The 230,686-nt window shown below is 68.7% G+C and carries 205 protein-coding genes and 2 pseudogenes (1 of these 207 cut by a window edge); 83 read left to right on the top strand and 124 right to left on the bottom strand.

The window, feature by feature from the left end; translation table 11 throughout:
• A protein-coding gene (locus tag RIE08_08485) for an alpha-amylase family protein (GenBank protein ID MEQ8717638.1) crosses the window boundary here: on the top strand, window positions 1-1,526 show its 3' portion. Its footprint begins 550 nt before the window's first position; only the last 1,526 of its 2,076 coding nucleotides appear in the window; the start codon falls outside the window, past its left edge; it ends in the stop codon at window positions 1,524-1,526.
• 1 nt (window position 1,527) lies between these two features.
• On the opposite strand, the gene RIE08_08480 is transcribed toward RIE08_08485, so the two are convergent.
• Window positions 1,528-3,261, bottom strand: a complete 1,734-nt coding sequence (locus RIE08_08480) for an amidohydrolase family protein (GenBank protein MEQ8717637.1) — start codon at window positions 3,259-3,261, stop codon at window positions 1,528-1,530.
• A gap of 19 nt (window positions 3,262-3,280) precedes the next feature.
• Here RIE08_08480 and RIE08_08475 point away from each other — a divergent pair, with 19 nt between their 5' ends.
• On the top strand, window positions 3,281-3,649 hold the full coding sequence (locus RIE08_08475; protein MEQ8717636.1) for a Rieske 2Fe-2S domain-containing protein: 369 nt from the start codon (window positions 3,281-3,283) through the stop codon (window positions 3,647-3,649).
• 8 nt (window positions 3,650-3,657) lie between these two features.
• Here RIE08_08475 and RIE08_08470 read toward each other — a convergent pair whose 3' ends face one another.
• The 9 genes from RIE08_08470 to RIE08_08430 all read right to left on the bottom strand — a co-directional run bounded on the left by RIE08_08470 (window position 3,658) and on the right by RIE08_08430 (window position 12,721).
• Complete coding sequence (locus RIE08_08470; protein ID MEQ8717635.1) at window positions 3,658-4,275, bottom strand: MBL fold metallo-hydrolase; 618 nt, start codon at window positions 4,273-4,275, stop codon at window positions 3,658-3,660.
• On the bottom strand, window positions 4,272-5,357 hold the full coding sequence (locus tag RIE08_08465) for an S-(hydroxymethyl)mycothiol dehydrogenase (GenBank protein ID MEQ8717634.1): 1,086 nt from the start codon (window positions 5,355-5,357) through the stop codon (window positions 4,272-4,274). Before RIE08_08465 ends, RIE08_08470 begins: the two co-directional genes overlap by 4 nt.
• A 62-nt stretch (window positions 5,358-5,419) precedes the next feature.
• On the bottom strand, window positions 5,420-5,815 hold the full coding sequence (locus tag RIE08_08460) for a hypothetical protein (protein ID MEQ8717633.1): 396 nt from the start codon (window positions 5,813-5,815) through the stop codon (window positions 5,420-5,422).
• Between the two features lie 3 nt (window positions 5,816-5,818).
• Window positions 5,819-6,706, bottom strand: a complete 888-nt coding sequence (locus RIE08_08455; protein MEQ8717632.1) for a permease-like cell division protein FtsX — start codon at window positions 6,704-6,706, stop codon at window positions 5,819-5,821.
• A 2-nt stretch (window positions 6,707-6,708) separates the two neighbouring features.
• Window positions 6,709-7,386 carry a cell division ATP-binding protein FtsE gene (gene ftsE / locus RIE08_08450; GenBank protein MEQ8717631.1) on the bottom strand — a complete coding sequence of 226 codons (678 nt, stop codon included), beginning with the start codon at window positions 7,384-7,386 and terminating at the stop codon, window positions 6,709-6,711.
• Window positions 7,387-7,513: 127 nt separating this feature from the next.
• The gene (gene prfB, locus RIE08_08445; GenBank protein ID MEQ8717630.1) at window positions 7,514-8,614 is read right to left on the bottom strand and encodes a peptide chain release factor 2; all 1,101 of its coding nucleotides are present in this window, start codon (window positions 8,612-8,614) and stop codon (window positions 7,514-7,516) included.
• A gap of 2 nt (window positions 8,615-8,616) precedes the next feature.
• Window positions 8,617-11,376 (bottom strand): preprotein translocase subunit SecA, encoded by a 2,760-nt coding sequence (secA, locus tag RIE08_08440; protein MEQ8717629.1) that lies wholly within the window; start codon window positions 11,374-11,376, stop codon window positions 8,617-8,619.
• A gap of 71 nt (window positions 11,377-11,447) precedes the next feature.
• Window positions 11,448-12,083 (bottom strand): ribosome-associated translation inhibitor RaiA, encoded by a 636-nt coding sequence (gene raiA / locus RIE08_08435; GenBank protein ID MEQ8717628.1) that lies wholly within the window; start codon window positions 12,081-12,083, stop codon window positions 11,448-11,450.
• Window positions 12,080-12,721 (bottom strand): phosphoribosyltransferase family protein, encoded by a 642-nt coding sequence (locus tag RIE08_08430; protein MEQ8717627.1) that lies wholly within the window; start codon window positions 12,719-12,721, stop codon window positions 12,080-12,082. Before RIE08_08430 ends, raiA begins: the two co-directional genes overlap by 4 nt.
• Before the next feature lie 72 nt (window positions 12,722-12,793).
• Between RIE08_08430 and RIE08_08425 the strand changes: the two genes are divergently transcribed.
• Entirely contained in the window at window positions 12,794-13,921 is a 1,128-nt protein-coding gene (locus RIE08_08425; GenBank protein MEQ8717626.1) for a UDP-galactopyranose mutase, read from the top strand.
• A gap of 296 nt (window positions 13,922-14,217) precedes the next feature.
• On the top strand, window positions 14,218-15,198 hold the full coding sequence (locus RIE08_08420; GenBank protein ID MEQ8717625.1) for a hypothetical protein: 981 nt from the start codon (window positions 14,218-14,220) through the stop codon (window positions 15,196-15,198).
• A gap of 51 nt (window positions 15,199-15,249) precedes the next feature.
• Here the strand turns inward: RIE08_08420 and ahcY are convergent, their stop codons facing one another.
• The 8 genes from ahcY to RIE08_08380 form a co-directional block, all read right to left on the bottom strand.
• A complete protein-coding gene (ahcY, locus tag RIE08_08415) occupies window positions 15,250-16,695 on the bottom strand; it encodes an adenosylhomocysteinase (GenBank protein MEQ8717624.1) in 1,446 nt (481 codons plus the stop codon).
• 54 nt (window positions 16,696-16,749) lie between these two features.
• The gene (locus RIE08_08410; protein ID MEQ8717623.1) at window positions 16,750-17,790 is read right to left on the bottom strand and encodes a bifunctional phosphoglucose/phosphomannose isomerase; all 1,041 of its coding nucleotides are present in this window, start codon (window positions 17,788-17,790) and stop codon (window positions 16,750-16,752) included.
• Window positions 17,787-18,023, bottom strand: a complete 237-nt coding sequence (locus RIE08_08405) for a Trm112 family protein (GenBank protein MEQ8717622.1) — start codon at window positions 18,021-18,023, stop codon at window positions 17,787-17,789. Before RIE08_08405 ends, RIE08_08410 begins: the two co-directional genes overlap by 4 nt.
• Before the next feature lie 25 nt (window positions 18,024-18,048).
• On the bottom strand, window positions 18,049-19,401 hold the full coding sequence (gene manB, locus RIE08_08400; GenBank protein ID MEQ8717621.1) for a phosphomannomutase/phosphoglucomutase: 1,353 nt from the start codon (window positions 19,399-19,401) through the stop codon (window positions 18,049-18,051).
• Window positions 19,398-20,153 carry a glycosyltransferase gene (locus tag RIE08_08395; GenBank protein ID MEQ8717620.1) on the bottom strand — a complete coding sequence of 252 codons (756 nt, stop codon included), beginning with the start codon at window positions 20,151-20,153 and terminating at the stop codon, window positions 19,398-19,400. Before RIE08_08395 ends, manB begins: the two co-directional genes overlap by 4 nt.
• Complete coding sequence (locus RIE08_08390; protein ID MEQ8717619.1) at window positions 20,150-22,864, bottom strand: hypothetical protein; 2,715 nt, start codon at window positions 22,862-22,864, stop codon at window positions 20,150-20,152. Before RIE08_08390 ends, RIE08_08395 begins: the two co-directional genes overlap by 4 nt.
• Before the next feature lie 66 nt (window positions 22,865-22,930).
• The gene (locus RIE08_08385) at window positions 22,931-23,116 is read right to left on the bottom strand and encodes a hypothetical protein (GenBank protein MEQ8717618.1); all 186 of its coding nucleotides are present in this window, start codon (window positions 23,114-23,116) and stop codon (window positions 22,931-22,933) included.
• A gap of 111 nt (window positions 23,117-23,227) precedes the next feature.
• The gene (locus RIE08_08380) at window positions 23,228-24,007 is read right to left on the bottom strand and encodes a type II CAAX endopeptidase family protein (GenBank protein ID MEQ8717617.1); all 780 of its coding nucleotides are present in this window, start codon (window positions 24,005-24,007) and stop codon (window positions 23,228-23,230) included.
• A 97-nt stretch (window positions 24,008-24,104) separates the two neighbouring features.
• Between RIE08_08380 and ftsH the strand changes: the two genes are divergently transcribed.
• The 3 genes from ftsH (at window position 24,105) to RIE08_08365 (ending at window position 27,297) form a co-directional block, all read left to right on the top strand.
• Window positions 24,105-26,141: an ATP-dependent zinc metalloprotease FtsH gene (ftsH, locus tag RIE08_08375; GenBank protein ID MEQ8717616.1), complete on the top strand. Its 2,037-nt coding sequence runs from the start codon at window positions 24,105-24,107 to the stop codon at window positions 26,139-26,141.
• Between the two features lie 47 nt (window positions 26,142-26,188).
• Window positions 26,189-26,560 (top strand): thioredoxin family protein, encoded by a 372-nt coding sequence (locus RIE08_08370; protein MEQ8717615.1) that lies wholly within the window; start codon window positions 26,189-26,191, stop codon window positions 26,558-26,560.
• 80 nt (window positions 26,561-26,640) lie between these two features.
• Entirely contained in the window at window positions 26,641-27,297 is a 657-nt protein-coding gene (locus RIE08_08365) for a hypothetical protein (protein MEQ8717614.1), read from the top strand.
• 21 nt (window positions 27,298-27,318) lie between these two features.
• Here the strand turns inward: RIE08_08365 and RIE08_08360 are convergent, their stop codons facing one another.
• Together RIE08_08360 and RIE08_08355 are read right to left on the bottom strand one after the other, a co-directional pair.
• The gene (locus tag RIE08_08360) at window positions 27,319-28,863 is read right to left on the bottom strand and encodes a DUF5719 family protein (protein MEQ8717613.1); all 1,545 of its coding nucleotides are present in this window, start codon (window positions 28,861-28,863) and stop codon (window positions 27,319-27,321) included.
• The gene (locus RIE08_08355; protein MEQ8717612.1) at window positions 28,860-31,988 is read right to left on the bottom strand and encodes a glycosyltransferase family 2 protein; all 3,129 of its coding nucleotides are present in this window, start codon (window positions 31,986-31,988) and stop codon (window positions 28,860-28,862) included. Before RIE08_08355 ends, RIE08_08360 begins: the two co-directional genes overlap by 4 nt.
• A gap of 57 nt (window positions 31,989-32,045) precedes the next feature.
• Here RIE08_08355 and RIE08_08350 point away from each other — a divergent pair, with 57 nt between their 5' ends.
• Genes RIE08_08350 through cofE form a run of 4 tightly spaced genes read left to right on the top strand, consistent with a single transcriptional unit; the run spans window position 32,046 to window position 34,950 of the window.
• On the top strand, window positions 32,046-32,309 hold the full coding sequence (locus RIE08_08350) for a hypothetical protein (GenBank protein ID MEQ8717611.1): 264 nt from the start codon (window positions 32,046-32,048) through the stop codon (window positions 32,307-32,309).
• Between the two features lies 1 nt (window position 32,310).
• Complete coding sequence (locus RIE08_08345) at window positions 32,311-33,285, top strand: GDP-mannose 4,6-dehydratase (protein MEQ8717610.1); 975 nt, start codon at window positions 32,311-32,313, stop codon at window positions 33,283-33,285.
• A gap of 19 nt (window positions 33,286-33,304) precedes the next feature.
• Complete coding sequence (gene cofD, locus RIE08_08340) at window positions 33,305-34,237, top strand: 2-phospho-L-lactate transferase (GenBank protein ID MEQ8717609.1); 933 nt, start codon at window positions 33,305-33,307, stop codon at window positions 34,235-34,237.
• Entirely contained in the window at window positions 34,234-34,950 is a 717-nt protein-coding gene (gene cofE, locus RIE08_08335) for a coenzyme F420-0:L-glutamate ligase (protein MEQ8717608.1), read from the top strand. The genes cofD and cofE overlap by 4 nt, the downstream gene beginning before the upstream one ends.
• 18 nt (window positions 34,951-34,968) lie before the next feature.
• Here the strand turns inward: cofE and RIE08_08330 are convergent, their stop codons facing one another.
• The 4 genes from RIE08_08330 to RIE08_08315 are packed head-to-tail and all read right to left on the bottom strand — an operon-like array spanning window position 34,969 to window position 39,237.
• Complete coding sequence (locus tag RIE08_08330) at window positions 34,969-35,979, bottom strand: NDP-sugar synthase (protein ID MEQ8717607.1); 1,011 nt, start codon at window positions 35,977-35,979, stop codon at window positions 34,969-34,971.
• A 3-nt stretch (window positions 35,980-35,982) separates the two neighbouring features.
• Window positions 35,983-36,813 (bottom strand): hypothetical protein, encoded by an 831-nt coding sequence (locus tag RIE08_08325; GenBank protein MEQ8717606.1) that lies wholly within the window; start codon window positions 36,811-36,813, stop codon window positions 35,983-35,985.
• Window positions 36,814-36,822: 9 nt separating this feature from the next.
• Window positions 36,823-38,106, bottom strand: coding sequence for a glycosyltransferase family 4 protein (locus tag RIE08_08320; GenBank protein ID MEQ8717605.1), 1,284 nt, complete (start codon window positions 38,104-38,106; stop codon window positions 36,823-36,825).
• A gap of 12 nt (window positions 38,107-38,118) precedes the next feature.
• Window positions 38,119-39,237: a glycosyltransferase family 1 protein gene (locus RIE08_08315; protein ID MEQ8717604.1), complete on the bottom strand. Its 1,119-nt coding sequence runs from the start codon at window positions 39,235-39,237 to the stop codon at window positions 38,119-38,121.
• An 86-nt stretch (window positions 39,238-39,323) separates the two neighbouring features.
• On the opposite strand from RIE08_08315, the gene RIE08_08310 reads away from it, so the two are divergent.
• Window positions 39,324-40,289 carry a GDP-L-fucose synthase gene (locus RIE08_08310; protein MEQ8717603.1) on the top strand — a complete coding sequence of 322 codons (966 nt, stop codon included), beginning with the start codon at window positions 39,324-39,326 and terminating at the stop codon, window positions 40,287-40,289.
• A gap of 5 nt (window positions 40,290-40,294) precedes the next feature.
• Here the strand turns inward: RIE08_08310 and RIE08_08305 are convergent, their stop codons facing one another.
• On the bottom strand, window positions 40,295-41,806 hold the full coding sequence (locus RIE08_08305) for an LCP family protein (GenBank protein MEQ8717602.1): 1,512 nt from the start codon (window positions 41,804-41,806) through the stop codon (window positions 40,295-40,297).
• A gap of 67 nt (window positions 41,807-41,873) precedes the next feature.
• Between RIE08_08305 and RIE08_08300 the strand changes: the two genes are divergently transcribed.
• Entirely contained in the window at window positions 41,874-42,698 is an 825-nt protein-coding gene (locus RIE08_08300) for an aminotransferase class IV (GenBank protein MEQ8717601.1), read from the top strand.
• 26 nt (window positions 42,699-42,724) lie between these two features.
• On the opposite strand, the gene RIE08_08295 is transcribed toward RIE08_08300, so the two are convergent.
• Complete coding sequence (locus tag RIE08_08295; GenBank protein MEQ8717600.1) at window positions 42,725-43,501, bottom strand: biotin--[acetyl-CoA-carboxylase] ligase; 777 nt, start codon at window positions 43,499-43,501, stop codon at window positions 42,725-42,727.
• 30 nt (window positions 43,502-43,531) lie between these two features.
• Here RIE08_08295 and RIE08_08290 point away from each other — a divergent pair, with 30 nt between their 5' ends.
• Entirely contained in the window at window positions 43,532-45,298 is a 1,767-nt protein-coding gene (locus tag RIE08_08290; protein MEQ8717599.1) for an acetyl-CoA carboxylase biotin carboxylase subunit, read from the top strand.
• 27 nt (window positions 45,299-45,325) lie between these two features.
• On the opposite strand, the gene RIE08_08285 is transcribed toward RIE08_08290, so the two are convergent.
• Both RIE08_08285 and RIE08_08280 read right to left on the bottom strand, forming a co-directional pair.
• A complete protein-coding gene (locus RIE08_08285) occupies window positions 45,326-45,811 on the bottom strand; it encodes an RDD family protein (protein ID MEQ8717598.1) in 486 nt (161 codons plus the stop codon).
• A gap of 17 nt (window positions 45,812-45,828) precedes the next feature.
• Window positions 45,829-47,196: an FAD-dependent oxidoreductase gene (locus tag RIE08_08280; GenBank protein MEQ8717597.1), complete on the bottom strand. Its 1,368-nt coding sequence runs from the start codon at window positions 47,194-47,196 to the stop codon at window positions 45,829-45,831.
• A gap of 99 nt (window positions 47,197-47,295) precedes the next feature.
• Between RIE08_08280 and RIE08_08275 the strand changes: the two genes are divergently transcribed.
• The gene (locus RIE08_08275; GenBank protein MEQ8717596.1) at window positions 47,296-48,681 is read left to right on the top strand and encodes an exopolysaccharide biosynthesis polyprenyl glycosylphosphotransferase; all 1,386 of its coding nucleotides are present in this window, start codon (window positions 47,296-47,298) and stop codon (window positions 48,679-48,681) included.
• Window positions 48,682-48,687: 6 nt separating this feature from the next.
• The gene (locus RIE08_08270) at window positions 48,688-49,692 is read left to right on the top strand and encodes a glycosyltransferase family 2 protein (protein ID MEQ8717595.1); all 1,005 of its coding nucleotides are present in this window, start codon (window positions 48,688-48,690) and stop codon (window positions 49,690-49,692) included.
• A 69-nt stretch (window positions 49,693-49,761) separates the two neighbouring features.
• Here the strand turns inward: RIE08_08270 and gmd are convergent, their stop codons facing one another.
• Window positions 49,762-50,733, bottom strand: a complete 972-nt coding sequence (gene gmd / locus RIE08_08265) for a GDP-mannose 4,6-dehydratase (GenBank protein MEQ8717594.1) — start codon at window positions 50,731-50,733, stop codon at window positions 49,762-49,764.
• Window positions 50,734-50,873: 140 nt separating this feature from the next.
• Here gmd and RIE08_08260 point away from each other — a divergent pair, with 140 nt between their 5' ends.
• Window positions 50,874-53,024, top strand: a complete 2,151-nt coding sequence (locus RIE08_08260) for a DUF6077 domain-containing protein (GenBank protein ID MEQ8717593.1) — start codon at window positions 50,874-50,876, stop codon at window positions 53,022-53,024.
• A gap of 14 nt (window positions 53,025-53,038) precedes the next feature.
• On the opposite strand, the gene RIE08_08255 is transcribed toward RIE08_08260, so the two are convergent.
• Genes RIE08_08255 through RIE08_08245 form a run of 3 tightly spaced genes read right to left on the bottom strand, consistent with a single transcriptional unit; the run spans window position 53,039 to window position 58,064 of the window.
• On the bottom strand, window positions 53,039-54,262 hold the full coding sequence (locus RIE08_08255) for an ABC transporter ATP-binding protein (protein ID MEQ8717592.1): 1,224 nt from the start codon (window positions 54,260-54,262) through the stop codon (window positions 53,039-53,041).
• Window positions 54,259-55,152, bottom strand: a complete 894-nt coding sequence (locus RIE08_08250) for an ABC transporter permease (protein MEQ8717591.1) — start codon at window positions 55,150-55,152, stop codon at window positions 54,259-54,261. Before RIE08_08250 ends, RIE08_08255 begins: the two co-directional genes overlap by 4 nt.
• Window positions 55,149-58,064, bottom strand: a complete 2,916-nt coding sequence (locus tag RIE08_08245; protein MEQ8717590.1) for a glycosyltransferase — start codon at window positions 58,062-58,064, stop codon at window positions 55,149-55,151. The genes RIE08_08250 and RIE08_08245 overlap by 4 nt, the downstream gene beginning before the upstream one ends.
• A 136-nt stretch (window positions 58,065-58,200) precedes the next feature.
• Here RIE08_08245 and RIE08_08240 point away from each other — a divergent pair, with 136 nt between their 5' ends.
• Window positions 58,201-59,853, top strand: a complete 1,653-nt coding sequence (locus RIE08_08240; GenBank protein MEQ8717589.1) for a glycosyltransferase — start codon at window positions 58,201-58,203, stop codon at window positions 59,851-59,853.
• Between the two features lie 97 nt (window positions 59,854-59,950).
• Window positions 59,951-62,230 (top strand): SpoIID/LytB domain-containing protein, encoded by a 2,280-nt coding sequence (locus tag RIE08_08235; protein MEQ8717588.1) that lies wholly within the window; start codon window positions 59,951-59,953, stop codon window positions 62,228-62,230.
• A gap of 33 nt (window positions 62,231-62,263) precedes the next feature.
• Here the strand turns inward: RIE08_08235 and rfbD are convergent, their stop codons facing one another.
• The 6 genes from rfbD to RIE08_08205 all read right to left on the bottom strand — a co-directional run bounded on the left by rfbD (window position 62,264) and on the right by RIE08_08205 (window position 67,945).
• Complete coding sequence (gene rfbD / locus RIE08_08230) at window positions 62,264-63,115, bottom strand: dTDP-4-dehydrorhamnose reductase (protein ID MEQ8717587.1); 852 nt, start codon at window positions 63,113-63,115, stop codon at window positions 62,264-62,266.
• Complete coding sequence (gene rfbB, locus RIE08_08225) at window positions 63,112-64,071, bottom strand: dTDP-glucose 4,6-dehydratase (GenBank protein MEQ8717586.1); 960 nt, start codon at window positions 64,069-64,071, stop codon at window positions 63,112-63,114. Before rfbB ends, rfbD begins: the two co-directional genes overlap by 4 nt.
• Window positions 64,068-64,640: a dTDP-4-dehydrorhamnose 3,5-epimerase gene (gene rfbC / locus RIE08_08220; GenBank protein MEQ8717585.1), complete on the bottom strand. Its 573-nt coding sequence runs from the start codon at window positions 64,638-64,640 to the stop codon at window positions 64,068-64,070. The genes rfbB and rfbC (RIE08_08220) overlap by 4 nt, the downstream gene beginning before the upstream one ends.
• Before the next feature lie 61 nt (window positions 64,641-64,701).
• Entirely contained in the window at window positions 64,702-65,811 is a 1,110-nt protein-coding gene (locus tag RIE08_08215; protein MEQ8717584.1) for a glucose-1-phosphate thymidylyltransferase, read from the bottom strand.
• A 47-nt stretch (window positions 65,812-65,858) separates the two neighbouring features.
• Window positions 65,859-67,034 carry a molybdopterin-synthase adenylyltransferase MoeB gene (gene moeB / locus RIE08_08210; GenBank protein MEQ8717583.1) on the bottom strand — a complete coding sequence of 392 codons (1,176 nt, stop codon included), beginning with the start codon at window positions 67,032-67,034 and terminating at the stop codon, window positions 65,859-65,861.
• Window positions 67,035-67,150: 116 nt separating this feature from the next.
• Complete coding sequence (locus RIE08_08205) at window positions 67,151-67,945, bottom strand: Sir2 family NAD-dependent protein deacetylase (protein MEQ8717582.1); 795 nt, start codon at window positions 67,943-67,945, stop codon at window positions 67,151-67,153.
• 112 nt (window positions 67,946-68,057) lie between these two features.
• Between RIE08_08205 and RIE08_08200 the strand changes: the two genes are divergently transcribed.
• Window positions 68,058-68,756 carry a hypothetical protein gene (locus RIE08_08200; GenBank protein MEQ8717581.1) on the top strand — a complete coding sequence of 233 codons (699 nt, stop codon included), beginning with the start codon at window positions 68,058-68,060 and terminating at the stop codon, window positions 68,754-68,756.
• Window positions 68,757-68,786: 30 nt separating this feature from the next.
• Here the strand turns inward: RIE08_08200 and RIE08_08195 are convergent, their stop codons facing one another.
• A complete protein-coding gene (locus tag RIE08_08195; protein ID MEQ8717580.1) occupies window positions 68,787-70,247 on the bottom strand; it encodes a leucyl aminopeptidase in 1,461 nt (486 codons plus the stop codon).
• On the bottom strand, window positions 70,244-70,840 hold the full coding sequence (locus RIE08_08190; GenBank protein ID MEQ8717579.1) for a cob(I)yrinic acid a,c-diamide adenosyltransferase: 597 nt from the start codon (window positions 70,838-70,840) through the stop codon (window positions 70,244-70,246). Before RIE08_08190 ends, RIE08_08195 begins: the two co-directional genes overlap by 4 nt.
• A 107-nt stretch (window positions 70,841-70,947) precedes the next feature.
• Here RIE08_08190 and metH point away from each other — a divergent pair, with 107 nt between their 5' ends.
• Entirely contained in the window at window positions 70,948-74,460 is a 3,513-nt protein-coding gene (metH, locus tag RIE08_08185) for a methionine synthase (protein MEQ8717578.1), read from the top strand.
• 11 nt (window positions 74,461-74,471) lie between these two features.
• Here the strand turns inward: metH and RIE08_08180 are convergent, their stop codons facing one another.
• The 16 genes from RIE08_08180 to RIE08_08105 all read right to left on the bottom strand — a co-directional run bounded on the left by RIE08_08180 (window position 74,472) and on the right by RIE08_08105 (window position 93,409).
• Window positions 74,472-74,885 (bottom strand): VOC family protein, encoded by a 414-nt coding sequence (locus RIE08_08180; protein MEQ8717577.1) that lies wholly within the window; start codon window positions 74,883-74,885, stop codon window positions 74,472-74,474.
• A gap of 99 nt (window positions 74,886-74,984) precedes the next feature.
• Complete coding sequence (locus RIE08_08175) at window positions 74,985-75,692, bottom strand: WYL domain-containing protein (protein ID MEQ8717576.1); 708 nt, start codon at window positions 75,690-75,692, stop codon at window positions 74,985-74,987.
• The gene (gene ligD, locus RIE08_08170) at window positions 75,689-76,621 is read right to left on the bottom strand and encodes a non-homologous end-joining DNA ligase (protein MEQ8717575.1); all 933 of its coding nucleotides are present in this window, start codon (window positions 76,619-76,621) and stop codon (window positions 75,689-75,691) included. The genes RIE08_08175 and ligD overlap by 4 nt, the downstream gene beginning before the upstream one ends.
• 31 nt (window positions 76,622-76,652) lie before the next feature.
• Window positions 76,653-77,453, bottom strand: a complete 801-nt coding sequence (locus tag RIE08_08165) for a Ku protein (protein MEQ8717574.1) — start codon at window positions 77,451-77,453, stop codon at window positions 76,653-76,655.
• A gap of 199 nt (window positions 77,454-77,652) precedes the next feature.
• A complete protein-coding gene (locus RIE08_08160; GenBank protein MEQ8717573.1) occupies window positions 77,653-78,507 on the bottom strand; it encodes a hypothetical protein in 855 nt (284 codons plus the stop codon).
• Between the two features lie 12 nt (window positions 78,508-78,519).
• Window positions 78,520-79,635 (bottom strand): Xaa-Pro peptidase family protein, encoded by a 1,116-nt coding sequence (locus RIE08_08155; GenBank protein MEQ8717572.1) that lies wholly within the window; start codon window positions 79,633-79,635, stop codon window positions 78,520-78,522.
• Complete coding sequence (locus RIE08_08150) at window positions 79,632-80,192, bottom strand: pyridoxamine 5'-phosphate oxidase family protein (GenBank protein MEQ8717571.1); 561 nt, start codon at window positions 80,190-80,192, stop codon at window positions 79,632-79,634. Before RIE08_08150 ends, RIE08_08155 begins: the two co-directional genes overlap by 4 nt.
• A gap of 9 nt (window positions 80,193-80,201) precedes the next feature.
• The gene (lipA, locus tag RIE08_08145) at window positions 80,202-81,923 is read right to left on the bottom strand and encodes a lipoyl synthase (GenBank protein ID MEQ8717570.1); all 1,722 of its coding nucleotides are present in this window, start codon (window positions 81,921-81,923) and stop codon (window positions 80,202-80,204) included.
• Window positions 81,923-83,302, bottom strand: a complete 1,380-nt coding sequence (gene sucB, locus RIE08_08140; protein MEQ8717569.1) for a 2-oxoglutarate dehydrogenase, E2 component, dihydrolipoamide succinyltransferase — start codon at window positions 83,300-83,302, stop codon at window positions 81,923-81,925. The genes lipA and sucB overlap by 1 nt, the downstream gene beginning before the upstream one ends.
• Before the next feature lie 13 nt (window positions 83,303-83,315).
• Entirely contained in the window at window positions 83,316-84,710 is a 1,395-nt protein-coding gene (lpdA, locus tag RIE08_08135) for a dihydrolipoyl dehydrogenase (protein ID MEQ8717568.1), read from the bottom strand.
• Between the two features lie 52 nt (window positions 84,711-84,762).
• A complete protein-coding gene (locus RIE08_08130) occupies window positions 84,763-86,004 on the bottom strand; it encodes a peptidoglycan DD-metalloendopeptidase family protein (protein ID MEQ8717567.1) in 1,242 nt (413 codons plus the stop codon).
• 143 nt (window positions 86,005-86,147) lie between these two features.
• Window positions 86,148-87,983, bottom strand: coding sequence for a right-handed parallel beta-helix repeat-containing protein (locus tag RIE08_08125; GenBank protein MEQ8717566.1), 1,836 nt, complete (start codon window positions 87,981-87,983; stop codon window positions 86,148-86,150).
• Window positions 87,984-88,123: 140 nt separating this feature from the next.
• Window positions 88,124-90,040, bottom strand: coding sequence for a right-handed parallel beta-helix repeat-containing protein (locus RIE08_08120; GenBank protein ID MEQ8717565.1), 1,917 nt, complete (start codon window positions 90,038-90,040; stop codon window positions 88,124-88,126).
• 147 nt (window positions 90,041-90,187) lie between these two features.
• On the bottom strand, window positions 90,188-92,023 hold the full coding sequence (locus RIE08_08115; protein ID MEQ8717564.1) for a right-handed parallel beta-helix repeat-containing protein: 1,836 nt from the start codon (window positions 92,021-92,023) through the stop codon (window positions 90,188-90,190).
• Window positions 92,024-92,251: 228 nt separating this feature from the next.
• Window positions 92,252-92,950, bottom strand: coding sequence for a hypothetical protein (locus tag RIE08_08110; protein ID MEQ8717563.1), 699 nt, complete (start codon window positions 92,948-92,950; stop codon window positions 92,252-92,254).
• 69 nt (window positions 92,951-93,019) lie between these two features.
• Complete coding sequence (locus RIE08_08105; protein MEQ8717562.1) at window positions 93,020-93,409, bottom strand: HPr-rel-A system PqqD family peptide chaperone; 390 nt, start codon at window positions 93,407-93,409, stop codon at window positions 93,020-93,022.
• Window positions 93,410-93,483: 74 nt separating this feature from the next.
• Here RIE08_08105 and RIE08_08100 point away from each other — a divergent pair, with 74 nt between their 5' ends.
• Window positions 93,484-94,641 (top strand): hypothetical protein, encoded by a 1,158-nt coding sequence (locus RIE08_08100; GenBank protein MEQ8717561.1) that lies wholly within the window; start codon window positions 93,484-93,486, stop codon window positions 94,639-94,641.
• Between the two features lie 150 nt (window positions 94,642-94,791).
• Complete coding sequence (locus RIE08_08095) at window positions 94,792-95,307, top strand: hypothetical protein (protein ID MEQ8717560.1); 516 nt, start codon at window positions 94,792-94,794, stop codon at window positions 95,305-95,307.
• A gap of 3 nt (window positions 95,308-95,310) precedes the next feature.
• Here the strand turns inward: RIE08_08095 and RIE08_08090 are convergent, their stop codons facing one another.
• From RIE08_08090 to rfbF, 4 genes are all read right to left on the bottom strand, one after another.
• Complete coding sequence (locus RIE08_08090) at window positions 95,311-96,792, bottom strand: hypothetical protein (protein MEQ8717559.1); 1,482 nt, start codon at window positions 96,790-96,792, stop codon at window positions 95,311-95,313.
• On the bottom strand, window positions 96,774-98,816 hold the full coding sequence (locus RIE08_08085) for a division plane positioning ATPase MipZ (GenBank protein MEQ8717558.1): 2,043 nt from the start codon (window positions 98,814-98,816) through the stop codon (window positions 96,774-96,776). Before RIE08_08085 ends, RIE08_08090 begins: the two co-directional genes overlap by 19 nt.
• A 407-nt stretch (window positions 98,817-99,223) precedes the next feature.
• Window positions 99,224-99,775, bottom strand: a complete 552-nt coding sequence (rfbC, locus tag RIE08_08080; protein MEQ8717557.1) for a dTDP-4-dehydrorhamnose 3,5-epimerase — start codon at window positions 99,773-99,775, stop codon at window positions 99,224-99,226.
• A gap of 10 nt (window positions 99,776-99,785) precedes the next feature.
• Window positions 99,786-100,562, bottom strand: coding sequence for a glucose-1-phosphate cytidylyltransferase (rfbF, locus tag RIE08_08075; protein ID MEQ8717556.1), 777 nt, complete (start codon window positions 100,560-100,562; stop codon window positions 99,786-99,788).
• 89 nt (window positions 100,563-100,651) lie between these two features.
• On the opposite strand from rfbF, the gene RIE08_08070 reads away from it, so the two are divergent.
• A complete protein-coding gene (locus RIE08_08070; protein MEQ8717555.1) occupies window positions 100,652-101,722 on the top strand; it encodes an NAD-dependent epimerase/dehydratase family protein in 1,071 nt (356 codons plus the stop codon).
• Window positions 101,719-103,053, top strand: a complete 1,335-nt coding sequence (locus tag RIE08_08065; protein ID MEQ8717554.1) for a nucleotide sugar dehydrogenase — start codon at window positions 101,719-101,721, stop codon at window positions 103,051-103,053. The genes RIE08_08070 and RIE08_08065 overlap by 4 nt, the downstream gene beginning before the upstream one ends.
• On the opposite strand, the gene RIE08_08060 is transcribed toward RIE08_08065, so the two are convergent.
• Window positions 102,999-103,808, bottom strand: coding sequence for a hypothetical protein (locus RIE08_08060; GenBank protein ID MEQ8717553.1), 810 nt, complete (start codon window positions 103,806-103,808; stop codon window positions 102,999-103,001). The two genes, RIE08_08065 and RIE08_08060, sit on opposite strands and share 55 nt — an antisense overlap.
• An 11-nt stretch (window positions 103,809-103,819) precedes the next feature.
• Window positions 103,820-105,106: a hypothetical protein gene (locus RIE08_08055; GenBank protein ID MEQ8717552.1), complete on the bottom strand. Its 1,287-nt coding sequence runs from the start codon at window positions 105,104-105,106 to the stop codon at window positions 103,820-103,822.
• A gap of 57 nt (window positions 105,107-105,163) precedes the next feature.
• Between RIE08_08055 and RIE08_08050 the strand changes: the two genes are divergently transcribed.
• The 3 genes from RIE08_08050 to RIE08_08040 are packed head-to-tail and all read left to right on the top strand — an operon-like array spanning window position 105,164 to window position 107,915.
• The gene (locus tag RIE08_08050) at window positions 105,164-105,751 is read left to right on the top strand and encodes a serine acetyltransferase (GenBank protein MEQ8717551.1); all 588 of its coding nucleotides are present in this window, start codon (window positions 105,164-105,166) and stop codon (window positions 105,749-105,751) included.
• Between the two features lie 6 nt (window positions 105,752-105,757).
• Window positions 105,758-107,674 carry an HAD-IIIC family phosphatase gene (locus RIE08_08045; GenBank protein MEQ8717550.1) on the top strand — a complete coding sequence of 639 codons (1,917 nt, stop codon included), beginning with the start codon at window positions 105,758-105,760 and terminating at the stop codon, window positions 107,672-107,674.
• A complete protein-coding gene (locus RIE08_08040; GenBank protein MEQ8717549.1) occupies window positions 107,667-107,915 on the top strand; it encodes an acyl carrier protein in 249 nt (82 codons plus the stop codon). The genes RIE08_08045 and RIE08_08040 overlap by 8 nt, the downstream gene beginning before the upstream one ends.
• 157 nt (window positions 107,916-108,072) lie before the next feature.
• Here the strand turns inward: RIE08_08040 and RIE08_08035 are convergent, their stop codons facing one another.
• Window positions 108,073-109,776, bottom strand: a complete 1,704-nt coding sequence (locus RIE08_08035) for a GMC family oxidoreductase (GenBank protein ID MEQ8717548.1) — start codon at window positions 109,774-109,776, stop codon at window positions 108,073-108,075.
• A gap of 152 nt (window positions 109,777-109,928) precedes the next feature.
• Here RIE08_08035 and RIE08_08030 point away from each other — a divergent pair, with 152 nt between their 5' ends.
• The gene (locus tag RIE08_08030; GenBank protein ID MEQ8717547.1) at window positions 109,929-110,876 is read left to right on the top strand and encodes a glycosyltransferase family 2 protein; all 948 of its coding nucleotides are present in this window, start codon (window positions 109,929-109,931) and stop codon (window positions 110,874-110,876) included.
• 12 nt (window positions 110,877-110,888) lie between these two features.
• On the opposite strand, the gene RIE08_08025 is transcribed toward RIE08_08030, so the two are convergent.
• Window positions 110,889-112,469 (bottom strand): alkaline phosphatase family protein, encoded by a 1,581-nt coding sequence (locus RIE08_08025; GenBank protein ID MEQ8717546.1) that lies wholly within the window; start codon window positions 112,467-112,469, stop codon window positions 110,889-110,891.
• An 82-nt stretch (window positions 112,470-112,551) separates the two neighbouring features.
• Between RIE08_08025 and RIE08_08020 the strand changes: the two genes are divergently transcribed.
• The 6 genes from RIE08_08020 to RIE08_07995 all read left to right on the top strand — a co-directional run bounded on the left by RIE08_08020 (window position 112,552) and on the right by RIE08_07995 (window position 117,859).
• Window positions 112,552-113,376: a sulfotransferase gene (locus RIE08_08020; protein ID MEQ8717545.1), complete on the top strand. Its 825-nt coding sequence runs from the start codon at window positions 112,552-112,554 to the stop codon at window positions 113,374-113,376.
• 524 nt (window positions 113,377-113,900) lie between these two features.
• Entirely contained in the window at window positions 113,901-114,620 is a 720-nt protein-coding gene (locus tag RIE08_08015; GenBank protein MEQ8717544.1) for a glycosyltransferase family 2 protein, read from the top strand.
• Entirely contained in the window at window positions 114,617-115,531 is a 915-nt protein-coding gene (locus RIE08_08010; protein ID MEQ8717543.1) for a sulfotransferase, read from the top strand. The genes RIE08_08015 and RIE08_08010 overlap by 4 nt, the downstream gene beginning before the upstream one ends.
• Window positions 115,495-116,301, top strand: coding sequence for a hypothetical protein (locus RIE08_08005; protein MEQ8717542.1), 807 nt, complete (start codon window positions 115,495-115,497; stop codon window positions 116,299-116,301). Before RIE08_08010 ends, RIE08_08005 begins: the two co-directional genes overlap by 37 nt.
• Before the next feature lie 54 nt (window positions 116,302-116,355).
• Complete coding sequence (locus RIE08_08000) at window positions 116,356-117,201, top strand: putative capsular polysaccharide synthesis family protein (GenBank protein ID MEQ8717541.1); 846 nt, start codon at window positions 116,356-116,358, stop codon at window positions 117,199-117,201.
• Window positions 117,182-117,859 carry a sulfotransferase family 2 domain-containing protein gene (locus RIE08_07995; GenBank protein MEQ8717540.1) on the top strand — a complete coding sequence of 226 codons (678 nt, stop codon included), beginning with the start codon at window positions 117,182-117,184 and terminating at the stop codon, window positions 117,857-117,859. The genes RIE08_08000 and RIE08_07995 overlap by 20 nt, the downstream gene beginning before the upstream one ends.
• Window positions 117,860-117,878: 19 nt before the next feature.
• On the opposite strand, the gene RIE08_07990 is transcribed toward RIE08_07995, so the two are convergent.
• From RIE08_07990 to RIE08_07965, 6 genes are read right to left on the bottom strand one after another with little or no spacing between them, the layout of a single operon-like run.
• A complete protein-coding gene (locus RIE08_07990) occupies window positions 117,879-118,619 on the bottom strand; it encodes a sulfotransferase family 2 domain-containing protein (GenBank protein MEQ8717539.1) in 741 nt (246 codons plus the stop codon).
• The gene (locus tag RIE08_07985; GenBank protein ID MEQ8717538.1) at window positions 118,616-119,593 is read right to left on the bottom strand and encodes a glycosyltransferase family 8 protein; all 978 of its coding nucleotides are present in this window, start codon (window positions 119,591-119,593) and stop codon (window positions 118,616-118,618) included. The genes RIE08_07990 and RIE08_07985 overlap by 4 nt, the downstream gene beginning before the upstream one ends.
• Window positions 119,594-119,610: 17 nt before the next feature.
• On the bottom strand, window positions 119,611-120,516 hold the full coding sequence (locus RIE08_07980; protein MEQ8717537.1) for a glycosyltransferase: 906 nt from the start codon (window positions 120,514-120,516) through the stop codon (window positions 119,611-119,613).
• Window positions 120,513-121,436 carry a glycosyltransferase gene (locus RIE08_07975; protein MEQ8717536.1) on the bottom strand — a complete coding sequence of 308 codons (924 nt, stop codon included), beginning with the start codon at window positions 121,434-121,436 and terminating at the stop codon, window positions 120,513-120,515. The genes RIE08_07980 and RIE08_07975 overlap by 4 nt, the downstream gene beginning before the upstream one ends.
• A complete protein-coding gene (locus RIE08_07970; GenBank protein ID MEQ8717535.1) occupies window positions 121,364-122,218 on the bottom strand; it encodes a glycosyltransferase in 855 nt (284 codons plus the stop codon). The genes RIE08_07975 and RIE08_07970 overlap by 73 nt, the downstream gene beginning before the upstream one ends.
• Window positions 122,215-123,324, bottom strand: a complete 1,110-nt coding sequence (locus RIE08_07965) for a glycosyltransferase (GenBank protein ID MEQ8717534.1) — start codon at window positions 123,322-123,324, stop codon at window positions 122,215-122,217. The genes RIE08_07970 and RIE08_07965 overlap by 4 nt, the downstream gene beginning before the upstream one ends.
• A 119-nt stretch (window positions 123,325-123,443) precedes the next feature.
• Between RIE08_07965 and RIE08_07960 the strand changes: the two genes are divergently transcribed.
• Genes RIE08_07960 through RIE08_07950 form a run of 3 tightly spaced genes read left to right on the top strand, consistent with a single transcriptional unit; the run spans window position 123,444 to window position 126,707 of the window.
• Entirely contained in the window at window positions 123,444-125,153 is a 1,710-nt protein-coding gene (locus RIE08_07960; protein ID MEQ8717533.1) for an ABC transporter ATP-binding protein, read from the top strand.
• A 28-nt stretch (window positions 125,154-125,181) separates the two neighbouring features.
• Window positions 125,182-126,114 (top strand): NAD-dependent epimerase/dehydratase family protein, encoded by a 933-nt coding sequence (locus RIE08_07955; GenBank protein ID MEQ8717532.1) that lies wholly within the window; start codon window positions 125,182-125,184, stop codon window positions 126,112-126,114.
• Window positions 126,111-126,707, top strand: a complete 597-nt coding sequence (locus RIE08_07950) for a sugar transferase (GenBank protein ID MEQ8717531.1) — start codon at window positions 126,111-126,113, stop codon at window positions 126,705-126,707. The genes RIE08_07955 and RIE08_07950 overlap by 4 nt, the downstream gene beginning before the upstream one ends.
• On the opposite strand, the gene RIE08_07945 is transcribed toward RIE08_07950, so the two are convergent.
• Window positions 126,697-127,263 carry a hypothetical protein gene (locus RIE08_07945; GenBank protein MEQ8717530.1) on the bottom strand — a complete coding sequence of 189 codons (567 nt, stop codon included), beginning with the start codon at window positions 127,261-127,263 and terminating at the stop codon, window positions 126,697-126,699. The genes RIE08_07950 and RIE08_07945 overlap by 11 nt on opposite strands.
• A 107-nt stretch (window positions 127,264-127,370) precedes the next feature.
• Here RIE08_07945 and RIE08_07940 point away from each other — a divergent pair, with 107 nt between their 5' ends.
• The 3 genes from RIE08_07940 (at window position 127,371) to RIE08_07930 (ending at window position 131,263) form a co-directional block, all read left to right on the top strand.
• Complete coding sequence (locus tag RIE08_07940) at window positions 127,371-127,994, top strand: acetyltransferase (GenBank protein ID MEQ8717529.1); 624 nt, start codon at window positions 127,371-127,373, stop codon at window positions 127,992-127,994.
• Window positions 127,995-128,076: 82 nt separating this feature from the next.
• Window positions 128,077-128,970 (top strand): glycosyltransferase family 2 protein, encoded by an 894-nt coding sequence (locus RIE08_07935; GenBank protein ID MEQ8717528.1) that lies wholly within the window; start codon window positions 128,077-128,079, stop codon window positions 128,968-128,970.
• 583 nt (window positions 128,971-129,553) lie between these two features.
• Window positions 129,554-131,263, top strand: a complete 1,710-nt coding sequence (locus RIE08_07930) for an ABC transporter ATP-binding protein (GenBank protein MEQ8717527.1) — start codon at window positions 129,554-129,556, stop codon at window positions 131,261-131,263.
• A gap of 237 nt (window positions 131,264-131,500) precedes the next feature.
• On the opposite strand, the gene RIE08_07925 is transcribed toward RIE08_07930, so the two are convergent.
• A complete protein-coding gene (locus RIE08_07925) occupies window positions 131,501-132,436 on the bottom strand; it encodes an alpha-1,2-fucosyltransferase (GenBank protein MEQ8717526.1) in 936 nt (311 codons plus the stop codon).
• Complete coding sequence (locus tag RIE08_07920; GenBank protein ID MEQ8717525.1) at window positions 132,429-134,285, bottom strand: nucleoside-diphosphate sugar epimerase/dehydratase; 1,857 nt, start codon at window positions 134,283-134,285, stop codon at window positions 132,429-132,431. Before RIE08_07920 ends, RIE08_07925 begins: the two co-directional genes overlap by 8 nt.
• A 246-nt stretch (window positions 134,286-134,531) precedes the next feature.
• Here RIE08_07920 and RIE08_07915 point away from each other — a divergent pair, with 246 nt between their 5' ends.
• From RIE08_07915 to RIE08_07900, 4 genes are all read left to right on the top strand, one after another.
• Entirely contained in the window at window positions 134,532-136,865 is a 2,334-nt protein-coding gene (locus RIE08_07915; protein MEQ8717524.1) for a DUF4012 domain-containing protein, read from the top strand.
• A gap of 177 nt (window positions 136,866-137,042) precedes the next feature.
• A complete protein-coding gene (locus RIE08_07910; protein MEQ8717523.1) occupies window positions 137,043-137,639 on the top strand; it encodes a hypothetical protein in 597 nt (198 codons plus the stop codon).
• Window positions 137,640-137,732: 93 nt separating this feature from the next.
• Entirely contained in the window at window positions 137,733-138,992 is a 1,260-nt protein-coding gene (locus RIE08_07905) for a nucleotide sugar dehydrogenase (protein ID MEQ8717522.1), read from the top strand.
• Window positions 138,993-139,005: 13 nt separating this feature from the next.
• Entirely contained in the window at window positions 139,006-139,566 is a 561-nt protein-coding gene (locus RIE08_07900) for a hypothetical protein (protein ID MEQ8717521.1), read from the top strand.
• Here RIE08_07900 and RIE08_07895 read toward each other — a convergent pair.
• The 3 genes from RIE08_07895 to RIE08_07885 are packed head-to-tail and all read right to left on the bottom strand — an operon-like array spanning window position 139,552 to window position 142,621.
• On the bottom strand, window positions 139,552-140,532 hold the full coding sequence (locus RIE08_07895; protein ID MEQ8717520.1) for a hypothetical protein: 981 nt from the start codon (window positions 140,530-140,532) through the stop codon (window positions 139,552-139,554). The genes RIE08_07900 and RIE08_07895 overlap by 15 nt on opposite strands.
• Window positions 140,529-141,650: a glycosyltransferase gene (locus RIE08_07890; GenBank protein MEQ8717519.1), complete on the bottom strand. Its 1,122-nt coding sequence runs from the start codon at window positions 141,648-141,650 to the stop codon at window positions 140,529-140,531. The genes RIE08_07895 and RIE08_07890 overlap by 4 nt, the downstream gene beginning before the upstream one ends.
• Window positions 141,650-142,621 carry a GNAT family N-acetyltransferase gene (locus RIE08_07885; GenBank protein MEQ8717518.1) on the bottom strand — a complete coding sequence of 324 codons (972 nt, stop codon included), beginning with the start codon at window positions 142,619-142,621 and terminating at the stop codon, window positions 141,650-141,652. The genes RIE08_07890 and RIE08_07885 overlap by 1 nt, the downstream gene beginning before the upstream one ends.
• Before the next feature lie 112 nt (window positions 142,622-142,733).
• Here RIE08_07885 and RIE08_07880 point away from each other — a divergent pair, with 112 nt between their 5' ends.
• A complete protein-coding gene (locus tag RIE08_07880; protein ID MEQ8717517.1) occupies window positions 142,734-143,552 on the top strand; it encodes a polysaccharide deacetylase family protein in 819 nt (272 codons plus the stop codon).
• A gap of 32 nt (window positions 143,553-143,584) precedes the next feature.
• Complete coding sequence (locus RIE08_07875; protein ID MEQ8717516.1) at window positions 143,585-144,712, top strand: glycosyltransferase family 4 protein; 1,128 nt, start codon at window positions 143,585-143,587, stop codon at window positions 144,710-144,712.
• Here RIE08_07875 and RIE08_07870 read toward each other — a convergent pair.
• A complete protein-coding gene (locus RIE08_07870) occupies window positions 144,685-145,458 on the bottom strand; it encodes a hypothetical protein (GenBank protein MEQ8717515.1) in 774 nt (257 codons plus the stop codon). The two genes, RIE08_07875 and RIE08_07870, sit on opposite strands and share 28 nt — an antisense overlap.
• 143 nt (window positions 145,459-145,601) lie before the next feature.
• Here RIE08_07870 and RIE08_07865 point away from each other — a divergent pair, with 143 nt between their 5' ends.
• Window positions 145,602-147,074: a hypothetical protein gene (locus RIE08_07865; GenBank protein MEQ8717514.1), complete on the top strand. Its 1,473-nt coding sequence runs from the start codon at window positions 145,602-145,604 to the stop codon at window positions 147,072-147,074.
• On the top strand, window positions 147,071-148,900 hold the full coding sequence (locus RIE08_07860) for a CRTAC1 family protein (protein ID MEQ8717513.1): 1,830 nt from the start codon (window positions 147,071-147,073) through the stop codon (window positions 148,898-148,900). Before RIE08_07865 ends, RIE08_07860 begins: the two co-directional genes overlap by 4 nt.
• Window positions 148,901-148,946: 46 nt before the next feature.
• Here the strand turns inward: RIE08_07860 and RIE08_07855 are convergent, their stop codons facing one another.
• Window positions 148,947-149,195, bottom strand: a complete 249-nt coding sequence (locus tag RIE08_07855) for a hypothetical protein (GenBank protein MEQ8717512.1) — start codon at window positions 149,193-149,195, stop codon at window positions 148,947-148,949.
• Window positions 149,196-149,311: 116 nt separating this feature from the next.
• On the opposite strand from RIE08_07855, the gene RIE08_07850 reads away from it, so the two are divergent.
• The 3 genes from RIE08_07850 to RIE08_07840 are packed head-to-tail and all read left to right on the top strand — an operon-like array spanning window position 149,312 to window position 151,553.
• Window positions 149,312-150,211, top strand: coding sequence for a TIGR01777 family oxidoreductase (locus tag RIE08_07850; GenBank protein ID MEQ8717511.1), 900 nt, complete (start codon window positions 149,312-149,314; stop codon window positions 150,209-150,211).
• A gap of 2 nt (window positions 150,212-150,213) precedes the next feature.
• Window positions 150,214-150,681, top strand: coding sequence for an SRPBCC family protein (locus tag RIE08_07845; protein ID MEQ8717510.1), 468 nt, complete (start codon window positions 150,214-150,216; stop codon window positions 150,679-150,681).
• Window positions 150,682-150,719: 38 nt separating this feature from the next.
• On the top strand, window positions 150,720-151,553 hold the full coding sequence (locus RIE08_07840; GenBank protein MEQ8717509.1) for a sulfotransferase domain-containing protein: 834 nt from the start codon (window positions 150,720-150,722) through the stop codon (window positions 151,551-151,553).
• Between the two features lie 6 nt (window positions 151,554-151,559).
• Here RIE08_07840 and RIE08_07835 read toward each other — a convergent pair whose 3' ends face one another.
• The 4 genes and pseudogenes from RIE08_07835 to RIE08_07820 form a co-directional block, all read right to left on the bottom strand.
• Entirely contained in the window at window positions 151,560-151,805 is a 246-nt protein-coding gene (locus RIE08_07835) for a hypothetical protein (protein ID MEQ8717508.1), read from the bottom strand.
• Window positions 151,805-151,993: pseudogene (locus tag RIE08_07830) on the bottom strand (cold shock domain-containing protein). Before RIE08_07830 ends, RIE08_07835 begins: the two are co-directional and overlap by 1 nt.
• Before the next feature lie 285 nt (window positions 151,994-152,278).
• Window positions 152,279-153,268, bottom strand: a pseudogene (locus tag RIE08_07825) (DEAD/DEAH box helicase).
• Between the two features lie 223 nt (window positions 153,269-153,491).
• The gene (locus RIE08_07820; protein ID MEQ8717507.1) at window positions 153,492-154,238 is read right to left on the bottom strand and encodes a putative nucleotide-diphospho-sugar transferase; all 747 of its coding nucleotides are present in this window, start codon (window positions 154,236-154,238) and stop codon (window positions 153,492-153,494) included.
• 113 nt (window positions 154,239-154,351) lie between these two features.
• On the opposite strand from RIE08_07820, the gene RIE08_07815 reads away from it, so the two are divergent.
• Window positions 154,352-155,506 (top strand): glycosyltransferase family 4 protein, encoded by a 1,155-nt coding sequence (locus tag RIE08_07815; protein MEQ8717506.1) that lies wholly within the window; start codon window positions 154,352-154,354, stop codon window positions 155,504-155,506.
• A gap of 1 nt (window position 155,507) precedes the next feature.
• Here the strand turns inward: RIE08_07815 and RIE08_07810 are convergent, their stop codons facing one another.
• A complete protein-coding gene (locus RIE08_07810; protein MEQ8717505.1) occupies window positions 155,508-157,019 on the bottom strand; it encodes an alkaline phosphatase family protein in 1,512 nt (503 codons plus the stop codon).
• A gap of 140 nt (window positions 157,020-157,159) precedes the next feature.
• On the opposite strand from RIE08_07810, the gene RIE08_07805 reads away from it, so the two are divergent.
• Window positions 157,160-157,444 carry a DUF427 domain-containing protein gene (locus RIE08_07805; GenBank protein ID MEQ8717504.1) on the top strand — a complete coding sequence of 95 codons (285 nt, stop codon included), beginning with the start codon at window positions 157,160-157,162 and terminating at the stop codon, window positions 157,442-157,444.
• A 17-nt stretch (window positions 157,445-157,461) separates the two neighbouring features.
• Here RIE08_07805 and RIE08_07800 read toward each other — a convergent pair whose 3' ends face one another.
• Genes RIE08_07800 through RIE08_07775 form a run of 6 tightly spaced genes read right to left on the bottom strand, consistent with a single transcriptional unit; the run spans window position 157,462 to window position 164,942 of the window.
• The gene (locus RIE08_07800; GenBank protein ID MEQ8717503.1) at window positions 157,462-159,009 is read right to left on the bottom strand and encodes a hydantoinase B/oxoprolinase family protein; all 1,548 of its coding nucleotides are present in this window, start codon (window positions 159,007-159,009) and stop codon (window positions 157,462-157,464) included.
• Window positions 159,010-159,047: 38 nt separating this feature from the next.
• Window positions 159,048-160,265, bottom strand: coding sequence for a cation:proton antiporter (locus RIE08_07795; protein MEQ8717502.1), 1,218 nt, complete (start codon window positions 160,263-160,265; stop codon window positions 159,048-159,050).
• A 10-nt stretch (window positions 160,266-160,275) separates the two neighbouring features.
• Entirely contained in the window at window positions 160,276-160,758 is a 483-nt protein-coding gene (locus RIE08_07790; GenBank protein ID MEQ8717501.1) for a cation:proton antiporter regulatory subunit, read from the bottom strand.
• Between the two features lie 58 nt (window positions 160,759-160,816).
• A complete protein-coding gene (locus RIE08_07785) occupies window positions 160,817-162,631 on the bottom strand; it encodes a hydantoinase/oxoprolinase family protein (GenBank protein ID MEQ8717500.1) in 1,815 nt (604 codons plus the stop codon).
• Complete coding sequence (locus RIE08_07780; GenBank protein ID MEQ8717499.1) at window positions 162,628-163,854, bottom strand: cytochrome P450; 1,227 nt, start codon at window positions 163,852-163,854, stop codon at window positions 162,628-162,630. The genes RIE08_07785 and RIE08_07780 overlap by 4 nt, the downstream gene beginning before the upstream one ends.
• Window positions 163,854-164,942 carry a ribonuclease H gene (locus tag RIE08_07775; protein ID MEQ8717498.1) on the bottom strand — a complete coding sequence of 363 codons (1,089 nt, stop codon included), beginning with the start codon at window positions 164,940-164,942 and terminating at the stop codon, window positions 163,854-163,856. The genes RIE08_07780 and RIE08_07775 overlap by 1 nt, the downstream gene beginning before the upstream one ends.
• Window positions 164,943-165,022: 80 nt before the next feature.
• Here RIE08_07775 and aceE point away from each other — a divergent pair, with 80 nt between their 5' ends.
• A complete protein-coding gene (aceE, locus tag RIE08_07770) occupies window positions 165,023-167,752 on the top strand; it encodes a pyruvate dehydrogenase (acetyl-transferring), homodimeric type (GenBank protein MEQ8717497.1) in 2,730 nt (909 codons plus the stop codon).
• 101 nt (window positions 167,753-167,853) lie between these two features.
• Here the strand turns inward: aceE and RIE08_07765 are convergent, their stop codons facing one another.
• From RIE08_07765 to RIE08_07745, 5 genes are all read right to left on the bottom strand, one after another.
• Entirely contained in the window at window positions 167,854-168,636 is a 783-nt protein-coding gene (locus tag RIE08_07765; GenBank protein MEQ8717496.1) for a hypothetical protein, read from the bottom strand.
• A 145-nt stretch (window positions 168,637-168,781) separates the two neighbouring features.
• Entirely contained in the window at window positions 168,782-169,546 is a 765-nt protein-coding gene (locus RIE08_07760; GenBank protein ID MEQ8717495.1) for an alpha/beta fold hydrolase, read from the bottom strand.
• Window positions 169,547-169,593: 47 nt separating this feature from the next.
• Complete coding sequence (locus RIE08_07755; GenBank protein ID MEQ8717494.1) at window positions 169,594-169,785, bottom strand: hypothetical protein; 192 nt, start codon at window positions 169,783-169,785, stop codon at window positions 169,594-169,596.
• Between the two features lie 350 nt (window positions 169,786-170,135).
• Window positions 170,136-170,642 (bottom strand): hypothetical protein, encoded by a 507-nt coding sequence (locus RIE08_07750; protein MEQ8717493.1) that lies wholly within the window; start codon window positions 170,640-170,642, stop codon window positions 170,136-170,138.
• Between the two features lie 8 nt (window positions 170,643-170,650).
• The gene (locus tag RIE08_07745) at window positions 170,651-171,787 is read right to left on the bottom strand and encodes an acyl-CoA dehydrogenase family protein (GenBank protein MEQ8717492.1); all 1,137 of its coding nucleotides are present in this window, start codon (window positions 171,785-171,787) and stop codon (window positions 170,651-170,653) included.
• A gap of 109 nt (window positions 171,788-171,896) precedes the next feature.
• Here RIE08_07745 and RIE08_07740 point away from each other — a divergent pair, with 109 nt between their 5' ends.
• The 6 genes from RIE08_07740 to RIE08_07715 all read left to right on the top strand — a co-directional run bounded on the left by RIE08_07740 (window position 171,897) and on the right by RIE08_07715 (window position 176,813).
• A complete protein-coding gene (locus RIE08_07740) occupies window positions 171,897-172,586 on the top strand; it encodes an MBL fold metallo-hydrolase (GenBank protein ID MEQ8717491.1) in 690 nt (229 codons plus the stop codon).
• Window positions 172,587-172,632: 46 nt separating this feature from the next.
• The gene (locus tag RIE08_07735; GenBank protein ID MEQ8717490.1) at window positions 172,633-173,013 is read left to right on the top strand and encodes a hypothetical protein; all 381 of its coding nucleotides are present in this window, start codon (window positions 172,633-172,635) and stop codon (window positions 173,011-173,013) included.
• The gene (locus tag RIE08_07730) at window positions 173,001-174,191 is read left to right on the top strand and encodes a DegT/DnrJ/EryC1/StrS aminotransferase family protein (protein ID MEQ8717489.1); all 1,191 of its coding nucleotides are present in this window, start codon (window positions 173,001-173,003) and stop codon (window positions 174,189-174,191) included. Before RIE08_07735 ends, RIE08_07730 begins: the two co-directional genes overlap by 13 nt.
• Window positions 174,192-174,268: 77 nt before the next feature.
• Window positions 174,269-175,036, top strand: coding sequence for a Fe-S cluster assembly ATPase SufC (gene sufC / locus RIE08_07725; GenBank protein ID MEQ8717488.1), 768 nt, complete (start codon window positions 174,269-174,271; stop codon window positions 175,034-175,036).
• Window positions 175,033-176,298: a SufS family cysteine desulfurase gene (locus RIE08_07720; GenBank protein ID MEQ8717487.1), complete on the top strand. Its 1,266-nt coding sequence runs from the start codon at window positions 175,033-175,035 to the stop codon at window positions 176,296-176,298. Before sufC (RIE08_07725) ends, RIE08_07720 begins: the two co-directional genes overlap by 4 nt.
• An 11-nt stretch (window positions 176,299-176,309) precedes the next feature.
• Complete coding sequence (locus tag RIE08_07715; protein MEQ8717486.1) at window positions 176,310-176,813, top strand: SUF system NifU family Fe-S cluster assembly protein; 504 nt, start codon at window positions 176,310-176,312, stop codon at window positions 176,811-176,813.
• On the opposite strand, the gene RIE08_07710 is transcribed toward RIE08_07715, so the two are convergent.
• The 3 genes from RIE08_07710 to RIE08_07700 are packed head-to-tail and all read right to left on the bottom strand — an operon-like array spanning window position 176,800 to window position 180,320.
• Entirely contained in the window at window positions 176,800-177,636 is an 837-nt protein-coding gene (locus RIE08_07710) for a sulfotransferase domain-containing protein (protein MEQ8717485.1), read from the bottom strand. The two genes, RIE08_07715 and RIE08_07710, sit on opposite strands and share 14 nt — an antisense overlap.
• Complete coding sequence (locus RIE08_07705) at window positions 177,629-178,390, bottom strand: hypothetical protein (protein MEQ8717484.1); 762 nt, start codon at window positions 178,388-178,390, stop codon at window positions 177,629-177,631. The genes RIE08_07710 and RIE08_07705 overlap by 8 nt, the downstream gene beginning before the upstream one ends.
• A gap of 1 nt (window position 178,391) precedes the next feature.
• Window positions 178,392-180,320 (bottom strand): asparagine synthase-related protein, encoded by a 1,929-nt coding sequence (locus tag RIE08_07700; GenBank protein ID MEQ8717483.1) that lies wholly within the window; start codon window positions 180,318-180,320, stop codon window positions 178,392-178,394.
• 125 nt (window positions 180,321-180,445) lie between these two features.
• Between RIE08_07700 and RIE08_07695 the strand changes: the two genes are divergently transcribed.
• Complete coding sequence (locus RIE08_07695) at window positions 180,446-180,607, top strand: hypothetical protein (GenBank protein ID MEQ8717482.1); 162 nt, start codon at window positions 180,446-180,448, stop codon at window positions 180,605-180,607.
• A 33-nt stretch (window positions 180,608-180,640) separates the two neighbouring features.
• Here RIE08_07695 and RIE08_07690 read toward each other — a convergent pair whose 3' ends face one another.
• The 3 genes from RIE08_07690 to RIE08_07680 all read right to left on the bottom strand — a co-directional run bounded on the left by RIE08_07690 (window position 180,641) and on the right by RIE08_07680 (window position 183,050).
• Window positions 180,641-181,546: a hypothetical protein gene (locus RIE08_07690; GenBank protein ID MEQ8717481.1), complete on the bottom strand. Its 906-nt coding sequence runs from the start codon at window positions 181,544-181,546 to the stop codon at window positions 180,641-180,643.
• Complete coding sequence (locus RIE08_07685) at window positions 181,543-182,430, bottom strand: hypothetical protein (protein MEQ8717480.1); 888 nt, start codon at window positions 182,428-182,430, stop codon at window positions 181,543-181,545. The genes RIE08_07690 and RIE08_07685 overlap by 4 nt, the downstream gene beginning before the upstream one ends.
• 170 nt (window positions 182,431-182,600) lie before the next feature.
• Window positions 182,601-183,050 (bottom strand): lasso peptide biosynthesis B2 protein, encoded by a 450-nt coding sequence (locus RIE08_07680; GenBank protein MEQ8717479.1) that lies wholly within the window; start codon window positions 183,048-183,050, stop codon window positions 182,601-182,603.
• Window positions 183,051-183,133: 83 nt separating this feature from the next.
• On the opposite strand from RIE08_07680, the gene RIE08_07675 reads away from it, so the two are divergent.
• The 3 genes from RIE08_07675 (at window position 183,134) to RIE08_07665 (ending at window position 184,670) form a co-directional block, all read left to right on the top strand.
• Entirely contained in the window at window positions 183,134-183,418 is a 285-nt protein-coding gene (locus RIE08_07675; GenBank protein ID MEQ8717478.1) for a PqqD family peptide modification chaperone, read from the top strand.
• 74 nt (window positions 183,419-183,492) lie between these two features.
• On the top strand, window positions 183,493-183,627 hold the full coding sequence (locus RIE08_07670) for a hypothetical protein (protein MEQ8717477.1): 135 nt from the start codon (window positions 183,493-183,495) through the stop codon (window positions 183,625-183,627).
• Window positions 183,628-183,695: 68 nt separating this feature from the next.
• Complete coding sequence (locus RIE08_07665) at window positions 183,696-184,670, top strand: nucleotidyltransferase family protein (protein MEQ8717476.1); 975 nt, start codon at window positions 183,696-183,698, stop codon at window positions 184,668-184,670.
• 6 nt (window positions 184,671-184,676) lie between these two features.
• On the opposite strand, the gene RIE08_07660 is transcribed toward RIE08_07665, so the two are convergent.
• From RIE08_07660 to RIE08_07650, 3 genes are read right to left on the bottom strand one after another with little or no spacing between them, the layout of a single operon-like run.
• Window positions 184,677-185,480, bottom strand: a complete 804-nt coding sequence (locus tag RIE08_07660) for a sulfotransferase domain-containing protein (protein MEQ8717475.1) — start codon at window positions 185,478-185,480, stop codon at window positions 184,677-184,679.
• A gap of 59 nt (window positions 185,481-185,539) precedes the next feature.
• Complete coding sequence (locus RIE08_07655; GenBank protein ID MEQ8717474.1) at window positions 185,540-187,285, bottom strand: polysaccharide biosynthesis tyrosine autokinase; 1,746 nt, start codon at window positions 187,283-187,285, stop codon at window positions 185,540-185,542.
• Between the two features lie 21 nt (window positions 187,286-187,306).
• The gene (locus RIE08_07650; GenBank protein ID MEQ8717473.1) at window positions 187,307-189,607 is read right to left on the bottom strand and encodes a DUF4012 domain-containing protein; all 2,301 of its coding nucleotides are present in this window, start codon (window positions 189,605-189,607) and stop codon (window positions 187,307-187,309) included.
• Between the two features lie 115 nt (window positions 189,608-189,722).
• Between RIE08_07650 and RIE08_07645 the strand changes: the two genes are divergently transcribed.
• A complete protein-coding gene (locus tag RIE08_07645) occupies window positions 189,723-190,919 on the top strand; it encodes a putative nucleotide-diphospho-sugar transferase (protein ID MEQ8717472.1) in 1,197 nt (398 codons plus the stop codon).
• Between the two features lie 23 nt (window positions 190,920-190,942).
• Here RIE08_07645 and RIE08_07640 read toward each other — a convergent pair whose 3' ends face one another.
• Entirely contained in the window at window positions 190,943-191,791 is an 849-nt protein-coding gene (locus RIE08_07640; protein ID MEQ8717471.1) for a hypothetical protein, read from the bottom strand.
• Window positions 191,792-192,085: 294 nt separating this feature from the next.
• On the opposite strand from RIE08_07640, the gene RIE08_07635 reads away from it, so the two are divergent.
• Complete coding sequence (locus tag RIE08_07635; GenBank protein ID MEQ8717470.1) at window positions 192,086-192,931, top strand: FkbM family methyltransferase; 846 nt, start codon at window positions 192,086-192,088, stop codon at window positions 192,929-192,931.
• 67 nt (window positions 192,932-192,998) lie between these two features.
• Here the strand turns inward: RIE08_07635 and RIE08_07630 are convergent, their stop codons facing one another.
• Entirely contained in the window at window positions 192,999-194,279 is a 1,281-nt protein-coding gene (locus RIE08_07630) for an asparagine synthase-related protein (GenBank protein MEQ8717469.1), read from the bottom strand.
• A complete protein-coding gene (locus RIE08_07625) occupies window positions 194,276-195,193 on the bottom strand; it encodes a hypothetical protein (GenBank protein ID MEQ8717468.1) in 918 nt (305 codons plus the stop codon). The genes RIE08_07630 and RIE08_07625 overlap by 4 nt, the downstream gene beginning before the upstream one ends.
• A 193-nt stretch (window positions 195,194-195,386) precedes the next feature.
• On the opposite strand from RIE08_07625, the gene RIE08_07620 reads away from it, so the two are divergent.
• Window positions 195,387-197,120: an ABC transporter ATP-binding protein gene (locus tag RIE08_07620; protein MEQ8717467.1), complete on the top strand. Its 1,734-nt coding sequence runs from the start codon at window positions 195,387-195,389 to the stop codon at window positions 197,118-197,120.
• A 19-nt stretch (window positions 197,121-197,139) separates the two neighbouring features.
• Here RIE08_07620 and RIE08_07615 read toward each other — a convergent pair whose 3' ends face one another.
• Window positions 197,140-197,910: a sulfotransferase family 2 domain-containing protein gene (locus tag RIE08_07615; protein ID MEQ8717466.1), complete on the bottom strand. Its 771-nt coding sequence runs from the start codon at window positions 197,908-197,910 to the stop codon at window positions 197,140-197,142.
• A gap of 175 nt (window positions 197,911-198,085) precedes the next feature.
• A complete protein-coding gene (locus tag RIE08_07610) occupies window positions 198,086-199,402 on the bottom strand; it encodes an O-antigen ligase family protein (protein ID MEQ8717465.1) in 1,317 nt (438 codons plus the stop codon).
• Between the two features lie 164 nt (window positions 199,403-199,566).
• Here RIE08_07610 and RIE08_07605 point away from each other — a divergent pair, with 164 nt between their 5' ends.
• The gene (locus tag RIE08_07605; GenBank protein ID MEQ8717464.1) at window positions 199,567-200,496 is read left to right on the top strand and encodes a glycosyltransferase family 2 protein; all 930 of its coding nucleotides are present in this window, start codon (window positions 199,567-199,569) and stop codon (window positions 200,494-200,496) included.
• A 48-nt stretch (window positions 200,497-200,544) separates the two neighbouring features.
• On the opposite strand, the gene RIE08_07600 is transcribed toward RIE08_07605, so the two are convergent.
• Genes RIE08_07600 through RIE08_07585 form a run of 4 tightly spaced genes read right to left on the bottom strand, consistent with a single transcriptional unit; the run spans window position 200,545 to window position 205,833 of the window.
• Window positions 200,545-201,729 carry a glycosyltransferase family 4 protein gene (locus RIE08_07600; GenBank protein MEQ8717463.1) on the bottom strand — a complete coding sequence of 395 codons (1,185 nt, stop codon included), beginning with the start codon at window positions 201,727-201,729 and terminating at the stop codon, window positions 200,545-200,547.
• Window positions 201,726-203,780 (bottom strand): glycosyltransferase, encoded by a 2,055-nt coding sequence (locus tag RIE08_07595; GenBank protein MEQ8717462.1) that lies wholly within the window; start codon window positions 203,778-203,780, stop codon window positions 201,726-201,728. Before RIE08_07595 ends, RIE08_07600 begins: the two co-directional genes overlap by 4 nt.
• Window positions 203,777-204,862 (bottom strand): glycosyltransferase, encoded by a 1,086-nt coding sequence (locus RIE08_07590; protein MEQ8717461.1) that lies wholly within the window; start codon window positions 204,860-204,862, stop codon window positions 203,777-203,779. The genes RIE08_07595 and RIE08_07590 overlap by 4 nt, the downstream gene beginning before the upstream one ends.
• Window positions 204,859-205,833, bottom strand: a complete 975-nt coding sequence (locus RIE08_07585) for a sulfotransferase (protein MEQ8717460.1) — start codon at window positions 205,831-205,833, stop codon at window positions 204,859-204,861. Before RIE08_07585 ends, RIE08_07590 begins: the two co-directional genes overlap by 4 nt.
• Before the next feature lie 197 nt (window positions 205,834-206,030).
• On the opposite strand from RIE08_07585, the gene RIE08_07580 reads away from it, so the two are divergent.
• From RIE08_07580 to RIE08_07540, 9 genes are all read left to right on the top strand, one after another.
• Window positions 206,031-206,810, top strand: a complete 780-nt coding sequence (locus RIE08_07580; protein MEQ8717459.1) for a sugar transferase — start codon at window positions 206,031-206,033, stop codon at window positions 206,808-206,810.
• Between the two features lie 93 nt (window positions 206,811-206,903).
• A complete protein-coding gene (locus RIE08_07575) occupies window positions 206,904-207,341 on the top strand; it encodes a PqqD family protein (GenBank protein MEQ8717458.1) in 438 nt (145 codons plus the stop codon).
• Window positions 207,338-208,381 (top strand): hypothetical protein, encoded by a 1,044-nt coding sequence (locus tag RIE08_07570; GenBank protein MEQ8717457.1) that lies wholly within the window; start codon window positions 207,338-207,340, stop codon window positions 208,379-208,381. The genes RIE08_07575 and RIE08_07570 overlap by 4 nt, the downstream gene beginning before the upstream one ends.
• Window positions 208,378-209,076: a glycosyltransferase family A protein gene (locus RIE08_07565; GenBank protein ID MEQ8717456.1), complete on the top strand. Its 699-nt coding sequence runs from the start codon at window positions 208,378-208,380 to the stop codon at window positions 209,074-209,076. Before RIE08_07570 ends, RIE08_07565 begins: the two co-directional genes overlap by 4 nt.
• Entirely contained in the window at window positions 209,073-209,495 is a 423-nt protein-coding gene (locus tag RIE08_07560) for a hypothetical protein (protein ID MEQ8717455.1), read from the top strand. Before RIE08_07565 ends, RIE08_07560 begins: the two co-directional genes overlap by 4 nt.
• Entirely contained in the window at window positions 209,492-210,619 is a 1,128-nt protein-coding gene (locus tag RIE08_07555; protein ID MEQ8717454.1) for a nucleotidyltransferase family protein, read from the top strand. The genes RIE08_07560 and RIE08_07555 overlap by 4 nt, the downstream gene beginning before the upstream one ends.
• Entirely contained in the window at window positions 210,616-211,317 is a 702-nt protein-coding gene (locus RIE08_07550; GenBank protein MEQ8717453.1) for a glycosyltransferase family A protein, read from the top strand. Before RIE08_07555 ends, RIE08_07550 begins: the two co-directional genes overlap by 4 nt.
• Entirely contained in the window at window positions 211,314-212,051 is a 738-nt protein-coding gene (locus RIE08_07545; GenBank protein MEQ8717452.1) for a glycosyltransferase family A protein, read from the top strand. Before RIE08_07550 ends, RIE08_07545 begins: the two co-directional genes overlap by 4 nt.
• The gene (locus RIE08_07540; protein MEQ8717451.1) at window positions 212,048-212,746 is read left to right on the top strand and encodes a glycosyltransferase family A protein; all 699 of its coding nucleotides are present in this window, start codon (window positions 212,048-212,050) and stop codon (window positions 212,744-212,746) included. Before RIE08_07545 ends, RIE08_07540 begins: the two co-directional genes overlap by 4 nt.
• A gap of 11 nt (window positions 212,747-212,757) precedes the next feature.
• On the opposite strand, the gene RIE08_07535 is transcribed toward RIE08_07540, so the two are convergent.
• From RIE08_07535 to sufB, 8 genes are all read right to left on the bottom strand, one after another.
• On the bottom strand, window positions 212,758-214,089 hold the full coding sequence (locus tag RIE08_07535) for a hypothetical protein (GenBank protein MEQ8717450.1): 1,332 nt from the start codon (window positions 214,087-214,089) through the stop codon (window positions 212,758-212,760).
• Window positions 214,090-214,140: 51 nt separating this feature from the next.
• Window positions 214,141-216,339, bottom strand: coding sequence for an EAL domain-containing protein (locus tag RIE08_07530; GenBank protein ID MEQ8717449.1), 2,199 nt, complete (start codon window positions 216,337-216,339; stop codon window positions 214,141-214,143).
• 147 nt (window positions 216,340-216,486) lie between these two features.
• The gene (locus RIE08_07525) at window positions 216,487-216,777 is read right to left on the bottom strand and encodes a 4a-hydroxytetrahydrobiopterin dehydratase (GenBank protein ID MEQ8717448.1); all 291 of its coding nucleotides are present in this window, start codon (window positions 216,775-216,777) and stop codon (window positions 216,487-216,489) included.
• Window positions 216,778-216,825: 48 nt separating this feature from the next.
• Window positions 216,826-217,644, bottom strand: coding sequence for a Fe-S cluster assembly ATPase SufC (sufC, locus tag RIE08_07520; GenBank protein MEQ8717447.1), 819 nt, complete (start codon window positions 217,642-217,644; stop codon window positions 216,826-216,828).
• Entirely contained in the window at window positions 217,641-217,979 is a 339-nt protein-coding gene (locus RIE08_07515) for a non-heme iron oxygenase ferredoxin subunit (GenBank protein ID MEQ8717446.1), read from the bottom strand. The genes sufC (RIE08_07520) and RIE08_07515 overlap by 4 nt, the downstream gene beginning before the upstream one ends.
• Window positions 217,976-219,238 carry a SufD family Fe-S cluster assembly protein gene (locus RIE08_07510; protein MEQ8717445.1) on the bottom strand — a complete coding sequence of 421 codons (1,263 nt, stop codon included), beginning with the start codon at window positions 219,236-219,238 and terminating at the stop codon, window positions 217,976-217,978. Before RIE08_07510 ends, RIE08_07515 begins: the two co-directional genes overlap by 4 nt.
• Before the next feature lie 38 nt (window positions 219,239-219,276).
• Window positions 219,277-219,639: a hypothetical protein gene (locus tag RIE08_07505; GenBank protein MEQ8717444.1), complete on the bottom strand. Its 363-nt coding sequence runs from the start codon at window positions 219,637-219,639 to the stop codon at window positions 219,277-219,279.
• A gap of 180 nt (window positions 219,640-219,819) precedes the next feature.
• Window positions 219,820-221,079, bottom strand: coding sequence for a Fe-S cluster assembly protein SufB (gene sufB / locus RIE08_07500; GenBank protein MEQ8717443.1), 1,260 nt, complete (start codon window positions 221,077-221,079; stop codon window positions 219,820-219,822).
• Between the two features lie 292 nt (window positions 221,080-221,371).
• Between sufB and RIE08_07495 the strand changes: the two genes are divergently transcribed.
• A complete protein-coding gene (locus RIE08_07495; GenBank protein ID MEQ8717442.1) occupies window positions 221,372-223,897 on the top strand; it encodes an EAL domain-containing protein in 2,526 nt (841 codons plus the stop codon).
• 9 nt (window positions 223,898-223,906) lie between these two features.
• Here RIE08_07495 and RIE08_07490 read toward each other — a convergent pair whose 3' ends face one another.
• From RIE08_07490 to RIE08_07475, 4 genes are all read right to left on the bottom strand, one after another.
• Window positions 223,907-224,425 (bottom strand): gamma carbonic anhydrase family protein, encoded by a 519-nt coding sequence (locus tag RIE08_07490; protein ID MEQ8717441.1) that lies wholly within the window; start codon window positions 224,423-224,425, stop codon window positions 223,907-223,909.
• A 2-nt stretch (window positions 224,426-224,427) separates the two neighbouring features.
• Window positions 224,428-224,931, bottom strand: a complete 504-nt coding sequence (locus tag RIE08_07485) for a flavin reductase family protein (GenBank protein ID MEQ8717440.1) — start codon at window positions 224,929-224,931, stop codon at window positions 224,428-224,430.
• Window positions 224,932-225,023: 92 nt separating this feature from the next.
• On the bottom strand, window positions 225,024-225,917 hold the full coding sequence (locus RIE08_07480) for an A/G-specific adenine glycosylase (GenBank protein MEQ8717439.1): 894 nt from the start codon (window positions 225,915-225,917) through the stop codon (window positions 225,024-225,026).
• The gene (locus RIE08_07475) at window positions 225,917-226,696 is read right to left on the bottom strand and encodes a hypothetical protein (GenBank protein ID MEQ8717438.1); all 780 of its coding nucleotides are present in this window, start codon (window positions 226,694-226,696) and stop codon (window positions 225,917-225,919) included. The genes RIE08_07480 and RIE08_07475 overlap by 1 nt, the downstream gene beginning before the upstream one ends.
• 92 nt (window positions 226,697-226,788) lie before the next feature.
• On the opposite strand from RIE08_07475, the gene RIE08_07470 reads away from it, so the two are divergent.
• The 4 genes from RIE08_07470 to RIE08_07455 all read left to right on the top strand — a co-directional run.
• Complete coding sequence (locus tag RIE08_07470; GenBank protein MEQ8717437.1) at window positions 226,789-227,277, top strand: hypothetical protein; 489 nt, start codon at window positions 226,789-226,791, stop codon at window positions 227,275-227,277.
• Between the two features lie 70 nt (window positions 227,278-227,347).
• A complete protein-coding gene (locus tag RIE08_07465) occupies window positions 227,348-228,985 on the top strand; it encodes a fumarate hydratase (GenBank protein MEQ8717436.1) in 1,638 nt (545 codons plus the stop codon).
• A 295-nt stretch (window positions 228,986-229,280) separates the two neighbouring features.
• Window positions 229,281-229,865 (top strand): hypothetical protein, encoded by a 585-nt coding sequence (locus tag RIE08_07460; GenBank protein MEQ8717435.1) that lies wholly within the window; start codon window positions 229,281-229,283, stop codon window positions 229,863-229,865.
• Between the two features lie 149 nt (window positions 229,866-230,014).
• Window positions 230,015-230,686, top strand: a 672-nt coding sequence (locus RIE08_07455) for a hypothetical protein (GenBank protein MEQ8717434.1), incomplete at its 3' end; no start/stop codon positions are given.

The following is a 230,686-nucleotide window of genomic DNA, read 5'->3' as shown; positions in this document are numbered from 1 at the left end:
GGGCGATGCGTGACCGCCACATGAGCCTGTGTATCGACCTCGTCGTCAACCACACGGCCCGGGAACATCCGTGGGCACGGGCGGCCGCCGCAGGCGATCCCCACTACCGGGACTTCTACCTCTTCTTCGAGGACCGCACCCTTCCCGACCTCTACTCCGAGACCCTGGTCGACGTCTTCCCTGACAACGCTCCGGGGAACTTCACATGGTCCGACGAGGCCGGCGCCTGGGTCTGGACCACTTTCCACGACTTCCAGTGGGACCTCGACCACTCGAACCCCGACGTGTTCGTCGAACTCGCCACGGTCATGACGATGCTCGCCAACCGCGGTGTCGAGGTGCTCCGCCTCGATGCGGTCCCCTTCATGTGGAAGGAGATCGGCACCGGCTGTCAGAACCTCCCCCCGGTCCACGACCTCCTCCAGGCATACCGCGCGGTGCTCGCCATCGCCGCGCCGGCCGTCATCACCAAGGCGGAGGCCATCGTGCCCCCCGACGAACTCGTCCGGTACCTCGGGGCCCACGAGGGACATCGGCGACCCGAATGCGACATGGCCTACAACAACCAGCTGATGGTGATGTTGTGGTCCTCGGTCGCGACCCGTGATGCGCGCCTGGCACACGCGGCGCTCTCCCGGATGTCGCCTCCGCCCCCCACCACGACCTGGGCCACCTACGTGCGGTGCCACGACGACATCGGCTGGGCCGTGAGCGATGCCGACGCAGCATCGGTCGGCGTCGACGCTGCCGCCCACCGTGACTTCCTCAACGAGTTCTACGCCGGCGAGTTCCGGGGCAGCTTCGGGCTCGGTGCGCGCTTCCAGCACAACCCGGTCACCGGCGACTCCCGCACCTCGGGAAGCGCGGCGGCGCTGTGCGGCATCGAACAGGCCCTGGACCTGTTGGCATCGGCCACGACGACACGCGAGACGACGACGGCACAGCGGTTCCTCGACCACGGCGTCCGCCGCCTCATCCTGCTCCACGCCGTCACCTATGGCTGGGGCGGCGTCCCGCTGCTGTGGTCGGGCGATGAGATCGCGTCGCTCAACATGCACGACTGGGAGAAGTCCCCCGGACGCAGTGACGACAACCGCTGGATGCACCGACCGCGCCTCGACTGGACCGCGGCGGCCGCCGCCGAGTCGGATCCCGAGAGCATCCCGGGACGGGTCCTGGGCTCGCTACGGGCGCTCGCCGCCGCACGACGTGAGACACCCGGCCTCTCCGGCGGAGGGACGACGACCGCGCGCCTCGTCCATGCCCCCGGCGGCGACGTGGAGACCCGGGTTCTCGCATGGGTGCGAGACCACCCCCGCCACGGTTGCCTCGTCGGGCTGGCGAACCTCTCGGAGTTCGACCTCCGGTTGGACGGAGCGGTCCTCCACGAGGCCGTCTCCCGTGACCCCGGCGCCGACCACGCCGAGCGGATCGTGGACATCCTCTCCGGCCACCGCTGGTCGCTCGGACGACCGACGGTCGAGATGCCACACCTGACCGTTCGTTGGCTCACAGACGACATCTGACTCAGGGCGACTGCGGTCCCCGCACGAGCCGACCGGGAGTGGCACCGGTCGCCTGATCCGCTTCGGCGACGACCTCGCCCCGACACACCGTGGCCCCGTATCCCTGAGCGCCCTGGAGGTAGCGCGGCGCGCCGGTCGGCAGGTCGTAGACCAACTCGGCCGGTCCGATCGCGATCCGGTCGGCGTCGATCACGTTGAGATCGGCTCTCATGCCGGCGGCGAGGAGGCCCCGGTCGGCAAGGCCGTAGTGCAGCGCCGTGGCACGCGTCTGGCGGTGCACGACCCTCTCCAATGGGAGCGTGGGACCTCGCCGTCGGTCGCGTGCCCAGAAGGACATCATGAAGGTCGGCATGGAACCGTCGCAGATCGTCGCGCAGTGAGCCCCGGCGTCGGCGAGTCCCATGATCGTGAGGTCGTGGCGGTGCAGATCGTGGAGGACGTCGAGATTCTCCTGGCTGTAGTTGAACAACGGGAACCACAGCTGGCCCCGGCCGTCGTCGGCACACAGCGCGTCGTAGGCCACCTCCGCCGGTGGCCGTCGCTGCTCTTCGGCGATCGCCGCCACGGTGCCCGACGGGTCGGGCTCGTAGTCGAAGCCATCGGTGACGATCCACATCTTCGACCAGCTCGACGTGATGAAGGCCAGGAACTCGCCGAGGTCCACCGGGGTCTCGTCGATCAGCCGCCGACGGTAGGTCGGGTCGGCGAGCTTTGCCCGCCGGTCGACGGGGGCGAGCGAGGCGACCTCCCCCCACGAAGGTCGCAGGGCGAACGGATTGGCCGTCGCGTCCCATGCCATCAGGATCCCGACGGGCCGACCGGCGACCTGCGCGCGCACGTCGGCACCCGAGGCGACCGCCCGCTCGATGAGATCGAGGTCGGTTCGCCACAGGTCCGGGGCGTCATCGGGCTGGTTCAGGTTGAACGTGACGCGTGCCCCCGACCGGCGCGCCAGCTCGGTCATCCACTCGAAGGCGCCGGGCGCGTCGGGGTGGTGCAGTGCGGCCTGGAACACGCCGTGGCCCGCCGCACTGATCGCGCCGCCGATCGCCAGCAGCTCCTCAGGCGCGGCGAACGTCCCGGGCACGAACTCGCCGTCAGCGGCCTTGTGCAACGGAGTCCGTGAGGTCGAGAACCCGAGGGCGCCGGCCCGCAGAGCCCGCTGCGTCAGCTCGGCCATCGTCGCGATGTCCCCCGGCGTGGCCGCCTCGTTCGCCGCCCCCCGCTCCCCCATCACGTAGGCGCGCAGCGCGCCATGGGGGACCTGAGTGCCGACGTCGGCGACCCAGCGACGCGCGTCGAGAGCGTCGAGGTACTCCTCGAACGTCTCCCACTCCCAGCGGATCCCATCGTGCATCGCCGCGCCGGGGATGTCCTCGACGCCCTCCATGAGCCCGATCAGCCAGTCCCGACGGTGCGGCTCGACCGGTGCGAAACCGACGCCGCAGTTGCCCATCACGACGGTCGTCACACCGTGCCAGCCTGACGGGGTGAGCTCGGGATCCCAGGTGGCCTGTGCGTCGTAGTGGGTGTGGATGTCCACGAACCCCGGTGTGACCAGGCGTCCGTCCGCGTCGATCTCGCGGTGCCCGCGGCCGGGATCGTCGCCTCCGCCATGGGCGGCGACGGTCGTGATCATCTCGCCGTCGACGGCGATGTGCCCCTGGAAGGCCGGCGCGCCCGACCCGTCGACGATCGTCGCGTTGCGGATCACCAGGTCGTGGGATGCGGCCACGTCCCTAGACTCCCACGTCGTGGACACCCCCGACACCCCTCCCACACGCGAGCTCGCCGTCGCCGACGCCACCCGCCTCGAGCCGGGTCAGATAGTCGAAGCCTCCGCGGACGGCCTCGACCTCGTCGTGTGGAGAAGCGCGTCGGGGCGACCCTGCGTGATGGAGGCCCGCTGCCCGCACCAGTGGAGTCACCTCGGTGGCGAAGGTGTCGTCGACGGCGAGGAACTGGTCTGTCTCACCCACCTGTGGCGCTTCGGACCCGACGGGGACGGGTGGAAGGTCGCGATGAACGGAAGGCGGGACCGCAAGGGCGACGTCGACGTGTTCCCATGCAGAGAAGTCGACGGCGAGATCGTCGTCGACCTCCCGCTGTCGGGTGGGGCCTGAGTCGACCCTCAGCCCTCGGCTTTCCATTCGTCGAGGTGGGCGGCCTCGTCGCCGATCCTCGTCGAGTCGCCGTGCCCGGTGTGCACGAGGGTGTCCGGGGGAAGCGTCAGCAGTCTCGCCTCGATCGACTCGATGATCTGACCACGGTCGGAGAACGAGCGCCCGGTGGCTCCCGGACCCCCGTTGAAGAGCGTGTCCCCGGAGAAGACGACGCTCTCGGAGGGCATGTGGAGACACACACCGCCCGGTGAGTGGCCGGGCGTGTGGATCACCCGCAGGTTCGCAGTGCCCACAGTGAGTGTCTGCCCGTCGGCGAGCGACGCGTCCACCCTGCGGTCGGGATACACGGCCTCCCACAGCATCGTGTCGTCCGGATGCAACCAGATGGGCGCGTCCGCGGCCTCGGCGAGCTCTGCGGCCGCGTTGATGTGGTCGTTGTGGGCATGGGTGCAGACGATCGCGACGAGGTTGCGCCCCCCGATCGCTTCGAGAATCGGACGGTGGTCGTGGGCGGCATCGACGACGATGACATCGCGGTCGTCGCCGACGACCCAGATGTTGTTGGTGACGTCGAAGTCCTGCCCGTCCAGTGAGAAGACCCCGGATGTGACGACGTGGCCGATCACAGGACCACGACCGACCGCAGGACCTCGCCCCGTTCCATCTTGTGGAAGGCCTCCTCGACGTCCTCGAGGGAGATGGTCTCGGACACGAACCCGTCGAGGTTCAACCGCCCCTGCAGGTAGAGGTCGATGAGCATGGGGAAGTCACGGGCCGGCAGACAGTCGCCGTACCACGACGACTTGAGTGCGCCTCCCCGGCCGAACACGTCGAGGAACGGCAACTCGAGCGTCATGTCCGGTCGGGGTACACCCACCAGCACGACGGTGCCGGCCAGATCACGGGCCTCGAAGGCCTGCTTGTAGGTCTCCGGGAGTCCGATGGCCTCGATCGCGACGTCCACACCGTTGCCCCCGGTGAGAGCCCGGATCGCCTCGACCGGGTCGGTCGCCGAGGAGTTGACGGTGTGGGTCGCGCCGAAGTTCCTCGCCCACTCGAGCTTTCCGTCGTCGATGTCGACGGCGATGATGGTCGACGCACCCGCGAGGCGCGCACCTTCGATCGCTGCGTCGCCCACTCCTCCGCAGCCGAAGACGGCGACGGAATCACCCCGGCCGACTTCGCCGGTGTTCATCGCCGCGCCGAGCCCGGCCATCACTCCACAGCCCAGCAGTCCGGCGGCCTCGGGCTTCGCTGCGGGGTCCACCTTGGTGGCCTGGCCCGCGGCGACGAGGGTCTTCTCTGCGAAGGCCCCGATCCCCAGCGCCGGGGACAACGGCGTGCCGTCGGTCAGGGTCATCGCCTGAGCGGCGTTGTGAGTGGCGAAGCACAGCCACGGGCGGCCACGGCGACACGACCGGCACTCACCGCACACCGCCCGCCAGTTGAGGATCACGAAGTCCCCGACGGCGACCTCGCTCACGCCCTCACCGACCTCGGCGACGAGCCCGGCGGCCTCGTGCCCCAACAGGAACGGGAACTCGTCGTTGATGCCGCCCTCGCGGTAGTGGAGGTCCGTGTGGCAGACACCGCATGCCTGGATATCGACGACCACTTCGCCCGGGCCGGGGTCGGGCACGACGATCGTCTCGATCCCGACCGGGGCGCCCTTGGCCCTCGCGATCACCCCGCGTACCTCGTGTGGCATCGTCCGTCCCTTCGCCGTCGTGTCCGTCTCTGGTGCGAGGCTAGCGCGCGCCTCTCGAACGCTCAGTTGCGTCCCGGAACCGGCACCGTGAGGGTCCCGCCGCCCCAGCCACTTTCGATGTCGCGGCCCTGGAACGTGACCTCGGTGATGTCGTCGGGGATCACGAATCCGCCCGATGAGCGGGTGAAGGGCTGTTCGTCCGCGTGGTCGTGGGCCAACTCCGTCTCGATGATGACCTCGTCGTCGGGTCCGAGGATCCGCCATCCGTCCGCATAGCGCGAGTCCGAGTCGTAGGGCGAGGAGATCGTCACGGTCGCCGTGAACGAGTCACCGCCCCCGGGCACGAGGGTCGCCGACACGACGTCGGGGAACAGGTCGTCGTCGCCACCACCGCCGAAACAGCCCGTGGCCACAAGAGCGAGGAGAGCGAGGAGAAGGGCGGCGCTGAACGTCCGCACGACTCAGACGTCCAGGAAGCGGCCGACGGCGAACGCAGACCCGACCGCGCCGATCAGACCTCCGAGCAACAAGACGATGTACGCCTTCTCCCAGACGACGGAACTCTCGAGCGCGAAGTCCCGCAGCAGCGCCAGTTCGTCGTTGCGGACGAAACCCTCGAAGAGATTGTTGACGACGAACAGGACCGGGATGGCCGCGGCCGCGCCCACGAGCCCCTGGACGGTCCCCTCCACCATGAACGGGACGCGGATGTACCAGTTGGACGCGCCGACGAGCTTCATGACCTCGATGTCACGGCGGCGGGCGAAGATGGCCGTCCGGATCGTGTTGAAGATCAACAGCACCGACGCGACGAGCACGATGATCGACGCCACGAGCATCAACAGGGAGAAGTCCCGTGACGTGTCCTCGAGGGACCTGATGATCTCCGTGGACGCCACCACTTCCCGCACGCCCGGCTTGAGGTCGAACTGGGAGACGAGCGATTCGACCACGTCGGCGTCGGTCGACGTCGGCCGCACGCGGTACGAGGGCGGCAGGTCACCCGGCTGTATCGATTCGAGCAGTTCGGGACTGTCGGCGAACTCGTCCTGGAACTCGATGAACGTCGCGTCCTGATCGACGAAGAACCAGCTCTGCACCTCGGGGTTCTCGTCGAGGGACTGGACCATCGCCTCGTGCTGGGTGGGATCGGCCTCGACGTTCATGAAGACGATGAACTCGACGCCGTCACGCCAACGACCCGTCGCCTGGTCCACCCCGTCGCGCACCAGCAGCGACGAACCGAACAAGGCGAGGGAGATCCACACCGCGACGACGGTGGCGAGGAAGAGGGTGAAGTTCCGGCGGAGGTTCCCGCCGGTCTCACGGAAGACGTAGGTGAGTCGCATGGCTACTCGTAGACCCCGCGTGCCTGATCGCGCACGAGCGCACCGCGGTCCAACTCGATGACCCTGCGCCGCATGGTGTCGACGATGCCACGGTCGTGGGTCGCCATCACGACGGTGGTCCCCGTCTTGTTGATGCGGTCCAGCAGGCGCATGATCCCCACCGACGTCGCCGGGTCGAGGTTCCCCGTCGGCTCGTCCGCGAGCAGGATCAGGGGCCGGTTCACGAAGGCACGGGCGATCGAGACCCGCTGCTGTTCACCGCCGGAGAGCTCGTCGGGGTAGTTGTTCGTCTTCTTCGTCAGGCCGACCAGCTCGAGGATCGCCGGCACCTGACTGCGGATCACGTGCTTGGGCCGACCGATGACCTCGAGCGCGAAGGCGACGTTCTGCGCGACCGTCTTGTTGGGGAGCAACTTGAAGTCCTGGAAGATGCACCCGATGTTGCGGCGCAGATAGGGCACCTTCATCCGCGACAGCGCACCGATGTCCTTGCCGGCGACGAAGATCGCACCCGCGTCGGGCGTCTCCTCCTTGTTCAGGAGGCGGATGAACGTCGACTTCCCCGAACCCGAGGGACCGACGAGGAACACGAACTCGCCCTTGCCGATCTCACAACTGATCTGGTGGAGGGCGAGGACCTCGCCCTTGTACACCTTCGTGACGTTGTCGAGCTTGATCATGGCGCGTCGATGAGGCCTCTGAGAGATGCGGTTTCCCTCCGGCGGAACCAGGTGGCCGACGGTGGGAGCGGGCTCACAGTATCAGGGGCATCCCGGCGTTCTGTGTCATCCCCACGGCCCACCGCGCTCAGCCCCGCCAGCGCAACCAGGCTTCCAGGAAGTCCTCGATGTCACCGTCGAGAACGGCGTCGACGTTGCCGGTCTCGTACTCGGTCCGCAGGTCCTTGACCATCTGGTACGGCTGCAGGACATAGGACCGGATCTGGCTTCCGAATCCGACGCGCTTGGACTCGCCGGCGATCTCGGCGATCTCGTCGTCACGCTTCTTGCGCTCCAGGTCGAGGAGCTTGGATGCCAGCATCTGCATCGCCCGGTCCTTGTTCTGATGCTGGCTGCGCTCGTTCTGGCACGACACGACGATCCCCGTCGGGAGATGGGTGATGCGCACCGCCGAGTCCGTCACGTTGACGTGCTGGCCCCCGGCGCCCGATGACCTGTAGGTGTCGATCCGAAGCTCGGTCTCGTCGATGTCGATCTCGTTGGAAAGGTCCTCGAAGAACGGCACGACCTGCATCGACGCGAACGCTGTCTGGCGTTTGGCGTCCTTGTTGAACGGCGACATGCGCACGAGCCGGTGGACCCCGTGCTCGGACTGCAGGAGGCCGTAGGCGTGGCGGCCCCTGACGATGAACTCCGCGGAGGAGATACCCGCCTCGGTACCGGCCTGAACGGCGTCGAGTTCCACGGTGAAGCCCCGGCGTTCGGCCCAACGCAGGTACATGCGCAACAGCATCTCGGCCCAGTCCTGGGCGTCGGTGCCGCCCTCACCGGACTGGATGTGGCACACGGCGTCGTGCTCGTCGTGCTCGCCGGAGAACAGCGCCCGCAGCTCGAGGGCGTCGAGGACCTCCGACAGCGCGCGGACCGCCTGGGAGATCTCAGCCTCGACCGATTCGTCGCCCTCCTCGAGCCCGAGCTCGAGCAGCATGGCGACGTCGTCGATGCGTGCTTCCAGGTCGTCGTGGAGTTCGACGTCCTCGGTGATCACCGACAGCTCGGTGGTGACCCGTCGGGCCTCGTCCGCGTCGTCCCAGAGATCGGGGCGGGCGGCCTCCTCGGCCAACTCGGGCTGGCGTTCGCGCAACTCGTCGATCCGCAGGTACCGGTTGGCGTCGCTGAGGCGTCGCCGCAGGTCGGTGACGGTGGCGCTGTGCTCAGCGAGCGTCACCCTCAGCCGCCACCGTGGCAGTGCTTGAACTTCTTGCCCGAGCCGCACGGACACGGCGCGTTGCGCGGCGTCTTGTCCCAGTCGGACTTGACCACCGGCGTGTGCGACGCCTGCTGGTTCTCCTCGATGAGCTTGGGACCGGTCTCCTCGGCCACCTGGGCGGCCGCCTGTTCGGTCGCCCTGGCGGCCGTGCTGGGGGCCCGGCTGGGCTCCACCGGACCCGACTCGGTGACGCCCGTGGCGTCGCCTGTGCCGTCGGCGTCGCCGCTGTCGGACTCGGCGGTGGCCTTCTCTTCGATCTTGACCTGGACGCGCATCACGTAGGTGACGAAGTCCCGCGCGATGTTGTCCATCATCGCTCCGAACATCTCGAAGCCTTCGCGCTGCCACTCCGTGAGTGGATCCTTCTGGCCCATCGCCCGCAGATGGATGCCGTCCTTGAGGTAATCCATCTCGTAGAGGTGCTCGCGCCAACGCTGGTCGATGATGCGCAACATCACCTGACGCTCGATGGCCCGCATGGCCTCTTCGCCGATGTCGCCCTCGCGTGCTTCGTAGACAGCCGTCGCCTCACCCATCAGGACGTCGTAGATCTCGTCCGTGGAGTCGGCTGCGACGAGATCGTCCACGTCGAGTTCGCTCGGCCAGAGGTTGGCGACCTCAGCGAGGAGCGTGTCCAGATCCCAGTCCTCGGCGTTCTCGGAGATGCACGAGGCCCGGATGGTGGAATCGATGGCGTCGGCGAGGTACTCGAGCGCCTCGTCGCGCAGGTTGGCGCCGTCGAGGATCTGGTCGCGGCGCTTGTAGATGACCTTGCGCTGCTCGTTCATCACCTCGTCGTACTCGAGGACGCGCTTGCGACTCTCCGCGTTCTTCTGCTCGACGGTGTTCTGGGCCCGCTCCACGGCCTTGGTGACCATCTTCGACTCGATCGGCGTGTCGTCGGGCAGGGACTTACCCATCACCCAGTTCATGGCACCGGTCGCGAAGATCCGCATCAGCTCGTCCTCGAGCGAGATGTAGAAGCGGCTCGCTCCCGGATCGCCCTGGCGGCCGGACCGGCCACGCAGCTGGTTGTCGATCCGGCGGCTGTCGTGCCGCTCGGTGGCGAGCACGTAGAGGCCGCCGAGCTCGCGGACGACCTTGCCCTCCTCTTCGCATTCGGGCTCGTACTTCGCGAGCAGGTCCGCGAGTCGGGCCTGGCCCTCCTCGCTGTCCGGGGCCAGGCCCTCGGCGGTGAGATCGCGACCGGCGAGCGCCTCGGGGTTGCCGCCGAGGATGATGTCGACGCCGCGTCCGGCCATGTTCGTGGCGACCGTCACCGAGTGGAGCCGACCTGCCTGCGCGACGATGTCGGCCTCACGGGCGTGCTGTTTCGCGTTGAGGACCTCATGGGGGATGCCGCGCTGGTCGAGCAGGCGGCCGAGCTTCTCGCTCTTCTCCACCGAGATCGTTCCGACCAGCACGGGCTGGCCGACCTCGTAGCGCTCGGCGAGGTCGTCGGCGACCGCGTCGAACTTGGAGTCCTCGCTGCGGTAGATGACGTCGTCGCGGTCATCTCGCGCCAGCGGCCTGTTGGTCGGGATGGGCACGACGTGCAGGCCGTAGGTGCCGTGGAACTCGGCCGCTTCGGTCTCGGCCGTACCGGTCATGCCGGCGAGCTTGTCGTAGAGACGGAAGTAGTTCTGCAGGGTGATCGTGGCGAGCGTCTGGTTCTCGTCTTTGATCTTGACGCCCTCTTTGGCCTCCACCGCCTGGTGCAGCCCGTCGGACCAGCGTCGACCCTCGAGCACGCGACCCGTGAACTCGTCGACGATCTTCACCTCGCCGTTGGTGACGATGTAGTCCTTGTCGCGCTTGTACAACTCCTTGGCCTTGAGGGCGACCCCGAGTTGGTGCACGTAGTTGGACTGGACCGAGTCGTAGAGGTTCTCGATGCCGAGCGCCCGCTCGACGGCGTGGATGCCCTCCTCCACCGGCGCGACGATGCGCTTCTCCTCGTCGACGTCGTAGTGGACGTCACGCTGGAGGCTACGCACGATGGAGGCGAACGTGTAGTAGGTCTGCGCGGCGTCAGCCAGGCGCCCCGAGATGATCAGGGGGGTCCGGGCCTCGTCGATGAGGATCGAGTCGATCTCGTCGACGATGCAGAAGTTGTGGCCTCGCTGCACCTGTCGGGAACGGGCGAGCGCCATGTTGTCGCGCAGATAGTCGAAGCCGAGTTCGTTGTTGGTGCCGTAGGTGATGTCGGAGGTGTACTGCTCCCGCTTGAACTGGGGGTCACGGTTGCCGGGCACGATGATCCCGACGCTCAGCCCGAGGAACTGGTGGACCTCGCCCATCCACTGGGCGTCACGCGCGGCCAGGTAGTCGTTGACCGTGACGACGTGGACGCCCTTGCCGGACAGACCGTTGAGATACACGGGCAGCGTGGACACGAGGGTCTTGCCCTCACCCGTCTTCATCTCGGCGACCCACCCGAAGTGCAGGGCCGCACCGCCCATCAGCTGGACGTCGTAGTGGCGCTGACCGAGGACACGCGTCGCGGCCTCGCGCACGACGGCGAAGGCCTCGACGAGAATGTCGTCGAGCTCCTCGCCGTCGGCGAGCCTGTTGCGGAACTCGTCGGTCTTGGCGCGCAGTTCGGCGTCGGTGAGGGGTGTGACTTCGGGCTCGAGGTCGTTGATGAGCGGCACGAGGCCCTCGAGGGCCCTGAGCTTCTTACCTTCGCCCGTGCGGAGAATCTTCTTGAAGACTGACATCTGGACGCGCAGTCTACCGGCGCGCTCGAAAGTGTCCGGGCAGGGGTCCGCCCGGACACCACCGCCCGGTCTCAGCCGGAGACGCCGCTACCCACCCGATCGCCGTCGAGGCTCTCGTCCGCTTCGTCCTCGGCGTGGTCGATGAGGCCGTAGTCGCCGTCGTGGCGCCGATAGACGACAGCCCCACGGCCGGTCTGGGCATTGGTGAAGAAGTAGAAGTCGTGCGAGACGAGCTCCAGCATCTGGACGGCCTCGATGGGCGTCATCGGGTCCAGAGTGAACGACTTGGTACGCACGATCTGGGGCTCGGCGGTCTCCAGCGGCTCCATCTCGACCTCGATGGGCGGCTGGGTCGGCTGAACCGGGGCACCTCGGTGCCAGCGGTTGACGAGCTTCGTCTTGAGCTTGCGGAGCTGGCGCTCGAGCTTCTCGACGGCGATGTCCACGGCGCTGAAGGCATCCGGAGCGGCGACCTTGCACCGCACATGGTGACCGTGGCCCGACAAGGTGACCTCGCACACCTCCTTGTCGGAGATGCGCGGGTTGCGCTCCTCGGAGAAATGCACCTCCGCGAGGTCCAGACCGTCGACGAACCGGTCGAGGCGACCGATCTTGTCGCGGGTGTACTCGTCGAGACGACTGCTCACATGGGTGTGGCGGCTGCTGATGGAAACGTCCACGTCATCCTCCGTAAGGACTGCGGTCATGAGATGTTACGGCCACAGGCACCCTCTTTTGAAATGCCGAAGGTCCGCTCTGGTCGCGCGGCCACGACAACCGCGTCGACACGCCGGGCACCTGCGGTCCGGAGACCTGCTGCGGCTGCAGCGAGCGAGGTGCCGGTGGTGGCCACGTCGTCGACGACGAGCACCGAGCCGTGCACCGCTCGCCGGACGGCCAGGATCGGCCCCGTGAGACGCTCCTCGCGCGTGGCCGTCGTCTGAGCACCACCGCGCCGCGCGAGCAGACGCCTGGCGGGTACCCCCAGACGACGAGCGAGGCGACGGGCGAGGACCTCACTCTGGTCGTAGCCACGCCGTCGACGGTTCACCGGTGCAGCGGGAACCCAGGTGACGACATCGGGACGGCGGGTGACGACGCCGGCGAGTTCGGCCGCCAGCCGCGGCACCACCCGGCGGGCGTTGCGGTACTTCAGTGCGGCGACCAGGCGGCGCGTGGCCCCCTCGTAGGCGAAGCGGACCCCGAGCGAGTCCAGGCCCGGAACCCGGGGCGGATCGTGCGCCGACGGCAACCCCGCGAGGCAGGCGTCGCAGGGGGCCGGTCCCGGCGTGGCACACAGCGGGCAGGTGGAGGTGATGAGCACCGCGGCGACGTTACGGGTCAACGGTGACAGCCTCCCGGGCGCACCGCTCTCGACGATCCCGACGCTCCGTCGAACAGATGCCAGACTGCGCCCATGGCGAGAATCGCAGTGATCGGCGCCGGGTGGACCGGAGCGGTCGTGGCCCGCGAGCTGACCGACGCCGGCCACCGCGTCGAGGTCCTCGAACGCGCGGCCGTCGTGGGCGGCCACAGCCGCGTCGAGACGCTCAACGGCGTGGTCTACGAGCCCAACGGCGCCCACATCTTCCACACGTCGGATCCGACCGTGAAGGACTACGTGAGTCGCTTCGGGATGGGTCGGCCCTACGAACACGTCGTGGTCACCGAGGTGTACCTCTCCCCCGACGATGACGAGCCCCGCTTGTTGTCGTGGCCGCCCCAGGTGGCCGAACTGCGTGAGCTGCCGATCTGGCCGGTCGTGGAACGCGAACTGGCCGAGCTTCCGCCCGAACCCATCGGCGAGAGCTTCGAGGAACACGTCATCTCGCTCATGGGGCCCACCCTGTACGGCCTGTTCATCCGCGACTACACGGTCAAGCAGTGGGACCGCGACCCCCGTGAGCTGTCCGCCCGCTTCGCGCCCAAGCGGGTCGAACTGCGCGACGACGGGTACCGACGCCTGTTCCGCGATACCTGGGAGTTCTTCGAGGCGGAAGGGGTCAACTCGATCATCGAGGCGATCCTGGCTCCGGTCTCGGTGACCGCCGGTGCGACGATCTCGATGGACCACGCCGACGACCTGGCCGCGGAGTTCGACATGGCGGTCATCACGGCGCCGCTCGACGACTTCGCCGGATGTCCCGGTGAACTCGAGTGGCGCGGGATCGAGATGCGGTCCCGCTACGTGCCGACGGACACTCCCGACGGGACGGTCACCCCTGCCTACGTCGTCAACCGACCGTCGCTGCGGGTCCCGTACACACGCACGGTCGAGACCAAGCACGCGACCGGGCAGTCGATCCTCGGGACCGTCGTCAGCGAGGAGATCCCCGGCTCACCGGCTCGCCACTACCCGGTTCCCCGCGTCGACGGGCGCAACACGACCCGCAACGGGGAGTTGATGGCCGAGATCGCGGACGCGTTCGACATCCCCGTCCTGTTCGCCGGCCGACTCGCGACGTACCGCTACATCAACCAGGACGAGGCGATCACCGACGCTCTGCGCTGCGCAACCGAGGCGCTGGACCACTTCGCCCCCTGACCGGCGGTGCTCGACGCGACGGCCGGCGCGGTCTTCAGGCTCCTCGTGCGGGTGTTCCTGCAGACTGCAAATCGGTGGGACACACGCCGATATCCGCAATTGCGGATATCCGGGGTCTGAACCGGAGATCGAAACTCCGACGTCGCGCCGCCGCTCAAGGGCCCCGTCTGCGAAACTGGCCGAGATGTACGCGATCGCGTACATCGGCCGGCGGAAACGGAATCGAAGTGGCGGCACACGGATCGATTCCTCAGGCAGGAACTCAAGAACCACTCTTTGTGTGCCGATGACGGGCTGTGGACTTCGCAACCCTGCTCGTGGTCACGATCGTCGTCGGGTTGGCAGTCGGCCGACTGATCAACACGATGTTGCATCACATCGGACTGGGCGCCGGTCGACCCGGTGTCGAGTGGCTCTGTCTCGCCACCTGGCTGCTCGTGGGCTCGATCTCCGCAACGCTCGTTCCGGACTTCGATTCGAACCCCTGGGGCTCGGGAACGCGTCTAGGGATCATGGCCGCATTGGCCATTGTCCCCGTCCTGCGACTCTCGATGTACCGCTATTGCATGCGCGTGACAGAAGCACCACCCGCGTCCACTCCGGTACCAGCAGCGACCATCCCGTCCTGGGCGGAGACCCTCGTGGCCGAGGCCGTATCCGGTGGATGGCGGGTCATTGAGATCACCGAGACCCCGCGCGTGGGCCGGGCCGTCGAGCTGACGCGCGAAGGCAGCGCCTGCCAACTCTCGATCGCCCGGGTACCGCGAAGTGCGTTCACCTTCTTCCTGAAGGCTCCGGTGGCGATCACCACGTCCGTCACGACCGACGGACGAGGTCTGGTCGCGTCGGGCAACGTGGGGATCCACCTCGTCGACCACGACCGCTGCCTCGCACAGTGGGCCCGCGACGCCTCGTTGACCGAACTCGTGACAGCCCACGAACGACTGCTGCAGCGCCTTCGTTCAGCGGGCGTCGGCTTCGCGACCTTCACGTCGACTGAGGCCCACGAGCACGCCGCGGACGCCTCGTGTCGGTCGTTGACAGAAGACCGGGACTGGCGCACGAGAGCGGCAACCGGCGTCGACCGCATGCTGACGACCCGACACCACGAACCGAGCGCAGCCGACATCGCCGAGTTCGTCCGCGAGACGAAGGGACTCGCCCACCTGCCGCCACCACCCCTCGGCCCCGTGACGGAGCCACCTGCCGGGCCCGAACCAACCCGACCGGCGCCCCTGTCAGGCACCGACACGGCCCGATGGCGCCAGCCGGGCTGACGGACACCGCGGGCACCCACGCGCCGCGGCAGCTCGTCGCCGTGGAGTGCCCTAGTACCGGTAGTGATCCGGCTTGTAGGGGCCGTCGACGGCGATGCCGAGGTACGACGCCTGCTCGGGTGACAGCTCCGTGAGGCGCACGCCCAGAGCGTCGAGATGCAACCGGGCGACCTCCTCGTCGAGGTGTTTGGGCAGGGTCACGACGTCGAGTCCGTAGCTCTCGGCCTCACGCTGGAGCTCGAGTTGAGCGATCACCTGGTTCGTGAACGAACACGACATGACGAAGCTCGGGTGGCCCGTCGCGTTGCCGAGGTTCAACAGCCGCCCCTCGGACAAGACGATGATCGAGTGACCGTCGGGGAAGACGAACTCGTCGACCTGGGGCTTGATGGTGATCCGCTGCACATCCGAGAGCTTCAGGAGGCCGGCCATGTCGATCTCGTTGTCGAAGTGGCCGATGTTGCCGACGATGGCCTGGTTCTTCATCCGGGCCATGTGCTCGACCGAGATGACGTCCTTGTTGCCGGTCGACGAGATGAAGATGTCGCCGATCTCCATGACGTCCTCGAGGGTGCGCACCTCGAAACCCTCCATGGCGGCCTGCAGGGCGCAGATCGGATCGATCTCGGTGACGATCACCCGGGCGCCCTGACCGCGCAGGCTCTGGGCGCAACCCTTGCCGACGTCGCCGTAGCCGCAGACCACGGCGATCTTTCCGCCGATCATCACGTCGGTGGCACGGTTGATGCCGTCGATGAGCGAGTGCCGGATCCCGTAGAGGTTGTCGAACTTGGACTTGGTGACCGAGTCGTTCACGTTGATGGCCGGGAACAGCAGGGTCCCCGCGTCACGCATCTGGTAGAGCCGGTTCACCCCGGTGGTCGTCTCCTCGGACACACCGCGGATGTCGGCGGCCACCCGACCCCACACCTCGTCGTCTTCGGTCTGGATACGCCGCAGCGTGTCGAGGATGATCTTCCACTCGTCGGGGTCGTCGTCGGCCGCGTCGGGAACGGCGCCCGCCTTCTCGTACTCCACGCCCTTGTGGACCAGGAGCGTGGCGTCACCTCCGTCGTCGACGATCAGCGTCGGCCCGGCGCCGCCCGGCCAGCGCAGCACCTGTTCGGTGCACCACCAGTACTCCTCGAGGCTCTCGCCCTTCCATGCGTACACCGGGACACCCTCGAGACCGTCGGGGGTTCCGGTCGGACCCACGACGACCGCTGCCGCGGCGTGGTCCTGGGTCGAGAAGATGTTGCACGACGCCCACCGGACCTCCGCGCCGAGAGCCGTCAGGGTCTCGATCAGCACCGCCGTCTGCACGGTCATGTGCAGCGAGCCGGTGATGCGCGCGCCGGCCAGCGGCTGGTCGTCGTGGTACCGCGCCCTCAGGGCCATCAGCCCGGGCATCTCGTTCTCGGCGAGGCGGATCTCGTTGCGTCCGTACTCGGCGAGCGAGAGGTCGGCAACCTTGTAGTCGTTCCCTGTGATCTTCACGGCGGCCACCCTACCGACGCGCCGGTCGCGCCCCGCCGGCGAGCGGAAGCGGGCCTAGACCAGCCCCTCCAGGCGGGACTTGAGCTCGGCGATGGCCGGAATCGGACCCGGGTCGATTCCCTCGAGGCCGGCCATCTCGAGGGAGACGGCGTCTCCGAACATCATCATGTCGAGAACCTGGGCGATGACGCCGTCACCGCCGGCCTCCACCTCGTGGATGTCGGAGACGACCTCGCCGATCATCTCGGACAGGACGGCGAACGTCTCACCGACGGCGGGGTGCTCGTCGTCGTGACGCAGGAACACGAGCGAGAAGACCTGCCGCGTCACGTCACCGTGCTGGCCCCAACCGACGACCTCGTTGTGACACAGCTCGGGCACGGTGTTGGAGAAGGCCGGGACTTTGGCGTTCTCGTTGATCTGGGTCTTCCAGCGCCGCGCGGCGACGTCACCGGTGCCACCGCCGCCGTAGATGATCGGCAGCGTCCGGCCGATCCGCCGGGCGAGATCGAGAGCGGGACTCGCGGGCCCGGTCAGCTCCGCGCCACGTCGCCTGAGCTGCTCGACCGCCAGGCCGATCCACTCCCCCGCCCCGGGGAAGAACCCCATTCGCTCCAACACGACCAGCGGCGGGATCGCAACGGCCCCCAGACCCGCACGTGGCATCGGGATCGAGGCGTCGACGGGAACGACGGGCGCCCCCCAGCCCCGGGCGAGTTCACCGAGCCGTCCGCCGCCGGTGACGGCGACGACCTGGCCCCCGAGTGAGGCCGCGGTGATCGTCGCCTCGACCGTCTCGGCCGTGTTCCCCGACGCCGACACGGCCATGACCAGGGTCGATTCCGAGACGTAGGACGGCGTCGTGTAGTTCTTCACCACGACGACGGGTAGCGACATGAACGGTCCCGCGGTGACGGTCAGGAAGTCCCCCGCGATCCCGCTACCGCCCATTCCGAGGACGAGTACGTTCGTGATGCCCTTGGGGTCCGGTAGCCCGTCGACGGCCTGTGCCGCCGCGACGGCGGCCTCCACCTGGTCGGGGAGCCCGGCGAAGGCGTCCCACATTCCGAGCGTGTCGATCCGTTGCGCGCTCACGGTGTGAACGTCGGTTCGATCGCCAGTTCGGCCGCACGCGCCATGATCGAGTCGTGCTCGGCCTCGTCGACGTTGTCGGCCTCGTCGATGAGCATGACAGGGATGCCGTCATCGATCCGGTACCTGCGGTGCAGGCGCGGGTTGTACAGGAAATCGTCGGCCTCGAAATAGAGCAGCGGACCCTTGTCCTCGGGGCAGGCGAGGATGTCGAGCAGGCGGCGGTCCAGTGTCATTGTCGTCCTCGGTTCGTCGTTTTCGTCAGCCGCCGTCGATGATCGCCCGCACCTCGGCGACGTGCGCGTCGACCGAGTCCGCGTCGGGCGCCTCGAGGTTCAGTCGCAACAGCGGTTCGGTGTTGGAGGCTCGAAGGTTGAACCACCAGTCTCCGAGGTCCACCGTCAGCCCGTCCAACTCGTCGAGATCGGCATCGGAGTATGCGGCGCGGACCCGGTCGATCACGGCACCCTGATCGCCGACGCGGAGGTTGATCTCCCCCGATGCGGCGTAGCGCTCGAAGGGCTTGCGGAGCTCTGAGAGCGGCTGGCCCGACTCGGCCATCAGGCGCAGGATCGTGAGCGCGGCGATGACCCCTGAATCGGCCCGGTAGTTGTCGCGGAAGTAGTAGTGGCCCGAGTGCTCACCGGCGAAGATCGCTCCCGTCTCGGCCATCGTCGACTTGATGTAGGAGTGCCCCACCCGCGTCCGAACAGCGGTTCCGCCGCGTTCGGTGACGATCTCGGGGACGGACTTGGAACAGATCAGGTTGTAGAGGACCGTGCCACCGGGCTCACGGCCCAGCAGCGCCGCCCCGACCATCGCCGTGGTCGTGGAGCCCGACAGCGGCTCGGCGTGCTCGTCGACGATGAAGACACGGTCCGCGTCGCCGTCGAATGCCAGGCCGATCGAGGCGCCGACCTCGAGGACGCGGTCCCGCAGGTCACGCTGGTTCTCGACCTGGATCGGGTCGGCCGGGTGGTTGGGGAACGTCCCGTCGAGCTCCGGGTACATGACCTCCAGGTCCACCGGCAGCCCGGCGAACATCGCCGGAACCACGAGGCCCCCCATCCCGTTGGCGACGTCCGCCACCACCTTCACGGCGCCGATCCCTGCGACGCCGACCAGCGCGTGGACATGGGCGACGAAGTCCTCGAGGAGGTCCTCGGACCGCCTCTCGCCGCGGGTGTCGGCCGGCTCCACGCCCTCAGCGGCGAGTCGGCGGATTTCCGCGAGACCCGACTCCGCCCCGATCGGGGCCGCCCCGGCCCGGCACGACTTGATGCCGTTGTACTCGGCGGGGTTGTGCGAGGCGGTGAACACCACGCCCGGGGCGCCGCGTGAGCCGGATGCGTAGTAGAGGAGGTCCGTGGAGATGAGCCCGAGATCCACGATGTCGAGGCCCTGGGACATCACGCCCTCGGCGAACGCCTCACTCAGAGCGACCCCCGACTCCCTCATGTCGCGTCCGAGCAGGACCTCGGTCACCCCGGGGTCGTCGTCGCGGATGAAACGCCCGAACGCGGCACCCAGGCGTCCCGCCAGATCGGCGTCGAGTTGGTCGGGCACCACACCACGGATGTCGTAGGCCTTGACGATGGCATCGAGGTCCGTCACGAGGCGACACTACCGCGTGCCGGGGAACTCCCCGGAACGACGCGCGGCCCGTAGTCGCCCCGCCGGGAACGGGTGCGGATGCGGGCGATGTCGCGCAGCAGGGAGACACCGTCACGTAACGGGCGGACCGACGACGACACGCGGTTGTCGACGGACACCGGCACCTGCACGAAGGAGTGACCGCGCCTGTCGAGGAGATGGATCACCTCGACGTCGAACGCGAAGCCGTCCACCCGGCACCGCCCGAAGACGTCGCGGGCCGTGGTCGCGGTGAACGCCTTGAGACCGCACTGCGTGTCGAGGCGCCGCCCGACGAGAAAGCGTCCGGCGACCACCGAGATCGCCCACCCGCCGATGCGCCGCAGGCGACTCGGGGCCGCGGCGCCCGGAGCGAGTCGGCGGTCCCCCAACGCGGCATCGGCGCCGTCGAGGACCGGCGCGAGCACGGCGGCGATGACGGAGGGCGGGTAGGCGAGGTCTGCGTCGCAGAAGGCGACCACGTCGCCGGTGGCGACGGCCATGCCGGTGCGCACCGCATGACCCTTCCCCCGGTTGCGCGGCGACTCGACGACGACATCGGCCCACTTTCGAGCGACGGCCGCCGTCTCGTCACGTGAGCCGTCGTCGACGACGACCAGCTCGACGCCGGACGAGCCGAGTGCGCCGGGCAGTTCGGCGCGCAGACGCTGAAGGCTCGTGGCGATCACATCGGCCTCCTCGTAGGCGGGGACGACGACCGAGACGGTCCTCACGGCAGCACCGGATCGGGATCTGGGTTCGGATCCGCGTCTGGGTCCGGATCGGGATCCGGGTTCGGATCCGCGTCTGGGTCCGGATCGGGATCCGGGACCGGATCTGCGTCCGGAGTGTCCCGAAGGCCCCATGCGAGAACGTCGGGACGCCGAGCGAGACCCAGGGCCGTCACGATGCCCAGTCCTGTCACCAGATAGGCGGCCGCGTCGATGCCCGTCCAGCCGTAGCGCAGCGTGACGTTCGTGTCGGTGGGGACGACCACCATCAGGTTGGGGGCGATCCGCCAAGGCCCCTCGGCCCCGTCGACCTCCCAGTTCGGGAAATAGGAGACCCTGACGACGACCGGCACGCCGACCTCGTCGACCACGAAGGACACCCGGTCGGTGTCGGTCTCGATGTCGCTCACCGAGACGTCGCGGTAGGCGGGCGGCGGCGGAGCTGCGTCGAGCACAGCTCCGAGCTGCGAGACCTCGACGCGGCGCCACTCGTCGGGACCGTCGGCCGCGATCACGACGTCCGTGGAGGCAACGAAAGCCTCCACCCCCACGTCGAGCCACGAGTCGGCCGAGCCGTCGATGCCCTCGACCACCACCGGATCGGCGTCGAGAGCGGACACCAGCTCCGAGCCGCTGACCTCGAAGACGACCCATGCCCCCGCTCTGTCGATCTCGACGAGGTCGCTGTCGGCGCGGGCCTCGCTGATAGCGCGGTCGCTCACTGCGAGGTGGTAACGCACGCCGAGCTCACGCAGGTGGGCCACACCGCGGTCGATGTCGAAGGGTCCGTAGGGGATGTCACGCATCGCCCGGCTCGGCGAGGCGGAAAGCTCCGACTGGACCAGGAAGTGGTAGGGCACCGTGGCGGATGACTCGAAGTACAGGCCCTCCATCGAACCGATGCAGCCGTCGGTCCAGTGCGGCAGCAACATCAACGACATCGGCGTCCCGTAACTGTCGAGCACGTCCTTGTCGTACTCCCACATCGCCCGGCCGCACCCCCGGGTCTCACCGATACGTTCCATCGTCGTCACCACCGCGTGGTACTCGAGGTACCCCCCGCCCGCGGCGTTGGCGGCCTTGCCCTCGTAGCCCGAGAAGTTCCAGCGGGCCCACGAGGGCACGAAACTCGACGACGCCGTTCCGAAGGCCACGGCGTCGGTTCCGGGGAGTGCGACCCCGTACCGGCCGTCGGCGTCGGTATCCCCGAACCCGCCGAGGCTGTGCAGCGGGATCGCGACGGCGCCGACCACGACCAGCGCCGTCACGGCGAGGGCGCCGAGCGCCGCCGACCGTGACCGCCGAACGAGTCGACCCGACACCGGAATCACCCGGACGAGCTCCACCACCGCACCGGCGACGGCACCCTGGGCCACCCATGACGCGGGGTCCGTCATCTGACCCTGTAGGCGCCGGGCCTCGACGCCGTCGGCACCCATCAGAACCTCGAGGACCACCCTGGCGATCACGCCGTTGAAGGCGACGTCGTCGATCAGCACCGCGACCGCAGCCGCCGGAACGGACAGGGCCGCGGCGAGCCGCCGACGCGACGGCCCGGTCCCGTCCCGGCCGGCCAGCAGCGACGGTCCACCTGTGAGCGCCCGCACGACCAGACCGATCGCGATCGCGGCCAACAGGACCAGACACAGGTAGTAGAAGGGCAACAGCCGGGCGTTCCAGAGTCGGCCCTGCGGAGCGAACCGGAATGCGAGTCCGTACACGGCGGCCACGACGGCCAGCAGCCGCGCCAGGCGGGACCCGCCGAGGATCGCCACCACCACACCCACCGACGCGAGCGCGTACACCCACCACAGGTCGTCCCGGAACAGGTTGGGCCAGTAGGCGGTGACCTTGCGCCAGCCCATGTCGTTGAAATAGGCGCGCCGCCACCAGAACGGGAGGATCCAGAACGCGCTCAGACACGCCGACAGGACCGCGACGACGACGAACCACTCGATGCGTCGTCGCCGGGTGTCGGTCAACGCGAGCACCAGCGCGCACACGGCCATGAAGATGGCGGGGATGAGGTGCGTGAGGACCGTCAGAGCGGCGAGCACGGCGGCGAGGACCCGGTACCGCCCTTCGGCGCAGCCGCGGTACATCACGCCGATCGTGACGAGGGCCAGGCTGAGCGAGATCGAGAACGCGAACTCCCCTGCGAGGGTGGACGCCACGTTCCCACCCCAGATCCAGTAGAAGCGGTCGAAGAGGAAGAAGAGGCTGAAGAGAGCGAGCAGCGGCGGGACCGGGAACGGAGCCCTGGTCAGTCTGCCGAGTGCCCAGGCCGACAGCGGTAGCGACACGACACCCGCCACGGCCACCAGCTTGAACGCCACGCCGTAGGGAACGACGAACGACAACACGGCGATCACCAGCGCGGGTATCACCATGTAGAAGTGGAACGCGGGGAAACCCGCGTACCAGTCCGGGCTCCACCCGCTGAGGCGGAACCGGGGCAGCAGCTCGTCCCGTAGGAAGGCCGGGCCCCAGACGTGTGCCCCCATGTCGCCGCCGGCGGGGGTCGTGTCCCGCAGCAGCAGCTGCGGCTCCAGCTGCCAGAAGACGAAGAGACAGCATCCAGCGACGACCACCGCGGAGATCCATGATTCGGCCGATGCCTCTCGGACGCGCTCGAGGCGGAGCGCGACCCGACGGGACCGTGGGATCAGCGGGATCCGGGAAGAACCCGTTCGGTCGAGGGTGACGCCGGCCATCGCGGCGCCATGGTCCCACGAGCGGGACGGGTGGGGCAGGTCGCCGTCCGCGGCGATCCCCGCCTGTCAGCGGCTGGCGGCTTCGAACTCGCTGATCTCGGCGAGGACGCCGTTCAGGGGTACGTGGTCACCGTCGAGATTCCACTCGCGACGGTCACACGACGAACACGACCGCAACGTGAAGGTGCGCGTGCCGCGTTCCATGCGGATCTCGACGAGTTCGCGTTCGCACTCGGGACAGCGCTGCGCCATTTCGTTCCTCCGACTCCGTATCGCTCAGAGTGCGGATCGGCGCCCCGCGCGGCGATGTGAGCGACCGGGCCCTCTTTGGGACTCATGGCCCATCGGGGCCCCCACACGCAGCTACGTGAGCAGCACTACCACGGTCGTCGCGTTGAACGCGACGTGGGCCCACACCGCCCGCCCCAGACGTCCGTCGCGTCGGACGAGCCATGCGGCGACGAGACCGAACGCCATGAGAGCCGGGAACTGGAGGGGCTGGAGGTGGACGATGCCGAACACGAACGAGGAGCCGACGACGGCGACCGCCGCACCCCACCGCCTACCGAGCGCGCCCATGAGCAGCCCACGGAAGAAAAGTTCCTCGACGATCGGGGCGCCGACGACCACGACGAGAACGAGCAGGACGACGCCCACACCGTCTGTCGCCTTCACCGTGAGTTCGCGAGCCGCATCGGCGACCTCGTCCGTGTCGATGAACGGGGTCAGCGGCAGGTAGATCAACGGCACCATCACCAACTGGGCGACGACGCCGATCACGAGTCCGGTCGGCACGTCGCCTGGGCGCATCGACGCCCCGAGGTCCGAGACGACGCTCCCACCGCGGGCCCGCACGGCCCACAGCGGTGCACCCAGCAGACCGATCCACAGCGGGATCTGGAGCAACGCGATCAACGAGAGAGGCGGGCCCGGTGCCGACGCCTCGACGCCCGACACGACCTGGGCCACGACGCGTCCCACGTAGGCGCCGAGGCCGGTCGGGGCGTCCACGTCGAAATCGTCCACTGCGAAGACCGCGCCACCCACGAGCACCGAAGCGAAGGTTCCGACAAGGAGGCCGACGACGGCTTCACGCAGTCCCCAGGTCGGCCCGGTCGCCGCCTCGGGCGCATCAGCACTCACCTACCCAAGCCTAGGAGTGACCCACCGGGCAGCCGACCCGATCCCGCGACCGGTCCACGACCACCGCAGGACCATCGGTTGGCCGTACCATGGATCCATGCCGTCGGAGCCCCCTCCTCCGCCACCGCCTCCGCCTCCGGAGCGCCGAAACTCCCATCGCGAGCCCACGCCGGAAGGTCAACAGACCGGTTGGCCCCGATGGATCGCATGGGTCGCGCTCGCGGCGATCGTGGCCATCTTCGTCCTTCCGGCCGTTCTCAGCGGTGACAGCGGCGACCCGATCGCCTACGACGAGTTCCTCGTCCAGGTCGGTGAGGGCCAGGTCACCGAGGTCAAGGTCGACAACAACAACGGCGAGATCGACGGCACTCTCGCCGACGGTTCCGAGTTCACCACGACGGGTCCGCTGCAGATTCCCGACGCCGACCTCGAGTTCATGCGGGAGAACATCCCGACCGTCGAGTTCGACACGCCCCAGTCGAGTTTCTGGATCAGCCTGCTGCCGCTGCTGTTGCCCGTAGGCCTGCTGATCCTCTTCTTCTGGTGGCTGAACCGTCGCGCCCAGGGCCAGATGAGCGGGATCATGTCCATCGGTCGCTCCAAGGCCAAGACCTATTCGACCGAGCGTCCCGGCACCACCTTCGAAGACGTCGCGGGGTACGAGGGCGTCAAGACCGAGATCACCGAGGTCGTCGACTTCCTCAAGCACCCCGAGAAGTTCGCCCAGATCGGCGCCCGGATCCCCAAGGGCGTGCTGCTGGTCGGCCCGCCGGGTACGGGTAAGACCCTCATCGCCCGTGCGGTCGCAGGCGAAGCCGGTGTTCCGTTCCTGTCCGTGACCGGTTCGGACTTCATGGAGATGTTCGTCGGCGTGGGAGCGTCGCGGGTCAGGGACCTGTTCCAGTCGGCCCGCAAGTTGGGCCGGGCGATCATCTTCGTCGACGAGATCGACTCCATAGGCCGCAAGCGCGGGGCCGGCCTCGGCGGCGGCCACGACGAGCGCGAGCAGACACTCAACCAGATGCTCTCGGAAATGGACGGCTTCGAAGCCACCGAGGGCATCGTCATGATGGCCGCCACCGACCGCCCCGACATCTTGGACCCTGCGTTGTTGCGCCCGGGCCGCTTCGACCGTCAGGTCATCGTGCCGCTGCCCGAACTCGAGGACCGCCGCCAGATCCTCGAGGTCCACGTGAAGTCGAAGAAGCTCGGCGACGACGTCGACCTCGGCGTCGTCGCCCGGGGCACCCCGGGCATGTCCGGCGCAGACCTCGCGAACCTCGTCAACGAGGCGGCACTGTTCGCCGTGCGCGGCGGGGACGACAAGATCGAGGCCCGTCACTTCGAGTACGCCCGCGACCGGGTGATCATGGGGCAGTCCCGTGACTCGATGGCTCTCTCCGACGACGAGAAGGAGGCAATCGCCTACCACGAGGCGGGCCATGCGCTCTGCGCGGCGCTCCTACCGACGTCGGATCCGCTCCACAAGGTCACCATCATCCCCTCCGGCATGGCACTCGGTGTCACGATGCAGCTGCCCGCCGAGGAACGTCACATCTACCGCCAGGACTACATCGAGGACTCGCTCGTGTTGCGCATGGGCGGGCGGATCGCGGAGGACGTGGTCTTCGACGTGATCTCCACCGGCGCCAACAACGATCTCGTCGGCGCCACCGAACTCGCCCGCAAGATGGTCCGCGAATGGGGCATGAGTGACCGTGTCGGCCCCATGGCGTGGGGTAGCCAGGGCGAGGTCTTCCTCGGCGAGGACATGATGCACACCCGCGAGTACTCCGACGAGACCGCGCGGGTGATCGACGAGGAGGTCGAAGGCATCCTGCGCACGGCGGAGAACCGATGTCGGGAGCTCATCACCGAGAACCGCAACAGCCTGGACCTCGTGGCCAAGGCTCTGCTCGACCACGAGACCATCTCCGGCGATGAAGTCGTGCGACTGATCGCGATCAGCGGTGACGGCGACGGCAAGGTGTCCGACGTGATCACCCGGCCGCCGGTGGGGTCGTTCGGAAACGGCTCCGGCGACCACGAAGCTGAGACCCCAGTCGACGACGCTCCCGCATCGACCGGTTCGACCCCCTACACCGCGCCGGCCGCGCCACCGCCGCCGGGCTGATCACCCCGTTCCTCGTCGTTCTCGCGGTCGCCGTCGTCGCAACGGCCGTGGCCCTCGCCGCACGACGCCGTGCCGCATCGAACACCTCCCCGGCTCCGACGGGAACGGTCCCGACCCACATCCGCCGTCGGGACCTCGGCGTCGGTCCGCAGGGCTGGCTGCTGGTGACCTTCACCTCGGCGGACTGCTCGTCGTGCGAAAGGGTCCGTGAGCGCGTCGAGGCGCTGGCCTCCGCCGATGTGATCGTCCACGACGTCGAGTACGGCGCCGAGCCCGACCTGCACCGCCGCTACGGCATCGACGCCGTCCCACTCACGGTCCTCGTCGACCGGGAGGGCCGCGTCGGCGTTGCCGTTCTCGGACCGCTCAGCGACGAACACGAGGCCGAACTCCGCTCTCACGTCGCCCAGGATCACTGATCGGACCCCTCCGACCGGTGAAGCGACCGGTACCGACCCGCGCGCGATGATCGAACCACCCCCCACCCGAGGAGACCCTCATGCCCACGTCACTTCTGCGACTCCTGTTCGCCCTCCTGTGCGTTTCTCTCGCTGCCGCCGCGTGCGGAGGCGACGATGACGACACCAGTGCGGGCGACATCGCAGATGACGTCGCCGAAGGTGCCGGCGAGGTCGCCGAGGACGCAGGCGACGCCATCGAGGACGCAGGCGACGCCGCCGAGGACGCAGGCGACGCCATCGAGGACGCGACCGACGGGTCCTCCGAAGGCCCCACCGGCGACGACGAGGTCGACGACTTCATCGAGGACCAGCGCCAGACCGTCGAGGACGCCATCGAGTCACAGGGTGGCGGCGGAGCGACCCTGACCGTCGGCGGCGAGACCTACACCTTCGACGCCGTCGTCTGTGCGTTCGGTCCCGACGAGATCGGCCAGGAAGGCGCGGAACTCGTCGTCACGGGAATCACCGACGGACTCCAGTTGTACGTGTCGATCGACTCCTTCGGGCACTCCGTCGACCTCCAGGACATCGAGGACTTCGAGAATCAGCGTGTGTCGCTTTCCGCACTGCCCTTCCTCAACAGCGAGGAGTTCATCCAGGTCGACGGCAAGAACGTCACCGCCGAGGCGTCGTTCATCGACGACACGAACAACGGTGCTGAGGTCGACGGCACCCTCGAGGCGACCTGCCCCTGACCGCGACGCCGTGGGCCCGACTCAGAAGGAGAAAAGGTCGGGCTCCACGGCGGTGTCGCTGCGGGGTATCCCCGGACGTGTCACGAAGCCGTCCCGTACCGTCTCGACGATCACCGGCGTCGTCGCCTCCACGATGAAGGCTTCGGCCTGACCGACCGAGTGGTCGGCGAGGTCGATGACCGCCCGCCTTCGCGGCCCGACCTCGACATCGGACAGTGACGGGACCTCGAGGATCTCGCCGTCGAGGATCACCGAGACGGAGACACGACTGATGGTCGCCGCCGAGGGGTTCACCACGTCGATGACAGGGACCGGGCCCGCCACGGACGCGTCGTTGCCGACGACGATCATCGTCGCTCCCAGCGATGTACCCAGCGATGTGGACACGCCGACCCCGGTGGTTTCCGTCGCCGTGGTGACGACGCGTTCGACCACCACCGGTTGCGCATTGAACGACCGCACCACAGCCCAGTGCGCAACGGCCTCGGGCAGCCGTTCGGCCGTCGACACGACCTGGCTGTCCGGCAACGGGTGCGGTTCGCCCTCGTTGACCACCACGACCACGCGCTGACCCGCGGGCACGGTCAGCGGGAACGGCGTGACCGGGAGAGCGGCCGCCTCGTCCACCTGGAACTCCAACTCGACCTCGGCGACGCGCTCACCCGGGTTGTAGATGACATAGCTCGTGGTGGTCCCCTCCGGACCTGAGCCCGCCGCGAAGAACCACTGCAGGGCCGGCCGCGCTGCGAGACCCAACTCGATCCCGTTGAGGCCCTCGGAGCCGTCCCATGTCTCGATCCTGCCGGCGACGACACGCCCGCTGACGACATCCACGGTCGTCGACACCTGTTCGCGCCGGGCCACGACCATGCCGATGTCGAGAGTGAGCACCGAGCGGGCCCCAACGACGACGTTGGAGAACTCGTCGGGCCGACGGGCTCCGTCGTCGGTGGCGAAGGCGACGTCGACGACAGCGGCGTCAGGGAACGGGTTGAACAGTGTGAGCAGGTGCCGGGCCCCGCGCTGGGTGGTTCCCGCGGCCAGCATCCACCTGTCGGCCGGCGAGGGGGTACACGCCACCGACGAGTAACGCTGCGGACCGCTGTAGACCATCTCCGCGACGACTTCGGGCTCGGCCGTCTCGACGAGCACGGCGATGGCGAACTCCGCGAGACCGTCGAGTTCGGGCAGACGATCGGTTGCGAGCGGTCCGAGCTCGACGTCGATCGAGTCGGCCGCACCGACGGTGAGTGTCTCGACGACCGGGTCCTGGGCGTTGGACGTGCCTGCGATGTTGGGGACCGCCGTGTGCACGGTGAGCACGACCTCCGACGGCGATGTGGTCGGGTTCGTGAGCACCAGCCTCGTCGTCCCGTCGGGGTCCACGAAACCGGAGGGGCAGTACCAGGACCAGCCGTCGTCACCGGGTGCACCGGAGACGGGGACGGTCACCACCTCGACCGCCGCGGCGTCGTCGGGCTCGTCGCGATCACGGGTGTCGAGCACACCGACGAGGATCAACAGCGCCGGCAGGATGATCAGCGCCGGCCAACGGAGGGCGTTCACGCAGCCGCCCTCACCGGTCGGGCGAGCTCACGCAGGCCGTAGGCCGCGACCACGAGCCACAGGAGGATCTGAGCCACGAGGATCAGGCGGTGCGACGTCGGCGTGGACCGCTCGACGTCGACGATGCCTCCCGTCGCGGAGGTGTCGAACACCTCGGCCCATCCGTATGCGGAGGCGCCGTCCACGGACGCCCCGTCGATGCTGACCTGCCAGTCCCCTGCCGCACTGGAGACGAAGACGTCCCGGTCGGAACCGACCGTCGCGCTGACCCGGCCGTCGGCGCCGGGTCCGAACACGAGGGCCTCGGGGTCGATCCGGATCGTGTTCGCGTCGAAGGGGTCGGTGGTGCCGTCGAGTCGCCCGCTCTCCACGGCCAGCGTGAGGGCCGCCGGCTCGGCATTGCGGAACACCACGAGGCCCTCGCGGGTGTCCAGGCGCTCGAGGTCGAGTTGCTCGGCGAGTCGCTCCACCAGGAGAGGGTCCACCGGTCGTTCGATGGCGCCGAATGGCGCTGGCGCCAGACGCTCGACGACCACCACGTAGCGGATGCCCATCGGAGCCAACAGCCGTCCGAGACGATCGGTCCCCCGGGCGACTGACGCGTCCAGAACGTCGGCGACCGCTGCGGTCGCGTCGTCGAGTTGTCCCGGCCAGCGCGCGGTGACCGCGGGCTGGGCACCGGGTGCCACGGCGAAGGCGGTCTCGTCGTCCAGCGGCCACGCACCGAGCCCGAGCACGTCGGCGTCGCCGATCCACAGGGTGCGGAACGAGTCGTCGGCGGCATCGTCGGCCAGCCCGGCGAGCGAGGTCGTGAAATCCCCGCGGGGCATGTCCCAGCGTCCGTCGAAGCTGGCGCCGAGCACGGGCACCGCCGCCACCACGAGCGCAGCCGCGGCCGCTGCGGGGATGAGTTGGCGCCAACCGAACCCGTACTGGTGCAGATCGAACTGGAAGCTCGCCATTCCCATTCCCACGGCGAGTGCGAGCCCGACGGCACCGGGCACCAGGAGGACCTCGGCACGGGGGATCGACTGGGTGAACCAACCCTGTTGACCCACCCACGTCAGAGACACGGCGCCGACGTAGAGCGTCCAACCACGCACGGCCCACACGAGACGCCAGTCACGGGCCAATACGACCGACAGGGAAGCCGCTCCGAGCAGGGCCCATCCGGCCACACCGGGGTCGAGGGGACCGATCGCGAACCGCATCAGCTCGCCTGCGCCGAGTTCCCCCGCGGCGGTGGACCGCGCCCCGAGCAGCGGCGTCCAGGACCGGTCGCCACCGATGAGGTCGAGGACCCACGGCAGCTCCAGGACGAGCGCCAACACGACCCCACCGACTCCGGCGGCGAGGAGACGGCCGGCATGCGGCGTCGTGCCGGCGACCAGAGACCCCAGTGCCATGGCCACCATCATGAAGCCGACGAGGAGTACGAGCTCGGGCGCCAACGCCCCGACCGCGCCGACGACGAGGCCGAGAACGACGACATGGCCCCGGGCGGTCCCCCGCTCGACGAGTCCGAACGGTGGCAGAGCCTCAGCCGATGCGAGGCGGGCGAGGACCCACGGCGCTGCGCCGTACAGGATCAGTGCCGTCCAGGATCCGTTGGCGAGGGCGTTGTACGGCAGCGGGATGACGAGGTAGGTGATGACGCCCACCAGTGCCACGGCCCGACTCGAGAACGGCCTCAGCAGCTGTGACACGCCGAGCCCACCAACGGGGATGGCCCCCAGAACGAGGACGGTCCGCAACAGGCCGAGTTGACCGAAGGCGAATGTCCCCGCCAGTGAGAGCACGGCGAACCCGGGTGGCGCCCAGCCGTCGGAGCCCAGGCCCGTCGTCCTCAGCGAGTCGAACCAGCCGCTGTAGAGGTCGCCGAGCCCGTCACCGAACGGGGCCAGGTCCCCCACCACCGGGATGCCCCTCGTGACGAGGTGACGAGACCCGAAGAAGAACACGACGAGGACGAGGGCCCAGGTGAGCAGCGACACCCGCATCGGTCCCGAACGCGCCTGGCGAGCCAGCTCGCGTCCACGTTCGACGACGCCACCGCGGTCGATGTCGTCGAGGCTGCGTTCCCGGAAGAAGGCGCTGAGCCGTGCGAAACCGCGCACCTGCAGGTGCCTGACCTCACCGTCGGGGAGGAGTCGCAACGGGGCGAGCGAACGACGACGACCGACGATCCCGGCGAAGTGTCCGAAGTTCCACACCCATGCCGACGCGATCTCGCGTGCCCGCCCGAATCGCAGCGAGCCACAGGCGACGACGATCTCCGCGAGGGCGAACAGGATCGCCTGGGGGATGACCATCAGGGAGTGCACGAAGCCGTAGTTCGACAGGACCATCCGGACTTCGTGACGCCGTCGCAGGCGTTGCGCGTCGGCGGTGTCGCGACGCGTGGCGAGCGCTTCGCGGTGGCGTACGACGGCATCGGGCACGAGCATCACCCGGGCACCCGCGACATGGGCCCGCCAGCACAGGTCGAGGTCCTCGCCGTGGAACGACATCACCTCGTCGAAGCCACCGAGAGCCTCGAAGAGGTCCCGGCGCACGAGCATGCACGCGCTCGGCACGGCGAACACGTCACGCACGGCGTCATGTTGTTCCTGGTCCAGTTCGCCACGTTCGGCGTGAGGTGACTCCGCACCCGTCTTGTCGGCACCGAGCCCGACCTGGAGGATCCTGCGCGGATCGTCCCAGTCCACGAGCTTCGGGCCGACGACGGCGGCGTTCGAACGGACCGCCTCCTCCACCAGGAGGCGCACGGCGTCGGGAGCCAGCGCCACGTCGTCGTGACAGATCAGCAGGAACGCGCCGCTCGCGCCACCGATCGCAGCATTCGCCGCAGGCGAGAAGCCCCGGTCGGCGAGAAGCGGCACGATCTCGGCATCGGCCACCACCCGGTGGACGCGCGCGCCGAATGCGTCGTCGGCGCCGGCAGCGCCGGACGCGACGACCGACACGGACAGACGTGGGTAGTCCTGCGCGGCGATCGACGCCAGGCTGTCCTCGAACCACTCACCGGGGTCATGGGCCACGACGACGACGCGCACCGAAGGGGCCGCCGGACGATCCACCGGGGTCTGCCCGGTCGTCGGGAGGAGACGACCTGGAGATTCCACTGGTGGCGCAGGGTACCCTGGCGCCTCACCGAAGTCCGGTACCCCCCAGGACCTTCCATGAGCCTCCCGACTCCTCTCCGATGGGCCCGCGACGCCGCATACGTCGGCGCGGGTTTCGGCCTGTTGGCCGTTCAGCGCGTCAACGTCCGCCGCGTCGAGATCCAACGGCTTCTCGTCGACGCCGGCGTCGTCGACAGGGAGGTGACCCGTCTCGTGGACGACATCGTCGCCCGCACCCCGGAGATGCTGACGATGCCGCTGACGATCGTCGCTCGCGAGGTCGGTCGCCGCACGTCGGCGGTGCGACAAGCCCAACGCTGACGTGCCCCACGCTCTCATCACGGGTGTCTGTGGCCAGGACGGCTCCTACCTCGCCGAGTTCCTCCTCGAACGGGACTACCAGGTCACCGGCCTGACCCGCCGTGTGCCCGACCGGTCGGAGGCGGGCGTCCTCGACGACCGGGTCGAGGTCCTGATCGGCGACGTCGCTGTCGAAGGCGTCGTCGCGGACCTCGTCACCGCCATCCGTCCCGACGAGCTCTACAACCTGGCCGCCCCGAGCTTCGTGCCCAGCGACGATCCGATCGGCGTCGCCGAGGCGACGGCACTCGGCGCGGCCAGGATCCTCGACGCCGTCGCGCGTCACCACCCGCGGTGTCGCCTGTACCAGGCGTCGTCGAGCGAGCTGTTCGGCCATCCCGCCGAGGTTCCCCAGACCGAGACGACCCCTTTCCGGCCACGCTCGCCCTACGGCGCGGCCAAGCTCCACGCACACTGGTTGACGGTGATCGCCCGTGACGTCCACGGGCTCCACGCCTCGTCGGGGATCCTCTACAACCACGAGAGCCCGCGCCGGGGCCTCTCGTTCGTGACGCGCCGGATAACGAACACCGCTGCCCGCATCGCCTCCGGGGAGCGCATCACGCTCACCCTCGGCGACCTCGACGCGCGTCGCGACTGGGGGTTCGCGGGCGACTACGTCGAGGCGATGTGGGCCATGGTCTCCCAGTCGGTGCCCGACGACTACGTGATCTGCACCGGAACGACGCACAGCGTCTCCGACGTCTGCGAGGTCGCCTTCTCCCGACTCGGCCTCGACTGGCGCGACCACGTCGCCCGGGACCCCGATCTCGCCCGGGGCGACCAGCACGACGTGCTCGTCGGCGACCCGACGAAGGCCCGTGAGCGGCTCGGCTGGAGCGCGCGGATGGGATTCGAGGAGCTGATCGAGACGATGGTCGACGCCGACGTCGAACGGGTCGCAGCGTCGCGCCCCGCCAACCCGTCGGCGCCGTGAGGGGCACGGGACGACGCCGGTGACACGCGTGTGCGTCATCTGTGGCGGAGTGGGAGCCGCGCGGATGCTGAACGCTCTGCGCGCCGTGGTGGATCCCGCCTCGATCACCGCCATCGTCAACACCGGCGACGACGTCATCCTCCACGGGCTGCACATCTCCCCCGACCTCGACACGATCACCTACACGTTGGCGGGCGAGATCGACCCCGGACGCGGCTGGGGCCTGCGCGACGAGTCGTGGCAGGCGATGGCAACGCTCGGTCGCCTCGGCGGCATCGACTGGTTCAACCTCGGTGACCGGGACCTCGGCACCCACCTGTACCGCACGCAGCGCCTCGCCGAAGGGGCGACCCTGTCGCAGGTGTCGCGGGAGATCGCCACCGGGTACAGCGTGGACGTCGACATCCGACCCGTCACCGACGACCCCGTCCGCACACGTGTGACGCTGGCGTCCGGCGGCGAGGTCGGCTTCCAGGAGTACTTCGTCCGCCTCGCCCACGACGTCGCCGTCGCCGGCGTGCACTTCGCCGGTGCGGCCGATGCGACACCCGCCCCCGGAGTGCTCGAGGCGATCGCCACGGCCGACGTGGTCGTACTGGCACCCTCGAACCCGGTGGTCTCGGTCGCCCCCGTCCTTGCGGTCCCCGGCATCGCCGCGGCTCTCGCGGCGCGGCGCGACACCGTGGTCGGCGTGTCGCCGATCATCGGGGGACGGGCGCTGAAGGGCCCCGCCGACCGACTCCTGAGAGAACTCGGCCACGAGGCCACGGCAGTCGGCGTTGCCCGCTTCCACCGCGACGTGGCCGGGACCATGGTCATCGACACCGTCGACGCCGACCTCGCACCCCGCATCGAGGAACTGGGCGTCCGGGTCGTCGTGACCGAAAGCGTCATGTCCACCCCCGAGCGGGCCGCCACACTCGCCCACTCCGTCCTCGGAGCCGCCCGATGAGCATCCCCGAACTCCGTGTTCTCGCGATCGAGGGAATCGGAGAGGTGACCCCCGGCGCCGACATAGCGGCGCTGATCGTCGACGCCCTCGACGTGAACGGGTCACGGCTGGAACCCGGTGACGTCGTCGTCGTCACCCAGAAGATCGTGTCGAAGGCCGAGGGTCGTCTCGTCGACGTCGATCCGGCGGACCCGCTGTCACACAAGCCCGTGGTGGAACGTGAGTCCCGGCGGATACTGCGGCGCCGCGGTGAGTTGATCATCTCGGAGACCGAGCAGGGTTTCGTGTGCGCCAACGCCGGGGTGGACCTCTCCAACGTCGCGCTCGGACAGGCGGCGCTGCTGCCACGTGACTCGGACCGTTCCGCCGGACGGATCCGGGCCGGACTCGTCGAGCACTACGGGCTCGAGGTGGGGGTGGTCGTCTCCGACACCTTCGGGCGGCCGTGGCGCCGGGGAGTCACCGACGTCGCGATCGGTTGCGCCGGCGTCCTCGCGATTCTGGACCTGCGCGGCACCAGCGACTCGCTCGGCCGCGAACTCATGGTCACCGAGGTGGCAGTCGTCGACGAGATCGCCGCTGCAGCGGACCTGGTCATGGGCAAGGCCCGGGGAGTGCCCGTGGCGATCGTCAGAGGCGTCAGCGACGCACTGGGCGACGGCAACGTCGTAAGGGACCTCGTCCGCCATCCCGACGAGGACCTGTTCCGCTAGCGCCGCCGAGCCACCGGCTCAGCGCGGTTCGGGGATCCGTTCACCGTTCACATCGCCGCGTACGACCTGACCGTCGCCGACGACACTGAGGTCGCTCACCGTGGCGCCGTCGAGTACGTCGGTTCCGACCCCGATCAGCGAACGGGTCACGCCCGCACCGCCGCCGATGGTCGAGTCACGCCCGACAACCGAATCCACGATGCGCGCACCCGCTGCGACGGTGACGCCGGGACCGATGACCGAGCACCGCACCGTGGCGTCGGGGTGGACGACCGCCGAGGGGGCCACGGCCAGATCCCCGAAGGGCTGCGAAGCCCGCCTCCTGCCCGAAACGAGATCCAGATTGGCGTCGAGATAGGCCTCCGGTGTCCCGGCATCGATCCAGTAGTCGTCGAACCCCATCGCGTAGAGAGAACCGTCGGCGACGAGCGCCGGGAACGTGTCGCGTTCCACCGAGACCCTGCGGCCGGGCGCGATCCGGTCGACGAAGCCGGGTTCGAGGACGTAGGTGCCGGCATTGATCCAGTTCGACGGAGCCGTTCCGGTCGGCGGCTTCTCGATGAACGCCTCGACCCGACCACGCGCATCGATCGGAACGACGCCGAAACGGGACGGGTCCTCCACGGGCGTGAGAGCGATGGTGGCCTCAGCGCCCCGCTCATGGTGGAGGTCGATCAGGCGTCCGATGTCGATGTCGGTCAGAACGTCCCCGTTGAGGGCGACAAAGGTGTCGTCCAGGCCGGCCGAGCGGGCGGCGAAGGCGATCGCGCCCGCCGTGTCCAGGGGTTCCGGCTCGACCGCGTAGTGCAGGTCCACACCCGCACACCGGCCGTCGGGGTACGCCTCGGAGAAGGCGTCGGGCCTGTAGCCCAGTGAGAGGACGACGCTGTCGACACCGTGTTCGGCGAGGCGCCCGACGACGTGTTCGAGCATCGGACGGTCCACGACGGGGAGCATCTGCTTGGGCCGGGTGGCCGTCAGGGGTCGCAGACGGGTCCCGAACCCGCCGACGAGCACCACCGCCCTCATCGCTCAGCCGTCTGCGGTGTCCCCGTCGGTGGAACCGGCGTCACCGCCATCGGTCGTGTCCCCGTCGGTGGAACCGGCGTCGCCTCCGTCATCGAGGTTCTCGAGAAAGTCCTGTTCCGCCTGGGGATCGAAGCCGTCAGGCAGCAGCAGGGTCGGGTTGACCGTGGCGAGCGTCTCGAGGGACTCAGGCGGCGGGATGTCGGCGCCGAGCGGCGCCCGGGCGAGAACCCACGCCTCGCCGTCGTTGAGGAACCGGATGTCTCTCAGGTCCTCGGTGAAGACGTCGGGGGCCTCGTCCACCGCGAAGGCGAACTCCCAGCGCAGCACCTGGATGACGGCGGGCTCGCCGTCACACGTCACGTCCTCTTCGAGCACGCTTCCGTCGGCGATACCGAGGCTGTCGTCGGTGAGCTCCACCTGCATCGTGTCGGTGAAGTCCGACAGCGTCGCGTTCTCGCCCGAAGCCTCCTCGGTGAAGGGGTGGACGTGAATCAGACCGTCCTGGTGGGAGTGGATGCCGTTCGGGTCCGGCGTGACCACCTGGTACAGCGGCAGGAAGCCACCGTCCTCCCCCTCGGCGCAGTCCCAGATGCCGTAGGCGGAGTGCCAGTGGTCGTCGTTCTGGATGGGTCGCACCGGGGCGTCACGGTCGAGCCGTGCGAAGACCACCAGACCGGTGCCCAGCACCATGATCACCAGGACCAGCGCGGGGAATCCCAGGATGCGGCTACCGGCCGAGGGGCGGTTGGCGCGGTCACTTCCGCCGGCGCGGGCGGCTTTCTGAGCGGCAGCTGAGTGCGCGGCTCGACGATCATCATTCGACTTGCGGGCCATGTCCGAAGGCTACCCGCGTGTACCGCCGGAGCGGCCGCGCTCGACGTCGACGAGACGGCCGAACAGGTCGCCGTAGGCCCCGGCAACGGCAGCCGGCGACGCCTGGGTCTGCACGTGACGACGGGCGGCCTCCCCACACCGGCGGCGACGGTCCCCGTCGGCGAGCATCGCGAACACGGCTTCGATCAGCGCCGTCGTCGATCCCGCGGCCACCGGCACTCCCCCACCCGAGTCGCGCAGGACGCGGTCGATCTCGGTACCCGCGTCGACGGCGGCGACGACCGGCCGGCCGGCGGCCATCGCCGAGTACGTCTTGGAGGGGACGCTCGAGCGCGCCAGGCCGGGCTTGAGCACGACGAGGTGCACGTCCGCCGTGGCGAGGACCTCACCGAGTCGTCCGACGGGCTGATATCCGCGGACGACGAGATTGGTGCGGGCCTTCGCCTGGTCCCGCAGCCACGGCCCCATCACACCGTCGCCGTTGACGACGACCACCCCCCGGCGGCCGTCGAAGGTCCGTCCGGCCAGGGCGTCCGCGAGGGCGACGACGTCGCCGAAGGGCTGGGAGTGTCCCAGGTTGCCGGCGTACATCACGACCAGGTCCGCCTCGTCCAGGCCGAGTTCGGCGCGGTAGGCCGTCATGCGGTCACCCGGGACGATCGCGTCCACGTCGACGAAGTTGGGGATCTCCACGACGTCGGGACGCCGCGCTGCCCCGATGGTGTCCACCTTCGCCGTGACGTTGTCGACCATGTCGCGGCTCAACACGACGAGGGCGTCGGCATGTCGGTAGCAGAGCCGCTCGAAACGCCGGGCCGCGTCGATGACCCGGGGGTTGGTGAGTGCTCCGACCTCGACCGCCACGTCGGGGAAGATGTCCTGCAGACCGAGAACGAGCGGTACCCGGTACCTGCGGGCCGCGAGCGCCGCGACGGGGGCGAGAGTGAGGGGCGGCGCCTGCGCGAGGACGACGTCGGGGCGGCCGACCCTGGCGACCGCCACAGCGCCCGCCAGGGTCGAGAAACCGACGAAGCCGGCGGCACGACCGACGAGACCCGCCTTGGAGGTGGGGAACGGCCACAGTCGTGTCACCCCACCCCACGGGGTCGCTTCACGCCTGGCGACCCGACCCCGCCACCTCGGGTCCACGTCATGGCCCTCGTACCACGGGAGGGAGGTCACGACGTCGAGTTCGTGCCCGAGCAGCGCGAGCTCCTCCACGGTGCGAGCCAGGATCGTCCCGGTGGGAGCGGTGTCAGGCGTGAAGTGCGGGCCGATGACGAGGATTCTCACGGCCGTCGTCCGCTACCGCGCCCCGCCAGCGGTACGCCGGTACGCCGCCACGAGTCGGTCCGCGCTCGCCTCGGGCGCCCACTGCGCCGCCCGCTCGAGGCCCCGCTGGGCGAGCGCGGACCTGCGGATCCCGTCGTTGGTGAGCGAGTCGAGCGCCTCGGCCCACGCGTCGGCGTCGTGGGGGTCGATCAGCAGGCCGGCGTCGCCGACGACCTCCGGCAGCGCCGTGGCGTTGGCTGCGACGACGGCGCACCGTCGGGCGAACGCCTCGGCGACCGGGAGCCCGAAGCCCTCGTGCCAGGACGGGAACGCGAGCGCGACCGCCGCCGCGTAGAGCGCTTCCAGGTCGTCGGCGTCCACACGGCCGAGGCGGTGGACGCGCTCGGAGACCCCGTGACGCCGCGCCGCCGCGTCGATGTCGGACTCGGCGTCGCCGACCCCACCACAGAACACGACCGTGAGGTCGCTGTTGCGGGCCACGGCCAGCGCCGCGACCAGCACGGCGTGGTTCTTGTGCCGGTAGGTGATCGCCGGGTACAGCACGAAGGGCTGTCCGACGCCCAGGCGGGTCAGCGCCGCCGCGACGACGTCGGGAGCCGGGCGCGGGCCGATCTCACCGGGTGTCGACGGCACGACGGCGACGTCGTCGATGCCCAGGACACGGGTGATGACAGCGGCCGTGTGAGATGACGGGGCGCTCACGAGCGAGGCCCGCCGCGCAGAGCGGGGCAGCATCTGACCCAGCCAGGCGACCTTCGCGATGCCGAACCGCTCGGGCGACGTCAGCGGCTGGAGGTCGTGGATGGTGACCATCGACGGACCCGGTGCGCCGGCGGGGATCATCCCACCGGGGTGGTGGACCACATCGGGTCGGTCACGACGCAGACGACCGGCCAGCCACGTGCTCTCGAGCGCCACGCGGGCCGGGCGGGAGCCGGTCACCGGCGGCGAGAGCCTCGCGTCGAACACCTCGAGCGACGGGTGGGCATCGACCACGTCGGGGGCGCAGTACAGGATCGGGGCGACGTCGTCACGACCCCGCAACGCCTCGAGGAGCCGGACGATGTACGTCTCGGTCCCGCCGACGGCTCCGGGCCGCAGCCACAACAGATTGACGGCGACACGCATCATGGGCGCCGAGTCTCGCACGCGACACGGCCGACCCCACCCCGCGGGGTCCTCCGCACACCCATCGACGGGATCGCTACGATTCCGATGTGGACACGACTTTCTGGACGGGACGACGCGTGGTCGTCACCGGTGGCCGCGGCTTCCTCGGTCGTGGCGTGTGTCGGCGACTGCTCGACGCCGGTGCGTCCGACATCTTCGCCCCTGCGAGCAGGGACTACGACCTGCGTGACCTGGCCGCCACCGAGCGGCTCTTCACCGAGACGAATCCCGACATGGTGATCCATCTCGCGGCCCGGGTCGGTGGTATCGGCGCGAATCGCGAGCGCCCGGCGGACCTGTTCGTCGACAACCTGCGGATCGGCACCAACGTCGTGGACGTCGCCCGCCGTCACGAGGTCGCCAAGACCGTCGCCGTCGGAACCATCTGCTCCTACCCGAAGTTCACCCCCGTCCCGTTCACCGAGGACGCGCTGTGGACGGGCTACCCCGAGGAGACCAACGCCCCCTACGGCATCGCGAAGCTGGCCCAGCTCGTGCAGCTCCAGTCGAACAGGGCGCAGTACGGCCAGTCGGGCATCTACCTGCTGCCGACGAACCTCTACGGTCCCGGCGACAAGTTCCACACCGCCGTCTCACACGTCATTCCCGCGCTCATCCGCAAGTGCACCGAAGCGGTCGAGTCCGGCGCCGACCACATCGTCGTGTGGGGAACGGGCACGGCGAGTCGCGAGTTCCTCTACGTCGACGACGCCGCGGAAGGGGTCCTCGCCGCCGCCGAGCACTACGACGGTCCGGACCCCGTCAACCTCGGCACCAACCGCGAGACCACCATCGCCTCGTTGACCGAGTTGGTGGCGCAGGCCGTCGGCTTCGACGGTGAGATCCGTTGGGACACGACCAAACCCGACGGTCAGCCCCGTCGTCGCGTCGATGCGTCCCGGGCCGAGCGGTTGTTCGGGTGGAAGGCCACCACGCCGTTCCCCGAGGGCCTCGCCCGGACGGTCGAGTGGTATCTGGCGAACCGCACCGAGGCCGAAGCCCGCCCGTCCTGAACCGGTCAGCCCTCGCAGGCGATCTGGCGGGGATCCACGGTGGTGGTCGTCGTCGGTCCCGGTGCCCCGTCGCCCCCACCGGGCGTCGGGGTCACGGTGGGAGTCGGTTCGGGGGTGGGCGTGGGTTCCCGCGGGATGGCCCTCAGACCCTCGTGGTCACCGCCGACGAGCACCACGACGTCACTGCCGACGATGCCGGGGTCCTCCTCGATACGGACGTCGTCGGCCACCAGCCAGCGCGCCACCAGATCTGCGGCTGCGGCTTCGCCGGGTGCGTGGGAGATCACGGTCCGCGAGTCGGGGTCGAGGAAAGCGGCGTCCGCGCGACCCGCGATGACGAAACCGTGTTCCGCGAACTCGTCGGAGACGGTCGTGGCCAGCAACTGCTCCCCGGTGCCGTTCAACACGACCAGGCGCACCGATTCGGGATCGGCTTCGGTTCCGCTGGCGCCCCGGAAGCGGTCGAGAATGGGCTGGGCCTCACTGTCGAGCAGTCGCAGGATCGCGGCCTCGCCCGCCCAGTCCGGATAGGCGGGGACCGTGAACTTCTCCAGGGCCTCCGGTTCGAACGAACTGAACCGATTCGCCAGGTCCAGAAGGTCTCTCGGCGTGATCAACTCGTCGAGCGTCACGCTCGCGATCCCGGCGTTGACGAGGTCGAGCGTGGTCGACGGATTGGTCAGGCCGCCCTTGGCCACCGCGCGCTTGAGCGCGGCGACGAGGAACCGTTGCTGGCGGTCGATGCGACCGAGGTCCCCCGTACCGTCGGTCTCCCAACGTCCGTCCACGAGCGTCTGCAGCGACCTGCTGCGTGCGAACTTCAGCGCCTCTTCCCCGTCGAGTACGTGACAGCCCGGCTCGGAGATCTCGAAGTCGACCTTGGCGATGTCACGGACGGGGTTCTCGAACCACAGCGGCACTCCGTCGAGCGCGTCGACGATCTCCCGGAAACCCGCGAAGTCGACTTGGACGTAGTGGTGGATCGGGATGTCGAAGTAGTCGGTGATCGTCGCGACGAGACCCTCGGGTCCTCCGATGGCGAGGGCCGAGTTGATCTTCTGTCTGAATCCGCCGTCACCACCGATCGGCACCCACAGATCACGCGGTATCGACAGGAGCGCCGCGGTGTTGGTCTGGGGCTCGACGCGCAGGACGATGATCGTGTCGCTCAGCAACGAACCCTGGGAGCGACCGGCTCGGGCCGGGTCGTCTGAATCGAGATCGTCGGCGTTGTCGATCCCGACCAGCAGGTAGTTCTCCGCGGGCAGCGGCACGGTCGAACCGCCGCCGTCACCACTGCCGTCGCCACCGCCGTTGTCGCCGGAACCCATCGCGGGTATGTCGTCGCCCGCGAGGACGCCCCCCAGCGCGACGCGGGGTAGCTCCGAGAGCTTGGATTCGCCGAAACCCAGGCCCGCGGCGATACCGGCGCTGGCGAAGACGAGGACGATGCCGCACAGCAGACCGAAGCGCTGGGGCCAGGTCCGACGGGGGCGGTTGCGACCGAACGAGGCCATGGCTGACCTGACGCTACCAGCGCGGACGTCGCCGTTCGCTGCGCGTGGAACCGGTAGCGTCGTCGCCGTGAGAATCGTCTGGCTGAACGGCGCCCTCGTCGACGAGGTCGACGCGCGGATATCCCCGTTCGACCACGCGGTCACGACCGGCGACGGCGTGTTCGAGACCGTCCGCGTCGTGCGTGGTCGGCCTTTCGCCCCCACCCGACACCTGGCGCGCCTCGAAGCGTCCGCATCGGCGCTGGGACTCCCGGCGCCGCCGCCCCAGACCCTGTCCGCGGCGATGCAGGACCTCATCGATGCCACCGCGATGACCGCGGGCAAGCTGCGGATCACCGTCACCGGAGGCCCGGCGGGTCTCGGCTCGGCCCGGGGCGACGGGCCCACGACGGTGCTCGTGGCAGCCGAGGAGGAGACGGTGTGGCCGCCCACGACCGACGTCGCGATCGTCAGTTGGACCCGCAACGAGAACGGTGCGCTCGCCGGGGTGAAGTCGATCTCCTACGCCGACAACGTGCGGGCCCTGGCCGCCGCCCAACGCGTCGGGGCTTCAGAGGCCCTCTTCGCCAACACGCGTGGCGAACTGTGTGAGGGGACCGGCACGAACGTGTTCTGCGTCCTCGACGGCGTGCTCATGACACCGCCGCTGTCATCGGGTTGCCTCGATGGCGTGACCCGCAGGCTGGTCGTCGAGGTGGCCGACGTGACCGAACGCGCCATTCCCATCGGAGATCTCCACCGGGCCTCGGAGGCGTTCCTCACGTCCACGACCCGCGACGTCCATCCGATCCGAGCCGTGGACGACACCGTGTTGGCGGAGTGCCCCGGACCGCACACACGAGCGGCCGCAGCAGCGTTCGCCGCGGTCGTCGCCGCCGACCTGGACCCGTGACCCGCCCCGGCCGGATCACCCGCAGATCAGCGCGGACGTAGGTGGACGACGTCGCCGGCGGCGACGACCACGGCTCCCGACGGCGTGTCCACGACGAGACGGCCACCCTCGTCGAGTCCGACCGCACGCCCCCGCAGTGGCGAACCGGGACGTTCGACATCCACCTCGCGACCGAGCGTGGTCATCCGTGCCGTGGCCAGCGCCACGATCGAACCGTCCCCAAGCGTGGCGTAGTGGGAGGCGAACCGGTCGAGGACCGCTCGCAGGAAGACGTCGCGGTCCACCGATTCACCCGTGAGGTCGGCCAGTGAGACGGCATCGGGGACCTCGGCGGGGGTCGCGCGCAGGTTCACACCGAAGCCGACGACGACCGCGGCGCCACCGCTGCGGCCGCCTCCCTCTGCGATGAACTCGGACAGGATCCCTGCGAGCTTGGCCCCGCCGACGAGGACGTCATTGGGCCACTTGAGGCCGGCGTCGTCGACCCCCAGGGCGCGTGCGGCGTCCACGATCGCGACACCGACGGCCAGTGGGATCAGACCGAAGCGCTCCACCGGAACCTCTGGGCGCAGGAGAATCGACGCGAGGAGCGCGTCACCGGGACCGGCCGACCAGCGCCGATCCCGACGACCCCGTCCAGCGCTTTGATGTCCGGCGACGACGACCACGCCCTCACGAGCTCCCGAGCGGGCCAGAGCGGCCACGTCGGCGTTCGTGGAACCCGTCCGGGCGACATGGCGAACGTCGCTGAAGAGGCCCTCGCCGCGGGGTGAAACCGGAAGGCGATCGCTCTCGTTTCGCATGGGACCCCCCTCCATCTGTCACCATATGGCGTGCTCTCAAAGATTCTCATCGCGAACCGCGGGGAGATCGCCGTCCGCGTGATCCGAGGTTGCCAGGAACTCGGCATCACGACGGTGGCTGTCTACTCCGAACTCGACCGTGACGCTCTCCACGTCCGAATCGCCGACGAGGCCTACGCTCTCGGCGGTCAGACTGCGGCGGAGAGCTACCTCAACACCGAGGCGATCATCGCCGCCATCACCGACAGCGGTGCGGACGGTGTCCACCCCGGCTACGGCTTCTTCTCCGAGAACGCGGACTTCGCGCGGGCCATCACCGACCTCGGCGTGACGTTCATCGGCCCTCCCCCCGAGGCCATCGAGATCATGGGCGACAAGATCTCCGCGCGGGAGGCCGCCGAGAAGGTCGGCGTCAACGGGGTGCCCGGCTCCGACGGCCTGGTGACCACGGCCGCCGAGATCGAGGCGTTCGCCGCAGCACACGGTTTTCCCGTGGCCATCAAGGCCGCCTACGGCGGTGGTGGCCGTGGCATGAAGGTGATCAACGAGGGCGACGACATCGCCTCCGAGATGGAGTCTGCCCAACGTGAGGCACTGGCCTACTTCGCCCGCGACGAGATCTACGTCGAGCGGTACCTGACCAAGCCCCGCCACGTCGAGGTGCAGGTCGTCGCCGACGCCCACGGCAACACCATCTACGTCGGCACCCGGGACTGCTCGGCTCAGCGCCGTAACCAGAAGCTCATCGAGGAGGCACCGGCCCCCGGCATCGACCCGGCGATCCTCACCCGCATGGGAGAGGCCGCCGTGAAGGTCGCCGAGGGCTGTGGCTACGTGAACGCCGGGACCGTCGAGTTCCTCTACGAGGACGGCGACTTCCACTACCTCGAGATGAACACGCGCCTTCAGGTGGAGCACCCCGTGACCGAGATGGTCAGCGACCTCGACCTCGTCGAGTTGCAGATCAGGATCGCCTCCGGCGAGGAACTCCCGATCGGCCAGGACGACGTCGTCCTCAACGGTCACGCGATCGAGGTGCGCATCAACGCCGAAGACCCCGCCGAGGGGAAGTTCCTGCCCTCGCCCGGGACGATCACCGAACTCAAGGCCCCCGACGGCTTCGGTACCCGCTTCGACACCGGCTACGACTCCGGTGACGAGATCTCCCAGTACTACGACAACCTCATCGGCAAGCTGATCTGCTGGGGCCGCGACCGTGACCGGGCGATCGCCCGGACGCTGCGCGCGCTGCGCGAGATGCGGGTGACCGGGGTGGCCACGACGATCCCGGCCGACATCGCCATCCTCGAACACGAGACGTTCCAGGAGATCGAGCACTCCACGCGCTGGGTCGCCGAACATCTCGACCTCACCGGTGTGTCGGCCGCCCCGGCGCCCACCACCGACGGCGACCAGGACGAGGCGACCGTCGAACGCCGTTCGACCGTGGAGGTCAACGGGCGCCGCTTCGACGTGAAGATGTACGTGCCCGAGTCCCAGGTCGGCGGCGGCGGCGGTGGCGGCGGCCGTGTCGCCCGTCCACGGCGCGCGTCGGCGGCGGCCGGCGGCGGCCCGGCTGCAGGCAGCGGTCAGGTCGCCGTGCCGATGCAGGGGACGATCGTGAAGGTTCTCGTCGAGGTCGGCCAGGAGGTCACGGCGGGCGAACCCGTGGTGGTCCTCGAGGCGATGAAGATGGAGAACAACGTCAACGCCGACAAGGACGGAACCATCTCGGAGGTACGCGTGGCTCCCGGCGACTCGGTGGGTGGCGGCGACATCGTCGTCGTCATCGAGTAGCGGGCGTCCGGACCCGGGGCGGGACGGTCACAGGGCCCCCGCCTCCAACTCCGGTCGCCTCGTCTGCACCACCACGGTGCGCGCCAGCCGGTCGAGAACGCCCCGGGAGTCCCGTGCGAACCCGGCGGTGAAGTGCACGACGACCAGCACGATCGGGAAGATCTGACCGGGTAGTACGGCGACGATCCCCGCCACCGGCGCGACCCGGAGCACCGCCATCACCACCGAGGGCGGCTCGCCGTCGGCGATGTCGACGATGCGGATGCTCATGAGCATCTTGCCGGGCGTCTGACCACGCCAGGCGACGAAGAGCGTCTCGTACACCAGGACCACCACGACGGCGACAGCCGCGGCCCAGGCGGGCACCGACACGTCGTCACCGTTCGTCTCGGCGACCGGCCCGAGGATCGCGAACCACACCGCGAACACGACGATCCAGTCCACGACGCGCGCGATCGCCCGCTGTCCGACCGTCGCGAGCAGGTCGACGCGACCCGGCTCCGGGCCACTCACCGACGCGGCCCGCTCACCTACTCGGCCGCCTCGGCGAGGACCTCGGCGAGCGTCGGGTGCACCAGCAGGGACTCGACGATGTCGGTCACGGTCAACCGGGCGTTGACAGCGAGTGCGATCACCGAGATCAGCTCAGCTGCGTGACGGCCCACGATCGACCCACCCAGGATCACGCCCGTCGCGGGATCCGAGACGATCTTCACGAAGCCGCGCGGGTCGTTGTCGATGAGCGCCTTGGGAGCGACCGAGAACGGCACCTTCGTGACGCGGACCTTGCGACCGGATGCGAAGGCATCGGCTTCGGCCAGACCGACGTCGGCGATCTCGGGTTCGGTGAAGATCGCCGAGGCCGCCCGGTCGTAGCCGACGTGGCGGTGGGGCCGCGTGTGGTGCAGGCCCAGGGCGTGCTCGGCGATCTTGCGACCCTGCATTGCGGCGACCGACGACAGCGGCAGCTTCCCGGAGAGGTCTCCCGCCGCGTAGACGTGGGGGGCCGACGACACGCAGTTGTGATCGATGTTCACGTATCCACCGGTGGTCTCGACACCCGCGAGTTCCAGCCCGAGAGACTCCGAGTTGGGAACCGAGCCGATCGCGAGCAGGGCGTGGGATCCCACGGCCCGACGCCCGTCGTCGCAGCTGACGGTGACCTCGTCACCGTCGACGGCGAGCCCCTCGGCCCGGGCCCCCTTGAGCAGCTTCACCCCACGGTCGAGAAATGTCTCCTCGAGTGCGGCGGCGACCTCGGGGTCCTTCTGGGGGAGCACCTGTTGACGGCTCACGACGAGGGTCACGGCGCTGCCGAAGCTCGTGAACATGTTGACGAACTCGACACCGGTCACACCGGAGCCGATGACGACGAGGTGTTCGGGGATCTCCTCGGGCGGGTAGGCCTGCCGGGTGGTGAGGACGCGGCGGCCATCGGGCTCGCACCATTCGGGGATGCGGGGCCGGCTACCGGTCGACAAGACGACGATGTCGGCCTCGAGCAGGTGCTCGCGACCGTCGTTGCCGTCGACCGCCACCTCGTGCGGCGTCACGAACCGTCCCGATCCCTCGATGATGCGGACGCCCTGGGAGGTGAGGAGTTCCACGACCTGACGCTGCAGGCGATCCTCGATCGCCTCGATCCGCTCGCGCAGGGCGACCGTGTCGACGTGGGTCTCGACGGGATCGAGACCCATCCCGTCGGCCCGACGGAGAAATGTCATCGCCCCACCCGTGGCGATCATCGCCTTGGAGGGCACGCAGTCCCACAGGTGGGCGGCACCACCGACGATGTCACGCTCGACGACGGTGACCTCCGCGCCGTGGCGTGCAGCTGTCGTGGCACACGTGTTGCCGGCGGGACCGCCGCCGATGATCACCATCCGGGTCTTTCGCATGGCGCCAACCGTAGCGACTCGGCAGCTACCCTCTGGTTGTCCCCCACCTGCCGCGTTCGTGCCGAGCGATCAGGGCGCGCGCCGCCGGAGGAAGCGGTCATGGAACATCGGTCGAACGACATCGCGACGCAGCGCGCGACCGGACAAGACCCTGCCCCGGGACCACCGATAATCGGCGCTCTGGCGGCGCGCGGGTTCCGCTGGCTCTACGTCCTCGATGCCGTCGCCCTGTTCGGCGTCATGTGCCTCGTCATGCTCGTACGCTTCGGGACGGCCTGGCCGAGCGCCTCGTTGGCGGTCCATCTCGGTGGTTTCGGAGCCGCCACCGCGGTCCACCTCGTCGTGTACTACTTCGGCGGCCTGTACGACCGGACGTTCCGCCTCGGTCGTCGCATGTGGCTCGGCCGCGTCGCGGGCCTGACCGTCATCGCCCTGGCGGCCTGCGCTCTCGTCATCCTGCCGACCGACCGGTACCCGATCCCGAGGGGCAACCTTCCCTTCGTCGGTGCGTTCGTCGCGCTCGCCGTGACCGGCAACCGCCACCTGTCACGGATCCTGCGGTCGAGCCGGTACGGACCGCCGCGGGTCATGCTGGTCGGCAACCCCGACGACATGGCCCTCGCCGCCAAGCACCTCGCGGAGTCCGACCGCGATGCAAAGGTCGTGGCCCAGACGACCGACCCCTCGCGGCTCGTCGAGCTGGCGGAGGCGCACACCGTCACCGACGTCATGCTCGTGTCGGAGACATCGCTCGAGGACATCTATCCGGAGCCGCTGTCGAGCTTCGAGGCGAAACGCAAGGGCGTCTACCTCCGGGTGACGGCGAAGAATGCCCTGATGGGGCTGCGCAACGTCCGTCAGATCGGCGGGATGCCCTACGTGACCCTGCTGTCGCACACGCTTCCTCCGTCGAAGGTGCGCTTCAAGCGGGCGTGTGAACTCGTGCTGCTCGTGGCGCTGGCGCCGATACTCATCGTCGTCACCGGCCTGACGGCGCTGTACGTTCTCGCGGTTGCCGGGCGGCCGCTGTTCTACCGCCAGGCACGCACCGGGTTCCAGGGCCGCCCGTTCTCGATGGTGAAGTTCCGCACGATGTACCCCGATGCCGAGGAACGCACCGGAGCGGTCATGTCGAGCGGCACCGACGACCCGAGGGTGATCCCGGCGTGTCGCTGGCTACGGGGCACCCGCCTCGACGAGCTCCCCCAGTTCTGGAACGTGACGCGCGGTGAGATGTCCATCATCGGACCTCGCCCCGAACGGCCCGAGATGACGCAACGGTTCTCCGAGCTGATCCCCGGATACGAACGTCGCCACGAGATCCCGCCCGGCATCACCGGCCTCGCCCAGGTCAGGGGCCGCTACGACCTGGACCCCGCCTACAAGCTCGGGCACGACATCCAGTACCTCGTCAACTGGTCGCCGGTCCTCGACCTGCAGATCCTCGTGCGCACGCTCTGGGTGATGATCGCCCGCCGCGGCTGAGTCGACGTGCACGAACCGGGCCTGTCGGTCGTCATCCCCGCCCGCGACGACGCCGCTCACCTGCCGGCGACGGTCCGCTCCGTCGTGGATCAGGACCTCGACGTCGCCTTCGACGTCACGATCGCGGTCGGACCGTCCGCCGACGGCACGCGCGAGGTCGCCGATGCCCTCGCGGCCGAGGCCTCACTGGACGCCGACGGACCACCGGTACGGGTCGTCGACAACCCCGCGGGTTCGACTCCCGCCGCTCTCAACGCCGCTATCGCCGCGTCGAGCGGACCGGTGATCGTACGTGTCGACGCCCACTCGGAGGTTCCGCCCGGCTACCTGCGGATCGCTCTCGCCACGTTGACGGAGACAGGCGCGGTCAACGTCGGTGGGATCCAGGACGCGCTGGGCGAGACGCCGTTCCAGCGGGCCGTGGCCGCCGCGATGACCTCCCGGTTCGGCGTCGGCGGCGGCGCGGTGCACCTCGGGGGATCCGAGGGGCCGGTGGACACCGTCTACCTCGGCGCATTCCGGCGTGACGCGCTCGACGCGGTGGGCGGCTACGACGAGTCGCTGATCCGCAACCAGGACTACGAACTGAACTGGCGCCTCCGCGACGCCGGTGGGACCGTCTGGTTCGATCCCGATCTGAGGGTCGTATACCGGCCCCGATCGACACTCTCGGGGCTCGCAGGCCAGTATCTCGGCTACGGGCGGTGGAAGCGGGAAGTCCTGCGACGCCACCCACGCTCGATACGGCCACGTCAACTCGCCGCACCCTTGCTGGTGGCCGGCCTGGCCGGATCCGTGGGGCTCGGCCTCGTCGGCCGGCGGGGAGCCGCGCTGGCCGTGCCGGCCGCCTACCTCGCCGGGGTCGTCGTTGCCGCCGTGTCGACGGCTCTCGGCGTCGACCACGAAGGCCGGGGGTCGGCCGACCGCCCGGGCACGGCGGTCCGTCTCGTGGCGATCTACCCCACCATGCATCTCAGCTGGGGTGTCGGGTTCCTGCTCGGACCTTCCTGACACGGCCCGGCCTGCGACGTCGGCCCCTCCGATATCCGGCGCGTGGACCTCGAGCGCGCTTGCCGCGCCCTAGCGGTACGGCGCCCGGTCGGCCTCGACCATCATCGCGACGAGGGATGCGAAGTCCACAGTGGGCGTCCAACCGAGTTGAGCCTCGGCTGCCGAGGCGTCGGCCACGAGGTTCTCGACCTCCGCCGGACGTTCGTAGCGGTCGTCGTGACGGACGTAGCGTTCCCAGTCCAGGCCGACATGTCCGAACGCGAGCTCACAGAACTCCCTCACCGAGTGGGCGACACCGGTTCCGATGACGAAGTCCGCAGGTTCGTCGGCCGTCACCATCCGCCACATGGCGTCCACGTAGTCGCCCGCGAATCCCCAGTCCCGACGGGCATCGAGGTTCCCGAGGTACAGGTGCTCCTGACGGCCGGCTTCGATAGCAGCGACGGCCCGGGTGATCTTGCGGGTCACGAAGGTCTCGCCCCGTCGGGGGCTCTCATGATTGAAGAGGATCCCGGAGACGGCGAACATGTCGTACGCCTCGCGGTAGTTGACCGTGGCGTGATGCGCGAAGACCTTCGAGACCCCGTAGGGCGAACGGGGGTGCAGCCGCGAGATCTCGTTCTGCGGGGGCGGCGTGGAGCCGAACATCTCCGACGACGAGGCCTGATAGAAGCGGGCGTCGACGCTGGCTGCGCGCAGTGCCTCGAGGACCCGCAGCGCCCCGAGCGCGGTGGCGTCCGCCGTCGCCTCGGGCAACTGGAACGAGACCATCACATGGCTCTGCGCGGCCAGGTTGTAGACCTCGTCGGGCCGGATCTCGGCGAACAGGCGGCTGAGCGATACCCCGTCGGTCACGTCGCCGTAGTGCAGGATCAGCCGCTCGGCCTCCTGAGGTGCCTCGTAGATGCCGTCGAGGCGCCAGGTGGTGACCGACGAAGAGCGGCGGACGAGCCCGTGAACCGTGTAGCCCCGTGCCAGGAGGAACTCGGCGAGATACGACCCGTCCTGACCGGAGATCCCTGTGATGAAAGCTGTCCGCATGGGCGGTAGAGGGTACCGGGCACCGCTCACTCCCGGGAGTACTCTCGGCGCGCGTCGTGATCTCCTCCCCTACTCCGTCCCCCGGCTCGCCGGACGCCGTCCGGGTCCGTCCCCGCGGCTCCGGGAACGATGTCCCGGCCGTGCTCACGGCGGCCCTCGACAGGACGGTCGACTTCGTGGTCGCCGGATTCGCTTCCTGGACCGTGATCGCGCATCTGTCGTTCCTCGCGGACTGGGATCGGGACCCGACGACGGCGCTGTGGATCGCGACGCTGCCAGTTGTTCTCGCCTTCGTCGTCGTCGGCGGTCGCGCCAACCCGATGAGGCTCCGCAGGGTCGCCCTCCCGAGAGACCCGCGCTCGCTGGGGAGGATCGGCGCATGGATCGGCGCTGTCGCGGTCATGGCCTTCGTCATGTCGCGTTGGCGTCTCACCCGCTCGGCGTGGCCCCCGACCTGGGTGGCGCTCGTCGCGCTCGTCGGGGCCGGCCTCTGGTTCGTGGTTCAGGCCTGCCGGGGGCACGCCCGAGAGCCCGACGTCGCCCCGCCCGGCCACGGCGAAGGGACCCTCGACCACGACGAGACTCTCGTCACGGGCGCGCCACGTGCACCGGGGGCGGTCGCGGTCGCGCTGATCCTGGCGGTGACCGCCGGACTGGCGGTCATGTCGGCATTCACCGTGCGTACCGAGATCGACGACGTCTTCGTCCTCAACCGGGCCACCTACATCGAACAGCACGACGGCCCGTTCCCCGACCGCGACACGATCTTCGCCGACCAGGTCTTCCGCCAGACCCGCACGGCGGTACCCCAGACGACGATCGAGCCGTTGTACGGCTCGATCGCAGCGTTGGCGCCCATCTCCGCCACGACACTGGCCCATCTGGTCGCGAGCCCGTTCATCTCCGCGCTCGGCGTCCTCGCACTCTGGCGCCTGCTGCGTACGTTCGGGTTCGTACAGCCGGCCATCGCGACGACGATGACGTACCTGTTCTTCCTGTGGGACGGCCAGTCCGACACGAACATCGGCAACAACAACTGGTCTCGGGCCCACCTCGGCAAGACGGCCCTGTTGATCGTCGTCGTGCCCTTCCTGTGGCACCACGGACTGCGCTGGGCCCGCGACGGCGAGCGGCGGTCGCTGTGGCTGCTCGTCGCCGGTGGCATCGCAGCCATCGGCCTCAGCACGACCGGAGCGTTCGTCGCCCCGCTCGTCGCCGCGCTCGCCGTGGGAGCGGGCGTGGCAGGTACGACCCTCGGCAGCGGGAGCGACGTGGTGATCGGGACGCTGCGCGAGCGGGCCCTGCCGGCGGCTCTGGCGGTCGTGTACCCGCTCGGTGCGGCCCTCGCACGGGAGGTGGCCGACCCGTCTCCGCTGGTGGTCGGACGCTTCGTCCTCGCTCAGATCGGTGACGCCGGCGCGTCGTTCTCAGCGCAGAACCTGTCCGCGTTCACCTTCTACTCGGCCTTCGGGAACGGCCCGGCGGCGTTCGTGACGATCTCGGCCACGATTCTCGGCTGGCTGTGGGTTCGCGACGCGTCGGCCCGGTTCGCCCTCGCGGGTTCAGTGGCCGTCGTGATCGGACTGGTCCTGTTCCCGGGCGTGTTGACGGCAGCAGACGACGCCGCCGGTGCCGATGCTGTGATCTGGCGGGTGATGTGGGTCCTGCCGGTCGGGGCCGCCGTCGGGATGATGCTGGCCTCACCCCTCGCGGCGCTGGGGGGTGACCTGCGACTACCGGCACAGAGGCTCGTGGCGGGAGCCGGGACGGTCGGTGTGGGAGTGCTACTCGCCGTGACCGCGGTCGTCGGAACCCCGAGCGTGTCCCGTTTCAACGTCGCTGAGTGGGACTTCCCGCGGCGCGACCTGCTGGCTGTCGAGACACCTGCGGCCGAGACTCTCATCTCGCTCACAGCGCCGGAGGGAATCGCGGCGACCCCGTGGCGGGTGGGTTACCCCCTGGCGGTCCTGTCGGGTGAGGTGCACGCCACCAACCCGCTGGTGCGCTACGTGGAGGGCCCCCTGGCGAACGTGCCGGCCTTCCACGCCGCCGAACGACGCCTCGTGACCGATGCGCTCACCTGGGGACTCGCCGAGGGGGAACGCGAGAGCTTCGCCGCCGCGCTGGACACGCTCGAGGTGGATTCGGCGTGCCAGTACGTCGCCGATCCGTTGTTCGAGGCACCACCGCCCGAGCCCCGCAACCGTGACGAGACCACCGCCGTACTGCTCGGCGCGGGATTCGAGCGGGTACAGGTGGACCAGATCTGCACCTTCTGGACCCGGGGCTGAACCCGAGTCGCGGCTCATCGCTGCGGCGGGGTGTCCTCCCAGCGGCCACCGAGATCCACCCAGCCGGGCATGTCGGGATCGGCTCCTGCGAGAACCTGCAGGGTGAACACCCGCTCCAGTCGATGGTGCACGACGGAACCGTCCGGGCTCTCGGCGAAGACCGTCAACGGGTAGGAGCCGGGTCGGAACGGGAACCGGTCGATGACGTAGTCCACTTGGATGCGGCCCCCACCCCTCGTGCGGGCCGCGTCGAGTGTGACGACCGGTTCAGCGAAATTCACACCACCGGGGCCGTGGAACAGCATGCGGAAGCGCAGTCCCTCGACCCCCGGTTGGACATCGAGATGCCCGCGCAGGGTGAGTGCTTCGCCGGTGGCCGCTGCGATCGTCGAGCGACCGGAGCCGTCGATGAACTCGACGTCGGCGACGCGTACGGTCGCGCCGACGTCCGCCGCGTCCGACGAGGTGTGCGCGTCGACGTCGGTGAGATAGCGGTCGACCACGTCGCCCGAGGTGCCCGTCGTGACGACCCGCCCGTGGTCGAGCCAGGCGGCGTCGTCGCAGAACCGCCGGACGGTCCCCAGGTCGTGGGAGACCACGACGATGGTGACCCCACGCTCGCGGAACCGCAGGATCTCCTCGAGACAGGCCCGCTGGAACTCCTCGTCGCCGACGGTGATGACCTCGTCGAGCAGCAGGACGTCGGGTTCGACGTGGATGGCAACCGAGAAGCCGAGACGGACGAGCATCCCGTTCGAGTAGATCTTCACCGGGGAGTCGATGAAGTCGTCGAGTCGGGCGAACGACACGATCTCGTCGAGCTTTTCGCGGATCTCGGTCGGTGGGATCCCCAGGATCGACGCGTTGAGGAACACGTTCTCGCGTCCTGTGAGGTCGGGGTGGAAACCGGCGCCGAGTTCCAACAGCGCCGAGACCCGACCGCCGACGGCGATGGTGCCCGTCGTCGGTCGGTGGATCCCCGCGATCAGCCGCAGCAGCGTGGACTTCCCGGAACCGTTGTGGCCGATGATCCCGAACGCCGCTCCCCGACGGATGTCGAGATCCACGTCGTTGAGTGCCCAGAACTCGTCGTAGGTGGTCCGCCGCAGGTTGAGCAGTCCCTCCTTGAGGCTCGACGGCCGGTCCTTCTGGAGACGGAACCGCTTCGAGATCCCCCGGGCGGCGACAGCGACCCCCGACGGCAACTGCGGGGAGCCGCCGGCGCCGACCGCTCTCACAGTTCCTCCGCGATGTTCTCGGTCTGACGGACGAAGACCGTGTAGCCCACCGCGAATACGAGCACCGCCGCGCACGTGGCGTATCCCAGGCGCAACGCCGAGGGGACCTCGAGGTCGTAGAGGATGTCCCGTGACATCTCGGTGAGCTGTGCGATCGGGTTGAACTTGATGATGTCGAGCGCGGGGAGCCCCCATGCGCGCTCGGGGATGATGCCGAGCGGGTAGATGATCGGGGTGGCGTAGAAGACCACCTGCAGGCCCAGGGTCACGAGGTAGCCCACGTCGCGGTAGAAGACGTTGAAGACGCTGACGAACAGCCCGATCCCCAGCGACAGCAGCGAGATGAGCACGAACAGGTAGAGCCACAGGAAGATCGTCCAGCTGATGTTGCCGACGGCGATCAGGACCACGACGAGGACGACGAACTCGAAGGCCGTCTGGGTGGCCGTCACCGCGAGGTTCGCCATCGCCGGCGCCTCCGGCGGGAAGTACACCTTGTTGAGGAGCGGTCCGGCATCGGTCAACGCCGTGATGGACCCCTTGATGACCCCGTCGAAGAGGTTCCAGACGACGAGCGCGCAGAAAAGGTAGACGGCGAAGCTCTCGAGCTCGCCGTTGCCGGCCACGGGGGGCGCGATGCGCAGGAACGTCCCGAAGACGAGGGTCAGGATCGCGAGGCTCGCTGCCGGGTTGATGAACGACCAGAGCCAACCGAGCGCGCTGCGCTTCTGGCGGGTGGAGAGGTCCCGGCGGGCGAGGTTGACGATCAGGGGCCCGTATCCGCGCAGCTGCACGACCCGCTCGGCCACGCGCGCCCATCCACGCGTCGCCGGCGCTCGCACGACGATCTCCACGCCGTCGTCGCCGGCGCCGGTCCCGTTGACGGTCATCGGTCTTCCTCTGCAGCGGACGTGTCGATCAGCTGCGCGTAGAGGTCCCGGTAGTCCGTAGCCATCTCCGAGACATCACGCAGCGGCACCGAGCATGCCTGCGCTGCGAGAAGCTCCCACCGGTTCCGGTCACGCCCCGCGGCGACGATGGCCTCGACGGCGCCGACGGGATCGTCCAGGTCCACGACGATGCCGCCGCCCGCGGCACGTACCCGCTCCGCCGGAGCACCGCCCTCGCCCACGACGACGGGGATCCCCAGGCTCCACGCCTCGGACACGACGTAGCTGAAGGTCTCGCGGCTCGGCGACAGCACCGCCACGAAGGCGGGGCGGAGTCGTCCGAGGCGTCGGGCGAGGTCCGTGCGGCGGTAGCCGCCGTGGAACGTGACGGGAAGGTCCGCGACGGCGGTGATGTGGTCGGCGTCGACGACCCCGAGCACACCCAGGTCGAGCTCGTGCCGCTCGTCCGCAGCCACGAGACGGCGGAGGGTCTCGGACCCCTTGTGCGGGGCGAGAACCCCCACGACGACGACCCGCACCCGCTCCTCGGGCCCCGCGGCGCGGGCGACACCCTTGCGACGCCCTGACGACGCGGTCCCGTGTCCGATGACGTGCGCACGCTCGACGACGGCGTCACCGAGCGCCCCCGCGAGGACGTCGACCGCCGCCTGCGACGGTGCGACCAGCGCGTCGATCGATCCGAGGAGACGTCGGGTCGCGGCCTGCCAGTCCACGACGAAGCCGTGCTTGAGCGGGACGTCGGCGGGTACCCACCGCTCGATGGTGGGACACGGCCCGGGACCCGCGGTGCAGGTGCCACCGCAGAAGTTCCCGTTCTCGTCGAGCAGGTTCAACGACGGGCAGGCCAGGTAGTAGTCGTGTGCGGACATGACCACCGGGATGCCCAGAGCTCGTGCCGCCTCCACCAGGTCGAAGGTCTGGCCGAGCAGGTGGTGGATGTGCACGACGTCGATGTCGAGGCGACTGAGGACGTCGACGTAGGCGTCGAAGCGGTCCTCGTCGGTCATCTCGGTGATGTGCCATCCGTCCACGGGATGCCACCGGTGCACGACCTCCCAACGGTCGTCGGTGAACCGGCGCACGGCGACGTCGGAGTACTCGGGGACGAGCGTGAAGGTCTCGTGGTCGCCGTCGAGGTGACGGGCGAGGTCGTCGACGTGGTTCTGGGTCCCGCCGAATCCGTCGTGCACGACGGCCAGGACCCGGCGGCGGTCCGGCGGCGGACCGCCGGCCGCGAGCGCGGCCACGCTCGCCGCGGCGGTGGTGGTGGCCCGCCGCAGGTCGTCGGAGGCGACGAAGCGGACCGCACGCTCGTGGTAGTCCGGCCACAGTCGCTCGAGAGTGGCACTACCCGCCTCGGCCAGCGCGGCCTTCTCGGATCCGAAGCTCGCCGATTCGTCGTGGAACACGACACAGTCGTCCGCGACCACGTGGGTGAACCCGAATGTGGACAGGCGCATGCAGTAGTCGTTCTCTTCGCCGTAGCCGCGCGGGAACGCCTCCTCGTCGAGCAGTGGCACGACCTCACGGGCGGCGGCGGTCACATACATGCAGAAGCCGTTGCCCGTGGGACCGTGGGGCCGGACGAAGGCCGAACCACGGGCCACCGCGGACGCGTAGCGGTCGACCTCGGCGGGCCCGTCGGGTCGGGGGCAGGCGAAGCTGAATGCTCCGGCGGCATCCGACAGTGGGGTGACGGTGCCGATCCTCTCGTCGGAGAGCGCTGCGTTGCGCAGCCGCCACAGCCAGCGCCGCGGCACCCGCGTGTCGGCGTTGAGCATGACGACGTCGCCCGCGGGGGCCGCTGTGAGACCCCGGTTCACGCTGCGGGTGAACCCGAGGTTCTCGTCGTTCTCCAGTAGGACCCAACCCTCCCGGCGGGCCGCCTCGGCGACCAGCGGGGCGACATCGGGGTCGGTACTCGCGTCGTGCACGATGATCACGCCGACGTCGGTCGGAGAGTTCGCGGCCACCGCCGTCAGACAACGCCGAACCTCGGCCGGCGCGTTGTAGACCGGGATGATCACCGTCAGGGCCCTGTCGAGCGCGCCCCCGCGGATGGCGGAGCCGAGCCCGGTGCGCGCCGACAGCGGACCGGTCCGTAGGCGCTCGATGGAGGCGTCGTGCTCGGTGGTGTCACGCCGCCCGGCCAGGCCGGCGAGCACCGGATAGAAGCGATCGGCGGTGCGGGTCGCGAGACGCACGAGGCGACGGTCCCGGAACTCCTCGAAGTGGCCGGCGACGTCGGCTGCGCCCGACTCCGCGGCCAGGGCGTGGCGGCGCTCACGGTCGAGTTCGTGGGTGAGTCGGGCGTTGGCGGCATCGGCGTCTCGCATCGCGGCGCGCAGCCCGTCGTTCTCGGCGACGAGCCGGGCGAGAATCGCGTCCACCCCCGGCACACCCTCCGCCGTGCGGTCGTGGAATCCGCTGAGACGACTGAGCACCGCTGCATCGCCGTGCACCGCCTGACCGACGACGAGTTCCCCGACGTCGTCGACGACGGCTCCGGGGTCGAATGCCGCGCCGAGAGCAGCCTTCACGTCGGCACCGGCCACGGGGATCCCGGGCACGACCACGAGGACCGGGCCACCGGCCGCACCGACGATGGCGGCCGCCGCGTGCGCCTCGGTGCGCAGCGCGTCCCGGGAGCCTTCCGGGTCGACGATCACGACCCGGACCGGCCGCTTCCCCCCAGGCGCGCCGGACGCGTCCGATGTACCACCGGGCGCGGTGGCGGACGGTTCTCCCGAGAGCAGTACGCCCGGCTCACCGAGCGGGCCGCGGGCGGCGGCGCGGCGCACATCTCCGGGCCGTCGCAGGTGACGGGTGAGGAGGGCGACGACGTCGTCGACCAGCTGCGAGCCGGGGGTTGCGATGACGATCAGACCCAACGTCGATCTCCAACACCGTGAGAGGTCGGCCCACAGGCTACCCGGCGCCGAGATGACGATCACCGGACCCTGGCACCGGACGCCGAGATGACGATCACCGGACCCTGGCACCGGACGCCGTCGCTACAATCGCTGCGTGCCCGAGCGCCCCGCCGTCACACGGGCCCTGATCCCGCCCAATTCACGACGGGCAGAGTTCGCGAAGCTGTTCCTTCCGCCGGGAAGTCGCCGTCGCATCGCCGCGAAGAACATGTTCGACGCGGCGACGGGGCGCGTCGGCCTGCTCGAGGCGCTCGCAGACACCCCGACGAGTGAAGACGGCCGCCTGCGGCGCTTCATCGCACGCAACCGGCCCCAGCTCGCCGCTGCCGGTGTGAAGCGGGGGGTGCACGTGGTCGACACGTCCGACGCCCGCTTCGATCCCGCCGACCTCCCCGCGGACGACCTGGTGGTGTTCGCTGCGCCCGGCGATGTCCACGAACCCGAACTCGTACCGCTCCTGGCGGCGACCGACCCGTCGCTGGACCTGGTGTCGTGGGACGACGTGACGATCGGCGACGACGGAGGGCCCACCGAACCGCGGGTCCGCCCCCGCTGGTCGCCGGACACCCACCGCGTGGCGCCCTACCTGCACCGCTGTTTCGCCGTTCGTGCCGGGGCGATCGCCACCTCGCAGTGGCACCCCGTCGGGGCCGGGCCGACGCTTGCGGGGGGATCACCGGTGGCTTCCGCCGCCGTGACCATCACCGACGTGGACCTCTGGCGACTCGTCGAGGCGGTCGATCCGGATCCGGGCCGGACCCTGCGTCTCCCGTGGTTCCTGTCACGCACGCGCCGACGCACCGACCGTCTCCCCGCCGACGCCGTCGCGGAATCCCTCGCCCGCCGCGGCATCGACGCCCGTCCCGGCAGCGAGGGCCTCAGGCTCGATTTCGCCGACACCGCACCCCGACCGACGGTCACGATCGTCGTGCCGACCCGCCACCACCGCGAGAACATGGGACAGCTCCTGCCGGCGCTGGCCAACACGGCCCACGACGGGGTCGAACTCGTCGTCGTCGACAACGGCGGACGCAGCGGCGACAACGAGGCCTGGTACGCGTCACAACCCTTCGCAGACCGCACGACGGTGCACTGGTGGACCCGGCCCTTCAACTGGTCAGCGGTCAACAACTTCGGCGCCTCGCTCGGCAGCGGCGAGATCCTCGTATTCTGCAACGACGACGCCCTTCCGGTACGTGGCGACTGGCTCGCCGACCTCTGCGGGTGGCTCACCGTCCCCGGGGTGGGGGCGGCCGGGCCGCTGATCGTCGACTCACGCGACCGGGTCGGCGAGGCGGGGATCGCCGCCGGGCTCGCCGACCTGTGCGAACACTTCCTGCGCGGTGCCGATCCGCGCGGTGTCGAGATGGTGGGCCCGGTGGGTTGGCCCCGGGACGTTCTGGCGGTCACGGGTGCGTGCGTCGCGGTCACCGCCGCGACCTTCGACGCCGTCGGCGGCTTCGACGAGGAGTACGAGCTGACGGGCAGCGACGTCGCGTTCGGTGTCGCCGTCGTCGAGGCCGGCCTGCGCAACGTCTGCACCGGGCTGGCGTCGGTGCGACACGACGAACGCACCACCCGCAGTGGCCCCGATCACCCACATGACGTCGACCGGCTCACGGCCCGCCTGGCGCCCTACCTCGACGACGACCCGGTGTTCTCGGCCCAGCTGTCGCGTTGGCACGCCTGCCCACGTCTGGCGACCGCGGCCGAGCAACGGGACCGACGAATCCCGGGCGCGCCCTGATCGGGCGAGAAACAGGGCCTAGGGTGGTTGCAAACAGCAGCCACAGCAGCCACACTTCGTGACGGTACGAGCGGGCGGCTCGGAGGATCACTTCTCGATGGATTCTGTCAGCCGCCGCCAGAGGATCGCGGTCGCAGTCGCTCTCATCCTCGTCATGCTCGCGACGCCCGTGTTCGCATTCCGCGACGCCGGCGCGGCCGACGACGCGTTCACCTTCTCCGGTAAGGGTTGGGGTCACGGCGTCGGTATGAGCCAATGGGGTGCCTTCAGTCGCGCCGAGGCAGGGCAGTCGACCCAGCAGATCCTCTCGGCGTACTACCCCGGCACCCGCCTCGAGACGTCGACGATGCCCCGCGACATCAGGGTCCTGCTGTCGACGACGAACTCGGTGACCTTCACGCCGACGGGTCAATTGACGATCCTCGACAACGACGTGCCGATCAGCGTGGCCCCGCCGGGATCGAGCGTCCGGGTGGCGGTGACCGCAGGCCGCACCTACTCCATCACCGTGAACGGCGCGAACGTGTGCCCCGGACCGTGTTCGTCCAACCACATCCACCTCCAGTTCTCCCAGGGCCAGCCGGTCAAGGTCTCGAGCACCGGCTACTCCTACAAGTGGGGTGAGCTCTCGATCCGCTGGACCGCATCGGGACAGTTGTGGACGATCGTCGACGGAATGACGATGCAGCAGTACCTCTACGGGCTGGCCGAGGTCCCACCGGAGTGGCCGAATGCCGCGCTCGACGCCCAGGCCATCGCGGGTCGCTCGTTCGCCATGGCGACCATCGAACGCCGACGCAACTCGGGCTCGTGGACCTCGCCGTTCGACCTCTACTCCTCGGTCCAGGACCAGGCGTACGCGGGAACCAACCAGGAGGTTCCGCGCTGGAAGGGCGCCGTGGACCGCACGATCCAACGCGTCGTGACCTACAGCGGCGGGGTGATCGAGGCCTTCTACTCGGCGTCGCACGGTGGTCACAGTGAGGATTCCGGCTACGTCTTCGCGAACTCGTTCCCCTACCTGCCCGCGAAACCGGACCCCTTCGACACGGTCGACGATCCCAACGCGACCTGGACCCGCACGTACGCGACGGCGGACCTGAGCCGCTGGTTGGGTCGCTACGGCGACACGTCGGTGGGCACCGTGACCGGATTCTCGGTCTCGGGGAACATCGGCGCCAGCGGCCGTCTCGACAAGGCGAACATCACCATCACCGGAACCAAGGGGACCCGCACCGTCACCGGCAGCCGGTTCATGGCGGTCGTGAACGACGGCATCCGGGTCGATGGTGGTGGCTACGACCGCCGCCTTCTCTCGACGTGGTTCACGATCGAAGGCGCTGCCGTGGCCCCGCCCGGCGGCGGCGGGGGCGGCGGAACCCCCGTCAACCAACCGGTCGCGAGGCCCACGCCGACGCCCGCTCCCACACCCGTCCCTGATTCGGTCCCCTCGCGCGGATGGTTCGACCGGGCGGGCCGGGCCGGCTCGGACATCGCCATCGCCGGCTGGGCTCTGGATCCCGACACGCCCAACCTGCCCGTCGAGGTCGAGATCTTCGTCGACGGCGTGTTCCGCACCTCGGTCACGGCCGGCTCGAACCGACCCGACGTCGCCGCCGCCTACGGCACCGGCGGCAGGCACGGCTTCTCGACCCGCGTCGCGGTCCCCCCGGGCACCCACACGGTCTGCGTAGAGGCGAAGAGCAGCGGCAGGACCTCGCCGGACACGTCACTGGGCTGCAAGACCGTGGCCTTCGCTGACGCGCCGCCGGTCGGTTGGCTCGACAGGGCCCTCCCCGGCAGTGGCGGCGTCAACCTCGCCGGCTGGGCGGCCGACGGTGACGATCCCGGCGCGAGCGTCCGTGTACGTGTCTGGGTGAACGGAGCGCTCGCAGCGGAGACCACGGCCGCCTCGAGTCGTCCCGACGTCGACGCGGCGACCGGGCTGGGCGCCAACCACGGCTTCTCGCTCTTCGCGCCGACCGGGCCGGGTACGAACTCGGTGTGCGTCTACGCCAAGAACATCGGCACGAGCGCGGGAGACACGCTGCTCGGCTGTCGCACCGTCGACACGTCGGGTTCGGCGCCCACCGGATGGGTCGACCGGGCGACCGATGTCGCCAACGGCGTCCGCATCGACGGCTGGGCGCTCGACGCCGACACACCGGGGACCCCGGTGGTCGTGGACTTCAGCGTCGACGGACGCCTGGTCGGCAACACCACTGCACGTTCATCCCGCCCCGACGTCGGCGCGGCGCTCGGTCTCGGCTCGAACCACGGTTTCTCGTTCGTCGTGCCCGACGGCTCCGAGGCGTGTGTGTCGGCCCGTGACACGGCGTCGGGTACGAGCCGCCGGATCGGCTGTATCCGCCTGTGATCTGCGGCCCCGGCAGGCGGGACCGGGGCCGAGTCAGGCGACGATCTGCGCGACGAGTCTGTCGAACGCGTCGCCCCACTCCCCCGGCCCCTCCAGGCCTGCCAATCTGAGCGCGCGGTTCTCCAGTACCGAGTTGGTGGGACGGGGCGCCGGTCGGGGTGGCTGCAGCTCCGCCGTGGTCACCGGTTGCACCCGCCCGGGGTCGTGTCCCCCTGCGGCCAGCACGCGACGCGCCACCTCATACCACGACACCGACCCGGCGTTGGTGACGTGCCAGGTGCCCGGCCGACGGTCGACCACGAGGCGACGCAGCGTCGCCGCGAGGTCACCCGCATGAGTCGGGCTCCCGACCTGATCATCGACGAACCGCAGCGGCGAGTCGTCCCGGGCGGCGAGACGCAGGATGGTCTTCACGATGTTGTGGCCGGTCGGTCCGCACAGCCACGCGGTGCGCACGACGGTGGCGGTCGCCCCCGCCTCGAACTCGCCGGCCAGCTTCGATGCCCCATAGACGGACCGTGGGCTGGTCGGGTCCCACTCGTGGTACGGGGTCGGCTTCTCCCCGGAGAAGACGTAGTCGGTCGAGACATGGCACAGATGGGCGTCGAAACGTCGCCCGGCTTCGGCGAGGTGACGGACCGCCCACGCGTTCAGCGCATAGGCACCGATCTCGTCGGACTCGCACCCGTCCACATCGGTGTACGCGGCACAGTTCACGATCGCGTCCGGCCGGTGGGTGCCGACGACACCGAGGACCGCGTCGCGGTCGGTGACGTCGAGGCTCCCGTGAGAGAGCGCGATGAGCTCGTCGTGGGAACGCCGGGCGAAGGCCGCGGCCACCTCGGTGCCCAGTTGGCCACCGGCGCCGGTGACGATAACCCTCACCCGGCCGCCTTCAACGGCTCCCACCAGGCGCGGTTGGCCCGGTACCACTCGACGGTCTCCGCCAACGCCTCGTCGAGACTGCGCTCCGGGGTCCAGCCGAGCGCACGGATCCGGTCGGTGGTGACCGAATACCGACGATCGTGCCCGAGGCGGTCGGCGACGGGTTCGATCATCGACCCGTCGGCGCCACACAACGCGAGGATCCGCCCGGTGAGGTCGCGATTCGTGATCTCGTTGCCGGCACCGATGTTGTAGACGGTCCCGATCTCGCCGCCTCGCAACACGAGGTCCACGGCGGCGCAGTTGTCGCTCACGTGACACCAGTCACGCACGTTGAGGCCGTCGCCGTAGAGGGGAACCCGGCGCCCGTCGAGGAGGTTCGTCACGAACAGCGGGATGACCTTCTCGGGGAACTGCAGCGGCCCGAAGTTGTTGGACGAGCGGGTCACCACGACGGGGAGGTCATGGGTCGTGTGGTAGGCGAGAGCGATGAGGTCCGACCCCGCCTTGGACGCGGCATAGGGCGAGCGGGGACCCAACGGGTCGTCCTCGGAGAAGGAACCCTCGACGATCGACCCGTAGACCTCGTCGGTCGAGATGTGCACCAGACGCTCCACGCCGACCGTGCGGGCGACGTCACACACGACGTTGGTCCCGTCACAGTTGGTGCGCACGAACTCGTCGGGCGACACGATGGAGCGGTCGACGTGCGATTCCGCGGCGAAGTGGACAACCGCGTCATGGCCGTCCATCGCTGCGGTCAGCGCATCGCGGTCACAGACGTCGCCGTGGACGAACGCGAACCGGGCGTCGTCACGGACAGGATCGAGGTTGGCCGGATTCCCGGCGTAGGTCAGGGCGTCGTAGACCGTGACATCGTCGTCGCTCGTCGCGAGCAGATGGTGGACGAAATTCGCCCCGATGAAGCCGGCACCGCCGGTGACGAGGATCTTCACGGCCCGGTCCGGAGACCGGCGTGCGGTCGCACATCGGCGCTGATGTCGGCGCGGCGGGGGTTGCGGCTGTCGCGCTCGGACAGGATCGGCGTGTCGACACCCCAGTCCCCTGCGATCTGAGGATCGTCCCAGGCCACACCCAGTTCGTCGGCGGGGTTGTAGTAGCCGTCGACGAGGTACGTGATGGTCATGTCGGTGAGCGATGCGAACCCGTGGGCGACACCGGGCGGGATGTAGACGCCGCGGTGGGCGTTGGTGCCGTCGGCATCCTCGCCGAGGTCGAACGACATCGTTGCGCCGTCAGTGGCCGAGCCCACGCGCAGGTCGTGGAGAACGACGCGGGCACGTCCGAACGGGACGTACCAGTAGTCGGCCTGGTGGAGGTGGTAGTGCAGGCCCACGACACAACCCGCCGTGCGGTCCGCACGGTTGGCCTGGATCATCTCGCGGCCTCCCGGCACCCACGAACGCCGGTAGGTCTCGACGAAGACCCCCCGTTCGTCACCATGGATGGAGGGCGTGACGATGACGACTCCCTCGATCTCGGCGGCGGGGCTCACTTCGGTCATCGGCGCTGCTCCTCACGACCGGCATGGCGCGAGTCGACGTTCCGGCGGTCGATCGGAGACGTCATCCTTCGAGTTCCACCACGCTGTGGTCTCCGAGCATCATGCGCGAGGCTCGTGGCCGACGCGGCCCGCGTTCGACCACGGCGTTACGTCCGATGAGCGAGTCGACGAGGCGTGTGACGCCCGAGATGCGGCTGTTCGCGAGGACCACCGAGTGGTCGAGCTCACTGTCGGTGACCTCGCAGCCGTCGCCGACCGAGGTGAATGGCCCGATGAACGAGGACTCCACGAGGGTGTTGCGGCCGATGATGGCCGGCCCCCGCACGATGGAGTCCACGATCCGTGCACCCTCCTCGATCACCACGCGCCCCTCGAGACGGGAGTTCCCTTCGAGCGTGCCCGCCATCGCCGGTTCCACTCGCTCGAGAACGAGCCTGTTGCACTCGAGCAGGGGGTCCTTCTTGCCGGTGTCGATCCACCAGCCCTCGAGGACCCTGTGCTCGACCCGGTGCCCGTTGTCGACGAGCCATGCGATGGCGTCGGTGATCTCGAGTTCCCCGCGTTCGGACGGTTCGATGGCGGCGACCGCGTCGTGGATGAGGCTGTCGAACATGTACACCCCGACGAGAGCGAGGTCCGAGGGCGGATCGGCGGGCTTCTCGACCAGCGACACCACATCGCCGCCGGGGCCGATCTCCGCGACCCCGAACGCCGTGGGATCGTCGACGTGGGCGAGGAGTATCTGGGCCACGGGCCTGCGCGGTTCGGATCCGACCTCCGGCTCGTCGGCCGCCCGCCGCGAACTCACGAACTGGTCGACGAACTCGTCGAGGCCCTGCTCGAGCATGTTGTCGCCCAGGTACATGACGAACTCGTCGTCGCCGAGGAAGTCACGCGCGATCAGCACGCAGTGCGCGAGTCCGAGCGGCGCGTCCTGGGGGATGTAGGTCATCGTCGCCCCGAACGCGGAACCGTCGCCGAGTGCGGCGCGGATCTCCGCGGCCGTCTCACCGACGATGACGCCGATGTCGGTGATTCCGGCGGCGACGAGGTCCTCGATCCCGTAGAAGAGGATCGGCTTGTTGGCGATGGGGACGAGTTGCTTGGCCGAGGTGTGGGTGATGGGCCGCAACCGTGTCCCTGCTCCACCGGCGAGGACGAGGGCTTTCACGGCGGCCGAGTGTACGCCCCTGTGGCGCCGGGTGACCGACTGCGGCCTCAGGCGGCAGGGGCGGCGAGGGGCACCGGGGCGCACAGGCCGTCGAGTTCGACGACCTGGATGCGGTCCCGGTTGGCGTAGGTGATCTCGTTGGCGGGGTCCACGTTGAGCTTGTACTCGCGGAACGACATCTCGGTGGAGTCGAAGGTGAGCAGGCGCCCGACGAGCGAGTCTCCGTGACCGAGGATCAACTTGATCGCCTCGAGGGCCTGGATCGACCCGACGATGCCGGGCAGGACACCCAGGACACCGGCTTCGGCGCAACTCGGCGCCATCTCGGCGGGGGGCGGCTCGGGGAGCATGTCGCGGTAGGTCGGGCCGGTGAGCGGGTCGAACACCGTGACCTGGCCCTCGAAACGGAATATCGAACCGTGCACCACCGGGATTCCGAGCTTCACGGAGGCGTCGTTGACCATGTAGCGCACCGGGAAGTTGTCGGTGCCGTCGACGATGACGTCGTAGCCCTCGATGATTTCGACCACGTTGTCGGCGCCGAGGCGGACGTCGTAGGTGACGACGTCGATGTCGGGGTTGATCGCCGACAGCGTCTTCTTGGCGGAGTCGACCTTGCGATCCCCGATGCGGTCCAGGTTGTGGAGGATCTGGCGCTGGAGGTTGGACTCGTCGACGACGTCCATGTCGACGATGCCGATCGTGCCGACACCGGCCGCGGCGAGGTACATCGCAGCGGGTGAGCCGAGCCCACCGGCACCGAGCAGCAGCACCTTGGCGTCGAGGAGCTTCAACTGCCCCTCCTCGCCGACCTCGGGGAGAAGCAGGTGGCGCTGGTAGCGGTTGCGCTGGGCGGGATCGAGTGTGCGGGGGACCTTCCAGTCGCGCCCCTCGTCCTTCCACTTGTTGAACCCGCCGGCCATGGATACGACGTCGGAATAGCCGAGTTGGGTGAGCGTCTCGGCGGCGAAGGCCGAACGTGTCCCACCGGCGCAGTGGATGACGACGGTGGCGTCCTTGTCGCCGATGCGGTTCTCGATGTTCGACTCGAGCTGACCCCGGGGGATGAAGACGGCACCGGGGATGGAACCCTGCTCGAACTCGTCTGCCTCGCGGACGTCGAGCAGGACAGCACCCGCGGCGCGCATCTCGTCGGCCTCGGCGGTGTCGACCTCGCGGATACGGGCCTTCGTGTCGGCCAGGAGGTCCCTGAAGCTCGCCATGATCTCTTCTCTCCTCGCGCGCACGCTCTGGTGATGAGTCGCGCTAAAGCCTAGTGAACTGGTCAGGTATCGCCTACGTCAACCGCGTGGATGGCCGGATGATTCCCCGCACCTGCTCACGAGGGCCCAGCGGCGGCGCCGGCGGCCACGACGATGGGCAGGACCTCGGAGATCGAGGCCCGCAGGACCACCGTCGCGATGGCATCGAACGGGGTCGGCGACCCGTTCACGATGACGACCGGCACGCCGCGCCGGTGGGCCATCGGGACCACCTCGGCCACCGGGTAGACGGTGAGCGTCGAGCCGACGGCGAGCAGCAGGTCCGCCTCACCGGCTGCCTGCTGGGACCGCAGGAGGTCGTCGTTGTCGAGACTCTGCCCGAACGAGACGGTCGCGGTCTTGAGGATCCCCCCGCAGCTGCGGCACGGCGGGTCCACCTCCCCCTGCGCCACCCTGTCGATGGCGACCTGCAGCGGTGCCCCGTCCCCGCAGTCCAGGCACTTCACGTTGCGTGCGTTCCCGTGGATCTCGACGAGGCGTTGCGGTGAGGTCCCCGCCGCCAGATGGAGGCCGTCGACGTTCTGGGTGATGAGCGTGTGGAGTCGCCCCTGGCTCTCCAGATCGACCAGGGCGTGGTGTCCCGGGTTGGGGTCACGCCCCAGGTAGGGCGAACCCTCCACGTGGCGCTGCCAGTTGCGCTTCCGCAGATCCGCGTCGGACACGTAGAACTCGATGTTCGATGCCTTCTCGGCATCGGGATCCTTCGTCCAGATCCCGTCCGGGCCCCGGAAGTCGGGGATGCCGCTGTCGGTGGAGATTCCGGCGCCCGTGAGCACGACGACGTCGTCGGACGCGGCAACCAACTCGGCGGCCGCGGCGATCTCGGAGGTCAACTCGGAGGCGGGCTTCACACGGCTCAGAGTAGGAGATGGCGCCACCAGGACCACAGCCCGGCCACACTCGGCTTTATTGAAAGTTATCGACATACTTGTAAACGTCATCTCCGTCTCCTAGGGTTCTTTCATGCCTTTTCGATCCGACATCGTCTCCCTGCTCGATCCCTCCGTGGAGTCGCCGCCGGCCACCCCGTCCGGTGATCCGGCCGCGGTGGGCGGCGCCACCCAGCGCGGCGCCGGCCACCCCGACATCGTCAGGGTGGAGGCCTGGTTGGACCCGATCGTCGACGAGTTGGGGGTCCACCCGCGCTCGGCGTACGTGGAGGCCTTCTGGCTGCCCGTGATCGGCCCGTCGTGCACCTGGCTGATTCGCCGCGTGACGACGGGCCTCGACGCACATCCCGACGGGTACGAGATGCGTCTGGACCACTGCGCCGCGGAGCTGGGAATCGGGGGCTCACGATCCAAGAACGCCACCTTCGCCCGCACCGTGGACCGCTGCGCCCAGTTCGGGCTCATGCGGCGCGACGGGCGTAGCGGCCTACAGGTCCGCCGCCGCCTCCCACCTCTGAACCGGGGGCACGTACGGCGCCTACCCGAAAGACTCATCGGCCTCCACGAGAGGTGGGGCCTGGAATCACCTCGCCCTGACGGGTCCGAACTGGCCGAGAGGGCCAAGCGCGTGGCGCTGGCGCTGTTCGAGAGTGGCGACGACGTCGAAGCCGTCGAACGACAGCTCCACCGTTGGCACTTCCACCCCGCCATGGCCCACGCCGCGGTCCGTTGGGCCGACGACTACCGGCGCGCCGGCCGCGAGGCCGCGTGAGACACCAGGTACCCGGTCGACCCGGGAGGTTCAGGAACCGGGCGGTGAGAAGTCCTCGACGAGTTGCAGCAGCAAGCGGACCCCGAAACCGGAACCGCCCTTGGGTGCCTCGTTGCGGACGGCCTCGTTGAAGGCGGGGCCCGCGATGTCGATGTGGGCCCACGGGATGCCGTCTGCGACGAACTCCTTCAAGAACAGACCAGCCGTCAGTGCCCCGCCGTGGGACCCACCGATGTTCTTGAGATCGGCAACCGGGCTGTCGAGCTGCGAGCGGTAACCGTCGGGAAGCGGCAGTGGCCACACCTCTTCGCCCGCCGAGTCGGCGGCGGCACGAACCTGGTCCACCCAGGCGTCGTCGTTGCCCATCAGCCCGGCGATGTCGCCACCGAGTGCGATCAGGCACGCTCCCGTGAGGGTTGCGAGGTCCACGATCGCGTCCGGCTCGGCCTCGGAGGCCAGCGAGAGCGCGTCGGCGAGGACGAGTCGGCCCTCGGCGTCGGTGTTGAGGACCTCGACGGTCTTGCCGTTGCGGATCGTGAGGACGTCGCCGGGTCGTGTCGCGTCACCGCCGAGCATGTTGTCGGTCACGGGCACGTAGGCCGTGACCTTCACCGCGGGTGCCAGGCCGGGAAGCGCCGACATGGCGCCGAGGACCGCCGCTCCCCCGCCCATGTCCATCTTCATGGTCATCATTCCCTGGCCGGTCTTGATGGACAGGCCGCCGGCATCGAAGGTGATGCCCTTACCGACGAGCGCGAGCGAACCCTTCGCCTTCTTCGCTGGGGTGTAGGTCAACTCGATCAACCGCGGCGGCTGTTCCGACCCACGGTTGACGCCGAGCAGGCCTCCCAGTTTCGCCTTCCTGATGGCCGCCTCGTCGAGGATCTTGGCCTTCAGCCCCACCTTGTCGGCCATCTCCTGTGCCCGCGTCGCCAACTCGGGTGGGGTGAGCGTCCCGCCCGGTTCGTTGACCAGGTCTCGGGCAAAACAGACGGCGTCGGCGATGGCGGCGCCGCGCTTGAGCGAGTTGCGAACCGGAGCGCCGCCACCTCCCGTGACGGTGACCTTGGTGAGAGAATGCGGGGTGCCCTCGGACTTGTGGACGCGGTACTCGTAGGCACCCAGAACGAGACCCTCGGCGTGGGCCTGGGCCGCAGGTACCCGCTCCACCGCGTCGCCGATGTCGTCGAGCAGAGCGCTCGACAGCTTGGCGCTGCGTCGTGAGGCGCGGGCGAGAGCTGCCGATGCACGCCGGATGACGACCGGTGTGATGTCGGCGGCGGGACCGAGGCCGACTGCAGCCACCGGGGGACCTCCGTCGTCTGCGCCGACGATCTGGATCTGGGCGACCTTCGCCTCGAAACCCCGGGCCCGCAGGGTGGCCCAGTCGAGCCCGTGGGGTTCTTCATCCAACTGCCCGGTCGTCACGCCGACGGCGCGCAGGTCCACGTTGGCCGGCGGCTTCGTGGCGAGGGTGAACGAGATGGTCACGGAGACTCCTCTTCGGCGGGGTCGGAAGTGTCGGCCACGTCCGTGGATCGGGGATCTGCGGCCGTTCGGGTGGCGAGCGACGTCCCCTCCTGCCAGCGGGCGAGGGTCCACAGCAGATCCGAGAGGCGGTTGAGGTAGGGCCCCACCGACGAGCCGTCGACGGCCGCCGACACGCAGGTGCGCTCGGCACGGCGCACCACCGTGCGTGCAACGTCTAGGCGGGCGGCGACGCGGCTCTCGCCGGGCACCACGAACTCGGTGGGCGGGTCGAAGCGGTCGGAGACGTCGTCGATCAGCGTCTCGAGGCGTTCGACCATCTCCGGCGTGGCCAGAGAGGTACCAGCCACGAGCTTGTCGTGCTTGTCCGGCGCCGTCGCGAGCTCGGCCATGAGGATCCACAGGTCCCGCTCGAGGGCGACGAGCATCGCGTCGAGCTCGGAGCCCCGCTCGGTCTCGCTGCGGGCGAGACCGATGAACGCCTGCGCCTCGTCGACGTCGCCGTAGGCCGCGGGTGCGGGGTCGTCCTTGCGGACCCTCCCCCCGAAGAGCAGCCCGGTGGTGCCGTCGTCGCCTTTGCGCGTGTAGACCTTCATCGCCCGCCAAACGTACCGGCCCGGGCCCCCCGAGTCGTGTTCGGGGGACACCCGGTGACCGTTCCGCCTCCTCCGGCACCGGTGGGGGCCGCCGGTAGCCTGTGCGGGTGCACCCGTACCTCGAGGCCGTCAACTCCCGCGTCGTCGTCGTCGACGGCGCCTTCGGCACCTACGTCCAGGCTCAGGACCTCACCGAGGAGGACTACGGGGGAGCCGTGCTGGAGGGCTGCACCGACATCTTGTCGGTCACCCGCCCCGATGTGATCGACGGCATGCACGAGAAGTTCCTCGCGCTGGGTGTCGACGTGATCGAGACGGCGACCTTCGGTGCGTTCGCCGGTCCCCTCGGCGAGTACGGGATCGCCGACCGGGCGACTGAGATCAACCTCGCCGCGGCGCGCATCGCACGTGAGGCCGCAGACCGGTGGTCCACTCCCGACAGGGCGCGTTTCGTCGCCGGATCGATCGGACCGGGCACCAAGTTCGCGTCGCTGGGCCAGATCGCCTACCCGGATCTGCGCGACTCCTACGCCGAGCAGGCGGCCGCACTGATCGAAGGCGGCGTGGACCTGTTCATCATCGAGACGCAGTACGACCTCCTCGGGGCGAAGGCGGCGATCGTCGGCTGCCGTCGTGCCATGCGGGCAGCCGACGTCGAGTTGCCCCTCCAGGTCCAGGTCACGATCGAGCTGACCGGGCGGATGCTTCCCGGCACCGAGATCGGCGCCGCGCTGACGGCACTGGACCCGATGCGACCTGACGTGATCGGGCTCAACTGCGCCACCGGCCCTGCGGAGATGGGCGAGCATCTCCGTGTGCTGGCCCACCAGTCCCGCATGCCCATCGCGTGTATCCCCAACGCAGGTCTCCCGTCGGTGGTCGACGGCGAGATGCACTACGACCTCACGCCGGACCAGTTGGCCGACTTCCTCGAGCGCTACGTGACCGAACTCGGCGTGAGCGTCGTCGGCGGGTGCTGTGGCACGACCCCCGAGCATCTCGCCGCGGTCGTCGAGCGGTGTGCGGGCCTCGTTCCGTCGGGACGTGAGCAGCGCCACGAGCCCGGCGCCACTTCGATCTACAGCGCCGTCCCCTTCGACCAGGACACCGCGTTCCTCATGATCGGCGAGCGGACCAACGCCAACGGCTCGAAGAAGTTCCGCGAGGCGATGCTCGAGGCCGACTGGGACACGTGCGTGAAGATGGGCACCGACCAGGTCGCCGAAGGCGCCCACATCCTCGACCTGTGCGTCGACTACGTCGGCCGCGACGGCGCCGCCGACATGGACCTCCTCGCAGCTCGCTTCGCCACGCAGGTGGCGGCGCCCGTGGTCCTCGACTCGACCGAGCCCGAAGTCATGGAGGCCGGCCTGCGCCACATCGGTGGCCGGTCGATTCTCAACTCCGCCAATCTCGAGGACGGCGACGGCGAGGGCTCGCGCTGTGACCGGGTGTTCCGCCTGGCGAGGGAGTACGGCGCCGCCGTGATCTGCCTGCTGATCGACGAGGAGGGCCAGGCCCGCGACGTCGAGTGGAAGATGCGCATCGCGCACCGCCTCCACGACCTCGCGGTCGAGCGGTACGGGCTCGAGTCCTCCGACCTGATCTTCGACGCGCTGACCTTTCCGTTGTCGACGGGCGATGACGACCTGCGCCGCGACGCCATCGCCACGATCGAGGCGATCCGACGGATCAAGGCCGAGATGCCCGGGGTGCACACCACCCTCGGAGTGTCGAACGTCAGCTTCGGCCTGTCCCCGGCGGCACGCCACGTCCTGAACTCGGTGTTCCTGCACGAGGCGGTCGCCGCCGGACTGGACTCGGCGATCGTGCACGCCGCCCGCATCATGCCCCTCAACCGGATCCCGGACGAGCAGCGGAAGGTCTGCGAAGACCTGGTCTGGGACCGGCGCGGCATCGCCGGTGGCGACGGCACCGATCCGGGCTACGACCCTCTGGCGAAGCTGCTCGACGTCTTCTCGGGCGTCGACGCCACCACCGTGGTGAAGGAGGACCGCTCCGACTGGCCCGTCGACGAGCGTCTCAAGCACCGCATCATCGACGGTGACCGCGAGGGACTGACCGGGGACCTCGACGAGGCGATGCACGAGACCGCTCCCCTGGCGATCGTCAACGGTCCCCTCCTCGCCGGGATGAAGGTCGTCGGTGAGCTCTTCGCATCCGGGGACATGCAGTTGCCCTTCGTGCTCCAGTCCGCCGAGACGATGAAGACCGCTGTCGCCTACCTCGAGCCGCACATGGACAAGCTCGACGACACCGGAGCGAAGGGCTCGATCGTCCTGGCGACCGTCAAGGGCGACGTGCACGACATCGGCAAGAACCTCGTCGACATCATCTTGACGAACAACGGCTACGAGGTTCACAACCTCGGCATCAAGGTGGCCGTCAACGAGATGATCGAGACCGCGCTCGAGGTGAACGCCGACGCGATCGGCATGTCGGGGCTGCTCGTCAAGTCGACGCTGATCATGCGCGACAACCTCGAGGAGCTCAACGACCGGGGGCTGGCCCATATCCCCGTCCTCCTGGGCGGCGCGGCGCTGACGCGTGGCTACGTCGAGGACGACCTGCGTGCGGTCTACGAGGGCCGCCTCTTCTACGGCAAGGACGCCTTCGAAGGGCTCCGGGTCATGGAGCGGCTGATGGAGATCACCCGCGGCGACGACGAGGACGAGGACGAGGACTTCGGTCGGGTGGCCACACAGCGGCGCCTCCCCCGGCGCGAGAAGACCGGGACGCCGGTTGCGGATCGCCCGCCCCGGTCGCCCGAGGTCGTCACCGACAACCCCGTCTTCACGCCACCGTTCCTGGGAACCCGCGTCGTCAAGGGCATCTCGGTCGACGACATCGCCGGGTACGTCAACGAGACCGCGCTGTTCCGCAACCAGTGGCAGTACCGGCCGGTCGATGGCGAGGACGACGCCACGTTCAAGGACAGGATCCGCCCCCAGCTACGTGAGCAACTGGCGAAGGCCAAGGCCGACGACCTGCTCGTCCCCCAGCTCGTCTACGGCTACTTCGCAGTGAACGGCGACGGCACCGACCTCGTCGTGTGGTCCGACGAGTCCCGCACGACGGAGCTGGCCCGGTACTCGTTCCCCCGCCAGTCCAGCGAGCCGTGGCTGTGCATCGCGGACTTCTTCCGCCCGCTGACGAACCCCGACGGTTCCCGGGGCGAGGTGGACTACGCGGCTTTCCACATCGTGTCGATGGGCCACGCCGTCTCCGAACGCGCGGCCGAACTGTTCGCCGCCGACCGCTACCAGGACTACCTCATGCTGCACGGCATCGGGGTGGAGATGGCCGAGGCGCTCGCCGAGCTGTGGCATCGTCGGATCCGCGAGGAATGGGGCTTCGCCGACGAGGACGGCCCCACCCTGCAGGGCCTGTTCCGCCAGCAGTACCGCGGCGGCCGGTACTCGTGGGGCTACCCGGCGTGTCCGGACCTGGCGGACAACGAGACGACCGCCGAGATCCTGGGCGCGGACCGCCTCGGCATCGAGGTCTCCGAGGAGACCGGCTTCCAGTACCAGCCGGAGCAGACGACCTCAGCGCTGATCTGTCACCACCCCCGGGCGAAGTACTTCATCGCCCGCTGACGGGTAGCGGATCAGCCGGCGGGGGCCGAGAACAACCCGAGGTGGTTCCCCGCGGGGTCGGTCACGTTCGCGTACACGAGGCCCATGGGGGTCTCGGCCGGCCCGAGGAGCACCGAGCCACCCGCGGCACTGATCGTCTCACAGGTGGCGGCGACGTCGGCGACCTGCAGCGAGAAGATCGCGTAGTGCGCCGGCAGGCCGTCCTCCGACGACGTCAGTCCCCCGGACAGGCCACCGTTGTCGGCGATGCGATAGGACGCCCCCATCGGCGAGTCGGCGAACTTCCAGCCGAACACGTCGGCGTAGAAGCCTTCGAGGGCCGCCATGTCGGGCCCGGCGATCTCGAACCAGGCCACCGGAGCGGTCCCGGCCCCAGGGGCGTCGGCGGCAGTCGAATCGGTCGAAGTGGTGGTGTTCGGGCTCATCTGTGTCTCCTGTGGTCGGTGTCGGACGACTCCACCGTCGGACACCGCGGCGACAACCCCATGTCGGTGTTTCGCGATGTTTCGCGGAACTCTCCCCCGTCAACCGAGAACCTGTGGCCCGCGGGCCAGGAAGTCCTCGAACCACGCCGTCACCTCGCCCGGATCCCGTTCGGGCGCCCGCTCGTCGGACACCGTCGCGCTGCGGGCGCGGTCCAGACGGAACATGCGGTTGTCGTCACGGAGCCGGCACCACGCCATCAGGTACCAGTCGTCGTCGATCCCGACGACCGCGATCGGTTCCACCTCGCGGCGCGTCCGTGCGCCGTTGCGGTCCTCGTAGTCGAGGGCCACGACGCGGTGATCCGCGATCGCGTCCTGGAGTCCTCCGAGCACGTCGGGGCGTCGTCTGTCCGGGTCCCACCGCGACATCAGGCGCACCCGCTGGGCGAGAGAGCGGGCGGCGTCGGCGTCCTCTTCCGACATCGCAGCGAGGACCTTGTTGCGGGCCCGTCGGCCGGCGGCCGCGAAGGGACCACCTGCACCCGCCAGAGCGACGGCCACGGCGACCGCTTCGGCGGCGGTGAAGTTGATCGGGGGGAGCGTCCTCGTCGGATCGATCCCGTAGCCGCCGCGTCGCCCCGGCGTGGCGTGTATCGGAACACCTGATTCCTGCAGCGCCAGGATGTCGCGCTCGATGGTGCGGGTGCTCACGTCGAAGATCGCTGCGAGCTCGCGGGCGCTGCGGCTCCCAGGCGCGGCCGCCCGCAGTTCCTCGACGAGCGCGTAGAGCCGGTCGGTGCGGTTCACCCGCCCTCTCCGGACGGGGCTCCCGAGCCGTCGGGGCGCGGCAGGGACTGCTCGAACGTGACCACCTCCGCGAAGAGGTCCCCGAGGGCCTCCACCCGGTCCACGACGTCGGCGGCCTCGAAGACCAGCGGGTCGCCGGCCGCCCCGGCCTCGACCTCCTCCCAGCGCAGCGGGGTCGACACGGTGGGACGATCCTTCGCCCGCAGCGAGTAGGGCGCGACGGTCGTCTTGTGCCGGGAGTTCTGGCTCCAGTCGATGAACACCTTCCCCGGCCTGGCCGCCTTCGCCATCGTGGCGGTGACGTCGCCGGGCCGCTGCTTCTCCAGGAGCTGGGCGAGGGCCAGCGCGAAGCTCGATGCATGGTCGTGGGTGTGAGGCGTGTTGAGCGGGACGTACAGCTGGAGCCCCTTGGATCCCGAGGTCTTGGGCCAGCCAACGAGACCGACGGCCCCCAGTACCTCCCGGATGGCCAACGCCACCACGCAACACTCCGTGATGGTCGCGGGAGCTCCCGGGTCCAGGTCGAACACGAGGGTCGCGGGCGAGTCGATGTCCCCGCACCGCGCCATGGGGGCGTGTATCTCGAGTGCCGCCATGTTCGCGGCCCAGGCGAGCGCCGCGGGTGAGTCCAGTCGGCAGTAGCCGATGCCCCCGCTGCGGTCCCCCGGGCCTTCGCACGTCCCGACGAAGTCCGGGCGGTGGGAGGGGCAGCGCTTCTCGAAGAAACCGACCGACCCGACGCCGTCGGGGAACCGCCTCAGGGTGACCCCCCGGTCGGCGATGTGGGGCAACATGACCGGCGCCACGCGTGCGTAGTAGTCGATCACCTCGGCCTTGGTGAAGCCGACCTCGGGGTACAGCACCTTGTCCAGATTCGACAGCGAGAGCGTGTGGCCGTCGATCTCCACCTCCACCCGCTCCGGACTCATGTGGGCCGCCGGACTGCGGGCCGGTGCGCGCTCATGCGCTCTTGCGGGACTCCTTGGCCGCCGCGACGCTCGCCTCGAGCGCGGCCATCAGGTCCACCAGCTCGTCGGAACTCGGCGTGGCGGACTCGCCGGCCTCGAATGTCTCCCCCGCGGCCTTGGCCTCGATCAACTCGGTGACCCGCTCACGGTACGTATCGGTGAACTTGCCGGGTTCGAAGCTCGTGGTCAGCGAGTCGATCAGCTGGGATGCCATGGTCAACTCGGCGTCGCTGACCTCGATGTCCGCGACCCGCTCGAGATCGTCGATCTCGTCGGCGGAGCGCACCTCGTCGGCGTAGTTCATGGTCGACAGGACCAGCGCCCCGCGGGAGGACCGGATCGCGGCGAGGTACTGGCGGTTGCGCATGACGAAACGGGCGATGGCTACCTTGTTCTCGCGCTCGAGCGCCTCGGCCAGGAGCCGGTAGGCCTTTGCCCCCAGCTCGTCGGGGGCCAGGTAGTAGGGGCTGTCGTAGTACACGGGGTCGATCTCGGCGCCGTCGACGAACTCGACGATGTCGATACTGCGCGACGCATCGGGATCGAGTGCGGCCAGTTCGTCCTCGGTGACGGTCACGAACCTGCCGTTGCCGAGCTCGTACCCCTTCACGATGTCCTCGTTCGCAACGTCGGACCCGTCCGCCGCCGACACCCACTTGCGCTTCACACGGGCGTCGGTACGGGTGTCGATCTGGTTGAACCGGATGGACTTCGTGCTGACCGCGCCGAAGAGACGCACGGGGATCGTGACCAGCCCGAAGCTGATCGCACCGCTCCACATGGCCCGTGGCATCGCTTCTCCTCCTCGGCGGCAGGGACCGTCCCGGGCGCCATCGAACGCGGCGTCACGGACGTGCAGGAATACCCCGGCTCCGCCCCAGCCGCTGTCCAGTATGCGACATGAGCCACTCCACGAACAAGGGCAACAGCGTCGGTGGACTTCCACCGGCCTCGCCCGACACGGGCGTAGCCGCACGCGCGGCGGTCGCGGGTCAGGTGTCGAGGAGCACGCGGGCGACAAGATCCATGCCGAATCCCGTCAGGATCGCCAGATACAACAGCCCCGTCGCGGCCATGACAGCGGCGTACTGGCGCTCGCGCAGAGCCGCCCGGGTGACGAAGACCAGGACGATGGTCGTGACCGTCGAGGCGATCCAGAACCATCCGAGCAGGCCGTTGTAGCCGTCGTCGATGTCGCCGTTGATGACCGACACCATCCCGGTCGGCCACAACAGGACGATCAACTCCACCGGCCACAGCAGCCCGGTCCAGCGCACGATCTCGAGCAGCGGGGAGCGGGCGAGGCCGGGCTGGACGAGATACCAGTGGCCGAGGAGCATCGCGTCGGTCAGCGCGCCGAGGAACGCCGCTCCGATGAGCGTGCGGGCGACGGCCAGCGCGGCCGGATCGCCGGCGTCCATCCCCGCGGCGATCAGAGCGACCAGTCCGATCGCGGGCGCGATCAGGTCCAGGCGGGGGTCGAACTCGGTGACAGACCGGTCGAACCGCTGCTCGTCGCGGTCGATGCCGGTCATCGCAGCCACCCGGGCGGTGCGCTTATCGACGACGTCGCGCTGGCCGGCGACGCCGGCCCGGCGGCGCACGACCGAAGACAACAGGGCCAATGCGGCAGCGGCCGCTACACCGATCGAGCCGACCTCGCGCAGGCCCGGGTCATCACCCGAGAAGCCGACCACCGCGGCCAGGACCGCCATGAGCCCGAAGCTGATCCGGATCATCCAGCCGTAGCCGAGGCCGACCTCGCGCCGGCGCGTCGTCACCCAGCCGAACAGGAGTCCGCCCACGGCCCACTGCAACAGGACCGTCGCTGCCTCGATCTCGATCATGGAAGGGTCCGGTCAGGCCTCGACGACGGCGAGGTCCCCATCGAGGGTTCCGAGGACGTCGGGGCCGTCTGTCGCCGCGACGACGATGTCCTCGAGGCGGGCGCCCCAGCGATCGGCCAGGTAGATGCCCGGCTCGACGGAGAACGCGTGGCCGGGGGTGAGCGGCTCCGTGTTGCCGATGACGATGTAGGGGTCCTCGTGCTCCTCGGAGCCGATGCCGTGCCCGGTGCGGTGCAGGATCCCTCCGGCGTACCCGCCCTCGGTGATCACACGACGCGTCGCCCTGTCGACGTCCTCGCACGGCGTCCCGACCGTCGCAGCGGCGACACCGGCGGCGTGGGCGGCGAACAGGACGTCGTAGAGGGCGAGGAACTCGGGGGCGGGTTCGCCGGTCCACACGCAGCGGGTGATGTCGGAGCAGTAGCCGACACCGTCGTCGCCGACCATGGTCCCGCCTATGTCGCACAGCACCACTTCGCCGGGCTGGATCACCTTCGAGCCGGCATGGTGGTGCGGACTCGCCGAGTTGGGTCCGGCGGCCACGATGGCGAAGTTCACCCGGTCGTGGCCCTCTTCGATCAGACCGCGGCCGAGTTCGGCCGACACCTGCGCCTCGGTCCGGCCCACCAGCGGGATCTCGCCCCCGCGTAGCCGGGCGATGACCCGGTCGGCGGCGGCAGCGGCCTCCCGTAGACGCTCGACCTCATCGGGGGTCTTGATCGCCCGGATCGGTCCGACGACCTCGGACGCGTTGGACCACGTGACGCCGTCGAGACGCCCGATGAGTCCGACGAGGAACCGGGACCACGTCGTGTCGCCGATGGCCAGGCGGTCGGCGCCCTCGACGACGGAGACGACCATGTCGAGGGGGTCGTCGGTCTCGTCCCACGGCACGAGGTCGAAGACGTCGGGCCGCTCGACGACGCGGGGCGCCTCGAGCCGGGGCACGAGCAGTTTGGGCTTCTCGTCACGGCGCACGACGAGCATGGTGAGACGTTCCAGCGGCATGGCCTCGTAGCCGCACAGCCACGGGAGATCCGCACCGACCGACAGGAGCACCGCGTCGACGTCGCGCGACGCCATGGACTCACGGACCCGGCCGAGACGACCGACGAACGGATCGCTCATCTGGCTGCCCGGTTCATCGGATAGCCGGGGAGTCCGTCGATGCTGGTGCCGTTCTTGCGGACCCGGTACTGCGCGAGTCCGTCGTCGCCCTGTTCGTCGGCCCAGTCGATCAGGTCGCCGCGCATCCCCTCGTAGGACATGAACGGCACGCCGAACCCGCACGAGTCCGAGACCCGGTCGAGGTCGGCCGTGATGATCGACCGCAGGCCGGGTACCGGGGGGAAGCGGTCCGCGAGCTCGGCGAAGCCGTCGTCGTCGGGGAGGTGCACGCTGGCGGCGCCCTGGAGGCGGATGATGGACGGGTCGCCGTCGAAGGCACAGAACATGAAGGTGATGCGGCCGTTGTCGCGCACGTGGGCGATCGTCTCGATGCCGCTGCCGGTCATGTCCGCGAACGCGACCCGGTGGGGGCCGAGCACCCGGAAGCTGTCGAATCCCTTGGGCGACACGTTGACGTGGCCGGCGGAGCCCGACGGGGCCGTCGCCACGAAGAACACCTTCGCGGCGTGGAGCCGTTCGGCGAGGTCCTGGTCGATTCCATCGAGAACTGTTCCCATGATGCCTCCTCAGACGCCGTCGGCGGCCTGACGGGCGTGGTAGCTGGAGCGGGTCAGCGGCGAGGACTCGACGTGACCGAGCCCCATCGCCACGCCGATCTCGGCGAGGTCGGCGAACTCGTCGGGATGGACCCAGCGTGCCACTGGGAGGTGGTTCGTGGTCGGTCGCAGGTACTGACCGATCGTCACGATGTCGACGCCGACGGAGCGCAGGTCCGCCATCGTGGCGATCACCTCGTCGCGGGTCTCGCCGAGTCCGACGATGATCGACGACTTGGTCGTGAGGCCGGCGTCGTGGGCCCTCGCCAGCACCGACAGGCTCCGGGCGTAGCCGGCCGACGGCCGTGCCGCCCGTTGGAGGCGGGGCACGGTCTCGATGTTGTGGTTCAACACGTCGGGGCGGGCGGCGAAGATGACCTCGAGTGCGTCCGGGTCGCCCTTACAGTCCGGGATGAGGACCTCGACACGGCAGTCGGGCCGGCGGGCACGTACGGCGGCGATGGTGTCGGCGAAGCCCCGCGCGCCCCCGTCGGCGAGATCGTCGCGGGCGACGGAGGTGATGACCGCGTAGGACAGCGCCATCCGGTCGACAGCGTCGGCCACGCGCCCCGGCTCGGCGGCGTCGAGCGGTTCGGGCCGGCGGGTGTCGACGAGACAGAAACCGCAGGCGCGGGTGCAACGCTCACCGTTGATCATGAAGGTGGCGGTGCCGTCGTTCCAGCAGTCGAAGATGTTCGGGCAGCCTGCCTCCTCGCACACGGTGACGAGGTCCAGGTCCCGCATGACCTTCTTGAGGCGCAGGTACTCGGGTCCGGTGTCGAGCCGGACCCGCATCCACTCCGGCTTGCGTTCCGTGATGTCGATCCCGTCGGCCACACCTGCCTCGGCCAGGCGGCCCAGCAGTCGTACCGACGACGTCCCGTCAGCCGACCGTGACGGCCGGCCCGGCGTTGCTCCCGGCCCCGCCCCACGCGAGAACGGTGCGAGGTCCGTTTCACGGTTGCGCCAGACGACGTCGGCCCGTTCGGTCGCGACGACCCCGTCTGCGTCGCCCCACAACGCGGTGGCCCGCTGTTCCACGGCATCGACCACGGTGCGCATCTCGACGTCGACCCCCTCGGCTGCAAGGGATGTCACCGACTTGTCGGCGATGCCACACGGGACGATCCGCCCGAACCAGTCCAGATCCGGGTTCACGTTGAGGGCGAAGCCGTGCATCGACCGGCCCCGACTCAACTTGACGCCGACGGCGGCGACCTTGCGGGCGGTCGGCCGGTCGGGGTCGAGCCACACGCCCGGCTGTCCCTCGAGGCGCCCGGCGTCGGGCAGGCCGAGATCGGTGAGGACGTCGATGATCAACTGCTCGACGGAGTGGACGTAGGCGACGGTGTCGGCCATCCCCCCGCCCCGCTTGCCGGCGACGTGCAGCACCGGATAGCCCACGAGTTGTCCGGGGCCGTGGTAGGTGACGTCGCCGCCGCGGTCGACGTGATGGATCTCGGCGCCGACAGTGGCGGCATCCACGAGGAGATTGTCGGCGCTCCCGCTACGGCCGAGCGTGAAGACGTGGGGGTGCTCGAGCAGGAGCAGATGGTCGTCGGGCGACGTCGTGAACAGCCCGCGTTGAAGAGCCCAGGCATCCCGGTAGGCGACCCGGCCGAGCCAGCGGACCCTCAGGGTGCGTTGCGTCGGCGCCTGCGGCGCGCCGGGTGCCGGCTCGAGCGCGACCACTAGGAGATCTCGGCCTCCCAGTCGCGGGTCTCGATGATCGTGCGCAAGTGGTCCAGGAACGCCGCCGCGTAGGCGCCGTCGAAGGCACGGTGGTCCCAGGCGAGCGCGAGCACACCGACCGAGTGGATGGCGATCGCCTCGTTGCCCTCGTCGTCGGTGACGACCACCGGCTTGCGGCTGATCCCGTCGGTGGAGAGGATGGCCACCTGGGGCTGGTTGATGATCGGGAACTGCATCATCGTGCCGTACTGGCCGGGGTTGGTGATGGTGAAGGTCCCGCCGGTCAACTCGTTCGGCGTGACCTTCTTCTCGCGGGCTCGCCCGGCGATGTCGACGATGTCGCGTGACAGTTGGCGGAGGCGCTTGCCGTCGGCACCGGCGATGACCGGCGCCAGCAGCCCGTCGAAGTCGAGGTCCACCGCGATCGCCATGTTCACGCCCTTGTGGACGATCAGTCCCTTGTCGGCGACCGAGGCGTTCATGTGGGGGAACTCATGCAGGGCGTCACACACGGCCCGGATGATGAATGGCAGATAGGTGAGGCTGAAGCCCTCTTCGGACTTCCACTCGCCCCGGTGGGCCTTTCGGACCTTCTCGACGTTCTCGAAGTCCACCTCGACGGCGGTCAACACGTGCGGCGAGGTGGCCTTGGAGTTCACCATGTAGTCGCCGGTCACCCGCCGGATGGTGTTGAAGGGAACGACCTCGTCGCCCTCGCCTGCGGTGGCTGCGGGTGCCGGTGCGCTCTTCGCCGCGGGGGCGGGAGCCGGTGCCGCTGCCTGTTCCGCCGGGGCCGAGGCGGCGGCCTGGGCCGCGGGCGCCGATGCCTTCGGGGCCGCGGTGCCGCCCTGGATGGCCTTCTCGACGTCGGAACGGGTGATGCGACCACCCACACCGGTGCCGGTGATGGCATCGACGTCGAGGTCGTGTTCGTTCACGAGTCGACGCACGACCGGGGACAGGAGATGGGACGAATCGGAGGCTTCGCCCGATCCGTTGTCCGACGCGGCGGGAGCAGACTGGAGGGCCTCCGCCTCGGGCTCGGGCTCAGCTTCTGCTGCAGGCTCGGGCTCCGGTTCGGCTGCGGGCTCGGGCTCGGGCTCGGCGGCTTCGTCGCCGGCGGAGTCCGTCGCGGGGGCGGACCCGGCGTCGCCGATCACGGCGAGTTTCGTGCCGACGTCGACCGTCTCGCCCTCGGCGACAACGATCTCGGTGAGAACCCCAGCCGAGGGCGACGGGACTTCCGAGTCCACCTTGTCGGTGGACACCTCGAAGAGGGCCTCGTCGGCCGCTATCTCGTCACCGATCTGCTTGAACCACCGCGTGATGGTTCCCTCGGTGACCGTCTCGCCGAGTTGCGGCATCACGACATCAGCCATTCAATCTCTCCTCTCAGTGGAGCGAGCGGCCCGTCAGGGACAGGACCGTCTCTCCGAAGACCTCGGACATGGTGGGATGAGGCTGGATGAACTGAGCCGCCTCGTCGACAGTCGCCTCCCAGTTCACCGACAGGTAGCCCTGTCCCAGCTGTTCGGTCACCCACGGACCGACCATGTGGACGCCGAGGATCACGCCGCCGGTGCCGTCGGGCTTCTTCTCGGCGACGACCTTGACGAGCCCCTCGGTGTCGCCCACGATCATCGCCCGCCCGTTGGCCGCATAGCGGTGCTTGGAGACGATGATGTCGTAGCCGGCGTCCTTCGCGGCCTGTTCGCTCAGTCCGGCGAAGGCGACCTCGGGGTTGCAGTAGATGCCCCACGGGACCCGGGAGTGGTCGATCGGCAGCGGGTTCTCCCCGAGCATGTGCTTCACGGCCAGGATGGCCTCGGCGAAGGCGACGTGGGCCAACTGGCCGGTGTCGATGAGGTCACCGAGGGCGTAGACACCGGGCTCGGCTGTCTGGCAGTACTCGTCGACCTCGACGAAACCGCGTTCGGTCGTGACCACATTGGTGCCGTCGAGGCCGAGCTCGTCCGAATACGGGCGCCGACCGACCGAGACGCACACGAAGTCCACGTCGACGGAGTCGTCGTCGCCGAAGTGCACGGTGGTCCCACCGTCGTGGGGTTCGTGGCCTGTGACGGCAACGCCCGCCTTCACATCGATGCCACGCTTGGAGAACGCCCTGCTGACCGCCTTGGAGACGTCCTCGTCGGTGAGGGCGAGAATCCGGGGCATCGCCTCGAGAAGGGTGACCTCCGTGCCGAGGTCCACGAGCATCGACGCGAACTCGCAGCCGATGGCGCCGCCGCCGATGATCGCAACCCGGCCGGGGACGTGGTCCAGCGACAACATGTGGTCCGAGCTCCAGACCTTGTCCCCGTCGAAGTCGAATCCGGGAATGGTCCGGGGCACCGAACCCGACGCGAGAGCGACGTGCGTGCCGGTGAGCTCGGTCGCCTCTCCGTCGGCCCCGGTCACGGTGACGGTGCGATCGGCACCGAGCGTGCCGACGCCGTCGTAGACGGTGACCTTGCGTCCCTTGAGCATCGAGGCGAGGCCCCCGACGAGCTTGTCGACGATGCCCTGCTTGCGTTCCTGGGCCACGGTCATGTCGATCGTGGGCTCGTCCACGTTCAACCCGAACTCAGCGGCGTGCATGATGGTTCGCCGCACATGGGCCGTCTCGAGCAGTTCCTTCGCCGGGATGCACCCGACGTTGAGGCACGTGCCACCGAGCTTGTTCTTCTCGACGAGGCCGACATCGAGGCCGGCGCTCGCTCCGTACAGTGCGGCGGCGTAGCCCGCTGGCCCGCCGCCGATGATCACGAGGTCATGGGAAGCCATTGGCCCGAGCCTATCGGCCGAGCCGGTATGCCCCAGCCGGAGCGTGTCGCGATCAGCCGAGCCAGAGGCGGGGGTCCTGGGCAACGCCGTCCACCTGCACCTCGAAGTGCAGATGGGGCCCCGTCGAGTTTCCGGTGGAGCCGATGTAGGAGATGAGCTGACCCGCCGTCACCACGGTGCCGGGATCCACTGCGAAGGCCGAGTTGTGCGCGTACAGCGTGTGCACTCCCCCACCGTGATCGACGAGGACCGTGTTGCCGTATCCGGAGATCCAGCCGACGAAGTAGGCCTCTCCCGAAGCGGCCGCCACGACGGGGGCGCCGCTGTCGGCGGCGATGTCGATCCCCTCGTGCATCCGCCCCCAACGGGGGCCGAACTCCGAGGTGACCGGCCCGATCGCGGGCCACCCGATCGAGTCCGGCCGGGTCCCTGTGGCGAGGCCACAGGCGAGCGGGGTCCCGTCCACATCGGTTGCGAATCCCGCCGCGCAGCGCTCGGCCTGGCGCGCTCGTCGTTCGACCTGGTCACGTAGCTGCGCCTCGCGCGCTGCTATCAGCGCGGCGACCTCGGCGCGGGCGGCCTCCAGTGCGACGACCTCGTCGGTATAGGCCGCGATGCGCGCCTCGAGTTCGGCCTTGAGCGCCTCCTGTTCGGCGGTCGAGGCCTCGAGGTCGACCAGCAGTTCCGAGGTGGTCTGAGCGAGTGCGGCCGCGTCATGTGACGCCGCGTCGGCATCGGCGCGGAGGTCGTCGACGGCCGCCCGTGCCGCCGTGAGCTCATGGAGGACGGCGTCGTCACGTTCGGCCACGGCCGCCAGCAGGACCCGCCGGATGGGCGCCCTCGCAGCGGCGGCGTCGGTGAGCCCCAACAGCTCCTGTTCATCGTGCGGTTGGATGAACGCGGCGACGGCGCGGTCCTTCACCAGCTCGGTCAGCGTCGCAACGTCGGCTTCAGCCTCCCGCGCCCCTTCGATCGCCGCCACCTCGGCGTCGAGCGCCGCGAGCCGGTCCGCCCGGGCGGCTTCGAGCTGGGACTCCGTGGCGCGGATCTCGAGCTCGAGGCGGGCGATCTCCGCGGTGATCTCCTCGGCGTCGAGGGAGAGGACGTCGATGGTCGTCTCGAGCTCCGCCTGACGCCCGGCGAGCGCGTCCTGTTCGGAGAGGCGTCCCTGGATCTCGCCATCCGAGGAGAGGGCATCGTCCAGCTCGGCGTCGACGTCCACCTGAGCGGCCGCGGGCGCGACAAGTGCCAGCGAGACGATGCAGACGACAAGGGCTGTCCGGGGTCGGTTCATTCACCTGGCAGCCCGCTTGCCGGGGATTATGTTACCACTGTTGCTCGTGTTGTTCGCTCAGCCCGCGCCGGGAATGGCAACGGGCCGCCTCCCCCCGGAGGGGAGGCGGCCCGTGAATCGACTCTTTGGCGGGTCGGCCCGGGTCAGGAACCGATCGCCAGCACCGTCACACCCGGATCAGCGGTGAACTTTCCGCCCGAATTACCGAGAAGATCAGAGAACAACAACCACACCAGACCCGACGAACCTTCGATCTCCACACCCGGTCCGCCATTACCGGTCGCCGTGACGACCAGGAAGAACCCCGACGCCTCGTCACACGCATCGAGCTGGAACCCCGACTCGACGTTGCCAGTCGCCTGCGAGAACACAACCCGCATGTCCACATCGCCACAGCCGTCATCGCCATAGGACTCGACGTCGAGACCGTCCTCGCCGTTGTCCTCGAACTTCGACAGACGCACCGACACGTCGAAGGAGCCGTCGTATTCGCTGTAGAGATCCGCTCCGTCGTCACCGTTGCCGGAGAACTGCGACGCCGTCAGCGTCGCCATCGTGTCGCGGTAGTCGTTGTCGATGTACAAGCCATCGTCACCGTTGTTCGCGAACTGCGATGCCGTCACGGTCAGGTAGATGTCGTCCTCGTCGTTCTCCACCTCGAGACCGTCGTCACCGTTGTTGCGGAATACCGACGTGGACACGTCCACGGTGATGTCGTCGTAGTCCTGATTGATGGACAGACCGTCCTCGCCATTACCCAAGAAGGTCGACTGACGGACCGACACCGACGTGGTCGCCCCGTCCGTCTCGTCGAAGTCGATGTCGACGCCGCCGTCCTCGCTTCCGGATGCGTTGTTCCCTATGACCTCGACCCTGGTCAGTGTCACCGTCGCAGCACCGATCTCGTCATCCACGTCCACCTCGAGTCCCGTCTCGCCGTTGTCAGCCACGCGGACATCGGTGAAGCTCAGCGTGAACTCCTCGCCGTCCCAACCTTCGAAGTCGATCTCGGCACCCTCGTCGTCGTTGCCCACCATCTGCGAGCTGCGCACGGTGATGGACGTGTCACGGCTTTCGTCGACATCGCCGACGCCGAGGCGCAACCCGTCGTCTGAGTTGCCGTCGAACGTCGAACCGGAGACGGCGAGTGTGACCCCGCCGCTCTCATTGCGGGCCAGCAGCCCATCGCCTTCACCACCGGTGCCGTTGCTGTCGAAGTGCGAGCCGGTGATGTCGACGTCCAGCGTGGACCAGTAGTTGTAGAGGTGGGCACCGTCCTCGCCGTTGCCGGTGAAGCTGCTGTCGAGGATGGTCACCTCGGAGATCGCTCCCCCGGGATCGTTCTCCTGAGCCACCTCGAGGCCGAACGTGCCATTACCCACGAACGTCGAACTCCTCACCGTCACGTCCACGGACCCGTTCTGGTCGGCGTAGACCTCGACACCATCACTCCCGTTGCCCGTGAACGCGCTGTACAGGATCGACACGGTCAGCGGCTGGGCACCGTCATCCTGGCCGATGAACACACCCTCACCCGTCGCACCGGTGACCGTGACACGGTCGAGGACAACAGCGGCTGGGCCGTCGTAGATCTCGATATCGATGCCCGTGCCCGGCGTGGTGAGGTCGACGGTCATGTTGCGGATCGTGACGTCGCCGACGGTGTCCAGCTCCAGGGGCCGGTCGATCGTGACCCCGCCGCCGAGGATCGTAAGGTCGTAGCTCGGTGACTCATCCGGCGCATACGTGAGCTGGCTCAGCGCCGTCACGGCATCGACAGCCGGCCCGAACGTGATGATCGAGTCGTCGCCGTCACTGTCCGCGAGGTCGAGTGCAGCGCGCAACGAACCCGGACCCGAATCGGCATCGGTCGTCACCACATACGACGTCAACGCCGACGCCGACGAACCAGCCAACATCACCACCGCCACGACCGCTGCACCAGCAGCCATCACCAGAACCATCAACCTGCGCATCATCACCCCAACGATCGAGTTCGGACCGGGTGCACTGTAGAGGAGGGGCGCTCCTACGCCAAGGAATACCGGAAACGCCACGGGCCGCCTCCCCCGGAAGGAAGACGGCCCGTGAAACGAACTCTGCGGCGGATCCGGCCGGCTCAGGACCCGATCGCCAGCACCGTCACACCCGGATCAGCGGTGAACTTGCCACCCGAGTTGCCCAGAAGGTCCGAGAACAACAGCCAGACGAGGCCGCCGCCACCCGGATCCACCTCGACACCGACACCAGCCCCGCCGTTGCCATTCGCGGTGGCCACCAGGAAGAACCCACTGACCTCATCACACGCCTGGAGTTCGAAACCGTTCCCCGCGTTGCCATTGGCCTGCGAGAACAACACCCTCGCCTCGACGTCATCACAGTCAAAGGACTCGATGTCGAGACCATCGCCGCTGTTGTCCTCGAACTTCGACAACCGCACCGACACGTCGACCAGGCCGTCGTAGTCGCTGTAGAGATCCGCCCCGTCGTCACCGTTGGCCGAGAACTCCGACGCCGTCAACGTCGCCATCGTGTCGCCGTAGTCGTTGTCGGTGTACAAGCCGTCACCGACGTTGTTCTTGAACTGCGACGCCGTAACCGTCAAATAGATGTCGTCGTAGTCGTTCTGTGCGGCGAGCCCGTCTCCGTCGTTGCCCCTGACCTGCGACCCCGTGACGGTCAGGTAGATGTCACCCTCATCATTCTCGACCTGGAGACCTTCGCCACCGTTGTTGAGGAACAGCGACGCCGACACATCCACAGTGAGATCGGCGTAGTCCTGGTTCAGCGTCACGCCGTCGTCGGCGTTACCGATGATCTCTGACCCGCGGATCGACACCGTGCTCTCACCGTCTTCGGTGTCGTTGTCCATGTCGACGCCGTCGTCGCCGTTGTTGGAAGCCGCGAACCCGGTCAACGTGAGGTCCATCGTCGAGACGTAGTACTCGGCGTAGAAGTCCAAGCCGTCATCGGCGTTGCCGTTCGCCTCCGAATCCGTGACCGTCACCGCAACCGACTCGTAGTCGTCGCCCTCGAACTGGACGAGGATCCCGTCTTCGCCGTTGTCGTTCGCCTGAGAACCCGAGATCGACACATCCGTGTCCTCGCTGTCCTCGCCGTCCTCGCCTGCGTCGATGCGCAAACCCCACGCGAAGTTGTCATCGAAAGTCGAACCCGTGATCGTCGCGTCCACGCCTCCATACTCCGCGTCGACTTCGAGGCCATCGCCATCCTCGTCGAACCCGTCCAGGCCGTTGCCGTCGAAGTGCGAACCGTCGACGGTCAGGACGACCTTGTAGTCGTTGTCCCGTTCGATCTCGGCGCCGTCGTCGCCGTTGCCCGTGAAGGACGAGTTCCGCAGGGTCACGGCGAGATCGCCGGTGTCGGAATGATTGGCATCGAGTCCGTCGTCGCCGTTGCCCGAGAACGTGGATCCCACCACGTACACGGTCATCGCTGCGTCGTAGTTGTGATAAAGGTACAGCCCGTCGTCGCCGTTGCCCGAGAACGTGCTGTCTTTGACCGTGACGTCCACGTCGTAGTCATCGTCGTCCTGGTTCAGTGCGACCCCGTTGCTCTCATTGTCCGAGGCCGTGAAACCGTCGAGCAGGAGCGTGAAGTCGCTCCCCGGATCCTCGATGTACACGCCGTCGTTGGGCCCGTCGGTGAGCGTGACGTTCCGCAGCGTCACGGCCGCCGCGTCGTAGATCGACAGCATCGCAGTGCCGCTGTCGCTGGTGTCGTCGACGTCGGTGATCGTCACGCCACCACCGAGGATGGTCAGCGAGTAACCCGCCTCCTCGAACTCGAGGCTGTCGCCCAACTCGATCGTCTCCACACCGTCAGCGAACGCGATGAGCGAATCGTCACCATCGTCGTCGGCCAGGTCGAGCGCAGCGCGCAACGAACCCGGACCCGAATCGGCATCGGTCGTCACCACATACGACGTCAACGCCGACGCCGACGAACCCGCCAGGACCAGTACCGCCACGATCGCTGCACCAGCAGCCATCACCAGAACCATCAACCTGCGCACTTGGGGATCTCCTCGACCGCCGAACGTGGACGTGTGGACCATAGAGCGCAGTAGCGCGATTGCCAAGGACTACCGGAATCGCAACGGGCCGCCACCCCCCGGAGGGGTGGCGGCCCGTGAATCGAGTCTTTGGTGGGTCGGCCCGGGTCAGGAACCGATCGGCAGCACCGTCACACCAGGATCAGCGGTGAACTTGCCACCCGAATTGCCCAGAAGATCCGAGAACAGGAGCCAGACCAGACCGGACCCGCCAGAGATCTCCACACCCGGCCCACCGTTGCCCGTCGCGGTAGCCACAAGGAAGAAACCGGTGGCTTCCTCGAACTCACACGCATCGAGCTGGAAACCCGACTCCGTGTTGCCGTTCGCCTGAGAGAACAGCACCCGCATCTCCACGTCGTCGCAGTCTTCAGCCTCGACGTCGAGACCGTCCTCGCCGTTGTCCTCGAACTTCGACAACCGTGCGGTCACATCGAAGCTCCCACCGTCGTAGTCGCTGAAGAAGTCAGCACCGTCGTCACCGTTGCCCGAGAACTGCGACGCCGTCAGCGTCGCCGTCGTCGGCTCGTCCTCGTTGTCCACATACAACCCGTCGTCACCGTTGTTCACGAACCTCGACGCCACGACCGTCAGGAGGATTTCGCCCTCGTCGTTCTCCACTTCGAGACCGTCATCGCCGTTCGACGCGAAGTTCGAGCCGGTCACGGTGACCTCGAGCATCGCGTAGTCCTGGTTGATCCAGGCGCCCCACTCGTTGCCGACCAACTGGGAGCCGGTGATGGTGACGTAGCTCTCGCCGTCCTCGGTGTCGTTGTCCATCTCGATCCCGGAATCGCCGTTGCCGGAGGCGTCGAATCCGGCCACGTCGAGCGTCATGTCGTCGACGTAGTACTCGGCGTAGAAGTCGAGGCCGTCGTCACCGTTGCCCTTCGCCTCCGAATTCGTGACCGTGACCGACACGGTCTCGTCGTCCTCGCCGTAGTACTCGACGGTGAATCCGTCTTCGACGTTCCCGTTCGCCTGGGATCCCGAGATCGACACAACCGTGTCCTCCGAGGTCTCCTCGTCGTCGCCCGCCTCGATGTAGAGGCCCCACGGGTTGTCGTCGAAGGTCGAGCCGGTCACCGCCATGTCGACGCCGCCGTACTCCGCGTACGCCCAGAGCCCCGCCGCGTCGGAGTCGACGAGGCCGTTGCCGTCGAAGTGTGAACCGTCCACGATCGCGTCGATCAAGTAGTCCTCGTCGCGGTAGAGGTAAGCCCCCTCGGACCCGTTCCCGGTGAACACCGAGTTCCGCAGTGTCACTGTGAAGTCGTCGAAGAAGTCTGCGACTCCCTCGTGCGCGGCGTCGAGACCATCGTCGCCGTTGCCGGAGAAGGTGGAGTTGACGACGTACACACTCATCGGCTCGTCGTAGTACTGGACGAGGGAGGCGCCGTCGTCGCCGTTGCCGGTGAACGAGCTGTTCTTGATCGTGACGTCCAGGGCGTAGTCGTCGTCGTCCTGGTTGAGCGCGAGGCCGTTGCTCTCGTTGTTGGAAGCCGTGAAACCGTCGAGCAGGAGCGTGAAATCGCTCGTCGGATCCGAGATGTACAGGCCGTCGTTGGGGCCGTCGTCGAAGGTGATGTTGCGCAACGTCACCGCCGACGCGTCATTGATCCAGAGGAGGGCGACGCAGCAGCTGCTGTCATCGACGTCGGTGATCGTCACCCCGCCGCCGAGGATGGTCAGGGAATAGCCGGCCTCCTCGAACTCGAGACCGTCGCCCAACTCGATCACGTCGACACCGTCGGCGAAGGTGATCACCGAGTCATCAGCGTCGTCGTCGGCGAGGTCGAGCGCGGCCCGCAGCGAGCCCGGACCCGAATCCGCGTCAGTCGTCACCACATACGACGTCAACGCCGAGGCCGACGAGCCCGCCAGGAACAGGACCGCAACGACAACCGCCGCAGCCCCCAACAACAATGCGGCCAACCTGCGCATGTTCACTCCAAAGCTCTCGACCACCCGAACTGTCACACCCTACGCGGCGATGGATTCCGTGCCAAGGATCGGCCCGGGGCGGCCCACTGCTCAGCGGGCGAGCATCAACTGGACGGTGAAGGCGATCAGGATCGCCACGCCGCAGGCGAGGGCCAGCGCGATCAGCATGCGGGTGCTCACGACGCAACAAGGTACCGGCCGCGGTGGTCGCCGAAACCACGGCGAAGGTCAGGCCGTGAGGGCGGCGACCATCTCATCGACGCCCGGGTAGGTGGCGATGTCGATACCGGCGCCGACTTCGACCCACCGCTCGACGGCGGCAAGAGGGATCGGTTCGGTGAGGGCGCACAGTGACATCGCCGACACCACAAGGGGCACGGCGCTGTCGATGATTCCGCCGATGATGACACCGGACAGCGGGTAGCGGGCGGCCGGGTGGCGCATCTCCAGGCGGTCCGGGCGGTCGACGTCGACGTTGCGCCAACGCCTGTCCCACTCGCCCGGGAGGGTGAGATCGACCTCCGAGGTCCCGAGGTCCACCCGCACCACACCGGTGTCCACCATCTTCAGGCCGGCCTTTGCGATATCCGCAGCGTGGTCGTCGAGAACCCACGCGAGGCGGCGGTCGACAAGGGTGGCGGTGTCCCCCGCCACGACGACCACGGCCTCCAGGTCCACGCATTCGTCGCCTGGCGCCGCCATTGCGTGTTCGCCGAGCCCGCGAACCAGTGCGCGAGCGACCCGGGACATCGACCTGGTGCGCAACACGCGTCGGTTCGCCCGGTACAGCGTGTGCTTGGTCGTGACGCCGTCAACGGTTCCGCCGACGACGACGCCGAAGTTCGCCGGCGCGGGAACGTCGGCCCGGTGTGCCCCGCCGAGAACATCACGCAGCAGGTGGGCGCACTCGTCGGTGCTCCATCGCACTCCGAGCAGGTGCGCGCCGACCTCGAAGCTGTCCGTGACCGCACTCCCGGTGCGGAAGCTTCCCTCGAGTCAGTTGTTGGGCGGTACGGCGATGTAGGGCGGTTCACTGAACGGGTCGCGCTCGACGGGCGTCTCGTCGTCATCGCAGTCGTCGGGGGCGACGGGGTCTGCCGGGTGGCGGGCACCTATCCCTTCGAGCGCGCCGATCCGACCGAGTTGGTCGACCAGGTTCGAGACGTCGTCGAGAGCGGCCTCGGCGGGTACGTCGAAGGCATCGGCCACGTCCGCTGCGATCTCCGCAATGGTCCCCTCGCCGTCGAACACCCGCCACAACAAGGCGGCGGTCTCATTGAGCGCATGGGCCGCTCCCGATCCCCTGTCGAAGACCACGGTTGCCCCATCGACCTCGAGGAGGGTCGCTTCGGCCGTGGGACGGGGCCGATGGTCGCTGTCGATCACGGTGACAAGTGTACGAAAGCGCAGCACCGCCCCGGTCGACAGTCCGATCCGTGCGGGCACCTATCCTCCGCCCGGTGGAATCGGAAACGGATGCCTTCGAGCTTCGGTTCCCCGTGATGGTCGTGGGAGTCGTCGCGAGGCCCGATGCGGCCGCCGTCGTGCGCGATCTGTTCGTCGACGCCGTCGCACCACCCGAAACCGAGAAGCCCGATCTCGACGTGCGCATCAGCGGCGACGGAGACTCCTTCTCGCTGAGCGGAGTCGGTCACGGACACCAGAACGGGTTGTCGCTGCCGGTGGTGCTCGACCGGCTGATCGCAGGCATCAACCGGGCAGCTGTGGATCACGCCGGTGACCGACTCAGCCTGCACGCCGCGGTCCTCGAGCGCGACGGCGAGGCGTTGTTGGTACTCGGCGACACGGGCGCGGGCAAGACCACGACGGCGCTCGCCCTCGCCCGCCGGGGATGGCGCTACATGACCGATGAGATCGCGTGGGTGGCGCCCGGCGCCGAGGCGGTCACCGCGCTGTACAAACCTCTCACGATCAAACCCGGGACGCGGCTGCTGGTCGGGGAGATACCCGGGGTCGAGGATCCCGAGCCCCCGAGGCGTTACGTACGCGCCGACACCATCGCCGCCACGGCGAAAGGCGTCATGACGCCGCGCTCGGTGGTCGTGCTGCGAGCCGAGGTCCCCGGGGAAGCCGCTACGGGACCGGGCCCGACGGTTCTCGGGCCCGGAGATGCGGTCATGGCGATCGTCGAGCACGCTTTCGACATGGCACGGCTGGGTCGTCCCGCGGGCCTGTCGATCGCAGCCGATCTCGCCGCCGCCTGCCCGGTCGTGGAAATCGGAGGCGGTTCCATCGACGAGCGGATCGCAGCGATCGGGACCGCCTGGGTCGCAGCCCGCCCCGCGTGGTCGGTGGCCCGGCTGGCGGCGCGCGACGTGGTCCGCGATGACGCCGGGGTGCACTGGGCCCGCGGGGTCGGTGGCGTCGTCGTCGAAGGCTGCGCTGTGCTGTGCACCGAGGGATCCGACCGCCTCGTGCGGATCGAGCCGATGCCCGTCGGCTTCTGGGAGGCGCTCGACGGAACCCGCGATGTGGGCGCCGTCACGCACGCGGTGGCTTCGGCCACCGGGCTCGCAAGCAGGGACATCGGCGACGACGTAGTGGCCCTCTTGAACTCGCTGAGCCACGAAGGAGTCGTCGATCGCTACTCTGAGTGAGCGGCACGGGACTGCATGCTCTCTCTGAGTGGTGACGGGTGAGGCGGACGCCTCACGCAGAGAGGTTGGGGGTGGCTTCCCGGCCACAGAGAGGCGTATGATGCACCTGTTGATTCCAACGATCGACCTCGCACAGACCCGGACGGACCGATGGAAAACGAAGACTTCGAAGCGCACCGTGAATCACGCCGAGACCTCCTCAAGAAGGCCGGCGTCGGTGCCGCCATCGTGTGGGCTGCTCCGGTCGTCTCCTCGGTAGTCACCCCCGCTGCGGCTCAGACCGGTGGCGGCGGCGAGCCCCAATGCGACACCTACTACCGAGTCAAGATCGACCGTGGTGACTCGCCCCCCTGCGACGACGCCGACAATCATCCCTGTGCACCGTCGTCGCCCCCGAACGCACAGAGCTCGTGGGCCGACGGTTGCCCACACGTGACCGTTGGCACCCTGACCTCGACCAGTCACACCATTACGTTGCCGAGCACGGCATCGAACATCATCGCCTACAACAAGTCGGGGACTCCTGGTGGCGGCGGACCCCAATGCTCGACCACTCACCGCAACGCATCGACCACGGTGTCGACCTCCGGTGACAAAGTCGTCACGCTGACAGCAGACGACATCAGCCACATCGTCGTCACCTTCTGTTTGCCCGACGACGACTGATCGTCAGCGCTTTCTCGGCGGGCCTAGCCCCCGGGTCACGACGTCGAGCTTCGGATGCTCGACGATGGAACGTTCCTTCCTGCGAGCCATGCGCGCCTCAGCCTGCCGCTTGCGGTACTCCTCCCGCTTGATCCGCACCTCCTCAGCCAGCGGTAGCGAGACGAGCACGAACAGGAACGGGATCACCTGGGTGCGCTGGCGGGCGAGGATCCCGAAGTTGCCGATCGTCGAGAAGACGTAGACGAACGAGAACACGAACCCGACCGCCATCGCGGCGTAAGGGCTCCGCATCACCGATGCCGGCAGGCGCAGCAGGCGGCGGGTCGACACGAAGAACAGCCCGAGCAGCATCAGACCTTCGAGCGCCGAGACCGCCGACTGGGCGTTGTTGACCTCGAACGGCAGGGGCCGGAACAGAACGGTCACGAAGGCCCAGGGGTAGTCGGCGGGGCTCTCGACCCGGGCCGCGGCGAACGAGGATCCACCCTCGTCGGTGCGCACCTCGGCCGCGTCGAGCGCTTCGGTGAACCCCGAGCCGCCGACGTCGTCGACGTTGAGGAACGAGGCGACCTGGGGTGCCAACCAAGCTCCGAAACCGACGATCACGATCACCCCGAGCACCTTCGAGAAGAGGCTCGCCGAACGGACATGATCCTCGGTCTTGAAGATCCACGACATCATCAAGCCGACGGCGCCCGCTGTCACAACCAGTATCGCGATGTGGGGGCGCGGCCCGTAGGCGATGAGGGCGCCCAACATGAGAAGCGGGAAACCACCCCGTCGACCGGTGTAGGCGCGAGCGAGTCCGTATGCCGCAATGCCGAGACCGAAGAGGACCCACGCCTCCTTACCGATCGCCGAAGGCCAGTACAAGAGAGAAGGCCAGAAGAACACGAGGATCGCGAACTTCTTGCGGTCGCCGTCGGGGATGGCCGTCTCGAAGGCCTTGTAAAAGAAGAAAGCGCCCAGGTAGGCGAAGAACCCGAACACCATGAAGCCGACGAACTTGTAGCTGCCCACCACAGCGTAGATGTACCCGGTGAGGAGTTGCATGAAGCCGGTACCGGGGACAGGTCGGGTCGTCTCCAAGTCGAAGTCGAGACTGCGGATCTGGTCTACGAACGAACGCCCGATGATGTGGTACTGGGTCGAGTCGCCGTTGCCGTCGTAGACGTCCTCCACGACCCAGAGGCGGACGAAGACGCCGATGAACTTGGCGGCGAGACCGGCGAACATGATGCCGGCCAGGTCGAAGCCCAGATCCCGCTTCTGTTGGGACCGGATGATCGGCCACGTGATCAGCAACAGGGCGGGAGCTGCAAGGAAGCCCGTGATCGTCCGGTTCCCGTTGACCTGTCCGTAGCCGAACAGCACGAACGCGACGACGAGCAGGACGATCCCGAGGCTCCACCAACCCGAGAGCCGATCCCGGGTCGTCGTGGGTCTCGGAGCCGGCGGTCCCGGCGTTAGGCCCCTCGTCGCCACCATCGCGACGATTCGGCCCCTTCCAGCGTCTGGGCGTCGCCCTCACCGCCGCCCGGACCGTCGTCCGCGTCGGCCTCCTCCGCCCGATCTCCGTTGGCTTTCGCCGTGGTGGGGCTGACATCGGAATCGGCGGAAGCGCCCGTCCCGTCGGCGACGTTGCGCGCGATGGTCTCACCCGTGGGGCCGCGCTTGCGGCCCTTACCCTTGGCCGAACTCGAGTAGTAGTAGTAGCCCGCTGCGCTCACGGTGTCGGTGACACCTACGAGCGCCAGGCCGATGACCGGTGCGCCGCGGCGCAGGAGCAACTCGCGGGCCTTCTCGGCCATCTCCTTGGTGGTCCTGCCGACCTGGCCGACGACGAGCACGAGGTCCACCACCGGCAGGAGTTCGTTGGCGTCGTTGGTGGCGAGAAGTGGTGCTGTGTCCAACAGGACGACGTCGAACTTCCCGCGGGCACGTTCGATGACCCGGCGCTGCGCCGCCAGGGCGTCAGCCGGGCGCGCGTCGGAGCCCTCGGCGGTCACATGGTTGATCATCGAGACGCCGGGGATGATGGTCTCGGAGATCTCGCGGGGGCTGTGGGAGCCCTGGAGGAAGTGCACGAGGCGGGGGCGGCGATAGTCGCAGTTCACGGCGAGCACCTGATAGCCCTGTTCCGCGAGTGCCGCGGCCAGATTCGCGACCGTGGTCGTCTTGCCTTCACCCGGTCCGGGGGAGGCGACCATGACGACCTCGAGGCCCCGCTCACCTTCCTCCTCGTCGACCGGATCCACGGCTGCGGAGCTGGCGTGGTCGGCGGTCTCGCCCATCATCCGGGCATAGACGAGTGCCGACCGCAGCGACCGGTAGGCCTCGGCGAAACGCGACATCGGCTCGACCTGTACGAGCACCTCGGTGGAGTTCCGATACTCCTTGGCCACCGCCGGGATCTCGGCGACGACGGGGAGACCGAAGTGTTCCTCGGCCTCCTCCTTGGTTCGGATGCGATAGTCCAGACGGCTGAGCAGGATGACGAGCAGGACGCCGAGGAGCAGCCCGACGATGCCGCCACCGGCGATGAGGAGCGGCGGGTTGTCGGTGAGTGACTGGGTGACACCACCGCCACCGCCCGAGCTACGGGGGATCTCCGCATCGCCGAGTCCGTAGCTCGCGGTGCCGAGCTCACCGGCGCGGCGGCGCTCGTTGAACTCGCCCTGGCTTATCTCGTAGGGGTCCCGCACCTCGAGCTTCTCCAGCGGAGCCAACGGTGCGCCCTGGTCGACGAGGGTCTCCTGGGTGGAGAATGCACTCTGCAGAGCGCTGAAGTCCGACTCGCGTTGGATGTTGAGGACTGCGATCTCGGAGTCGATGGCGGCGATCTGACCCTCGACCTGAGCGATGGACTGGGCGAGTTCCTCCGCCGCGGTGTCAACAGTCGGGGGGGCTTCGCCTTCGGCCGGGAGCGGAGCACCCCCGAGGGCCTCGAGTTGGCCCTCGAGGACGGTGAGCTGCACGGAGAGGTCGACGCGTTCGTCGTTCTTCTCGCGAAGTTGCTCGTCGAAGCCGACGATGCTCGCCTGACGGCGCTCGATCTCGCTCTCCACGGCGTCGACCTGGGCGTCGTAGTCGGTCTGGCGGTCGGCCTGGAGTTGGAGCAGGAGCGCGTCGGCGAAGGCCTGGGTCCGCTCGAACGCCTCTTCGGGGGTGCTCCCGGCGGCCGAGACGACGATCGTGTCGGTCGAGTTGTCGTAGACGGTCTGGACGAGGTCCACCACGGACTCGTCGTCGGTGTCGAGGATCTCGAGTGCCCGGTCGGGAACCGCGCCCGCCGTGACGAAGAAGGCGGTCTGTTGCAGGTTCACCGAGTCCCCGGAGCGAACGAGCAGGGTCTCGTTGGCGGCGTAGTAGGTCTGGATCTCCTCCGGGCGGGGTTCGTCCTCGCCGAGCATCGAGAAGCCGAAACCCGCGAGCGCGCCGATGACGGTCAATGCGACCAGAACCTTCCAGCGGCGCCGGAGAAGTCGGATGTAGGTGACGAGTTCCACGCTGGGCTTTCCCTACCGGCATGCGCGTCCGGTGGACGCGTGGCCTAAAGGCTACTTGCCTACTCCCATCGGCAGGTGCCGGAGCCCATTGAGGTCATTACATGCCACGGTGCGACCGTGTTCGCCTCCGACGGCGACTACGGACGGCTCCCCAGACCGCGCCCCTGCCCGAGAGTGCAACCCGAACCCGATCGTCGACGAGATCGCCGACCTGGCATGAGCCATTGCGGAGATGATCCTGCCGACGATCGACAGCGCTCTACCGTTTCCGAACGAAGCCAGTTCCCCGTCCGCAAGAGGGACATCCCACACGGGGCATGGGGCACGACCGCAGTGGGAGATGCACCCGACTGGAACCCTCTGACTCAATGCATCAAGGTCCACCGCGGCCATCTCGAGGATCGAACCTACCTGTGGTGGTCACGGAGGTCGCCGTCGAAGTTGGGCCAGGAACGATCCTTGTCGGAGACGACGGTCACCTCGAGCGGCCAGTCGATCCCGAACGCCGGGTCGTCGAAGCGGATCCCCGCCTCGTTCGCCGGGGTGTACGGCGCGGACACGGAGTAGGAGACCTCGACATCGTCGACGAGGGTCTGGAATCCCCGGGCGCACCCCTTCGGCACGAACAAGGCGAGATGGTTCTCGTCGGACAACTCGACACCGTGCCACCGGCGGTATGTCGGCGAGGACGGTCTCAGGTCGACCACGACCTCCCACGCGGCTCCCCTCGTGCAACGGATGTACTTGTCCTCTTCGGTGGGCGCAAGTTGATGATGGAGTCCGCGTATCGTGCCGGCGCTCGCCGTGCGTGACAGGTTCGCCTGCACGATGGTCATCTCGATCCCGGCGACTGCGAGTTCGTCGCGGTCCCAGGCCCGGGCGAAGAACCCCCGCTCGTCGCCGATCGGTTCGATCTCGACGATCTTCGCGCCTCGGATCGGCAGGTCGTGGACGATCACGGCGCCTGGTTCAGTCCCAGAGCTTCCATGGCGGCGATCCGCTCTCCCAGGCCTCCTCCAGGACCATCCGATCCCGGAGGGTGTCCATCGGCTGCCAGTACCCTTGGTGGCGATACGCGCTCAGCTGGCCCTCAGCAGCGAGCCGCTCTATCGGATCACGCTCCCAGACAGTGTCGTCGCCGTCGATGAAGGCAAGGACGTCCGGCTCGAGGATGAAGAACCCGGCGTTGATCCACGCCCCGTCGCCGTGGGGCTTCTCCCGGAAGTGGCGCACCTGCGTCGCACCGTTCTCGAGACGGAAGGCGCCGAACCGTCCGGGCGGTTGGACCGCCGTGATCGTCGCCAGGACCCCGGATTGCTGGTGGAACGCCCGCAGAGCATCGAGGTCGATCGACGCCACACCGTCTCCGTAGGTGAACAGGAAGGGCTCGTCGCCGAGATGATGGGCGACACGCTTGAGCCGTCCGCCGGTCATCGTCGCGTCGCCCGTGTCCACGAGCGTCACACGCCACGGTTCGGTCTCGGAACGGTGCACCGCCATCTCGCCGCTTGCGAGATCGAAGGTGACGTCTGACGCGTGGAGGTGGTACGAAGCGAAGTACTCCTTGATGAGGTGACCCTTGTAGCCGCAGCACACGACGAAGTCGTTGATGCCGAAGTGCGAGCAGATCCTCATGATGTGCCAGAGGATCGGCCGGCCGCCGATCTCGACCATGGGCTTGGGGCGCACACCGGTCTCTTCGGACAGGCGCGTGCCGAACCCTCCGGCAAGTATCACTGCTTTCACGGCTTTTCACAGTAGATCGTCCGGTCTCGGTTCCCCTCCCCAAGATTGAGCAATCCGAGACCGCCGCGGCGCTCTATCGTCTCACCCACATGAGCACTTCACGACTCGGCGGTGTGATCCGCGACGACCTCGCCGAAATGGCGGCACGCGTCGGCGAAGCCGTCGGCTCGCTGCGGGGTGCCACTGTCCTGGTGACGGGTGCTGCGGGGTTCCTCCCGAGCTATCTGGTAGACCTCCTCGCCCACCTCAACGACGAGAGCGACGACCCCTGCCGGGTGCTGTGCGTCGACAACCTGTCGACGGGCACCGCGGCACGTCTGGCGCACCTGGAGGGCCGCGACGACGTAGTCGTCGTGAACGCTGACGTCGCTGCCGGCGTGGCCGTGGACGAGCGGGTCGACTTCATCTTCCACGGCGCGAGCATCGCGTCGCCGGTCTGGTATCGGCGCTTCCCACTGGAGACGATCGACGTGAACGTCAGCGGGACCCGCCACCTCTTGGAGATGGCCCGTGCCCACCCGACGCGTAGCTTCGTACTCCTCAGCTCGAGCGAGGTCTACGGCGACCCGCCTCCCGAGGAGATCCCCACCCCCGAGACCTACTGGGGCCACGTCTCGTGCACGGGCCCGAGGGCCTGCTACGACGAGTCGAAGCGGCTCGCCGAGACGCTTGCGTTCACCTATCACCGGCTCCACGACATCCCGGTCAAGGTCATCAGGCCGTTCAACGTGTACGGACCGCGACTGCGGCTAGACGACGGCCGGGTGATCCCCGACCTCCTCCGAGCCGCGCTGGTGGGCGAACCGATCGTCTTACACAGCGACGGGAACGTCACGCGCAGCTTCTGCTACCTGGCTGACTTCATCGTGGCGGCGCTGCTGTTGATGGTCGACGACGTCGCCGGCGAGGCCTTCAACGTCGGCAACGACGAGGAGGTGACGATCGCCGATGCCGCCCGCCTCGTGGACGACGTGGCAGGTGGCACGTCGGGCGTCCGCTTCGAAACGAGCGACGACCCCGACTACCTGACAGACAACCCGAACCGTCGCTGCCCGGACCTGACGAAGACGAAAGCGGCCATCACGTGGGTACCGAAGGTGGACCTGCGCACCGGGATCGAGCGCACGCTGCGCCACTACCGCGAGAGCGACGACCGATGAGGGTGGCCGTCGTGGGATGCGGGTACGTAGGCCTCGTCACCGGCGTGGGACTCGCGTCACTCGGGCACGCCGTGACGGGGATCGAGAGCGACGGCGGCCGGCGCGACACCATCGCGTCGGGCCGAGCACCGTTCTTCGAGCCAGGCCTCGAGGATCTACTCGCCTCGGCGCTCGCCGACGGGACCTTCACCGTGACCGGTGACATCGGGGCCGCCTCGGAGTCCGACGTCGTTCTCCTCGCGGTGCAGACCCCGCCGACCGGCGACGGCGGCATCGACCTGGAGCCGCTTCGTTCGGCCGCTACTGCACTCCACACCGCGCTGGGCGAACCGCCACGCCGGCGCGTCGTGGCGGTTCGCAGCACGGTCGTTCCAGGAACGGTCGAGACGGTGCTCGCCCCGTTGTTCGATGGCTCCACCACGGCCGTGGCGTCGAACCCGGAGTTCCTAGCCGAGGGCTCCGCGGTGCCGGACTTCCTCGAAGCCGACCGGGTCGTTGTGGGCTGCAACACCGACTGGGGTCGCGCGATGCTCGTCGAGCTGTACGAACCGCTCGGTACCGAGATCGTCGCCGTGTCACCATCCACCGCCGAGCTTGCGAAGTACACGTCGAACGCCCTGTTGGCGACGCTGATCTCGTTCTCGAACGAGATCGGGCGGATCGCCGAGACGCTGCCCGGCGTCGACGTCGAGGACGTATTGGGCATCATCCACCGCGACCGCCGCCTCACCCCGAACGTCGACGGGCAGACGATACGTCCGGGGATCCTGTCGTACCTCAAGGCCGGCTGCGGGTATGGCGGCAGCTGCCTGCCGAAGGACCTCTCGGCTCTACTCGCCCACCAGAAGCGCCGGGGCCACACCCATCCGCTCCTCGACGCCGTGCGGGCCGTGAACGACGACCAGCCGCGCCGCGTCATCGACATGACCGCCAGCGCGCTCGGCGACACACTCGAGGGGCGTCGGGTCACGGTACTCGGCGTGGCCTTCAAGGCCGGTACCGACGACCTGAGATCCTCGCCCGGACTGCGAATCGTCGACGAGCTGCTGGCACGGGGTGCGTCGGTGACGATCTTCGACCCGCTCGTGGGCGCCGACGCGCTCTCGCAGCAACGAGAGCAGGGCGTCGAGGTGGTCGGGTCACTCCTCGACGCAATCTCAGGCTGCGACGCGTGCATCCTCACCACCCTCGCGCCCGAGTTCGCCGAGGTCGCCGAGCTCACGGGCACCACGGCTCCCCTGGTGATCGACGGGAGGCGTCTGCTACCCGCGACGGATCAGAACCGGGTTCTCGCTGTCGGTCGGGGTCCCCGAGCCACCGGCCCGGGCTGACCGAGCAGGTCTGCGCGCTGCGCGGCGGCGAGGTCCTCTGGCGTGCCGACGTCCCGGTAGCGGCCGTCGGCGATGACCTCCGCCTCGACGACGAGCCCGGTGTCGATTGCCGACTGCACGATGTCGCCGATGAACACCTCTCCCCGGCCGTCAAGCCCCCTCGAGACCTGTATGTGGAGGAACTCGGTGAAGGTCGGCCCCCACGCTGCGAGCAGCCACGTCAGCGTGAGATCTGTCTCGGCCGGCTTCGGCAGGATCGACACGACCCGCTCGCCGTCGAGCGTGACCATGTCGACCCGTGTCACATCGGTGGCGGGCAGCACGCCTAGGACGATGTCGGCACCACCTGTCTGCCGGCGTCGTGTGACCCGGGCAAGCGCGTCGACGGGTTCGATCTGGATGTCGGGGAACCCGAACACGACCGTGGCGTCGCCGACGTGACCGCGCGCCCGGTCCACCGTCGTCGGAGTATCGGGCGAGTCGCGCACGGCGAGGAAGGCGAGGTCCATCCCGAGGGGACCGCCGTCGCCCAGGAACTCCACGACGTCGCACTTCGAGACGTCGACGACCACTAAGCACCGCCGGACGCCCGCCAGGGCCATGGACTCGAGCAGCGAGTGACACGCCACCCGCACGGCGACACCAGACGGGGCCGCTCCGGCGACAGGCAGGATCTCCTTGCTGCACGGGATGGCACCGAGTCGTGTCGCGCGCCCCGCGGCCGGGACGACTCCCACGAGCGCCGGGACCGACACCGCCTCAACCCCTACCCGGAAGCAGTCGCCGAAGCGACCTCGGCGTCCTGGCGACGTCGCAGGGCCACGAGCGGCGCGTCCTCGTCCAACTCGACGGCATCGAGTGGTACGGGTTCGTCGGCGTGCACGGCGCGGGTGACGATGGCGTGCTCGGCCAGTCCCACGGGCAGGAACCCGTCAGCACCGGCGGCGGTGTCGATGTGCCCGTACACGCCGAAGCCACCGATGCCGTCGAGGCGCTCACCGGCCTCGAGCGGCTTCTTCGCGACCGCGACCACATCGGCCACCGGTGCCGCACGGGCCGTGCCGAGGATCTGACGGTCCAGGACGACCTCCGCGATCGTCCACGGAACCTCGAAGTGCAACAGGTGGTAGGGGCGGAAGAACAGGTAGTCGGGGCCGTCCCCCATCTTGGAGTACCGCATGTAGGGCTGGATCAGCTCACCCTCCCCGTGGCCGATGACGGCGACCCCGCCGCCGAAGTCACCGCCCCGCGTGTACTCGACGACGCCGCGGCACGACAGCACCCCGCAGATGTCATCGACAGCATCCGCAAGGCTCGTCTCGACCCCGTGCATGCCCCGACGGTCGGGGACGAGCCCGCTGAGGTTCGCGACGCAGGCGTTCTCGATCTGCATCTTGGTGCCGTCGCCGAACGCGGTGGTCATCAGCACGCTGGTGCCGTCTCGTTCCGCATAGGGCCGACTGTCGGTGGGATTCTGGTGGATGTCGAGGTTGCGCTTGCAGTTCACCGCGGCGACGACCTCGAACCCCATCGCCGAAACGAACTCGAGGTGGCGCAGTAGCACGCCGGGCTGATCACCGTCGCCGAGGGTGTAGACGGCATCGTGGCGTTCGGCCTCGGCCCGCAGAAGGGTGCCGATGGTGGCGTCGACCTCGGCGTTCATCGACACGACGTCGCGGCCGGCGGTGAGCGCGTCGAGAATGACCGTGGCGCCGTGGTCCATGGCGCCGGTCGCCTCGACGACCATGTCGATGCGGGCGAGCTCCGGCAGGATCGCCGCGTCGCGTGTGACGGTCGGTCGACCCTCGTCGATGGCCGCGGCGAGCTTCGCCGGTTCGTCGCTGACGACGACGCCGTCCGGCTCGACTCCCACAGCGCGCCACGCGTCGAGCGCCCGCTCGACGCTGCGGTTGACGAGGAGGGCGCAGCGCATCCCCGGCGCGATTCCGAGCTGGGAGACGAGGCCACGGCCGATGAAGCCGGCGCCGACGACGGCGACCTGCACGTCGCCGTGGGTACCAGCTCGTTCGGCCATGCGGCGTGTCCAACCCATCGCGGGAGCCTATATCGGCAATACCTCAACGCTCCCGTGACGTCGCCGATGTCTAGAGTGACATCACCGTCCGCCAAGGTCATCAACCGCCGGGAGGCGCCGAACGTGGAGCCACTCTCGACCCTCGTCGGGGCCGTACGATCCGACTACCGCTGCAACCGCCGGGACTGGACGAAGCCCGGCTTCCGCGCGTTGGCCGTGTACCGCTTCGGTGCCTGGCGACGCACGGCCGAGTCCCGCTGGGTGCGGGTGCCCCTGTTCGCCGTCTACCGCACGCTGCACCGGTTCGTGCGGAACCACTACGGGATCGAGATCCACGAGACGGCGACGATCGGCCCCAGGTTCTGGATCGCTCACCAGGGCGGCATCGTCATCCATCCCTACGCCCGCATCGGTTCGGACTGCATGATCCGCCAGAACGTCACGATCGGTGCGGCGACGTTCGACGATCGTCACAACGGTCCGATCCTCGGCGACCGTGTCCGAGTCGGTGCCGGTGCCGCCATCATCGGGCAGATCACGATCGGCGACGACGTCCGCATCGGACCGAATGCCGTCGTGATGCGTGACGTGCCCGCCGGCATGGTCGTGAGCGGCCCGCCGGCGAAGGCGATGAAGATGCCCGGTGGCCCGGATGGAGACTAGGTCCCGGTGGACCCGCTCGTCGACGACCTGACCCGGGCACGGGCTGTCGAGGTGCCCGACGCCCGATTGTGCGCACGAATCGCCCGGCGCCTCCTATCCGGCGGCGACAGGGAGGGTGCCGCCGCCTGGGCGGTGCGTGCCGTCGACGGAGGCGAGGACGCCACGGCGTGGACCGCCGCGGCGAAGGTTCTCGCCGACAACCCGGCGCCAGGCCACCTCCGCACAGCGAAGGTGTGGGTGGTTGGGACCGCGACGACCGACGTGCTGACGGCGGTCCTGCCGGCCGCGCTCGCCCGGGAGCGGGTCGCCGCGTCCGTCGACCAGACCGGCTTCGGGCTTTACTGGCAAGAGATCCTCGACCCGTCGTCGACCCTTCACCGCGCCGACCCGGACGTCGTGGTGCTGGTTCCTCACCTCGGCGCGACTTCGATCGACGGCTTCCGCGACGACCACGACGAGGTGGTGGAGGCCGAAGTCGCCCGTTGGTCCTCGGCGTGGGATCGGCTGCGCGAGGACCGGGCGCGCCACGTCGTCCAGGTGGGGTTCGTCCCGCCCGACTCGGATCCGTTCGGTCACCTCGCGGCGGGCCTGCCCGGATCCCGCCTGTCGATGATCCGTGCGCTGAACGCCCGTCTCGCCGTCGCGGCCGCCGGGGCCGACGTCGCGTGCGTCGACGCGGCCTCGATCGCCGCCCGTCTCGGTCGCGATGGGTGGTTCGATCCCCGCTGGTGGTTCGTCGCGAAGCACGACCCCGCGATCCCCGCGGTCCCCTCCCTGGCGCGCAGTATCGCCGTGGTCGTCGCCGCCCGACTCGGGCTCGCGCGCAAGTGCCTGGTCACCGACCTCGACGGCACCCTGTGGGGGGGCTCTATCGGGGACGACGGGCTCTCCGAGATCTCCCTCGGTGGCACCGCCGAGGGGGAGGCCCACGTGGAGCTCCAACGTGTGATGCGGGATCTGAGGGAACGGGGCGTGATACTCGCCGTCTGTTCGAAGAACACCGACGAGATCGCCCGGTCGCCGTTCCTCGAGCATCCCGAGATGGTGCTCGGCATCGACGACGTTGCGGCGTTCGTGGCGAACTGGGACCCCAAGCCGGTGAACCTGCGACGGATCGCCGACGGTCTCGACATCGGCCTCGACTCGATCGCCTTCCTCGACGACAACCCGGCCGAGCGCGAGGCCATCCGGTCCGAGTTGCCCGAGGTCGATGTCATCATGCTCCCCCCGGACCCGGCCGGGTACCCGGCGGCGCTCTCCCGCTATCCCCGCTTCGAGACGCCGGCCTTCTCCGAAGAGGACCGCAGTCGCACGGAGAAGTACCGTGCCCGGGCCGCCGCAGAAGAAGCCCGGCAGTCCGCCAGGTCGCTCGAGGAGTTTCTCGTCGACCTGGAGATGAGGGCGACGCTGGGACCGATCGTTGGGGCGACCGAGGCGCGGGTCGCCCAGCTGCTCGGCAAGACCAACCAGTGGAACATGACGACGCGCCGCCACAGCCTCGACGACGTTCGACGGATGGCGACCGACCCCACATGGGTGACCATCACCGGTCGGCTGGCCGATCGCCTGGCCGATCACGGTCTCGTGGCGGTCTTGCTGGCCCGCGAGGAAGGGGACACGCTCGACGTCGACAGCTTCGTGATGAGCTGCCGGGTGATCGGGCGGCGACTCGAGCACGCCCTGTTCGATGCGCTCGTCGCCGAAGCACGCCGTCGGAGTTGCCGAGGGGTCACGGCCACCTACGTGCCCACCGAACGCAACGGGCTGATAGCCGACGTCTACGAGGAGCTCGGCCTCTGCCGGGTGGCGCGTGACGAGGACGGGACCACACACTGGCGCCTCGACGTGGACGGAGTGGCCCCGCTCGACCCGCCGATGAGCGTTACGGGTGGCCCCACGAGACCGGAGGGACACGATGGATGACGACGTGACGAGACGGCTCGAGGCCGTGTTTCGCGACGTGTTCATGGACGACGACGTGACCATCTCGGCGGCGACGACGACGGACGACGTCGTGGGGTGGGACTCGGTCGCCCACATCTCCCTCATCTACGCGATCGAAGAGGAGTTCGGCATCGAGTTCGCAGCCGACGACATCGAGGCACTCGCGAACGTCGGGGAACTCGCAGCGGTGATCCGTCAGCTGACCTGCAGCGACGGATGATCATTTCCCACGCGCACCGTTTCATCTTCATCAAGACCGAGAAGACCGCAGGAACCAGTCTCGAGATCGCCCTCTCCCGATACTGCGGATCCGACGACATCACCCCATTCTGGGAGGAGGACGAGGTCGTCCAGCGCCGTCACAGAGCGCACCGGGCCTATGTCGGTGGGCTCGAACGGGCATCGCTCGGTTGGCCTGGCGCGGCTTCCGGACGCCGACCGCCCTCGTCGCCGGTCAGGAGCAGCCCCGCCAGGTGATCTGCCAGCCGAAGTGCCAAGGCGACGAGGGTGAACGTGGGGTTGGTGACACCGGACGTGGGGAAAACCGATGACCCGGCGACGTAGAGATTGTCGAGGTCGTGAACACGACAGTCGGCGTCCACGACGCCTCGGGCGGGGTCGGGATGCATGCGGGTCGTCCCCATGTGGTGGTAGCCCCAGCTGAAGCCTGCAGGCGAGCGGTAGTCGGCGGAACGGCTGACAAGCTCCCCGTCGAGGCGGCGCCGTAGGCTGTCGACGAAGGCCTCGTGGTTCGCCCGGATGTCGGCGAGGGTGCCGTCGTCGAGGGTGAAGTGCAGCCGGGCGAGGGGGAGGCCGTCGCTCGCCTTACGCGGGGACAGGGTGACCCTGTTGTCGGGCAGCGAGCGGTGCTCGGCCATCACGTGCAGCGAGTAGAAGCGCTCCTCGGAGCGGCGACGTTTCGCAAGCCGGCATGCGTCGACCGCGGCCACGGCCCGTCGGGCGAGGTGGGACGCGGCCGGCACGGGATCGCGCACGCCGGCGCGGACAAGGTCGGCGGGCGATGGGCTCCGGTCGTGGCGTAGGGAGTGGCGCCACAGCTCGCCGAAGGCGCCGTCGCCTTCGGCTGGCCGGTCGAGCCAGCGGCCCCGGGCGAAGATCAGGGGACCGGCCGCGTTGACGCCGATCCCGAGCGAGCCGGTTCCCCGGCGGCGGGCCTCGTCCGGGTCGGTGAAGAACCAGAGCTCGCCGTCGGTGGTCGCGTGTCGGGTCTGTTCGACCGGGTCGAGCAGCGAGGACCTCGTACGGATGACTGCGGTGCGACGGTGGGGGTGCTCGGTGAAGAACCGGCCGACAAGCCCGTGGCGGTTCCCGGGTCCGCGGTCGTCGGGTCCGGCGAGCAGCAGCAGCGCGCGGGCGTTGTCGATGCCGCCGGCGGCGAGCACGAACGCCCGAGCCGCCACGTGGACCTCTTCGCCGGCCGGGGTACGGACGACGGCGGTGGCGATGGAGGCTTCGCCCGGACCTGGGCAGAGCCGGATGAGCGGGGCGTTGACCACGACCCGTGCGGGACAGGCCTCGAGCCGCCGGCGTTGGACCTCCACGATGGCGCTACGTGGGCCGAACCTCAGTGTCCCGGGCACGAACCCGTCGACGAGGTCCCGGGCGACGGCGTCGAGAGCAGCGGGGACGCCGAAGTCGGGTTCCGCTATCCCGAGCACGTCGGCGGTGCGGGCGAACCAGCCCTCGAGGTGGTCCCGGCCGAACGGCCAACCGGTGTTGGGCAGCCACGGTCGCTCCTCGAAGTGCTCCGCGCGCAGCGGGCCGAGTCGAACGAGCGGCCCGCCATCTCCAGGGTTCCACACGTGCCACATCGGCGCGGACCCGCCGAGGTGCTCGAGCCGTGACGCCTCGACCGGATACGGCACGCCGGTGACCTCGGCGGTCTCCCCGTCGGAGGGCATCGGTGGCATCCCGTCGGGGCCCGCCTCGAGAGCAACGACCTCGAGTCCGCGGTCGGCGAGCTCCAGCGCGACCGTTCCGCCGGCGGGCCCGCATCCGACGATGCACACATCGGTCTCCAGGCTGTTGCTGCCGGCGAGAGAGGCTGCGTCGATGATCACCGTTTTCTCTCCGGTCGAGTTGTGGATGGCTTCGTTCCCTAAGGTGATCGGCTGCGAACCTCGATGGTCAAGTGTTGGCTCCGACCGGCACAGGAGAGAACGGAACGACTGTGAGCCGGGCACGGCATGTTGCCAACAGGATCAAGTGGGCCGTGCGCCGCCTCAGGAACCGCCCCGCGGGGGCGCGGACGACCGTGGTGCGTCCCCGGCCGGCGGACCCCTCGCCGTTGCCGTCGTTCCGCCTCATCGCGGTCTGCTTCGCGTTCGCCGAGGAGGACATCATCGAGGCAACGGTGATGAACGCCTTCTCGCAGGGATGTGACCGTTTCCTGTTGATCGACCACTCGAGCCCCGACGAGACGGTCACGAGGGCGGTCGCAGCCGGCGCCGAGGTGGTCGCGACGCCAGGAGCAGACGACCCGTTCGAAGACACCCGCTCGAGGCTCCTCGACGAGATCGCCACGTCTGTGTCGGCGGAGACGCTCCGGGAGCCGACGTGGTGGCTGCACCTCGACGCCGACGAGTTCCCACGAGGCCCGGGGGGCCGGACGATCCGCGCGTATCTCGCCGATCTCGACAGCGGTTTCCCGGTGGTGGGTTCGACGTTCTACAACCACTACCCAGACCGCGAGCCCGCAAACGTGCGGGCGCGTCATCCGATCGACTTCCAGCCGATGTGTGAGCGCGAACTCGTCGCCTACTGTGCGGCGGGGCACTTCAAGCACCAGCTGTTGCGCGTCGACCCGGGGGCGCCGAGCCCGCGCCAATGGTGGGGGCTGCACCGGCCGGCAGCTACTGCGGAGGTTCCGTGGCCTGAGCCCGCGGACGGTGTGATCACCCACCACTTCCCGTTCCGGGCCGAGGCGGACTTCCGGCGCCGGTCCGCGCTCGTAGCCGAACGCATCGAACGGAACCGCCGCCATCCGATTGCCGGCCGCAGCGACCACGTCAGCGCGGTGTACTCGGGGGACTGGGATCAGGTCCGACTCCGCCGCACGCGCCTCGGCAACCGTCCGGTACGCCTGCGCGACTGGCGCGATTTTCTGCCAGCCGACGACCAGGCGATTCCGCGCTGGTACGAGGCCCGCGACGAAGCCTGAGCTCCGTCGGATTCAGTTGGACGGCTGCGGCCCACGCCTCGCCACGGTGACTTCGGCGAGGCCGGGAATGGGCCGACCGTCGATGTCGTCGAGGGTGACCCCGAAGTGTCCCGCGATCGTCGGAGCGATGTCGACGAGATCCACGGACTCACCGAGGTCGATGCCTTCGGAACCGGGTCCGGTGACGAAGAGATGGCCGTCGAGGCGATGGTCACCGGATCGGGTGCTGGCGTAGCGACCAGTGACGGTGCCGATCGTCGGCGACGACGCCTTCGAGATGGGTGCGTCACGGTTCCAGTCGACGACGAGATCCGGAAGCTCGTCGAGGTGCGGACCGTCGTAGAGGTCGGACACCCGCAGGACCGCTGTGACGAGCTCTCGGCCGGTTGCGGGGTCGACGAGGGACTCGAGCTCGGCTCGGAGCCAGGAGACCGTATCGTCGAGCTCGGCACGTGACACTTTCCCCTCGGGCTCCCGCCCTTCGAGGTTGATCCGGATCCCGCTGTACATCGTGTTGTTGGGGTGGTGGAAGAAGCGCCGTGTGCGGCGGTCCTCGACGATCCTGTCGGCGACGCCGGAGCGGCGCCGTTGGTAGGCGGCACGCCGGTAGCGGTGAGGGACGAGCGGCCGGACCAGTCCCTTGGCCCGGTGGGCGAGGCGGCCGAGGCGCTCGCGCACGCCAGTCCGGGCGCCGGGGTCGTCGAGGCGGCGCAGGATCTCGGCGAGGAGATGGTCGCCGTCGTGGTGAGCTCCCATGCCGTGGCTCATGTGCAGATAGACCAGTGCGTCGGGCAGCGCATCGAGCAGCCGGCCGAGCTGGGCGTCGAGGGCGCTGTAGACGTCGACGAACGCGTCGCCGAGTTCCGCCCGTAGCTGCGCATCGTGGTCCACGTAGGCCGTGTCGTGGATCTTCCACAGCTGGTGGCCTGCGCAGTGGCTCTCCCCGAACACCGTGGCGATCAGGTCGAAGTCGCCACGGGCGACCTCGTCGAGGAGGATGTCCGCGTGGGTCGCGGCCCCTCTGACCAACCCGTCGCGCAGCTCCTCCCACCTCTCGGCGCGAGCGAAGTCATCACACTTGGGCTTCACGGGGTGCTCGCCGTGCGCCTCGAGAATCGCAGCGCCTTCGGGCTCGGGCACCGTGGCGTAGGCCACCCGCCTGTCGTGTGATCCCCAGTCGAGGATCTGGACGCCGCCGGCCTCGGGGACGGCCACGCTGAAGGGCATGTCCATGGCGAGAATGCGCTTGTCGGCCGCAGCCACGTCGACCCAGAAATGGGTGCCGTCGATGTCGGCGGGAGCGACGGGCACGAAGTCGTAGGTGCCGACCTCGAGCTGCACGTAGCAGTGCCGCCCGTGCCGCCCGGGCCAGCGGCCGGTGCGGAAGCTGGGCCAGATCCCGCCGACGACGAACCCGACCGGGTTCTTCACCACGGTGTGAGGCGCAGAAGCCAGCAGCTTGGCGACATTCGGCATGGCGCCAGCCGCCGCGAATTTCCCTGCCGCCCGGTGGTCCATGGCGTCGAATCCGACGTAGACCACATGATGGGGTCGGGAACTTGCTGGAGAAAGGTTGGGAGCCACTGGAGCCATTCGCTACCACATCCAAGGTGCTAGTTTCCAGGCCGTCCGCGTCGCGGCACGTTGGTCGAACGGCGAGAAGTGGTGAACGGGCATGGGACTCGACAGGGTCAAGGACGATTTCCACTACCGACACAAGCGGGCCTGGCTCCGTTCGAACACCTACCTCCTGACACGAGCCCTTCCGGGACGAGTGCGCCGGATCCGACAATTGAGCCGCGAACCGATCGTGATTGGCGGCTGCGGACGGTCGGGCACGACGCTTTTGCTTTCCGTCCTCTCATGCCATCCGGAGATCCATGCCATTCCCCAGGAGACCGGCGCGCTGTGTCGAGGCGCCCTCAAGCCTGAGCTCGGACTCGATGCGCCGTTTCGCCTCGAACTACTGTACGAACACCTGGTCGAGTCCGCGATCTCGCCCACGGCACGTCGATGGTGCGAGAAGACGCCCCGCAATGTTTGGTACTTCGAGAGGCTTATCGATCACTTTGGTGCCGGCATTCGACTTCTCAACATCGTGCGAGACGGCCGTGATGTTGTCAGGTCGAGACACCCGAGCAATCCCGACTCGACCCATGTCCAGCCGCGGCGCTGGGTCGCCGACGTGGGAGCCGGGAAGGCCGTCGAGGACCATCCCCAAGTGCTGACGATCCGCTATGAGGATCTCGTAGGCCAGTACGAGCCGACCCTTCGCCGAGTCTGCGAGTTCCTCGAAGTCGACTTCGTAACCGCGTTTCTCGCTTACCCGACCTCGGCGGTCGTCAAGTCGAACACCGCCTGGTTCGGCCCAGCGCGTGCGGTGACCACCAACTCCGTGGGAGCGTGGCGTGAAAGCAGCTCTGAGGATCCCGTCCGGGAACTACTCGCGATTCCAGAGGCTCTCGAACTCCTTCGGCACTACAGCTACGAAACTGCGTGATCGCCACCTCGACTTGCTGGCCGGAGAAGCCCGAGCAGCTCGGCCGACGCTCCCTCAGAGGCCAATCCGCTAGCCTCAAGCAGGTGCAACCAACTCGGTATGTCCCCTCGTCGGTGTCGGTACCAGGACATCTCGGTTTGGAGCGCAGGTCGGACGACATCTCACTTGACAAGGATGAGCAGACACCGATCTCGGCCCGCGAGCTGACGCAATACGATCGTTACACAGTCGTCTATGACTGGTTCCTCGACAGCTGGGGGCGACTGCATGGGATCGGCCCGCCCATGCGAAACCTCGCTGACAACCTGTTGCCGATTCGCGCAGAATCGATCAGCTCACGAGGTCGTCGAATACAACTCGGGACTGCAAGGATCACGCGGCCCGACTCTCGACAAGACAAGGTATGGGCTTACACGTTCCCAACACGCCCTCTCGGGCGGCCACTTGGCGAGGTCGTACTTCACTTCGGTAGAGCCTTCTCCGCCGTTGTCCGTCCGAGACGATGGCCGGGCTCGAAACGCGGCATGGCCATTGTCGCCATTCAGAAGAACAACCCTGCCCGATGGCTTGCTGACTGGGCCCGCTATCACGCTTGTCTCGGCTTCTCCCGGGTCCTCATCTACGACAACGGGAGCGATGATAGAGACGAAGTGGCAGGCGCACTTTCCCGGGTTTCCACACCGTCTGACATCATCCTCGTCGAGTGGGACTTTCCGTTTGGGATTCATCGCAGCTACGAGACGACGTTTGCTCAATGGGGGGCACTGAATCATGCCTACCAGATGACCAGTAGGGGCAGCTGGCTTGCGAATTTCGATGTGGACGAGTACCTCGCCTTGGACGGACAGATCCCGACACTTCAGGACTTCCTCCGGCGCGTTCCGCCCTGGTTCGGTGAACTGGTCACCTATCAGCACCGTGTTCCCGCCGCATCGAACGTCGAGAAGCCACTGCCCGAACGCTGCGCAACGGATTTCACCTGGCGGTATCCTGACGAAATACGCAAGGTGCGCAAATATATGATTCGCGGTGGAACTGCCCGGTTGCTTCGGGTGCATCAAGCCGAACTCCGTAGGCCATTCCGGTCCTATATCGCGGAACCCGAGACCCTGAGCTACCTTCACTACGACGGGCTCAATTCGAACTGGAAGGGGGAAGGTCGAAACCAGATCGTCCCGATTCGTGACATGGAAGGCCTCGTCCGAGATGAGCGTGTTCTCACCCGAATGGCACAGCTGCGATGACTGGCCGCCGGCCCAGCACGACCCAGCGCGTTGACTTTCTGTGCGCAGGAATGGGCCGCTCCGCCACTACGTGGCTAGCAAGCGCGCTGCGAGCTCACCCAGCGACGTGGCTTCCCCCACGTAAGGAACTGCACTACTTCACGCGCTCGCCCTCGTTCCAATCAGCGAGCTACCTGTCGCGCCGCAGTTCGCGCTGGGACGGCGTGCGCGAGATTGCTCGTTCCAAGGAGGTTCGGACCCGGCTCCGGCGTGACTTGCGTTCAGCGATCGGACACCTCCGAATTCGCGACCTCGCGTGGCTCGGGCGCTACTATATCGGCGTACCCGACGACACTTGGTACCTCAAGCTCTTCGAGCGCGACGCCGCGTACATCGGCGGTGAACTGACTCCGAGCTACTCCCAGTTGGGCGTTGCTGAGGTCCGCGACGTTCAGCTCCTGTGCCCGCAGGCCAAGATCTTGGTGATGTTGCGAGACCCCATCGATTGGACGTGGTCTCATCTGAAACACCGCTCTCGGAACGGTTGGCTGGAACGAACCGACCTCTCGTCACCCGAGTCAGTCGTCGAACACCTTCAACACTCGATTTCGCCGCGCCACTACATTGACGTGATCGACACGTGGTCGAGCGTCTACGGCAATCGTTCTCTATGGCTCGGATTCTTCGACGATGTCGTAGATGATCCGAACCGGCTCCTGACCTCCCTTGCCGAGTTCCTCGGCATCGACGCCCGAGAGTTCCCCGACGGTGGACCTCCGCCGATCAATGCTGCAAGCGGTCCTTCGATGCCCCGCGAAGTGGAACGTGAGCTGGCGCGGCTCTACTTGCCCGTAGTTGCCGAACTCGCCGAGCGGTTCGACGGACCGTTCGAGAAATGGCTGACCAGAGCGGAAGGGGCGTTGACTCTCTGATGGCGTCTACGAGCCAGGCGGCAGCCACGCGGTTCATCATCCTCACGACCCAGAGGTCCGGATCCAACTGGCTTGCTGACCGCCTTCGCAGCCACCCGCAGGTCGAGGTGGATGGCGAGCTGTTCCGACGGTCTCAGGGAAGCGCCGATACCTACTACAGCTGGCAGCACCGCTCCACCGTCGGCAGCGTCCTCTCAACTGCTCTCCCGGCGGTTTCGAAGAACCGCTACCTGGCGGTTCGCTTCGGCAACCCCGCCCTGCCGGCTACCGGCTTCCGACTGATGTACGACCAACTGCGGCGAAACCCCTCTCTCCTGGTTTCGCTGCCACATCATGATTTCAGCGTGCTCCACCTAGTCCGCGAGAACGTCCTCGACACCCATGTCTCTGCGTTGGCTGCGAACGCCAGCGGTAAGTTCATCAGTCGCGGTCGGCGTGGCACCGCGGAGCCAGTGGTCGTTCCGACGAGCGACCTGGTCGAGCAACTCGAGCGAAGGATGCGATTGATCCGTCGTCACAGGCGTCTGGTTGAGCAGGTATCCCATCTCGAGGTCATCTACGAAGAAGCGGTTGCCGACCCGTCCGACCACGATCACTGCATTCTGTCTTTCCTGGGTGTCGACACCAGCATCCCCCTTTCATCCGGGTTGAAGCGGCTCCTTCCACCCCAGACTTCAGACCGGATCGCCAACCTCTCCGAGGTGACGAACGTGCTAGCGAACACGGCCTTCGCCAAGTTCCTGAAGCGGCATGGCGACTTTGCACAGTAGGCGGCCGTGGTGACCGCTCGGCCGGCAGGTGCCCTATCCCCGATTTCTCATTGGGTGAAGGAACCCGCGCGTGTCGCCCGGCGCCGGTATTCGGTCGTCGACAGGCTCAGCACTTGGGCCGAGATGGAAATGCTGCTTCGCCGCGAGGATCCAGTCCTCGTCTACTCGATGGGGAAGGCCGGAACCAGCGCTCTGACCCACGCGCTAGAGGCCGCAACTCCGAGACCTGTGTTGAAAGCCCACACGCTGAATCAGCGGGAGCTGCGTCGTCGCATCTCCGCAGCGAACTCCTCGGTGAGTGGCCATCGACCGCGTTTCTGGTGGCGCTCCCAATGGCTCAGCCTGCACATGCGAGCCTCACGCCGACGACGGTGGCAGATCATCACGGCCGTCCGTGAACCTGTTGCTCGCGCTGTCTCCGCCTATTTCTACGGCCTTCAGTCGCAGTTCGAACGCGGCGCCATCGACCACATCTCCTCGAGCGCCGAGGACCATCGGGACGACATCTGCACCATGATCCGCCGCCTCGGAGTCGAGCAAGACTGGTTTCGAACCGAACTAGAGGCGACTACAGGAATCGATGTCTATGCACACCCGTTCGATCCTACTCAGGGCTCTCAGCTGATCCCCGGTGACCGCCACTCGCTCCTACTTCTTCGATTCGAGGATTTCGACCGTGCAGGCCCATCTGCTATCGGGAACTTCCTCCGAGAGACAACAGAGATTTCGCTCGTCCCGGTAAACGTGAATCGGACCAAGAACGCTGGCCCGTACGCATCGTTCCTGAAGAACGCCAACCTTCCCCTACCGCTACTGTCGGCCGTCTATTCGAGCGAGCTCTGCGAGCATTTCTACACCCGCGAAGAGAGAACTCAATTCATTGAACGCTGGACAGCCTGAGCGGCATATTGCACAACGATTCTTCCGAACGATCCCAGGACGCGACCGGACACTTACTCGCCCTGGCCGATACCTTCAGCGCGCTTTGCGGCTCACCCCTTTGCGCCCGTATGACGTCACGATTAGTCATAGCAGTTCTTTCATTTGGTACCGCGTCCCAAAGGTTGCATCGCGCGCACTTCTTCAGGCGTTCGACGACCATTCGATAACCTGCGAAGCCCGGCACCCAGCGCACGTGCGACTACCGCTACGGCTATTCGACAGCTATTTCGCTTGGGCAATCGTCCGCCATCCAGTTGACCGCCTGGAGTCGTGCTGGCGAAATAAGGTCCGGGACCGGAACTTCTACGCACTACCGCCTTCGAGCCGGTCACCAGAGGGCTTCCTCGAGCACCTCGAGACGCTGGACCTACGAAACGCTGAGCCGCACGTCCGGCTCCAGAGCCGCTCCATCGACCTGACACGAATCGACTTTCTCGGGCGGATGGAGAACTTGGCCTCCGACCTCGGACAGGTGTTTGCCCATCTCGACGTCGAGTTCTCCGACGTGCCAGTAAAGAACGCGACGGAGAAGAGAGACAACGCCTGGTCCGCCGCTCTCAGGCAGCGCGCTGCCGTTCTCTACGCGTTGGATATGGAGATCTTCGGTTACGAATAGCAGTGGTCGAACAGCATCGTCAGGCAATGAGGCCAGAAGGCGGCTCATACCCGAACGCCTCGATCTCCCGGTGGAACATCTCCTCGATTCGACGGCTCGCCCTTTGACTTATCTGAACGTCAGGCGATCTGGGCGCCTTCTTGTGGTGGGGAATCTCGAGGATCGACGTGTCCACTCCACACGGGCGCATCGCCACCCGGAGATCCTGTTCGAGATCCTCGAATCGACCGACGAAATCGACGGCCAGCTTCCCGCCGAGCGAGTAGAGGTGCCAATCCGACCTCAGACCGCGAGGCGTGTCGGGCATGTCGAGCCACCGCTCGAACCCGTCCATCGTCCGCTGCCGCCCCGCCTGGCGCCCGGACCAGAACCAGATCGAAAGCACCTTGTCCCATGGGTTCCGCTCGAAACAGAACCGGTAGTAGGACCCGACCTCCCGCGGAGAGTGGCGAAGGGCTGCTCCCAGACTCATGTGCTCCCAGTAGCGCTGACGCCGCCGCAGCCGGAGCAGGGGTTCGAACACCCCTGCACCCCGGCGACGCGGCCGATCATGGCCTGCGCGGAATGCGGCGACGACATCTGGGATCGGATTGAAGAGCCCGCGATGGTTCCGGCTGTTGTGTTCGGGCGGCTCGTCAGGCAGCAGCTGCGTGACAACCGCGTCGTCGCCCACATGAGGTGACAGGGCCGCCTCGATGGATGATCCCGCCGTCTTGTGGGTCTTGATGAAGATGAAACTGTGCTCGTGGGAGATGATCATCGCACCGGGCGGCCATGTCGGCTCGGCGCCTTGGAGCGACCCTTGATCGATCCGTGCCTGATCACACGCCAGGCCACCACCAACCGGTTGTACGCTGCCGCCGCCGGAGACCGTTCCTCGGGTCGCCAACCAACCCATTTCGTGGTGTCGAGTGCATCGAACCACCGCTGCGACTGAGGGTGGTTCCCTGCGCTCATCCACGGCTTGTGGAGGCCGAGATAGTGGATGATCCCCGGCTCGTCGATCGCCTCCCGGACCTCCTCTTCGGTCCAGATCACGCGCGCCAGGCCGGTTGGGGAGAACACGTACTCCTGTTGATTCCAGCGGGGAGGTAGCTCAGCCCACTCCCCTTGGACGACGCTGTTGAGCGCCTGCTGGTCCATGAGGGTCATCGTGTCCCTGTTGTCGCTGAGGAAGGCGAAACTCCTCTCGGAGAGGTTCTCCTCGCGCCATGCGGCGACATCCATCACCAGGACACCAGAGTTGAAGTAAGGAGCTCGGGGGTCGAGCCCCAGCTCACGCCAGTTGGGCGGCCCGCCTTCGCAACACAGCCAGGGGCTCCATCCCGATCGGACCGCAGCAAAGGCGCGTCCGTGGAGTTCGACGTCGATGAGCTCGGCAGGATCGGCGCAGAACACGGTGTCCGCGTCGACGTAGAGAACGCGGTCTGCCACGCCGTCGAGGATCTCGGGCAGCAGAAGGCGGAAGTAGGCGGGCCGGGTCTTGCCCGACAGCTCCGGGAGCGCTCGAATCGCCTTGTCGTCGACCTCGACGAGTCTGAGCTCGATGCCGGCGTCTTCAGCGATGCGGCGGAGTTCCCGGCGCGTCGACGGCGTGAGATCGTCCCCGAGCAGATGCACGCGATAATGGGAATCGGGATCGGCCACCGCTGCGAGTGAGGCGAGCACGACTGCGCCCTGTTTGGCGAAGTTCTCATCGATCGAGAAAGCCACATCGACGAACCGGCCAGCCACGGATGGATCACCTTTCCTCATCTGACGGGCCCCGGATCGACAGACCTCCCGAGGCGGCCGGACCATCCGTCCCGCAGCGCCGACATGTTCTGACGGAGGCTCCGCCCGGCCACCCGGGGGCTGAACGGGAGGTTCACGAGGGGCTTGAGAAGACCGGCGGTCACCGACACGAACAGCGCCGGCACGACAAGACCGTACCTGCGGTAGATCCACACGAGGTTTCGCAAGCTGTAGTAGCGCCGCCAGGTGGGCGGCGTCACCCGCCCCGACACCCGCCCCGGTCGGGCGCTCCCGCCCAGCCCGTGAACAGCGGCCAGCCCCGCCGACCACACCGTGAAGCCGCCCGCCCGGAGCCGCAGACCCAGCTCCAGGTCGTCGAAGCCGAAGAACAGCTCGGCGGGCCCCACGCCGACACGCCGCAGCGCGCCGACCCGGTACAGGGGCAGCGAGTTCCCCGACACGTAGTCCACCTCGACGGGGTCGGTGTCCGGCACGAAGCGCAGCCGCCCGGTCCACCGATCGAGTCGGGCCCCCCACGCGCCGACCGCTCCGCAGTCGTCGCCCCTCGCGGTGAGGTCGGCGGCCACTGCGGCGATGGCGGCGAGCGTGTCGTCACGCACCGGCGGATCGTCGTCGTCCAGCAGGAACATCCATTCGTCGTCGCCCGCTGTGGTGAGGAGCTCTCCCATGCCCGCGGCGATGGCACCGGCGGGCCCGGTGTTCTCCGGCATCAGCAGGTGGTCGACCCTCTCAGCCACGTCCGCGGCCGCGCGCACCAGGTCGGCGACCACCGGAGACGCCTCGTTGTCGACGACCACCAACCGCTCCAGGCGGACCGTCTGGCCACGGAGCACATCGAGGTACCGGGCGAGGTCATCGTGTCGTCGGTAGGTGACCAGGATCCCATGCAGCGCGGGGCTCACAACCAGATCTTCCTCACCCCGACGCTGCCCACGACCCGCCCCCAGCGGTTGGCGGCCACCCAGAACCACCGGCACCGCTGCTCAGCCCGGAACAGCAGCGGCAGGTACACGACGAGCCAGGCCCACCCCTTCCACTCGAACCGCGGCGGAGTAGGGGCGCCCAGCTCTTCGGCGCGGCGGGCCAGCAGCGGGTGGCTGCGACCGTAGAAGAAGCCCTGGCGCACCAGATCGCGCGTGGCGGTGCGGAAGCGGTAGTGGACCACCGCGTCTGGGGCGAAGCCGATGGGGACGCCCGCGGCGTGCAACCGCAACGCGTACTCGTGGTCCTCGAGCCCGTCGAAGTGCTCGTCGAAGGGACCGACACGATCCACCAACTCGCGCCGTAGCCCGAAGTTGCAGCCCGGCAACATGGCCACGCTGCCGCGCCGTAGCGGCGTCGACATGTCGTTGCGGCCCCGGCTGGCCGCCAGCGCCGGGGTGTTGAGCATCTCCAGCTCGACGGGACCGCCGACCACTGCGTCGTGCGACAGCGCGTCGACCATCGACGCGACCCAGTGCTCAGACACGACGTCGTCGCCGTCGCACACCAGCACCATGTCGGCACGGGCCGCCGCGATGCCGACGTTGCGGGCGTAGGCGACACCGCTTCGATCCGTTGCCCTGACCACACGGAGATCCAGGTCATGGCGCAGAGCACAGGCGACGGTGTCATCCGTCGAGCCGTTGTCGACCAGTACGACTTCGAAGGGCCCGGTGAAGGTCTGGCACTCGAGGGCGTCGAGTTGCGCGTCGATCGTCTCTGCGACATCGCGCGCGGGAATGACCACAGACACCTCGGGGGGCGCGCTCACCTCGCCGTGCCGGACAATTCGGCGCGGCCCAGCGTCTCGCCGAGAAGATTCCCCAGGACCCACGTCCATCGATATCGGCCGCCGCGGGTCCGAATCGAGGGCAGACGGCGCGCGAGCCACAGAGCGTTGCGCCACTTGGGTCCTTGCGCGTCGAGTCCCCGTTCGCGCAAACAACGGCGGATCCCCCGCCGCCCGGCCCCATAGGCGCGTGCCTGTCGCCAGTTCGTCGCCAGCTCGGCCCGCAGCCGGTAGTGCACGACCATGTCGGGGCAGAACCCGACGGCGTAGCCGTTGTCGAAGAGCCGCAGCGCGAACTCGATGTCCTCGGCGCCGCGGCGCTCGTCGAAGTAGCCAACGGCGTCGACCACGTCGCCGCGCACCGCCAGGTTCGCGCCGTTCATGAACGGGAACACCCCGTCGAACATCGGACACTGGTCGACGCCGACCGCTCCTCGCGCGCCACGGAGCCACGGTGGGTTCAACGGGTCATAGTCGAGCGGACCGGTCACAGCAGGGTGCGCCGCGAGACCCTCCACCACGGCACGCACCCACCCGCGGGCCACCACGTCGTCGCCGTCACAGAACGCGACGGCGTCACCAGTGGCGTGTCGCATCCCCAGGTTGCGTGCCGCCCCGACCGAGCGGGTCATCCCGGTGGGACCGGTCACGACCGTGACCCGGGGGTTCGCCTTCGCGGCACTGCGGGCGAGCTCGAGCGTGCCGTCCACCGATCCGTTGTCGGCGATGATGATCTCCCAGTCACCGTCGTGGTCCTGGGCTCCGAGCGCCTCGAGCTGGGCGGGAAGGGTCGCCGCAACGTCCAGGACCGGAACGATCACCGACAGCTTCACGGCGACGTCGCCCCCACCAGCTCGGTGACCATCTCCTCGAATCGGTCGACGAGCGCGTCCTCGGCGCGTTCCGCCGCCACGCTGTTCTGGCGGGCGAGACGCGACAGCTCCTCGTAGTGCGCCGCGTCGGTCCACAGCCGGCGCAGCTCCCGTTCCCACACGTCGAGTCCGCTCGCCGGGTCGACTAGCACACCGCCGGCACCGGCCACCTCCGCGATGCCCGGCCGATCCGCTCCGAGCACGGGAATGCCGTTCGTCTGGGCCTCGGCGACCACCCGCGGGCGGTTGTCGTCGCCGTAGGGGACGAGCAGCACCTTCGCGTCCCGGTAGACGTCCGCGATGCGCGACGTGAACCGACGCAGCTCCAGGTTGGGAAGCTCGCGGCAGCGGGCCTCGAGAACCTCGAGGTTCTCGCCGGTCAGCGGCCAGGACTCCTGGAGGACGAAGCGCACCTCGGGCAGCACTTCGGCGAGAGAGAGCACCACATCCACCCCGTAGTCGGCGATCGGGTTCACCAGCAGCGCCACGCTCCTCGTCGTCTCGGCGCGGCACCGGTCACGGTCGATGATCGACGGGATCGTCGTCGCGTCGTACCCCTTGTCCCTTGCCCGCCGCGCGTGGACCTCCGCGTTCGCCACGACGCGGTCGGCCGCGTCGGGCCGGTCCAGGTGACCGAGCGACTCGTCCTCTCGCAGGTACAGAACCGTCGGGACCCCCGCAACGCGGGCGCGACCCAGGATCTGGCGCCAGGCGGGACGGCTGATGCTGTAGCCGACTACGACGTCCACGCCGTCACCCAGACGGCGCATCGCCTCGTTCTCAGGAACGTCGACGGCGACCACTGTGACGCCCGCGCCGGAACGCCTCTCGGCACCGGAGCGGCGCAGGTGGCGGGCCGCCCACCACGACAGGTCCTCGAGCGGCGTGCCGGAGAGCTTCGTCGACAGGTTGACCGCTCGCCGGTGAAACGTCTTCAGCATCGAGTGCCCACGGGTCCCGTGGATCATCTCCACCTCGTGGCCCCGCGCCGCGAGGCGGTCGGCCAGCAGGTTCGAGCTCTCGAGCGCTCCGCCGAAGGCGACGCTCGTCACGAACGTGATGCGCATCGCCGGTCACGCTACCGGAGAAGAGGGCGGGCCCTGAGACGGTCGAGCGCCTCCGGGCCGTATCCTCGAAGCCCTGTGCAGGTCTCAAGGCCAGGTACTGCCCGCCGACTGGTAGAGCAGTGATCGACGTCATCCGCCTCCTGAGGCCGTATCTGATCTGGCTGCTTCCACTCGCCGTCCTCGCCGCGCTCGCAGCCGTGGCTGAGACGGTCGCTCTCATCTCCATCGTGCCCCTCGCCAAGATCGTCGCCGACGGCAACGACTCGTTCGCCGGCACCATCGGCCCGTTCGACATCGATCTCTCGATCGATCAGCTCCTCGGCATCGCCGCTGTGTCGGTCCTGGCATCGCTGGTGTTCAGCCTGCTCAGCGCGTTCAGTATGGCGAAGCTGATCGCCACGTACCTGTACCGGGAACGGATGGGACTGTGGGACCGGTATCTGAACGCACGTTGGGAGCAGCAGTCCGCAGAGCGCGAGGGGCGCCTGCAGACCCACAACGGGTTCGTGACCAGCGGCGCGCAGGGTCTGTCACAGCTCAGTGCCCTCACGGTCGCCGGCGTCAGCGTCCTCGTGATGGTGGTGGCCGCGTTCACCATCAACCCGGTGTCGACGCTCATCATGATCGGCCTCGGGAGCGTCGTCGTGTCGATCCTGATCCCGATCAACCGTCACCTCAAGCATCTCGGACGACACACTTCACGGGCACGCATGTCGCTCGGCGAGACCATCAGCGAGGTCTCCACCCACACCCTCGACTTCCGGGTGTTCGGATCCATGACCGTCGCCCGCCGACTCCTCGAGAAGGACACCCGCCGGGTCCGGAACCTCGAACGCCGCGCGGCCACGATCCGTGGGGTCGTCACCCCCGCCTACCGGACCCTGGGACTGCTCGTCGTTCTGGCGCTCTTGTTCATCGGCTCGCGCCAGGCCGACCTGAACGTCGCCGGCTTCGGCGCCATCGCACTGCTTCTCTTGCGCTCACTCGGCTACGGATCGCGCCTTCAGAACAGCGTCGGGACGATCATCGGTGCCGTCGGACCGCTCGAACAGCTCGAGGAGACCCGCCGTAAGTTCGGCTCGGCGGCGCAGCGGTTCGGCGACGAGACGCTCGGGACCATCGAAGACATCGAGCTGCGACGACTCGCCTACGTGTACCCGGACGCCGACGCGGCCGCAGTCCGCGACGTGGACCTGTCGCTGCGGCGCGGTGAGGTCGTCGGACTCGCCGGACCCTCGGGCAGCGGGAAGACGACCCTGTCCCACGCGCTCGTCCGCCTCCGAGAACCGACCGGCGGCCAGTATCTCGTCAACGGCCGTGACGCCCGCGACTACGACGTCGAGTCATGGACAGGTCAGGTCGCGCTGGTCCCCCAGGCACCCGCGCTGTTCCACGGCACCGTGCGCGACAACATCAGCGTCTACCGAGAGACCGTCGACGAAGCAGCGATCACCGCCGCCGCCCGGGCCGCCGGCATCCACGAGACGATCTCCGCACTTCCAGACGGCTACGACACGGCCATCGGCGCAACGCTCCGCAACCTCTCGGGTGGGCAGGTCCAACGCATCGGCATCGCCCGTGCGCTGGCCGGCCGGCCATCACTGTTGATCCTCGACGAGCCGACGAGCGCGCTCGACGTGGCAACGGAGGGCTTCATCCAGGAGACACTCGAACGCATCCGCGGCGAGCTGACCATCGTTGTCATCGCCCACCGCCTCACGACCCTGACGATCTGCGACCGGATCGTCGAACTCGACAACGGCCGGATCGTCCGCGTCGGGCCGACCGAGCAGATCCTTCCCGGGCTCGAGACCGCCCACCTCGGCTGACAAACCACATCGACGGAGGAACGAATCCATGCGAGTCCTGGTAACCGGAGGCGCGGGGTTCATCGGCACGAACGTGTGCCATCTCCTGCTCGAGACGGACGGCGTCGCAGGTGTACGGGTGCTTGACGACCTGTCGACCGGGTTCCGTCACAACGTCGACGAGATCGACGTCGAATTCCACGAGGCGACACTCCTCGATCCTGACGCCGTCTCCAGGGCCGTCGAAGGATGCGACTCGATCATCCACCTCGGTGCGCTCGGCAGCGTGCCCCGATCCGTCGCCGACCCGATGGCGAGCCACGAGGCGAACGCCACCGGCACCCTCAACCTGCTGATCGCAGCTCGCGACGCTGGGAACCTCCCCGTCGTCGTCGCGTCGTCGTCGAGCGTCTACGGGTCCGTGCCGGACCTTCCCAAGCACGAGGACCTCCCGACCAGGCCGATGAGCCCTTACGCGGCCTCCAAGCTCGCCACAGAGTGGTACACGCTCGCCTTCCGTGAGTGTTACGAGCTCCCGGCCCTCGCCTTCCGGTTCTTCAACGTGTACGGCCCCCACCAACCGGCGCACCACGCCTATGCACCGGTCATGCCCGCCTTCATCGAGGCGGCCCTGTCCGGGGAACCGATCCCCGTCCACGGTGACGGCACCCAGAGCCGGGACTTCACCTACGTCGGCACCGTCGCCGAGGTCCTCGTCGACGCGGTGATCAGACAGGTCAGCCATCCGACACCCGTCAACCTCGCGTTCGGGTCCCGTATCGATCTCCTCCAGATCATCGGGCACCTCGAGGAGATCCTCGGCCGCCCCCTCGAACGCAACCACGGCTCGAACCGCGCCGGCGACGTCCCCCACACCCAGGCCGACCCCACGCTCCTCGAGAGCCTCTTCCCCGACGTGACCCCCGTGGAGTTCCGTCCCGGGATCGAGGCGACCGTGGAATGGTGGCGGAGCCTGAGGTGACGCCCATCGTCGGCTACCGGGGCAAGCGGCTGCTCGACGGGGTGATCCTCGCCGCGGTCTCGCCCGTGGCGCTGCTCGTCGGCGCCGTCGCCGCTGTGGCCGTCAAAGTCACCTCGCGTGGGCCGGTCCTGTTCCGTCAGGAGCGCATCGGACTCGACGGCGTCCCGTTCGAGGCCCTCAAGTTCCGTTCGATGCTCGACGGCGACAACCCGCTGATCCCCGCAGACGACCGCATCACCACCGTCGGACGCGTTCTGCGGCGCTTCTCCCTCGACGAACTCCCCCAACTGATCAACGTCGCCCGTGGCGACATGAGCGTGATCGGACCCAGGCCCACGGTGCGCGAGCAGGTGGAGCGCTACGACGACTTCCAGCGACGTCGACTGGAGGTGCGGCCCGGAATCACGGGGCTCGCGCAGATCAACGGCCGCAACTCGATCCCCTGGGACGAGCGGATCCGCTACGACGTCGACTACGTGAACCGCTGCTCGTTGCGGCTGGATCTGTCGATCCTCGCCCGCACGTTGGGCGCCGTGAGCTCGGGCGAAGGTGTCGAGGGCCACCCCGACGACGACCCGATCGTCACTGGCTGACCTGCCTGCTCCCGCGGTTCGCCGAATCGGCACTCGCACCAGTGACCTGCTCGAAACTCACGACCACCTCGCGAACAGCGTGATCGACGCACCAGGTCGACCACCGACCGTGAAGGCCCACCATGTCGCGATAGCGAACGACGGCCCGCACGCTTCGATAGACGATGCTCAGGGCTCTGCGGTAGCGGGTCCTTCGCAGCAATCGCAGCACCATGCGCGAGTTCCGTCTGACGAGACGGACGACAGCATCGGTACGACCGATCGTCAGCGTGCACGAGACGGCATCGCCACGGGCGACCAGGTACTCGAGACGCCGGAGGTGACACCGCATGTCCGAGTCGAAGAGTCTCGTGATCGAGACCTCGACCAGGATGACGCCGTCGAACGAACGGAGCCGGTCCAGGTCCCTCAGCTCGATCCGTCGGACGGGGGAAGCGTCGCGTCTGAGTCCGAGGACTGACGCGAGCTCATCGAGGCCCGCTTCCGTCGTCGCCGAATCGAGCAGCGTCGACTTTCCGGCCCCGTTCACCCCGGCCACGATCACGACAGTGCCCACTCGCCCCCTCCCGACACGAGATCGTCGGCGCCCCGAGCGTAGTGTCACCGTCCGGGCGGCGAGATCGGCTCACAGACGTCCCTCGACCACCGCTGTACGCTCGCCGGATGCGCCTCGTCATCGTCGGAGCGGGAGGTCACGGGCGCGAGGTGCTCGACATCGTCGAGGCCCTGCGTGAGCAACACGACGTCCCCGAATTCGCGGGCTTCGTCGCCGACACCGTCCCCGCCCCCGAGCTTCTCGAACGACGCGACGCCCCTCACATCGGCGCGCTCGACCTGCTCGAAGAGCTCGACGTGGCGTACACGCTCGGAATCGGGGACGGTTCCACCCGCCGGGCGCTTGACGAACGTCTCACCGGCTGGAACCGCACAGCGATCACCCTGGTTCACCCTGCCGCCACGATCGGATCCGACGTCGAGCTGTCCCCCGGGGTCCAACTCGCGGCGGGAGCCCGGGTCACCACCAACGTCCGCCTCGGGCGCCACGTCCACCTGAACGTCAATGCAGTCGTCTCCCACGACTGCCGGGTCGGCCGGTACTCGACCCTCTCCCCCGGCGTCCACCTCAACGGCTCCGTGACCGTGGGCCGTGAAGTCTTCTTCGGCACCGGAGCGATCGTCACACCCGGCATCACCATCGGCGACGGCGCACGAATCGGAGCCGGCGCCGTGGTGCTCGACGACATCCCAGGCGGCGTGACCGCCGTCGGTGCGCCGGCATCCTGGTGACGATCCGTGCGGCACCAGATCGACCACACGGGCGCAGCACCGTATTGTCGGGCCCTGTGAACCAGGGAGGGGAGTAAGCCTCGTGACGACGCCACGTGTGAGTATCGGCATGCCGGTTCGCAACGGTGAAGCGTTGGTGAGCCAGGCGATCCGCTCCCACCTCGAACAGACTCTCGAAGACTTCGAGCTCGTCATCTGCGACAACGCCTCGACAGACGCCACCGAAGAGGTGTGCAGAGAATTCGTGGCAGCCGACCCTCGCGTCAGCTACCACCGTCAACCCGAGAACGTCGGAGCAGCCCGCAACTACAACGACACGTTGGCCCGAGCGAGCGGGCGCTACTTCAAATGGGCCGCTCACGACGACGTCGTCGAGCCCACGTACCTGGCGCGCTGCGTGGAGCGCCTCGAAGACCGACCCGACGTGGTACTCGCCTGCTCACGCATCGCCCGTATCGACGCCGAAGGGAAGGCTCTGGGGGTGGAGGAATACGGGCTACGTGTCGAGTCCCCCCGCCCTTCGGTCCGCTTTCGCGACATCGTGGCCAAGAACCACTCGTGCTTCCAGATCTTCGGTGTCATGCGAACCGACATCCTCAGGCGCACGCCCGGACACGGGGCCCACGTCGGCGCCGACCGGAACCTCCTCGCCGAGATGGCGCTCTACGGCCCGTTCGCCGTCGTCGACGAGGTGCTGTTCAAGCGACGCGTCCACGAAGGCGCCTACTCGGGATCACACATGAGCCTCCAAGAACAGGCGAAATGGCATGATCCGCACGGCAACCATGCGAGCGGCGACGACATCCGCCGCGCAGAGTACCGTGCCGCACTCGCGCGAACCGCCCTGTCGGACTCCGAACGACGCGCGTGTGAGCGGGTCCTGCGTGTCGACTACCCCCTCTCCAAGCTCGCGTATCAGCTACGGCGACGTGCTGCGCGGGTCAAGCGGCGGCTGAAAGCGGCGCGGGCGACCTGACCCGTGCCGGTCGCCCGCCAACACGCGGGACTGTCAGACACTCCCTTGCCAAACAGCGGCAGTTGGTGCCTGCTGACGGTGCTTCTAGCCTCGCCACATTCGTCGGATGAGCGGTTGGCGAGGTGCCGTTCTTGGGCGCGGCTTCGCCGCCGGGTCCCTCGCCCGCATGCTGCGGCGTCTGGGCCTCGCAGTGGATTCGACACGCCTCGGATCCGACGACCGGCACATCCTCGCCGATGCACGGCTCTCGAACGACGGCGAGCGACCACAACCCGACGACGCGGATGTCGAATCCGTTGTCGCTGCCGCGCGCCGGTTCGCCGCAACCACCTCCGCCATGATCGAACACTGGACTTCATTCCTCCACGACAAGGCTGACCGCGACGAGCGTGTCGTGCTGTGGGGTGAATGCCGAGGTCCACGCACTGCGGCCCCGTTCGTCCTAGTTCGGTCAACACTGCAGATCTGGTGGCGATGCCGACACCGAAGCGACAGGGCGCCTGACTCACGGCCTCCTCAGAGGTCGAAGTACGGGCTCAGATGGCTACCGTTGCCTCGTGCGATCCACGGGGCGCGTGCGGCCATGATCGATGTCATCCGTCTACTCCGCGGCTATCGACTATGGCTGATCCCCCTCGCCATGTTCGGCGGTCTTGCTGCAGCCGCGGAGACTGTTGCGCTGATCGCCATCGTTCCGCTGGCGAAGATCGTCGCTGATGGCGAGAACTCGTTCGACGGCACCCTCGGCCCGTTGGACCTGGAGCTGTCGGTGGATCAACTGCTCACCATCGGCGCTGTCGCCGTCTCGGCCGCCCTACTGCTGAACATCACCACCGCTTTCAGTGTTGCGAGAGTGAACGCTCTCTACCTCTACCGGGAGCGCATGGGCCTCTGGCAGCGCTACCTCAACGCCCGCTGGGAGCGCCAGTCGGCCGAGCGCGAGGGCCGCCTCCAGTCGCAGAACGGCTTCGTGACGAGCGGCGCGACCGGGCTCGTCCAGCTCAGCCGTCTGACCATCGCACTCGTGAGCGTCATTGTGATGATTGTGGCCGCCTTCACCATCAACCCGATCTCGACACTCATCATGATCGGCCTCGGGTCGGTCGTCGTCGCAGCGATGATCCCGATCAACCGGCTCCTCAAGACGCTGAGTCGAGACACCTCGCAAGCCTCGCTATCCCTGGGTGAGACCATCAGCGAGGTCTCGACACACACCCTCGACTTCCGGGTCTTCGGCACCAGAGACGTGGCCCACGATCACCTCGAAGGACACACACGGCGTGTCCGGGATCTTCAGAAGCGTGCGATGTCGATCGGCCAACTCGTCACGCCCGCCTACCGTGCACTCGGCCTGTTCGTCGTACTCGCGCTGCTGTACATCGCCTCGCGCCAGGACGATCTCAACGTCGCCGGATTCGGGGCAATCGCGCTGTTGCTTCTACGTTCGCTCACGTACGGACAGCAACTCCAGAGCGGCATCAGCAGCATCATCGGCGCCGTCGGCCCTCTCGAACGGATCGAGGAGTCACGCAGGTCCTTCAACGAAGCTGTCGAGGCCTTCGGCGACGCCAATCTAGAAACGATCGAGACCATCGAGATGCGCGGGCTCGGCTACACGTACACCGACGATGACCAGCCGGCCGTCCACAGCGTCGACCTGGTCGTGCCTCGCGGCGAGGTCATCGGTCTCGCCGGCCCCTCCGGCAGCGGCAAGTCCACTCTCTCACAGATTCTCGTCCGCCTGCGCGCTCCGACCGAAGGCCGCTTCCGTGTCAACGGCCGCGACGCCCACGCCTACACCGTCGACTCCTGGTCCCACCAGGTTGCCCTCGTCCCCCAGGCCCCCGCACTCTTCCACGGAACGGTGAGGGACAACATCACCGTGTACCGATCCCACGTCGACGACGACGCTCTCCAGACGGCGGCCCGGGAGGCGGGCATCCACGAGACGATCATGTCGTTGCCCCACGGGTACGACACCGACGTGGGCGCCACCATGCGGAACCTCTCCGGCGGCCAGATCCAACGCATCGGCATCGCCCGCGCTCTCGCCGGTCGGCCTTCGCTGTTGGTACTCGACGAACCCACCAGCGCGCTCGACGTGGCCACCGAGGGCCTGATCCAGGAGACGCTGGAGCGGATCCGGGGCGACCGGACGATCGTGATCATCGCCCACCGGCTGACGACGCTGTCCATCTGTGACCGTGTCGTCGAGCTGCGCGAGGGTGAGATCTTCCGGATCGGGCCGACCGCGGAGATCCTCCCCAGCCTCGAGACCGCACATCTCGGATGAATCCGACATCGAGTTCCATGAGGCGACGCGCCTGGACCCCGACGCCGTGCCACCGCCGTCGGCGGGCGCGACTCCGTCATCCACCTCGGCGCGCTCGGCAACGTCGCCCCGTCCGTCGCCGACCCGGTGGCGAGCCACGAAGCCAACGCCACTGGCACCTCTGAACCCCTCGTTGCGGTCTGCGAGGAGGACGAGGCCCACGTGGTCCTCGCGTCGTCGTCGAGCGTCCATGCGGCCTCAACCGGACCAGATAATCCGCTCCCAGCCCGGGTCGTACATGTCGGAGAGGTCTCGGCCGGCGAGCGCCGGACCGAACCACGGATCGGGTGCGATGACCCGGCGGTCAGCCGTACCGAGACGCACGCTCCACCAGGAGTAACTCGAGTTCGCCATGACGAAGCCACCCGTGCAGCGGCTCCCGAACTCGAGCGCCACCTCGGCCGAGACGCCATCGGGCATGAACCGGAACCGCTGGTCGGCGAAGACATCGGCCCGGCGGCACCAGGCCATGTCGTCGGAGCTGACCACGAACCGGGCATCGGGACCGAACCTGCTCGTCGCCTCCTCGTAATAGGACTCGGCCACCACAGGATGCAGGTGCGGCAGCTTGCGGTAGTCGGCGCCTCGCCGCACGTGGACGAACACCCAACCCTCAGGCGAGTCCGCGTCGAGTATCCGCCGTGACACCTCGGCGACTTCCGCCACGGGTCGGGCGATCCAGCTCAGATCCTCGTCGGGGAAATACCGGGCGGACTGGAAGAAGCCCATCAGACGGATCGAGGGGGTCGGCACGTCCGGAATGGGCGAGAACGAGTAGTCCGGCTCCGTGTGAACGAGAGACGGGCCGATCACGTGCCGCAGCCCCGTTCCCGGCTCGAGCATGACAACGCCGTCCTCCGCGAGCAGCGGCGCGAAGATCGTGTCCCAGTACGGCGGACCGTTGAAGACCCGCGGCCTGAGCACCAGTTGCCGCCCGGTCCGCCTGGCATGGAAACGGGCCGTGGCCAACATGAATATCTGGTTGCCGAGCCCGCCGTGGATGTGAGGGGCCACCGAGGGCGTCGTCTCGACGACGCCCACCCTGCCCAGAGCTTTCCAGACGGGCGTCAGGCCACGCTGGACCGGTTCCGCATCGACGAGCCGCCCGAGCCGACGTCGGAGGCGCTCATCCAAAGCGACGGATGTCGTCGTCGACGAGAGGGTTGGCGTTGCGGTGCACGCTCAGCTGCGCCATGACGCGCTCCTCGAAGCCCTTCAGCGGAACAGGTTCCACGGGGACATGCGAAATGAGCGGATGGGCGGGACGCTGGTCTATCTCGCCGAGGCCGAAGAGGACCTCGTGCATCTTCTCCCCAGGCCTCAGCCCGGTGAAGACGATCTCGATCGGACGGTCCGCCTGCGCCGCCAACTGCCGGGCGACGTCGAGGATCTTGACGGGTTCGCCCATGTCCAACACGAGCGCCTCGCCGTCGCGGCCGACCGCACCGGCCTGGATGACCAGCTGGGCGGCCTCCTCGGGGGTCATGAAGAACCGCGTCACGTCGGGGTGGGTGACCGTGATGGGGCCGCCGCTGGCGACCTGGGACCGGAAGGCCTCGAGCACCGACCCCCGGCTTCCGAGGACGTTGCCGAACCGCACCGACAGGTATGTGCCCGACTGGTCCTCGCCGTAGGCGGCCGTCAACTGCTCGGCGATCTGTTTGGTCCACCCCAGCACGCTCGTGGGATCGGCGGCCTTGTCGGTCGAGACGTTGACGAAACGGTCGACGCCGACACCGCTGGCGCCGCTCAACACGTTGAGCGTGCCGTAGACGTTGGTCTTGACGCCCTCCTCCGGGTACATCTCGAGGAGAGGCAGGTGCTTGAGTGCCGCCGCGTGGAACACGACGTTCGGGCGGTGCTCGGAGAAGACCTCCGCAACGCGCTCCGCGTCGCGGATGTCGGCGACCACGAGGTTGCGACGGTCCAGCAGCGCCCGACCGTGCAACGACAACTCCACGGCGTGCAGCGCCGACTCGTCGCGGTCCAACATGACGAGTTCTGACGGAGCGAACTTGTCCAGCTGGCGGCACAACTCCGAGCCGATCGAGCCGCCGGCACCGGTGACCAGGACGCGCTTGCCCCGCACGTAGTCAGCGATCTGCGAGACGTCGAGTTGGACCTCGTGGCGCCCGAGCAGGTCTCGGATGTCCAGGGGCCGGATGTCGGCCGCGCTCGGACGATGCCCCTCGAGGAACTCCTCCACGGGAGGGAGGACGGACACGTCGAGGCCCACGTCCACCGCCACCTGGGCGAGCTTGCGCAACAGGGTGGAATTGGCGCTGGGGATCGCCACGACGAGGTGGTCCACGTGGAGGCGACGGGCGACCTCGGCGATGTCGTAGCGGGTGCCGAGGACCTTGACGCCGCGCACCTCGAGGTGGCGCTTGTCGGCGTTGTCGTCGAGGAAGCCCACGGGGATCAGGGGGCTGTCGGGGTTGCGCAGGAGTTGGGTCACCAGTGAGATGCCACCCTCGCCGGCACCGAAGACCAGCACCCGCTTGGCCCGGGTGTGGTCCGGACGCAGTTGGCGCTCACGGAACAACCGCCACGTGTAGCGCAGGCCGCCCGTCAACAGGAGCGCCAGGGCCCCGCCGCCCGCGGCGACCGATGTGGGCGCGAGCCGGTCCGGGACCACCAGGTTGACGACCGCGACGATCCCCGTCGCCGACAACACGGTCCTCAGCAGCGCCGCCGCCTCGTCGAAGCTGCCGAAGCGCCACCGGCCGCGGTACAGACCGAATGCGCCGCCGATAGCGACCTGGCTGATCACGGCGATGCCGATCAGACCCCAGACCCGGTGCAGCGGCCACTCACCGAGCGTGAACTCGAAGCGCCACCACAGAGCCACCCACACGGCGAAGGTCCATGAGACGATGTCCACACCGAGTTCGAAGACACGACGACGGCGATCGGCCGCCTGGGCGACGCGCCACAGTGCGGTCTCCGCCCTGCGCACGCCCTGACGCATCCTGTCGACCATCTCTCGTGAACTCCCACAGGCTGCGGCCTGCATCACCGACCGCCCACGGTGCGCGGTCAGATATTCGGATTCGTCAGTGTACGGCCACTCTGGGCACTCGGGGAAGGGCCGTGCCCCATATCTCCCAAGAATTGATCATCTCGCCGCCGGACGGTTACCCGACCCCGAGGTGGGTCCGGTGACCTGGCTCCGCCCGCGAGGAACGTCGGGGCCGTAGCCTTCCGGGCGACACCGAGGGAGCGCGCCGTGGCGACACCGAAAGAGACACTGCGCCGCGAGAGCAGCGGACGCCGCGTCACCTCGCTGACCGAACGTCGCCTCGTGTGGGGCGTGTGCGCCGCATCGGGCATCGTCGGTGCCTTCGCCGACGGCCAACCCACCGGAACCGACGTCGTCGACATCATCTACCGGGCGCTGTTGGCGGCGGCCATCGCCTTCATCACGTCCTACGCCCGCAGGTGGTCGTGGCTCGTAGTGGCTGCGGCCACCGCCACCGCTGGTGCCGAACACGCGATGTCGCTGCTGTTCGGCCTCGCCGCACTCGTCGTCGCCATCCCCACCTCGATGTTCCTCGGCCGCCGACGCGTCTACGGAGCGGCCGTCGGTGGCCTGGCCGCCCAGGCGCTGTTGCGCCTCGGCGACTACGGGTTCACCGGCTCCAGCGCCCTGGTCGTCGCGGCGATTCTCACTCCGATGTTCATCTCGGGCTGGCGGGCCGCTCCCGCACGGGTCCGGGTGAAGACCCGGTGGGCCGCCCTCGGCGCCGTGGTCGTCGCGGGGCTGTTCTCCGGGCTCGCTCTCGTCGCCGCGCTCGGAGCCCGCAGCGACGTCGAGGAGGGGATCGACCTCGCCGAGGCGGGGCTCGACGCCCTCCGCGACGGCGACGACCAGCGCGCCGCCCGACTCCTCAGCGAGGCCGGCGACTTCTTCTCCTCCGCCAACGACAGCATCGACGCACCCTGGGCCATCACCGGCCGCCTCGTCCCCTTCGTCGGCCACCAGGCACGTGCACTCGGGCGACTGACCGGCAGCGCCGCGAACGTCACAGCGACGGCGGCGGAGGTCACCGACTCGATCGAACTCGATGCACTCCGCCCGAGCAACGGCCGCTTCGATCTGGCGCTGGTGGCGGACTATGAGCCCCGCGTCGCACGCGTCGTCGATGCCCTGCGCGACGCAGCCGACACCATCGACGACGTCGACAGTCCATGGCTGTTGCCTCCCATCACGGACCGCCTCGGCGAGATCGAGACGGAGATCGACGACAACCTGCCCGACGTGGAGCGCATCGCGGAGACCATCCGGCTGACACCGTCGCTACTCGGCGGGGAGGGCGAGCGCACGTACCTCGTCGTCTTCGTGACGCCGTCGGAGCTGCGCGGCCTCGGCGGCTTCATCGGCGCGTTCGGCGAACTGACCGCGATCGACGGACAGCTCGTGCTCACCCGCAGCGGACGCCCCGACGAACTCAATGCCGTCTTGCGCGAGAACGACGCCACCCTCAGCGGGCCCGAGGACTACCTGGTGAGCTACGGGCGCTTCACACCCGAACAGTTCTTCCAGGACCTGAGCTTCTCGCCGGACTTCCCCGACGTCGCCGAGGTGATCGAAGAGCTCTACCCCCAGGCCGGTGGGACCGAACTCGACGGAGTGATCTCGATGGATCCGGAGGTCCTGGCCGCGCTGCTGGACATCACCGGACCGGTCGAGGTCGGCGGCGAACGCCTCACCGAGTCCAATGCCGCCGAGTACCTGTTGTTCGACCAGTACGCCGCTCTCGAGGACCGCTTCGACGACGCTGAACGCCAGGACAGCCTCGACGAGGCCCTGCGCGAGGTCTTCGGTCGACTGCTCTCCATCGACGTGCCCTCGCCCCGGGTGCTGTCGGACATCCTGGGACCCGTCGTCGACGAGGACCGGCTGATGTTGCACTCGGTTCACCCCGACGAACAGGCGCTCTTCGTCGCGGCCGGCCTCGACGGAGCGCACCCGACCGTCGACGGCCAGGACCTCATCGCAGTCGCAGCCCAGAACGGAAGCCAGTCCAAGGTGGACTACTTCCTCGAGCGGCACATCACCTACGACGTCGGAATCGAGGCGACGGGGCGGGTCGAGGCACTCGTGACGGTGGAGGTGACGAACAACGCACCCGACGAGGGACTCTCGTCCGCGATCATCGGATCCAACGACCGCTTCTTCCCCGCGGGCCTCAACAAGACCCGCGTCGAGGTGTTCACCCCTCTCGACGTGGAGTTCGTGACCATCGACGGGCTACAGAGCGTGGTGGGACGCTCCACCGAGAACGGCCACAACGTGTTCTGGACCACTCTGCGTGTGGGTGCCGGCGAGACCATGACCTTCGAGTTGCGGCTCGCAGGAGCGGTCGATCTGTCCGACGGATTCTATGACCTGGTGGTCTCCCCTCAGCCCACGGTCAACCCGGACCGCTACACCGTGATCGCCCGACGACTGGACAACGGCGACCTGGCGCCGGCCGGCGGGTTCGAGGCCCGTGGTCCCGAACTGGTGGCGGATTTCGACGCCTCGGGCGATGTCACACTGCGGGCGGCGCTAGGGTGAAGGCAGATTCGTGACATCCCGGGTGCCACCCGTAGGCGGCCCCCGCTACTTGAGCGTCGGTGAACGAAATGAGACTTTTGGCCCACGCTCTGGTCACCGGGTCCGAATCCGGGTACATTGTCACTCAGAGTGTGATTCGGTCACGAACCGCCACTACCCGCACCACAGAGGCTCCTCATGCGTAGCTCACTGATCCGACGAATTGCTGCCATCGCAGGCCTCGTGCTCGCCGTTGGGCTCTTCGCCATCGCACCGGCCCAGGCGCAGTACATCGACGGCATCCAGTGTGATCTGATCGCCGACGACGGCTCGACAGTCACCATCAGCGGCGAAGGCTACGAGCCGGGCACCGAGGTCGCCGTGTCGATCAACCAGGACGGCGTCACCGCCCCCCTCGGCACCACCACCGCGGACGCGACCACCGCTTTCAGCGAGACGTTCCCCTACCCGACGGACACGTTCGACAACACCGCACCGGCCACCTACACCGCAGTCGGCCTTGGCGCCGACGGTGAGGACGACGTCCTGTCCACCACACCTCGCTCACAGGAGTCGCCGGCCCTCGACCCGGATCCCTGCACCATCGCTGCTGACGTTCTGAGCGAGACGGTGACCCCGACCCCCGAGGCGACCACCGAGCCGACCTCGGATGTCCTCGGAGACCTCGCCTTCACCGGCTCGTCGACCATGCCGATGATCACCATCGCCGTCGGCGCCATCGCACTCGGCTCGCTCGTCCTGTTCGGGGTCCGCACCCGCCGCTCGGAGAGCTGAAGCGTCGACCGGCCTGAGCGGTCGGTCCGATAGCCTCGCGGCCATGCAGGCCGCCTTCGACCCGCCGGTGCACCCGGCGGGTCTTCTCTTTCCATGACCCGCTCCGTCGTCATCGTCGGCCAGGGCTACGTCGGCCTGCCACTGTCGATACGGGCGGTCGCCGCCGGCTACGACACGTGGGGCTACGACCTCGACGAGTCCAAGATCACCGCGCTCGCCTCAGGGCGGTCGATAGTGGGCGACGTCAGCGACCCCGAGGTCGCCGACGCCCTTGCGTCAGGCCGCTACCACCCCACCACCAGCGCGGACGACCTGCCGGACTTCGACTTCGCCGTCATCTCCGTCCCGACCCCGCTGCGCGAGGGGGCCCCGGACCTCAGCTACATCGAATCGGCGAGCCGGTCACTCGGCGAGCACCTCACCGCCGGGGCGACAGTGGTACTCGAGTCCACCACCTGGCCCGGGACGACGGTGGAACTCGTCGGGCCGCTGCTCGAAGAGGGGTCCGGCCTCACGGCGGGCACCGACTTCCATCTCGGCTACAGCCCCGAACGGATCGACCCCGGCAACGCCGTCCACCGACTCGAGAACACCCCGAAGGTCGTCTCCGGCGTGAACCCGGCGTCGCTCGAGAAGGTCGCCGCGTTCTACCGCGACATCGTCGACGAGGTCGTCGAGGTCGCCTCCACCCAGACCGCCGAGCTGACGAAGCTCCTCGAGAACACATTCCGGCACGTCAACATCGCCCTCGTCAACGAGTTGGCCATGTACGCCCACGACCTCGACATCGACGTGTGGGAGGCGATCGACGCAGCCTCGACCAAGCCGTTCGGCTACATGCGATTCACCCCCGGCCCCGGTGTCGGCGGGCACTGCCTGCCGGTCGACCCCTCGTACCTGTCGTGGCGGGTCAAGCACAGCCTCGGCCTGAACTTCCGCTTCGTCGAGTTGGCCAACGACGTCAACGACCACATGCCCGACTACGTGGCACGTCGTATCACTGCGGCGCTGAACGACCAGGAGCGCCCGGTCAAGGGGCAACGGATCCTCCTGCTCGGACTTGCGTACAAGCGCAACACCTCCGACGCCCGGGAGTCACCTTCCGCCGACGTCGCCCGGGCCCTCCTCGATCTCGGCGCCATCGTCGTCGCCGCCGACCCCCACGTCATCGACGCCGACGTTCCCGCGGGGGTCGCCCGGGTCGACGCCTCCCCCGCCGAACTCGAAGCAGCCGACGTGGTCGTGATGCTCGTCGACCACGACGAGTTCGACGCCGACACGGTCGTGGCCCACTCCCGCTACATCTTCGACTGTCGCCGCGTGCTGGACGGCCCGAACGTCGAACGGCTCTGAGGAATCGGGACGCATGGGGCTACTCGACCCGCTCCGCGGTCACGGGATCCGCGATCGCATCCGCTGGTTCGCCCACGCGGCGACACCGAGCGTGGTCCTCGACGAACTCACCCACCGCCGATCGCAGCGGGAGCGACGCGAGAACCGTTCCGACGGCGCGTGGGACCTGTCCTGGATAGAGGTCACACCGAACTGTCGGATCGCGGTGTTCTGGTCGGTCGTTCCGGGCGTCGGTAGCGGGCCGTCGGCATCCGTGTACGTGCACGACTCCGAGGTGATGCGCCTCGACTGTTTCGGCGCCGACGAAGGGCATATGCATCTCAACCCCACCCAGGTGGAGGCGCTGCGACCGGTGAGCGACCCACGGGTGTACTTCGAGCCAGGTGACCGCGGCCGTCACGTGCAGCGGGCACGGTTCGAACTGGCGACGAATCTCCCCGCGGCTCTGGCGGCCAACCGCCTGCGGCGTGTGCGCTCGGCCGACATCCCCGTCGAAGCGGTCACCACTGCCGCCGCGACGATGGCGACATCGATGGCGATACTCGTCGACCGCCACGGCTCAGGCGTCGAGTGAAACGAACCCTCTGGGCGTCGCCTGGATGACACCCTCGCCAGACCCACGGAACAGGGTTGTCCATGCACCGACGTTGCCCGTGTGGGTGATGACACGTGGCATGCCTGCGATGACCATCACGGCGGCCACCATGTCGCGCGCGAACTCGAGGCGGCGGCCGTCGACTGCGGTCGAAAGGTGGATTCCCTGGAGGGTCTCGGTCACGGGCAGCACGGTGAAGCGGTCGCATCGACCGGCGAACTCGCGCTCGAAGAGCCGGGCGATCTGGGCCTGGTCGGTCTGGATGAGAATGCGGTCGACGGCGCCCTCGTCGAGCAGCGACCGGGCTGCTTCGACGTAGAGGGCCGAGTCGAGCGGGATCACCTCGCGAGCCTTGTCGGTTCCACGGATGCACACTGCGCCGTAGCGCGCCCCGGCGACGAGGAACTCCCGCTCGAGTTCAGCTGCCCGCTCGAGGACCGCCGGGCTCACGGCGAGGTACGTCTCGCGCAGTGCGGTGAGGACCTCGAAGTCGAACTGCCCGTAGTCGCCGTGGTGGTCGAAGCGGACCAGTCGCGACGGTTGCATCTCCTTCAGGCGGTCGAGACCCACCGGGTCCACGTCGGTAGTGAACAACACCGACCCGGTGGTGTCCCGCCCCGGGTCCCGGAACGCTCCGAGCGTCCGGTCGAGATTCAGCCGACGCGGGACGTGCCCGTCACGGAAGAGGTCCGCTAGTGACCACAGCGTCACCGAGAGGCAGCTGAAGAGGCCGTAGTCATGGACGACGTGAAGGGTCCCGCTGCCCTCGTCGTAGACGCCGTATTCAAGCTTGATCGCCCGTCGCCACACCGACCGCGGCAGGAACCTCTCGTGGCGGCGCCTCGGAACGTCGACCGGACGCGCCTCGATCTCGACTGCCCGGCGCAGGATTCCATTCACGAGACGGGTCGCGGCCACGACCGGCCTGGACCGCGCCCGACTCACGCGACCTCCGCGTAGATCTCTTCGAGACGATCCACCGCGTGGACCACCGAGAACCGCTCCGCCGCCTCGACGGCTGCAGCCGCGTGGGCACGTCGGACTTCGTCGTCGGCGAGCTCGATCTCCAGCGCGTCGACGAGGTCGTCGGTACGGTCCGGGTGCACGACGCGACCGACTCCCGCCGAGCGGACCACCTCGCCGACACCGCCGACGTCGGTGGCCACCACGGGCAGCCCGAGTGCGAGTGCCTCCATCAGCGCCACGGGGAGGCCCTCATGGCGCGACGCGAGGCAGAAGATGTCACCGGCCGACATGATGCGCACCGCGTCCGGGCGGTAGCCGGTGAGGATCATGCGATCGCCGAGGTGGAGCCGGCGATGCCGGTCCTCGATCTCCCCAGCCAACGGGCCCTGCCCGACGGCGACGAAGCGGACATCCGCTGTCTCGTCAATCACCTTGCGCGCAGCCGCCATCAGTACGTCGTAGGCCTTCTCCCTGCGGTAGTTGGCCACGGTCACCACCACGAGCTCGTCGTGACCGATTCCGAGTTCGTCACGCGCCCCCGCCCGGTCGGCCGCGTCGCGCACCGTGGCCAGATCGATTCCGTGGACCAGCACCTCGACATCGCCGCGCCGGGAGCGGTGCATGCTCTCGCGCACGCCGGACGCCACCGCCACGGTGTGGTCGTCGAGCCCCATGGTCAGCCGGTTGGCCCAGCGGGTGGCGCTGCGGTGCTTGCCCCACTCGTTGTGCTCGGTGGTGACCACGGCGGGGCGTATCCGGCGGGGCAGGGCGCGCACCATCACCCTGACCTTCGCGGCCAGCAACGGGGAGTGGACGTGGATGACGTCGACCGGGTCACGGCGTAGTCGCAGGAACAGTTGCGGCACCCACGCCACGTCACGGGTGCGGGGCGAGTCGTAGCACGTCACTGCGAGTCCGAGCTGGGTCAGCTCGGGCACGAGGTGGGACTTCTCCGGGACGAGGTAGGCCACCTCGTAGGCGAAGCGCTCGCGGTCACGCGCCCGGGCGTGGTGAACGAGAAGCCGCTCGGCGCCACCGGGCCCGAGTCCCTTGATCAGCCAGAGGACCCGGATCCGCCCGTCGCCGTCGGTTCCCATCAGAAGAGCTCCACGTCGCCGAGCGCGAGCTCGAAGTCGGCGATGGACGACGGCGCCGAAGTTGCCGCGTCACGCACCGTGACCACAGGGCCGAGGCGACCCGCCGGAATCCAGTCGAGCCCGCTGACGACCCCGGCCGAGACGATCAGGTGGTCCGCCCGGACCTCGCGGCGAAGCCGCTTGAGCAGCAGTCGCGCTCCCCTGCGGGGGTCGGGTCCGGGAACCAGAACCTCACAGACGGCACACTCGGTGGCCGGGCCGCGGGTACGGAGCCGGAACACGACGAGGCCGTCGGCGACCGTGCCCGGAGTCAACGCCCGGTAGCGCAGCGGCCCGAACCCGTAGCGCCATGCGAGATACTCCGCGCTGCGGGCGGTGCGCCAGGCGTCACCGGAACCGGCAGCAGCGTCGAGCAGGTCGGCCGTCTCATCGGGATGACTGGTGACGAGTTCGCTCACGGGCTCCCCGACGTCGCAAGGCAGCGACCACTTGGCGGCGGGCACCCGGGAGCGCATCGTCCGACCCAGCGAACCCAGACCAGCCGGGCGCACGGCGATCGGGACCGGGCCGACCTCCCGCCAGCCCATGGAGAGGTATCCCGGGCGACTCTGGTCGTTCGGCGTGTTGAAGACGAAGTCCACACCGTCGGCCTCGAGTTCGGCGAGGCCGTGCTTCGTAAGCGTGGAGAAGAGCCCCCGTCGCTGGTGCGACGGCAGTGTCGCCGTGTCCACCGCCCGGACCACCGACACCGACCGCTCGCCCCGAACGAAGCGCCACCGCATGAACGCCCGCACGGCCACGATCGCGCCGTCCTCGACGGCCACCCAGATCGGTGACGCTCCGAACGGGTTCCGCTGGTGTTTCCACCAGAACCACTCCTCGTTCGGGTCCTTCGCGTCCCAGCCGAGCGCGGCGGTGCACACAGCCACGACCTCACCGAGGTCGCTGTCCTGTGCCGCACGGATCTCCACGTCGGCAGCCTAAGACACCCCGTCCCCACGCGGGTCACTTCCCGCCGTCCCGAGACGACCCCGCCGAGCCGGTACGGTTGCGAGGTCGCTGTGACCGCCCCGAGGGAGAACCGTGGAGCTCGCCACGACGTTACGTACGACCGTGAAGCGGGCGGCGGCCGCCGCAGACCGCGTCGGCCCCGACCGGCGCGGCATCGTCATCCTGCTCTATCACCGCGTCGGTGCCGGCACGACCTCGCAGGTGGACCTGCCGGCCGACCTCTTCGATGACCAGATGGCGGCACTGGCGGACTCGGGTCGTGCCATGTCGCTCGATGCCGCGCTGGCGACTCTCGACGCAGCGGAGCCGCCGGCCGAGAGTCCCGTCGTCGTCTCCTTCGACGACGGGACCGGCGACTTCGTGGACGTCGCTGTTCCCATTCTGGAACGCCACGCGATTCCGGCCACGCTGTACGTGGCGACCCGCTGGATCGACGACGAGGAACCCTTCTGGGGCGACGGAACGCCACTCGGCTGGAGCGGTCTCGCCGAAGCGGTCGCGACGGGGCTCGTCACGATCGGATCGCACACCCACGCCCACCTGGCACTCGAGACCACCGCCGTGCGCGTCGCCGCAGCCGATCTCGACGTGTCGATCGGCCTGATCCGCGACAACCTCGACATCGACCCCCACCATTTCGCGTACCCGAAGGCGATCCCGCCCCGTGCGGCGACCGAGTCCATCGTCCGGGACCGCTTCGTGTCAGCGGCGCTGGCCGGCAACCGGGTGAATCCACATGGGGCGACCGACCGGCACCGCCTGGGCCGCACCCCGATCCAGACGAGCGACGGCATGCGCTGGTTCACCCACAAGCTCGACGGCGGGATGCGTCTCGAGGGGCGGCTGCGTGAACTGCTGGACCGGCGCAGGTACGCGGGCGCCGAGTCGTGAGGGCGCCGGAGGCCCTCCCCCGGATTCTCCACGTGACCACCGTCGACATGAGCCTCGAGCTCCTACTCGGCCCCCAGCTGCGGGCGTTCGCCGACGCCGGCTACGAGGTCCACACCGCGTCGGCGCCGGGGCCGTGGACCGATGCGCTCGAGGCCGACGGGATCGTCCACCATCCCCTCACCCATTCGACCCGTGCCCCGGCACCGCACCGCGACCTGCTCGCGCTCGGTGAGTTGCACCGTCTGTTCCGCCGGCTGCGTCCGGCGATCGTCCACACACACAACCCCAAGCCCGGCCTTCTCGGGCGTATCGCCGGCGCCACCGCCCGCGTTCCGGTCGTCGTGAACACCGTGCACGGGCTGTACGCGACACCCGACGACCCCCTCCCCCGCCGTCTGTTCGTCTACGCACTCGAACGATTCGCCGCCACGTTCAGCGACGCCGAGCTGGTGCAGAACCCCGAGGACGTCGCCGTGCTGCGCCGTCTTCGTATCCCGGAGTCCAAACTGACCCTCCTCGGCAACGGCGTGGACCTCGCCCGCTTCGGCGCATCGGAGGACTTCCCCCGGTGGCGCCTCGACGTGCGTGCGTCGTTGGGACTACACGAGGAGGCGGTGGTCGTGGGTGCGGTCGGGCGTCTGGTGGCGGAGAAGGGCTACCCGGAACTCTTCACCGCCATGCGGACTGTCCGAGCCGATCACCCCGAGGCCGTCCTGGTCGTCATCGGACCCGACGACCCCGACAAGCCCGACGCGCTCGACGACGCGACCCGCAGCGAAGCCGCCGAAGCGGGCGTGCGTTTCGCCGGCGAACGGTCCGACGTTCAACGGTGGTACGCCGCGATGGACCTCTACGTCCTCGCCTCGCACCGCGAGGGTTGGCCGCGTTCAGCAATGGAGGCCGCCGCCGCTGGCCTGCCGATCGTCGCGACCGACATCCGGGGATGCCGCCAGGTGGTCGACAACGGCCTCACCGGCGTACTCGTTCCGGTGAGGGACCCGGCCTCCCTCGCCGACGCCATCGGGCGACTCGTCGCCGACAGCCACCTGCGAACCGGGATGGGCGAGGCGGCGGCCCGCAAGGCCCGTCGGGACTTCGACCAGTCCACCGTGATCGACATCACACTCGCCACCTACGAGCGCCTTCTCGCCGACGCCTGATCGGCAGGCATCCGCAGCACCGGAACGGCGAGCGCGAGCAGCCACGCCACGAGTCCCACCGAGGCGATGACCACAGCGAGGACCGTGGCCTCGGAGGTGCCCCGACCTATGCCGGCGACCCGACCTGCCACGACGGCGGTGACCGACACGATCACGGCGGCCGGAACCGGCCCCAGGTGCAGCCGTCCGCGCCTCCTGCCGACCATGGTCTCGAGGACCGGCGCGAGTATCGCCAGGGCGACTGCGCCGAGCGCACCAGCCATCGACGGCGGCCGGCCCCGGGCTCCCACGATCGCTGCTGCGAGGACCAGCGCGGCCGTAGCGATCACAGCCGCCGACGAGACGGGCGGCCACGCTCTGAGCCAGGACACCAGAGCCAGCACGACCAGACCCGATCCGACGAGGGCGATGGCCTCCGTGTCGGGCACGCAGACGAACACCCCGACGGCACCCGCGGCCCACAGGACGATCGACCGGGCTCGCACGTCCCGACTCCACGAGAGAGAGACGGAGAACACGACGGCCAGGCCGAACGCGATGATCCCCGCTGCGAGCACACCGTCCGGCGCCTTCCTCAGCGCCTGAGCGTCGAGCAGGTCCCGGCTGGCTCCGATGACGGTGATGATCGCCACGAACCACGCCAGCCCGAGCCCGCGACGTATCCCGATGTGCGCCCAGCCGAGCAGCGCGGCGGCCATTGCCGCGCACGCGCCCAACATGGCCTCATCTGTCGGGAAGTCGGACATGGTTCGGCACCGGCGTCCAGCCTACGACTCCAGAACGCGCCGAACCGGTGTGTGGCCCGTCCCCGACAGTCGCCGGCCGTCGCCCCTCGCTAGAGTCGCCCGTACCGCAAGACGCACGACGAGAGTCATCGGGGAACGCCGTGGTGAAGTCCACGTGGGTCGTAGTCACCGCGCTCTGCATGATCACCGCAGCCTGCGCGTCGTCCACCGACGAGGCCCCCTCCACCTCCGGTGTGCAGGAACAGCCCCCCGCCGCTTCCGCACCCGAACCCACACCCGAGGTCTCGCGACACGCGGAGTCGCCCGTAGCCGATCCGCCGTCGCCACGCTCCACACCTTCGGACGCGACCGTTCCCCCCGACGATGCCGCCGGCATCGAAGCACCCACCGACACCCCTCGAACGACACCGGCGACGCCTGCGGGCGAGGCCACCAGATGCGTCGATCCCGGTGGCGACCCGTGGCTCGACGGGCCCGTGGCGACCGCGACGACACTGCGCGACGGGGGCGGGGATTCGGTGACCGTCCACGCCGTCGTGTACCCCCACCCGTCCTACGAGGGGAACCCGTGGAGCCAGTGGGGACAGGGCATCGTGCTCGACGACGGTCGGCACCTGTCCGCGATCGGCGACCACCTCGGCGTCGACGGGAACTCCTACATCTACGTCTACGAGCACGACATCCGCCAGTTGACGATGATCGCCGACGTCATCGACCTCGTCGACCATCAGCCGGGCGCCTGGGGGTACGGCAAGATCCACGCTCAGATGGTCGAAGGGCCGTGCGACGACGTGTACGTGGCAACGTACTGGGGCACCCGGCGCAACCTCGACTACGGCGACGGGTATTCGGGAGACCACCTGTTCCGGCTCGACCCTCGGGCCGCCACGATCCGGGACCTCGGCGTCCCGGCCGAACAACGGGGCATCCCCTCGATGGCGGCAACCTCAGACGGCCGGTATCTCTTCATGGAGGCCGTGGAGCCCGAGACCGACACCGGGACGCTCCTGGTGTTCGACACCGCGACCGGCGAGGTCGTCCGCAGCATCACCGAACCCGGCCACGACGGCTTCCGTAGCCTCGCAGTCGACGACATGGGCCGGGTCTTGTGGACAGTCGGCGACGGCCGCCTCGCCGTGCTCGATCCGTCCACCGGCGAGATGACCCGTCTCACCGACGAGATGCCGGGTCGTTTCCTGCGAGCCGTGGTCGGACCGGACACAAAGGGCACGCTCGTCGGCGTCACCCGCAACCCCGAGGTGTTCTTCACGATCGACAGCGGTGGTCGCATGGAGGTCCTCGACGACGCGGCCGGATACACGACGTCCATGGCGGTCTCTCCCGACGGCGACACCGTCCTCTACGTCCCCGACGCACACGGTGGCGCCTGGGAGCAGGGGACCCCGCTGCTGGAGCTGGACCCCGAGACCGGTCGCGAGTCCGTGATCGTCGAGCTGAACGACCTCGCCGAACGACAGCTCGGCCTGCGCCTGGGCGGTACCTACAACCTGACAGTCGACGCTGACCGGAGACTCGTCTACATCGGCTTCAACGCCGGCGAGGCGGGCGAGGAGAGCTTCGGCGAGGTCGTGCTCGTGATCGTCGAGCTCCCGTGAAGCGGACGCCGGTGGCCACGCTTCTCGGGTTCTGTCTGCTGGCGGCCGCATGTGGAAGCGGGTCCTCCGGCGAACCGGCAGCGGGCCCTGCGGCGGCGGCCACACCCACCGCCGGGCAGCACGACCTCACCCCGGAGCCGAACCCGTCCGCGCCGGCCGGAGACTCCTCCACCGGGGCGGATCAGCCACCGGCCGCACCGACCCCCGACGACACGGATCCGCCAACCCCTACAGCCACGACCGAGGCAGATCACCCACCTGCGATCGACGGAGGGGACCATCGAGCCCTCGTGTGCTGGGCCGCACCGACCGATGGGGCCGCAGGACCGTTGAGTTTCGTCGACGAGACCACCGGGTTCGGTCTGGATGAGCCGCTGCGGGGCATGCATGCGCACGCGGCGGCCTTCGGCGACGTCGACGACGACGGTCTCGTCGACCTCGTCGTGGGCACGTTCGCCGACCGACCTGTGGAGAACTACGCGCTACGCGGTGCCGACGGCCCGGCGCCCGACCGGCTCCTGCTGGGCGACGGCGCCGAGTTCGCCGCCACGACCGACCTCGACGGAGCGCTGGGCCGGACGAGCGGGGCCGTGTTCGCCGACCTCGACCTCGACGGCGATCTCGATCTCGTCCTCGCCCGCAATCCCCGGACGAATGAGCGGCAACGACTCCCGAGCTCCGTCTACGAGAACGACGGCGGCCGACTCGACCCCGTCGAAGGGGACGGGATCGACCCGACCCTCGGCGGACGGTCGATCGGCGTGCTCGACGCCGACCGGGACGGCCTTCCCGACCTCTTCGTGCTCGAGGACCGTTGGGCGGGAGGATCCTCCCGGCTGTACCTCAACCGTGGCGACCTGCGGTTCTCCGATGCGACCGGGGAACTCGGGTTGCCGCTCGACGTTCACGGACTCGGAGTCGTCACCGTGGATCTGAACGCCGACGGCATGGCCGATGTCTTCGTCGGCGGCTCCAACCGGCTCTTCGTCGGCGGTGAGCGTGGTTTCACCGAAGCCGACTCGTCGGTGTTCGTCTGGGACCTACCCGGAAACGAGGACGACGTCGCGGGCGTCGACGCAGCCGACGTCAACCGCGACGGTCGGCCGGACCTGATCGTCGGCCAGCACTTCAACTCCACCGTCGACGACGACCGGACCGAGCCCGTCCGGCTCTACCTCAACACGACGGTCGCCGCCGGCGATGCACCCACCTTCGTCGACGTCACGCGGGCGGCCGGGCTCGTCGGCCTCCCCACGAAGGCGCCCCACGTGGAGTTCGCCGACCTCGACAACGACGGCTGGCCCGACATCGTGACATCTGCGTCCGCCGAGGGTGGAACACGGGCCGCCGTGTTCCGACATCTCGGTATCGACCCGGAAGGAATGCCGACCTTCTCAGCTCCGACCGGCCTCGGCTCGGACCAGTACTGGGTCAGCGCGCCCGTCGCGGACGTCGACCGCGACGGACGTCTCGACCTCCTCCTCGTCGAGTGGGAACCCGCGCTGGGTTCGGTTCTGGCCATGAACCGGTCCCGGACGGGCCACTGGATCGAGGTATCCGTCGATGCCTCTCTCGGCGGTGGACCGGGCACGCTCGTATCGGTGTACGAGCCCGGGCACGCAGGTCACCCCGAAGCTCTCGTCGCACAGCGGGAGATCAGCGCGTCGGCGGGCTATTCCGCCGGCCACGAGGCCACCGTGCACGTCGGCGTCGGCGGGCGCGTCGAGGTAGACGTCATCGTCGCCGCACCTGGCGAGCCAGCGGTCACCCTCTCGGGGGTGGCCGTGGACCGCCACATCCGGCTACCCGCGGGTTGCAGTCCGTAGAGAAGGACTCGCGACACCGCCCCGTAGCGAAGGCGTTCGGGCGCCGTCAGCGCCTCCGTCGACCGACTACCCAGACGCCGATCACCGAGACGGCCAACGTGATCCCCGACGTGATCAACAGCAGCAGGTACTTCGGCATCGAGACGTCGAACATCAGCCATTCGACGTCGGTGTCCTCGGTGTTCTGGAAGATGAACAGGAGAAATGCCACCACGCCGAGCAGGCCCACGATGAGGCCTACGTTGATGCTCCGCCCCGAGTCGTCGAAGCCCTGTCCCTGATTCTCGTTGGCCATGTCACCCTCCCGTTCGCATCCACGCTAACCGACAGCGGCGAAGTGCATGGTGGAGAGAGGCACGGCGCGTCACGAGTGACGTGCGACGATAGACAGTCGACAAGGGAAGGTCACACATGGATGTCGCCGTAACCGGCTCCTCGGGACTCATCGGAACCAAGCTCGTCGCCCGACTCACCGCAGAAGGCCACCGCGCGGTTCGCGTCGTTCGGCGCCGACCCGAGCACGGAGCTGACGAGATCTACTGGAAGCCCTCGGCGGGCGAGATCGACGCGCCATCCTTCGAAGGACTCGACGCGGTCGTCCACCTGGCCGGCGCGGGGATCGGCGACAAGCGGTGGAGCGACGCACGCAAGAAGGTCCTCTACTCGAGCCGGGTCGACTCCACCAAGCTGCTCGCCGACACGCTCGCAGGCCTCGACAACGGTCCGGGTGTCTTCCTCAGCGGATCGGCGATCGGGTTCTACGGCGACCGCGGCGAGGAGGAACTCACGGAGTCCTCGACCCCCGGCGATGACTTCAACGCGGAGATCTGCATCAACTGGGAGAAGGCCGCGGCGCCCGCCGTGGAAGCCGGCGTCCGCACCGTCAACCTCCGCACCGGAATCGTGCTGGACCCCGACGGCCCGTTCCTCGGCCGCCAGTTGCCGCTGTTCAAGCTCGGCCTCGGCGGCCGGATGGGATCGGCGGACCGCTGGCTCAGTTGGATCTCGATCGACGACGAGGTCGACGCCATCATGTTCCTGCTCACCGCCGACGTGGCCGGTCCCGTGAATCTGACCGCCCCGAACCCCGTCCGCAACGGCGAATTCACCGACACCATCGGGCGGGTCCTGCACCGACCGACGGTCCTCCCGGTCCCCATGATCGGCCCCAAGCTCCTCCTCGGTTCCGAGGCGGTGGAGAACCTCATCAACAGTGCGAAGATCCTCCCTACCGTCCTGCAGGCCGCCGGGTACGACTTCCACCACCGCGACATCGAGCCGGCGCTACGCGCCGTGCTCGGAAAGGACTGACCATGACCGACGATTTCACACCTGCCGTCCACGAAGGTCGCAAGGTCTGGGCGAGTCGGGTCATCGCTGCGCCCGCCGAGACTATCTTCGACCTGCTCACGGACCCGGCACGGCACAGCGAGATCGACGGCAGCGGAACGGTGCAGAAGTCCGCGGTCTCGGGTCCCCCGCGCCTCGAGATGGGCTCGAGATTCGGGATGAAGATGCGCATGGGGCCCTTCCCTTACGGGATCAAGAGCACCGTCCTCGAATACGAGCCCAATCGCCTGATCGCCTGGGGCCACTTGGGAAAGCACCGCTGGCGCTACGAACTCGAGCCGGTCGATGACGACCACACGAAGGTGACCGAGACGTTCGACTACTCGACCGCAGCCATCCCGAGCGCCCTCGAGCTGATGGGTTACCCCAAGAGGCACGCGACGAACATCGAGAAGACCCTCGAGCGCCTCGACGCCGCGGTGACCACCTGAGCTCGACAGACGTGGCGACATCCGGTTCCGGGCGGCAGGTGGCCTCGACCGCCAAGAAGCGGGCGCATCGCGTCCGGGGACGTCTCATTCGCGTGGGGCGTCCCGAGTGGCACGTACTCCCGTCGTTCCTGGTCCTGGGAGCGATGAAGGCGGGAACGAGCGCGCTGTTCCACTACCTGAAGTCCCATCCCGGTGTCGTCGCTCCGCGCGTCAAGGAACTCAACTACTTCGGTGCACCCCACCGCTACGAAAGCTTCGGCGACTATCGGCGCGAGTTCCCCCACAGGCTCTACATGCAATGGCCCCGCCGACGCATCAGCGGCGAGGCGACGCCGTTCTTCTCCCACCCGCTCGGGCCCGCGCGGGTACGCGCGGCTCTGCCCGACGTGCCGATGGTGGTCCTGCTGCGTGAGCCCGTCAGCCGGGCCCACTCGCACTTCCACCACGCCCGGCGCCACGGCCACGAACCGCTCGAGACCTTCGCTGAAGCTGTCGCGGCCGAACCCGGCCGACTGGCAGCGGTCATGGAGCAGGTTCGTGCCGGCGACGACACGGTGCAACCGAGGTGGGCGAAGTGGGCCTACCTGCACAAGGGCATGTACGCGGACCACCTCGAGGCCTGGTTCGCCCACTTTCCCCGCGACCAGATCCTCGTTCTACGGAGCGAGGATCTCCGAGACCACCCGGCGGAGACGTTCGCCACGGTCCTCGAACACCTCGGCCTCGGACCTGCGCCGGCCTCGATGTCGTTCGCGCCGCGCCACGAAGGCACCTATGAGGAGATGGATCCGGCCCTGAAAGCCGGCCTGGACACGCACTTCGCCGACTCGAACCGCCGCCTCCGGCAACTCGTCGGAATCAGCTGGCCCTGAGGCTGGTCAGCCCGCTTCGATGCCGAGCTTCTCGAAGATCTCGGCTTTGCGTTCCTCGAAGGACTCCTCGTCGATCTCTTCGGCCGCATAACTCTCGCTGAGCTTGCGGAACCGCTCGAGCAGCGCCTGCTCGTCCTCGACGGTGTCGTCGATGTCCTTGCGTTCTTCCTTGCGAGCCGCCTTGGCGGCGGCCTTCTCCTGGCGCTTCTTCTCTCGGAGTCGCTTCTCGAAGGTCTCTCTACCGCGTGCCATCAGTGGACCACGACCTTTCTCGCTTCGTCGCCCCTGCGTCCGGGAGCAATCTCGAAGGAGACCGCTTCGCCGCCCTTCAGCGACTTGCCCGCACCGGGCAGTGCGCTGTGGTGCACGAACACGTCACCGCGCTCGGCGTGGGCGATGAACCCGAAGCCGCGTCGACGGTCGAAGAACTTGACCTCACCCGAATGGGTGTCGCCGCTACCGGCCGCGGCGACGGCGACCTTCTCACGTTCGGGACGGCGCCGGCCGTTCGCGGGCTCCCGCGACCGGCCGTTGTCACGCTGCGTCGATGCCTTCGACGTCGGCTCGGACCGTGTCTCGGGTCGGGCCTTGGCCGCGGGCTTCGTGGCTCCGCCACTCTGTTCAGGAGCGTCCTCGATGTCGAGCGAACGCAACATCTTGCGGGCGTCACGCATCTGTGAGGATTCCAGCAGGGAGATGACCTGACCCTCGGCACCCGCTCGGCCGCTGCGGCCCGAACGGTGCACATAGGTCTCCGCGTCGGCGGGCGGGTCGTAATGCACGACACACGCCACGTTGTCCACGTGGATACCGCGTGCAGCCACGTCGGTTGCGATCAGAGCGGTGACCCGCCCGGACATGAAGGCCTCGAGTGCCCTCTGGCGCTGGTTCTGGTTGCGACCGCCGTGGATCGGGGCGGTCACGACGCCGAACTTCTCGATCTGGCGGGCGACGCGGTCGGCGCCGCGCCGAGTCCGACAGAACACGATGGTCGACCCGTGACGCTTGATGACGTCAGCGGCGACCTTCGCACGCTCGGTCCGACCGATCTCGACCAGGGTGTGGCACAGGTCCGGCTCGTCGCCCGGGGTGGTGACGTCGTGCCGGACCGGGTTGGTCTGGTAGTTGCGGACGAGACGGTCGACGGCGCCGTCGAGCGTCGCGGAGAAGAGCATGGTCTGGCGCTTGCGGCTCGTCTGGTCGAGCAGCTTCTCGACCGCAGGCAGGAAGCCCATGTCGGCCATCCGGTCCGCTTCGTCGAGAACCACGCGTTCGACGTCGCCGAGGCTGACGGCACCCTCACCGATGAGGTCGGCGAGGCGTCCCGGGCACGCGACGAGGATCTCGACGCCACGGGACAGGCCCTTGCGCTGGGGCCCGTAGCCGACTCCGCCGAAGACGGTCAGAATGCTGCTGCCCATCGAGCGGGCGAGGGGCTTCAACTCGTCGGCGATCTGACCGGCGAGTTCACGGGTGGGGGCGAGCACGAGTGCCCGCGGGCGCTTGGGCTTCGCAGACGGCAGGTTGGCGACGAGCGGGATACCGAAGGCGAGCGTCTTGCCCGAACCGGTCGGCGCACGGCCGCAGATGTCGCGGCCGGCGAGGCCGTCGGCCACAGCGGCCGCCTGTATGGGGAACGGCTCGGTGATGCCACGTTCTGCGAGTACGTCGCAGATAGCGCGCGGCGTTCCGAGTGATTCGAAGGTCGTTGTCACGGTATTTCTCCTGGCCCGCGCGGATGCGGGCTGATGCGGGGGGCTCGAGACGCACTCGCTCGAGCAGCACGCCCGTGGGCGGAGAAGACCGAGAGATCTCCGACGCCCAGCCTTCGGGCGGCGGATCAGGATGCGCTCGGAGGGATCACATTGCGACCTCTCCGACTTGGTTCGAGGCTACAGCCCCGCACCCGGGATGCGACGCAGCGCCCACGGTGCGTCGTCAGCGGACTGCGACGATGGCGTCCACCGCTGCGAGTTGGGCGAGCTTGTCGTCGACGCCGACGCAGTGGTTGGCGTGATGGACGAGGATTCCCTGAGGGACGTCGAGGCGGGATCCCTGTGTCCACACGCCGGGATGGGACAGACCCGGGTTCCACACCGTGCGGGGCAGCGCCCGCCACCGGACCCCGTGGATCGAGTGCGAACGACGGGGAGCGACCGTGGTGATCGCCCGGAAGGTTCCACGCGCGACGCGGTCACCAAGCCGGAGGCTGCGGCTGCCGAGATAACTGCGGCGGACCTCGAGTGCGGCGTTGAGCGCCGACTCGTCGCCGACGTGGGCACCGGATGCGAACTCGTCACTCCATCGGCGCAGGAGCCCGCCGAAGCGGTCGCTGACCCGGAAGATGAAGAACCCGGCGCAGACGGAGCCGTCGACCCCGCCCTGTTGGAAGACGATGTCGTCACGGCCCAGCAGGGTCCGGGCGACCGCGGGCGTGAAGCCCTCGAAGAAACGCACGTCGACGTCACTGAAGACGACGACTTCGTCGTCGGCCTCGAACGCCGAGAGGACCGTCTGGATCTTCGCGTTCATCTGCTCGTGCCAACCGTCGGCCTCGAACTCCGCCGACGGGCAGTGCTGGGCGATCGGGAAGACATCGGGTTCGAACCCGGGCCCCAGAGTCGGCAGGAACCACTTCTCGGTCAACACATCGTGCGACGGACTGGAACACGCGACGACGCGCACAGGTCGGTCCTTCCGGGGGAGCGTCGGGAGCCGCGGGGCGGATCCGGGCCCCTAGGATAAGGCGTCGCTTTCCGACCCGGCGGCCACCGATCGCGGCGAGAACCGACGACACGATGACCCCACGCCACCTCACGGTCGCCCTCTACGACGGCCTGCCCGACGGCGGCCACCGCCGGTGGCTGGCCGAACCACTCGCAACTGCGTTGTGCGATCTCGGCCACGACGTCGTCGTCTTCCGTCCCCGCGGTTCGGGCCGCGAACCCGACGACCGACCCGTCCGGGTGGACCTCCCGCCGGCCCGCAGCGGTGAACCCGGTCGCTCGTTCATCTCGCAACTACCTGCCGCCCGTCGGTCGCTACGCGCCGCGCTCGACGCTGCGGCGGACCTCGGCGCCGACGCGTTCGTCGACCTCGAGGTCGACGACCGTGTGTGGATGCACAGCATGTTCGGCTCAGCCGATCGGTTCGTCGCAGTGCTTCACAGCAGGGAGCAGCTCTCGGCGACGTTCGGTCGGGACCGCCTTCTCCGACCTGCCATCCATCGCGCCCGGCTCCGGGCGTTCACCAAGACCCTCGACAAGGCCGAGGTCGTCATCTGTCTGCGCGATCCGATCGCCGAGGCGGTGGAGACGCTGTGCCCCGGAACCCGGACCGTGGTGATCGGCTACCCGGTCGTGTCCGATGCGCTGACCGCCGCGCCCCCGACCGACGGGTCGCCGGGAGATGGACGGCTGAGGATCCTCGTGCCCGGACACATAAGGCCCGACAAGGGCCTCGACGAACTCCTGGCCGCCCTCGTGGGGTTCTCCACCCCGACGACGGTCGAGGTGACCGGCGCACAGTCGCCGGGCCTCGACCTTCCCGTAAGCGTCGGCCCACATGCGGTCGTCGTGGACGACCGCCCGGTGAGCGAGCCCGAGATGGGTGCCGCCCACCACCGCGCCGATCTCGTGCTCGCTCCCCTGCCCGCAGAGTTCGCGGGGTCCGGCCGGGCCCGGGGCACCCTGCTCAAGGCCGCTGCGTACGGCGTACCGGTGGTGACGACACCCGCCGGCCTGGCGCAACTTCCCGATGGCTACGGATGTGTCGTCGTCGACCCCTTCACCCCGGCCGCGCTCCGCGCGGCACTCGAGGGCGCCGTCGGCAGGCTCGATGCACTCGCGGTCGCAGCTGCGGGGCGGGGCCCGGACCACATCCGGCGCCACCACACCTTCGAGGTGTTCGCAGCCGGCCTCACCGAGGCACTCGACCGGGGTCGCGCCCGCTGACTCAGGTCTCGCGGCCGACCACCAGGCGGCTGACCCCGTCCATGTCCGACGGGACCTCCACGCCACATGCGGTGAGAAGGGTCGGCGCCAGGTCGATCGCCGACGCGCCCTGCATGTCCACTTCCTCGCAACCGGGGCCCTGCAGCCACACGCGGGTGTGGTCGGTGTGATCGCCGGTGCGGGGAAGCCACGGCCACCGCAACGGGACCTCGATGACCCCCGTGGCCGGTGACTGCACCCGGTCCAACGCTCCGACGTCCCTGCGGAAGTCGATGAGCAGGTCCGGCAGGTCGGCGTGCGCATCGGGACCGAACGCCTCGCCTGGTGTCGTCATGGAGGCGATCACGGGCTCGCCGGTCGCGACGGTACGGAGCTGGGCCAGCTCTGAGCGCAGTGACGTGAGCACCTCGGCCACCTCGTCGGGGTCGATGACACCGCCCGGGTCGCGCCCACGCACCCGCAGGCGGACCGCGCCGCCGCGGTTGTTCGGCACCGTCACCGCACGGGTGGAACCGCCCCGCTCGAAGTGACGAGCGTCGGCACCGAGGGCATCCACCACACGCCGGGGCACGACGCGCCGAGCGAGCCGCCGCACGGGGGCCGGGATCCGCCGGCGGACTTCGGCCAGGGGAATGTCGTCGGATCCATAGCCCAGCCGCGTCAGCGCCACCGTGAGCGCCGCCTGGCCGCCCACCTCCCACTGCATGCCGTGGCTCGTCACCACCACGACCAGCGCGTCGTCTCCGGCGGCGGCGACCAGCGCACCGATGGCTGCATCGAGCTCCGTGTAGATGGTCTCCACCGCGTCACGGAGATCGCCGGGTGCGTCCGGGTCGTGGAACGGCGACCCGGGGTCCCGGAAGTGCCAGAACTGGTGGCCTGCGCAGTGCGACTCGGTGAAGGTGACGAATGCGACGTCCCACGGGCGTTCCAGGAGCTGGACGGTGATGTCCCGCTTGGCCGCAACCGTCGCCTTCAGGTCGGCGAGCAGCGACCGGTAGCCCTCGATCGTGTCGCCGTGGTGGCTGTCGCACACCGGGTAAGGGGTCTCGCGGGCCGCCGCCTCGAAGAGCGGGGCGAGCTCGGGCGGCTCCACCCGCATGTCCCAGTTGTGGTCGTGCATCTGCCACTGGTCGACCGATACTCCCCGGGGGCCGACGTCACCGAGCATCTGGGGCGGGTCGACGACGACAACGCGCCTTCCGGCCTGTGCGGCCACGTTGAACCATGCGCCGCCGATGTCGATCTCGTCGACGCGGGTGGGCCGCGGACGGGTCTCGCCGGCGTGCAGTTGGGCGACATGGCAGAAGTGGCCGTCACGCCAGCCCGAGCGACCGGTGTGGAGCTCGGGCCAGATCGTCCCCGGGAGGAACTCCATGGAGTTCGTGAGGCGCGCCGAGGACCCCTGTCGGGCGATACCCGCCAGATTGGGGAACCGACCCGTGTCGATTCCCTCCTCGAGCACGTCGGCCTCGGCCGCGTCCAAGGCGATCACGAGGAGTCGCTGTCTCAATGGTCCGGCCTCCGGTGAGTGGGTGCGCCCCCCGAATCTAGGGGCCCCGGGCTCCGGCGCCGTCACCGTGTCGTGGGAATGGCGCCCCGGGCCGACGGGTTGGCACAGTCGACCGGGACGAACCAGCCGAGAGGGACCCCATGGCACGTGCAGTCTTCAACGGAACCGTGATCGCGGAGTCCGACGACACGAAGCTGGTGGAGGGAAACGTCTACTTCCCGCCCGGCTCCATCCGCTCCGAGCACTTCACCGGGATAGACCGCACCACGGTGTGCCACTGGAAGGGGACGGCGTCGTACTACGACGTCGAGGTGGACGGCGAGCGGGCCGAGGGCGTGGCCTGGTACTACCCGGATCCCAGCGAAGCGGCCGAAGAGATCCGCGACCACGTGGCCTTCTACCCCAAGGTCACCGTCGAGGCCTGAGAACCTCCCGGACCCGTCTACAGCGCCGGTTCACCCCATCCGCCGCCGCCGGGCGTCAGCATCCGGAGGATGTCGCCGGCCTCCAGCTCGATCGTGCACTTGTCGGGCAGGCGCTCCGCGCGAACCTCGTCGCCGCCCGGTAGCAGCCAGTTCTCCCCCACCGCACCCGGCTCGCCGCCCGCGAGACCCCACGGCTGAGAGACACGTCTCTCGGTGATCAGCGAAAGGGTCGCGTCGACGAGGACCTCCAGGTCCCGTTCGATGCCGTCACCGCCGCGCCACTCTCCCGCCCCGCCCGAACCGTGCGCCAGCCGGAGACGCCTCACCCGCATCGGATAAGACCGCTCCAGGGCCTCGATCGGCGTGTTGCGGGTGTTCGTCATCGCGGTGTGCACGCCACTCATGCCGTCACGCCCGGGACGCGCCCCCTGCCCGCCGCCGACCGTCTCGTAGTAGACCCATCCTTCGCCGCCGACGAGGACGTTGTTCATCGTCCCCTGCGACGCCGCCCCGACCCGGTCCGGGACGATCTGCGCGAGCGCCCCGAAACAGACGTCGGCCACCCGCTGGGAGACCTCGACGTTGCCGGCACCGACCGCCGCAGGCGCCTCGGCCGCCACGATCGACCGGCGCGGGGCCCGCACCGTGACCGCCCGTGATGCGCCACCGTTGGCGGGGATCGTCGGGTCCGTCGCCGAACGGAGTGCGAACTCGACGGCGGACACAGTCACCGCCCGCACGGCGTTGACATTGCCACGTCGCTGCGATGCGGAGCCCTCGAAGTCGAACACGATCTCGGGGCCGGCGACCGTGACCGACACGGTGATCTCCGAGGGCGCCTGCTGATGCGGCTCGGGCCCGCAGGAGTCGACCACATCGGTGAAGGACCACCGACCGTCGGGGAGGCCTGCGATGGCGGTCCGCATCCTGCGCTCGCCGTATGCGACCACCTCGCCGAGAGGTTCGGCGGCCAGTTCAGCCAGCCGGGACACTCCCACCACATTGGCACCGCGCTGGGCGTCGAGGTCGCCCCTGCGCTCATCCGGCGTGCGCGAGTTCGCACACAGCACGGCGACGATGCCGTCGTCGAGGCGAACCGGCGGGATACGGAGTCCCTCGTGGAAGATCTCGGTGGCGTCAGCGGGGATGGATCCCGGCGCACCACCGCCGAGGTCGGCGTGGTGGGCGCGGTTCGCGGCGAAACCGACGAGGTCCCCGGCGACGAAACACGGCGCCACGAGGGTCAGGTCGTTGAGGTGGGTCCCCCCGGCGAAGGGATCGTTGACGGCGATCTGGTCGCCCGGGGTGAAGGCGCCACCGAAGGCGGCGATCACCGCCGCTACCGAAGCCGGCATCGACCCGAGGTGGACGGGGATGTTCTCGGCCTGCGCGAGCAACTCGCCGTCGGCGGTGAACAGCGCGGCGGAACAGTCGGCGCGTTCCTTGATGTTGGGGCTGAACGCCGCCCGACGCAGCACGGCACTCATCTCCTCGGCCACCCCGGTCAGGCGCGAGATCAGGACCTGCAGACCCGCCGCGTCGATGCTGTCACCGCTGTCGGCCATGTCCGAACCTTAGAGCGGGCTCGGCTGCCGGGAGCCCATCAGGCGGTAGCGGGCTCGGGCGCGCGGCGGTTCACCAGCCACCTGGAGAAGTCGTCGGCGAACCGGGTGAACACCGGCCCCGCGATCGCCAGGATGAGCACGTAAGCCGTGGCGACGGGTCCCAGGTCGTCGACGATCCCCGCCTCGTCGGCCGCGGCGACACCGAGACCCGCGATGACGATCGAGAACTCACCGCGGGCGATCAGCGCGCTACCGGCTCGCACCCGGCCCGGCAGGGCGATGCCCGCCCTCGACGCGGCGAACCAGCCGGTGCCCATCTTCGTCGCCGCGGTGATCACCGCGAGGATGGCCGCGGGAAGCAGAACACCGGGGATCTCCCCCGGGTCCACCTGGAGGCTGAAAAGCACGAAGAACGTGGCGGCGAAGAGATCGCGCAACGGCAGGACGAGCTTCTGGGCCCGCTCCTCGACGTTGCCGGTGATGGCGATGCCGACGAGGAAGGCGCCGATCGCCGCGGAGACCTGTAGGGACTGTGCCGCCCCGGCGACGATGAGCGTCAGCCCGAGGACACCGAGCAGCAGGCCCTCGTCGGTGCGGGCGTGGAGCATCGCGCTGATCGTCTCGCCGTAGCGCATGGCCGCGAACAGCACGAGGAGGACGACCGCGAGCGCGATCCCGAGCGACGTGGCGGCTTCGGCCGTGTCGTCCCCGGCCAGGAGGACACCGACCACCGGAAGGTACAGCGCCATGACGAGGTCCTCGATGACGAGGACCGACAACACGGTGGGGGTCTCGCGGTTACCCAGCCGGTTCAGGTCGCCGAGGAGCTTGGCGATGATGCCCGACGACGAGATGTAGGTGATCCCGGCGAGCAGCAGCGATGACGTCGCGTCCCAGCCCAGCAGCATCCCGGCCGCGAAGCCCGGGCCACCGTTGAGGACGAGGTCCACCAGGCCGGCCCGCCCATCTCGTCGCAGGCCCTTGCCCAGCTCTTCGGCGGTGTACTCGAGGCCGAGCGTCAACAGAAGCAGGATCACGCCGATCTCAGCCGCGATGTCCACGAACTCGCGGGACAGGTCGAGTTCCACGAACCCGCCCTCGCCGAAGAAGAGCCCGGCCGCCATGTAGAACGGGATGGGGCTGAAGCCCAGGCGGTCGGCGACCCGGGCGAGGATCGCAAGCCCGAAGAAGATCGCGCCCAGCTCGAGGAAGATCAGCGCGTCGTCGGTGGATCCCGCGGCGAAGACGAGGGGCATACCGGCGGGTTCAGCCGTCGGCGAGTGCGTCGAGCGCTTCGATCCCCTCGGCGGTCCCGATGGCGACGAGCGTGTCACCCACCTCGACCACGGCTTCGGCCCCCGGAGCCGCCAGGGTCTCGGAGCCACGCAGGATGGCCACGATGCTCACTCCGGTACGCGTGTGGATCGCGAGATCGCCCAGTGAGCGACCGGCGAGCGGAGAGACGTCGAGAACCTCGTGCCAGTCGATGCGCACGCCCGAGACGGTGTGGGTCACCTTGTGGAGATGGTCGGCGAGTACGGTGGCCCCGAGCAGACGGGCCATGACGGCGGCCTCGTCCTCGCTGAGACGCATCGTGACCGAACACGCGTCGGGATCGGCCTTCGAGTAGTGCAGCACCTCGCGGTCCCCGCCACGGTGGACGAGCACTCCGACCCGCCCTCCCTGTTCGGTGGCGAAGTCGAACTTCGTCCCGACACCCGGTAGCTCGGTCTCCTCGACGTCATGCATCCCCCCAATCTACCGGCATGGGGCACCTTGGCCGAGCCGTGGAGACGACGATTCGCGCTCAGACCCGGGTGAGGACCAGGCAGCCGACCGGACCGGGCTCGGCCCGCCAGCCGGTCGGAACCCAGGTCGTGGCATCCGGCTCGGCGATCACGACGGGCCCGACACCACCCGAACGTTCGAGGACGGGCAGGTCTGCGATGTCGACGGGGGCGGGGACCGATGCCGCCGCCCGGAGTGCGACGACCTCGACGGCATCACCGCCGCGCAGATAGCCGTTGCGGCGTTCGTGTTCGGCTGCGAAGTCCGCAACGGCCCCGACCGTGATCTCGTGGCTCTGTCCCGCGTAGCGGCAGTCGACGCCGACCTCCACGGTGGCATCACCGCCGACGGCGGCCGTGGCTTCCGCTGCGAGCGCATCGAGCGCATCGGCCAGCCCGGTGTGGTCGGTGGGGGTGGGCCACGAGCGGACCAGGTCGTGACGGCGGGGCGCCCCGAGAATCCCCACCGCGGACAGGACACCCGCGCGGGGCGGAACGATGACCGTCTCCATCCCGAGGGCGTCGGCGAGGCCACAGGCGTGCAGCGGCCCCGCCCCGCCGAATGCGACGAGCGCGAGGCCGCGGGGATCGACACCGCGTTCGACGCTCACGCGCCGCAGTGCCCGGGCCATGTTGGCCTCGACCACGGCGATGACGCCCTCGGCGTCCACGCCGGCTGCGGCAAGCGCCCCGCGCGCGGCTTCCACGTTCAGCGGTTCGAGATCGCCGAGAGTCGCCCCGGGCGGCAGGTGACCCGCCACGAGGTTGGCGTCGGTCACCGTCGGCTCGGTCCCGCCGCGTCCGTAGCAGGCGGGGCCCGGTTCGGCTCCCGCACTGCGCGGGCCGACGACGAGGGCTCCGCCCGGATCGACCCGGGCGATGGATCCACCGCCGGCGCCGATCGTCAACACGTCGAGCGAGGGCACCCTCACGGGCAGGCCGTCCATGTCACGGGCGGTCGCCGGTTCGGGACGACCGTCCCGGACGAGGCACACATCGGTGGACGTACCGCCCATGTCGAAGGTGATGGCGTCGGGTCGACCACACGCCACGGCGTACGCGGCGCCGGCGCGTACGCCCCCCGCGGGACCCGACACCAGCAGGCGCACCGGTGAGGTCGCCGCGTCGGCCACGGGAACCAGTCCGCCCGCGGAGGTCATCACCGAGACCTCGCCCGCCGCGGGAGCGAGCCCGTCGAGGTAGCGGCGACACGGCGGACGGATGTACGCGTTCATGACCGTCGTGGAGGTGCGTTCGTATTCGCGGAACTCCGGCGCCACCTCGTGGGAGCACGTGACGTCGAACCCCCGCGACCGCAGCACCTCCGCGACGGCGCGCTCGTGGGCCGGGTTCAGGTCCGCGTGCAGGAAGACCACCGCAACCGCACCGACCTCGTCGGGGATCTCCGGGATCGTCGCGAGGTCGACGGGGACGAGCACCGACCCGTCGGCGGCGAGCCGTTCCACCACGCCGAACCGCAACGCCCGTGCGACGAGCGGCTCGGGCCGGTCGGCGAAGGGGTCGTAGAGGGAGGGTCGGTCCTGTCGGCCGATCTCGATCACGTCGGAGAAACCCTCCGTCGTCACGAGTGCGACCTGCGCGCCGCGACGTTCCAGAACGGCGTTGGTCGCCACCGTCGTCCCATGGGTCAGCGTGTCGGGACGTCGCGCGCCGAGGCTCACGAGCCCCGCTCTGACCGCCTCTCCCGGGTCACCCGGCGTCGACAGCGTCTTGGTGATGGTGCCGTCGGCGGCGACGAGGTCCGTGAACGTCCCGCCCGTGTCGGAACCGACCCGGGCGGTCTGGTCGCGGGTCGGGGGTCCCGGTGAGGTCACCGCTGCGCGCCGTCGCGGCGGCGCACCGTGGCGGGTAGTTCCCAGATCCCCCGACGGTCGCCCCGGGGGCTCCACACCACCGCCTCCTCGTCGGGTATGTCGATCGACTCGAACCGGTCGGCCACCCCGGCGAGGAGGAGTTCCATCTCGAGGCGCGCGATCGGTGCCCCGATGCAGAAGTGCGGCCCGGCCCCGAAGGTGAGGTGCGGGTTCGGCGAGCGGTCCAGCCTCACCTCGTGGGCGTCGTCGAACACGGCGGGATCCGTGTTCGCTGCGCCGTAGCTCGTCGCGACGACCGATCCGGCGGGGATCGTGGTGCCGCGCAGGGACACGTCGCGCGTCGCGTTCCGACAGAAGATCTGCACGGGCGTCGCGTAGCGCAACATCTCCTCCACGGCGGCGGGCAGCAGTTCGGGCCGGGCCCGCAGTTCGTCGAGCGCCTCGGGGTGGTGGGCCAGGTGGTAGAGCGCCATCGACATCGCGCTGGCGGAGGTCTCGTGCCCAGCGCTGGCGAGGACAAGCATCCCGAAAGAACGGATCTCCGCCCTCGAGAGGCGGTGGCCGTCCACCTCGGACTCCATGAGCATGGAGATGAAATCGTCGCGTGGTTCGCCCTCGCGCTCGGTGATGATCCCGTCGAGGTAGTGCTCGATCTCGGCCGTCGCCCGCCGGGCGTCCTCAGGGTCTTCGACCGAGGAGAACAGCCGGTGACCCCATTCGGCCCAACGTTCACGGTCCCCGGCGGGGAGCTTCATGAACTCGCCGAGGGTCCCGGTGGAGAACGGGACGACGACGTCGGCGACCAGGTCCGCCGAACCGACTGCTGCGAGATGGTCGAGACGCTCGTCGAGGAGCCGGACCATGGCCGGGCGCAACGCCTCGATACGGCTGCGCCGGAACACCGGGCTGATCAGTGCCCGGTAGCGGGCGTGATCGGGCGGATCCGCCTCGACGGGCAGGAGCGGATAGTCCCGCTGGATGATCATCGGCATGGCTGTGACGCCGGGCTCGGCGGAGCTGTAGGTCCGCCAGTCGGTCACGGCACTCTTCACGTCGTCGTAGCGGGTCAGCAGTGTGTAACCGCCGTACTCGCGGAAGTGGGCGTCGGAGTGCAGGACCGGGCACTGCTCACGCAGGTCGTCGTAGGTCGGGAACGGGTCACGGCAGAAGCCCGGATCGTCGATGTCGAAACTCGCGCAGCGGTCGTCGGACAGGTCGCTCATCAGAATGCCTCCGGGTGGACCACCCACACATCGTCGCCGAGTACCTCCCGCAGACCCTTCACGAACCGTGCCGTCTCGCCGGACTGGTCGTCACCGACCACGAGAGCCTCGTGGGCGTTGCGGCGGAACCATGCGTCGCGGCGCCCGACGGCACCCCGGGCCGACGCCGCATCCGTCGGCGTCTTCTTCTGGAGCTCGATCACCTCGGCGGCGTCCGCCACGAGGTCCTCGAAGGTCTCCCGTGCGGCGACAGGCCACCGTGCGGCGGGGTCCGGGTACGGCAGGACCGCCACGTAGGGCACGCCGGCGCGCCGGGCGGCCTCGGCACCGGCCGACTCGCCCCCCATCCGCATCCCGCTCAGCACCACGAGGTCCTCGAACATCGTCGCCTTGGCGTCGATGATCTCGGCGAGGTGTGTCAGCAGGGCGCGGGACGCGACGAGGTCCCGGTCGCCGCCCACGACGAGGCGGTGCCCCGCCGGGGCCTCACGTCCCGTCGGATCCGCCTCCTTCGCCTCGGCCCGGTCCACGGGCGCCGCGGCGCGCGCCGCACGGCCGGGACCGCTCGAATCGGGACCGCCGACATGTTCAGGGGTCCGGTCGCCCGAGCGGGGTGTCTGGGTGAACGCAGCCTCCACGGCGAGGCGGTCCGCGTAGTCGTTCCAACGGTCCCCCGCGTGGCCCTTGACCCAACGGAAGGTCACGTCGCCCGCGCGGACCGCGTCGATCAGGGGCTCCCACAGGTCCCGGTTGGCGACGGGCTTCTTCGCGCTCGTCTGCCAGTTGCGCTTCAGCCAACCCTTCCACCAGCCGTCTCTGAAACAGTTGACGACGTACGTGGAGTCGGACACGACTTCGAGGGGGTGGGGCAGATCCCGGACGGCCTCGAGTGCCGCCTCGAGTTCCATGCGCTGATTGGTGGTGTGCTCCGCGTGACCGGCGCCGAACGGTCCGTCCGGAACGATCCAGGCCCACCCGCCCGGCCCGGGGTTACCGGAACAGGCCCCGTCGGTGTAGACGACCGTGCGGTCGGCGTCTCGGGAAGCGGCAGGCGGAGGTGACACAGCGGTCATGTTCGCACGCCTCACGGACCGATCCACGGTGGGTCATCCCGGGCACCGGACCGGTGGGGGTATCGAATGCCCGAACGATCCGCAATCATGGGCGCATGGCCGATCACTACTCCCACGCTCTTCCCGACGCCGACCCGAGCGAGACGAAGGAGTGGTTGGACTCGCTCGACGCCGTGATCAACGCGTCGGGCCCCCAGCGGGCCAAGTTCCTCGTGACGAAGCTGCTGGAGCGGTCCCAGGACCGCGACGTGGGTGTCCCGGCGACGGTGACGACGCCCTACGTGAACACCATCCCGCCCGAGGAACAGCCGTTCTTCCCCGGTGACGAGGGGATCGAGCGTCAGATCCGCCGCTACATCCGCTGGAACGCGGCGGCGATGGTGATCAACGCGAACATGAAGGCCGACGGGATCGGTGGGCACCTGTCGACGTTCGCGTCGTCGGCGTCGCTGTACGAGGTGGGGTTCAACTGGTTCTTCCGCGGCAAGGAGGACGGCGTCCCGGGCGACCACGTCTACTTCCAGGGTCACGCCGCGCCGGGGATCTACGCCCGGGCGTACCTGGAGGGCCGACTCGACGACGCCCACCTCGACAACTTCCGCTCCGAGATCGGCGGGCACGGGCTCTCCAGCTACCCCCACCCCCGGCTGATGCCGGACTTCTGGGAATACCCGACGGTGTCGATGGGGCTGGGCCCCATCAACTCGATCTACCACGCGCGCTTCAACCGCTACATGCACGACCGGCGCCTCGACGACACGACCGATTCGCGCATCTGGTGTTTCGTCGGCGACGGCGAGATGGACGAGCCCGAGACTCTGGGCGCCATCTCGATTGCCGGCCGGTCGGGACTCGGCAACCTCATCTGGGTCGTGAACTGCAACCTTCAGCGCCTGGACGGCCCCGTCCGGGGCAACTCCCAGATCGTGCAGGAACTCGAAGGCGTGTTCCGCGGCGCGGGTTGGAACGTCGTGAAGGTCCTGTGGGGTTCGCAGTGGGACGAACTGCTCGCCGCAGACGTGGACGGCGTGCTCGTCAACAAGATGAACTCGACGGTCGACGGCGCGTACCAGCGCTTCGCCACCGAGAACGGCGCCTACATCCGTGAGCACTTCTTCGGTCCTGATCCGCGCCTGCGCAAGATGGTGGAACACCTCTCCGACGAGGACCTGGAGAACCTCCCGCGCGGCGGACACGACTACGCCAAGCTCTACGCCGCCTACCGCAAGGCCACCGAGACGACGGACCGTCCGACGGTGATCCTCGCCAAGACGATCAAAGGCTGGACACTCGGGCCGGGGTTCGAGGGGCGCAACGCGACGCACCAGATCAAGAAGATGACCAAGGATCAGATGCTCGATCTGCGCGACCGCCTGCGTCTGACCGACGTGATTCCCGAGGCGGATCTCGAAGACGGCCTGCCGTCCTACTTCCGCCCCGAACCCGGGTCCGAGGTCCACGAGTACCTCATGGGCCGTCGCCGGGCGCTCGACGGACCGCTGCCGTCACGGGTGGTGCGGGACCGTCGCAAGCTCGAACTCCCGGACCGCAAGGTCTTCGGCGAGTTCGACGAGGGCTCCGGCGGCCGTGCGGTGTCGACGACGATGGCGTTCACCTCGCTGCTGCGTGGCCTGCTGCGCGATGAGAAGGTCGGCGAACGGATCGTGCCGATCGTCGCGGACGAGGCCCGTACGTTCGGGATGGACTCGCTGTTCCGGGAGTTCAAGATCTACGCGGCCTCCGGGCAGCTCTACGAGCCCGTCGACCACGACCTGTTGTTGTCCTACGCGGAGGGCACCGACGGCCAGATCCTCGAAGAGGGCATCACCGAGGCCGGTGCTGTCGCCGAGTGGATCGCCGCCGCCACCTGCTACGCCAACCTCGGCGTGCCGATGGTGCCGATGTACACCTTCTATTCGATGTTCGGGTTCCAGCGCGTCGGCGACCTGCTGTGGCTCGCGGCGGACTCGCGTGCCCGGGGGTTCCTGCTCGGCGCTACGGCCGGGCGCACGACCCTGATGGGTGAGGGCCTCCAGCACCAGGACGGCCACAGCCTCGTCCTCGCGTCGACGGTTCCCGCCTGTCAGGCCTACGACCCGGCCTTCGCCTACGAGATGGCCGCCATCATGATGGACGGCTTCGAGCGCATGTACCCCGCCACGGGCGCCGCCGACGGTGAGGACGTCTACTACTACGTGACGCTCTACAACGAGAACTATGAACAGCCCGCTCGCGCCGACCACATCTCCGAGGACGACATCACCTCGGGTCTCTACAAGTGGGCGGGGACGCCCGACGGCTCCGACCCGCAGGCGACCATCGTGTTCTCCGGGACGGCGCACACCGCCGCCCGCGAGGCCCAGGCGGAGCTCGCCGAACGCTACGGCATCGCCGTGGACCTCTACTCGGCGACGTCCTACAAGCTGCTGCGCGAGGAGGCGCTCGACGCCGAGCGGTGGAACCGCCTGCACCCCGGACAGCCGACTCGCACACCGCGGGTGACCGAACGCCTCGCGGGGAGTTCAGGGCCCGTTCTCGCCGTCACCGACTTCATGGCGATGGTCCCCGACCAGGTTGCACGGTGGATCGGCCGCCCCCACCACGTGCTCGGCACGGACGGCTTCGGGCGCAGTGACACCCGCGAGGCGCTCCGCCGCTTCTTCGAGGTGGACACAGCGCACGTCGTCGTCGGCGTCCTCGCGGCGCTGTGCACCGAGGGTGTCGTGGAGGCCTCCGTCGTGGACGAGGCCATCGCCCGCCACGGCATCGACCCCGACACCACGAACCCCTACTGGTTCGAGGCCCCGCCGGTCCTCGACGACTGACGCCGTCCGGCTACCCGTGAGCAGACACCGGACGTGAAGGTGGCCGGCCCCGGGGCCGGCCACCTTCACGAACTCACCGGTGCCGCCTCAGCGGCCCGCGGCTACTGACCGAGTTGGGCGAGGTCGATGTCGCACTCCGCGAACACGCCGAACAGCGCCGAAGTGTCGAGGTTCTCGGGATCGATGCTGTCGAGGTCGAGGTTGTCGACCAGACACTGGGCGTCCGCCTCGCTGAGACCGAGCGACTGCTGCAGGGACTGGGCGATGACATCACCGAACGAGCCGTCGGCCGGCAGGTCACCGAATCCGTCGTCGGAGGAATCGTCCCCGGCGGTGCCCCCGTCGTCGCCCGGAGCGCCCGCTTCGACGCCGTCGCCGACACCACAGACCTCGAAGTTGTAGCGCTGGATGTTCTCGGAGGCCTCCTGGAACGCCGGGTCCTCCAACGACGCCAACGCCGACGTATCGAGCGCGAGGAAGTTGTAGTCCACGTCGCTCAGCGCATCGTCGAGCTGGCGGAGGCCGTCGAAGAGGGTCTCGACGTCGTCGGAGATCTCGTCGGGGGCCCGGTCTTCAGCCTCGTCTGCGAAGTCCAGGGTGGTCTTGAAGGCCTCTTCGATGCTGCTGGCGTCGCCTGCGAACGGGTTGGTGTCGTTGCCGAGGAAGGACTCATCCTCCACGTTCTGCGCGAGTGAGCACCAGTCGCTGCCGGAATCACCCGAGAAGGACCCTCCGTCGTCGGAGGAACCACCGTCGTCGCCGGCCGCCTGGTCGGAGCCTCCGTCATCCCCCGTGGAGAACGGCGCAGCGGAATCGTCGTCGTCACCACCGCAGGCGGCAGCCACCAGCGCCAGGACGAGCAGTGCAAGAAACAGCTTCTTCATTGAAATATGTCCTCCGCCTCGAGGGCTGGGGGTCGTCGGATGTCTGGCGAAAGCCTAGAACGCGCGAGCGGTGGATTCGTTCCACCCGGGCGCAAGAGCGGTCATCGGTCGATCCTCGGGGGAACTTGACCCCCGATGAAGGGCATCAGTTGGCCAGGCCGTGGCTCTGTCGGTCGAGCCAGCCCAGCACCACCGCGATGGCCCTCGGATCGAAGCGCAGGCGGTGACCCCCGGAATGGACCATCGAGAGCTCCGCCGAGCCGTGTGCCTCGGCGATGGCACGGGCGTCGAGAGACGGGACGAGTTCGTCCTCGGTTCCGTGGATGATGAGAAGCGGGCGGGGGGCCACCTTGGCAGCCGACCGCACCGCTGACACGGCCTTCAACTCGGCGGACCATTCGTCGAAGTCGGCGGGGAAGTCGTCACCGCGGATGGCACCCAGCGAGCGGGCGTAGAGGAGCAGGCGTCGAGGGTTGGCGGCCCAGTCGCTGAAGTCTGCAGGCGTCCCGACCGACGCGGCGCCACGGACCTCGGCGTCGGTGCCCGCGGCGGCGATGGCCAACGCTCCCCCCGTCCCGAATCCGACGACCCACACTCCGTCGACGTCGTCCACCGAACGCAGGTGCGCGATGGCCGCCACCACGTCGGCCTGCCATCCGGCGAGGGAGAACTGCCCTTCGGACTCACCGCAACCCCGGTAGTTGAAGGCGAGGACCATCCAACCCATCCGTTCGGCGATGCGATCGGCGAGTTCGATGTAGGACTGGCCAGCCAACGCGGCACCGGTCGAGCCGGCGGGAAACCCATGGCACAACACGAGGCCGGGGGCACGTCCCGGGCGTGGCGGGCGCGCCAGGGTTCCGGCGAGTTCGATGTCGCCCGACGCGAAGCGCTCCTCGCTCGACGGCACCTAGATCCCGGACCGGTTCGGCGTCGTCGACGCGTCCCGGGCGACCATCAGGCCGTGCGGAGTCGGTAGCCGCGGTTGCGGGCCTCGGCGAGGGTGTCGGGGCCGAAACAGATGAAGGTCTCGGCGGCGATGAGTTCGTCGATGATCGCCTCGTCGGTGACCGCGTCGAGGTCGTAGACGACCTGGTTTCGCTTGTCGCCGAGGTAGCGGTGGTGTTCGAACGCTGAGGGTCGTTCCATGAGGCCGTCATCGTAGGGCCCTTCACGGGTCGGCGCGACCCCGATGGACGCGAAGCGGGGAGGCCACAATGGCCTCCCCGCTCACGAGTTCGGTTCCCCGGCGATCTGCCGGGGGCTGGAATGCCCGGAGGCGGCCTTACGTGCCGGGTGGGACAAGCTCCCGACAGCCGTGCTCCAAGGGTGAATGACTGGGATTCACCAGATGGTCCAGCGGCCGACTAGCGGCCATTCACCTCCGAAGTCCCACTGCGATTGCTACTCAAGTTGGACCACCTCCTTTCCTCGGTAGAGCAATCTAAGCACATGACGGCGGCGTGTGGGGAGCTATTCCGAGAGGTTTCCGCGAGGGCTCAGGGACCGTCGTCGCCGGCCCCGTCCTCGGGCTCGTTCCCGCCCTCTTCGAGTGGTTCGGGAACGGCTTCGCCGACCGCTCCGATGGCACGCAGGTAGAGCGCGTCGAGGTCGAGTACGACGACGACGTCGACGGGGTCCACCGGGATGCCCTCGTACTCCGCTCGCTCGATGAGGGCGTCGACCGCGTCGTCCTCGTCGGCGACGATCGGGCCGGTCGCGTCACGGGCGGCGTCCTCGGCGATGAGGTCGACCCGCCCGAAAGTGGCGAGCCCGCGACTGCGCAGCCAGGTGAGGTTCCAGGCGAGCAGCGACTCGACATCGTCGCGGTCGAGGCGCTCGGCCACCTCCCCGGGGAGGCGTTCGCACACGAAGTCGGTCGCTTCGGCCAGGTCGTAGACGGAAACCGGCAGGCTCCGGGCCAGGCCGCGGGTCGTGGCGTTCACGGCGAACACGGCGATGCCGATGACGAGGAGCGCCGCAACAGCGCCGAAGAGCCAGATCACCGGGGGTCCTAGAGGCCGACGCGGTCGCCGAGGCGGGACCGGTGGTCGATCGCGTCACCGAAGGTGACGGCCGTGGACTTCGCCCTCTTCAGGTAGAGGTGGGCGGGATGCTCCCAGGTGAAGCCGATGCCGCCGTGGACCTGGATGGTCGAGTTGGCGACGTGGACGTAGGCCTCGTCGGTGGTGGCCTTGGCGAGACTCGCTTCCGCGGCGAGGTCGACGTCGGCTCCTGTCCCGGCGCCTGGCCGGGTCGCGTCGACAGCTCCCGCAGCCGAGTAGGCCGCGGACCGGGCCGTCTCGATCTCGAGGAGCATGTCGGCGCAGCGGTGCTTGACGGCCTGGAACGACCCGATGCGACGGCCGAACTGCACGCGTTCGCGTGCGTAGTCGGTGGCCATCTCGAGACAACGCTGCGCGCCACCCACCGATTCGACGGCCAGCGCCACGCAGGTCACGTCGAGGGCGCGTGCCACCGCCGCATCGACCGCTCCGGGCGTGCCGACCGGGACGGCGGGCGTGTCGGCGAAGTCGAGCCGTGCGGCGGGCCGTGTGAGATCCAGCGTCGGTACCGGCGTGACGACGAGGCCCTCGGCGCCGGCGTCGCACCGCATGACGGCCGCCCCCTCCGGGGTCGAGGCCACGACCAGCACGACGTCGGCGAGGTCGCCGCCGATCACGTGGGGCGCGGTCCCCTCGAGTCGCCATCTCCCTGCGGAGACCCGGGCCCGGACAGACGACGCCGTCGGGTCGAAGCCGACCCGGTCCGCCGCGACGGCCACCGCTGCGATGGTCCCGCCGCCCGCGAGTTCACGCAACAACTCCGAGGCAGAGCCGTCCCCGATCGCGTCGAGCAGCGTCGAGGCCATCACGGTGCTCGACAACAGCGGGGCACACAGCAGGGACCGACCGGCCTCCTCGAGGACGACGGACAGCTCGCGGAAGCCGTAGCCCTGACCGCCGACCTCCTCGGGCAGCGCCAGGCTCTGGACGCCGAGTTCGGAGGCCATCCGCCGCCACAGGTCGCGGTCCATGGGGACCGGTTCGGTCATGAGTCGTCGGACCTCGGACTCGGGCGAGGTCGCGTCGAAGAACGACCGCACGACCGCGCGCAGGTCTTCTTGTTCGGGCGTCAACGCGAGCGGCACGGGCCGGACTTCCTCCCACTGCGGCGGCCGACGTGGCCACCGGTACGGCAGACTTGATACCAGGCGTCGACGCGCCGCTCCATTCGCACGCGACCGGGGGAACCCACCCATGGCCGACCACGACACCATCGAGCACTACTGCTTCGCCCAGGAGGGAACGGGGCGGAACCGCACCGCCGCCGATGCCGTGGCGACGCTGCACTACCGCGACACCGCCGCGGAGATCCACAAGGTCGTGGTGGGACCCGTCGACAACAATGTCTTCGTCCTGCGGTGCCGGGCCACCGGCGACGCGGTGCTCCTGGACGCCGCCAACGAGCACGACCAGTTGCTGGAACTCGCGCAGCGTCTCGGCGTCCGTGAGGTGCTGGAGACCCATGGACACTGGGACCACATCCAGGCCGTCCCGCAGATGCGCGACGCCGGCTACTCCGTGCACGTCACCGCGGCCGACGCGGCGATGCTGCCCTCCTATGACGAGATCCTCGACGACGGCTCGGTCATCGAGGTGGGTCGCCTGCGCCTCCACACGATCGCCACTCCCGGCCACACGCCGGGTTCCATGTGTTTCCGCCTCGAGGGCGCACCCGTGGTGTTCACCGGCGACACCCTCTTCCCGGGCGGACCGGGGGCGACGAAGTTCGAGTACGCATCCTTCGACGACATCATCGAATCGATCGACAACCGACTGTTCTCGGCCCTCGCGCCCGAGACCATCGTGATGCCCGGACACGGCGACGACACGACGATCGGCCACGAGCGGCCGAATCTCGACGAGTGGATCGAGCGGGGCTGGTGACGGCGACCCCCCGCGCGGCCGCACCCGGCGCGGGCGCGACCCGACCGTGAATGCGCTGCCCGCCGACGAGCGGCCCGTCGACCCGACCCCGCTGCACACCGCGGACCTTCCCGACACGCCGATCCGGGATCGCAACGTCCCGGCCGAGGCGTGGATCGAGGCGCCGCCGGAACTGTTGAGCCTCGGCGACGACATCGGAACCGAACTGACCGCCTACAAGCGCCGGCTCGGACGCTGGCTGCTGTGGCGGGCCGGCCCGGCCCGACGTGCGGACGCCCGCTACATGGCCCTCGACGCCTCGGACCTGTCCGTGCAGTACACGTTCCGCCTCTTCGCGGACGGCTCGGGCACCGGCATCGGTCCCAGCGGCGAGACCCACGACCGGTTCAGGGCGTGGAAGGAGGACCTGCTGGCATGGACTCCGTAGATCCGGCGGAGTCGGCGCCACCGGGGTGGCCGCACTTCGATGACGACGAGATCGAAGCGGCGATGGCCCCGCTGCGCAGCGGGAAGGTCAACTACTGGACCGGGACGCAGGGACGTTCCTTCGAGGAGGAGTTCGCCGCGGCGATGGGTGCCCGGGCGGCGGTGGCCGTCGCCAACGGGACGGTCGCTCTCGAGGTGGGCCTCGAGGCGCTCGGCGTGGGCCCCGGCGACGAGGTCGTCGTCACTCCCCGGACGTTCGTCGCAACGGCGAGCGCCGTCGTCCGTGTGGGCGCCACCCCGGTCTTCGCCGATGTGGACCCGGTGACCCAGGGGATCACGGCGGCCACCGTCGAACCGGTACTGAGCGACCGCACCCGGGCGGTGATCGTCGTGCACCTCGGCGGTTGGCCCGGCGATGTGGCGGCGCTGCGGGCGCTGTGCGACCAACGCGGGATCGCTGTCATGGAAGACTGCGCACAGGCCCACGGCGCAGCCATCGGCGGCCGAAGGGTCGGCGGCCTCGGCACCATCGCGGCGTGGTCGTTCTGCCAGGACAAGATCATGACCACCGGCGGCGAAGGCGGGATGATCACGACGAACGATGAGGCCCTCGCCGAGTCGGTGTGGGCGCTCAAGGACCACGGCAAGAGCTTCGATGCCGTGTATCGGCGCGACCACCCGCCGGGGTTCCGGTGGCTGCACGAGGGAATCGGCACCAACGCCCGGATGACGGAGTCCCAGTCGGCGATCGGCCGGGTCCAACTCACCAAGCTGGACCGCTGGGTGGACACGCGCAGGTCCCACGCCGCCCGTCTCGACGCCGCGTTCGCCGACGTCGAGGCCCTCCGCCTGACGATCCCTCCCGCCGACATCCATCACGCCTACTACCGCCATTACGCGTTCGTGCGGCCCGAACGCCTCGCCCCGGGTTGGGACCGGGACCGCATCATCGCCGAGGTGGCAGCGAAGGGTCAGGCCGTCTTCAGCGGATCCTGCGGCGAGGTGTACCGGGAGCGGGCATTCGTCGAGCGCGGCCTCGCCCCCGCCGAACCGATGCCCGTGGCCGCCGAGTTGGGCGACACGTCCCTCGCGTTCCTCGTGCACCCCACCCTCGAAGCCCGCCACATCGACGCGGTGGCCGAGGCGGTCATCGAGACGGTCGCGGCCGCGACGGCATGAGGACACTCGACCCTCGCGGCGGGTTTCTCCTATCGCCGTAGTGTTTTCCTACGGGCCGCGGCTCGTAGACTGACGCCATGGTCGCAGACGCCCCGCCACCGCTGTTCGAGATCGACGACCTGCACGTCACCGTCGACAGCGACGAGAACCACCCCGAGATCCTGAAAGGGCTGGATCTGACGGTGGGCACCGGTGAGATGCACGCCCTGATGGGCCCCAACGGCTCGGGCAAGTCCACGCTCGCCGCCGCTCTCCTCGGCAGCCCCGAGTACGAGGTGACCTCCGGATCCATCCGCCTCCGCGGCGACGACATCACCAACTGGAGCGTCGACGCACGCGGCAAGGCCGGGCTCTTCCTCGGCTTCCAGTACCCCCAGGAGTTCGCCGGCGTCTCCGTGTTGAACTTCCTGCGCCAGGCGCTTCAGGCCCGCACCGGCGCGGAGATGTCGATCATCGAGTTGCGCCGCTCGATCATGGCGTGGATGGAGCGCCTCGGGATAGACCCGAGCTTTGCGGACCGCTACCTCAACGAAGGGTTCTCGGGCGGCGAGAAGAAGCGCAACGAGATCCTCCAGATGGCCCTGCTCGAGCCCGAGGTCGCCATCCTCGACGAGACGGACTCCGGCCTCGACATCGACGCGCTCAAGGTCGTCGCCGAGGGAATCACCACGGTGCGAAACGAACGGCCCGAACTCGGCGTCGTCGCGATCACCCACTACCAGCGCCTGCTGGACTACCTCGAGCCTGACCACGTCCACGTCATCCTCGACGGCCGCATCGTCGCCTCGGGCGGCATGGAACTCGCCGAGAAACTCGACGCCGACGGCTACGAGGCCTTCCGGTGAGTGCGGCGGCCCCGGCGGCCGACACAGAGCCCGGCTTCGACGTGGCGAAGGTCAAGGCGGACTTCCCGCTGCTGAGCCGCACCGTCAACGACACGGCCATCGTCTACCTGGACTCGGCGGCCACCTCGCAGAAGCCCCGGGTCGTTCTCGACACGATGGACGACTACTACGAGACGATCAACGCGAACGTCCACCGCGGGGCCTACACCATCGCTGACATCGCGACGCGCAAGATGGAGGCCGCCCGCGCCAAGGTGGCCTCGTTCATCGGCGGGGCCGATCCGAACGAGGTCGTGTTCACGAAGAACGCCACCGAGGCGCTGAACCTCGTCGCAGGTTCGTGGGGCCGTGCCAACCTCTCGGCCGGCGATCCCGTACTGCTCACCCAGATGGAGCACCACGCCAACATCGTCCCGTGGCACATGCTCGCCGCGGAGCGCGGGATCGAATTGCGCTGGGTTCCCCTGACCGACGACGGCCAACTCGACCTGACCGACCTGGACCGCCTCCTCGACGGCGTCCGACTCGTCGGCGTCAGCGTGATGTCGAACGTACTCGGGACGATCAACCCGGTGACCGAGATCTCGAAGGCGGCTCACGCGGCCGGAGCCGTCGTCGTGGCCGACGCCTGTCAGTCGGTCCCCCACCTCCCCACCGACGTCGCCGAACTCGGCGCCGACTTCATCGCCTTCAGCGGCCACAAGATGTGTGGCCCCACCGGCGTCGGGGTGCTGTGGGGTCGCGCCGAACTGCTCGACGTCATGCCCCCGTTCCTGGGTGGCGGTGAGATGATCCTCGACGTGACCACAGAGGGGTTCACCACCAACGACATCCCCTGGAAGTTCGAGGCCGGGACGCCACCGATCGCGGAGATCATCGGCCTCGGCGCCGCGGTGGACTACCTCGAAGCCCTCGGTATGGAGGCCGTTCGCCGCCACGAGGTGGAACTCACCGCCTATGCCCTGCGGACCCTGGAGAGTCGCTTCGGCGACGGGATCACGATCCACGGTCCGTCGGAGCCCGCGGCACGCGGTGGGGCCCTCTCGTTCGCGTTCGGCGACATCCATCCCCACGACATCTCACAGGTGCTCGACCAGCACGCAGTCTGTGTCCGGGCCGGCCACCACTGCGCCAAACCACTGATGCGTCACCTGGGGGTGGGTGCGACAGCCCGCGCTTCGGTGTACATCTACAACGACGAGTCCGACATCGACGCCCTCGGTGACGCTCTCGAACACGCTGCCGACTTCTTCGCATTCTGAGGACCGCCACGATGCCAGACCTCGAAGATCTCTACCGTGAGATCATCCTCGACCACTACCGCAACCCCCGTAACCGGGGCACGCTCGAGGCGCCGCCCGCGCACCGCGCCGAGGGTTTCAACCCCCTGTGCGGCGACGAGGTGATCGTCTACATCGACGTCGACGACGCCGGCAACGTCGGCGAGGTACGCATCGACGGCCAGGGCTGTTCGATCTCGCAGAGTTCGGCGTCGATGATGTCGGCCGCGGTGAAGGGCCACTCTTCGGCCGAGGTCCGTGACCTCGCCAGGGCCTTCAAGCAGATGATGTCCATCCACGAGACGGACATCGGCGGCGACGGCAGCGAAGCCGAGGTCGAACCGCCGCCCAGCGGCGAGGTCGGCTCCGAACTCGGGGACCTCGAGGCACTGCGCGGCGTGGTCAAGTTCCCGGTCCGGATCAAGTGCGCCACCCTGTCGTGGAACACGCTCCTGAGCGCCCTCGACGAGATCGACGCCGACGCTACCGGTACCTGAACCTGTCCATCACGTCGCCGTGGTCGCCGCGCAGGGACGCTGCGAGTGGCCCGGGAAGCTCATCGCGCCACGCGCCGGGCCGGCCCCGTCGGAAGAACCGGTCCGAGGCGGGCGGGCGTTCGGAGAACCCGACAGCGTCCTCGATGGCCCGCAGACGCTGAAACGACGTCGCCTCCACGGCCGCCTCGAGTCGCTCGGTGGTCCCCCTGTGGCCGAGGAAGGCGAGCGCCGAGCCGAACGTGGCGACGGGGTCCGAGACACAGTCCTCGTACCGGACGACGTGCACATCGAAGGGTGTCTCGTCCAGCCAGGACACCACATGGTCGGACCACCTCCCGAGTCTCTGGACGACTTGGCGGCCACCGCTGGACCCGCCGACCGCGAACTCCGCGTCGTTCATCACCGCGACAGCCCGTTCCATGGTCCACCCGTTGTGGTGCGCCCAGGACACCGCGACGTCGCGCGGGTCCCGCACGACGTAAACGGCACCTCTCGTGGCGGCGACCGAGACGGCAGGCATGCCCGAGTCACCGCAGCGGAACGCATCGTGCACCTTGCACGGCAGCCGCTCACCTCCCGCGGCGTCGATCACGTCGTCGGCAACGGGCCTCAGCCGGGCGATCTCAGCGTCGGTCAGCAGCGTGGAGACCAGCCCTAGGGCGCCGTCGAGTCGGCCCCGCCACGATGCAATGCCTTCGGACCGGAGGTCCTCGAGATCTGTGAGCATGTCCCCGCTCCCGAGCCGGAGCCAGGCCGTCAGCACCGCTCTGAACCACGTGTTGCCCGATTTCGGATACGACGAGAGCCAGACGGTGTCACCCACCGGTGCCTCCGGTGACGGTGATGACCCCGGCCACGATGGCCCCGGGGTCGACGTGAGCGGCTGGCACCGTCAACCTGGCCGTGCTGAGACGTCGAGCAAGGGCTGTCACGAACTCGAATCGGCGCGGCTGTAGACCGAGCCCCTCCAGCGCCCAGGGGTGCCAGCCGGCGGTGACCAACCGGGTGACGGCATCGAAGGTGTCCCCCGTGGCGACCTCGGGACGTTCGACGTGGTCGCTTCGGACAACGTGAATCAGATGAGTGGCCTCCACGGGTTCTTTCGCGGCAGTGAGCTCGTAGCGGCGCTTGGAGACGCCGGGACGTATCACTGAACCGTCGCCGAGGCCGAGGGCTGCGGCAGCGTCGGGCTGGAGTTCCACCCGACCACCCCGAGGATCGATCCATCCGGACTCGACGACGGTCACCATGTCGGCGAGCACCGCACCGCCGGCACCCGCGAGCGCGGCGGCGACTGTGGAGGCGCCGCTGGCGGCGTCTCCGACGATGATCACCCCGGCCTGCGCGTGGGAAACCGCCGCCGCCCGCAACGGGAACCGGCCCGCCAGTACGTCGCCGAGCGCGACAGCTGGGATCACCAGCGCCTCGATCGAGCCGGGTTCGTCGCCGTCCACGACGGACGCGACGACCGCCCCGGAATCGTCCACCTCCACGCGACCCAGCCCGTCGACGGCCACGACGCCGCGGTCCGGGCGGACCGCGGCGACCGGGATCGACGCCGATGCTCCGTCCAGCACCTCAGCGGCCTCGGGTTCCGTACGGTTTCACGTACTCCACGACAGCGGTGGGGAGCGGACGATCCCGCCGCCGCTCGAACCACCGGAGGTGGGCGCTCACCATCAGGGCACGTGGCAGCGTGAAACGCAGCTCGGACGCCTGCCTGCCGCGCGGCGCAACGTCCGGCCAGCCGTCGAGGATCCCGGCTAGACGGTCGACGTCGATGATCTCCGAGGACAGCGCATGGCCCCTGGCGGCAGCCACCTGCTCCTCGAACACGGTACGCATCTCGCCGAACCTCTCGAACCAGTCGGGCAACTGCGCGCCCCTGGTGCGACGGTCGAGGATCTCGGCGGGAACCAGGTCACGCATCGCCCGGCGGCAGACGGCACGGTCCACACCTTCGACGCGTCGGACCGTCTCGGGCTGGGCCAGCGCGGCATCGAGGACCCGTCGGTCCGCCAACGGATCCCTCGTCACCGCCCCCGTTAGCAGCGCCCGTGCCTGCGACGTCTCCGCGTGTGCCGCCGCACTTCGCAGCGAGACGTCCACCTGCTCGGCCCGCCAGGACGTGGCACCCGTGAACAGACCCGCCACATCGTCGTCGCCGAGGATCGCCCGCGCCCCGGGTCGCACCGCCCACGCCGAGCGCCATCGCCGGATCGCATCGTCCATCGGCACGCGGCCGAGGCGACGTCGAACCCGCGCCGGCACGAGAGGCGACAGAAGGTCCCGACGGAGAACGTGTGCGAGGGTCGTCCCCGTCAGCCTCCCCCGGGCACGGGCCTCATGGAGCAGCCGCACCGGCCGGCCCTCCCGTAGGAGTTCGACGAGCCATTCCGGTCCGTCGGCGCTGAAGGCGAGGTTCCCCTCCTCCCCAACGAGCACGACGTCGACGCCGTCTCCGGCCGCCGCGGCGTGAGCTGCGTCGTACCAGAGCGCATTGGCGACGTTGCGCGCGGCGACCCCACCCAGCTCCCAGAACTTCTCATGGGCAACGAAGACGTCCCCGCTGTCGCTCCCTGTGAACGTCGTTCGCAACGTCGGGTGGCGCGCCGCGAGCGCCTCGACGGCGGACCTCTCGTCGGCGACCCATCCCGGGCCGACGTCACCGGTCCAACCCGGCGGCGGCACCGATGTGTAGGACCGCACCGGCCCGTCGTGAAGCTCGACGGCGACCGCCGCCACCGACGCCGAGTCGAGCCCACCGCTGAGAAGCACCCCGGGTGATGCCGCGTCATCCAGGGCGTCGGCCACTGCTTCCTCGAGGGCGCCTCGCAACCGGGTGGCGTGGTCGTCGATCGGGGCGTCGTCGACCACGTCACGGGGACGCCACCACCTCCGCGACGTGACACCGTCGGCCCTGCACAGCAGCATCGTCCCGGGTGGGATCCGACTCACGCCTGCCACCAGGGTCCGTTCTCCTGCGAACAGACCGGCGGCCATTTCCACCGCCCGCCGCTCGTCGAGGTGGTGCCCGACGGCCTGGAGCCCGGTGAGGGCCAGAGCGTGGGATGCGAAAGCCACCATCTCATCGTTCCGCCATACACACAGTGGAGTAGCGGCCGCCGGTCCGACGGCGAGCATCAGCATCTCCCGCTCCGGGTCGACCACCGCCAGGGCGATGTCTCCGAGACGCCCGATGGCAGCGGGGCCCCGACGCAGGTAGAAGCCGAGGGCGACGTCGGCGTCGCAACCGGGGGAAAGGCCGAGCTCCGCGGCCAGGCGACGCGATCCGGCGAGGCGTCCGCCGGTGGCCGCGGCCGTCCCGGATGCCGCGACCGACAGCGACGGATCCGCTCCGGCGGCACCTGCCGACAACATGATGACGCGCCCGGGTCCGAGGCCACCCCGCCACCCGTGGACTGGCGCGGCTCCGAGTGAACCGGCGAGACCGGACACATCAGGAGTGGGCGTTTTCCACGTGACCACTCCGCCGATCAGATTCATGGCCGCGATGGTGCACGACCGGACGAGCCGGACGCCACTATCCCCGCCCCCGCTGCTTCGGTCCCCACGGCCTGGTCCAACCGATGATCGGCGCCACGTCCTGCGAAGTTGCTATCGTGACCCCCATGGCGGAATCCGATCACGACATCACGCCCACCCCGGGACAACAGCGCCCCTGGCACGCACCGACGCTCCGGTCCGTTTCAGCACGGCTCACCGCCAACGGCGCGACGACCGGCTCTGACGGCGGTGGACGTCCGGCGAGCACCGCCGCCTCGCCGTTCTGAGCGACCCGCGCCGGGGCATTCCTCTCCGGTAGGTCACCGCCCGGACATGAGCGACAACGCAACTTCGGCGACCTGTTTCGCCGAGCACCCCGCCGGAGGTCGCCGGAGCCGCACGACGGGCACCGCCTCTGCGACTGCGACACGTTCGGCGAACATCATGCGGGGGTCCAACGCGTCGCCGACGCGGCGCAGGTAGCTGAGGCGGTGCAGGGCTGAGATGGCATCCATCCCGTCGAGCGTCTCGACGGTCGGCCCTCGGACGCTCTCATCTCTTTCGAGGCTCACCACGACACTCACCACACGCGGCCGCGTGTCCCCCCAGGGGATGGCAACCTTCCCGACCCCGTCCGCGACCGGGCCTGTCAGATCGACTCCGCCCGACCGAGCGTCCTCGGGGAAGACCATGAGGGGGCGGCCATGGCCAGCGGTGGTGACCGTGTGATCGTTGCGCCGAAGGACGGCGACGTCGTCGGCGACGGCTGCGGCCCCGAGCGCGACCGCCGCGAGCGCAGTCGTGGACTTTCCGATGCCGCGCGGTCCTCCCAGGACGATCGCTTGCCCGTCGACGGCGACCGCCGTGGCATGCAGGCAGATGTGGCCTGCCAGGGTGGCGACGATTCCCGCGACGGGGCCGAGCATCACCGCCGCGAGCCGCACCGGGTCGACGCCGGGCACAGGACGGATGGTCACACCGTCGGGGCGGACCTCCACGTGGGCACAGCTCGGGAACCATGCGGTGCAGTGCCCATGCGAGACCCGGAACCACGAGCCGTGTCGGAGCCCACCCGCTTCCCGATCCGCCGGCCCGTAGGCGACAGGTTCCGCGAGCGTGACGGGCACACCCAGCACCTCGGCGGGCACGTCCGAGCGGAAGGCATCCCCGCCGCGATCGGATCCGTCGCCGGGACGGTCCGGGGAACGACCGGAACCGGCAGTCACCGAACCAGTCCCTCGATCCGTTCGCAGAGGTCGTCGAGTGGCCAGCCCTCCCGGGGCCGGCGCAGCTCGAATACCGGTAGTCGGTGCGCCACCGTCGCCCGCCATGCGAAGAGTTCCGTGGGCCAGATCTGTGAGACGACCGTGCGCCAGCTCGTCTGGATGTCGACCGCGACGAAGGCGTCGCTCCCCGACAACCGCCCGATGACCGGCTCCGACACGTCGTCGGGCACGAGTACGACGACCGCGGCCACCTCCCCGGGCTCCGCATCCACCCACGGGATCGTCAACTTGGAACCGTCGGCGCCATCGGACACCGCGGGCCCGAGATCCAGCCCTACCATTTCGATGGTGTCGGGCCAGACGTGCAGCGGGCGCCCGATCGACACCGTGTGTACACGTGGGTCGTCGACGTCGAGGACAGTGAGGTCATCGGTCACCGGCTCCGCCCCGCGTGCCACCAGCGACAGCGACGTCGTGGTCTTGCCCGCACCGCGGTTCCCCGAGAGAGCCACGCGCGTCCCGTCTACCGCGACCGTTGACGCGTGCAGCGCGAATCGCTTCTGCTGGCCGAGTACCAGGGTGGCCACCAGCCCGTAGAGGTAGGCCGCGAGGTATTCGTCGTCCAGCCCGGGTTGTGGGTGGATCGCCACCTTGCGGCCCTGCTCCACGCAGATGTGGCCGACCCGGTCGGCCCAGATGACCGCCCGGCCGCCATCCGCGTGGACTCGCAGGTGTTCGCCACCCCCGAGGCCGCTCAACTCGCGCAGGCCCCCGGGCTCCGGTTCGCCATGACGGGTGACCGTGACGGTCGCGCCCACGAGTCGGGCGGGGAGGGTGGCGTTCCCTCCGGCGACGCCGGGACTGTCGCTCGGACGGTCGTTCACCCGCCCACTATCGTCGTCGAGGGACACGGAGGCCAACACACCGCGACGCACGACAGCGGGTGGATCTCGATACGTGAACCTGGCGGGCGGTGTTGTAATGGTGCGGGCTGCGGCCCACCACCAGCGTATTTCTCCGCCACCGACCTCGTTGTCGGCGCCTCATCTCTCGTTCAGCGGCCCCGGTAACTCGCAAGCGGCGTGTGTGCCTCCTGCTGCCCCGCACCGTTGACGACGATGTTGCCGACGCTCACCCAGGCGTGCGCCCCCAGTGTCGCCGCGTCCGCCACCCCGAGATGGATGACCGTTTCAACCCCCCGGGCTGTGAGAGTGCGGCGACACGCCAGTACCTGGCGCAGACACCCCGGATGCCACGGAAGCACCGCTGCGATACGCGCAACCAGGCGACCGACCTCGATACCCAGCCGCAGGTCCGCGTCCGACGCGGGGGCGAGTCCCGCCGGGTCGAGCGCAGGACGCGCGTCACCGAGCAGCGGCGAGATCGCGCTGCGACGCACGACCGCCAACTGTGCCGATGCGCGGACCAACTCGAATCCACAGCGCAGTGCCAACCGGCGCCGACCGGCGTCCATCGTGATCGCAGTCTTCAGCGCACGAAGCACGTGCACCCTTCCCGTCGACAGTCACCGTCTGCACCAATGATGGACAGGAGCGCCCTGCGGGCGCCACACTCCGGGGCGTGTCCATGACCGACCTCACCCAAGACTCAGTGGTGGTTCGCAGCCGGCGGCCACTCACGGCCCCTGTGAACGACGACCTCGTGATGCTGGACCCGGATTCGGGGAACTACTACGGGCTCGACGACATCGGCCAGCACATCTGGTCGCTGATCTCCGAACCCGCTGCGGTCGGCACCATCTGTTCGGCCCTGATGGCGGACTACGACGTCGACGAGGCGACCTGTCGCAACGACGTGATCGCGCTGCTCAGCGACATGGTCGAGGCGGACCTCGTCACCGTCACCAACTGAGCGCCGTTCCGTCCGCAACCTCGCCCCCCTGCCCACCGGGGCACGACACGAATCCAGGCGCGTAGAATCTGCCGATGGCGCACACCACCAACCCAGAGGCTGAATCGGAGCGGAGCCGGTGGCACGAGCCGATGCTGCGGCGACTGTCGATCGACGCGACCAACGCGGAGGATCCGGTCACCGACGATCCGGTCACGACGTTCTCCTGATCGACCTTCTGCGCGTCCTCGCCTTCGCGCTCGCACGTGAATCGGGTGAGGCGTGCTCTCCCCCGCCCGTGGGCGACCCGGCGGCGTTCGCCGACGCAGCCGAATACCATCTCGTCGTCCCGGTCATCGCCCCGATCCTGTCAGAGCTGGACCTTCCCGCGGATGTCCGGTCCTCGCTCATGCACAAAGCACACACCCAGGCCCTCCGGAGCCTGCACGCCGGAGCCCAACTCGGCGAGATCGTCTCGACGCTGACAACCGCCGGTGTACCGCTGCTGGTCCTCAAGGGACTTCCGCTGGCGCTGAACACGACCGGCCGCCTCGCCGGTCGGCACCCTGGGGACATCGACGTCCTCATCGACGTGGGCACCCTCGACGAGGCGGCCGCCGCTCTCGTCGCCGGAGGCTGGGACCCGCCCCGGGACCGGGCGAACGGCGTGGACCCGTCCTGGCGGCGCTGGCTGCGGTACGTGTTCAACCAGGTGCTGATGACCCGCGACGACGCCGCCGTGGAGATCCACTGGCGTCTCGAGTCCACGGTGGCGACGGACGTCGACTTCGCGGGCCTCTGGCACCGCCGCGGTTCGGTCTCGCCCTCAGACACGGAGATACCGGTTCTGGGTGAGGTGGACGAGATGACGTTCGTGGCGGTGCACGCGGGGCGCCACCGCCTCGAGCGACTGAAGTGGGCCGTGGACGTGGCCCGGCTCCTCGCCCAACGCCCCCAGCTGGTCGACGAGGTCACCGCGACCGCCGACGCCTGGCATGCGCGGCGCTGCCTCGACGTCGCCTTCGACGGTGTCGATGCTCTCGGACTGTTGGATCTGGGTGCCACCCCGGACCCGTCGATCCTCGAGCCCCTGGACAAGTTCGCGCTCATGCGGTTCCGCTACGGCCTCGTCGAACGGCCCGCGGACAAGGTCCGCATGCTGGCCGGCTACGTGGGGCCACAGCCCGCGCTGGCCGACGAGCGCGTGCCCGACCGGCTCGCTCTCGCCGCCGCACCCTTCCGTCAACTCTGGCGGGGCATCAGCCGCAGGTGAGGGCGTTCAACCACCGGCAGCGCCGTAGTCGATGCCTGTCAGCTCGGCGAGACGGCGCTTCGACTCGGCGAACCTCTCCCGCAGCGTCTCGATCAGGTCCGGGTCCGCCGGATCGCGTCGGCCCACGTTGTGAGCGTCGAACTCGGGGCGGGGCGCCGCGTCCGGATCCACTCCGATGAATCGCAGACAGTCTGCGTACACCGGCCACGGATCTTCGGCGAGGGCCTCGTAGGTCGTGATCAGCATCTGCGACCGCGGATAGAACTGCCACCAGCGTTCCAGTTGATCCGCGTACTCGCCGCGCGCCAGGTAGCTGTGTTCCCAGTACGCACGTTCTGGTTCGAGACCGCGGGCCAGGAGTTCCCGGGACGCTCGGAGCCGTCCGTCCTCAGCCGCGAACGCCTCTGCTGCCGGAAGGTCCTCCTGTCCCCTGCTCACCACCATGGCGTGGTGCGAGAATGCCCGGTCCACCGGCTCACGCAACACGACGATGAGTCGGACGTTCGGGAGGACCGCGGCCATCCGAGCAGGAACGTGCTCGTGGAACAGGTAGATGGGCGTCGCCTCCCCTGTCACGACCGGCCCGCCCGTACGTAGCCGTCGCGCCCACATCGCCGGCAGCGCCGGAAAGCCGAGGCGGTACGACGCGAAGGACTCGCCGCCCGGTCCCTGACGGCTGTCGAAGAAGTGCTGCTCCTTGCGGCGGCCGGCCATCACCTGAGGGTGGCTCGTCATCCACCGGTACAGAGAGGTCGTCGCCGCCTTCATCGCGCCGATGATCACGAAGTCAGGGGCCGCGTGCGTCGCCACGGGCGAGCGACCGAGCACTTCTTTCAGAACACGCCGAGGCTCGATCACGCGAGCCCGACTCAGGTGTCCTCTACGCCTGCACGGCGCGAAAAGAGCGCTTCGAGGTCGTGCTCCAGCGTGTCGCCGTCATCATCGGACTGATCGTCCCAGAGGTTGTCGTCACCGTTGCGTCGCTTCTTCATCGAGCCCTGTTCTCGGACCGGGTAGCCGTAGCCGTAGGCCCCGTAGCCGTAGGTTCCGCCCCGGGGGGCGTCGTTGAGCACCGTGCCGATCACGGGCGCATTGACCTGGGCGAGCAGTTCGACCGCCCGGACGAGTTCCTTCTTGCGGGCACGGTTGGCCTTGGCCACGACGAGGACGGCGTCGACCTGGCCGGCGAGCACGAGCGCGTCCGAAACCGGCAGAACGGGGGGCGAGTCGACGAGGACGACGTCGGCGGCTTCGCCGAGCATCATGAGCAACTCGCGCGTGGTGCGACCACCGAGCGCCTCGGAGGGATTGGTGGTCGGCCGCCCAGCCCCGATCGCGAGAAGCGAGAGGTTGGCGGCCTTCGGCGACGGCACTGCCGTCGAACGCGGTGTCGCCTCACCCAGGAGCACATCGGTGAAGCCCGGGCGGCGCCTGAGCCCGAGGAACCGGTGGATCCGCGGGTTACGAAGGTCTCCGTCGAGGATGATGACGCGCCGTCCTGCGCGGGCCATCGCGACGGCCAGGTTGACCACCGTGGTGGACTTCCCTTCGCCCGGATTGGCCGACGTCACCTGGATCGTGCGAATCGAGCGGTCGAGGGAGAAGAACTGCATTGCCGTCCGCAGGGTCCGATATGCCTCCGCCGTGTCCGAGGATGGTTCGTCGAGCGAGACGAGCCTCTCATCGTCATCTCGTTTCCAGTCTGCGACGTGGGGGATCACGGCGAGGGTCGGTAGCCCCGACGCCTTCTCGAGGTCCTCCTTCGAACGGATTCGGTCGTCGAGCGTCTCGCGCAACAGGACGAGTGCCAGACCGATGGCCACGCCGATGATGCCACCGAGGATGCCGTTGCGCACGGGCTTGGGGCTGTAGGGGCCGGCCGGGACCCCGGCGGGGCTGATCACCTGAGCGGTGATCCCTCCCGAGAGATCGGCTCCCAGTGCGAGCGACTCGATCGCGTTGAGGTAGACGAGGCGCTGCGAGTTCAGTGCGGCCGCCTCGGGGTCGTCGGCGTCGAGCGACTCGAGAAGGACGTCGATGTCGTCGATGCGCGCCTGAACCACGGCAGCTGTCGCCAGGTAGTCGTCCACAGCCCGCTGGCGGCGCTCTTCGATGTAGGTCTCGGCGTAGGCGTTGGCGAAGCGGGCCGCCACCTCGGGATCTCCGTCGGACACGCGGATCTCGATGACCGAGGCCTCACCGTCGACCTGGGCGTCGACGCCGGGAGCCGAGCCCTCGGTCTCGCGCACGGCGCTACGCATCACGCTGGACTCGATGAACGCGACTTCGGTCTCGAGTCGGTCGGCCTGGCCGATCTGTCCATCGCCGGCGTCGACGACGTTCGCGGCCTGCTGGACACCGACCAGTACGTCAGCCGTGGAGCGGTAGCGGTCGGCCTGGAGGGTTGTCAGCCCGTAGCCGAGTCCCGCGCAGACGACGATGGCCGCGACGAGCAGGTGCCACCCGCGTCGCAGGACCCTCATGTAGTCCTGAATACTCAGTTCGTAGTCGTCCACCGGGGTTTCCCTGGCCGCAATGAGCGTGAAAACGAGGCGGCCCTCGAGCCTCTCGCAGCCGAGACTACCCGTCGTCGGGTCCCCGTGGTCGGAACCCACCAGCCCATCAGGCTCCGAGGTTCACCCGTCGAGGCGAGCGGTGATCAACGCTGCGCTATCCAGCACGAACACGGCGCGATCGATATCGAGGGGCGCGTCGGGCCCGTCGAGGTCGAGACCCTGAGCTCCGCGAACGAGAACGGTCATCGTGTCGTCGACGGCGAGGGGCTGGTGGTCGATCGTGAGTCGGTATTCGGCGCCGGGATCGACGAACCCCGACAGCCTGGCCTCGACGGTCACGATCTCCCCTGCCGGGATGTCAACGAGGAGGCTGGACCGGCGCAGGCCGTACTCGACGAGCGGCTCGAACGGCGTGGGCACGCCGTCGACCAGGATCGTGTCGACCGTGAGCGCGCTGTACAGCGAGATGAGCGTGCGATTCGTGCCCTCCGGGAGGCCCCGGAGGTTCGAGTCCACGTAGTCGGGCAGGTCACCGGGCACCGTGCTGGTCAGTTCGGCTGTGAGGACGGTGCGAACCGAGCCGGTTCGCGGATCCGTGACCACGTCGACGGTGACGTCGCGGGTCAGGTAGGCGTCGAGCTTGTTGCCACCGCCATTGGACTGGCGCAACGCCAGGTAGTCGCCGTCGGGGACAGTGATGGCTCCACCCAGCCCGATGCGGTCGAAGAGGTCCTGGGTGGCACCGTCGGGGACGTGTACCCGCAGCCGGTTCTGTCGAACCACAGGTTGGAGGACGTCGAACATCCGGCGGGGCTCAGGCAGAGAGCCTCCGAGCAACTGCCCGACGGTCGCATCGAGGATCGCATCGAGGATGTCGGTGCGTTCGTCGACGTCGGGAAACTCGAGGTACTGGTCCCGCAGGAGGTAGTCGGCCACCTCGCGGGGCTGGAGCGGTTGTTCCCGACGTTCGACGGGTACCGGCCCGCTCAACTCGACGAGGGCCCCGAGGGCGAAGGGGTCCATGTAGATGACGCCGTCGACCGGTCCCCCGCCGGGGACCTGGGGGTAGAGGTTTGCCACGGCACGCGCCACGGTGGGCAGATCCGGCGTACCGGGCACGTTCTGCCAGAACCGGCCGGGCTCGCCCTGGCGGTAGCGGATGGGGTAGCTCTCCGGGTCGTCGAGGGCAACCGTTGCACCGTCCGCCCTGATCAACCGGTTGAGATCGCGCGTCGCACCGCTGGTCTCGAGGCGGAACGCGCCGTCGTCGACGATGAGCGTGGCGTAGGCGCCCATGAATCCGCCCAGTTCCCGGGTCTCGGCCGGGCTGGCGAGGATGACGAAGTAGCGGCGGGGCTGGTCCTCTCCCAGCAGCCACGGGGCGACGTCGATGACGTCGCGGCTCAACTCGAGGTCTCCCCGCGCATCGGTCAGTTCTGCGAAGAGGTCGTCCACGCGCTCGGCCAGCGGCGGGACCAGCCACCCGGAGTCGGCAGCCGAGACGACGCGCTGGGCCTCGATGACCGAGACCAGCGAGCGGTCCACCGCGCCGCTCAGATCCTCGAGCACTGCGAGGTCGAAGGCCCCGCCGACCACGGTAAGGCGGTCGACATCGGCGGCGGCCCCCTCCTCAGCCGCGATCGAGGCGAGTTGGGCGCCTGCGCTGCTGGCGTCGGCCAGCATCTTCTGGTGTTGCGAGACGATCGGCACGATCCGCGCTGCCCGGGCGAACAGGTTGTCGGCGCGGTCGCCCCCTCGACGGAAGTCCTCGGCCGCCTGCTCGAGAAGGGTGACACCGCCGTCGACGTCGCCACTGCGTATCGCCTCTAGACCGGCGCGCGACGTGTCGATGGCCTCTTCGAATGCACCCCGGGCCGACAGGGCCGAGACCACCGCGACACCGGACAGAAGGGCGACTAAGGCTGTGACAGCAGCTGCGGTGACGAACGCCGCCCGCCGATGGCGTTGCACAGGTCCCGTGGCGATCAGCCCCGACGCGAGGATCAACGCGAATGCGACGCCCGCCACCAGCGAGGGGGCGCCGTGGAAACCGAACGACGGCAGGTTCAGAGCCATCATCGCAACCGTCGCCCCCGCAGCGGCGCGGGCGGCCGCGCTCGGCAACACCGAGAGCCCGATCGCAATGAGGGCGACGACTACGATCCCCGCCGAGCCACTGTCGATGGCGACCGCGCCGTAGACAACGGCGCTCGCAGCGACGAGAGCCACCGGTGACGCCCACGCGGCGGCAGCGGTGACCGCCGCGGCGATCACGAAGCGGTAGAGACCGTCGAGGGGTTCAACGCCCGTGGCGGCGCCGGGAGAGAAGGTGGCGAGCAGACCGACGGCGGCGGCGAGCCCGAGCGCGATGAGATCAGCCCGACGCAGCCCCGCCGTGGTGGTTGTCGACCCGTCGGTCACCCCGGCGACGGTAGCGCTCGGCACACCGCCATCAGGTGACGGCCCGACACATCGTTCCAGGGCGATCGGCCACGCCGTAGTCTCGGGGCGGCGCGGCGACGAAGGCGGCATCGACATGCGGACTGTGTCTTTCACCACGGAGAGCTACCTGCCCCTGCTCGACGCCTGGCACCGGATATCCGCAGACGCACTCCCCCGCCTGACCGACATCGTCTGCGCGGACGACGTCTCCTTCCAGAGGGCCTCCGCCAGAGCGGGACTGCGTGCACACCGACTCACCACAGATATTGCGGGACACGGATTCCACCGGCGGCGACGAGGGTTCTGGCTCGCACGGTTCGACGCGCTGCGGGAGTTCCTCGACGACGACGATCTGATCCACACGGACCTGGACGCGTTCTGGCTGCGTGATCCGGTGCCTCGCCTCGCTGACATCGATGCCGACCTCGTCTTCTCGATCGAGTACGGCCTCCCCAAGGACATCGTCGATCGGTGGGGCTTCGTGTTGTGTTGTGGCTTCTTCGCCGCCCGGTCCACTCCAACGACCAAGGCGTTCTTCGACAGGTGGCGGGCCGCGGTGGCCGAACACGAGGACGACCAGAAGGCCATCAACTATCTGCTGGCTGAGATGGGCGTGGCGTGGGAGGAACCGACCGCCGGAGGTGACGTACTGCGACTGGGCACCGTGCACGTCGACGGGAAGCTGATGCGGGTCGCCGCGCTCAGGGAGTCAGCGGTCAGGCGCTCCGCCCCGATCGACCTCGCTGCAGGCCAACTCGTCTTCCATCCCTTCTTCGACAAGGTGACCCTGGCGGGGTCCTTCCAGATTTACGCGCACCTCGCCACCGGGCCGTTGCCGGCACTCACGGAATCCGACGTCGATGCAATGTGCGCCCGCTACGGGGTTCACGGCCTCAAGGGACGCAACCGTGCCGACCTGTGCCTGCTCGACCACCTCATCTCGGGCGGAGCCGACCACCCGGATCTGCTGGCACAACAGGGATGGATCCTGAACACCGGCGGCGCACCCGCTGCAGCTCTCGACGTCGTCGAACCCGTCTTCCGAGGCGGCGATCCCGGCGACTCCGCGATGACAGTGGCCGCCGTCGTCGTGTGCGACGCCGCTTCACACCTCGGATCATCGGATCTCGCCACGGAGGCGGCCCGCTTCCTTGCGCGCCATGGCGACGCCGGCCAGCTATGGCGGCGGCGCATCTTCGACCTGCTCCTCGAGCAGCGCCACTTCGCCGCTGCCGCCCGCTATGGAACTCGCGCCGCTTGGCAACATGCCCGGAGTGAACTCGGACGGTAGTCGGGGGGCTCCGGGGGACCCCGTCAACCTTTGGCGATCACAGCGAGCTTCACCGTCGGCCAGTCGACCCACTCACCTTGACGGAAGACCGAGGCGAGGCGCCGCAGGAAGTATCGTCGGTAGCCAGTGCCAACCAACGAGCGGAGTAGCCCGCGGGCGGAAAAGGGACGCCGGTCGGCCACAAGACCATGCCGCTGGTTGTACGCCGACCCCAGCGCATCGAGCATGGCGCGGTCATAGACGAGCGCAGTAGCCAACTCGGACCGGACCCGGACCAGCCCCTTGTCGATCTCTTCGATCCCTGATCGAAGAGATCCTCCGTCCAGGACAGAGCGCAGGAGGTCTCGTGTGCGAGCGACGGTGGGCAGCACCGCTTCGATGTGGTCAGGGACCCAGTGGAGGTCTTCGATGATGTAGAGGCCGCCGGGCTTGAGCGACGGCCAAAGCGTGGCCAGCGCAAGCTGCTGGTGGTACGAGGCGTGTGATGCGTCGTCGATGATCACGTCGAACCGGGGCGTCTCGGATATCAACCCCCGCAGGTCGTCGACAGACCCGGCGTCGCCCCGGACGAAGCGGAAGCGCTCCTCCTCGAACTCCGAGAAGTCCGAGATGTCGAATCCGGTGACCTGCGGATCGTCGAAGTACTCCAGCCAGGTGCTCAACGACGGCGAGCCGGACACCGGCCGGTCGACGCTCCCACGGCCTTCGATCTCGGGCCCTCCGATATGCAGTCCCAGCTCCAACAGCTGAAGCGGTCGGCAGCGCAATGGCGCGAACAGCGCGTCGTATAGGCACGAGTAGCTGTGGGCATCGCCAACAAGCGAACCCTTGTCTGTCCCGAACCGGTTCGCGATGTCCGTCAACGATGGCATCGGCTACGTCCTCACCTCATCATGACTGGCGACCCTGGCCAGGAGCGCCTCAGGGAGGCCGTCCGGTGATCCGGCTGCGGATCGCAGCGACGGAGACTCTCGTATGGGGGCACTGAGACTCATGACCCGTCGGTCACTCCGGAACACGTACTTGCCAGTGTCAGCGTAGACGAAGCGGGTTGCATGGCCAGCCGGGTATCTGCCCTCATGCGGACTTGCAGTCCGTCGTATCGATGAACTGCCGCGACAGACTACGTCCATGAGGCCCGAAACTCACGACAGGCGGAGTCTTCGATGATGCGGCGTGCGGCAACCGCAGCGAGACATCCCCGGCGGGCACTCGCAGCCCAACTCGTCTGGTCACAGGAGGGTGCCTCACTCGCGCGGCGGTACCGTCTTCTCAACTCGTCCCTCATCCGGTGGCCGTGCGAGATCAGGTGGGTGGCGGCGTTCGACGCGTTCGTCGTCGACGACGGTGAGGCATCGCTCATCGTTCCCCGGAAGGCACGGCTGTGGAAGTACCGAGACGGTGTGGCTCAGCGGCTCGAGGCGCTCGCACGCGAGTTCGGGGCCAGCGACCTTCCCCTGAATCCGTCCGAGCCGGTGATCGACTGCGGAGCGAACGTCGGCGAGTTCTCGTTGTGGGCGGCGCGGACGACGGGCTGCCGAGTCATCGCCGTCGAACCCGATCCGGTCGAGTTCGCGGCTCTGGAGAGGAATCTCGCTCCATCCGGCGCCACGGCTGTCCACGCTGGACTGTGGCACGAGCCCGGCGAGATGCAGATCTACCTCGGCAACGACCGGGGCGACACGACCCTCATCGACCCCGGGGGTAGCCCGCCGACCACAACGGTGCGCACTGTCACGCTCGACGCCCTTTGCCTCGAGGTGGCTCCGGATGGCGTGATCGGGTTACTCAAGCTCGAAGCGGAGGGAGCGGAACCTGAGATTCTGGCCGGCGCCGAGGAGACGCTACGAAGGACACGCTTCGTCACCGTCGACGTCGGTCCGGAACGAGGTCCTGCGCGGGAGAGCACAGCACCGGCCGTGACCACATTGCTCACCGATGCCGGCTTCAGGCTGCGGGCTCTGGTTCCGTCTCGACCGTCCATGGTGTTCGAGGCGAGTATCGGGACGTAGCTCAGGCTGACGTGTCGGTGAGAGCATCTGTCGGTGCGGGAGACTCCTCGACCGCGGGCAACGGGCCTCAGATGTCGATTCCCCAGCCGATGACGTTGTCCGCTGCCGCGGCGAAGGGATCGGGACAAATCTCCAGCGATACGGCCAGCGCGCATGTCCGCATCAACGCGTCCCCATTGTTCGCACGTCCTGCAAGGTGATCGGCGTGAAGTCTTGCCACGTTGAGCCACGGAGGCATCTCGCGGCCTGCCAGCTGGCTGACGCAGGTCGAGGCAAGGACACGAAAATCCTCCCGGTGGCGGAAGGCGTCGTCGAGGTCGATGAAGTTGGTCCAACCCGGCGCAGGCCAACGGAACCTCGGCAACCGTCGCCGGCCTGACGCCATCGCCCGGCGCCACAAGCCGGTCGCTCGGCGCCGTCGCCGCGTGACATCGTGCGGGAGTCCACCCGTCGCACTGCCCGGCAGGCGGGCTACATCTGGAGCCACCCGGGCGATGACCTCCCTGTACAGCTTCCGCTGGAAGCGCTCGGCGCGCGGGAGAGTGAGAAAGGCGCCGACCACCCGAAGGTCTTCGAACGGCGCCAGGAATCTCGGGTCGTTTGGCAACACACATGGCCGCATCTGGCACGGCTGTCTGACGAGAAGATAGAGATGGTCGTACGGCTCGAGGTCTTCCAACCCCTCGTTTGGTCCCTCCGGGATGAGGCTGCCGAGATGAGCGGCCGTTGGATGCGAATCGGAACCCCAAAGGTTCGTCTTGGCGGCAAGGCGCTCAATGCCCTCAGACCAGTCCCAGGAGACAGTTGGGGGAAGGTGGCTCCCGGCAAGCGGGTCCCCGAGATACCCGGTCCAGACGGTGCAGTCGACAGGAAGTTGTGCCGCGATCTTCCTGACCACCACGGCACCCAGCATGTGTGTCCAACTGGCACCGCTTCGCGCGGCAGCCCGGAAGTCCTCGATGTCGAAGGAAAGGTCAGCAAGGTCGAACCGTTCTGTCTCAGCGCCCAACGCCTCAGCGACGCGAGGCGCTAGTTCGAAGTCCCAGGTCCGAGCGGACCCATACGTGACCACGTGCACCTCATTGGCGTTGAGGTGCCGGCGCAGCAGAGCGAACACGAGCCGCGAGTCGAGCCCGGAACTGAGCGGGACCACGTGGGGGCCGGGTCCCGCCGGTATCACCGATTCCTCGAGGACCTTCTGGACGTGAGCTACCCGATCCGAGACCGCGTGCTCTTCCGCGCCGCGGATCGCACGGGCAGCGAAGGACCGGTAGGCCGCGATCCTGTTCGGACGCGGGATGAACCCGAGGTGCAGAAATGCGCCGATGACGTCAGCCTCATCGGTCATCTCCCAACCCCGGCGATGCCTGCAGCGAGGCCGCGACATGCTCGACGGGCACCTGACGGGATCAACTTCCTCGCCTGCCAGATCCTGTACTCGGCAGGTGCCCGCCAACCCGCAATCTCTGCCTCGACCACGGCGGACACTTCTGTTCGCGCTGTCTTCAACTCGCGCTTCTCGTGGAGTCCCTTCGCAGCAAGCAGCTGTTCGATCTCACGACGATCGAAGAGTCCGATGTCCGGGCCGATGTCGCGATCCGGGGAGTCGGCATACTCCGCGCCGGCCAGCAATGCCCGGTAGTCAGGCTCGCTGCGGCTGAGTCTCCGCCACATGACCCGGGAATACGGCATTCGCCGCTGGTGCTTGCGGGTGTGGAAGGCGCCCTTGCGGAACAGATCGGAGTAACTCTGTTCGTAGTCGTGCAGACCCAGCACGTCGGGGATCGACAGACTTGCGGCTCCTTCCGCTGCCATCTGGCTCGACACCTGCGACTCCGGCCTCGCCTCTCCGACAGCGGCTGCCAGAACTGACAAGGCTCTCGGAAGCATGCTCGTCCGGTACACGCGTGGGCACCCGGGTCTGGGGATCCTGAAAGACCGGTCGAGAACCTGGCCCTGGAGGTGGAAGAAGCCGTCCGGCGATGCCTCGGCGGCGGCCACGAGGGTGCCCACTGCCGAGGGGCGGACGAGAATGTCGGCATCCACGGCGATCGTCCATCGGGCGCCCGCTTCGATTCCGGCCCTGAAGGTAGCTTCGACTGCAGCGCTGAACGGGACCTCTCGGACGACGGCGACGGAGCTGTGACCCACCTGTGCCTCGAGGAGCTGTCGCGCCATGTCCGCGGTTCGCTCACCTGCTGCGCGGATCACGCAGAAAACATCGCGGCGGCCGACATCACCGCCACCAGTCTCAGAACTCATTGCGCGTTACGCTCCCACCCTGATCCCGCCGAGGAAATCCTAGACGACCGCTGCCCATCGCCATGGACACCAACCAGTGTGCCTCAACCTGCCGCGGGAGCCGCTGTAGCCTCCCGCGGCAGGGGGGAGATGAAGCATCGGGCGACAGACGGGTCTTGTAGTGCTCTCGACATGGCGGAAACTGCGAGCGCTCTTGACCGGGTGGTCGGTCGTCACCCTGGGTGCTCTCGGCGCAGCGTCGATCATCGCAGGGCTCGCTGAGGCGAGCCTGCTGGTGCTGGTGGTCTCGGTGGCGCTGGAGGTCACCGATGCGGGGACCGGGCGCGACGTCGCGCTACCAGTGCTGGGCAGTCAGGACCTCGCCGTGGCGACGAGCCTGTGGCTGGCCACAGCCCTCGGTCTCCTCACCGTCATCATCCACCTCGGCGTGGCTCATGCGACGGCGACGCTGACGGCAGGGGCCATGCGCAATGCCCGGGACGGTCTCATCAGCGCATTCGGGCGCGCGTCCTGGGGAAAGCAGGCGGGCGAACGGGAGGGTTCGCTCCAGGAGGCGGTCAGCACCCTGTCCTTTCAGTCCGCCGGCCTGATGACTTCGCTGGCTCAGTTCGTGGCAGCGGCGCTGACCCTTGCGGCGCTCATCGGGATGGCAATGCTCGTCAGTTGGCAGGCTGCGCTTGTTGTCATCGCTTTCGGCATTGCACTGTCCCTCGCTCTCGGCCCACTCGCCCGGATGCAGCGACGCAGGGCGGCGGCCTCCGTCGATGCCCAGAGTGGTGTCGCCGAGTCCGTAGCCGAGTGGAGCACACTCGCGCTCGAGTACAGGACCTTCGGTGTCATCGAGTCCGAGTCCGTGCGACTGAGCCGCCGCAACCATGACGCTGCGGAACTGATGCGCCGCTCGCGAATCACGCGGCTCCTTGGGGGTTTCCTGTACCGCGATGTCACAATCCTCGGGCTGGTCGCGGCAATCGCCGCGCTCAACCAACTGAGCACCTCTGACATCGGCGAGGCGGGCGCCGTGGTGCTGCTCGTCGTCCGCGCGGTATCGAGTGCCCAACAAGCCAACGCTTCTGCGCAGGCGATCCGAGAGCAGAGTCCGAGTCTCGACCGCCTTCACGAAAAGATCGAATCTCTCCGCTCCGACGAGGAAACGACAGGGTCCCTCTGCCCAGATGCGATGGGCCAGATCGCGCTGCGGGATGTCTCCTACAGCTACGACAGCCGAACGGTTGTCCTTCGCGATCTCGACCTTCAGATCAGCCGTGGAGAGGCCATCGGGGTGATCGGGCCGTCCGGTGCGGGGAAGAGCACCCTCGTCGAGCTGCTCCTGCGTCTCCGGCGCCCCACGGAGGGCGAGATAACCGTGGACGGAGTCGAGTACACCCTCATCGCCGAATCGTCATGGCGTCACCTCGTCTCCTTCGTGCCCCAGACGCCGCGCATGTTCCGCGGGACCGTCGCCGAGAACATCGCCATGCACCGCGAAGGCATCGACGAAGCCAAGATCCGTGACGCGGCCGCTCTTGCGCACGTCCGCGAGGAGATCGAAGCGCTCCCTCTCGGATTCGACACCGTGATGGGCCCCAGGGGTGCGGGCCTTTCAGGTGGCCAGACGCAACGGATCGCCATTGCACGCGCCCTCGCCGGAGAACCGCAGCTCCTGATTCTCGATGAGCCGACGAGTGCGCTCGACCCCCACTCCGAGGCAGCACTCACGAGCACGATCGGTGAACTGAAGGGACGAACGACGATGGTCGTCGTGGCCCACCGGGTCTCGACCCTGGGATTCTGCGACCGCATCGTGGCGATGGCCGGCGGGAAGGTACTCACGGTGGGGACCCTCGCAGAGGCTGAGCAGGCCGTACGGCGCGTCGCGTCCGAGCCGCTGGAGATACTCGGTTCAGACTCACCGCCACTCTCCTAGTAGCGCCGTTGACTGCGCTCTACGGTTCGTATCCGAGCAACTCGAAGTCCGACGCCCACACCTCGGCCACCTGGCGGCGAAGCGCCGGCGTGTAGTACTCGTCGGCACTGCCCCGATCGCTCGAGTTCGTGGTCGGCAATTCGAGCGATGGAAGCCCAAGCTCTGCGGCAAGGACCTTGGCATCGTCGTTGATGTGCTCGAACCGCATCACCAGGTCGACCGCGACCTTGCCATCACGGGCAATCCACGCCGTCTGGGGATGCAGTTGGCTGTTGCCATCAGCATTGTGGACCCCGAGCGGGTGCAATGGCTCGGAGAGCATGGTGACGAAGGTTGCAAACGTCACCTCAGCCGGGATCTTCCCGATGCCCCGCCAGTACGCCCAGAGAGACACGGCCCGGTCATAGGGGTCACGCACAACAGTGAACCGGAACGCGTCAGCACCGAACACCGGATCGATGGTGTCCTCACCCACCAGAGACAGGTAGTCCATGTGTCCGAAGGAGAAGCACCCTGCTCCGTCGAAATACCTGGCGAGTTCGGCGTCCGTCTTGACCAGTCGACAGCCGACCCGGTGGAGCGCTTCGAAAAGGCTCGACCCCGCAGTCTTCGGGATCCAGATGAACACCGATTGTCGTTCGATCCGAACCCAACGCGGTTTCAGCCGGTAGTAGCCGTTGTGGAGCCAGCTGAGATGCCGGCGTCGCCGCGAGGCGCGGAGGCGTCGACGTCGGCGACGTCGCGCTCTGAGCACTGGCTTCAGCGCACGGCTCGTACCGGTTCCAGCCATCGCGAAACGGTACAGGGCCGCGCTCCGCGCCCGGTTGCAACCGGTCGTACCTTTGGTCGCCAATGCGGACCGACATGTCCCTAGCGCCCACTTCCCAACTGCAGCACGCCCAGGTCGGAGCTCTTGGAGAATCAAAGGGAAGTCGCCGTGCTCGACACCGACGACCGGGAACAGTTCAGGAATTCAAGGCGAGGGTTGGCCGCCGGCCCGCAGCTGCCACGCGCTCCTGATCGCGCCCGCGGGCTACTGCCGCAGGGAGAATGAGGAACACCATGTTCAGCACTCCTCCCGCAAGAAACAGGTTGACGACGACAGCCAATGCCGAGAACGCCACGACGAAGTCGGAGCCAACTCTGCCCCGCTTCGCTGCACTGCGTCGCGGAGAGGCGTTGACGGCGACGCTCAGTGCGAGTGAACCGAACAAGACCAAGCCGATGGATCCCGTCTCCGCTGCTGCGAGGAGATACTCGTTGTGGGGAGACTTACCTGCTCGGGGGCGCTCCGGCCCGAGGCCCCGTATGAAGGGCGCGAAGTTGTCCGGGCCGATTCCCGCAACAGGGTTGTCTCGGAACACCTCGACGGCGATCTCCGTCAACTCCGTGCGGCTCTCGTTGCTGACAGAGACACTCTGCCTCTCCGAATCACCTGCGAAGACCGTCGGCAGCTCACTCAACGAGCGCAACTGGCGAGCAGTGTAGTTGTCCTCAGGTAGCCGGTCGGCGAACAACGGGCCGACCGCCACCGCACCGACGACCAAGGCCGTGATCGTGAGGAGCACAAGCTTCGGCGCGAGGGACTTCGATGGCCGAGCCACGAGGACCAACAGCGCCACGGCAACCCCCACCCACATCTTCCGCTCGCCTGAGAACAGGACGAGCAGAGTCACGGTTGCAAGCGCTGTTCGAGATCTCAGCAGCCGGTTCAGCGGCAGTCGCTCGAACCGGGCGACCACAATCAAGGACAGAAGAACTCCGAAGGCCAGTTTCGGCTCATCGAGGGACTTGTAGCGGAAGTACTCACCGATCGATAGATGGTATATCGTTGCCCATATAACGATTCCTGCTACTGCAGATGCCAGGCCGGTGAAGAACCGGATGAATCCGTCGACGGTTCGGGTGGCGACCGAGACAAGCCAGAACAGGAACAACAACTCGACACCCTGAATCGTCTCGACCACCGCAGTCGAGAGGGGCGACTGCACAAGTGCGTCGAGGGAGCGGAACGAGAGATAGGCGGCGGCAAAGAAGAACGACCATCCGAGCGACACCCGCGGGAGTCGCCCGAGTACGACGACCCGAGCTGCAAGCACCACGGCTGTGAGCAGGACGAGACCATCGAACGGCCGCACGACGGCCGCTCCCACCTCAGGCTCGACCCCCAGGAACACGCTGCCCACCGCCACTCCTGCGAGAACGGGGACGATCCGTCCCTCGACGGAGGCAGGCGAGGACCTTCCAGGGGCTGGCGGCTGCGAGAACCGGGTCACCGCCATGACCACCTGCTCTCGAGGACTGGCCTGCACCGGTCACCTGAATCCGTCATTCGTCGCCGCTCCGCAGATTGCGCTGCTGGCCGAACGATAGCTGGCCTGCCTGCTCTGTCACGGCCGTCACGAGACCAGCTCGCAGCGCGCAACCCGGTACTACTGTCACCATGATGCGAACCGGCGCGATCGCGGCGATCATCACGAGCTACAACGAGTACCCGCTGTGTCTCGATGCCGTCTCCTCGGTCATCTCTCAGGACAGCGAGTCGTTGGAAGAGATCGTTGTCGTAGACGACGGGTCGACGGATGGCTCACCGGATGCTCTCGATGCAGAGTTCTCCAGCGACAGGCGTTTCACGCTTCTTCGGCGTGACAACCACGGACTCGCCGCAGCGCGCAATGCAGGGATAGCGCTTTCTTCGAGCCCCTGGATCGCTCTCCTCGACGGCGACGATCTTTGGCTACCAGGTCGCCTTGCAGCCGTGGCCGCGGCGATCGAATCCAAGCCCGATGCCGGCGTCTTCTACAGCGACCTGAACCTGTTCACCGACGACCATCGACGACACGTTCGAGCTCGCTCGATCGAAGGAACCGGACGGGCGGCCAGAGACGATTACCTTCGCCACGATGCTCCGATCATCCCCTCGACCGCCACGATCCGGCGGTCTGTCCTGGAGACCGTGGGTCTGTTCGACGAGTCTCTCCGAAGCGCCGAGGACACAGACCTGTGGCTGCGTATTCTCGGCCAGGCCGAAGCCGTGCGAATTCCCAGGACGCTGGTCGACAAGCGGGACCACCCGGGGAGCCTGGGAAAGCGCCGGGCACTGAAGGTGGAATCCATGGAGCGTGTCGTAGCCAAGGCCGTGGCCGCCGACGACTCTCTCGCCCAGGCGGGACGGGTTCGAATGGCCCGATCCCAGATCGTCCGCTGCCGTCAGGCCGCCGATGAAGGCGAGATCGGCGAGGCCCTCCGCAGCGCTCTCAACGCCGTCCGGGCAACGCCCACCCGGCGCAGGCCCTGGCTCGCGGTCTGCTACGGCGCGCTCGTGGGAGGGGTGAGAGCCGCACAGCGACTCGCACGCACCCACGGCAGCCGATGAACCAGGTGTTGAGCTCGACCGATCCCGCGAGCCCCATCCCCTCTGGCCTCATGTGCGCGCCAGCTCTGCGTACAGGCTCTCGTAGCGTTCGACCACGCCTGCCATCTCGTAGCGCGCCAACGCGCGAGCTCTGATGGCGGCCGACATCTGAGCCCGGGTATCACCGTTGTCAGCCAGCGCACGTCGCAGCGCCGTGCCGAGGTCGCCGACCGTCGTATCACCGGCGAGATATCCCGTCACGCCGTCCGCCACGACTTCCGGGGTCCCACCCACTGCCGTCGCTATGGCCGGCAGTCCGGCCACCGCCGCCTCGAGCAGCGTGTTGGACAGACCCTCGGCCAGGCTCGGCAGCACGAGGAAGTCGGCAACTCGGTAGGCATCGGTCGGATCGTCGACGACACCGTGAAACGCGATCCGCGAACGTGTACGAGCCTCGTCGGCCCGGATTCTCAGGGCCTCCTCCATGGGACCCGAACCGAACATGTGGAGTTCCAGCCTCGGATCGTCGAGAACGCCTACGGCATCGATCAGGGCAACGAGATTCTTCTCCGCAGAGAACCGGCCGACCGACACGAGAACCGTCGCCGTAGCACCCATATCCAGTCCTTCGCGAACGGCGAGGCGTTCCTGCCCGGTGAGCGGTCCACCCCGATCCACGACGCCGTTCGGGATCCTCTCGATCCGGCGAGCCGGCACGCCGAACGCCTCGAGGTCCTCCCGGATCGGTTCGGAGATGGCAACGAATCTGTCGACTGAACGCGCGACGTACCGGGCGAGCGTCGCCCCGATCAGCTTCTTGCGCTCGAGCGTGGCGAGATCGAACTTGTGGTCACTGTCACCGATCTTGGCCAGGTTCGGCACGCCCCGGCGACGGGCGATCCATGCACCCACCGCGGACGGGAACTTCGCCTGGTGGGAATGAACAATGTCGAACTCGAGCGAGCGTGCCGCCCGAACCGCGCCGATCGTCCACGCCACCGACGAGCCCATCCGGCGACCCATGTTCTGCGGCGGGTGGCGTGACCAGACCCGACGGACCACCACGCCTGACTCCTCGCAGGCCCCGGCATCGCGCCGAAGGCGACAGCTCGTCAGAACCGTGACCTGGTGGCCACGGGCAGCCAGAGCCGTCGAGAGCTTGCGGCACTGCATCTCCGCGCCGCCCAACTGGTCGGGCGGATAGGCGCCCGAGACCATCAGCACCCGGAACAGGCGTTCCGGGTTCCTTCTCACTGCGGGCACGTCAAGGCCTCACGCCACCGACCAGAGATCGCGTCCGGGCTCCACGACGTGCCGTCGAACGCCGTCGGCCCGACGTCGGAGCGGATCCACCGCACGATCTCGCGAGCCGCCGCTGTCTCATCGCCCACGCTCACGATGCTGCCGATGGCGCCGAGACGGAGCAGTTCCGCCGCACCCGGCACGTCGAAGGACACGAACGGTCGGCCGAGAAGCGACGCCTGAACCAGCACCTGCGAGATCCCCTCCGCCAAACTCGGGAGAACGACGCAGTCCGATGCTCGCAACAGCGCCGGCACGTCACAAAAGTAGCCGAGAGAGACCACAGCGTCCGGTCCGAAGTCCGCAAGCGCACCAAGCAACTCATTCTCTTCAGGCCCGGCTCCTGCAACGACCAGCATCGCGTCAGGCACCTCGGCAACGACGTCTCGCATGATCACGGCGAGGTGGTGCACACCCTTTCGCCGCTCGAGGCGACCGACGAATGCAACCACCGGACGATCAGGGGCAAGTCCGAGCGCATCGCGTACCTCGTCGCGCGACGTCTCAGCGACCTCCGTGATTCGTTCGAGGTCGACGGTGGCCCGGGTGACGGTCAGGCGATCGTGTGAAGCGATCCCCGCTGCCGTGTACGCCGCCTTCAGGTCATCCCCGGCGACGAGCAGGTCGTCGGTCTTTCGTGCCAGTAGCTCTTCGACCTTCCTGGCCAATGCGGAAACCGGGCCGGCGAAGGCCGACCCGAAGTTGAGCGCCGACACGGAATGGACCCGGCGCGCCATCGACGGCGCCGCCAGCCGTCCGATCATCCCGGCCTTGGACTGGACGGTGTGGACGACATCGGGGCCCCAGGCGGACAGGTCCGCCCGAAGCGAGCGCAGCGCCCTGAGGTCGCCCACGGGCGTGAAGGTGCGGTGGCTCATCGCCGTGAGAACGCCGACCTCGGCGCCACCCAGGTCCCGCGCCGCTCTCTCCCAGTTCGACTCCGGTCCCAGGTAGACCCTGTGGCGCATCTCCGGGGTGGCCGCCATGGCGTCGACGATCCGGCGCTCACTGCCGCCCGTCGCGAACCTCGTGCAGACATGGGCCACACGCCGCGCCGATGCCCCGGTGGGCGAATCCACCCGGAGCGAGGTGGGTACGACACCGCTTGTCTCCAACGAGTAGCCGTGGTCGGCCCGCGCCGCGCCGAGCACTGCCCGCACGGTCGCTCTGTCCCGGAGGGAACAGTCGGCGGGGATGGTCGGGACGACCCGGCGCGTGAACACGACCTCCCCGCTGCGCCGCATCCGATTGCCCGCGACGGCATGGCCGCGCGCGTCGCCGAAGTGGTCCGGCACCGGGCCGCGAGGTGCCCCGAGCCCCAGCGCCGCGGTGATGTGGCCCACGACGACGTCAGGCTCCCGGGCGAGGTCCTCATAGGCCACCCGCACCGCCGGCCACCTGTCGGACGCGGCGTCTCTCGAAGCCTGCGCGTTGGCCATCGACCAGCCGACGACCGCCCGCGCCACGCGACCGCGATGCTCGCCGGCGATCCCCTCGGCGGCGCGGTTGGAGCCGGTGAGGCGATAGGAACTCGCGACCGAGTAGGGACTGCGCAGGAGGTGGACGAATCGGACATCGAGGCCCGCGTCAGCCAGAGCTTGGGCTCGCCGGGCTGCGCCACGTGCGGACTTCGACGAGTCGACCACCACCGACGCCCCCGAGCGCTCACGGAGGTGGGCGAAGACCCGCCGCGTCGTGTCGGCATGGAGCGCGACGTCCCTGCGAGTCGCGCCGCGCCGGGCGCCGAACACGGGCCGTGCCTCGACAGCGGCCTGCGCCCGACGCCGGTCAGCGAGACGGTCGAGCGACAGGTCCCCCCAGAACCCACACATTGCGAAGGGCTCACCACACGAACAGGCGACGGTGTCCCAGTCCTCCAACAGTCGGGTGAGCTCACCCCCACCGAACGCACCGAACGCGTCGGACAGCACGAGGTCCAGAAGAGTCGAGCCACTTCGGCTGTAACCACCGACGTAGATCACCACCGGCAGCTGGGAGCTCACCGCGGTGGCCCCTCGCCCGCCAGGTCGCGGTAGCTGTCGGCATAGCGTCTCGCGGCAGCGTCGAGCGAGAGTCCCTCCGTTGCACGCAGAACGCCGCGCCGCGCACCGGAGTCGTCGGTGCGGCGACGCAACGACACGAGGGCCGACGCGAGCGCCTCCACGTCGGTCGGGTCGAAGTACGACGGGACGTCGCCGAGCACCTCCCTCAGGACCGGCAGGTCCGACGCCGCCAACGGCAGCCCTGCCGCCATGGCCTCGACGGCCGCATTGCAGAAGCCCTCCCACAACGACGGGACCACTGCAGCGTCGGCGGTCCGGAGGATCCCGTAGACAGTGTCGCGGGGGACGATCCCGGTCACGTGGACCGCCTCGGCCAGGCCCAGGTTCGCGATCTGACGGCGCAGGGCAGCCTCCTGCCGACCTCCCCCGACCACCACGAGGCGCAGGTCCGGCTCCGCCGACCCTGCGATCGAGAACGCGTCGATCAGGCGAGAGAGGTTCTTCTGCGGGACGCACCGACCGACCGCGGCGATGACGAACCCGTCCAGTGGGACCTCGACCTTCTCGGCCCGCCGCACTCTTTCGACGTCCACGCCGTTCAGTGCCGCCACCGCACGCCCGCGCACCAGCACGCGTTCCCACGGGTAGAACGACTCCAGGGTCGCCTGCGAGTTGCACAACACCCGCGCCGACCGGGCGAACACCGGCAACACGGCGGCGTTCTGGTGGAACGGCTGGCGTCGATGGTCGTTGTGCTCGGTCTTCACGAGCTTCGGTGCCCGCCGTCCCCCCAGGAGCACCGCAGCCATCTGAGCCGACGGGAAATGGTGAACGTGGACGATGTCAGGCTTGAAGTCCCGGACCGCCGCCCTGAAGCGCGTCGCGGCACCCGCGCTGACTCGGCCTGAGGCATCGAGGGGGAACCATTCGATGTCGTCGCTGACCGACGGGGCGCCGGCCTCGCCCCGGTAGTAGGTCGCCACGGCCGTCTCCACCCCGGCCGACGGAAGCCGTTGGGCCAACTCGAGCGGGATGGACTCGTGGGACCGCGAGTTCACGACGTGGAGGACCCTCGGGTTCATCTGTGGGTCACGTCCCGCATCGAGCGGACCCACTCGACCGAATCACCCGCCGACCTCTCGAATGCCCGACGGTCGCCTGCCCCGAGTCGGTCGGACTGCGTCTCGTCGATAGACGACGTGATGACCGTTGGGAGGTCATCGAGCGCTATCCAGAAGTGGTGCGAACCGGGGCGTGGCGCCGCGACGACGCCCGACGACTGGAGGTGCGGCTTGCTCTTGAGCCGGACGTTGTCCACGACCGAAGGATCCAGACCGACGCTGCGATAGAGGTCACGGGTGAACGTGACGGGGTCATCGAGGAGATCCTCGAAGAAGACGACGACGGTCTCGGCATCGGCCTCGACCTGGCGCCGCATCTCGGAGACCACGAGGCGGTAGACCAGGCCGAACTTCGACGCCCGGGCGAAGGTTCCCCGCCGCATCCTGCTCTCGCACATCGCGACCCCATCCCGCAACAGGAGGACGTTGCGGCACGCACCGAGAACGGCACGCACCGACGGGGTCAGCGTGACGATGCCGTTGATGCTCTTCGCGACGACCGCCCCGGGGTCGGCCACATCGCCCGAACCCGGCGAGGACTCGGCCAGCACGGGATCGACAGCGGGAGCCACCAGCCGGGGGGCTGATACAAGGGTTTGACGCACATCCCCGTACATCCGCGCGGGTATTCGTCGCTGCGCCAAGTTCGACGCCTCGAAGAGACCCGTGTTCGGCAGGACATGACCCGAAGAGAACCGCGGGCGGGGGAGGCCACCGCCGTGGAGGGCGTCGCGCAGGTGCCGTCGCCAACGCGCCGAAGTCGAACGTTCGCCGCTGCGCCCCACGAACAACTCGTGAGTCTCCATGCCTGCCGATGCCAGCGCCGGATGTGACGCCAGGAGGTTCCACACCAGGCTGCTCCCGCCACGGGAGAAACAGCCGAGAACGACGTTGTCGCCCACACCGTCGTCGCCCAGAGCCTGATCGGTCACATTGCACCTTCGTTCCGCCGCTCGCCTTCCCGACGCTATCAATCGACGCACCACCGCAGGATCACGCAACGCCCCACGCGTCGGACGGACAACAGCCCCGAGGCCGTCGTCGCCACGGTGACGACTCGCGTTGACAATGACGGAACTCTCAGGTTCGTCCGCGCCGTGCCGATGGGCTCGGAATACAGTGGTTGCACATGACGGAAGTTCTCGAAGGCGGAACAGAGGTGTCTGTGGCGGACCCCCAATCCAACCAGTCGGCGGCGACGGCCGACCGGGCCCTCGCTCTGGACGAGCGCATGCTCGGCCCCGCGGTCAGGCCCATCCCCGGCGTCGAGTCCTTCCATCGACGTCTCAGCGACCGGCCATGGTCCATACGCGCCAAGCGGGTGTTCGATGCCGCCGGGGCGACCATTCTCCTCATCGTCGCGATCCCCCTGTTCATGCTGGTTGCACTGGCCATCGCCACGACGTCGCGCGGTCCTGTCTTCTTCCGGCAGTGGCGGGTCGGACGCAACGGAGAGCGGTTCAGGATCTGGAAGTTCCGCTCGATGTACCACGACGCCGAAGAGCGCCTGGAGCGTGATCGGGCGATGAACGAAGCCCACCGTGCGAACGGGTTCAAGTTCCCGCCCGGGCAGGACCCGCGGGTCACGCGCGTGGGGCACTGGCTCCGCCGGACGAGTCTGGACGAACTCCCCCAACTCCTCAATGTGATCGTCGGGCAGATGAGCCTCGTCGGCCCCCGCCCGGTCGTCGACGACGAGTTGGAACACTACGAATACAACCTGAGGGCTTACCTCGCCGTACGCCCGGGCATCACCGGCGCATGGCAGGTGAAGGGCCGCTCCACCATCGGCTTCCCCGAACGCGGCGAGATCGACGCCGACTACGTGCGCGAATGGACGCTCTGGGGTGACGTCAGGATCCTGGCGCGCACCATCCCGGCGGTCCTCCGCAAGACCGGCGCCCACTGAGCGCTGAGCGGCGCCGGTCCGCTGCGACGAACCGGTAGCTCACCGGTCCAGGCGCTACCCTCCGGTGCCGGCGAGCCCCCGAGGAGAATCCGGATGTCCCCCACCTACGTCGTCAACGCGCCGCGTGTGATCCACGAGACCCTTGACGGTGAGGTGGTCGCGATCGACCTCGGATCCGGCGCCTACTTCTCCATGCGTGACTCCGCCGCGGTCGCGTGGGACGCCATCGTCGCTGGCCTCGACACCGCCGGGGTCATCGATCACGTCACCGCCACACACGCACCCACCGACGCCGACATCGCCGCCGAAATCGAAGCGTTCGTCGCCGACCTCCTGGCACGTGAGCTCATCGTCGCCGGCTCGCCGGAGACGGGCGCTGCGCCGGACCACGGAACCGGCCTCCCCTACGAGACGCCCGCACTCGAAACCTTCACCGACATGGCCGACGTCATCCTCCTGGACCCCGTCCACGACGTCGACGCCGCCGCGGGCTGGCCCCACCAGCCGGCCGGGCCGACCGACGAGGAGTGAGCGCACACCCGACGCTCGAAGACTGCCGAGCCGAACTCGCGGCGAGCTTCGCTGACCACGTCACGCGTCACGGGCTGATCGAGCGGCGTTTCACCGTCGCAGGCACTCCGATCATGATCCGGTTCGCAGGTGAGCGCCTCGTCGAGTTCCTCTCGGCTGCGTACGGCCACCTCCCCCGCCCGCCCGAGACCGTCGATCCGGCAGTCGTGATCGACACCTGGTCCCCGGACCCCGACGCCACCCTGCCGCCGCTCCCACGCGAGGCGTTCCCGGAGACACCGGAACAGGCCCGGATCGCCCACCGGGCCGAGACACAGGTCCACTACGACTGGGACAGCCGGACCCTCGCCCTCCACGACCTCGCCGGCGGCCACGCCTGGAGCCTCACCGCCGACCCCGACAAGTTGCCGTGGTGGGTGCGCGCGGCGCCGCTGAAGCTCTTCGTCGCCCGCCAGATCGTCGCGCGCGGCGCCACCCTGTTGCACTCGGCGGCAGTGGCCCGCAACGGCGACGCCGTGCTGTTGACCGGACCGAGCGGATCGGGCAAGTCCACCACCTCGCTGCGCTGCACCGTCGGCGGACTGGGATTCCTCGGCGACGACTACTGCGTGGCCACCCCCGCCGACGGGCGCGTCCACTCGATCTTCGGGACAGCGAAGTGCATGCCACACGAGACGGACGGGTTCGAGGCACTCACAGCGACCGCGAGCCCCCGCCAGAACACGCCCAACGAGAAACTCATCTTCTGGCCGGCCCGGGTCTACCCGGACCAGATGGTGGCCGACGCCGCCATCCGCGGGGTCGTCGCGCTCACCGTCGGCGGGTCCGCATCCACCACCGTGGAACCCATGACCGGCGGAGCGGCGCTGCGGGCACTCGCCCCCTCCACCATCACCCAGCTGCCCGTCCTGGGCCAGGGCGCGCTGAGCGCAATGGCGCAGATCACCTCGTCGGTCCCCTGTTGGCAGGTGACCCTCGGATCTGACCGGCAGGGAGTGGTCGACGCGATCGCCGGGATCCTCGACAGGGGACACCCGTGAGCGCCACGCCGCCGGCCCACTCCGTCTCGGCCATCATCCCCACCTACAACTCCGCGCGGTATCTCGCCGAGACGCTCGAGGCCATCCTCGCCCAGACGATCCCCCCGCTGGAGGTGCTCGTCGTCGATGACGGCTCCACCGACGACTCGGTCGAGGTCGCGCTCGGCTACAGCCCGACCGTCACGGTCCTGCCCGGCGAACACGCCGGGACCGCGGCCACCCGACAGCGGGGCCTGGAAGCCAGCACCTGCGAACTCGTGGCCGGCTGTGACGCGGACGACCTGTGGGCACCGACGAAACTGGAGCGACAGATCGACGCTCTGGTGGCAGATCCCGGACTCGACGCGGTCGGATGCCTCGCGGACGAGTTCCTCTCGCCCGACGTCGACGAGTCCTACATCCCCGGCCGCGGCCTACACCAGCGCGTGCGGTCACTCGCCGCCTCCTCGCTGCTCATCCGGCGGCGCTTCGTCACCTCCATGGGAGGCTTCGACACGGCCTTCGGGCTCGGCGAATCCATCGACTGGTTCGCGAAGGCACTCCGGGCCGGCATCCGCACCGACATCGTCGACGAAGTCCTCATGAGACGACGCATCCACGCGCACAACACGTCACGGTCCTTCGACACCGACAAGCAGGCCTACCTCGACATCCTCCGCCGACACCTGAAGGACGGTCGGGGCACGGGCACATGAGCACCGTGGCCGACGTCGCAGTCGCGATACCCGCGTACGGCGTCGCCGCCTGCCTGGGCGAAACGCTCGACGGCGTCTTCTGTGCCGTCACCGAGTTCGCGACGGACAGCGGAGACGGACCGACGCTGCGCCGCGGCCACGAACGAATCGACGGCCGGGTCGCCTCGGCACTGCCCGCACGGCGCGATCGGCTGGAGACGGTTGGAGGCTTCACCTCCGGCGACCACCTGGCGCACTGGATCGAGTGGCTGTCCGTGGCGTTGCACCGAGGGCTCCGCCTCGGCCACGTCGACGAGGTGCTCGTACGGAGGCGGCTCCGCGCCGACGGCTACACGAGCCGCCATCGCGATGAGACCGGCGAGATGCTCGCCACCATGCGCGGCCACCTGTCCCGTCGCAGGCAGGTACACCCCTCATGAAGCGAGCGTGGGTGACCGACGACGAGGCGGCACTGCTGAAGGCGTCCCTCTCGACGGGCGACGAGGCCGCCCGACACTGGGCCCGTTTCACCACACTGCACCCGTTCGAAGACATCTGGGACTCCGGCCGGTACGCCCTTCTACCTGCGTGCCACGTCGCCCTGCGCGGCGTCGACGGGATCCCCGAGGCGCCCCGCCTCGCCGGGATCCACCGCCGCACGTGGGTCACCACCCAGAACGCGCTCGCCGACGCGGCCGCCGCCTCCTCCCATCTCCGGTCGGCTGGTATCGACCACTGCGTCCACGGCGCTCTCGCCGTCGCGCTGACGTTCTACGACGACATGGCGTCCCGACCCGTCGACGCCCCCGATCTTCTCGTCGCCGTCGCCGACATCGGGCCCGCAGTCGACGCCCTCGAGGCCCTCGGCTGGGTCGCCCTCTCCGCCCCCGACGAGGACCGGGTCCTCATCGACGACGGCGTGACGCTCGCCCGCGTCGACCAGCGACTCCGACTCAGCTGGGAGACATGCCGCGGTGTCGCGTCCGGCACCCGGGACCGGGCGACGGTGCCCGACGCCATCGAACGGGCCGTCGACGTCGACACCCCCCACGGCCCCGTTGCCGTGACCGCGGACGTGGACCTCGCCGCGTACCTGCTCACCGGCGGCATCGGCGCCGGCGCGGACCACAGGCTCCGGACGCTCGCCGACACCGCCCGATTCGTCAGACGGCCCACCGCCCCCGCCGCGATCGCCCGCCGGATAGCGGAACTCCAGCTCACCACGCCCGCCCGTCACGTCCTCGCGACCATCCGGTCCGTCACAGGCGTCGACACGAGTCGTCACCTCGAGGCGCTCGCAGCCCTTCCGGTGAGTGCCGCCGACCGTCGTCGCCACGAGTTGCTGCTGCGTTCCGTCGCCCCCGACCAGACGATCCACCCCCTCCTCGGGGTCCTCGCCCGATCCACAGTGGGGTTCGGTGCGGCGGAATCGGCCCGGGCCACACCGGGGGTCCTGACGTCTCTCTGGGGCCTCGATTCCCCCGCCGGACTGCTCACCGAGATCCCCAGGCGGGCCGCCCTCAAGGCCGTGCGCTCGCTCCGATCGTCCCGGGCGGACCCGTGACGCCCGCCGAAGCCGTCGAAGCCGTCGATGTCGTGATCCCCGTGCTCGACCGCCGACCCACCGTCGGCGAGGCGATCGCGTCCGCACTCGCCCAGACCTGGCCCGACGTCCGCGTCCAGGTCGTCGACGACGGCTCGACGGACGGAACCGCAGACGTCCTCGATGCTCTGGCCGCCGACGACGAGCGCATCACCGTCACCCACGTACCGACCGGCGGCGTGTCCGCCGCCCGCAACGTCGGCCTCGCCAACGGGAACGCCCGGCTGGTGACATTCCTGGACTCCGACGACCTCATGCCACCCCACCGCATCGAACGACAGGTGGAGCATCTCCGCGCCAACCCGGACCTCGACGGTGTGGTCGGCACCGAAGCCATCGTCGTGGCCGACGGAATCACCCCGCCCCCGTCCATCCGGGCGCAGATGGAGCGGACCGGTCCACGCTGGTACTGGCAGTCGCTGATGATCACCCGCGACGCGATCGAGGCGGTCGGCGGCTACGACGAGGACGTGCGACACGGCGAAGACCTCGACCTCGCCGCCCGACTGCGCGGGGCGGGTGCCACCATCGGCTACCTCGACGAGGAACTCGTGACCCGTCGGATACTCGGCGACAACATGGTCATGAATGAGCCGGGCATCGGCGCCCTGCTCCTCGACGTGATCCGCCGCCACCAGGATCGGAGCGGTCGGCGATGACTACGGGGGCCACGGTCGACGTGGTCATCCCGACGTTCAACCGCGCCCACCTCCTGGGCGACGCCATCGGCTCCGCGCTCACCCAGACCCATCCCGTCCGCACCGTGATCGTCGTCGACGACGGCTCCACCGACGACACCCTCGCCGTCCTCGGGGAGATCACCGCCACCGAAGACCGCGTCCGGGTCATCCATCAGAGCAACGCCGGTCCGTCGGCGGCCCGCAACCGCGGGGCGGAGCAGTCCGACGCGGAGTTCATCGCCTTCGCCGACTCCGACGACCTCATGGTCGAGGACCGCATCGAGTGGCAACTCGCCTACCTCGCAGCGGAACCCGACTGCCCGATAGTCCTAGGCACCGAGGAACTGTGGATCAGCGACGGCGTCACACCGCCACCGACGATCACGCCACTGCTGACCCACGGGCTCCCGCTCTACTCCTATCCGTCAATGTTCATGCGGAAGCGCCTCTTCGACGCGCTCGGGGGGTACGACGAGGCCATCCGTATCGGCGAGGACCTCGACCTGTACATCCGCGCAGCCCAGGAGGGCATCCGCGCCGACTTCGTGGACCGTGCCGCCACCACCCGGCGGATATTCGGCGACAACCTGACCTACGAGAACGTCGGAACCGACGCCACGCTGCTGCGACTCCTGCACCGGAACCTGAACCGCAGACGGACGGCGCCCACCGGCGCCGGCGCACCCACCCACCGATCGAAAGGCGAGACATGACAACCGCCACACGACGCGTGAGCGTCATCGTCCCCGTCTACAACCGGCGCGACGTCGTCGCCGAGACGGTCGAGTCGGTCCTCGCCCAGACCCATCCCGACGTCGAGGTTCACATCGTCGACGACGGGTCGACCGACGGCACCCGCGAGCGCATCACGGAACTCGCCGCCGCTGACGCCCGCGTCCATGTGAGCCACCAGAAGAACGCGGGGCCCGGTGCCGCGCGCAACCGTGGGCTCGCTGCCGCCGACACGGAGTGGATCGCCTTCTGCGACTCCGACGACCTGCTCCCCGTCGACAGCATCGAGCGCCGTTTCGCATGGCTCGACGCCAACCCCGACCACGACGCCGTCATCGGTCGGGGCCGCACAGAGATCATCGCCGGCGCCGACGTACCACCCGTCATCGCGTCGATGGCAGCGGCCGGCGACGTCAACCCCATCGTCCAGACCGTTCTCATCAGACGCTCGGACCTCCTCGGCGTCGGCGGCTACGACGAGAACATGCGCACCGGCGAGGACACCGACCTGTTCTTCCGCCTGCGGCGGGCAGGGGTCCGCATCGGCGTCGCAGAGGACGTCTACCTCATCCGGCGGGTCCACGGCGACAACCTGAGCCACGAGAACACCCGCATGGCCAAGGGCCTGCTCGACATCGTCCGCAAGGACGTCAGGGAGAGCCGACAGGACCGCTGAGACCCCGGAGTTCAGCCCCGGACCGCCACGACCTGGAACGTCGCCAGGTCGACCGAAGGGTCCAGCCCCTCCATGACGACGACCGCACCCTTGACGCCGCCGGTGAGGTCGAACGCGACCACCTCGTCCACGCCATCGGACGCGAAGAGCCAACGACCACCCGGCGACAGCCCGAGCAGACGGCTCCCGGGCCCACCCCACGAGGAGAGCAGCCCCGTCCCGCCGGAGACGACGTCCACCCGACCGATCCCCCCGCCGACGTCACGGAACACCGCCGACGTGCCCGCCGGTTCGAGCACGAGGTCCGCCCCTTCGGCCGCGAGATCCACCATGACCTGCGACGCGACGACACGTTCGCCGGTCGAGAGGTCGACCCGGAACGCACCGCAGGAATCAGCGGAGCTGCACTCCTGAACGACCGCGATGTCCTCGAACGACGCCAGCGGCTTCCCGTCGTACACCGACCGCCAGTCCACACCGTCGTGGATCCAGGTCCCGGCGAGGACGTTCACCACCACGAGGCCCGCCGGTACGGCCCGGGAGGCGAACGTGCGGGACCCGAAACCGACCTCGGCCGCCCGGTACGCCCCGGCCTCGCCGGCGGCGACAACCTCCCGGGCGGAGGCGAAACCCGGCGGCGAATCCGGGGCGTCGATGAGCCAGACGCGGTCGTCACCGGGAACGCCCACCGCGTCGACGGCGTCGCCGAGATCGACGGTCGCCCCGACGGGACCCTCGAGCGCGACCAGACGACCGACCCCGTCGTCCACCACCACGACGGCGTGCGCCGTCAGCACGAAACCCCCGGCGTTCAAGAGGGAGTCGCCGTAGACGGAGTCCACGGATCGAACCGTCGCGTCGCCGAGGTCGATCACCAGGACCTCCGCACCGGCGCGCACGGCGATGCGCAGACCGGCGATCTCCGCCGGCAGGTCAGCTGCCACGGAACCGGCCTCGGAGACCGACACGGCGACGGTGTCCGCCGAGAAGGGGACGAAGCTCCCCTGGAAACCGCCCCCGAGACCGGTCCCGGCACTGGACGCGCCGTCATCCGCGGTCGCAGGGGGGCGGACCGACCCGGGCTCGTCAGGCGCAGGGTCGGGCTCGTCGCCTCCGGCGGACCAGATCCCACCGAGCGCGAGGACACCGACCGCCACGGCGAGGACCACGACAGGCCACTGCGGCCGGCGTCCCGGTCGTTCAGCCCCCGCCGGGTCCGGTGTACCCGGGCCGGAATCCCCTGTGGCGTCGAAGACCAGCAGCGGGGTCGCAGCGACGTGACCACAGCCGGTGCAGGCACAGCCGGCGTCGACATCGGCACCGCAGGCCTCGCACCGCTCCATTGCCGAACCGTAGCGACACGCGTTGGCGGGTGGCGGGTCGCCCCGTCCGGGTCAGGCGATGACTCCCTGCGTCGAGTGCCACTGCGCCGTCCACGGCCCGATCTGAGAGGCCGGCAGCGGCTCGCTGATGTGGAACCCCTGCGCGAGGTCACAGCCGAGCTCGCGCAGTGCCTCGTACTGCTCGGACGTCTCCACCCCCTTGCCGATGGCGACCTCGCCGAGCGAATGCGCCACCTCGATGATGGCCGCGACGATGCGCGGGTTGGCGAGACCCGGCCCGGATCCACTCACGAAGGAGCGGTCGATCTTCAACGCCGCGAAGGGCATGGTCCCGACGTGACTCAGAGACGAGTAGCCGGTACCGAAGTCGTCGAGCGCCAGGCCGAGACCGAGATCCGACAGAGCCTCGAGGGACGCTGTCGCCGTCTCGTGGTCCCGCGCAAGTGACCTCTCGGCCACCTCGAGCCAGATGGCGCCGGGGGGCAGCGCCGTCGCGGCGAGCGCCTCGGCGCAACGTCGCGGCAGATCGCCGTCGCGGAGTTGCTGAGCGGTGACGTTCACCGTCACCGCCGAGGGAGCGGCCCGCGCTCCTCTCGCCGTCCACTTCTCGAGCTCCGCAACCGCCGTGCCCAACACGAAGGTGTCCATTGCGGCGAGAAGGCCGGCCCGCTCCCCGATGTCGAGGAACCGATCCGGGCCCAGACGGCCACGGGTCGGATGGTCCCACCGCACGAGGGCCTCGGCCCAGACGAGGCGGCGGTCGGCGAGACCGACGATCGGCTGGAACAGGACCGACAGCTCATCGCGCATGAGCGCGTGCCGCAGGTCGTTGGACAGCTCGAAGCGCTCACGGGCCGCGGCGTGCATGGTGTCATCGTAGAGACTGACCTGACCGCCACCGGCCGCCTTCGCCCGGTACATCGCCGCGTCCGCGTCACGCAACAGTCCCTCCGGACCGAGCTCAGGGCCCCCGAGCGCAACCCCGAGGCTCGCCGAGAGATCGATCTGCCCTTCCTCGATCTCGAACGGCGCGCTCTCCAGGACCGCGAGTGTCCGTTCGGCGACCATCGCCGCCTCGACCTCGTCAGCCACGGACGGGCACAAGATCGCGAACTCGTCACCACCGAGGCGTGCGACGGTGTCACCTTCACGCAACGAGGCGGCGAGGCGCTGTCCGACCAACCGCAGGACCTTGTCCCCCACGCCGTGGCCGAGAGCGTCGTTCACGTCCTTGAACCCGTCCAGGTCGGCGAAGATCACCGCGCACGACGAACCGATCCGCTGCGCCAGTGCGTTGGCGAGCCGGTCGCGGAACAACGACCGGTTGGCGAGGCCCGTGAGGTCGTCGGTGATCGCTCTGTGGGCGAGTTCGGCGCTCGCCTGTTGGAGTTCGAACGCGTGGGCGAGGACGTTGGCCATGGACTGGACGAAGTCGACCGCCTCCTCTTGTCGTTCGACCTCCGACGCGGTGTGGAGAGTCAACAGACCGAGAGGAACCGAGGCCCCGTGAATCGGAGCCGCGATCGTCGCGACCGGCCCGCGGTCTGCGACGATGGCCGGCGCAGGAACGGCACCCTGACCGTGGTGGGCCACGTAGACGGCGCGACCGCCGCCCAGCACCGCCGCGAGCGATCGGTCCGCGAAGCCGTCGTCGGACCATCCGTCGCCGAGCCCGGCCTCCGCCAGCACCCGCAGCGTCCCGTCGGCAGGTACCAGGATCGTCGCAACCGAGGACTCGAATCCGTCGACAGCACGAAGCACCGTCGTGTCGAGTAGTTCGTCGAGCGGCCCTCCCGACACCGCCAGCGCTCCGAGAGTGGCGACCGCGGCGTGTCGTGCCGCCCGCATCTCAGCCCACCTCTCGTTGTCCAGGATGCGACGGTGCAGCTTGTTCCTCTCCACCGCCTGTGCCACGACGGTGGCCAGACGGTGATGATCGGCCGTTCCCTTGCGGAGATAGTCCGTGGCCCCGAGGGCCAGGGCCTCGGCGGCGAGCTCGGCGCGGTGATCAGCGGTCAGAACCACGACGGCGGCCTGATGCGGGATCTCGAGGAGGGCCTTCACCCCTTCCAGACCGTGCGCGTCGGGAAGTCCGAGATCCAACAGGATGCAGTGCGCCCACTGCAGATGCTCCGTCGCCGCGGCCAGTGTCTCGACGCGACGCACATCGTAGGTCGGTGCCGCGATACCCAGGTGAGCCGTCACCAGCGACGCGTCGCCCTCGGAGTCCTCCACGAGGAGGATGTTCAACCCGGCAACCTCGCCAGTGGCCTCGCCATCCACGTGTGTGGGACCGGGCCCGTGCACCCCGTCACTCGCCTTTCGCCGCCGCAATTCGGGACAGAGAATAACACCCGCATCCGCGCCAGAGGGAGGGTTCCGGGGAAGCGTCCCGTGTCAGACGAGGGAGCTGACCCGGCGGGCGAACTCGAGATCGTTGTCGGTGAGGCCACCGGCATCGTGGGTCGTGATGGCGATGGACACACGGTTGTAGACGTTGGACCACTCGGGATGGTGGAAGAGCTTCTCGGCGACGAGCGCCGCGCCGGCCATGAAGGAGAACGCCTCCACGAAGTCGTCGAACTCGAAGTCGCGGCGCAGGAACTCGCCGTCGCGTTCCCAACCCTCGAGATCGGCGAGGGCCGCGTCGACGTCCTCGTGGGAGAGGACCGGTGGGACATCTGCCATCTCGTGCTCCTTCGGGCGTCGGTGCGCCGGACCGGACCGGCGACGGGGTCAGGCCAGCGGGTCGGCGAAAGGGTCCGCTTCGGCGGGCTTGGCCCGGGACCCGAGCGAGGACGAGCCGATGCCCACCGTGGTCTCGGTGGGCGCGGCGGTCCACTCGTCGTAGCCCGACGCCTCGAGACGGTCGGCCAACTCGGGCCCGCCGCTCTCGACGATGCGGCCACGCACGAGGATGTGCACGCGATCCGGCTTCAGTTCCCGGAACAGACGGGTGTAGTGGGTGATGGCCAGAACGCCGAGACCCGTCTTGGTGGCCTCCTCGATACGGCGGCTGACCGCCTGAAGCGCATCAACGTCCAGGCCGGAATCGAGCTCGTCGAGCAGCGCGATCTTCGGCTCGAGCACCGCCAACTGGAGGGTCTCGTTGCGCTTCTTCTCGCCGCCGGAGAGGTCCATGTTGAGGCTGCGCTCGAGCAGTGCGGTGGTCATGCCGACCGCCGGCGCCTCTGCTGCCACACGACCGTCGATCTCGGCGGGGTCACGGCCCGCGGCGGTGAACGACGCGCCCAGCACGTCACGGAGCACCACGCCGGGGACCTCCGTCGGATACTGCATGGCGAGGAACAGGCCCGCGTGCGCCCGTTCGAACGGCGACATCGCCAGGACGTCGGCGCCGTCGAGGGTCACCGAACCCCCCGTCACCTCGTAGCCCGGCCGGCCCATCACGACATGGGACAGCGTCGACTTGCCCGACCCGTTCGGACCCATCACGGCATGAACCTCGCCGCTTCGGACCGTCAGACTCAGACCCCGCAGGATCTCCGTCCCGCCCGCGGTGGCCTCCAGATCTTCGATGATCAACTCGCTCATGGCCGGTCCTCGTCGTCGTCGGGAAGAACCACTGTCACGTCGCCATCGGCGACACGGACCTCGTAGACGGCCACCGGCCGGGTGGCCGGAAGCGTCAGTGCCTCGCCGGTGCGCAGGTCGAAGAGCGCGCCGTGTTTCCAGCACTCGACCGTGCACTCGTCGGGGTCCACCTCGCCCGCGGCGAGGGAGAAGTCGGCGTGGCTGCAGACATCGTCGATCGCGTGGAACTCCTCGCCGATGCGAACGAGCGCCACACTGGCCTTGCCGATGTCGAAGGCCCTGGCCTCACCGTCGGCGACGCTGTCGGCACGACACAGCGGGACTTCGCGGCTCACACCGTCACCCCCAGCTCGGCGTCGAGCCTCTCGGAGAGGATGGCCCGCAGCGGTGCGCGCACCGTCGCCACCGGGAGGCGACCGAGGACGGCCTCGAAAAACCCGCCCACGATCAGCCGCTCGGCCATCTTCGGTGGCACGCCCCTGCTCTCGAGGTAGAAGCGCTGCTCAGGGTCGATCGGCCCGACGGTCGAGGCGTGCGAACAGCGCACGTCGTTGTTCTCGATCTCGAGGTTGGGGACCGACTCGGCGCGGGCATCGTCGGACAGCTTGAGGTTGCGGTTGGTCTGGAAGGCGTTGGTACCCGGGGCGTCCTCACCGATGCGGATGGTTCCCGTGTAGACGCTGCGCGAGGTGTCGTCGAGGGTGCCGACGAACAGGAGGTCGCTCGTCGTGTCGGCCCCCACATGGTTCTGGAACGCCCGGAAGTCCAGCGTCTGATCGCCGTCCGCGACGTACGCGCCGCACAGGTCCACGGACGCACCACGGCCGATCAGGTCGTAGTCGAGGCGGATCCGACCGTAGGAGCCGCCGAGAGCCACGAGCCCGGCGGCGAGCTGGGACTGGGCGCCCACGCGCGCCGCGTGCGAGGAGATCTGCACGGTCCGGCGGCCGAGCATCTGCACGTTCACATAGGACACGTTCGCCGCGTCGGCGACGTCCATCTCCAGAGTCGGCAGGTAGAGGGCGGAGACGTCGTCGGGCGAGATGACGATCTCGACGACCGACACCTGCGAGGCCTCGCCGGCGCTGATGGCCAAACGGCATCCGACCCGTGCCGCATCGGCGTCGATCACGTGCACGATGACGATCGGAGCTTCGAGGACCTTCCCGGCCGGGATCGTGATCCCGATCGGCTCGGCCGCCTCGGCAATCGACATCTGAGCGAACACGTCGGGCGGTTCGGCCATCACCGTTCCCAGCGCACCGGGGGAATCGCCCTCGGTGAGCGAGGAGACGACAGCCGGAGCGACCCCGGCGACGTCGAACGACACGATGCGGCCGTTGCGGGTCACGACCACGCCGGCGGCGCCGGTGAGCAGCGGGGCCACCGCCGTCAGGTCAGGGACCTCGCGGACCGCGTCGGTCACCGAGGTGTAGTCGGAAGCCGTCACGTCGGCGACGGGCGAGTACCGCCACTCCTCGATCTCGGTGGTGGGCGCTTCGGCCGCCGAGACGGCGTCGGCGGCTTCACGCCGCTGCGCCGCAAGCCAGTCGGGCCCGGTCGTCCCGGGCGGGTTGTCGTCGGTGATTGTCACAACATTCCTTCTGCGGGACCACAGGTCCCGGTTCGACTTCAGTCCTTGTTGCGGCGGAAGCGCCGCTTCAACCTGCCGAGCTTCGAGCTGTCACGACGGCGCTGCTCCTCGACCTCGGCGCGCACCCGGTCGCCCACGCCGTTGACGATGTCCTCGGCTTCGTCCAACAGGGCGGCGATCGAGTCGTCGGTTCCCAGCGAAGGCGGCTCGGCAGGTGTCTCCGGGGTGACGAGGGTCCCGTAGGACCAGTTCACGTCCACCCGGCGCTTCTCATAGCGAGGGCAGTCCGCGGGACACCGCCACGGCGCCTCCGGGGCCAGATCGAGGTCGCACTTCCGCACGGTGTCGCCGTTGGGGTACGAGCGGCTCTCGAAGTGCTTGCATTCCTGACGCATCGGCATGGTGGTGCCCCGGGGGTCGTTCTGGCAGCTGACTCAGCCGACCGAGCCCTCCATCTGCAGCTCGATCAGACGGCTCCACTCGACGGCGTACTCCATGGGAAGGGTACGCGTGACCGGCTCGATGAACCCGTTGACGATCATGCCCATCGCCTGCTCCTCCGTCAGACCACGCGTCATCAGTTAGAAGAGCTGCTCGTCGGCCACCTTGGAGACTGTGGCCTCGTGACCGACCACCGCGTCACGTGAACCCAGCTCCATGTAGGGGTAGGTCTCCGAGATGGAGTGCTCGTCGAGGATCAGAGCGTCGCACTGGACGTGGCTCTTGCAGCCGTACGCGTCGTCCTCGACCCGCACGAGCCCGCGGTACGAGCTACGCCCGCCGTCCTTGGAGATGGACTTCGAGACGATCTTGGAGGTGGTCTCGGGCGCTGCGTGGGTCATCTTGGCCCCGGCGTCCTGATGCTGACCGGCCCCCGCGTAGGCGACCGAGAGAACCTCGCCTGATGCCTTGGGCCCGACCATGACCACGGCGGGGTACTTCATCGTGAGACGGGAGCCGATGTTGCCGTCGATCCACTCCATGTGGCCCTCGGCTTCGACCCGCGCACGCTTGGTGACCAGGTTGTAGACGTTCGAGGACCAGTTCTGGATGGTCGTGTAGGTGACCCGCGCGGAGGGCTTCACGACGATCTCGACCACAGCCGAGTGCAGCGAGTCGGTCGAGTAGGTCGGCGCCGAGCAGCCCTCGATGTAGTGGACCTTGGAGCCCTCGTCGGCGATGATCAGCGTCCGCTCGAACTGACCCATGTTCTCCGCGTTGATGCGGAAGTAGGCCTGGAGGGGCATGTCGACCTCGACGCCGGGTGGGACGTAGATGAAGCTGCCGCCGGACCAGACCGCCGAGTTGAGGGCGGAGAACTTGTTGTCGTTGGGCGGGATGATCCGCCCGAAGTAGGCCTTGACGATCTCGGGGTACTCGCGCAGGGCGGTGTCCATGTCGCAGAAGATGACACCGAGAGCCTCGAGGTCCTCACGGTTCTTGTGGTAGACGACCTCGGACTCGTACTGGGCCGTGACACCGGCGAGGTACTTGCGCTCCGCCTCGGGGATGCCGAGCTTCTCGTAGGTGTTCTTGATGGACTCGGGGACGTTGTCCCAGTCGTCGGAGAGCGAGTTGGTCGGCTTGATGTAGTAGAAGATGTCATCGAAGTCGATCCCGGACATGTCCCCGCCCCAGTGGGGCATGGGCCGCTGCTCGAAGCGCTGGAGCGACTTGAGACGGAAGTCCCGCATCCAGTCGGGCTCCCCCTTCATCCACGACATCTCCTTGACGATCGCCTCGTCGATGCCCTTCTTCGGCTTGAAAACGTAGTCCTCGACGTCGGACCAGCCCAGTGCATAGCGGCTGAGGTCGAGGCCGAGGTCCTGGGTCGTCGACATGGCGGGAACACTCCGTTCGGGGTTGGGGGCACCCCGGCGAGCCGGGGGGGTTTCTCCTACGTGGATAGTAACAATGTTCCCGGCCGGGTCCATCGCGTAACACGACCGGATCACCGACGAGTTTCGACGGACGACCGAAACACGGCGTTCGCCACCATTGACACCACCCGCAGTGAGGACGCAGGGACCCTGGGTAGTCACCTGTGGGGCCCGCCCGCCGCGTCGTGGGTCAGCCGGATCAACCGCGGCCGAGAGACACCACATCGGGACCAGACCGTGCGAAGCTGCGGACGTGGACACCTCCCGCCATCGCGTCGAGGAGCGGGCGAAGGTCGACCTCGACGAAATCGACCCCCGCGGCGACACCGACGTCGCCCGGCGCGACGCGCGTGCGCGCCTCGAACGACTCACCGACGAGCTCGGCTCACTGCAGATCCGCCTCTTCGCGCAGAGGCGCCACCGACTGCTGGTGATCCTCCAGGGACCCGACACGGCCGGCAAGGACGCGCTGGTCCGCCTGCTCTACTCGGCCGTCAACCCCCAGGGTGTGCGCCTGGCCACCTTCGGACCTCCCAGCGAATCCGAGTCCGAACGTGACTACCTGTGGCGGATCCACGCCGAGGTCCCCCGCGTCGGCGAGCTGGGACTGTTCAACCGCAGCCACTACGAGGACATCATCCGCGCCCGCGTGGACGGCCTCGTACCGGAGTCCACCTGGCGACGCCGGTACCAGCACATCCGCCAGTTCGAAGGCCTCCTCACCGACGAGGGGACGACGGTCGTCAAGCTCTTCCTGCACCTGTCGTCCGAAGAGCAGCGACGTCGACTCCAGGACCGGATGGACGACCCGGAGGAACGCTGGAAGTTCACCCTCGGCGACCTCGCCGACAGGCGCCGCTGGGAGGCGCGCAGCCGGGCGTACGAGGACATGCTGACCGAGACCAGCACCGAAGCCGCCCCGTGGTGGATCGTCCCCTCAGACAGACCCTGGCTCCGTGACCTGATCGCCATGCGCGTCGTCGTCGAAGCACTACGCGAGCTCGATCTACGCCTGCCCGAGCCCTCCGACGAACTCGATGCAGACCTCCGCGAGGCCGCCGAGCAGGCTCACGCCCTGGCGGCCCACGACGCACCCGCCGGCCACGGCGACCCCGGCGAAGGACCCGACTCACCCATCGGCCACGGCGACCACCCCGACGCTTCCACCGGCCACGACAGCGGCGGGTACTCCGAGAAGGCGACCGGCGGCCCTGGGACCTCCCGTCGCGCCGACACGGACCCGACCGACGAGATCGTCATCGAGTTGCCCGATGCCCCCGCCATCCCCGCCGGACCTCGCGAAGTGGCAGCCGCTGCGATAGCCGGCGATGAGACCGGTCTTGCCCCGGTGCGATCGCGCTGGACACCGCCGGAGCCCACCACCCCTGCAACCGAAGGCGCCTTCGAGGCCGTGCGCGTCGCCGAACTGGCCGCCTCGGTCGTCGACGGAAGCCCCACCAGCCAGGCACGGCTCGCACACCTCGCAACCCATGACGCCCTGACGAATCTGCCCAACCGGTCACTGCTGTTGGATCGGCTCCAACTCGCGCTCGCGCATTCGTCACGGTCACGGCACCCCGTCGCAGTCCTGTTCATGGACCTCGACCGGTTCAAGGTCATCAACGACCGCTACGGCCACGCGGCCGGCGACAGCCTGCTCGTCGACATGGCGGCGCGCCTGAGTGACATCCTGCGCCCCTCGGACACCGTCGCCCGCCTCGGCGGCGACGAGTTCGTGGTCCTGTGCGAGGACATCGAGGACGAGACCCACGCCATGTCCATCGCCGAACGGGTGGCCAACGCCCTCACCGAGAAACCGTTCCGGGTCGCCGACACGGACCTGGCGGTGACGGTCAGCATCGGTGTGGCCGTCTCCGACGAGGCCACGGACCCCGACTCGCTCATGCGTGACGCCGACGCCGCCATGTACCAGGCCAAGGAGCACGGCCGGGCCCGAGCCGAGCTGTACGACGACACGATGCGGACCAACACCGCCAATCGTGCGGCCACCGCCGAACAACTCGACGGGGCGGTCTCCCGCGGCGAGTTCGAACTCCACCACCAGGCACTCTTCGACACCGACACGCTGCGCATCAGCGCCGTCGAGGCACTCGTGCGCTGGCGCCATCCGACGCGCGGACTCCTTCCGGCTGCGGAGTTCGTCGACGTCGCCGACGCCGCCGGCATGATCTCCGAGCTCGACATGCTCGTGCTCGCCAAGGCGTGCGAACAGGCCGCCAACTGGAGAGCCGAGATGAACGGTCACGCGCCCCGTGTGCACATCAACATCTCCGGGCGTCAGATCGGCAGCTCGGAGCTGGCCCACCGCATCGCGGCAGAGCTCGAGGCCAACTCGCTGCCGCCCGACGCCATCTGCATCGAGATCGCCGAGAAGGCGCTCATGGTCGACCTCGACCGTTCCGCCAAGACGCTCGCAGGCCTGCGAGACCTCGGCGTGCCGATCGCCGTGGACGACTTCGGCACGTCGCACTCATCGCTCGCGGACATCCAGCGCCTCGCGATCGGAAGCGTCAAGCTCAGCTCGACGCTGGTCTCACGCATCGGCGACGAGGAGGGCCGTCAGCTCCTCGACGCGATCATCAGCTTCGCCCACGCCCTCGACATCGAGGTCATCGCCTCCGGGGTCGAGTCGGCAGACCAGTTGGCTCCACTCGTGGACATCGGCTGCGACAAGATCCAGGGCTACGTGTTCCACCAACCCAGCGCGGCCCACGAACTGACCGGCGCGCTCGTCGCCGCCCGCAGCCGCCGCAGCTGAGCTGCGTCCTCAGTCGAGCCGACGGAGGTCCGCTCGGTACTGGTGGCCACGTCGGCGGTAGACCCCTGCGCCCCAGCGGAGGGTCTCCTCGTCGGCCGCGTCCGGGCGGATCTTCGCGGGGATGCCCAGCGCCATCGCCCCCGCCGGGACGACCATGTCGTTGGTCACCACGGCGCCCGCTCCCACCAGTGCCGCCCGGCCGATCACGGCCCGGTGCAGAACGGCCGCGCCGACACCGATCAGAGCGAGATCCTCCACCGTGCAGCCCTCGAGATGCGCGAGATGCCCGATCGTGCAGTTGTCGCCCACCACGGTGAAGAACTCGCCAGTGGTGTGCAGAACCGCACCGTCCTGGATCGAGGTGCCGCTGCCCACGGTGATCGACCCCTCGTCGCCCCGCAGGACCGCCCCGGGCCAGACCGTGGACTCCGCTCCGATCGTGACGTTCCCGATCACGACCGCCTCGGGATGCACGTACGCCTCGGGATGGATCACCGGTTCGAGGTCACCCAACGCGTAGATGGGCACGCTCAGCCGTCCAGCACGCCGTAGGCGCCGTAACCGCCCTTGAAGAACAGCAACGGGCCCCGCGCGTCGTCAGCCACGTCGAGGGCCCGCACCCGCCCGACGACGAGCCAGTGGTCGCCCGCCTCGTGGACGACGTCGATGTCACAGTCGATCCACGCCAGGACATCGTCGAGAACCGGTGCACCGGTCACCTCGGTATGCCACGAGATTCCCGCGAACTTGTCGTCCTCCTTCGACGCGAACTTCCCGCACACCCCCGCCTGGTCGTCAGCGAGAACGTTCACGCAGAAAGAGCCCGCCGCCTCGATGGCCGGCCAGGTCGCCGAGGACTTGTCCGGATAGAACGACACGAGGGGAGGGTCCAGCGAGACCGAGGCGAACGTACCGACGGCGAACCCCGCTGGCCCGTCCGGGCCGTCGGCCGTCACGACGGTCACGCCCGTCGGGTAGTGGCCGAGCACCCGTCGGAACTCCATGGGATCGATCGTCTCGCCGTTCTCGCTCACGGTGATCTCCTTGTCGACAGCGGTCCCGAAGGGTAGCCAACCGTGCGATCGCGGGCGGAAACACGCTCTGCCTGGCGGCACCGCAGCGCGGATCATCGGCGCGCGAGGCTGACGACCCCTCCCTCGCAGTCGACGAGCCCGTCGGCAACCAGGCCGGCGAGCACCCTTGCCGCACGGTCCGCATCGTCGGGCCAGCCCATGACCGCGGCGACGGTCGCTTCCTCCACGGCACCACCGTCACTGAGGACCCTGACGAGGTGGGCCCGTCCCTGCCTGTCGGAACCGACGAAACGCGACTGGGGACGCGAGACCGCCGCGGACCCCACCGCCGGGTCCCCACCCTCGCCGTGCCACGCACACCCCCGACGCACGGGGCACCCGCCACACGACGGACTCCGCTTGGTACAGACCGCCGCGCCGAGGTCGAACATCGCCTGGTTCCACTCCCCCGCACGTCCGGCCGGCACGGCGGCATCGGCCAGAGCCTGCGCATCGACGCGGCCCAGCGGCCGACCGGCACGGCGGGCGAGGATCCGACCGACGTTCGTGTCGAGCGCACCGACGTCGCGACCGAACGCGAACGCGGCCACCGCACGCGCCGTGTAGGCGCCCACTCCGGGAAGTTGCTCCAGAGCCTCGACGGTGTCGGGCACCTCGCCACCGTGACGCTCGGCGATCCGCACGGCAGACCGGTGCAGTGCGACGGCGCGCCGGTTGTAGCCGAGCCCCTGCCAGTGAGCGATCACCGCCGATACCGGCGCTGCGGCCATGGCAGCGGGCGTCGGGTAGCGCTCCATGAACACCGGCCAGCGGTCGACGACCCGGCCGACGTCGGTCTGTTGCAGCATCACCTCCGAGACCAGAACGCCCCACGCGTCACGGTGACCACGCCACGGAATCGGGCGCGGATCCTGTGCCGCCCAACCGAGCAGGTCACGGACCGCTCCGGGGTCGAAGACGCCGTCGCCGTCCTCACCCGGCGACATCACCCGATGTCGCGGGTCAACTCGGGAGCGGGCAGGCGATCAGCTGCGGCCACGGCGGCAGCGACGTCGACCACGCCGCCCGGGGTGGCGACCCGGTCCACCAGGTCGAGATCGACGACATCGAGGGTCGCGTCGACGCCCACCAGTCCCGCCTCGATGCGACGCCACAGGTCCTCGTGGACGAAGGCTCCCAGCCCCGCGGTCAGCCAGACGGGCGTACCGCTGTGACGGGCGACGGCGGCCGCCGCCAGGGAACCGAGTTCAGCGGCGAAGCGCCGGGACCCGGCCGCCCACGTCTCGAGGAGAACGAGGTCGGCCTCGGCGACAGCCACACCGAGCGCCGCGTCGGCCACATCGGCCACGTCCACCTCGGCGGAGCGCAGGCGACGCAGAAACGCGCCCGAACCGCCCACCGCGGCGACAGCGACGTCACCGCGTCGACGGAGGGCCGCGGGAATGACCGTCGACCAGCCCACCGTGACCACCTTCGCCTCGTCGGGCAGCTCCCGTGCCAGCAGACGCGCCGTCGGGTCGTCCGACAGCGTCTCGGCGAGCTCGCGGGAGGTCTCGAAGGCATCGGCCGCCGCGAGCATCCGTGCGGCCACCCACATGGTCGGACCCGAGTTGGCCTGACGCGCGACCATCCGGCGACAGGCCGTGACGAGAGCACCGGGATCGTCGCTGAACCCCGCCAGCGCGTAGGCGGACTCGGCGGCCAGCATCTGGTGCTCGAGACCGTGTGACCGGGCGACGTGGCGCAGATGCTCCATGGGGTGCACCGCGTGGACACTACCGGCGCGTCCCGGGGTCGGTCAGGCCGAGGTGCCCCCAACATGCCACCGGCGTACGCATTCGACTACCTTTGCCCGCCGTGGCAACCGCACCACCTCCCGACACGACCCTCGACCCGATCAACGGCGACGCTCTCCCCGCCGAGGACTGGGTGACGACCTTCCACCTGGTGATGGTCGCACTCGATCCGTTCACCTATGAGAGCGCGTGGCTCATCGACACCGCCGGTCGGATCCTCTCCAACTTCGTCGGCGCCGACTGCAGGGTCTCCTGGCTGGTCGCGGGCGACGACGACGAGACCAGGGAGTTCCTCGGCCCGTGGTCCGACAAGCTCCTGACCTTCGCCGATCCCGATCGCGAGATGATCGGCGCCCTCGGGCTCGAGACGCTCCCCGCCATCGTGCACCTGGACCACTCGCTCGAGGTGGTGGCGGCCGCCGAAGGTTGGGACCCGAACGCATGGCGCGACGTCGTTGCGAACCTCACCCAGATGATGAGCTGGAACCAGCCGACGATCCCCGAAGCCTCGGACCCGATGCGCTACGCCGGGACCCCGGCCATCCCCTGAGCGAAGGGTTCCGCCGCAGCGCAGCGGCGCTCGTTCCCGGACCGTCGCCGGCGCGACCTACGCTTGGGCCATGGCCGACTTCTCCTACACCGACCTCCTGCCGCTGACCGGCGAAGACCCGACGACCTACCGACTCGTCACCACGGACCACGTCGAGGTGGTGCAAGCCGCGGGCATGGAATTCATCCGCGTCGACGACGAGGGCATCCGCCTACTCACAGCGGAGGCGATGCGCGACATCGCCCACCTCCTGCGCCCCAGCCACCTCGCACAGCTCAAGGCGATCATCGACGACGGCGACGCCTCCCCCAACGACCACTTCGTCGCACTGGAGCTGTTGAAGAACGCCAACATCGCCGCTGGCGGAATCCTGCCGGGCTGCCAGGACACGGGTACGGCGATCGTGAAAGGCAAGAAGGGTCAGTACGTGCTGACCTCCGGCGACGACAAGGTGGCCATCGCCCGGGGCGTCTACGACACCTACCAGAAGCACAACCTGCGCTATTCGCAGATGGCCCCGCTCGACATGTTCTCCGAGGTCAACACCAAGACCAACCTCCCCATGGAGACGAAGATCGAGGCGGTCGCCGGCTCCGAGTACCGCTTCCTGTTCATGGCCAAGGGCGGTGGATCGGCCAACAAGAGCTTCCTGTTCCAGGAGACGAAGGCCCTTCTGGATCCGGATTCCCTCACGGACTTCCTCGACGAGAAGCTGCGCTCACTCGGGACCTCGGCATGCCCGCCGTACCACCTCGGCGTCGTCATCGGCGGCACGTCGGCCGAGTTCGCGGTCGAGACCGCGAAGATGGCATCGACGCGCTACCTGGACCGGCTCCCGACCGCAGGCGGAGAGGACGGCCACGGATTCCGGGACCTCGAGTGGGAGAAGCGCATCCTCGAACAGACGCGGGACTTCGGCATCGGAGCCCAGTTCGGCGGCAAGTACTTCTGCCATGACGTCCGCGTCATCCGACTCCCCCGTCACGGCGCGTCGTGCCCGGTCGGGATCGCCGTGTCGTGCTCGGCGGACCGCCAGGCCCTCGCCAAGATCACCCGGGACGGCATCTTCCTCGAGGAACTCGAGCGGGACCCCGCGAAGTACCTGCCCGAGGCGACCGAAGACGACCTCTCCGACGACATCCACCCGATCGACCTGAACCGGCCGATGGACGAGATCCGCGCCGAGCTGACGAAGTTCCCCGTGAAGACCCACGTCTCGCTCACCGGCACCCTCGTGGTGGCCCGCGACATCGCCCATGCCAAGATCCGTGAACGTCTCCGCGCGGGAGAGGCGATGCCGGACTACCTGCGGAACCACCCCGTCTACTACGCCGGTCCGGCCAAGACGCCCGAGGGGTACGCGTCGGGCTCGTTCGGCCCCACCACCGCGGGACGGATGGACTCCTATGTCGAGGAGTTTCAGGCAGCCGGCGGCAGTCTCGTCATGCTCGCCAAGGGGAACCGTTCCAAGCAGGTCGCCGACGCCTGCGCAGCCCACGGTGGCTTCTACCTCGGCTCCATCGGCGGGCCGGCCGCCCGCCTCGCGAAGGACTCCATCCGCAAGGTCGAGGTGCTCGAGTACCCCGAGCTCGGCATGGAAGCCATCTGGCGCATCGAGGTCGAGGACTTCCCCGCGTTCGTCGTGATCGACGACAAGGGGAACGACTTCTACGCGGATGTGTCGACACCGGTCAAACTCCGGCACTGAGTTCCCCGGCATCACAGTCCCGCGCGCATCACGAAGCCCGACCCGGTCTCTACCCACCATTGACGAGAAGAAAATGGGGGGTCATCGGGCCCCCTCTACCCGATAGTCGGTAGGAATACGGCCCGTTCAGCCCATCCGAAGCGGCATCGGACCTCGAATCCGACGCCGATTCATCAATGTTGACGTATAGCAGATGCCCCACTGCACCGATTCTGTGGATGTACCACGGCAGAGGAACCAACCAGTGAGGCAGGGCACAAGAATGGAACCGTCCAAGCGACTCCCAGGACACATCGTGTTTCACTGTCCGGTCTGCGGGGCGGACAGGGTGGGCGAGATCTTCGAAGCTCCCCCCATCTTCGACAGCAACGAGTTCTCGGGCCGGCGACCCCGCCGAGGTGGTCCCCGGGTCCAGTGCACCGGCTGCCGCACGATCCACGACGCCCACGGCTTCGATCCCACACCCCGCCACCCCGAGTTCGAGGCACGCTTCACGGAGTGCGCCCGGTACCTGCTCGTCACCGTCGCGGCAGCCGGCCCGAGCTCCAAGCCCGAGGTGCGGGAGGAGACGATCGAGCACATCCGCCAACTCGGTCGCACCAACTACAGCGACGCCGACCTCACCCGTGATCTGGCTGACACAGACCTCGACAACGGACTGCGGGGCTCGCTCCTCGTGGTTGCCGAAGATCTGGACGAGGCCCGCCGGACAACGCTCCTGAGCTCTGCCGTGGCCGTTGCCCAGTCCGGCGGGTCTCCGTCCACGGCCCAGGTCGACGTCATCGTCGGGGCCGCCCTCGTCCTCGGCGTGCCGCCTCTCAAGGCCCGCCTCCTCGCTACACGCGGCGTCGACCTCGCCGCCCCCGCGGTTGCAAGCTGATCCCACCACCAGAAAAGCCTTGCCCCTGCCACCCTGCGCCGAAGGGCTCGCCTCCCCCACTGGAGGCGGGCCCTTCGGGTTTTCCGGAGATCTCCCCTGACACGTTCCGTCCGGCGTTGAGTGTCTCACCGGTTGGTTAGTGTGGGTTCATGGTCGAACACATGTTCGCAGCCGGTTCCGACAGGGACCGTGACACTGGCCTCGGCGAGGCCCGTGGGGCCCTCGACGCCGCGGCTGGCCGGTTGCGGAGCCTGGATCTGGCGTGCCTCGACGTCGACCAGTTGAGCGTCCTGTCCAAGGACCTGGAAGCACATCGTCGTGTGGTGGCGGCGGCGTCGGTGCGTACCGCAGCGGCGATCGCGTCGCATGCCTCGCCGCCCCCCGGTAGCAGCGGCGACGGCGCTGGTAACGGCGACGACACCAGCGGCCAAGACGACGATGGTGCGGGGCCGGTGCCGCCTCCTCCTGCGGGCGGTGCCGGTGACGCGGCGGGTTCGGATCGTGATGAAGTGAACCGGCAGCGCCGCGCGGCGCGGGTCGCGCAGATCCTGCCCGCAGCGATTACGGCGCTCGAGGCGGGGGCGATCACCACCGGCCACATCGCCGCGCTGTGGTTCGCCTGCGAAGCCGACCCGGCCCGAGCGCGCCGAGACGAAGCCCACCTGGTCGCGTGGGCGCGGCGGGTCCCCGTCGCCCGGCTGCGGCAGCTGGTGCGCAACTGGTGCCGCCACGGCGAAGACCCCGAAGACCGCGCCGCGGAACAGGACCGCAAACGCGGCGTCTACATCGACACCGGCCACCCCGACGCGATGATCCGCCTC

The organism is Acidimicrobiales bacterium (assembly GCA_040219085.1).
Classification (GTDB): Bacteria; Actinomycetota; Acidimicrobiia; order Acidimicrobiales; family JAVJTC01; genus JAVJTC01.
This window is presented reverse-complemented; position numbering and strand designations above follow the sequence as displayed.

What these genes read in the sequence shown, in the direction of transcription:
- RIE08_07645 (MEQ8717472.1), top strand. Translation starts at nt 189,723, where the DNA reads ATGCGGACTGTGTCTTTCACCACGGAGAGCTACCTGCCCCTGCTCGAC.
- RIE08_07835 (MEQ8717508.1), bottom strand. Translation starts at nt 151,805, where the DNA reads ATGGCACGCGGTAGAGAGACCTTCGAGAAGCGACTCCGAGAGAAGAAG.
- RIE08_07560 (MEQ8717455.1), top strand. Translation starts at nt 209,073, where the DNA reads ATGAGCACCGTGGCCGACGTCGCAGTCGCGATACCCGCGTACGGCGTC.
- RIE08_07555 (MEQ8717454.1), top strand. Translation starts at nt 209,492, where the DNA reads ATGAAGCGAGCGTGGGTGACCGACGACGAGGCGGCACTGCTGAAGGCG.
- RIE08_08315 (MEQ8717604.1), bottom strand. Translation starts at nt 39,237, where the DNA reads ATGATGCGTGTCGCCGTCAATCTGTTGTGGCTGCGGCCCGGAGCCGTC.
- secA (MEQ8717629.1), bottom strand. Translation starts at nt 11,376, where the DNA reads ATGTCAGTCTTCAAGAAGATTCTCCGCACGGGCGAAGGTAAGAAGCTC.
- RIE08_07730 (MEQ8717489.1), top strand. Translation starts at nt 173,001, where the DNA reads ATGGACTCCGTAGATCCGGCGGAGTCGGCGCCACCGGGGTGGCCGCAC.
- moeB (MEQ8717583.1), bottom strand. Translation starts at nt 67,034, where the DNA reads ATGGCGAGCTTCAGGGACCTCCTGGCCGACACGAAGGCCCGTATCCGC.
- RIE08_08390 (MEQ8717619.1), bottom strand. Translation starts at nt 22,864, where the DNA reads ATGGCCGGCGTCACCCTCGACCGAACGGGTTCTTCCCGGATCCCGCTG.
- RIE08_08350 (MEQ8717611.1), top strand. Translation starts at nt 32,046, where the DNA reads ATGAGCCTCCCGACTCCTCTCCGATGGGCCCGCGACGCCGCATACGTC.
- RIE08_08040 (MEQ8717549.1), top strand. Translation starts at nt 107,667, where the DNA reads ATGGATGACGACGTGACGAGACGGCTCGAGGCCGTGTTTCGCGACGTG.
- RIE08_08160 (MEQ8717573.1), bottom strand. Translation starts at nt 78,507, where the DNA reads ATGATCGAGATCGAGGCAGCGACGGTCCTGTTGCAGTGGGCCGTGGGC.
- RIE08_07590 (MEQ8717461.1), bottom strand. Translation starts at nt 204,862, where the DNA reads ATGAACCCGAGGGTCCTCCACGTCGTGAACTCGCGGTCCCACGAGTCC.
- RIE08_07965 (MEQ8717534.1), bottom strand. Translation starts at nt 123,324, where the DNA reads ATGCGCATCACGTTCGTGACGAGCGTCGCCTTCGGCGGAGCGCTCGAG.
- RIE08_07975 (MEQ8717536.1), bottom strand. Translation starts at nt 121,436, where the DNA reads ATGGACGTGGGTCCTGGGGAATCTTCTCGGCGAGACGCTGGGCCGCGC.
- cofE (MEQ8717608.1), top strand. Translation starts at nt 34,234, where the DNA reads ATGAGCATCCCCGAACTCCGTGTTCTCGCGATCGAGGGAATCGGAGAG.
- RIE08_08200 (MEQ8717581.1), top strand. Translation starts at nt 68,058, where the DNA reads ATGCCTTTTCGATCCGACATCGTCTCCCTGCTCGATCCCTCCGTGGAG.
- RIE08_07850 (MEQ8717511.1), top strand. Translation starts at nt 149,312, where the DNA reads ATGGATGTCGCCGTAACCGGCTCCTCGGGACTCATCGGAACCAAGCTC.
- lpdA (MEQ8717568.1), bottom strand. Translation starts at nt 84,710, where the DNA reads ATGGCTTCCCATGACCTCGTGATCATCGGCGGCGGGCCAGCGGGCTAC.
- ligD (MEQ8717575.1), bottom strand. Translation starts at nt 76,621, where the DNA reads ATGAGTCCGGAGCGGGTGGAGGTGGAGATCGACGGCCACACGCTCTCG.
- RIE08_07870 (MEQ8717515.1), bottom strand. Translation starts at nt 145,458, where the DNA reads ATGTCCGACTTCCCGACAGATGAGGCCATGTTGGGCGCGTGCGCGGCA.
- RIE08_07695 (MEQ8717482.1), top strand. Translation starts at nt 180,446, where the DNA reads ATGGCGGAATCCGATCACGACATCACGCCCACCCCGGGACAACAGCGC.
- RIE08_08305 (MEQ8717602.1), bottom strand. Translation starts at nt 41,806, where the DNA reads ATGGCCTCGTTCGGTCGCAACCGCCCCCGTCGGACCTGGCCCCAGCGC.
- aceE (MEQ8717497.1), top strand. Translation starts at nt 165,023, where the DNA reads ATGGCCGATCACTACTCCCACGCTCTTCCCGACGCCGACCCGAGCGAG.
- RIE08_07955 (MEQ8717532.1), top strand. Translation starts at nt 125,182, where the DNA reads ATGCGAGTCCTGGTAACCGGAGGCGCGGGGTTCATCGGCACGAACGTG.
- RIE08_07575 (MEQ8717458.1), top strand. Translation starts at nt 206,904, where the DNA reads ATGTCCCCCACCTACGTCGTCAACGCGCCGCGTGTGATCCACGAGACC.
- RIE08_07890 (MEQ8717519.1), bottom strand. Translation starts at nt 141,650, where the DNA reads ATGGGAACCGACGGCGACGGGCGGATCCGGGTCCTCTGGCTGATCAAG.
- RIE08_08165 (MEQ8717574.1), bottom strand. Translation starts at nt 77,453, where the DNA reads ATGCCACGGGCCATGTGGAGCGGTGCGATCAGCTTCGGGCTGGTCACG.
- sucB (MEQ8717569.1), bottom strand. Translation starts at nt 83,302, where the DNA reads ATGGCTGATGTCGTGATGCCGCAACTCGGCGAGACGGTCACCGAGGGA.
- sufC (MEQ8717488.1), top strand. Translation starts at nt 174,269, where the DNA reads ATGGTCGCAGACGCCCCGCCACCGCTGTTCGAGATCGACGACCTGCAC.
- RIE08_08130 (MEQ8717567.1), bottom strand. Translation starts at nt 86,004, where the DNA reads ATGAACCGACCCCGGACAGCCCTTGTCGTCTGCATCGTCTCGCTGGCA.
- RIE08_07480 (MEQ8717439.1), bottom strand. Translation starts at nt 225,917, where the DNA reads ATGTCGCCGGGTGAGGACGGCGACGGCGTCTTCGACCCCGGAGCGGTC.
- RIE08_07790 (MEQ8717501.1), bottom strand. Translation starts at nt 160,758, where the DNA reads ATGCATGACGTCGAGGAGACCGAGCTACCGGGTGTCGGGACGAAGTTC.
- RIE08_08055 (MEQ8717552.1), bottom strand. Translation starts at nt 105,106, where the DNA reads ATGGGTTGGACACGCCGCATGGCCGAACGAGCTGGTACCCACGGCGAC.
- RIE08_07715 (MEQ8717486.1), top strand. Translation starts at nt 176,310, where the DNA reads ATGCCAGACCTCGAAGATCTCTACCGTGAGATCATCCTCGACCACTAC.
- RIE08_07920 (MEQ8717525.1), bottom strand. Translation starts at nt 134,285, where the DNA reads ATGGTCGACAGGATGCGTCAGGGCGTGCGCAGGGCGGAGACCGCACTG.
- RIE08_07535 (MEQ8717450.1), bottom strand. Translation starts at nt 214,089, where the DNA reads ATGGAGCGGTGCGAGGCCTGCGGTGCCGATGTCGACGCCGGCTGTGCC.
- RIE08_07815 (MEQ8717506.1), top strand. Translation starts at nt 154,352, where the DNA reads ATGACCCCACGCCACCTCACGGTCGCCCTCTACGACGGCCTGCCCGAC.
- RIE08_07610 (MEQ8717465.1), bottom strand. Translation starts at nt 199,402, where the DNA reads ATGGCGGTGACCCGGTTCTCGCAGCCGCCAGCCCCTGGAAGGTCCTCG.
- RIE08_07615 (MEQ8717466.1), bottom strand. Translation starts at nt 197,910, where the DNA reads ATGGCTGGAACCGGTACGAGCCGTGCGCTGAAGCCAGTGCTCAGAGCG.
- RIE08_08155 (MEQ8717572.1), bottom strand. Translation starts at nt 79,635, where the DNA reads ATGAGCGATCCGTTCGTCGGTCGTCTCGGCCGGGTCCGTGAGTCCATG.
- RIE08_08005 (MEQ8717542.1), top strand. Translation starts at nt 115,495, where the DNA reads ATGGCTGACCAGAGCGGAAGGGGCGTTGACTCTCTGATGGCGTCTACG.
- RIE08_07910 (MEQ8717523.1), top strand. Translation starts at nt 137,043, where the DNA reads ATGCGTAGCTCACTGATCCGACGAATTGCTGCCATCGCAGGCCTCGTG.
- RIE08_07940 (MEQ8717529.1), top strand. Translation starts at nt 127,371, where the DNA reads ATGCGCCTCGTCATCGTCGGAGCGGGAGGTCACGGGCGCGAGGTGCTC.
- RIE08_08325 (MEQ8717606.1), bottom strand. Translation starts at nt 36,813, where the DNA reads ATGGCCCGCAAGTCGAATGATGATCGTCGAGCCGCGCACTCAGCTGCC.
- RIE08_08365 (MEQ8717614.1), top strand. Translation starts at nt 26,641, where the DNA reads ATGCCCACGTCACTTCTGCGACTCCTGTTCGCCCTCCTGTGCGTTTCT.
- RIE08_07900 (MEQ8717521.1), top strand. Translation starts at nt 139,006, where the DNA reads ATGGGGCTACTCGACCCGCTCCGCGGTCACGGGATCCGCGATCGCATC.
- RIE08_07525 (MEQ8717448.1), bottom strand. Translation starts at nt 216,777, where the DNA reads ATGGCAGATGTCCCACCGGTCCTCTCCCACGAGGACGTCGACGCGGCC.
- RIE08_07630 (MEQ8717469.1), bottom strand. Translation starts at nt 194,279, where the DNA reads ATGACCGATGAGGCTGACGTCATCGGCGCATTTCTGCACCTCGGGTTC.
- RIE08_08010 (MEQ8717543.1), top strand. Translation starts at nt 114,617, where the DNA reads ATGACTGGCCGCCGGCCCAGCACGACCCAGCGCGTTGACTTTCTGTGC.
- RIE08_07545 (MEQ8717452.1), top strand. Translation starts at nt 211,314, where the DNA reads ATGACTACGGGGGCCACGGTCGACGTGGTCATCCCGACGTTCAACCGC.
- RIE08_07800 (MEQ8717503.1), bottom strand. Translation starts at nt 159,009, where the DNA reads ATGGCCGACAGCGGTGACAGCATCGACGCGGCGGGTCTGCAGGTCCTG.
- RIE08_07740 (MEQ8717491.1), top strand. Translation starts at nt 171,897, where the DNA reads ATGGCCGACCACGACACCATCGAGCACTACTGCTTCGCCCAGGAGGGA.
- RIE08_07755 (MEQ8717494.1), bottom strand. Translation starts at nt 169,785, where the DNA reads ATGGAACGACCCTCAGCGTTCGAACACCACCGCTACCTCGGCGACAAG.
- RIE08_08095 (MEQ8717560.1), top strand. Translation starts at nt 94,792, where the DNA reads ATGGAAAACGAAGACTTCGAAGCGCACCGTGAATCACGCCGAGACCTC.
- RIE08_08180 (MEQ8717577.1), bottom strand. Translation starts at nt 74,885, where the DNA reads ATGAGCCCGAACACCACCACTTCGACCGATTCGACTGCCGCCGACGCC.
- RIE08_08405 (MEQ8717622.1), bottom strand. Translation starts at nt 18,023, where the DNA reads ATGACACTGGACCGCCGCCTGCTCGACATCCTCGCCTGCCCCGAGGAC.
- RIE08_07635 (MEQ8717470.1), top strand. Translation starts at nt 192,086, where the DNA reads ATGATGCGGCGTGCGGCAACCGCAGCGAGACATCCCCGGCGGGCACTC.
- RIE08_08070 (MEQ8717555.1), top strand. Translation starts at nt 100,652, where the DNA reads ATGAGCACTTCACGACTCGGCGGTGTGATCCGCGACGACCTCGCCGAA.
- RIE08_08275 (MEQ8717596.1), top strand. Translation starts at nt 47,296, where the DNA reads ATGGAACATCGGTCGAACGACATCGCGACGCAGCGCGCGACCGGACAA.
- RIE08_08465 (MEQ8717634.1), bottom strand. Translation starts at nt 5,357, where the DNA reads ATGCCACACGAGGTACGCGGGGTGATCGCGAGGGCCAAGGGCGCCCCG.
- RIE08_07905 (MEQ8717522.1), top strand. Translation starts at nt 137,733, where the DNA reads ATGACCCGCTCCGTCGTCATCGTCGGCCAGGGCTACGTCGGCCTGCCA.
- RIE08_08250 (MEQ8717591.1), bottom strand. Translation starts at nt 55,152, where the DNA reads ATGACCGTCAACGGGACCGGCGCCGGCGACGACGGCGTGGAGATCGTC.
- RIE08_07675 (MEQ8717478.1), top strand. Translation starts at nt 183,134, where the DNA reads ATGACCGACCTCACCCAAGACTCAGTGGTGGTTCGCAGCCGGCGGCCA.
- ftsH (MEQ8717616.1), top strand. Translation starts at nt 24,105, where the DNA reads ATGCCGTCGGAGCCCCCTCCTCCGCCACCGCCTCCGCCTCCGGAGCGC.
- RIE08_08025 (MEQ8717546.1), bottom strand. Translation starts at nt 112,469, where the DNA reads ATGGCTCCAGTGGCTCCCAACCTTTCTCCAGCAAGTTCCCGACCCCAT.
- RIE08_08065 (MEQ8717554.1), top strand. Translation starts at nt 101,719, where the DNA reads ATGAGGGTGGCCGTCGTGGGATGCGGGTACGTAGGCCTCGTCACCGGC.
- RIE08_08425 (MEQ8717626.1), top strand. Translation starts at nt 12,794, where the DNA reads ATGGCGAGAATCGCAGTGATCGGCGCCGGGTGGACCGGAGCGGTCGTG.
- RIE08_07605 (MEQ8717464.1), top strand. Translation starts at nt 199,567, where the DNA reads ATGCGAACCGGCGCGATCGCGGCGATCATCACGAGCTACAACGAGTAC.
- sufC (MEQ8717447.1), bottom strand. Translation starts at nt 217,644, where the DNA reads ATGAGCGAGTTGATCATCGAAGATCTGGAGGCCACCGCGGGCGGGACG.
- RIE08_08125 (MEQ8717566.1), bottom strand. Translation starts at nt 87,983, where the DNA reads ATGATGCGCAGGTTGATGGTTCTGGTGATGGCTGCTGGTGCAGCGGTC.
- RIE08_07505 (MEQ8717444.1), bottom strand. Translation starts at nt 219,639, where the DNA reads ATGCCGATGCGTCAGGAATGCAAGCACTTCGAGAGCCGCTCGTACCCC.
- RIE08_07580 (MEQ8717459.1), top strand. Translation starts at nt 206,031, where the DNA reads ATGACGGAAGTTCTCGAAGGCGGAACAGAGGTGTCTGTGGCGGACCCC.
- RIE08_08330 (MEQ8717607.1), bottom strand. Translation starts at nt 35,979, where the DNA reads ATGAGGGCGGTGGTGCTCGTCGGCGGGTTCGGGACCCGTCTGCGACCC.
- RIE08_08020 (MEQ8717545.1), top strand. Translation starts at nt 112,552, where the DNA reads ATGGGACTCGACAGGGTCAAGGACGATTTCCACTACCGACACAAGCGG.
- RIE08_07805 (MEQ8717504.1), top strand. Translation starts at nt 157,160, where the DNA reads ATGGCACGTGCAGTCTTCAACGGAACCGTGATCGCGGAGTCCGACGAC.
- RIE08_07625 (MEQ8717468.1), bottom strand. Translation starts at nt 195,193, where the DNA reads ATGAGTTCTGAGACTGGTGGCGGTGATGTCGGCCGCCGCGATGTTTTC.
- RIE08_07990 (MEQ8717539.1), bottom strand. Translation starts at nt 118,619, where the DNA reads ATGATCATCTCCCACGAGCACAGTTTCATCTTCATCAAGACCCACAAG.
- raiA (MEQ8717628.1), bottom strand. Translation starts at nt 12,083, where the DNA reads ATGACCGCAGTCCTTACGGAGGATGACGTGGACGTTTCCATCAGCAGC.
- RIE08_07845 (MEQ8717510.1), top strand. Translation starts at nt 150,214, where the DNA reads ATGACCGACGATTTCACACCTGCCGTCCACGAAGGTCGCAAGGTCTGG.
- RIE08_08295 (MEQ8717600.1), bottom strand. Translation starts at nt 43,501, where the DNA reads ATGCGAAACGAGAGCGATCGCCTTCCGGTTTCACCCCGCGGCGAGGGC.
- ftsE (MEQ8717631.1), bottom strand. Translation starts at nt 7,386, where the DNA reads ATGATCAAGCTCGACAACGTCACGAAGGTGTACAAGGGCGAGGTCCTC.
- RIE08_07765 (MEQ8717496.1), bottom strand. Translation starts at nt 168,636, where the DNA reads ATGAAGAAGCTGTTTCTTGCACTGCTCGTCCTGGCGCTGGTGGCTGCC.
- RIE08_07540 (MEQ8717451.1), top strand. Translation starts at nt 212,048, where the DNA reads ATGACAACCGCCACACGACGCGTGAGCGTCATCGTCCCCGTCTACAAC.
- RIE08_08190 (MEQ8717579.1), bottom strand. Translation starts at nt 70,840, where the DNA reads ATGAAGGTCTACACGCGCAAAGGCGACGACGGCACCACCGGGCTGCTC.
- RIE08_07640 (MEQ8717471.1), bottom strand. Translation starts at nt 191,791, where the DNA reads ATGCCATCGTTGACGGACATCGCGAACCGGTTCGGGACAGACAAGGGT.
- RIE08_08150 (MEQ8717571.1), bottom strand. Translation starts at nt 80,192, where the DNA reads ATGGGAACAGTTCTCGATGGAATCGACCAGGACCTCGCCGAACGGCTC.
- sufB (MEQ8717443.1), bottom strand. Translation starts at nt 221,079, where the DNA reads ATGTCGACGACCCAGGACCTCGGCCTCGACCTCAGCCGCTATGCACTG.
- RIE08_07855 (MEQ8717512.1), bottom strand. Translation starts at nt 149,195, where the DNA reads ATGGCCAACGAGAATCAGGGACAGGGCTTCGACGACTCGGGGCGGAGC.
- RIE08_08455 (MEQ8717632.1), bottom strand. Translation starts at nt 6,706, where the DNA reads ATGCGACTCACCTACGTCTTCCGTGAGACCGGCGGGAACCTCCGCCGG.
- RIE08_07670 (MEQ8717477.1), top strand. Translation starts at nt 183,493, where the DNA reads ATGGCGCACACCACCAACCCAGAGGCTGAATCGGAGCGGAGCCGGTGG.
- RIE08_08385 (MEQ8717618.1), bottom strand. Translation starts at nt 23,116, where the DNA reads ATGGCGCAGCGCTGTCCCGAGTGCGAACGCGAACTCGTCGAGATCCGC.
- RIE08_08280 (MEQ8717597.1), bottom strand. Translation starts at nt 47,196, where the DNA reads ATGCGAAAGACCCGGATGGTGATCATCGGCGGCGGTCCCGCCGGCAAC.
- RIE08_07780 (MEQ8717499.1), bottom strand. Translation starts at nt 163,854, where the DNA reads ATGAGCGACCTGTCCGACGACCGCTGCGCGAGTTTCGACATCGACGAT.
- RIE08_08015 (MEQ8717544.1), top strand. Translation starts at nt 113,901, where the DNA reads ATGGCCATTGTCGCCATTCAGAAGAACAACCCTGCCCGATGGCTTGCT.
- gmd (MEQ8717594.1), bottom strand. Translation starts at nt 50,733, where the DNA reads ATGCGGACAGCTTTCATCACAGGGATCTCCGGTCAGGACGGGTCGTAT.
- RIE08_07465 (MEQ8717436.1), top strand. Translation starts at nt 227,348, where the DNA reads ATGGCCGACTTCTCCTACACCGACCTCCTGCCGCTGACCGGCGAAGAC.
- RIE08_07700 (MEQ8717483.1), bottom strand. Translation starts at nt 180,320, where the DNA reads ATGAATCTGATCGGCGGAGTGGTCACGTGGAAAACGCCCACTCCTGAT.
- rfbC (MEQ8717585.1), bottom strand. Translation starts at nt 64,640, where the DNA reads ATGACCGAAGTGAGCCCCGCCGCCGAGATCGAGGGAGTCGTCATCGTC.
- RIE08_07930 (MEQ8717527.1), top strand. Translation starts at nt 129,554, where the DNA reads ATGATCGATGTCATCCGTCTACTCCGCGGCTATCGACTATGGCTGATC.
- RIE08_08115 (MEQ8717564.1), bottom strand. Translation starts at nt 92,023, where the DNA reads ATGCGCAGGTTGGCCGCATTGTTGTTGGGGGCTGCGGCGGTTGTCGTT.
- RIE08_07795 (MEQ8717502.1), bottom strand. Translation starts at nt 160,265, where the DNA reads ATGCCCCTCGTCTTCGCCGCGGGATCCACCGACGACGCGCTGATCTTC.
- RIE08_08235 (MEQ8717588.1), top strand. Translation starts at nt 59,951, where the DNA reads ATGGATTCTGTCAGCCGCCGCCAGAGGATCGCGGTCGCAGTCGCTCTC.